Raw genomic sequence first — 229143 nt, forward strand, 5'->3', positions numbered from 1 at the left:
CGCCGTACGCCAGGGCGGCGACCAGGCCATCGACGCCGCCACCGAACTCACCCCCACCGGCTCGGTCCCGATCGAACTCGCCCTCGACATCGACGGCTTCGCCGCCCTCGTCGCCGTCCTGGTCGCCTTCGTGGCCGTCTGCGTGCAGATCTACTCGACGGGCTACCTGCACGACGACCCGCGCTACCCGTCGTACGCCGCCCTCGTCTCCCTCTTCACCTCCGCGATGCTGCTCGTCGTCTACTCCGGCGACCTGATGCTGCTGCTGGTCGGCTGGGAGATCATGGGCATCTGCTCGTACTTCCTGGTCGGCCACTACTGGGAGACCCCGGAGGCCCGCGCCGCCTCCCTCAAGGCGTTCCTCGTGACCAAGCTCGGTGACGTCCCCTTCCTCATCGGCCTGTTCGCCCTCGCCACCGACGCCGGTTCCTTCCAGATCACGAAGGTCCTCGGCACCGTCGCACACGGCGGACTCGACCACCCGACCCTCATCGCCCTGCTGCTCCTGGCCGGTGTGGCCGGCAAGTCGGCGCAGTTCCCGCTGCACACCTGGCTCCCCGACGCGATGGCGGGCCCCACACCCGTCTCCGCGCTGATCCACGCCGCGACGATGGTCGCCGCCGGTGTCTACTTCGTCGCCCGACTCCTCCCCGTCTTCGAGGCCTCCCGAGCCGCGATGGCCGTCCTCGCCGTCATGGCCGCCGTGACGATGGTCGGCTCGGCCCTCGCCGCGCTCGCCCAGGACGACATCAAGCGCGTCCTCGCCTACTCGACGATCGGCCAGCTCGGCTACATGACCGGCGCCCTCGCCGTCGGCGACCGCGGAGCCGCCGTCTTCCACCTCCTTGCGCACGGCGCCTTCAAGGCGCTGCTGTTCCTCGCGGCGGGCGTGATCATCCACGCCGCCGGCACCAACTCGCTGGCCGCCATGTCCCGCATGAGCAACCTGCGCCACCGCGTCCCCGACGCCTTCTGGACGATGACCGTGGCGCTCCTCGCACTCGCCGCGATCCCGCCCTTCAGCGGCTTCTTCTCCAAGGAGTCCGTCCTCGGCGCCGCAGAGCACGTGGCCACCGGCCACACCGAGCAGGCCCCCGGCGCCGCCGGCTGGACCGTCCTCGTCGCCGGGCTCCTCACCGCCCTGCTCACCGCCGCCTACGCGACCCGCCTGTGGCTGCTCGCCTTCCACGGCCGCGGCGCCGAGGCCCCCGACCACGGCAGGCAGCCCCTCACCATGACCGTGGTGCTGTGGGTCCTCGCCGCCCCGTCCCTCGCCGTCGGCGCGCTCGCCTACCGCACGCTGCCCGACTGGTTCGACGGCCGTGACCTCACCCCCACCCTCACCACCTCGGTCCTCGGCACGGGAGTGGCCCTGGTCGGCGGCCTGGTCACCTACTCGGCCTGGCGGCACACCACCGCACTCGCGACCCGAGTCCCGCTCGGTGCGGTCGCCGCCCACCCCGAAGGCGACGCCGGCCAGGTGGAGGCCGAGGCCATCGCCAGCCACCAGCCCGCCTACGGAGACGTGGCCCACGCCCCCGACCCGTCGGACCCGGCACGGCTCCTGCTCGGCCCGCTGCACCGCCACGCGGCCGTCGGCTTCCACGTCGACGCCGTGTACTCGGCCCTCTTCGTCCGCCCGGTCCAGGCCGGAGCCACCCTCGTCCGGTTCCTCGACCGCGAAGTCGTCGAGACCTACGTACGCGGCGCGGGCGCGCTGCCCCGACTGCTCGGGACCGCCGTACGACGGGCCCAGACCGGCAATCTGCAGACCTATGTGAGCGCGCTGCTCGCCGGCACCGTCGTCCTGGTGGTCGCCGCCGTCCTCGTCGCCACCGGAGCGTGAGCAGGCGTGATCGATATCAACGAGTCCGTGATGCAGTTCCTTCTGGCATTGATCGTGGTCGGCCCGCTCCTCGGGGCCGCCGCCGCTCTCCTGCCCGCCCCGCCCGGACTGAAGGGGAAGTCACCCGAGCAGGCCGTGCTGCGGCACGGGGTGACGGTCACCGGCGTGATCCTCGTCGCCGCGATCGTCCTCGCGCTCGGCTTCGACCACGACCACCCGTCGAAGATGCAGGCCACGACCGACATCAGCTGGATCCCCGCACTCGACGTGCGGATCCACCTCGGCATCGACGGCATCTCCCTCCCCCTTCTGGTCCTGACCGCGCTGCTGACCTTCCTCTGCGCGCTCTACTCCTACTTCAAGCTGCCCGCGGGCCCGTCCCCGAAGGCGTTCGTCGCCCTGCTGCTCGTCCTCGAGTCCGGCACACTCGCGACCTTCGCCGTCCTCGATCTGATTCTGTTCTTCCTCGCCTTCGAGATGGTCCTCATCCCGATGTACTTCCTCATCGCCCGCTGGGGCGGTGAGCAACGAACCCAGGCCGCCTGGAAGTTCATCCTCTTCACCCTGCTCGGTTCCGTGGTCATGCTGCTCGGCCTGCTCCTGATCGGAATCAATGCGGGCACATTCGACATGGTGGCACTCGCCACTGACAACGGCCGGTCGCTGACCACATCCGTGCAGGTCATCGCCGTTCTGGCGATCGGGATCGGGCTCGCGGTCAAGACCCCGATGTGGCCGCTGCACAGCTGGCTGCCCGACGCCCACACCGCCGCCCCCACCGTCGGCTCGGTCCTGCTGGCCGGCGTCCTGCTGAAGATGGGAACGTACGGGTTCGTCCGCATCCTGCTGCCGGTCGCGCCGGACGGCTTCCGCACCTTCGCGCCCTACCTCGCCGCCTTCGCCGTCGTCGGCATCATCTACGGATCCCTGGCCTGCCTCGCCCTCGCCAAGCAGGGAGCGAAAGGCGACCTCAAACGCCTCATCGCCTACTCCTCCGTCGGCCACATGGGCTTCGTCCTCCTCGGCATCTCGACCATGACCCCGACCGGCGTGAACGGCGCGCTGTTCGCCAACATCGCCCACGGCCTCATCACCGGCCTTCTCTTCTTCCTGGTCGGCGCACTGAAGGACCGCACCGGCAGCACCGACCTGGACACTCTTGCCGAGGAGACCGGCGCCGCCCTCTACGGCAAGGCCCCGCGCCTCGGCGGCCTGCTCGCGTTCGCCGCGGTCGCCTCGCTCGGCCTGCCCGGCCTCGCCGGATTCTGGGGCGAGATGCTGGCGCTGTTCGGCGCGTTCGAACCCGCCGGCGGCCTCAGCCGCCCCGCCTTCCTCACCTTCATGGCGATCGGCGCCTTCGGCACCCTGCTGACGGCCGCGTACATGCTCATCGTGGTCCGCCGCGTCTGCATGGGCGCCGTACCGCAGGAAGCCCCGAAACTCGCCGACGTGCGCACCTACGAGTTCGCGGCCTGGACCCCGCTCGTCGCCCTCACCGTCGCCGCCGGCCTCTGGCCCAAGGCCCTCCTCGGCCTGACCGACCCGGCCGTGCAGCAGCTCCTCGCAGGAGGCACCCGATGAGCTCCCTGGCCCAGCCGCTGGCCGCGCCCCTCGTCCAGTCCGTCGACTGGCTCGCCATCGCCCCGCCCACCATCACGGCCGTGGTCGGACTCGTCGTCCTCGTCGCCGACCTGTTCGTCGGCGACCACAGGAAGGCGCTGCTCGGCCGGCTCTCGGTCGCGGGCCTCGCCGCCTCGGCCCTCATGCTGCTGCCCCTCCTGGACGGCGACCGCTCCACCTTCTGCCTGACCGCGGACGCCGGCGTCTGCAGCTACACCGCCGACCGCTTCACCCTCGTCCTCCAACTCCTGGTCCTAGGCGGCGCCCTCCTCGCCGCCCTCCTGTCGGTCACCGCACTCAAGGACGCCGACAAAGGACTCCCCGAAGGGGAGTACTGGTTCCTGCTGCTGTCCTCCGCGGCCGGAGCCGCGCTCCTGCCCGCCTCCCGCGACCTCGCGACCCTGATCGTCGCCCTGGAGGTCGCCTCCCTGCCCGCCTTCGCCCTCGTCGGCCTCCGGCACGGCGACAAGAAGTCCTCCGAAGCCGCCCTGAAGTTCTTCCTGTCCTCGGTCACCGCCACCGCGGTCAGCCTCATGGGCATCAGCTTCGTGTACGCCGCCACCGGCACCCTCTACCTCACCCAGGTCGCCGAGCGCATCCAGAACGTCGACGGACAACTGCACACCCTCACCCAGACCGGCGTCGTCCTCACCCTCATCGGCTTCGCCTTCAAGACGGCCGCCGTCCCCTTCCACTTCTGGGTGCCCGACACCTACGTGGGAGCGCCCCTCCCGATCGCCGCCTACCTGTCGGTCGTCGGCAAGGCGGTCGGCTTCTCCGGCCTCATCCTCATCACGGTCGTCGCCCTCCCGTCGTACGCCGACGTGTGGGGCCCGGCCCTCGCGGCACTGGCCGCCCTCACCATGACCGTCGGCAACGTCGGTGCCCTCCGCCAGCAGGCCACGCGCGCGTACAGCGCGGTACGCCTGCTCGCCTGGTCCTCCGTGGGCCAGGCCGGGTACCTCCTCGTCCCGATCGCCGCCGCCGCGTACTCCGACGACGCCGAGCACTCGATCGGCTCCACCGTCGCGTACGCCCTCATGTACGCCGCCGTGAACCTGGGCGCCTTCGCGATCGCCGCACTCGTCGGCCGCACGAAGACCCTCAACCGGATCTCCGACTACCGCGGCCTGTACGCGTCGCACCCCCTCGCGGCCCTCCTCCTGGCCTTCTTCCTGCTCTGCCTGGCCGGACTGCCGCCCGGCATCATCGGCCTCTTCGCCAAGGTCACCGTCTTCTCCGCGGCCGTCGACGCGGGCCTCGGCTGGCTCGCCGTGGTCATGGCCGTGAACGTCGTGATCGCGCTGTTCTACTACCTCCAGTGGACGACCCTGCTGTTCCGGGCCCCCGAGGGCGAGCCCCACAAGCACCGGGTGCCCGCTCCCCTCACCGCCGCGATCGCCCTCACCGGCGTCCTCGCCGTGGCCCTCTCCGGGGCACCCCAGCTGGTCCTGCGCTTCGCCGACACCGGCCTCTTCTGAGCCGTCACCCGGACGGCCGACCAGGGCCGCGGGACGCACAAGGGAACTAGTGGCCCTCGCCTGGCGTTCACCAAAACGGGAGGGTCCACTGGACGTGACACCGCGACACCAGTGGCACAGCTGATCACCAAGGAAGATCACCAAGCAAAGGGTTCCCCTGCTGTACGACTTGGAGGGCGTACCGTGCACCGCCGGCACAACGGGCTCAGGACCGCAGTACTCCTCGGGGGACTGTCCGCACTCATCATCGTCATCGGCAGCTTCTTCGGCCGAATGGGGCTCGTCATCGCGGTCGTCATCGCCCTCGGGACCAACGCGTACGCGTACTGGAACAGCGACAAGCTGGCTCTACGCGCGATGCGGGCCCGCCCGGTCAGCGAGTTCGAGGCCCCCGCCCTGTACCGCATGGTCCGCGACCTCTCCACCCAGGCCCGCCAGCCCATGCCCCGGTTGTACATCTCCCCGACCGAGGCACCCAACGCCTTCGCGACCGGCCGCAATCCGCGCAACGCCGCCGTGTGCTGCACCGACGGCATCCTGCGCCTCCTGGACGAGCGCGAACTGCGCGGTGTCATCGGCCACGAGCTCAGTCACGTCTACAACCGCGACATCCTGATCTCCTCGGTCGCCGGGGCCCTGGCCTCCGTGATCATGTTCCTGGTCAACTTCGCCTGGCTGATCCCGATCGGCCGCTCCGACGACGACGAAGGACCCGGACTCCTCGGCATGCTGCTGATCATGATTCTGGGCCCGCTCGCCGCCACCCTCATCCAACTGGCCATCAGCCGCTCGAGGGAGTACGAGGCCGACGCCTCCGGCGCCCAGCTCACCGGAGACCCGCTCGCCCTCGCAAGCGCCCTGAACAAGCTCGAAGCGGGCACCAAGCAACTCCCGTTGCCCCCGGAGCCCCGCATCGAGACGGCGAGCCACATGATGATCGCGAACCCCTTTCGTCCAGGCCAGGGACTCTCCAAGATGTTCTCGACCCATCCGCCCATGGCGGAGCGCATCGCCCGCCTCGAGAAGATGGCAGGTCGCCCCCAATGAAAACCATCCTGAACGTCATCTGGCTCGTCCTGAGCGGCTTCTGGCTCTTCCTCGGATACCTGGCCGCGGGCGTGCTGTTGTGCATCACCGTGATCGGAATCCCATTTGGCGTGGCGTCGTTCCGTATCGGCGTCTACGCCCTGTGGCCCTTCGGCTACACCACCATCGAGCGCCGTGACGCCGGGGCACCCTCGTGTGTCGGCAACGTCCTGTGGCTGGTCCTCGCGGGCTGGTGGCTGGCCCTCGCCCACATCGTCACCGGCATCGCGCTGTGCCTCACGATCATCGGCATCCCGTTCGGCATCGCCAACTTCAAGCTGATCCCCGTGTCGCTGCTCCCGCTGGGACGCGAGATCGTGCCCACGGACCAGCCCTTCGCAGCCCGCTGACGGGCGGACCGAGGGCGAGGGAGGCGGGGCCCCACTACCCCCGCCTCGCCACCCACCGCCGTACCCCGTACGCCACCACGCCGACCGCCAGTACCCCCGCCCCCACCACCACCGAGACCGCCGGAAGCGCGAACGCCAGTACCACGCAGCCGAGCAGGCCCGCCGCCGGTACGACCCGGGCCGCCGGAGCCGAGGAGAGCGTCCAGGCCGACGCGTTGGCCACCGCGTAGTACGCCAGCACGCCGAAGGACGAGAAGCCGATCGCACCCCGTACGTCCACCGTGGCGGCCAGGACGGCGACCACCGCGCCCACGGCCAGCTCCGCCCGGTGCGGGACCTGGAAGCGCGGATGCACGGTGGCCAGCGTGGCGGGCAGATGCCGGTCCCGGGCCATGGCCAGCGTCGTCCGTGAGACGCCCAGGATCAGGGCGAGCAGGGAGCCCAGCGCGGCCACGGCGGCGCCCACCCGTACCACCGGCACCAACCCCGGCACCCCGGCCGCACGCACCGCGTCCGCCAGCGGAGCGTCCGCGTGCCCCAGGCCACCCGACCCCAGCACGGACAGGACAGCCACCGCCACACACGCGTAGACCGCCAGCGCGATCCCCAACGCCAGGGGGATCGCGCGCGGGATGGTGCGCGCCGGATCCCGCACCTCCTCGCCGAGGGTCGCGATGCGCGCGTACCCCGCGAACGCGAAGAACAGCAGACCGGCCGCCTGAAGGATCCCGCCCACACCGCCCGAGACCCCGATGTCCAGCCGCCCGGCGTCGGACGCTCCCGACCCCAGGCAGACGACCACCACGGAGGCGAGGACAGCCAGGACCACCGCCACGATCGCCCGGGTCAGCCAGGCGGACTTCTGGACGCCGCCGTAGTTCACCGCGGTCAACGCCACCACGGCCGCGACCGCGACCGCGTGCGCCTGTCCCGGCCAGACGTACGCGCCCACGGTGAGCGCCATCGCCGCGCAGGAGGCGGTCTTGCCGACCACGAACGACCAGCCCGCGAGATAACCCCAGAACGCCCCGAGCCGCTCGCGCCCGTACACATAGGTGCCGCCGGACGCCGGGTACAGGGCGGCCAGCCGTGCCGACGAGGTCGCGTTGCAGTACGCGACCACGGCAGCGACCGCCAGCCCGAGCAACAGCCCGGAGCCGGCCGCGCGTGCCGCGGGCCCGAGGGCGGCGAAGATGCCGGCGCCGATCATCGAACCCAGGCCGATGACGACCGCGTCGCCCACGCCGAGGGTGCGCCGCAGATCAGCACCGGAACGAGTCATGCGCCGCACCCTACTGACCGCTGCAACCACAGGGTGCAGCCGTCTCGTCCTGCTCACCAACACGGCGTGAAGACTCGCGCGACGAGCAGAGCGCACGAACCCAGCCCGAAGCGACCCAGATCACAGCGCCGGGACAGCACGGGCACCAAATGGAAGGGCAGGTTCAGAGCATGAGCATCATCAGCTGGATCATCCTCGGCCTGTTGGCCGGAGCCATAGCCAAGTTCCTGCTGCCGGGCCGTGACCCGGGCGGCTTCGTCGGTACGACGATCATCGGCGTCGTGGGCGCCTTCCTCGGCGGCTGGATATCCGCCCGTTGGCTCGACCACCCGATCAGCAAGGACTTCTACGACGGCGCCACGTGGGCGGCGGCGATCGGCGGCTCGCTCGTCCTCCTCGTCGTCTACCGCCTTCTGTTCGGCAACTCGCGCGACTGAGCGCGCCGCGACACATATCCCAACAGGCCTGTAGGGCAGGTGCTTTGACGAGGAGAAGAAAGAGCAAGCCGGAGGTACGGAAGGACTGGGAGGAAGGAAGAAGGGTGTGACGAGGGCGATTTGCCCAGGTCACACCCTCGTCTCGCGGCTCCGCCCAACTCCGCCCGGGTCCCCTCCTCGGCTTCTGGGCGGCAGAACCGGTCACCGTGTAGTGACGGCGACCGGTTCCTGCCTCGGCTCCTGCGCGGCAGAACCGGTCACCGTGCGGGGAAGGCGATCGCTCACCGGTGGCTACCGATGGTTTGGTTACCGATAGTTCACGAACTGCAGAGCGAACTCGAAGTCCTTGCCCTTGAGGAGGGCGATGACGGCCTGCAGATCGTCGCGGTTCTTCGAGCTGACCCGCAGCTCGTCGCCCTGCACCTGGGCCTTGACGCCCTTCGGACCCTCATCCCGGATGATCTTCGCCACCTTCTTCGCGTTGTCCTGGGAGATGCCCTCCTCGATCGACGCGAAGATCTTGTACTCCTTGCCGGAGAGCTGAGGCTCACCCGCGTCCAGCGCCTTCAGCGAGATCCCGCGCTTGATCAGCTTGGACTGGAAGACGTCGAGGACGGCACTGACCCGGTCCTCGGAGTTCGCCTCCATCAGGATCTTGTCACCGGACCACGAGATCGAGGCACCCACGCCCTTGAAGTCGTAGCGCTGCGAGATCTCCTTGGCGGCCTGGTTGAGGGCGTTGTCGACCTCCTGCCGCTCGACCTTCGAGACGATGTCGAAACTGGAGTCGGCCATGTCCTGTGGCTCCTTGTATCGGGGTGCGTATAGGGGTGCGTACAGGTACGTATCGGCGTACGTGGGGGCGGGCGCCGAGCCCGGCAGTCCCGGGCCGCATCCGGACAAGCCTAGCCACCCACCGGCGTTCGAGCGCAGATCAATCAGGTGGCGAAGCACCCCACCGCATCAGGTATTGTTTACGTCGTTGCCACGGAGCGCCGCCGAAAAGCGGCTCGAAGGGCAGCAACCCCGGCGGTGTGCCCGAGCGGCCAAAGGGAGCAGACTGTAAATCTGCCGGCTCAGCCTTCCCAGGTTCGAATCCTGGCGCCGCCACAGTGGGTAAGTTGAAACGGGACCCCCTCTGACCAGGTTATTTACCTGGTCAGAGGGGGTCTTTCGTTGCCTTCCCCTGTTCGATTCGGTGTGGACGGGGCGTGGACGTGTCTCACCTCGTACCGCCCGTATCCCACCGTTGATCAGTGTGCGTCCCCCAGGTGTCCCCCGGGGGTGAGCGTGATCACTCCGGCTCGTTCCACTCCCGCAGGGCCGCATCGATCCGGCTGTTCGCACGCTCTCGAGTCTGGTCCAGCACCTTGGCGTACACCTTGTGCAGCACCGCGATGCTGTGGCCGGCGCGGCGGGCGCACTCCATCGCGTCCACGCCGGAACTGAGCCAGAACGACACTCCGGCGTGCCGCAGGTCGTAGGGGCGGCGAGCTAGCAGCGAGACCGTCTCCGCTTCACTCAGCACGTCTTTCCGGGCCCTCGCCCACACCTCCCCGTAGCCGGTTTCCTGTAGCAGGCCGTTGCGGTTCGTCCGGAAGAGCCGGCCATCGGGCGCCGTGCCGTGCGTGGCGATGTGCTGCCGCAGCAGGCGGACGAAGTGTGGCGGGATCGGCACGGGACGGGAGTCCTTCTTGGCGCGGGCCTTCAGGTGGCGCATCTCGTGTGCCGCCCCGTCGTCCGTCCAGCTTCGTCCTGCCCGGACGACCCCCTGCCGCAGCGTGAGCATCCCCCACCCTGTTTCCGGAAGGTGGCACTGGCTCGCACGCAGTCCGGCCGCTTCGGCCGGGCGCATGGCCGCGTAGTACAGGCACCCGAAGAACGCTTCCAGGTGTCGCCCCCGGGGCCCCTGTTCACGCACCCCAGCCAAGAGAGCGCGCACCTGACGAGGGTTGGCGACACTCTCGGGGTCCACCTCCTCCACGGACTTCGGGGCGGTCCATTTCACGGCCGTGATCGGGTTGACCGGGAGGGCGAAGTACTGCTCTTCCACGGCGAGTCCGAGAACGTCGCTCAGACATGCCCGCTTCCGCTTGGCGGTGCGCGGTGCTGCCGCCTTCCCGTCCAGCCGCAGGGCGAGAGCGTCGAGGGCCAGGCGCACGGTCGCCGGGTCTTCCAATGCGGAGACCGGCATGGAGTGCTTCGAAATCCAGGCGAGGGCGCGGGCCACGTCGTCCGGCGGGGTCTCGTTCCAGCGGTTCCGGTTGTACGCCCACCCGTACAACGCGCGTCGCATGAGCGCGATGTCAGGCATTCCCGTCTTCGTCTTCACGAGCGCGGGGGTGATCGTCGCCAGCGCATCGGCGTAGTTCTTCCGCGACTTCGCCGGCGCCAACACCCATTTGCGGTCGACGTACGCACGGGTGTGCTCGTACCAGGTGACCGAACCCTGCTTCGCTCGCAGCTCGGAGACCGGCAGGCCCGTCTCTTCGTCGAACTGGTCGCCGCGTCGCACAGCGGACATGAGTTCCGAGCGGCGGCCTTCCGCCTGCACCTTGAGCGTGTAGCTCTTGGAGTGCTTGCGCTCCCCGACCAGCCAACGGAGGCGGTACGGCTTCGGCCGGTCTTTGCGGATTTCGATGGAGTAGAGGCGAACGTCGTACGTCAGTGACATGCAAACTCCAGAGGGGCCCACTGGAAGCGGGCCCCTCGTGTCTCGTGTGCGGGTGATGGTCGATCAGGCGGCGTCTTCCATCGACGACCACCAGGCGTCAAGGTCGGTGCGGCGGCAGCGGAGCTGTCCGTTGGGGAGTTTGATGAGCTTGGGAGCCTTGCCGCGGGCGCGCATGCGGTAGAAGGCGGCGCGGCTCATCTCGATCTCTTCGAGGACTTCACGGAGCTTGAGTTTCTCGGTGCTGCGCAAGGTCGTGACTCCTTCGGGGGGGGGAGGTGTCCCGGGGGCCTCTCTGAGGGGCGCTACTTCCGCTACCGCCGCTACCTCGCAGGTCAGGGGCCTGTTCGAGGTAGCGGGAAGGGGTAGCGGTAGCGGATAGGTAGCGGCGGGGTAGCGGCACTTTCCGGCGCTTGCCGCTACCCCATCACTGCTGGTCAGGCCACGTTTTCGGTGCCGGGTAGCGGAGGTAGCGGACTTTCGGGGGGTGGGGGGCAGTAGCGGGCCCATGCGTCCCAGAGATCGGCGGCGTGGTAGCCCTTGAGGACGCTGCCGGCGGTCTTGATGTTGCGGGAGGCGATGGGCTCGTTGTCGGCCGTCATGTACTCGGCGAGCATCTTGGAGAGGCGCCGGTTGTCGAGCGGCTTGCCGTGGAGGTCGGCCCATGGGGCGTCGTCCAGGGCGTTGAGCCGGTCGAGGATGGCGACGGTGGGCAGGCGGTCGATGCCGACCATGACGTGGTCGCGCAGGTCGGTCAGCAGCCGGACGCCCAGGCTGCCCTTGTCGTTGGCGCGGGAGGCTTTGACCAGGGTCAGGCAGGCTTCCCGGGCCCGCTCGGGCCAGTGGCCGCCGGCCGCGTCGGCGATGGCGAGCAGGGGTTCCCACACGTCCGCCGGGCGGTCGGCGACTCCGTCGGGCATGTCCGGCCATGCCCCCATGACGAATCCTCGGGCCTGCTCTGCCCACGTGGCGAGTCGGTCGCGGAGCTTGTGCCCCTCGGCTTCGTGGATGCGGGCCCGGAAGGGTTCCACCTTTTCGTTCCTGGCCCGGCGGCGCATGCGGATGATGACGGAGCGGGTCAGGATCGTGTCGGGCAGCGAGCCGAGACCGGCGACAGCCACCGCGCAGTACGAGGGGAAGGCTTGCACGGTCTGGTTGCCGCCGTCGCCGATGCACCGGTAGGTGACCCCGGTGCGGCGGTGTCCGGCGTTGAGGAACCCGCGCAACTCCTCGTTGTCTCCTGCCTTCGGGCCGAAGACGGTGTCGATCTCATCGAACAGGATCGTGGGCTTGCCGCCGGGGCCGGAGACGGACCGGAACAGTGCGGCGGCGGACGCGTTGACGGCCGTCATGGGCTGCGGCACGAGGGTTTCCACGATCTCCAGCGCCCGTGTCTTGCCTGACCCGGGCTCGGGGGAGAGGAAGGCGATGCGGGGGGTGGAGTCGAAGCAGTCGAGCAGGTGGGCGTGTGCGTCCCACAGGGCGACCGCGACGAACGCGGCGTCGGTGGGGAAGACGTTGAAGCGGCGGTGGAAGGCTTCTACCTCGTCCAGCAGCGCGGCGCCGTCGATGGTGGTGGTCATGCGGCGGCCCTCCCTTCGGTGGGGGCGGCGGGCGTTCCGGTACAGGCGGACTTGTGGGCGTCGTAGTCGGCGACCAGCGCGGCCACGTTCCCGGGGCCGGTGGCGGTGGAGGTTTCTCCGCAGGTGCAGGCGTAGGCGGCGGTGGGGGTGCTGCCGTATCGCTTGGACCAGCGGGCGCCGTCCCAGTGGTCGCGGTAGACCGGCGGGGCGGAGATCCGGATACCGGGCTGGTCCGGCGTCGGGTCGGTGCCCGGGTGCGGGTTCGAGCGAAGGGCTGTCACGACGCCCTTGCGGGCGGCGCTTTTCGGAGCGCCTTCGGTCGGACGGGGTGCGGCCGGTCCGGCGATGGTCGGGCCGGCCGGGGTGGGCGTGATGCTCTTCAGGGAGGGGCGGGGAGGGGTGCTCATGCCGTCCTCCGCCGCTGGTTGTGGGCGATGGACCAGTTGAGGGCGCTGCGGAGGGTGGAGCGGCACTCGGCGACGGTGAGGCCGGCCGCCTCCCCCGCCTCCTGAAGAGCCTGCTCGACCATGTGCCGGGGGAGGTCTCCCCACGCGACGAACCGTCCCAGGGCGCGTGCGGCCCGGAATAACGCGGCCTCGCGCCTGCCGTGGGCGGCGCCCGCAACGTTCCGAGCCTCACGGGTGAGTGCTACGTCCGCGTATCGACGGGATTGCCCCATCATGGCCACTGACGGCGCCTCAGAGGGTTTGGGGGCCGGACGGAGGATGCTCAGCAGCCATCCGGGCACAGCGACCGTCTCAGGGCCGCACAGAGCCTCGTACGGTCCCGCCGGGGTGGTGCTTCCGGCGGCGACGACATAGCCGCCCCATCCGCGGGTGTCGACTGAAGCGGCCACCGTGCGGGCGGTGTTGGTCAGCCGGACCCCGGGCGGTGCGGCGAAGTACAGGTGCTCACCGCCGCTCGCGGTCCGGGTGCGGTAGGTGGTGGGAACGGCGTGGCCGGCGCGCTCGCAGAGCGCTGCAAAGGTCGTCACGCCGTCAGGCGTGTCGGAACTGCTGTGATCCTTGGGCACGTCGAGGTCGATGACGAGCAGCCCGGAGGGGCCGGTGGCGATACCGACGTTGTACGGCGCCCTGGTCCAGGTGGCGCGGATGATGTCGGGGTTGGTGGTGGCGCGCTGTTCCCACTTGGCGTGGCCGCTCTCGCACGGGCCGGTGCGGGGGCAGGCGGTCTCGCCGTGCAGGGCGGGCCGCTTGGTGCCGGGCCGGAGTGGAAAGACGTGCCAGCCGCGTTCGGCGGCGTCCAGCGCTGCGGACAGCAGCGCGGCACGGGGGTCATGGGTCATGCTGGAGGCCTCCAACAGGTCTGTTGTGGACTGGTTGGCAAGGGCGGTCCCGGATCTTTGGCGAGACGAGGGGGCCGCCCTTGGCGTAGTTAGGCGATGTCCAGGGCGAGCTGGGCCGGGGCCGCAGTTTCGGGTGCGGATTCGGCGGCCAGCAGGGTGCGGTAGGCGAGGGCGGCTTGGTGGATGACGACGCCGTTGCCGAGGATCTTGAGCTGGTCGGAGCGGGAGAGTCCCAGGTCCGTGCCGGTGACCCAGCCGGGGTCGGCGCCCATCATCCATTCCACGAACGCCGGGGACAGCCGGCGGTTGCCCTTGATACCGGGTTCGGTCGGCTCGGGGGCGGGGCGTCCCAGGACTTGCTCCCAGCGGTGGATGGCGGGTCCGTAGTCGGTGCCGTTGGTGGCGACCCACTGTCCGTCCAGGCGGACGGCCTGGCCGGGGAGGTAGTAGTTGCCCGCTGTGTCGCGCTGGTTGGGCCCGCCGTGCGGCCCGTCGGATGCCTTGGGGGTGGGCAGCAGGTTGACCACTACCTCATTGAGGGGGCGGGAGTTGGTGCCGAGCAGGTTGGAGGCGCCTGACTTCCAGTCGCGTGCCGCGGGGGTGGGCAGCAGGGTGACGGCGGTGCGCAGGTTCATGCCGCCCTGGCGTTTGGGTGAGGTGCCGGGGCCGCCGGTGCCGTCGGCGGCGGCCGGGGTGGGCAGCAGCCTCAGGCCTCGGTCGGGGGCAGCAAGAAGACCACTTCGTCCTCCAGCGTGGGCCCGTGCCCGCCGGCTTTGCGTTTGTCCGGGTGCTGGGGTCCTCCGTTGCGCCCGAGCTGTGAGGTGGGGGTCTTCAGCAGCGGGATAGGCGACGGCGAACCAGCGGTCGCGCCGGTGGCAGGCTCCGACTTCGGGATCTCCAGCGCGTAGGCACATCCATCGCGCGTCGTACCCGATCGCGGCCAGGTCGGCGGCGACGACGTCAAGTCCCCGGCTGCGGAGGGCGGCGACGTTTTCCAGGAAGACGAGGCGGGGTCGAAGGTGGCGAATGGCTTGGGCGATGGTTTTCCAGAGTCCTGAGCGGTCACCGGCGATTCCTCCCCGAGGTCCGGCGTTGGAGATGTCCTGGCAGGGGAATCCGGCGGTGAGCGCCGCCGGGCGCGGCATCGTGGTGGCCAGTGCCGCGAAGTCGACTGCGGTGATGTCGCCCAGGTTGGGGGCGTGGGGCAGGCGGGCGGCCAGCAGCCGGGACGCGGCGGGGTCCTTCTCGCCGACCAGGACCGTGGGCAGGCCGGTGACGGCTTCCACGGCCTGGTCCAGCGCACCGGAGCCGGTGCAAAAACTGATGTTGCCGCCCTCCGGCGACGCGAGGGGGCCATGGGTCATGCTGGGTGCCTCCAACAGGTCTGTTGTGGACTGGTTGGCAAGGGCGGCCCCGGATCTTTGGCGAGACGAGGGGGCCGCCCTTGGCGTAGCTAGCCGTGGAAGTGGTTGCGTTTGATCAGGGCCTTGCGGATGTTCACGGTCGTGCCGCTGCGGTGGCCGTTCGCGCTGAAGACCTGCACGGCGATCCATCCGCCGAAGATGACGGCCGCGAGGGTGATGAGCTGGGTGATGAACGCGGTGAGGGCCGCGATGAACGACGTGAGCAGCAGCAGCCCGCCGCAGACCGCGAGGAACCCGACGCCTCCGAGGGCGACGTTGACGGCCGTGCGGGAGACGGGCGGCTTGACGGCGAGCGGTTCGGGTTGGGCGGGGTTGATGGCGTAGCCGGTGACGACGCGGCCGTCGGGCAGGACGATGCTCGCGACCGTCGGGACGGTGCCCGGCTGCATTGCGACCATCGGTGCCGGCGTGATGGCGCCGGGGGTGATGGGGGTGGGGTGGTGGACTTCCACGGCCCGTTCGGCGGGCGCGTGGCGGGGTGTCTCGGGGTACATGCGGAATCCCTTCCGGCAGTTGGTCAGGGAGGCAGGGACACCCCCTTCGGGGTGCCGTGTGGAGGGGTGTTCGGGGGCTGACCTGCGGGCCTCCCTGACTCCCTGAGCGATCATTTGTGCAGGTCAGGGTGAGGGAGCCGGGTCAGGGAGGGGGTCAGGGAGTTCTCCCTGTCTCCCTGACCCGCCGGGGGTCGGCTCCCTGTCATCCGTCGGCGGAAGCGGAACCCTCGGTGTCGCGGTTGGCGAGGGCGCGGGCGAGGCGGTCGCGGGCGACGACCATGACGCCGTCGGACTTGTACGGCTCGGCTCCGGTGCCGTCCAGGACGCGCTTGAGGTCGATGAACGACCACCCGCCGTAGGCGTCCGCGTTGAGCGTGCCGAGCCGGGACAGCACGTCCTTCGTGCGCACCCGCTCCGCCGTGCCGACCACGGCGGCGATGTCCGCGAGCGGGTCACGGTCCGGGTCGCGGTCGATGGCGTGCAGGGTGGTGACGCCGTCGCGCAGCGCCTTGGCCCTGTCGGTGATGGCTTCGGCCGCGTCGTCGTCGATGTAGTGCGTGCGGACCGTGATGGACGACTGTCCGGCCGGGATGGTGATGCCGTCGGAGGCGACGACCAGGGTTCCCCGGTCCAGGCCAGGACGCAGCAGATTCGGCGCCGCGCCGCCGTCGACGGCCTTGTCTCCCAGGGCCATGCGGGCTTGGGATTCGGTGCCCAGGGCGAGGGATGCGCGGGTGTGGGCGCCCTCGCGGACCAGCTTGGGAAGGTTCTCGTTGGTCGGGTCCTGGGTGCCCTGCCACATCAGGACGTTCACGGCACGGCCCTGGTTGTGGATCTTCCGGACGGCCATGAAGTAGCGGGAGTTGGCCTTGGACCCGCCGTAGGGGCGCTTGTCGGCGTCCTTGGCCGGGCACATGAACGCCACCTGCGCTTCGTCGACCAGCACGATCAGCGGCGGGAACACGGTGCCGGGCGGCGCCTGGATCCGGCGGTTCATCTCGTCGACCGCGCCTTCAACCATCTCGGTCACCTGGATCACGTGCTCATCCGTCGGCCCCTGGATCAGGGTCGTGGCCAGGCCGTCGAACATGGCCCAGTCGCCCACGCCCTTGAGGTCACCCATGAGGAACTGCACCGACTTGTCCAGCGACAGCCACAGCGCCAGGGAGCGCAGGGCCACGGTCTTGCCCTGGTTCGACAGGCCCGTGATGAGCAGGTGGCGCTGATACAGGCTCAAGCTCGCCGCGTCCCCGCGCAGGTCCTGACCCCAGGGCGCCTTGCCCTTGGCGTAGTCGGCGGTCATCGCGTCGTCGGTGACCAGCGGAGAGGGGCCGATCGGCTCGTCCAGCGCCCCCGAGTCCGCGACCCACAGCCGCACCGTCCGCGCAGCCTGCGGGATCGTGATGAACACCTCGTGCTCATGCCGGGTCAGGTTCTCGGCAAGCTTCCTGCGCTTGCTCTGGACCTCGTTGGTCGACACCCCGGAGGGAAGGGTCACGTCGACCTCGACACCGCATCCAGCAATGGTGATCGGCCCGAGCATGCTCGCGCCGGCGTCGCCCATCTCCTTGATGGCTCGCGCCAGGGCAGGGACTCCGAGGTCACGCAGGGCCTTGACCACGATGGACGGCGTAATCGGCTCACCCTCACCGTTGCGGACGTTCGCCGGCAGTGCCCAGTTCGGGGCGGCCTGCTGCTTGCGGCCAACCGACCACAGGGCCAGCAGGGCGAGGAACGGGCCGATCGTGAGCGCCGGACCCCACACGACCTGAACGATCCGGATCAGCAGGGCGATGAAGTCGATGGTGGCCGTGAGCGGGGTGACCACGTCCCCGACGTGGCCCGTGTTGAGGGCCATCACGACGCCAAGGGCAACCAGAACACCAACGCCCATGCCAGCACCGACGGCCACGCCCTTGGCGGCCTCCACGGGCGAGTGCAGGAGATCCATGCGGCGGTGATGGCGGGCGGCGCGAAAGCGCTGCAACCGCTCCTCCCACTCTTCCGCCGCTTCCAGGTTCCCCGCGGCTTCCGCCGCCCGGATCATCCGCTCATAGCGCGATCCGGTACGGCCGTCCCAGGTCCGGCGGGCCACGATCCGGCCGCCGTTGAGGGTGTAGAGACTGTGCCGGGCCGCCGCACGCACCGTTGCCCGGGTCGACTCGTGCGTGACGCCGGACTTGATGGCGCGCCCGGAGCGGACCCACAGCGGCACGGGCCGGTCCGGCGGCGCGTCCGGCACGACGGTGAGCACGGTGGGGGCGGTGTCATCGGCCGGGGGGTCGGTGGGCTTGTGGAGGTGAACGACGTTCTCAGACATGCTGAAACTTCTCCTGACTGCCCCTTCGAGGGCGGGAGTTAAGGAAGGCGCCGGGGTGGCCGGGTCCATGGAAAGAGCGGCCACCCCGGCGTGATGACTGGTCAGAACCAGCCGGACGACTTCCGCTTGGCCTTCTCGCGGGCGGCCTCGGTCGTAAGGCGCTGCCGTTCCGCGTGCAGGGCGGTCAGCTCCGCGTTCAGCCGCATCTCGGCCGCGTTGCCGGTCGTGTCCATACGCTGTTCGTCACGGCCCGCGCTGCGGCCCCGGGCCACCTTGTAGGCGCCGCCGGCCAGGGCGCGGGCCATAGCCCGGCGCTCGCTGCCGTTCAGCGGCCACCACTCGCCCCGGCGGACCGCTTCCAGTTTCTTCGTCGTCGTCTGGATCTCTCGGTCCAGGCGGCGGATATCGGCGTTGCGCATGGTCAGACGCTCCTCGGAGAGTCGGAGGATTCGGGGTAGGCGCAGGGCACGCAGGTGCCGAGCGAGGTGGGGATGACGTAGCCCGCATCGCGGCGGCACTGCGGGCAGATGCGGCGGGCCCGGTTCGCGGCGGCGAGCGCCGCCCACCGGCCCGGGGTCATCGGCCGCACGGGCTTGGCGAGGTCGACGCGGTAGAGGTAGGCGACCAGCGGCCCGCGGCGGCGGCGTGGCCGTTCGAGCTGAGCGGCCACGCCCTGACCACCGGGCCGCAAACCGCGCGCCCTGAGTTGGCGACGGGTGGCGTAGCCGTCCGGAGCCAGGCGCCACCGGAACACCGGCAGCGCGCCCATCAGGCGACGCGCTTCCACGCGGCCCGTAGGCGGACCTCGGATGCGGAGTGGCCGGCCGCGCGGAAGCGGGCCGCCATCTCCCGGTACGACAGGGCCGGGGTCTGGCTGTGACGGATGTCGTCGACCAGGACGTCAAGCGCGTCGTCGGTGAGGGCGGGTACGGCTTCGAGCGCGGGTGCTCCGGTCGGCTCACTCGGGCCCCACACCGGCAGTTCCCAGCGGGCCGTGACGCCGGGTGTGACGGGGCTCGTCACGCTGGTCAGCGCCCTGCCGGTCTCCTCGCCCTGCCGGGCCGTTTCCAGCGTCGACCACGCCTGAGAGAGCGTCTGTGCGGTCCGCGCTTGGACGTGGGCGACGCGGGCCCCGGCGTCCGTCACGGCCGTCAACCGGGTCTCCTCGGTGGCCGCTTCCGCCCTCAGCCGAGCTCGGGCCACAGCCGCCTCATCGCGGGCCTCCTGCCGGATGCCCCGGATGGCGCCCAGCGCGTTCGGGGTGAGCGCGGTGCGTTCCCACATCGAGTGGACCAGCCACAGCGCCTTGGCCGCGATCGGCAGCCACGCCACGGCCAGCCACGCACCGGCGGAGTCCTCAGCGGTGAGCGCGTGGGCGACCAGGACACCGGCGGCGATGAGGCCGAACGACCAGCCGACGGCGGTCACGGTGCGGTTGTGGTCGCCCTGGGCTGCGAGGCGGCGTTCGTAGGCGAGGGTGGCCAGCCATCCGCCGTCGATGCCCAGACCGACGACCACGGCCACCGGCCACGGCACAGCCCTGCCCAGCCACATCACGACCACGGCCAGGGTCAGCACCATGGACACGGCCGTCATCGCGACGGCCGGAAGAACGGTCTTGGCACTCATGCGGCGGCCCCTTCCGGCTCGCGCACGTCCACGGCCGCGATCAGGACGACCGGCGTGCTGTCGTCGAACGGCTTCTGGCTGTCCTCGATCCAGGACCACTTGGCACCGGGCGCGACCTCGTAACCGAGGGAGGCCAGCGCCTCCCGGCGCTGCGCCCCGGTGGGCACCGGGCCGGACTCCCACCGGACGGTGGGCCACTCGCTCTCGCCGTACAGGACGACGTACAGGCGCCACGGCCCGCCGTCGCCCGACATCTGCGCGGTCAGCGTGTTCACAGCACACCTCCCGCCGTGAGCAGGGCGGCGAGGATGAGCAGGGCGCCGCCGGTCAGGGTGAGGTCGACCGCGCGGCGCAGGCACGTGAACTTCGCGACCGCGAGCCGGGACAGCCCAGCGATGTCGGCGGCCAGATCCCGGGCGACGGCGGCGCCGATCTCGTCGGCGGTGAGCGTGGCCCACAGGGGGAAGCCGTGCCGGCCTCCAAGGTTGGGGCGCACCGACCGCAGCAGCAGACCGGCCGCCGCCACCAGCAGCGCCAGCCCGGGAACTCCCGCGACGATGGCGGGCACGGTCAGCGGCACGTCGCGGGCGACCGTCCAGGTGCCCGCGAGCACCGCGCCGACGAACGCCAGCAACAACGCCGTCTTGGTGTCGGTCCGCGTGATCTCCGCCTTCACCTCAGCGTGGGCGGCGGTCAGGTTCCGTTCGGTGGCGCTCACGCGGCACCCCCGGGAAGGCTCGCACCGGCTGCGTTGAGGTTGAGCTGTGCGACGCGAGCGGCGAGCGCCCGGCGGCGGGCCCGGCGGATGCGGCGGGTGTCCAGCTCGGTCGGGGTGCGGTCGAGGGTGATGATCTGCGCGTCGAGCAGGTCGACGTCCGCGAGGATCGCGGGCATCTCCTGCTCGATCGCGTCCAGCTCAGCGGCCGTCGGCTCCATGAAGTCGGCGAACGCGGTAACAGCGTCCTGAACAGTGACGATGTGGTTCATTGGGTCGTGTTCTCCCTCGCAGGTGGTACGGCCCGAAAGCGGCCCCGGAGTTGCACCTCCGGGGCCGCGCGCCGTTGATGGTGGAAGCCGCGTGAACCACACGCGGCGGTGAAGCATGGGGTGCGGTTCTACTCGCTGTCGGTGTCCTCGGTGCTGACGCCCTCGCCCATCACGACGTCGCCGTAGACGACGCCGCCGGACACGCCCACCTGGTCACCCAGCACCACGGACCCACCGAAGGTGACGTCACCGTCACCGAAGTTGAAGACGGCTCCGCTCTTGTTGTCGCCCATGAGGACCCCTCTCGGATGTGAGCGCGGGTCTTTCCCGGCTCCCCTCAGCGCTGCTCGTACGAGACGAGCAGCGGAGGCAGCCGGCGCGGCGCTAGCCGCCGCGATTCGGTGGAAGGCGACCGGTTGGCCGGGGCACTCTGTGGTGCCTGCGGACTGGGGATGAATCGGCGCCGTCGTGCCGGTCGATCACGGCCGCGCCCATCGTTTTCGTCGACTCACTGACGCTCCTTGATGGCGTTGAACAGGGGATATGCACTGCAAGGGGGACCAAGTCCCCACTCTCCGGCCGTTGCTCGCGGTCACCGGGCCACCTCGCCAGTACGGGCCGAAACCCTGTTCCACCTGGCCTTTAGCGGGATTGCAGCGTCCCCGCCCTCTGCGTATGCGGCATGAGCCGCTTCCACCGAGTTGTTGCGTTCCGTAGATGCAGTACCTGTTTTACAGGTACTGCATAGGGGTCCGTCAAGTACAGCGACCGAACCTCTTGGCTTTGTGCCGGAACTTCTTGGTGCACCATCAGAATCGCTGCAGGTCAGGGGAGTTGGGCACCCCATACGTGGACAGCTCGGGGAGTTCTGGCTACCGTCAAGAAGTCCCTAGACGTCCCTCGGGGGGTACAGATGTCCAACGAACGTTTGAGGTCCGCCCTGTTGGCCCGGAACATGACGGTCCAGAGCTTGGCCGAGGCGATCGACGTCAACCCGAAGACCATTGAGCGCTGGATCACGCAGGGCAAAGTGCCGTACCGACGCCACCAATACGCGACGGCCGCAGTGCTCAAGGTCGATGTCACGACGTTGTGGGAAGACGACCGGGCCGTCGACACCGCAACGGACCTCACCAAAGCGGAGATCGCCACGATCTACCCGCACCGGCACACGGTGCCGTCCGCCCTCTGGCGGGAGATGTATGGCAGGGCACAGCAGAGCCTTGACGTGCTGGTTTACTCCGGGCTGTTCCTCTCTGAGGACCCCCTGTTTCACGACCTTGTCAGGGCGAAGGTGGAGGCGGGCGCAAAGGTGCGCATCCTGCTCGGAGACCCGGACTGTGCCGCCGTCCGACAGCGTGGCGTAGACGAGGGGCACCAGATCATGGGCGGCAAGATCCGCAACGCTCTGTTGCTCTATCGCCCGCTCATGAGGAGTCACCCGGAAGTCGGCTTCCGGCTGCATGACTCGACTCTCTACAACTCGATCTACCGGTCTGATGACGAGATGCTCGTGAACCCCCACGTGTACGGCATTGGGGCCTACATGGCGCCCGTGCTGCATCTGCGTCGCCTGCCGGGCGGCGGACTGTTCGACACGTATGCGAATAGCATCGAACACACCTGGGAGAACGCACGGCCGATCACTGATAGCGACATCACGGGAGCCTGACCATGGGACGGATCGACTACCTGCACGACCCCGACGCCCCGCCGGCCAACTCGGTAGTGCCGTCCGTCGTGGCGTTCGTACAGAACGACGCGGGACAGGTGCTCATGATCCAGCGGTCCGACAACGGACGCTGGGCACTGCCCGGGGGCGGGCACGACGTGGGGGAGTCCATCAGCGACACCGTGGTGCGTGAAGTCTGGGAAGAGACCGGGATCAAGGCCGAAGTCGTCGACATGTCCGGGATCTACACCGACCCCGGACATGTGATGCAGTACGACGACGGTGAGGTGCGCCAACAGTTCAGCATCTGCTTCCGCGCACGGCCGATCGGCGGTGAGGTGCGCACCAGCAATGAGACAACACAGGTCCGCTGGGTCGCCCCAGCGGACCTGCCACAACTGGACGTCCACCCGACGATGCGGCTCCGCATCGAGCATGCGTTGGATCGGACGCAGAAGGCTCCTTACATCGGCTGACGCTTGGCGGCGGTGACCAGGTCGAGCACTCGTGAGGTGCACGCAAGGATCTCAGGCTCGGCCCGGCGGATGAACGTACCGATCAGGCTGTCCGGCCCGTACCGCCCAGTGATCTCGTTGACTCGGTCGATGGGGTTCGTGGGCGTGCCGTCCGGCGTCGTGTTCATGTCGCAGTAGCAGAGCGCGTCATTAAGGTGCGCGCCCTCGCGGAGGAACTCGCCCTCCAGCTCCTTACGCAGGCCGCGCGCTTCTGCCTCCATCCAGGCACACGAGTGATGTGCCACCAGGTTCGTGACGCGTTCGTCAGCGCGCGCCACGTCACGGAGGTAGCGGGCGCCGTCCAGCGGGTGAAGGCCCGTCTTGACCAGGTCCGGGGAGTAACCGATGTCGTGGAGGACAGCCGCGGCTTCCAACAGCTCGGCGTCCTGCCCGAGGATGAGCGCAATGGAGCGCGCCCGTTCGGCGACCCCCAGAGAATGCTTCCACCGTCGCGGCAGCGGCTCGGCGAGCAGTGACTCAGCGAGGGGATAGGCCCACTCCGTCAGGTCCGACAAGCTACGAACGCTCCTCTCGAATCGGCACAGCGCGGACGGTCCGCACCCTGCCTTGCCCTTCGCTCGCCAGCACGCCGGCGGCTTCCAATTTGTCGAGTGCCTTCGTCACGGTGGGACGTGAGACTCCGAACCTCTCGGCCAGAGTGCCCGCGCTGGGGAACTCTGCCCCTGCTTCGAGCCCGTCATCCGTGACGATGTCCGCGATGCGTTCTTCGAGTGGCCGTCGGTCGACGTGTTCACCTTCACGTACGACGCGCCACCGGCCGCCTCGTACCGGCTCGGCAACACCGTCCCTCTGCAACGCCTTGAACGCGCGAAGCACCACCCCGCGTGAGACATCGTGGTCGCGCATGAGGTCGGCGGCGGGTGGAAGGTGCGTCATCTGCGGGTTCGACTTGATCTGGGCCTTCACCACTTCCGCGACCTGCAAGTACGTATCTCGCGGACTGGCCTGCGGCACGTGGCCTCCCCTTTATCGGTCTTCGGTCTTCTGCCCCATCGTGGCATGTCGGTTGGCGGTGCCCATATGTCTCGCCTCAGGTGATCGACTCACCCGGAGATCCGGCTTGGACCCCGGGCGCCCCTGATGGCGCAAGATTCCTCTGAAAGCGCAGGCCACAGGCAATAAACAGAGCCGGGCACTCGCCGTTCTGAGGTGGTGCATACCAGCGTCAGACTGTTGCGGGTTGCTTCGAGGTGTGAGCACGGGGCTGGTCGAGAATTGAACGTGCGATCAAACCTAGACCCTTTGCCATCCGCACCGGAACCGCGTTCCCAATCTGACGTTCAATGGATCCGTACTGTCCGTGGAACTGATACGTGACTGGAAAGGACTGGAAGGTTGCAGCTTCCCTCAGCGTCAGTCCGCGGTTTTCGGTCGGATGGACAAAGCTTCCACACGCTGGCGTCGTGCATCTAGTAGTCATAGTTGGCGCAGGCTCGTCGAGTTTGATGCGTCCGTACGAACCCGATGCTGACCGATTACTGAGTCGGCGATGGCAATCGAGCTGATGTTCCTCGGGCAGATCAAAACGATTGCCGCCGACCGGAATTGCTGCGATCCTGGCGAGAACCGTCTCACTGCTCTTGCGGTAAACGCCGAGTGGATCGTCAGACTTGGAATGGCGAGCAAGGTGTGTAAGTGCCTGACTTGCCGTTTTCTGCCTAGTCAGGAAGGTGTTAGGTAGGAAGTCCAAGAGGCTGGCGGCGGGCTCCAAGTGCTGCACATTCAGTCGGACTCCCATTAAGATGAATCGCTTCCGCCGCTGAGGAACACCAAACTTGGTGGCGTCGAGAAGAGCGCTCATGAATGAGTATCCGAGCTTTTCGAGTTCGTCGATGAGTTGCGTGAGCCGGCGATCACGCTTCAACCCGGGAACGTTCTCCAGCAGAATTATTTTCGGAAAATATGCGTCAACGAATCTGGCGACATCAAGCACCAGGTCATTCCTTGCTTGGTCCACTTCACCTTTCGCTAGTGAAGAGAAGCCCTGGCAAGGTGGGCAAGCCTTGAGGAGATCCAGTTCTCCGCGCTTGAGGTTGACGGCTTCCGCAATCTGGTTGGCCGATACTCTGCGAATGTCTGCCTCGTAAAGAAGAACGCGGGAATGATTCCGGCGGTAAGATTCGGCGGCTTCCGGGTCGTTCTCTACGGCGGCGAGCACGCGGAAGCCAGCATCTCGAAGGCCCCGCGTAGCGCCCCCGGCCCCGGCGAAGAGGTCGATGGCACTCGGTCTAGACATGGGGCGATCTTAGCCATGTGGTGACGTCAAAGCACCAGTGCCATCTGGCACTTGAGCCGTCGGCCCCTCAAACTGGCCACCCGACGGTGCTCTTGGCGTCGTCGGTCCACTGAGTGCGCCGTCAGGGATTGGGGAGCCGTGATGACTGAGCGAGGCGACAACCGTAGGGCAGAAGCCGAAGAACACGCACAGGATGGCCTCTTCGGGGACGTGCCGCGGCAGGCCGCTGGAAGGCATGACGAGGCCACCTCGGCGACTCGGGATGTTACGGACAAACCCTATGTAATGAAGATCAGTCGTCTCACTGTCGACAAGCTCGGCATCAAGATGTACGACCGAGTTTCTGCGGTGCTCGCAGAGGTAATCGCAAACGCGTACGACGCCGACGCCGAGCGGGTGACTGTTTCGCTGCCGTGGGGTGTGTTCTTGGACGGCCCCGGAACGGCATACGAGATCACAGTTGCGGATGACGGTCATGGTATGACGGCGAGCGAAGTCAACTCGCATTACTTAACAGTCGGTTCGGACCGTCGGAAGCGGTTCGGGAAGGATAAATCTCGGGAAAAGGACCGGCCGGTTATGGGGCGGAAGGGGATTGGGAAGCTAGCCCCATTCGGAATCTGTGAAACGGTTGAAGTCATCACCGCTGGCGGTGAGGCAACGGGGCAAGGTTACAAAGTTGCCCACCTCATCCTGTCCTTGAATGAAATACTCGATGACACGGATGATGAGTATCGTCCCACGCCCGGCCCCTTGGATGGAAGCTGGTCCGCTGAGCGCGGAACAACTGTGAAGCTTCGCGACTTCAGGCGTAAGCGTGTGCCAAACGGGGCCGAGTTGCATCGCCAATTGTGTGCGCGATTCGGAATCCGGCGCATGGACTGGGATGTTGAGATCATCAACACAGAAGATACATTGATCCCAGAATCCTTTCATCTTGGCGAGCTGAATATCGATATCATGCCTGGCACGCGTATCGACCTCGCTGATCGTAGCGTGATGACTATGAACGGCGATACGCTCCCCCTGTCCGGCTGGCTCGCGTACAGCAAGAAGCCATACAAGGATGAAGCCATGGCCGGTGTGCGCATCTATTCGCGCGGCAAAATTGTCTCTCTGACGCGCGATTTCGGAATCAGTGCCGGATTTCACGGTGAGTACAGCATTCGCTCGTATCTTGTCGGTGAAATTCACGCAGAGTGGCTTGATGAAGGCGAAGACCTGATCCGCTCCGACCGGCAAGACATCATCTGGAGTTCCGATTACGGTGATGCACTCAAGCAGTGGGGCCAGGCCATCGTCCGCGAGCTTGGCGCTCGGGGCAGGAACTCGATTCAGAAAGAAACCTGGAAAGATTTCGAAAAAGCCTCTAATTTGCAAACTCGCCTTGAAGAAGACGCGCCCGGCGACAAGGCATTTCAGGATTCTGTCAGGCAGGCTGCCAAACTTCTCGTGAGCGACAAGGACCGGGAAGCCATCGAGGACCCCGAACACGTCGAGAAGGTCTATCAACTCGCCAAGACCATTGGTCCGCACAGGACGTTACTCGATGCCTTGCATGAGGTTGCAGAAGATTCTAGTAGCCCTCTGGACATTGTGCTTGGTCTGTTCCAGAAGGCTCGAATCGCGGAGATGTACTCGCTTGGGCAGGTGGCGTCTGAGCGGATCGAAGTCCTAAACAAGTTGTCGAACCTTATTGACGATGGCTCGACCCTGGAACAGCCGCTTCAGGAGTTGCTGGAGCAAGCTCCCTGGCTACTGGCTCCGGAGTGGACGCCCTTGGGTATGAATGAATCCCTGGAGAGGGTGCGCAAATCCTTTGAATCTTGGTACTTCAAGCAAAAGGGTGTTGCGCTGCTCACTTCAGCCATCAATCGACAGTCCAAGCGCCCCGATTTTGTCTTGTTGCATGATTCGGGGACGCTGTGGATCGTAGAGATCAAGCGGATGAACTATCACCTCACGGATGCAGAGTACGCACGTGCGGTCAATTACCTGGCTGACTTGAACGACTTTTTGGATCAAGTGGACGCGCTAGGAAAGCAATTTCCGGTCCGAAAGCTCACTTTTATCGCCGATCACACCGACAAGCTGAGCAGTGTTTCTCTCTCCTCAGTAGCCAATGACGATCGGATCGAGATCCGCGGCTGGCACGATCTCCTAGATGACACCCTGAGGGCTCATCGTGACTTCTTGGCGCGCGTTGACGACCTGAAGAACGACGGGAGTACGCCGTAGGGGTGATGCCTGCCCGTGGGCCACGGCCGACGACAGCGATAGCAAGGTGCTGCTGTGTCGGCAAAGGGCTTGGGGGGCGGTTAGGAGCTCTCTCCCGTGTTGCGCGGGCACTGCTCGTTCCCGCATGTGGTCAGTCCGGGGAGGTATGAGGGCTCTCCAGAGCTACCGGGGTTGGCCCTGACCCATTCCACGGTCTGCGGGCTCTCGCAGCGCGGACACGGTTCCGACTCGTACTCGTGCGTCTCGGCCTTGGTGTATTCGCGGTCTTCGCTCATGTCTCCACGGTAGGACTACATATGCGCCGACGAATCTTGAAGCGTGCGTCACCCGCGGTGGTGAGCTGGACTGTCCTGTTGGGTCGAGAGGTAGCCAACGCGATACAGGACAGAAGGTAGGTTCGGCGGCGCCTCCCCCAGGTGGCCCCCGCACTGGTACGCCTCTGACGTTTTCGCAGGTCACGGACGGCAGGGGCGGCCCGCTGTAAATCTGCCGGCTCAGCCTTCCCAGGTTCGAATCCTGGCGCCGCCACACGGGAACAAAGGGCCCGTGACCTGCGTACATCGCAGGTCACGGGCCCTTTGTCATGCGCGCCGGGAATCGACGCACGGTGGCGATTGATCGTGTACTGCGCCGTCTGCGAGCTCGGGCGATGCCGGGGCGAGTCTCAAGACCCTTTGCGGCTCGGCGGTGTGTCGGTGGCCGCAGTGGCGTCAGGCCTCTCGGATCGACACCGCCCGGACCCTGGCGCGGGCCACACCAAGTCCGGGGAAGACTCGGGGGCCGGGGGGCAACCCCTGAGACGCCACCCGGAGGACAACCCTGACCACGTCCCGGTGCCTTCCCTGATTCCCGTCTCGAACGGTTGTGACCCCGTAGGCCCGCTGTCAGGTTCGACCAGGGGCAACCCCGTGATCCGCTTGATGAGACCTCGGGAAGGACTTCATGAAACCGCTCTTCAGGGCGCTCACCGGAGTGCTGGCCGCTGGAGTACTCGCCGGAGTGTCGATGCCGGGCGTGGAGGCGGCGGACGCCGGCCCTCCGGGCAGAGGCCCGACGACACAGGACGCCATCGACTGGAAACCGTGCCCCAAGGACGCAACAAAGACCGCCACCAAGGACGCCACAGTGGAATGCGGGACCCTGCGCCTGCCCGTCGACTGGGCCCGCCCGGCCGGTGAGCAGTTCGATCTCGCGGTGGCCCGCCGCAAGGCGATCGATCCGGATCGCCGGGTAGGCGTGCTGCTGGTCAACCCGGGTGGACCGGGCGATTCGGGCGTGGACTTCGCCGTACGGCGTGCCACGTCCCACTTCAGTGCGGACGTTCAGGAGAGGTTCGACATCGTCGGGTTCGACCCACGGGGGGTCGGAGGCAGCCAACCGGTCAAGTGCTCAACCCAGTTGCTGGCCCAAGCGCCGTCGGCCTACCCCCGTAACCAGACGGAGTTCGATCAACTCGCCGCGTACAACCGGGCATTACGCCAGGACTGCCGACGGCACAGCGGTCCGGTCTTCGACCACGCCGACACCCTGAGCGTCGTCCGGGACATGGACGCGATCCGCAGGTCGCTGGGCGAGAAGAAGATCAACTACTTCGGCCACTCCTACGGCACGCTGATCGGCGAGCAGTACGCGGAGCAGTACGGCGACCGGATCCGGACCATGGCCCTCACCGCGAACATCGACCACAGCCTCGGCGCCCGGGAGTTCCTCGTCTCGTCGGCGGCCACAGCGGAGGACTCGTTCCGCCAGTTCGTGAAGTGGTGTGGATCCACCAACTCGTGTGCCCTGCACGGCAGGGACGTCACCGCCGTATGGGACGACCTGCTCGCCAGGGCCGACCGAGGGGAGATACACGATCCGGAGAGCCCTGACCAGGTTCTCACCGCGCACGCCATCGCCTTCAAGGTCTTCAAGGAGTACCTCTACGGCCCGGACTGGGACGAGCTGGCCACATATCTGGCCGGCCTCGCCGCACAGGAACAGCAACAAGCCGCACAGGAACAGCAACAACAGGAGCCGTCGCCTCAACCCCGGACACCGCAGGGAGCCGGGGAGCAGACGCGCCCGGAACCCTTCTACGCGGTGTTCTGCCAGGACTGGCGGTTCCGGCCGAAGAACTACCAGGAGTACGCCAGTCTGACCGAAGCCGAACTGCGGGCCGCACCGCACCTACGCGGCTCTCCACGCGTACACGTGGCGGTGGCCGGGTGCGTCGGCTGGCCGAACAAGGTGAACAACCCGCAACACCGCCTGCGCATCACCGCGGCACCCAAGATTCTCATGCTGCACTCGCTGCACGATCCGGCGAACAACTACGCGTGGGCGACCAATGTGCACCGGCAGACACGCAGGACCACCGTCCTGCTGCCGTACGAGGGTGCGGGACACAGCGTCTACGGACGCAGCGACTGCACACGCGACGCCGTGGACGACTACCTGACGCAGCGGAGACTCCCGAGCTCCGGGAGCCGCTGTGCCCCCGCCGAGAAGAACTGATCGCAAGGAACAGGACAGCGGCCGAACGGCAGCCCAAGGCACACGCCTGTGGGCCAGGCTCCGGCCGCACCATTCCGCGAAGCCTTACCGCGAGCGGGCACACTGATCCCATGTCCACGCGTCGCAGACACTGTCCCGAATGCCGTCGCGAGATCGCCGTCGTCGCCGGACGCTTCGCGCGGCACGACCCGCCCGGCGCACGCGAGACCGGCGAGCTCATCTCCTGCCCCGGGTCCAGACGGCAGGCCGAACTCGGGGCGGCGCAGCCCATGTTGGACGGCTACGCCGTCCCCGAGTTCCCCGGGCAACTTCCCTTGTTCTAGGCGGAGTTCACGGGCGGGTTCGCGGATTCCGGGGGCCCGCCCCGCACATCCATCCGCGTCACCAGCCCGTCCCCGCCGAACCGGTACACATGCTCGACCGTTCCGGCCCAGTGCTCCCCGCCCGCGTCCCGCATCCCCTGCCGAACGGTCGCCACCACCGCGTCGCCGTCCCCGTCGAGCCGCAGCGCCTCCAGCCGTACGAGGGGATGGCCGGCCGCGAACTGCCGCGACCAGTACGCCCGCACCTCGTCATGGCCGCGCAGCCGGACCCCGTCCAGTACGTTCGGCCAGTTCACGTCCGGCGCCAGGCAGCGCGCGACGAACGAGTCCCGCTCGTCGGTCGAGAAGAGCTCGTACATCCGCCGCAGCAGCGCCTCCCGCTCCGCGGGCACCCCTTCGGCGGCCAACGTCAGTTTCCCGCCACCGACTTGACCGCCACCGACACCGGCGTCGATCCGCCGACCAGCTCCAGGACCAGACCGGCCGTCGCCGACGTGTCCAGCAACTCCTTCAGCACGGCGGCCACGTCGTCGCGCGGCACCGCACCCCGTCCCGTGTGCGCCTCCAGGCGTACGAGTCCGGTACCGGCGTCGTTCGTCAGCGAACCGGGGCGCAGGATCGTCCAGTCCAGGCCGTCCAGACCGGTCACGTACGCGTCGGCCTCGCCCTTGGCCCGCTGGTACACGTCGAACACCTCGTCGCCCTCGTGCGCCGGATCCGCGCCCATGGACGACACGACGACATGGCGCCGTACGCCCGCCCGAACCGCCGCGTCCGCGAACAGCACCGCCGCACCCCGGTCCACCGTGTCCTTGCGGCCCACGCCGCTACCCGGGCCGGCACCCGCCGCGAAGACCGCCGCGTCCGCGCCCCGCAGGCGCTCCGCGACCTCCTCCACCGAGGCCGATTCCAGGTCCAGCAGCACCGGTTCGGCGCCCGCCTGCCGCAGATCGTCGCCCTGTTCGGCGTGGCGGATGATCCCCGCGACCTCGTCCCCGCGCGCGGCGAGCAACCGCTCCAGCCGCAGCGCGATCTGACCATGACCACCAGCGATGACAATGCGCATGCCTTCGACCGTACGCCCGCACGACCGCATCCGCCGAACAACTTCGGCCACGCCTCAGGGCACACACAAAAGGCGCACATACGAGCACGCACTGGGCGCGCACGGCCGCGCACACCGACCCCACAGAGCACCCAGCCTGAAGCACCCAGCCTGAAGCACCCAGCCTGAAGCACCCAGCCCAGTCCCAGCAGGTGCGCCCCACGCCCCCACGCCCTACGGCAGCCCCCCGCGCCCCTGCCTCGGCAGCCCCGACTCCGTCGCCGCGACCGAGCTGCAGTACTCCCGTACGGCGCTCGTCCGCGCCACCACCCGCCCCCGATGGATCACGATCCGGCTGTACGCCAGGGACAGCGCCCCCGCCAGCCGGTCGCCCCGCAACGCCAGCAGCTCGGCCGGGAAGCCCGCCTCCACCCGAACCTTCGGGAGCCCCAGCACCGCACGCGCGGACGCGCTCACCGCGTCGTACGCGTCCTCGGGCCGCAGAGCGTCGCGGGACGCCAACAGATACGCGGCCTCCAGGGGATCGCCGCGCCCCACCGGATTCGACACGTCGCGCAGGGCGCCGCTTCCGGCAGCCACCCGCACCCCGGCGGCACGCAACAGCCGTACCGGAGCCGTGCCCCGCCGCTCCACACCCCCGCAGCCGCCCTGCGGCAGGCACACCACCGCCACACCGGCCGCCGCCAGCTGGTCGGCGGTCCGGGAGGCCACGTCGGCGGGCAGCCGGTCCAGCCCGCCGCACGGGGTGAGGGCCACCCCGGGGCGCAACCCGCCGGCCATCGCCGAGATCCGGGCCAGCCGGGCCGGGTCGGTGGCGTCGGTGTGCAGGTCGACCGGGCAGCCGTGCTCGGAGGCCACCTCCAGGACCGCCTCCACATAGCCCGTCGGATCGGGGTCCAGATCAGGACAGCCGCCCACCACCGAGGCGCCCATCTTCAACGCGTCCCGCAGCATCGCGAGCCCGTCGGCACCGGCCACCCCGGTCAGCATCCTCGGCATCGCCACCGTCGTCAGCTCGGTCAGCCCGCGCAGCGACCGCCGTGCCTGCAGTACGGCGGCCAGCGCGCCGAGACCCTGGACGTCGCCCACCCGCACGTGCGCCCGTACGGCGGTCGCCCCGTGCCCCAGCTGTAGCAGCGCCGCCTCCGTGGCCCGGCGCTGGACGTCCTCGGTGTCGTACGAGACCGGTCCCTCGTCGTCGGCCGACAGCGCGGTGTCGCCGTGGGCGTGCGGCTCGGCCGGGGCCGGCAGGAGCAGATAACCGCCTAGGTCCACTCGCGTGCCGAAAGGGCGCGTCCCGCCCGCATCAAGGCTCCCGACCGTGCCGACCGCCTCGATGCGCCCCCCGACCAGCCGTACGTCCACGGTCCGGCCGTCGGTGAGTCGCGCTCCGCAGAGCAGGAGGGCGGCGCCCGCGGCTGAGCCGTGGTCGGACGCGGCCCTTGACGCGGAACCCGAGGAACCGGACGCGGAACCCGACGACGAGTGCGGCGGCTGCGGCTGGCTGTCGGGCATCGCGCTCCAGGGGTTCGGGGCTGCGCAAGCTCGGGGACTGCGCAAGGCACGCAAGATCACTCAGAGTGAACCGAGCCTAGGGTGGCGACAGGCTCCCGACGGGGAGGAGCGAAATAGTCGTACTGGTGTGGCCCGCCGTGCCGGTGAGGCCTCCGAAGCTCCTGGGAGGAGCGCGGAACAGGCCGTGACGGGGGCCGCGAAACGGATTTGGGCGAACGGCTGCCGAGCGTGTAATGTCTTCATCGCTCGCCCCAATAGCTCAGTCGGCAGAGCGTCTCCATGGTAAGGAGAAGGTCTACGGTTCGATTCCGTATTGGGGCTCTGGTGTGAAAGGTTCCCGTCGACAGGCGGGACCCGATCGCATCTCAGCGGTGTAGCTCAGTCGGTAGAGCAAGCGGCTCATAATCGCTGTGTCACCGGTTCAAGTCCGGTCACCGCTACTGACAGTAGCCGATTGTGGGGTCGGTCCTTCGATCGGCTACTCTTCTATGCGTTAATCGTCCTATCTGTTCGTCAAGGAGCACTCCTGTGGCTGCCACCGACGTCCGCCCGAAGATCACGCTGGCCTGCGTGGAGTGCAAGGAGCGGAACTACATCACCAAGAAGAACCGGCGTAACAACCCGGATCGAATGGAGATGAAGAAGCACTGCCCGCGTTGCAACGCGCACACCGCGCACCGCGAGACGCGATAAATCAGGCTCGTACATGAGGCCGCCCCCGCACTCGGGGGGCGGCCTCATGTCGTTCCGGTCCCGGTTACCGGCCGGTCAACCGCAGCAGAGATCGATCAGGAGGTGCCGGGCCATGGCGCTCGATCAGTCCTTCGTGGGGCGGACCTATCCGCCCACCGAGCCCTACGAGGTGGGCCGGGAGAAGATCCGTGAGTTCGCCGAGGCTGTTGGGGAGACCAACCCGGCGTACACGGATCCGGAGGCCGCCAAAGCGTTCGGGCACCCCGATGTGATCGCCCCGCCGACCTTCGTGTTCTCGATCACCTTCAGGGCCGCGGGCCAGGTCGTCCAGGACCCCCAGCTCGGCCTGGACTACAGCCGTGTGGTGCACGGCGACCAGAAGTTCGCCTACGTCCGCCCGGTGCGGGCCGGCGACCGGCTCACCGTCACCTCGACCATCGAGGCCGTCAAGTCCATGGCCGGCAACGACATCCTGGACATCCGCGGCGTGGTCCACGACGAGGCCGGCGAGCACGTGGTGACCGCCTGGACCAAGCTGGTCGCCCGCGCGGCCGAGGAGGCGTGAGCAGATGACCGCCAAGATCGCGTACGTCGATGTCGAGGTCGGCACCGAACTGCCCGCCCAGTCCTTCGCCGTGACCCGCGACACCCTCGTCCGGTACGCGGGCGCGTCCGGGGACTTCAACCCGATCCACTGGAACGAGAAGTTCGCCAAGGAGGTCGGGCTCCCGGACGTCATCGCGCACGGCATGTTCACCATGGCCGAGGCGATCCGCGTGGTCACCGACTGGACCGGCGACCCCGGCGCGGTCGTCGAGTACGGCGTCCGCTTCACCAGGCCCGTCGTCGTCCCGAACGACGACCAGGGCGCCACGATCGAGGTCAGCGGCAAGGTCGCGGTCAAGCTCGACGACAACACCGTGCGCGTGGACCTCACGGCGACCAGCGCCGGACAGAAGGTCCTCGGCATGTCCCGGGCGGTCGTGCGACTGGCCTGAGCGTGCGCGTGAAGTGAGTAAGGGGCGTCCTCCACGGGTGGGCGCCCCTTACCCGTTCGGGACTCTCCCGGCGTCTGTGCAAGGCCCCTTGACATAGTTAGTGATTGAGTACTAACTTTCTCGCATGGTCAGGATGAGCGCAGAAGAGAGGCGCGAGAGTGTCATCCGTGCGGCGATGAGCGAGTTCGGCCGCGGGGGTTACTACGGCACGTCGACCGAGGCGATCGCCAAACGGGTCGGTGTCTCGCAGCCGTATCTCTTCCGGCTCTTTCCGGGCAAGAAGGCGATCTTCCTCGCGGCGGCCGAGCGTTGCGTGGAGGACACCATCAGCACCTTCGCAGAGGCTGCCGAGGGGCTCGAGGGTGAAGAGGCCCTGCATGCCATGGCGAACGCGTACACCAAGGTCATCGCGGAGCGGCCCGAGAGGCTGATGATGCAGATGCAGATGTACGTCGCCGTGGCCGCCGCCGAGGAGGCCGGTGAGCACGAGTTCGGCGAGGCGGTACGGGCCGGCTGGATGCGGCTGTGGGACACCGTCCATCTGCCCCTCGGTGCCGACGTCGACGACACGACGACGTTCCTGGCGTACGGAATGCTCGTCAACTGCCTGGTGTCGATGGGCTTTCCGCCCGAGCACCGGGTCTGGGAAGGGCTTTATCCGTCGGCGCGGATCAAGGGCCAACTGGAGAAGTAGCAAAGACCGAGCAGGGCATCGAGGGCGCTTTTCTGGGCGCGAAAGTTAGTCATCAATAACTAACCGATCTTGAAGATCACTCTCTGGGGGAGAGATGTCACAACGGACCGCACGTCGTGGAGGGGCCGTCTGGGCCCTCGTCATCACCAGTGTCGCCGGGTTCATGGCCGCCCTGGACAATCTCGTCGTCACCACCGCCCTGCCTTCCATCCGAAAGGACCTCGGGGGAGGGCTGGACGACCTGGAATGGACCGTGAGTGCCTACACGCTCACCTTCGCCGTCTTCCTGATGTTCGGCGCGGCGCTCGGCGACCGATTCGGCCGCCGCCGGCTCTTCATCATCGGCACCGCCGTGTTCACCGCGGCGTCCGCCGCCGCGGCCATGGCGTCCGGCATCGACACCCTCATCGCCGCCCGCGCCGTCCAGGGCGTCGGTGCGGCGATCATGATGCCCCTGACGCTGACCCTCCTGACGGCCGCAGTGCCCGTCGCCAGGCGCGGGATGGCGTACGGCATCTGGGGCGCGGTCAACGGCCTCGCGGTGGCCTCCGGACCCCTCATCGGCGGCAGCCTCACCGAGCACGTCTCCTGGCACTGGATCTTCTGGCTGAATGTCCCGCTGGGCATCGCCCTGCTGCCCCTCGCCCGCCTCCGCCTCGCCGAGTCCCACGGCGCCGGCGCGCCCCTCGACATCCCCGGCACCCTGCTCGCCAGCGGAGGCCTCTTCGGCGTCGTCTACGGACTCGTCCGCAGCCCCGTCGACGGCTGGACCAGCCCCCTGGTCCTGACCGGCCTGATCGCGGGCGCCGCACTGCTTGCCGGCTTCGTCCACCACGGCATCCACAACAAGAACCCCATGCTGCCGATGCGGCTGTTCCGGAACCGCGCCTTCACCGGCATCAACATCGCCAGTCTGCTGATGTTCCTCGGGATGTTCGGGTCGATCTTCCTGCTCAGCCAGTACATGCAGGGCGTGCTCGGCTACTCGCCCACCGAGGCGGGCCTGCGGATGCTGCCCTGGACCGGCATGCCGATGCTCGTCGCCCCGATCGCAGGCGTCCTCTCCGACCGCATCGGCGGCCGCCCGGTCGTCGCCGCCGGTCTCTTCCTGCAGGCAGCAGGCCTCGGCTGGATGGCCTCCGTCGTCACCGCCGACGCCTCCTACTCGATCCAGCTGCCCGGCCTGATCATCAGCGGCATCGGCATGGCGCTGTACTTCGCCCCGGCCGCCAACCTGGTGATGTCCAGCGTCCGTCCCCAGGAACAGGGCATCGCCTCCGGCGCCAACAACGCCCTGCGCGAGGTGGGCGGCGCGCTCGGCATCGCGATCATGGCGTCGATCTTCTCGGCCCAGGGCGGCTACGAGACAGGGCAGACCTTCGTCGACGGCCTGCGACCCGCACTGGTCACAGGCGCGGCGCTGGTCGCTCTCGCGGGAGCCGCGGCACTGCTGATCCCCCGCCGGCACCGCACGGAGAGCACCGCCCAGGAGGCCGCGACCCGCACATCGGTACGGCAACTGGAGTCCATGACCGGCTGACCCCCAGCGGATGCGGCCCCGTCGGCAAGACGGGGCCGCATCCGCCGTACGGCTGGCCCTCGAAAGCCGCTGGCCGGACGGGCCGGAGAATATGGACCGGACGTAGCCCGGCCCGGTGTCACAGTGGTGGCCGGGCCCGCGTACGGCGGGAAGGGGACGGGGCGGGGGTGTCCGCCCGCAGCGGTTGTCGCGTCAACACCGCCCCCTCACTGAGAAACCGATTCCGCGACGTTCCGAGGACGGACACCCCCGTCCCGGCCCCGCCCCACCCCCGAACCGCAGGTGCTACAGCCACCCCCACCGAACCCGCACAGGCGCCGCAGGCATCCCGCCCCCACCGCCGGTGGCACCGCGCCCGCCCCCACCGCGGAAAGCGTCTCGTACTCTTGAGCCCGTGCAGGAACTCCACGACGCCCCCCTCGCCCCACTGACCACCTTCCGCCTCGGCGGCCCCGCCACCCGGCTGGTCACCGCGCAGACCGACGCCGAGGTGATCGCCACCGTCCGCGAGGCCGACGACGCCGGAACGCCGCTGCTGATCATCGGCGGCGGCTCCAACCTGGTCATCGGGGACAAGGGCTTCGAGGGCACCGCACTCGTCATCGCCACCAGAGGCTTCACACTCCAGGGCACCCACCTCGAACTGGCCGCCGGCGAGGTGTGGACCGACGCGGTCGCCCGCACCGTCGAACAAGGACTCGCCGGTGTCGAGTGCCTCGCCGGCATCCCGGGCTCCGCGGGCGCGACCCCCATCCAGAACGTCGGGGCCTACGGCCAGGAAGTCTCGTCGACGATCACAGAAGTCGTCGCCTACGACCGCACCACGCACACCACGGTCACCCTCACCAACGACGAGTGCGCCTTCTCGTACCGCCACAGCCGCTTCAAGGCCGACCCCCAGCGCTACGTCGTCCTGCGCGTCCGCTTCGCCCTGGAGAACGCGAACGGCCTCTCCGGCCCCATCAAGTACGCCGAGACCGCCCGAGCCCTCGGCGTCGAACCCGGCGACCGCGTGCCGCTGCCCGCCGCCCGCGAGACCGTGCTCAAGCTCCGCTCCGGCAAGGGCATGGTCCTCGACTCCGAGGACCACGACACCTGGTCCGCCGGCTCCTTCTTCACCAATCCGATCCTCACCGACGAGGAGTTCGCCGGGTTCCACGCGCGCGTGCGGGCCCGGCTCGGCGAGGACGTACAGCCGCCCGCGTACCCGGCCGGGAACGGCCACACCAAGACCTCCGCCGCCTGGCTGATCGACAAGGCCGGCTTCACCAAGGGCTACGGCACCGGCCCGGCGCGCATCTCCACCAAGCACACCCTCGCCCTCACCAACCGGGGCAAGGCCACCACGGAGGACCTCCTCGCACTGGCCCGGGAGGTTGTCACAGGCGTCCACGACGCTTTCGGCATCACCCTGGTCAACGAGCCGGTGACAGTCGGCGTAAGCCTCTGAGAGAGCCCCCGCCCCCGGCACCACGGACCCTCAGAACAACTCCGTGGACCCTCAGAACATCCGTACGCGGCCTCAGGCGACCGGCCCGCTGAGCCAGGCATCGACCCCCGCCAACAACCCGGCCCGCACGTCATCCGGTGCCGCCGAAGCCCGAACCGACTGCCGTGCCAGTTCCGCCAGTTCCTGGTCGGTGAAGCCGTGGTGCTCGCGCGCGATCTCGTACTGGGCCGCAACGCGGGAGCCGAACAGCAGCGGGTCGTCGGCGCCCAGGGCCATCGGAACGCCCGCCTCGAAGAGCTTCCGCAGGGGCACGTCCTCAGGCTTCTCGTAAACGCCCAGGGCCACATTCGACGCCGGGCACACCTCGCACGTGACGCCCCGGTCGGCGAGCCGCTTCAGCAGCCGCGGATCCTCCGCCGCACGCACCCCGTGGCCGATCCGGTGTGCGTGAAGGTCGTCGAGGCAGTCCCGCACCGACGCCGGCCCGGTCAACTCACCACCGTGCGGGGCCGACAGAAGGCCACCTTCCCGCGCGATCCCGAACGCCCGGTCGAAGTCCCGCGCCATGCCCCGTCGTTCGTCGTTCGACAGACCGAAGCCGACGACACCCCGGTCCGCGTACCGCACCGCCAGCCGGGCCAGCGTCCGCGCGTCCAGCGGGTGCTTCATACGGTTCGCGGCGACCAGGACACGCATCCCGAGCCCGGTCTCCCGCATCGTCGTGTCCACCGCGTCCAGGATGATCTCCAGAGCCGGGATCAGACCGCCCAGGCGTGGGGCGTACGACGTCGGATCCACCTGGATCTCAAGCCAGCCCGAGCCGTCACGCAGGTCCTCCTCGGCCGCCTCCCGCACCAGTCGCTGGATGTCCTCGGGCTCCTGCACGCACGAGCGTGCCGCGTCGTACAGCCGTTGGAAACGGAACCAGCCCCGTTCGTCCGTAGCCCGCAGTCTCGGCGGTTCCCCACTGGTCAGTGCCTCGGTCAGGGCGTCGGGCAGCCGCACACCGTGCTTGTCGGCCAGTTCCAGCACGGTGGTGGGCCGCATCGACCCGGTGAAGTGCAGGTGCAGATGGGCTTTCGGCAGCTCAGAGACATCACGTACACGCTCCATTCAAAGATCGTGCCGTACGCCCCCACCGTCCCGGTAGCACTTTCCCCTTTAGTGGCATTGCTCGCACAAACAGGCCCCACAAACAGCCCGCACCAACAGTCGGCACAAACGGCCCCGACAACGAAACAGGGCCCCGCCTACGACAACGCGTAGCCGGGGCCCTGCGGCGGACGGTACTCAGTCCCGCGCCTCCGCCAGCAGCTTCTGGATCCGGCTCACGCCCTCGACGAGGTCCTCGTCACCCAGGGCGTAGGACAGCCGCAGATAGCCCGGCGTACCGAAGGCCTCGCCCGGGACGACCGCGACCTCGGACTCCTCGAGGATCAGCGCGGCCAGCTCGACCGTGTCCTGCGGTCGCTTGCCGCGGATCTCCTTGCCGAGCAGGCCCTTCACCGACGGGTACGCGTAGAAGGCGCCCTCGGGCTCGGGGCAGAGCACGCCGTCGATCTCGTTGAGCATCCGCACGATGGTCCGGCGCCGCCGGTCGAAGGCCTCACGCATCTCCGCGACGGCGTCCAGGCCGCCCGACACCGCGGCCAGCGCCGCGACCTGGGCCACGTTCGACACGTTCGACGTGGCGTGCGACTGCAGGTTCGTCGCCGCCTTCACGACGTCCTTCGGGCCGATGATCCAGCCGACCCGCCAGCCCGTCATCGCGTAGGTCTTCGCGACACCGTTGACCACGATGCACTTGTCGCGCAGCTCCGGCAGGATCGCGGGCAGCGAGGTGAACTTGGCGTCGCCGTAGACGAGGTGCTCGTAGATCTCGTCGGTCAGCACCCACAGGCCGTGCTCGACGGCCCAGCGGCCGATCGCCTCGGCGTCCTCGGCGCTGTAGACCGCGCCGGTCGGGTTGGACGGCGACACGAAGAGGACGACCTTCGTCTTCTCCGTACGAGCCGCCTCCAACTGCTCCACGCTCACGCGGTAGCCGGTCGTCTCGTCCGCGACGACGTCCACCGGGACACCGCCGGCCAGCCGGATCGACTCCGGGTACGTCGTCCAGTACGGCGCCGGGACGATGACCTCGTCGCCCGGGTCGAGGATCGCGGCGAAGGCCTCGTAGATCGCCTGCTTGCCACCGTTGGTGACGAGGATCTGCGACGGGTCGACCTCGTAGTTCGAGTCGCGCAGCGTCTTCGCGGCGATCGCGGCCTTCAGCTCGGGCAGACCACCGGCCGGGGTGTAGCGGTGGTACTTCGGGTTCTGGCAGGCCTCGACGGCCGCCTCGACGACGTAGTCCGGGGTCGGGAAGTCGGGCTCACCTGCGCCAAAGCCGATCACCGGCCGCCCGGCGGCCTTGAGGGCCTTGGCCTTGGCGTCCACGGCGAGGGTGGCGGACTCGGAGATCGCGCCGACTCGGGCGGAGACCCGGCGCGCGGTGGGAGGGGTTGCAGCGCTCATGGGCCCCATCGTTTCAGACCGGAAACTTCCCCGGCACGCGGGTTTCACAGACTGAACAACCGCTGAACAACCGTCCGGATTCGGGGCTCACGCTGGGCGATCTTCCGCGGACAACGCCCCTACGCCCACTTTCTGTTCGACCTCCGGGCCCGGAACACGTACACTCTCACCTCGTTGGCCTTCAGCGGGCTGCGCTCAACCGGTGCACACCGAGCACTCGGTCGGATGCGGTACGTTGGGTGGCACACAAAGGGTCGTAGCTCAATTGGTAGAGCACTGGTCTCCAAAACCAGCGGTTGGGGGTTCAAGTCCCTCCGGCCCTGCTACACACACCTTCGCCAGGATGTGTGCACGCATGTACGTACAGCAATGCACCGCCGTGCGGCTCAGACCGGGCGCGGCACGGCCACGACCCGGAATCAGGTGAGGACGAGTGACGGACGCCGTGGGCTCCATCGACATGCCTGATGCCCAGGACGAGGCGCCGGAGTCCAAGAAGACTCGTAAGGGCGGCAAGCGGGCCAAGAAGGGTCCGCTGAAGCGTCTCGCGTTGTTCTACCGCCAGATCGTCGCGGAGCTCCGCAAGGTCGTCTGGCCGTCACGCAGCCAGCTGACGACGTACGCGACCGTGGTGATCGTCTTCGTGCTCGTCATGATCGGCCTTGTGACCGTGATTGACTATGGTCTCGACCACGCCGCCAAGTACGTATTCGGCTGAGCACAGAGCGAAGGGCGCCGCGGTTACCGGCGCCCGTTTTCGCATGTTCCACCCCTATGTATCCAGGAAGAAGCAGCCACCGTGTCTGACCAGAACCTGAACGACGCCATCGAGCCACACGGGCAGGACGTCGAGTCCGTGGAAGACGAGCTCGAGATCGTCGAGGGTGCGGACGAGGACCTGGACGAGGTCGAGGCTGCCGACGCCGACGCGGGCGAGCCCGCGGAGGAAGCCGCGCTCCACGCCGAGGACGAGGGCGACGAAGCCGCCGAGGACGCTGCCGCCGAGGACACCGACGGTGAGCTCGCGGACGAGGCCGGGGAAGCGGAAGAGGCCGAGGAAGAAGAGCCGGCCGAGCCCGTCGACCCCGTGGTCGCCCTGCGCGAGGAACTGCGCACCCTCCCCGGCGAGTGGTACGTCATCCACACCTACGCCGGCTACGAGAACCGCGTGAAGACCAACCTGGAGCAGCGCGCGGTCTCCCTGAACGTCGAGGACTACATCTTCCAGGCCGAGGTGCCGCAGGAAGAGGTCGTCCAGATCAAGAACGGCGACCGCAAGACCATTCGTCAGAACAAGCTCCCCGGCTACGTGCTGGTGCGCATGGACCTGACGAACGAGTCCTGGGGCGTCGTCCGCAACACCCCCGGTGTCACCGGCTTCGTGGGCAACGCCTACGACCCGTACCCGCTGACCCTGGACGAGATCGTCAAGATGCTCGCCCCGGAGGCCGAGGAGAAGGCCGCCCGTGAGGCCGCCGAGGCCGAGGGCAAGCCGGCTCCGGCCCGCAAGGTCGAGGTCCAGGTCCTGGACTTCGAGGTCGGCGACTCGGTCACCGTCACCGACGGCCCGTTCGCCACGCTGCAGGCGACCATCAACGAGATCAACGCCGACTCGAAGAAGGTCAAGGGTCTCGTGGAGATCTTCGGCCGCGAGACGCCGGTCGAGCTGTCCTTCGACCAGATCCAGAAGAACTAGCTCCTCGGGGCTTCTGGGCCTACCGCTTCCGACCAGGTCAGACGGGCTGCCAAAAGCTTGTCTGACCTGCTCGGTTTTTGGCCGCACAGTCATACCCGTTATCGTTGTGCGGTATGCCTACATCCGGGACGCGACCCGGGCGCAGGCACATCCGATTCGAAAGGACCCGGAGAGCAATGCCTCCCAAGAAGAAGAAGGTCACGGGGCTCATCAAGCTCCAGATCCAGGCCGGTGCCGCCAACCCGGCTCCGCCGGTCGGCCCCGCGCTGGGTCAGCACGGCGTCAACATCATGGAGTTCTGCAAGGCCTACAACGCCGCGACCGAGTCGCAGCGTGGCTGGGTGATCCCGGTGGAGATCACGGTCTACGAGGACCGCTCCTTCACCTTCATCACCAAGACCCCGCCGGCCGCCAAGATGATCCTCAAGGCCGCGGGCGTGGAGAAGGGCTCCGGCGAGCCGCACAAGACCAAGGTCGCCAAGATCACCGAGGCGCAGGTCCGCGAGATCGCCACCACCAAGATGCCCGACCTCAACGCCAACGACCTGGACGCCGCGTCGAAGATCATCGCCGGCACCGCGCGTTCCATGGGCATCACGGTCGAGGGCTGAACCCCAGCCCCGTAGCACCTTCGTAGAACCCCATGCGGCCTCGGCCGCACGTGGCAGGGCCTGCTCGGCCCGTACCACGACTCCTTTCAGAACACACAGGAGCAGTTGTGAGCAAGCGCAGCAAGGCTCTCCGCGCTGCGGACGCCAAGATCGACCGGGAGAAGCTGTACGCCCCGCTCGAGGCCGTCCGTCTCGCCAAGGAGACCACCACGACCAAGTTCGACGGCACCGTCGAGGTCGCCTTCCGTCTGGGTGTCGACCCGCGCAAGGCCGACCAGATGGTCCGTGGCACCGTGAACCTCCCGCACGGCACCGGTAAGACCGCCCGGGTCCTGGTCTTCGCGACCGGTGACCGTGCCGAGGCCGCGACCGCCGCGGGCGCCGACATCGTCGGCTCCGACGAGCTCATCGACGAGGTGGCGAAGGGTCGTCTGGACTTCGACGCCGTCGTCGCCACCCCGGACCTCATGGGCAAGGTCGGCCGCCTCGGCCGGGTCCTCGGCCCGCGTGGTCTGATGCCGAACCCGAAGACCGGCACCGTGACCCCGGACGTGGTCAAGGCCGTGACCGAGATCAAGGGTGGCAAGATCGAGTTCCGCGTCGACAAGCACTCGAACCTGCACTTCATCATCGGCAAGTCGTCCTTCGACGACACCAAGCTGGTGGAGAACTACGGCGCGGCCCTGGAGGAGATCCTCCGTCTGAAGCCGTCCGCCGCCAAGGGTCGCTACATCAAGAAGGCCGCGATCAGCACCACGATCGGCCCCGGCATTCCGGTCGACCCGAACCGCACCCGCAACCTCCTCGTCGAAGAGGACCCCGCGGCTGTCTGATCGGTCCGAGCCTTATGGCTCGCCCAGTCATCGACGGGCCTCGCACCTACAAGGTGCGGGGCCCGTTCCCATGTGCGGGGGCTGTGACCTGGGTTAGCGTGCGAACAGGGCAACGGCACAGGGGGACGTATGAAGTGCAGGAACGGGCGCCGTGTCGCTCTCGCGGCCGCGGCCGCGCTGGCGGGGCTGGCCGCCTGCACCTCCTCCGGCTCCTCCGACAAGCCCGAGGGAGCGCGCCGGACAAGCTCCGCGTCCCACGCGGCCCTGCTCCTTGCCGAGCGGTCCACCGACCGCGCCGAGTCGGCCCGGGTACGGTCCACGACCGTCATCGGCACCCAGCTGTCCCTCACAGCCGACGGCGCCCTCGGCTGGGGCCAGGGCCTCACCGGCACGCTGACCATCACGTACACCGGCGGCACGACGGCCGAGACGATGCGCGCGCTCGGCAGCACGTCGATGGAGGCGCGCTATCTGTCCGACGCCTACTACGCGCACATGGGCGACACGTTCGCCGAGAAGGCCGGCGGCAAGCACTGGATCAGGTACGCCTACGACGACCTCGCGGACCTCGGCGGCGGCGCGACCTTCGGCGACCAGATGCGCAACACCACGCCGAACCAGTCGGTGCGGCTGCTGCTCGACTCCGAGGACGTGCGCGAGGTCGGCGAGGAGAAGGTCGACGGACGGGCCACCACGCACTACTCCGGCACGGTGGTCGTGGGTGAGGTGGCCGACGCGCGGCTGCGCAAGCAACTCCAACAGGCGGGCGTCATCACGGAGACCGTGGACATCTGGGTCGACGACCGGGACCTGCTGGTCAAGAAGATCGACAAGGGCAGGACCGCGACCGGTGAGCTGACCCAGACCGCCTACTACAGCGACTACGGCGTGAAGGTCTCCACGCGCAGGCCCCCGCCCGACGACACCGAGGACTTCAGCAACCTGCTGCAGCAGCAAGGCGGTTCGGCCTTCTGAGGCCCCGGGAAATCAGGGGTCCCGCTGCGTCTCCTGGGATACGCTCACGGCCTTGCTGTGAATAGTCCGTGTTCCTTGGGGGGAATCAGTGGTGTCTTTCATACGTTCGTCCGTACGCCGTAAAACCGGCGTTGCCGGCCTCGCCGCCCTGCTCCTCGCCACCGGTGCGGCGGGATGCGGGACGGAGACGTCGCCGAGCATGACGCCGGCCGCGGCCGTCGCCAAGGCGGCGAAGAACACGGAGGGCATCACGTCCTTCCGGTACCGCATGACCGGCCGGGTGCCGGAGGCGGGCCGCATCAAGGCCGAGGCCTCGATGCGCACCAAGCCCACCGTGGCCATGAGCATGAAGATGACGGCGCTCGACCAGGGCGCGGACGGCAGCGCGGAGATCCGGCTCGTCGACAAGGCCATGTACATCGGCGGGGGAGCCGCGGCGGCCAAGGAGATGGACGGCAAGAGCTGGCTCAAGTTCGACATGTCCGGGCTGGGCGACAAGGGCCTCGGCGAGGGCGCGCCGGGCGCGGGCCAGGCCGACCAGAACCCGGCGACCCAGTCCACCTTCCTCACCGGCGCCAAGGACGTGAAGAAGGTCGGCACCGAGACCGTCGAGGGCACCGAGACCACGCGCTATTCCGGCGTCGTCACCCTCGAGGATCTCAAGGCCGCCCTGAAGGACAAGGACAAGGGCAAGGACAAGGCCACCCGCGAGCGGCGCGAGAAGAGCATCAAGCAGTACGACATGCTGGGCGTCGACGAACTGACGATGGACATGTGGGTGGACGGCGACGACCACACCAAGCAGTTCCGCCTGCGGGGCGACGCCGACAAGGGCAAGCTCGACATGACCATCACCTTCCTCGAATACAACAAGCCGGTGAGCGTGACGGCCCCGCCCGCCAAGGACACGATGGACCTCGCCGAGATGATGAAGGAAATGCAGAGCAGCTGATCCGGCGCCGGAAGTCGAGCGGCCGTTCGACCGGATTTGCCTGACGGTGATGCGGTCGCGTACTCTCCTACAGAAGCCAAAGACCGCTGGTCGTTGCCGTGCGCTCGTGAGAGGGCCCGGTGGCCGAAGGATCCGCTGCAAACCGCGGACGACCCGCGTAGGTGACTGTGGAAGTACTCCCGGAGTCCGCTGCTCGCGCTGCGAAAACCGGTCGAGTTACGCCCCGTGCGCCTGCGCCGGGGCGTTTCGTTTCTCCCAGCCCCTTCCGAGCGGTCGTCATCACCCGGAAGGAGGCCGACGCTCATGGCAAGGCCCGACAAGGCTGCCGCGGTAGCCGAGCTCGCGGAGCAGTTCCGTAGCTCGAACGCCGCTGTGCTGACCGAGTACCGGGGTCTCACCGTCGCGCAGCTCAAGAACCTGCGCCGCTCGCTCGGTGAGAACGCCCAGTACGCCGTGGTGAAGAACACGCTGACCAAGATTGCGGCCAACGAGGCCGGGATCTCGACGCTCGACGACCTGTTCAACGGTCCGACGGCAGTTGCCTTCGTCACCGGTGACCCGGTGGAGTCGGCGAAGGGTCTTCGTGACTTCGCCAAGGACAACCCGAACCTCGTCATCAAGGGCGGTGTCCTTGACGGCAAGGTGCTGTCCGCCGACGAGATCAAGAAGCTTGCGGACCTCGAGTCCCGCGAGGTTCTGCTCTCCAAGCTGGCGGGTGCCTTCAAGGGCAAGCAGTCTCAGGCTGCGCAGCTCTTCCAGGCGCTTCCCTCGAAGCTCGTCCGCACCGTGGACGCTCTTCGCGCCAAGCAGGACGAGCAGGGCGGTGCCGAGTAATTCGGCTCGCACAGTGACCGCCGCCTGACGCGGAGGTCGACAGCGGGCCGAACGTACGCCCGCCGACATGTACATCCGGCACCTGCCGAATTGACTGGAAGGATCGCCCATCATGGCGACGAAGCTGTCCCAGGAAGAGCTGCTCGCGCAGTTCGAGACCCTCACCCTCATCGAGCTCTCCGAGTTCGTGAAGGCCTTCGAGGAGAAGTTCGACGTCACCGCCGCCGCGGCCGTCGCCGTTGCCGCTCCGGGCGCCCCGGGCGCTCCGGTCGAGGCCGTTGAGGAGCAGGACGAGTTCGACGTCATCCTCACCGGCGCCGGCGAGAAGAAGATCCAGGTCATCAAGGTCGTGCGTGAGCTGACCTCCCTGGGTCTCAAGGAGGCCAAGGACCTCGTGGACGGCGCCCCGAAGCCCGTTCTCGAGAAGGTCGCCAAGGAGGCCGCTGAGAAGGCCGCCGAGTCCCTCAAGGGCGCCGGCGCCTCCGTCGAGGTCAAGTGACCCCACGGAGTCCGCAGGACTCTCCTGTCGGCTGACACGGTCTCTTTGAGAGGGCTGTAACGCTGACGCGTCGAAGAGCGATCATCCATCCGGGTGGTCGCTCTTCGGCGTTCCGGGGAGCCGGGCGGCGGCAACCTTGCACCGAGGTTCGTGCGGAGTATGGTGATCTTCATCGTGCCTCCTGGCGTCCCCGGTGCGGGCTGTACGTGACGAGCGCAGCACCCGGTTCGGCCAAGGGGGCCTTGACGAACCGCACGCAGCGCGCAATTCTCAGGACGCGTCGTCACAAGGATCCGAATCCGAGGCATGGATCGGCGACGAAGAGGGCAGTATCAACGTGCGTTGAGGACGTGAGCTTGCCGAAGGTGTTGAGAACAACGAGGGTCTCAAAAACCCGCACTGGACATCAGTGTGCCAAGTGGCTACACTGACCCTTTGCGCTGCCTGTTAGCTGTCCCCTGCCCGTCACCAGGGGCATGCCCTCGCTTGAGCACCGACGATCAGACCCAATCCGACCTGGCTCTTTGAGCTGGAGAAGGAAACGGCTGTCTCTGTGTCCTTGAGAGGGACCGGTACGCGCGTAGTGAGTCCGAGCCCTCGGAAGGACCCCCTCTTGGCCGCCTCGCGCACTGCCTCGACCGCGAATACGAACAACGCCGCCAGCACTGCCCCGCTGCGCATCTCCTTTGCAAAGATCAAGGAGCCCCTCGAGGTTCCGAACCTTCTCGCGCTGCAAACCGAGAGCTTTGACTGGCTGCTCGGCAACGACGCGTGGAAGGCTCGCGTCGAGGCGGCTCTCGAGTCCGGTCAGGACGTCCCCACCAAGTCCGGTCTGGAGGAGATCTTCGAGGAGATCTCCCCGATCGAGGACTTCTCCGGGTCGATGTCGCTGACGTTCCGCGACCACCGTTTCGAGCCCCCGAAGAACAGCATCGACGAGTGCAAGGACCGTGACTTCACGTACGCGGCCCCGCTCTTCGTGACGGCCGAGTTCACCAACAACGAGACCGGCGAGATCAAGTCCCAGACCGTCTTCATGGGCGACTTCCCGCTCATGACCGGCAAGGGCACCTTCGTCATCAACGGCACCGAGCGTGTCGTGGTGTCGCAGCTGGTCCGCTCGCCCGGCGTCTACTTCGACTCCTCCATCGACAAGACGTCCGACAAGGACATCTTCTCCGCCAAGGTCATCCCGTCCCGGGGTGCCTGGCTGGAGCTTGAGATCGACAAGCGCGACATGGTCGGTGTCCGCATCGACCGCAAGCGCAAGCAGTCCGTCACCGTCCTGCTCAAGGCTCTCGGTTGGACGACCGAGCAGATCCTCGAGGAGTTCGGCGAGTACGAGTCGATGCGCGCCACCCTGGAGAAGGACCACACCCAGGGCCAGGACGACGCACTGCTAGACATCTACCGCAAGCTGCGTCCGGGCGAGCCCCCCACGCGTGAGGCCGCGCAGACGCTTCTTGAGAACCTCTACTTCAACCCCAAGCGCTACGACCTCGCCAAGGTCGGCCGCTACAAGGTCAACAAGAAGCTGGGTGCGGACGCTCCGCTGGACGCGGGTGTCCTGACCGTCGAGGACGTCATCTCGACGATCAAGTACCTGGTGAAGCTGCACGCCGGTGAGACCGAGACGGCAGCTGACAACGGCACGACGATCGTCGTCGAGACCGACGACATCGACCACTTCGGCAACCGTCGTCTGCGCAGCGTCGGCGAGCTCATCCAGAACCAGGTCCGTACGGGTCTGGCGCGTATGGAGCGAGTCGTCCGTGAGCGCATGACGACCCAGGACGTCGAGGCGATCACGCCGCAGACCCTGATCAACATCCGGCCGGTCGTCGCCTCCATCAAGGAGTTCTTCGGCACCAGCCAGCTGTCGCAGTTCATGGACCAGAACAACCCGCTGTCGGGTCTCACCCACAAGCGCCGTCTGTCGGCTCTTGGCCCGGGTGGTCTCTCCCGTGAGCGGGCCGGCTTCGAGGTCCGTGACGTGCACCCGTCCCACTACGGACGCATGTGCCCGATCGAGACGCCCGAAGGCCCGAACATCGGCCTGATCGGTTCGCTCGCCTCGTACGGCCGGGTGAACGCGTTCGGCTTCGTCGAGACGCCGTACCGCCGGGTCACCGACGGTGTCGTCACCGACGAGGTCGACTACCTCACGGCCGACGAAGAGGACCGGTTCGTCATCGCGCAGGCCAACGCCACGCTCGACGACAACCTGCGCTTCACCGAGAACCGCGTCCTGGTCCGCCGTCGTGGCGGCGAGGTCGACTACGTCCCCGGTGACGACGTGGACTACATGGACGTCTCGCCGCGCCAGATGGTGTCGGTCGCGACCGCCATGATCCCGTTCCTCGAGCACGACGACGCCAACCGTGCCCTCATGGGCGCGAACATGATGCGTCAGGCCGTGCCGCTCATCAAGTCCGAGGCACCGCTCGTCGGTACTGGCATGGAGTACCGCTCCGCCGTCGACGCCGGCGACGTGGTCAAGGCCGAGAAGGACGGTGTGGTCCAGGAGGTCTCCGCGGACTACATCACCACGGCCAACGACGACGGCACGTACATCACGTACCGCCTGGCCAAGTTCTCCCGCTCCAACCAGGGCACCTCGGTCAACCAGAAGGTCATCGTCAACGAGGGTGACCGGATCATCACCGGTCAGGTCCTCGCCGACGGCCCGGCCACCGAGAACGGCGAGATGGCGCTGGGCAAGAACCTGCTCGTGGCGTTCATGCCGTGGGAGGGTCACAACTACGAGGACGCGATCATCCTGTCGCAGCGCCTCGTGCAGGACGACGTCCTCTCCTCGATCCACATCGAGGAGCACGAGGTCGACGCCCGTGACACCAAGCTCGGCCCCGAGGAGATCACCCGGGACATCCCGAACGTCTCCGAGGAGGTCCTCGCCGACCTCGACGAGCGCGGCATCATCCGTATCGGTGCCGAGGTCGTCGCCGGTGACATCCTGGTCGGCAAGGTCACGCCCAAGGGTGAGACCGAGCTGACCCCGGAGGAGCGCCTGCTCCGTGCGATCTTCGGTGAGAAGGCCCGTGAGGTCCGTGACACCTCGCTGAAGGTGCCGCACGGCGAGATCGGCAAGGTCATCGGCGTCCGCGTCTTCGACCGCGAAGAGGGCGACGAGCTTCCCCCCGGTGTGAACCAGCTGGTGCGCGTGTACGTGGCGCAGAAGCGCAAGATCACCGACGGTGACAAGCTCGCCGGCCGTCACGGCAACAAGGGCGTCATCTCGAAGATCCTGCCCATCGAGGACATGCCGTTCCTCGAGGACGGGACTCCGGTCGACATCATCCTCAACCCGCTCGGTGTCCCGTCCCGAATGAACCCGGGACAGGTCCTGGAGATCCACCTCGGCTGGCTCGCCAGCCGCGGCTGGGACGTCTCCGGCCTCGCGGACGAGTGGGCGCAGCGCCTCCAGGTCATCGGCGCCGACCAGGTCGACGCGGGCACGAACGTCGCGACCCCCGTCTTCGACGGTGCGCGTGAGGACGAGCTGGCCGGTCTGCTGCAGCACACCATCCCGAACCGCGACGGCGAGCGCATGGTGCTCCCGTCCGGCAAGGCGAGGCTGTTCGACGGCCGCTCCGGCGAGCCGTTCCCGAAGCCGATCTCGGTCGGCTACATGTACATCCTCAAGCTGCACCACCTGGTCGACGACAAGCTGCACGCCCGTTCGACCGGTCCGTACTCCATGATCACCCAGCAGCCGCTGGGTGGTAAGGCCCAGTTCGGTGGCCAGCGCTTCGGTGAGATGGAGGTGTGGGCGCTGGAGGCATACGGCGCCGCGTACGCCCTCCAGGAACTGCTGACCATCAAGTCCGACGACGTCACCGGCCGCGTGAAGGTCTACGAGGCCATCGTCAAGGGCGAGAACATTCCCGAGCCCGGCATCCCCGAGTCCTTCAAGGTGCTCATCAAGGAGATGCAGTCCCTGTGCCTCAACGTGGAGGTGCTGTCCTCGGACGGCATGTCCATCGAGATGCGCGACACCGACGAGGACGTCTTCCGCGCCGCGGAGGAGCTTGGCATCGACCTGTCCCGGCGTGAGCCGAGCAGCGTCGAAGAGGTCTGACGGGAGTCCGGCGGCCTTCGACAGAAGGCCGCCGGCCCCAGGACCCCCGTTTCAGACCCCTAAGACTTACAACCCTGAGAGGGATTGACGCATAGTGCTCGACGTCAACTTCTTCGATGAGCTCCGGATCGGTCTGGCCACCGCTGACGACATCCGTCAGTGGAGCCACGGCGAGGTCAAGAAGCCTGAGACCATCAACTACCGCACCCTCAAGCCCGAAAAGGACGGACTCTTCTGCGAGAAGATCTTCGGTCCGACCCGGGACTGGGAGTGCTACTGCGGCAAGTACAAGCGTGTCCGCTTCAAGGGCATCATCTGTGAGCGCTGCGGCGTCGAGGTGACTCGCGCCAAGGTGCGCCGTGAGCGGATGGGCCACATCGAGTTGGCCGCTCCCGTCACGCACATCTGGTACTTCAAGGGTGTTCCGTCGCGTCTGGGTTACCTGCTCGACCTGGCGCCCAAGGACCTCGAGAAGGTCATCTACTTCGCGGCGTACATGATCACGTTCGTCGACGAGGAGCGCCGCACGCGTGACCTGCCCTCGCTGGAGGCGCACGTCTCCGTCGAGCGGCAGCAGGTCGAGAACCGCCGGGACTCCGACCTGGAGGCCCGCGCCAAGAAGCTCGAGACCGACCTGGCCGAGCTCGAGGCCGAGGGCGCCAAGGCCGACGTACGCCGCAAGGTGCGCGAAGGTGCCGAGCGGGAGATGAAGCAGCTGCGTGACCGTGCGCAGCGCGAGATCGACCGTCTCGACGAGGTGTGGACCCGGTTCAAGAACCTGAAGGTCCAGGACCTGGAGGGCGACGAGCTCCTCTACCGCGAACTGCGTGACCGCTTCGGCACGTACTTCGACGGTTCGATGGGTGCCGCGGCGCTGCAGAAGCGCCTGGAGTCCTTCGACCTGGACGAGGAGGCCGAGCGCCTCCGCGAGATCATCCGTACCGGCAAGGGCCAGAAGAAGACCCGTGCGCTGAAGCGGCTGAAGGTCGTGTCTGCCTTCCTGCAGACCTCCAACAGCCCCAAGGGCATGGTCCTCGACTGCGTGCCGGTCATCCCGCCGGACCTTCGCCCGATGGTGCAGCTGGACGGTGGCCGCTTCGCGACCTCCGACCTGAACGACCTGTACCGCCGTGTGATCAACCGGAACAACCGTCTGAAGCGGCTTCTCGACCTCGGTGCGCCCGAGATCATCGTGAACAACGAGAAGCGCATGCTCCAGGAGGCCGTCGACGCGCTGTTCGACAACGGCCGTCGTGGTCGCCCGGTCACCGGTCCCGGTAACCGCCCGCTGAAGTCCCTCAGCGACATGCTGAAGGGCAAGCAGGGCCGTTTCCGTCAGAACCTGCTCGGCAAGCGAGTCGACTACTCGGCGCGTTCCGTGATCGTCGTCGGTCCGCAGCTGAAGCTGCACCAGTGCGGTCTGCCGAAGGCGATGGCGCTGGAGCTCTTCAAGCCGTTCGTGATGAAGCGCCTGGTCGACCTGAACCACGCGCAGAACATCAAGAGCGCCAAGCGGATGGTCGAGCGCGGCCGCACGGTCGTGTACGACGTCCTCGAAGAGGTCATCGCGGAGCACCCGGTTCTGCTGAACCGTGCGCCCACCCTGCACCGCCTCGGCATCCAGGCCTTCGAGCCGCAGCTGGTCGAGGGCAAGGCCATCCAGATCCACCCGCTCGTCTGCACCGCGTTCAACGCGGACTTCGACGGTGACCAGATGGCCGTCCACCTGCCGCTCTCCGCGGAGGCGCAGGCCGAGGCCCGCATCCTGATGCTGTCCTCGAACAACATCCTCAAGCCCGCCGACGGCCGTCCGGTGACGATGCCGACCCAGGACATGGTCCTCGGTCTGTTCTTCCTCACCACCGACGGCGCCCTGCGGGACGTCAAGGGCGAGGACCGGTCCTTCGGCTCCTCGGCCGAGGCGATCATGGCGTTCGACGCCGGCGAGCTCTCGCTGCAGTCGCGCGTGGACATCCGCTTCCCGGTGGGCACCATCCCGCCGCGCGGCTGGACCCCGCCGGCCCGTGAAGAGGGCGAGCCGGAGTGGCAGCAGGGTGACACCTTCCGCCTGCGGACGACCCTGGGCCGCGCGCTCTTCAACGAGCTGCTGCCCGAGGACTACCCGTTCGTCGACTACGAGGTCGGCAAGAAGCAGCTCTCCGAGATCGTCAACGACCTCGCCGAGCGCTACCCCAAGGTCATCGTGGCGGCGACGCTCGACAACCTGAAGGCGGCGGGCTTCTACTGGGCGACCCGCTCCGGCGTCACCGTGGCCATCTCCGACATCGTCGTTCCCGAGGCGAAGAAGGAGATCGTCAAGGGCTACGAGGCGCAGGACGAGAAGGTCCAGAAGCAGTACGAGCGTGGTCTGATCACCAAGGACGAGCGCACGCAGGAGCTCATCGCGATCTGGACCAAGGCGACCAACGAGGTCGCCGAGGCGATGAACGCGAACTTCCCGAAGACGAACCCCATCTTCATGATGGTTGACTCGGGCGCCCGAGGAAACATGATGCAGATGCGTCAGATCGCCGGTATGCGTGGTCTGGTGTCGAACGCGAAGAACGAGACCATCCCGCGTCCCATCAAGGCCTCGTTCCGTGAGGGCCTTTCCGTGCTGGAGTACTTCATCTCCACCCACGGTGCCCGTAAGGGTCTGGCGGACACCGCCCTGCGTACCGCCGACTCGGGTTACCTGACCCGTCGTCTGGTGGACGTCTCGCAGGACGTCATCATCCGCGAGGAGGACTGCGGCACCGAGCGCGGTCTGAAGCTGAAGATCGCCACGCGCGGCGCCGACGGCGTGCTGCGCAAGACGGACGACGTCGAGACCAGCGTCTACGCCCGCATGCTCGCCGAGGACGTCGTCATCGACGGCAAGGTGATCGCGCCGGCCAACGTCGACCTCGGCGATGTCCTGATCGACCAGCTGGTGCACCACGGCGTCGAGGAGGTCAAGACCCGTTCGATCCTGACCTGCGAGTCGCACGTCGGCACCTGCGCCATGTGCTACGGCCGTTCGCTGGCCACCGGCAAGCTGGTCGACATCGGTGAGGCGGTCGGCATCATCGCCGCCCAGTCCATCGGTGAGCCCGGTACCCAGCTGACGATGCGTACCTTCCACACCGGTGGTGTGGCCGGTGACGACATCACCCAGGGTCTGCCGCGTGTCGTCGAGCTCTTCGAGGCCCGTACCCCGAAGGGTGTCGCCCCGATCTCCGAGGCCAACGGCCGCGTCCGGATCGAGGAGACCGAGAAGACCAAGAAGATCGTCATCACGCCGGACGACGGCAGCGACGAGACGGCGTTCCCGATCTCGAAGCGCGCCCGACTCCTGGTCAGCGAGGGCGAGCACGTTGAGGTGGGCCAGAAGCTCACCGTGGGTGCCACCAACCCGCACGACGTGCTGCGCATCCTGGGCCAGCGTGCCGTCCAGGTCCACCTGGTCGGCGAGGTCCAGAAGGTCTACAACTCGCAGGGTGTGTCGATCCACGACAAGCACATCGAGATCATCATCCGGCAGATGCTGCGCCGCGTGACGATCATCGAGTCCGGCGACGCCGAGCTGCTGCCCGGCGAGCTGGTCGAGCGCTCGAAGTTCGAGCAGGAGAACCGTCGTGTGGTCCAGGAGGGCGGTCACCCGGCCTCCGGTCGTCCGCAGCTCATGGGTATCACCAAGGCCTCGCTGGCCACGGAGTCCTGGCTGTCGGCGGCGTCCTTCCAGGAGACGACCAGGGTTCTGACGGACGCGGCGATCAACGCCAAGTCCGACTCCCTGATCGGCCTCAAGGAGAACGTCATCATCGGTAAGCTCATCCCGGCCGGTACGGGTCTGTCCCGCTACCGCAACATCCGGGTCGAGCCGACCGAGGAGGCCAAGGCCGCGATGTACTCGGCCGTCGGCTACGACGACATCGACTACTCGCCGTTCGGCACGGGCTCCGGGCAGGCCGTTCCGCTGGAGGACTACGACTACGGTCCGTACAACCAGTAGGCGAGCGGCTTGAAGTCAGCAGCTTGAGTCGAAGGGCGGTCACCTCTCGGGGTGGCCGCCCTTCGGCGTTCCGTCGCCCAGAGGGTATGGCTCCGGGGGCGGCTGGAGGTGCGGCTACAGGTAGAGCTAGAGGTGCGGTTTGAGCCGGTGCAACCGGGTCGGGTAGTCGGGGTGCGTGGACAGCAGGCGGTCCAGGAAGCGCGGCTCGGCATCGTCGCGGCCGGCCGCGGCCTTGGCCGCGCGCCCCGTAGCCCGCTCGGCCCGGTGCATCGTCTCCAGGACGACGGCGAGTTCACGGGCGAAACCGAGCGCGGCGGCGTGCTGGTCCGCACGGAGTTCCGCCCTGCGCCCCACAGCGGCGATGAGATACGGCGTGGCCAGCAGGAGGAGGGGCAGACCGTAGAGCCGCTGCAACGTCGTGAGAGTCACGAAGCCGACCACCACCAGCAACAGGGCGGTGGCCGACCAGGAGGAGCGCCGGGACCAGGCCATGGCCAGGGCCAGCAGGGACCGGATCAGCCGCCATGCCAGCCGGCCCGGGAGCGCGTACCACTCTCCCAGCAGCGAGGACCAGACGTGACCTCCGGTGTGGTGGCCCAGTTCGTGCGCGAGTACGGCGGCCAGCTGCGACGTCGGCAGATGGTCCAGGGCGAACCGGGTGACGCCGACGATGTGACCGGCGGCGGCATAGGCGTTCAGGTCCTCGCTGTCCTCGATCCACAGGTCGTACGTCCGGCTGTCGATGCCCGCGCGGGCGGTCACCTCACGCCAGACCGGAGCGAGCCGCGCGTACTCGGCGGGCATGGGGCGGTGCAGCCGCAGCAGATGGCGGGCCAGGAAGTCCTCGGTGGGGCGGTGGAAGACCAGGGCGCCGGAGACGAGCCAGAGCAGTGGCGGCGCCCAGAGCGGTATGCCGAGCCAGGCGTCCAGTCCGCTGGAGGCCAACAGCACGACCAGGAGGCTCATGACGGTGCCGGGCAGCCGCAGCACCAGCTGGCCGAGAGCCGTCCCGTCCAGGCCGCGTGCGTGGGCGGAGAAGTGCAGCCGACCGGTCCGGTGACGGTAGTCGAGGTCGTCGGCGGGTGAGGGCCGGGACTCCCCGGCAGGCGAGGGTTCCTCCGGGTGCTGCGCGGGGTCGGTCGGTCGGGACATGGTCGGTCTCCAGGTGTGGGGACGTCAGCCGATGAGCAGGGACGCGGGCAGCAGGACCACGGCGACGCCGAGGGCGATCAGCCCGGCGCGTATCCACTGGTGTTTGCGAACGGCGATCCGGCTGGTCTCGGTCAGCGCTGTGATCGCGCCCGCCGCCGGGACCCGCTCGGTCTCGGCCAGGGCGTGCGCCAAGTGGCCGCAGCGAGCGGCCCGTTGAATGTCTCCGAAGTACGACAGCGGTGCGCCGGGCGCCCATCTGCTGGTGCCGTGACGCGGTACGACGGCCAGGAGCAGCGCCAGCAGCGCGACGGCCAGGGCGACGACTCCGGACCACCATGCCGCGCCACCGAGGGCGGACAGACGGGCCGGTGTCCAGTCGCGCCCGGCGAGCGAGCCGCCGAGGACGCCGGCCGCCACACCGAGGGCCGACACGAGCACCGCCGCCTTGGCGTCCGCACGGGCGATCTCGGTGCGCAGGTCCGTGAGCAGCCGCTCCGCGGCCCGCGCACCGGGTGGCGACGGGGGCGTGGAGGTGCGCGGGTCGGTGCCGCTCACGGGGCGGGGCTCTTCTGGTCGTCGGCGTCGGCGTCGGCGTCGGTGTTGGTGTCGGCGTCGGGCGGTGGTTCGGGGGCGGTGGGGGAGCTGCCGTAGCCCGGGGGCGGCTGCCAGCCGGGGAAGGTGCCGACCGGCTCAGAGGAGGACGACTTCGGCGCGGGGGCGGCGGCCGGAGGCTCATCGGGACGCGAGGGCTTGCTCGTGGAGGGCCCCTCGTCGCTGTTCTTGGTGAGCGGTACGTCCGACGGCGAGGGCATGGTGAGGGGTGGGGGAGGGGTGGGACGGTCGGTCGGGGCGCCCAGCGCCTGCTGGTTGAAGATCTCGAACACGGCGTTCAGGGCCATCCGCTTGGGCCCTTCCAGCTCGTAGTCCTCGGCGTTGCCCTCACTCAGCAGTTCCCGTGCCAGCTCCACCTTGGTCTGGATCAGGCGAAGTTGGTCCTCGCGCATGCTGCTGATGACGAGACGTGAGTCCTCCGGATGCGCCGCGAGGTGCATGGCCCACGCCACCACACCGCCCTCTTCCAGATACCTCTGGTAGAACGCGATCTTCTCCGCCGTGAGCTGCTGGAGTTCGGTCTCGTGACGCGTGCGCTGGACGGCGAGTTCGTGGCCCCGTCGCTCGTACTCCATGGCCCGCCCCAGCTGGAGCTCGTCCTGTTGTCGCACCCGGCGGTCGAGCTCGGCGTCGTACCGCATGCCGAGCTGCTCGGCGCGTATCTCCTCCGCGGAAGCGTGGTCGATGGACTGCAGGCGCCGTTCGTGGTCGATCTCCTGCTGGTCGCGGCGCAGACGCAGGGTCCAGATCACCTTCAGGCCCGCGGCCGCGCCGAGCGGAGCCCGGTGAGGGCCGGTCAGGGTCCGCAGCAGCTCGGCTTCGGCGCCGGCGCTGTCGTCGATGGTGAACCGGCGGGTGAGGAGCCGCGCGGCCTGCTGCACTTCGCCGAGAAGCAGGGTCGGTACGTCCCGGTGGCCGCTCCTGACGAAGGCGGCGGGGTCCACGACCTGCCAGGACAACTCGATCGTGGCGGTGAACTCGAACGCGTCGTTGTCGCTCGGCAGGGGGATGACTGCTCGATGGGGGTGGACGCCCATGTCCACCTCGTAGACCGCCGTGTAGCGCTTCGCGGCTGCCTCACCGCGGCTCGGTCGTACGGGGGGCAGGTAGGCGTCGTACTCGCCCTTGCTCGTCGAGAAGACCAGGGCGTGGTCGATTCGGGTCAGGGACTTGCGGGCGAATCCGAAGCGTGAGAGCTGGCGCACGGTGATGACGGGATCGATCAGCGGTGTGTGCCGGTCGGCGGGTTGCTGCCAGTCCGGCGGCCGGTGGAGATCAGCCATGACGTGTGTCTCCTCGACTGGTCCGTGCGGTGGGTATGAGGGGACCGGAAACCTCGGCAGGTTCCGGAAGGACGGTCAGCAGCCGGGCCGCCACCTCTGGCGGGAGTGCGCCGTCCTCGCCGCGCAGCGTGCGCAGCAGATGGCTGAGGCGCTGGTGTTCCGCGGAGCTGGTGGCCAGCGCCGGGAGGAGGGACGCGAGCGCCCACTCGGTGGTGGGATCCCGGTCGGCGATGCGGGCCCACCTGCTCAGTGCGTCGAGCGCGTCCCGGGTGTGCCGACGGTCGTCGAGTGCCGCCCGCCACAGCCGTGCGATCCCGACGGCCGCCTGCCCGGCGCGGCCCGCGGAGGCGGTGTACCACTCGAGAAGCAGCGGAGGCCCGTACGGCTCGTCGTCCTTGGTCCGGGCGCACGCGCTGAGGAAGCCGCGCACCGCGAGGTCGTGGGCGGGCCGGTCGTCGTCGCGCCGGGCCAGCAGCTCGGTGAGGACCTCGTCACGGACCGGCGAGAGCAGGAGCATCTCCACCGACTGGGCGAGTTGTTTGATCATGACGGGGTCGAGGTCGTCGCCGTCCTCGCCGTCGGTGTCGGCCGGCCCGTACTCGTATCGGATGGCTCCGCGCAGTGCGGCGAGTGTCTGCCGCGGTCGCTCCGCGCCGATCAGGCCGTAGGCGCGGATGGCCACCCAGCGCATCCCCTCCTCCTCGCTCCCGCACCAGGTGTCGAGGATGCGGGGGATGTTCGGCGCGTCGAGCAGATGCGCGAGCGTCAGTGCGTTGACGGCGACCAGCCGGTGGCGGAACAGACGGGACGCGGCCCAGGGCTCGATCACCAGGGCCATCGTGGAGGGCAGGTCCGCGTAGGCGAGGACGGCGACGGTCGAGGCCGCACGGGTACGGACCAACGGACGCCCGTCGTCGGCGAGTCGGCGAAGCCAGTGGACCAGCGCGGGCCGGGCCGAGGGGTGGCCGGTCCACACCTCGCGCAGCAGCACGAGGGAGACCCGCTCGTCGCGGAACTCCGCCTTGGACTGGAGGACCGGACCCCACTCGGTGTTCTCCTCCGCGTGGTACGCCCTGGCGCGGGCGAGTTGCAGTCGCTTGCCGATGTGCGTCCCGAACACGGGCACCCGGGGACTCAGCGACGAGTTCTCGGTGTCCTGGAGGAAGGCGTACAGCAGGTCGCTCAGCTCCGCCGTCAGGGCGTACGGGCCTCCGTCGAAGGCCGCCAGGGCGACGAGGAACGCCTTGTCCCGCAGGGGGACCAGCTCCTCGTCCTCCTCGAACCACTCCTGGACCTGGTTCTCCAGGCTGATCAGCGAGAAGTTCCCGACCTTCGTCTCGTCGACCTCCCCGTCCGCGTACCGTTCGAGGACCTTCGCGAAGGCCTCCACCTCACGCAACTGGTGGTCCCGGCCGAGGAATTCGGACACGGACGGGAGCGCCAGCAGCCGCTGTGCCGTGGCCTCGTCGGTCAGTTCGCGCAGATGTGCCACCAGTACGTCACTCGCGACCGGTGGCTGCCAGGGGACGGGAGCGATGTCCTCAAGAGCGGCGTTGGGGCCGACCGTGATGACCAGGAAGGCGTTGTCCTTGGCCAGTTGGGCGCGCGCGGCGAGGAGATGCGGTTCCCGCAGGGGTGTGTCCCGACGGGTGGTCAGGTCGCACAGCACGTATCCCTTGGCCGGGAGCTGGTCGTCGCCGAGTTGCTTGACGAGCTCCGCCGGAGTGGTGTCGCGGACGAGGATGCGGACCGGGGACGCCCGGACACGGTGGAGCAGCATCAGCGCGGCTGTGCGTCGGCCGGTGAAGTGCGGGCCGGAGAGTACGAGGACCCGCTCCTCGCGAAGCCGTGCCACCAGCCCTTCGAAGGCGCTCTCGTCGGTGACGAAGTACGGGGCGAGACGGTCGAGCGTGGACTGCGGGACCTCGCCCGAGCCGTGGCCCGCCGCGGAGATGCCGAAACCGAACTGGTAGACCTCCGTCTTGCTGCCCATGATCACGTCTCCGGCGACCAGGCCGCCGCTGACCCCGTGCTGGTCCCCGGCCACCAGACTGCCGCCGAACCGGGCGTTCGCACCGACGCCCATCGCCTTCGGGCTGTGGTCCACCAGGTCCCGGCGGGCGGACCACGCGTCCTGCGGTTGGTCGACCTCCTCCTGCTTGTCCTCGGGCGTCGGGTTCTCGGCCCCGGACTGCTGGGGTGCGTCGCCGTGCGCTCGCGCCTCCTTGTCACCGCCCTGCGGTGGCGGTGCCGAGCCCGCGGCGGCCGGCTGGGGACCCGGCCCGCCCGTGCTCACTCCCGCTCACCTCGCCCGGTGGAGCGGCCTCCGAGGTGGACGTCACCGAGGACGGTCCCCTGTCCGGACACGCCGTGCTGGTCGCCGGCCACGTAGCTGCCGCCGAAGGAGGCACCGCTCAGGTCGACGGGGGCGGGACCGGGGCGTGACGGGCGGGGTTTCTCCGCGGTGTCCGCGGCGGGGGAGCCCGAGGTACCGGGCTCCCCGTGCAGCCACGCCACCGTCGGCCCCTCCTTGGTCTCCACCGTGATGCGATGGAAGTCGTCCCGGCGTACGCCCAGCGGGCCGTGGCGGACCACGCCCTGGTAGATCCCGTCGGACACGCACATGACGCTGTCGCCCTCACGCCGCTTCAGGGCGTCACGCAGGGGGGCGGCGTTGAGGAGGCGTACGGCGTGGTTGAGGTCCGAGCCGACCCAGCCGTCGAGTTCGTCTACGGCCACGTAACCGGAGGAGAGCAGGATGCGCAGGCGCATCCGGGCGCTGGCCGCGATCAGGCGGTTCTTGTTGTGGAGGAGGGCGGGGGTCTCCGCCAGGAGGGTTTTCAGCAGGGCCGGCACGGAGACCTTGGCGTCGATGAGCTCCATCACGGAGTCACCGCGGTCCGCGCGCAGCCGAGCGGTCTCGTCGACATCGGCCGCGAGGAGGGTGGCGTCGACGATCTCGTACAGGAGCCTGCGCAGGAACGCCTGTTCCACGTCGTCGCGGGAGCCGTACTGCTCTATGTCGAAGAGGAGGAGGGTGCGGTACACGGGATCGGTCATGTGCAGCACGATGGCGGGACCGGCCCGCGCGTCGAAGGACCGATGACACGGACGGTCTGTGACCGTGTGCACAGAACAAGAGCCGTGTCTGTGCGGGCAGTTGGGGCGGGCGTGGCTACGCGGGCCGCTCCCCGATGATGCGGCGCAGGATGTCCGGGCGCAGGACGACGATGCCGCGGCGTCGGGTGACCACCACCTGCCTGTCGCGCAGTTCCTTCAGGAGCCGGGCCACCGCCTCCCGGGAGGAGCCGACGGAGCCGGCGAACTCCTGCTGGCTGAGCCGGAGGGTGAGTTCGACGCCCTCGTCGGTGCGGTGGCCGTGGGTGCGCACCAGCTCGAGCAGCAGGACGGCCAGCCGCTCGCGCACCGTGAGCGCCGCCCACTCCAGCCGGCGGCGATCGGTGGAGCGCTGTCGGTCCGTGGTCAGGCTCAGCAACCGGAGGGCGACCCTGGGACTGCCGGCGAGGAACGCGGTGAAGCGGGTCTCGTCGATGACCACCGCGTCGACGGGCTCCAGCGCCGTCACGGTCGCCGAGCGGTGACGGCCGCTGAGCGCGGCGCCCTCCCCGATGATGTCGCCCGGGCCGCGCAGCGCGAGAAGGGCCTCGTAGCCGTTGGTGGCGATGGCCGTGACCTTCGTCCAGCCGTGCAGGAGGAGCAGCACATGGGCGGAGGGCTCGTCCTGGTGCATGATCACGCCGCGCGCCGGATAGCGCAGGGGCCGTCCGATGGCGAGCAGGGCGGCGCGGTCCTCCTTCTCCAGGCGGGCGAGGAAGGGCACACCGTCGTCGAAACCGTCGTCGTCCCACGCGCGTGTACGTGCCCCGAGCATGCCGCCGCCCCCGTGTTCACCTGTGCCGATGACGTCGATGCCGTTCATGACGTCGGTGCCGCAACCAGTCAACGTACTTGAAGGGGACTGGCGGGAAACGGGCGACAATCGGCCGCGTGGCCGACGCTCGCCGTCCGCGCGCACGGGTGTGGGCGCATGATGGAGACATCTCGCCGTCCGGGAGGTGCTCCCCGTGTCGCATCCGTCGTATCCGTCGTGGCAGCCCTCACAGCCCTCACAGCCCTGGCAGACCGGGCCAAGGCCCTCGCCGGGCCCAGCCACCCCACACATGCTCGCCGCGCACGCCGACCGGGAGCGGGCCGTGGACGTGCTCAGGGCGGGGTACGGCGAGGGGCGGCTGGAGAAAGGGGAGTTCGACCAGCGGGTGGCGCGGGCCTACGCGGCCCGCACGGTGGGAGAACTGGCGCTGCTGGTCGCCGACCTGCCCATGGGGCCCGTACCGCAGCCGGGGCCCGCTCCGGTCGTCCCGCGGACGTTTCTGCCCGCACCACGGCCGCGGACCAACGGGAAGGCCGTGGGAGCCGCTGTGTGCGGACTGCTGTGTGTGCCGACCTTCGGGCTCACCGGACTTCCGGCGGTCATTCTCGGCCACGCGGCCCGCTCGGAGATCCAGCGCAGTGGGGAGGGCGGTGACGGGCTCGCCATGACCGGGCTGGTCCTCGGCTGGTTGTCCACCGCGGGGTGGGCGCTCGTCCTGACGCTGGTGCTGGTGGTGGGGATCACAGTCGGTTGACCTCCTCCCCCTCGTAACGAGGGGAATCCCTACGGCTCGCGCCGTGGGGATTCCTGCTTCGTCGCCGACTGCCCGCCCGGAGTTCTCCGTTGAGGTCTTACACCAGCTCCACAGGCTGTCACCGTCAGTCCGACGGCCAGCAGGTTCTTCGCTGCGTTCACGTCCCGGTCGTGGGTCGTTCCGCAGCCGCAGGTCCAGGTGCGTACGTGCAACGGCATCCTGTCCTGCAAGGTGCCGCAGGTGGAGCACAGCTTGGAAGAGGGGAAGAAGCGGTCGACCACGATCACTTCCCGCCCGTACCAGGCGGCCTTGTACTCCAGCATGCTTCGGAACTGCGACCATGCCGCGTCACTGACGGCGCGAGCCAGACTCCGGTTTTTGACCATGTTGCGCACGGTCAGATCCTCGATCACGAGCGTTTGGTTCTCACGCACGAGACGAGTGGTCAGTTTGTGCAGCCCGTCACGCCTGCGGTCGGCAATACGGGCGTGGACCTTGGCGGCCTTCCGCCGGGCCTTGGCCTGGTTGTTGCTGCCCTTGGTCTTCTTCGCCAGGCGGCGCTGGGCCAGGGCGAGCCGTGCACGGTCACGGCGCTCGTGCCGGGGATTGGCGATCTTCTCCCCGGTCGACAGGGTGAGGAGGTGGTCCAGACCGACATCAATGCCGACCGCGTTGCCGTTGGCCGGGAGGGCCTGGACGGCGGGGTCCTCGCACAGCATCGAGACGAACCAGCGCCCGGCCGCGTCCTGGGACACGGTCACCGTGGACGGCTTCGCCCCCGCGGGGAGAGGACGCGACCAGACGATGTCCAGAGGCTGCTCCATCTTGGCCAGCATCAGCTTCCCGTCGCGGAAACGGAAACCGCTGGTGGTGTACTCGGCGGACCTGCGGGACTTCTTCTTCGACTTGAAACGCGGGTACTTCGCCCGCTTGCCGAAGAAGTTGGTGAACGCCGTCTGCAAGTGCCGCAAGCACTGCTGGAGTGGGACCGAGGACACCTCGTTGAGGAACGCCAGTTCCTCGGTCTTCTTCCACACCGTCAGCATCGCCGACGTCGCGTTGTAGTTCACCCGTTCCTGACGCGCCCACGCCTCGGTACGGGCCGCGAGCGCCATGTTGTAGACCTTGCGCACGCACCCGAACGTGCGCGACAGCTCGGCTGCCTGCTCGTCCGTGGGGTGGAAGCGGTACTTAAACGCCCGCTTCACATGCGTCGTGGCCACGCTCACAAACTAGCGACGTGACAGGTAACGATCAAATCTGCGGGTCAGAGCACGGTCTTTCGCCCTGGCGGCGAAACCCCGCCCCTTGCCCTGCACCGCAGGGTTTTCGTTTCCTCCCCCGGCTTCAGCCGGGGGAGGAAACGAAAGGACTCTGATGAACGCCCGCGATGCTGCCGGCGGTCGGATGAACGCCCGCTGCTCTGTCGACGGTCGGACGAACGCCCGATGTACGGTCGACGGTCCGATGAACGCCCGGAGTGTGGTCACGAAGCGGTGGTCTTCCATGTGCGGTACGTGAAATCGAAGATCATTCACGGCGTTGAGGCTTGACATGTCCCGCTTGGCGATGCGATCCGGGCTTTCTTGTTTTGACCGCAGCCTATGAGCTGGGTACGCTCAGACCTTGTGCCTGGGGTGTGCCCTGGCTCTCGTGCGTGCCTTCAAACCGCATAGCGAGCCGTCATTGGCCACCGTGATCTGTGCCCTTCTCGCCTTGCGGCGAGGGTCTGCCGGATTCGACACACCCGACCGCGTGGGTCGGCGACGTTCCAGGTTAGCTTCACCATTCGGCACACAGAAACCGGAGAAGTAGTGCCTACGATCCAGCAGCTGGTCCGGAAGGGCCGGCAGGACAAGGTCGAGAAGAACAAGACGCCCGCACTCGAGGGTTCCCCTCAGCGTCGCGGCGTCTGCACGCGTGTGTTCACGACCACCCCGAAGAAGCCGAACTCGGCCCTGCGTAAGGTCGCGCGTGTGCGTCTGACCAGCGGGATCGAGGTCACTGCTTACATTCCGGGTGAGGGGCACAACCTGCAGGAGCACTCCATCGTGCTCGTGCGTGGCGGTCGTGTGAAGGACCTGCCCGGTGTTCGCTACAAGATCATCCGCGGTTCGCTCGACACCCAGGGTGTCAAGAACCGCAAGCAGGCCCGCAGCCGCTACGGCGCCAAGAAGGAGAAGTAGAAATGCCTCGTAAGGGCCCCGCCCCGAAGCGCCCGGTCATCATCGACCCGGTCTACGGTTCTCCTCTGGTGACCTCCCTGATCAACAAGGTGCTGCTGAACGGCAAGCGCTCCACCGCCGAGCGCATCGTGTACGGCGCCATGGAGGGCCTGCGCGAGAAGACCAGTAACGACCCGGTCATCACGCTGAAGCGCGCGCTGGAGAACATCAAGCCGACCCTCGAGGTCAAGTCCCGCCGTGTCGGTGGTGCGACGTACCAGGTTCCGATCGAGGTCAAGCCCGGTCGTGCCAACACGCTCGCGCTGCGCTGGCTGGTCGGTTACTCCCGCGCCCGTCGCGAGAAGACCATGACCGAGCGTCTGCTCAACGAGCTTCTCGACGCCTCCAACGGCCTTGGTGCCGCTGTGAAGAAGCGCGAGGACACGCACAAGATGGCCGAGTCCAACAAGGCCTTCGCGCACTACCGCTGGTAGTCGCTCCCCACATCGAGACCGAGAGAAGACGAAAGCCTTATGGCTACCACTTCACTTGACCTGGCCAAGGTCCGCAACATCGGGATCATGGCCCACATCGACGCGGGCAAGACGACCACCACCGAGCGGATCCTCTTCTACACCGGCGTCAGCTACAAGATCGGTGAAGTCCACGACGGCGCAGCCACCATGGACTGGATGGAGCAGGAGCAGGAGCGTGGCATCACGATCACCTCTGCTGCCACCACCTGTCACTGGCCGCTCGAGGACAACGACTACACCATCAACATCATCGACACCCCCGGGCACGTCGACTTCACGGTCGAGGTGGAGCGTTCGCTCCGCGTGCTCGACGGTGCCGTCACGGTGTTCGACGGTGTCGCGGGTGTCGAGCCGCAGTCCGAGACGGTGTGGCGTCAGGCCGACCGTTACGGCGTGCCGCGCATCTGCTTCGTGAACAAGCTGGACCGTACCGGCGCCGAGTTCCACCGCTGCGTGGACATGATCTCGGACCGCCTGGGCGCCCAGCCGCTCGTCATGCAGCTGCCGATCGGCGCCGAGGCCGACTTCAAGGGCGTCGTGGACCTGGTCCGCATGAAGGCGCTCGTGTGGTCCGCCGAGGCCGCCAAGGGCGAGATGTACGACACCGTCGACATCCCGGCCACGCACACCGAGGCTGCCGAGGAGTACCGCGGCAAGCTGATCGAGGGCGTCGCCGAGAACGACGAAGAGATCATGGAGCTGTACCTGGAGGGCGTGGAGCCCACCGAGGAGCAGCTGTACGCCGCGATCCGTCGCATCACCATCGCGTCCGGCAAGTCCAGCGACACCACGGTCACCCCGGTGTTCTGTGGCACCGCGTTCAAGAACAAGGGCGTTCAGCCCCTGCTCGACGCGGTCGTGCGCTACCTTCCGACTCCGCTTGACGTCGAGGCCATCGAGGGCCACGACGTGAAGGACCCGGAGCTGGTCGTCAAGCGCAAGCCGTCCGAGGACGAGCCGCTGTCCGCCCTCGCGTTCAAGATCATGAGCGACCCGCACCTGGGCAAGCTCACCTTCGTCCGGGTCTACTCGGGCCGCCTGGAGACTGGCACCGCCGTGCTGAACTCCGTCAAGGGCAAGAAGGAGCGCATCGGCAAGATCTACCGCATGCACGCGAACAAGCGTGAGGAGATCGCGTCGGTGGGCGCCGGTGACATCGTCGCCGTGATGGGTCTGAAGCAGACCACGACCGGTGAGACGCTGTCGGACGACAAGCAGCCGGTGATCCTGGAGTCCATGGACTTCCCGGCGCCGGTCATCCAGGTCGCCATCGAGCCCAAGTCGAAGGGTGACCAGGAGAAGCTGGGCGTCGCGATCCAGCGCCTGGCCGAGGAGGACCCGTCCTTCCAGGTTCACACCAACGAGGAGACCGGCCAGACCATCATCGGTGGTATGGGCGAGCTGCACCTCGAGGTGCTGGTCGACCGTATGCGTCGTGAGTTCAAGGTCGAGGCCAACGTCGGCAAGCCGCAGGTCGCCTACCGCGAGACGATCCGCAAGGCCGTCGAGCGCGTGGACTACACCCACAAGAAGCAGACCGGTGGTACCGGTCAGTTCGCCAAGGTGCAGATCGCGATCGAGCCCATCACCGAGGCCGACGGCCCGGCGTACGAGTTCGTGAACAAGGTCACCGGTGGTCGTATCCCGAGGGAGTACATCCCTTCGGTCGACGCCGGTGCGCAGGAGGCCATGCAGTTCGGCATCCTGGCCGGCTACGAGATGACCGGTGTCCGCGTGACGCTGATCGACGGTGGCTACCACGAGGTCGACTCCTCCGAACTCGCGTTCAAGATCGCCGGTTCGCAGGCCTTCAAGGAGGCCGCGCGCAAGGCGAGCCCCGTGCTCCTGGAGCCGATGATGGCCGTCGAGGTCACCACGCCCGAGGACTACATGGGTGAGGTCATCGGCGACATCAACTCCCGCCGTGGTCAGATCCAGGCCATGGAGGAGCGGGCCGGTGCCCGCGTCGTGAAGGGCCTCGTGCCCCTCTCGGAGATGTTCGGCTACGTCGGAGACCTCCGCAGCAAGACGTCGGGTCGCGCGAGCTACTCGATGCAGTTCGACTCCTACGCCGAGGTTCCGCGGAACGTCGCCGAGGAGATCATCGCGAAGGCCAAGGGCGAGTAACGCAAGCCGTTCACACGCCGTAGGCTTGACTCCGGAGCCTCGTGGGGCATTTCACCGCACGCGCGGGAAGGAATGCCCCCGGGATCCGGGCCATCCAGCAAAGATCACCTGGCGCCGATGAAGTAAGGCGTACCAGAACCACTCCCAGGAGGACCCCAGTGGCGAAGGCGAAGTTCGAGCGGACTAAGCCGCACGTCAACATCGGCACCATCGGTCACATCGACCACGGTAAGACGACCCTCACGGCCGCCATTACCAAGGTGCTGCACGACGCGTTCCCGGACCTGAACGAGGCATCGGCGTTCGACCAGATCGACAAGGCTCCCGAAGAGCGCCAGCGCGGTATCACCATCTCCATCGCGCACGTCGAGTACCAGACGGAGACCCGTCACTACGCCCACGTCGACTGCCCCGGTCACGCGGACTACATCAAGAACATGATCACGGGTGCGGCGCAGATGGACGGCGCCATCCTCGTTGTCGCCGCCACCGACGGCCCGATGCCGCAGACCAAGGAGCACGTGCTCCTGGCCCGCCAGGTCGGCGTTCCGTACATCGTCGTCGCGCTGAACAAGGCCGACATGGTGGACGACGAGGAGATCCTGGAGCTCGTCGAGCTCGAGGTCCGTGAGCTCCTCTCCGAGTACGAGTTCCCGGGCGACGACCTGCCGGTCGTCAAGGTCTCGGCGCTCAAGGCGCTCGAGGGCGACAAGGAGTGGGGCAACTCCGTCCTCGAGCTGATGAAGGCCGTCGACGAGTCGATCCCGGAGCCCGAGCGCGACGTCGACAAGCCGTTCCTCATGCCGATCGAGGACGTCTTCACGATCACCGGTCGCGGTACGGTCGTCACCGGCCGTATCGAGCGTGGTGTCCTGAAGGTCAACGAGACCGTCGACATCATCGGCATCAAGACCGAGAAGACCACCACCACGGTCACCGGCATCGAGATGTTCCGCAAGCTGCTCGACGAGGGCCAGGCCGGTGAGAACGTCGGTCTGCTCCTCCGTGGCATCAAGCGCGAGGACGTCGAGCGCGGCCAGGTCATCATCAAGCCGGGCTCGGTCACCCCGCACACCGAGTTCGAGGCGCAGGCCTACATCCTGTCCAAGGACGAGGGTGGCCGTCACACGCCGTTCTTCAACAACTACCGTCCGCAGTTCTACTTCCGTACGACGGACGTGACCGGCGTCGTGACCCTCCCCGAGGGCACCGAGATGGTCATGCCGGGTGACAACACCGAGATGAAGGTGGAGCTCATCCAGCCCGTCGCCATGGAAGAGGGCCTGAAGTTCGCCATCCGTGAGGGTGGCCGGACGGTCGGCGCCGGCCAGGTCACCAAGATCAACAAGTAGTCTTGTTGACTTGACCTGGTAGCTCCAGCGCGAGCTCCTGAGGGGCCCGTACGACTTCGGTCGTACGGGCCCTTTCGCTGTCGGCGCCGCCCTGTCAACGCGCGATCGTCAGCACTCGTCAGCGCTCGCCTGCCGCGGTGTCGGCCCGCGGTGTTGGCCCGCCGGTGTCCGCCTGTCGACGCTCATTTGCCGGCGTCCGTCTCCGTGGGCGTCGAGTGAAGTGTCGGAGAACTCTCGGCGGCGTCTCGGCGAGAGTTGCGGCAACTCCCCTGCGCCCGCGTGCGGAATGTTCTTGTCTGTTCGCTGTGGGGTGTTTGGGACGGCCGTAGCGTGAGCTGTCCGGTGACCGCCCCGGCCCGGGATTCCTCGTGAGAACGGAACAGGTGTCGATGCGCGGCGCGGAGAGCAGGACGTCGATACCGCGACGAGTGGTCGGAGATCTGCAACAGCCGCTTCCCCCGCTGTCCTGGCCCGGCGCGCAGCCCGGCGCGCAGCCCGTGCCGCCGGGTCGACGGCCGTCGGAGTCCGCCCGGGCGGGCCGGCATGCCGCCGCACGGGAGCGAGTGGGCCGCCGGCTGTACGCCATCGACGGCATCCGTCTGCTCGCCGCCCTGATGGTCGCCGTGCACCACTACGCCGGCACCAACCGCGTCAACCAGCCGGACAACGCGATCTGGGACCGGCCGGTGTCCGACATCATGCCCACGGTGTTCCGCCTCGCCTCCTACGGCTGGATCGGCGTCGAGATCTTCTTCGTGATCAGCGGCTTCGTGATCTGCATGTCGTGCTGGGGGCGTACGCCGAGGCAGTTCTTCGTGTCGCGGGTGATTCGGCTGTACCCGGCGTACTGGTTCGCGGTGCTGTTCACCACCGGCGTCCTGGTCGCGGTCCCAGGGGTGTGGGAGCGGCTGCGGATGCGCGAGGTCCTGCTCAACCTCACGATGCTGCAGTCCGGTTCGGGCGTGGCCAACGTCGACGGGGTGTACTGGACGCTCTGGTCCGAGCTGCGTTTCTACCTGCTGTTCCTGGCGGTCGTCGCCACCGGGCTGACGTACCGCAAGGTCGTCGTCTTCTGCTGCGTCTGGGGCGCGGCCGCGATGCTCGCCCCGGTGTCGGGGCTGCCGCTTCTCGAGCTGGTCGCCAACCCCGAGGGCGCCTGGTACTTCATCGCGGGGCTGGCGTTGTACCTCATGCACCGTTTCGGCCAGGACCTGTTGCTGTGGGGCATCCTCGGGATGGCCTGGCTGATGGGCCAGTTGGAGCTGGGGCAGCGGATCGACGAGGTCGAGCATGTCTCCGGCTGGCGGGGGAGCGTGCTGATCTTCACGGTTTTCCTGGTGGTGATGGTGGCCGTCGCCCTGGGCGCGACCGACCGCATCCGCTGGAAGTGGCTGGTGACGGCGGGCGCGTTGACGTACCCGCTCTACTTGATCCACTACGCGGCCGGTACGACGATGATCAACCGACTCCGGGACACCATGGACGCGCGGCTGCTGGTCGCGGTGGTGCTGGCCGGCTTCCTGGCGCTCAGCTGGCTGGTTCACCGGTTCGTGGAACGGCCGGTGGCGGGGGTGGTGAAGCGGGGGTTGGACACGTCGTTCGCTCGCATGCGGAACGCGGGGCAGGCGGTTGAACAGCGGCCCCGTTACTGAGCGTGCGGAGTGCCCGTTTCGCCAGTCCCGCAGAGTGCGAACCGCCCGGTCGAACGCGGAGTCCTCGTTTCCTGGTGACCTCCCCCGCGAGTGAAGACCTGCTCGGTCAGGTGCGCTGGGAAGCCGGTGCCGTCGAAGCTGCGCCGGGTGCGGGTGCGGGTGCGGGTGCGGGTGCGGGTGCGGGTGCGGGCGGGTGCATCACGGACGGGCGGCCGCTCAGGAGTCCGGATCATCGCCGGGCTCGCGTTGTGTCCGTAGGATGCGCTCGGCCACTCGACGCCGGTCGGTCGAACGGGCGACGAAGCTTCCGGGGGCCAGTTGTTCGCGCACTGATCGCTGCAGGCGGGCGAGTTCCGCGGGCGACAACAGTGGGGCCATGCACTCGGCGGCGACGAGCGCCTGATACTGCTCGAAGGCTGAGCGGGACCGTTCGATCCCTTCCAGCGCGGTGTCCAGGTCCGCGGTCTCGGGGGACCCCTGCATGAGCGCGAGGGCGTAGATGCGCTCGCCGTCACCTCCCCGCCGGAAGAAGTGCCCTACCTGCTCGGGGCTGAGACCGCTGTCGCGCGCCGAGTCCCGGGCGGCGGCAACCAGCGCCTGCATCTGCTCCGTTCGGCCCGAGCCGCGTGGCAGCCGGCGGCGCAGATCGTCGTAGCGTCGCGCCTCACGGTGGGGGAGGCCCAACTCCTCCATGGCCAGGGCCCGCAGAGAGTCGGCCTCGTCCTCGGCGCCGCGTCGTGAGAGGGACTCGGCCTGCACGAAGCTGTCGAGGGCGCGCCGGTCCGCCTCGGAGAGCGCTGGTGCGAGCAGCAGCCGTGTGGACAACCACCCGCTGAGAAAGCCGAGTACGAGAAACTCCGCGACGAGGGCTCCGGCGAACACCGTGCTGTCGGGCCGGTCGCCGAGCGCCGGGGCCAGGGTCGCGCAGAACCGCTTGAACCAAGCTGCCAGACTGCCGAGTTGGGTCAGACCCGCGCCGATGAGCAGTTTGGTCAACCAATCCGAGACCTGCTCCAGGTTGGTGTTGGCGATGTACGCGGGCCGTATCTCAGGCGCGTAGGGACTCGGCTCCGCGGCCAGTGCCCGGGGCACCCCGAACAGGAACCCCAGGGCGGCCCCGGCGGCGGCGACCGCGCCGGTGACGAGCACTCCCGCACCGAGGACCGAAAGCGGCTGTGCGCAGCCGGCAGCGTAGAAGACCAGGCTGAGCAGACCGGAACCCGCGAGGACGCCCGCCACCACGCCCATCCGGCGGCTGACCGGCGTGGACCTCGACCCGGTGCGGCGGCGGTCTCCTCCGGCTGTTGCGTCGTCTCGATCGTTGGTCATCCATCCCCCTGTGGACGGACTCTGACACGGTCGGAGCCCGGCGAAAACGACTCGCTGTCTGCAGACTGTGGCACTCTAGACGCTGGTGATCGGGCGGAGGCGGCGGTGGACGAAGAGGCGCAGCTCGACGAGGAGTTGGGCTTCTTCGGAGAGTCGGCCATGGAGGCGCTGCGCCGGTGGCGGCGCGAGACGGGACGCACAGTGCGCTGGGTCTCGGCGCCAGGTGTGCTGAGAGACCGTCCCCGCGCGAAACTGGCCACCGTCGCGGTACAGGAGCCGGGTGGCGGAAAGCGCAAGATGATCCTCAAGTGGTGTCCTCCGGGACGCCGGGCGCGCCGGGAGCCGGGTGCGCACCGTGCGGCGGAGACCTCGCCGCCCGAGGAGTGGGCCAAGCTGCATCTCGTCCGCCAGCCCTGGGATGCGGTGTTCCTCGACGACGGCGGGTACTTGATGTTCCTTTCCGTCGCGGGCGGCGGGATCGGGCGGACGACGCCGCTGACGGAGCTGCTCAAGGGCCCACTGGAGACGGCCGCGTGCCGGACCGTGGTCGACTCCGTGGTCCGTGAGTGGAACCCGCACGTCGACACCGAGGAGCTGTCCGTGGTGGACACGCTGCGTCCCCGGCTGGAACCGAGGCTCGCCGTAGGCAGCGAACTCCACACCACCCTCGAGCGCTGCTTCCCCGGCCTGTGGGACAGTGCCGCTGCCTGGCTGAGCCTGCCGAACGGGCCGATCGTCCCCAACCCGTTGGCTCTGGCACGAGGCCATGAAGAGTTCGCCGAGCTCAGTTTCGAGGTTCCGGTGGGCAAGGGGCAGGGGGATCTGCATGACGAGAACCTGCTCTTCTCGCAGAACCCCGCGGTGCAGGATCTGGCTTCCTTCCTCCTGCTCGACTTGGACTTCTTCGAAGCACGTGTTGCCCTGGCGTACGATCCGGCCAATCTGCTGCTCACCGTGGCCGACCACTGGTTCGACGAGCTCGATACGCCCTTCCGCGAGGCCTTGCGGCTCTACCTCGTCGACTCTGGGTCGACCGCGGGAAACGCTTTGCCGTCACCGCTGCGCGAAACGCTGGACGAGATGCGCCGCGTGGGGAACGAGTGGATGGACGAACACGGCTGGGGTGTTGAATGGCGGTGGTCACTGTGGCTGTCCGTCATGGCCTGCGCCCTCATCTTCGCCGGCCGGAACAAGAACGATCCCGAGCGACTGTGGTGGTATGTGCGGCTGTCCGCGTCCGCCGCCGGGGCGTTCCTCGACCACTGCCGCTCCTCGGACACCTCCCCCTCGGGCTCCGTGTTCGCGCTGCGGCTGCCGTCTGCCCCCGCCGGGACGCCGACGGAAGGCGCGGAGGACATCGCCGTCGAGTCGGGCGTGGGTGTCGGGGGCGAGGCCGCGACTGCGCTGGAGTCCTCGCACCGGCTTTTCGAGTCAGCCCTCAGCCGTGCCGCCACCGATGTCGTGCCCCGGACCGCAGTGGCCGACACGCACCTCCCGCGAATCGCGGCCCGGCTGGCCGACCAGTTCCCGGCGCCGATCCCGCTGCTCGGGGAGGCAGGCATCGGTAAGTCCGTGCTGAGTGCCCAGATCTACGAGCGCTTGGCGGCCGGGGAAGTGGTGACCCCGCTCCTGGTCAACTGCGAGCACGTCTCGTCGCCCGTACGGTCGCAGGAGGACCTGGACCGCGGGCTCGGAGCCCTGCTGGTTCCTACCAACGACCAGGCGCGGTTGACCGAAGTCACGGCCACCTGCGCAACTGCCATCGGGCGCCGGGTCGTAGTGATCCTCGACACCGTCGACTACCTGCTCAACCCCGAGGTGGCGCCCAACGTGGTGGGCCTGCTGCGCACGCTGCGCGCACGGGGGGTGCTGACGGTCTTCACCTGTCGGCAGCACGACTTCGGGACTTGGCTCCGGCCTCGCTACGGAGACCTGCACCGGCCTCGGGAGTCAACGGAGGTGCCCTGCCTCACCCGGGACGAGGTGGCTCTCATGGTGGCGGGCCATCTCAGCTACCGCCGACGAGAGGCGGGCGACACCCTTGATGCGTCCGACGACTTCGTACAGGCAGTTCTGAAGGCGTACGAGGGCGGTGGCCCGCTTGCCGAGCTGATTACCCGGCCGCTGTTGCTGACGATGCTCTGCGAACTTTTCGCGCCGACGGGCGCCCTCCCCGCCGACCTCAGCGCCACCCGACTGTACGCCCGCTACTTCCACGAGAAGGTGGTCGACAGCCGCCGCTTCAGTCGCACCACCGGGCAGTCGCAGGCCAAGCAGGAGCTGACCTTCACACTGTCCGCGTATCTGTGGAACGCCTCGCTGGACACCCTGACGATGTGGGCGCCCGAATCCGGCATTGCCTGGCACGCTGAGGTCGAGGCATTCCGGGACCTGTTGAGCGAGACGGTCATGGTGCAGGGCAACAGCCTCGCCGGACCGCAGTTCGGCTTCCGGCACCAGGCGTTGACCGAGTACTTCATCGCGATGTATCTGCACCTGCGCGCCCCGCAGGCGGAACGCAAACTCCTGGCGGAGCTGCGTGAGCGGCCGCACGAGCGCTGGTTCGCCTGGCCGATGGTCCGGCACATCGTGGCTATGGCGGAACCGGCGGAGACGGACGACCTGCTGGCCAGGCTGGATCTGGCCAGCCCTATCGCTTTCCGTGCCGCGGCATTCGGGGCGGTGGAACAGTACCGCGAAAATCTGTTGGCCCGCCTGGCCGAACTGGCCGGCGAGGGCGGGTCGCACCTCGTCGACCAGTTGGTCGAGGCGCTGCCCTCGGTGCCCGACGACGGACTCGCGGACGCCGTCAACGTCACCGCCGATCTGCTGGGTCGGGTGGCCGACGACCAGGTCTGCGCTGTCGCGGACGTTGCTGGACGTCTGGTCGCCCGGTGCGGATCCGGCATGGCGCCCGCACTCGCCCATCTGCTGGAGCAGGTACGCGGTCTCACGACGCGGGAGCCGGCGCCACTGGATTCGTTTCGTACGGGCCAAGTGGTGCGGAATCTATTGGATCCTTCAGCCGCTCGGGTGCCGGCCCTGCCGGCGAAGGTCCTGGCCAAGGCTCGGGACCTCATGAGGGCTCCCGGCATGCCACGACCAGCGGTACGCGAACTGGCCCGTGCGTTCCTCGCTCCCGGTGTCACGCCCAAGGACCGCGAGGCCGCGCTGCGCATCGTGCTTTCGCACGCCGACCATAGGGATCTGAGCCCAGTGGCGGAGGAACTGGTGCTGCTGGTGGTTCCCTGGGCGGACGGGCCGCCCGAGGGGACCGGCAGCCCGGAGTTCGACGACCCGATGCTGTTCCTGGGCGCGGGCCGCAAGCGCAGCGTCGTGGTGAGGCTGCGTGCTGTTGCAGGCGCGGCCCTGCGCCACCGGGCCGTCGCCGACGCCGTCTGCGCGGAGTTCCTGCACTCCACTGATCCCGGAGCAGTGCAGAACGTGCTGCTCACACTGCAGGAAATGGTGAAGAGCGGCGGGGCGGGGCTCGTCGCCGACTCGTTCCTGGCTGCGCGGCTGCCGACCCGTCGCAATGGGGCCGACCAGGTCGCCGGGGTACTCAAGGAGTTCTCGACGTGTGCTCAGGAGCTCCGAGTGCGGCTGGCCCGGTGGTTCGCGGCCGAGCTCGACACCTGGACGCGCGACACGGCCGACGCCTTCCTGCGCCTGGTTCGTGACGAGCCCGCCCTGTTGCCGCAGGCACTTCAGGCCTTGGCCGCACTGCCCGAGAAGGATCAGGACAGGGTACTGCTGAACCTGGCGCGCAGCGCCGAGACGCTGTCCGAGGACATCGTGAGCACGCTCATGAGCTACGTGGCGGGCGCGTCCGGTGCCGAACCCCCGCGCCCGCTCGATCCTTTTCTGGAGGCCCGCCTGTACGGTCTCGTGGCCAAGCGCAACCCCACCGCCGTCGCGCGGCTCGCGGAACTCGCGGACGGGCGGGGGAAAGCCGCGAGCCAGGCCATGTATCAGCTCTCACTGGCCGCGCAGGCAGCCCCTGACTGGGCGTACGCAGAGTTGCTCCAAAAGTTCGCCCGGCACCGCGACCCAGCGGTCCGCTGCAAAGCCCTTCGCATTGTCGTACCGCTGGTCGTGGCCTATCAGGACCAGGCGGACGAGAGCGTGGAGTGCTGGCTGACTGAGGCGGCAAACCGGGATGACGCCCGGGCGGAAGAGACCGCCCTGCTGCTCGAACTGTCGCACTCGTACGTGCGGGAAGGCCGCGGGCGTGGGCCCGAGGCGTTGTACGAGATCACGCGCTTCCTGGACCGTGTGGCGGACCGGGTGCGGAACGGAGCGGTGGCCAACGACGGGCTTCGGCAGGAGGTCGCGCTGTTGAAGACGCTCAGCGCGGTGGGCGACACGCATCCGCTTCACACCCGCGCCTTCGAGTGGCTCGACGACCTGTTGTCCCACGCGCAGCTGACCCGGGTGCAGGACGCGATCACGTTCGCCCGGGAGGCCCTCGGCCGCTGGATCGAGACCGGTGCCGTCGACCTCAGCCGACTGATGACCGCCTGCGAGAAATGGCTGCCCGCCAATCGCATCGTCATGGTGTACGTCGTTCGCTCGCACGACCCCCTGGGGCCGCGCTCACCACGCCTGGACACCCTGCTGAGGCAGCACGACTGCCACGCATCGGTGGATGCCGAGATCGCCGCATACCGGCATCCGAAGGATTGAGCCTCAGCGGACGACGGGGGGACACCCTGTCCCTGGTGTTTGGCGTTTGCGCCCCTGGGGGTATTGTCTCCGGCCCGATTGGCCAGCCCCCTGGCCCATATGGCAGACTGTCGGAGTTGCTCGGTCGAGCGTTGATGCTGCGCGCCTCCCGCCGGGAGGACCGAAAGCGAGTCCCACAGTACTCGTCGCCCCAACTGCCAGTTGGCAGCGCTGAGGCGGACGTACGGGAATCTTTCGGGAAGTGTCAGTGCGGCGCCGTCCAGGCACCCGGTGGGTTGTGCGTCAGTATGTCGGCGCCGTGCCCCCGGCCTGCGGTTCCGGAAGGGCCGCGTTTTCCCGGACGGGATGTTCCAGAGATGGGACATCTGTGTCAGTGAGAGCGCGACACACCCGACCGCGTGGGTCGGCGGGCAAGTGTTCGGAACACCGGGTCCAGAGCGTTAAGAGAGACAGGACTACTAGTAGCCATGGCGGGACAGAAGATCCGCATCCGGCTCAAGGCCTACGACCACGAGGTCATCGACAGCTCGGCGAAGAAGATCGTCGAGACGGTGACGCGTACTGGTGCGTCGGTCGCGGGCCCGGTGCCGCTGCCCACTGAGAAGAACGTGTACTGCGTCATCAAGTCGCCGCACAAGTACAAGGACTCGCGCGAGCACTTCGAGATGCGCACGCACAAGCGCCTGATCGACATCCTCGACCCGACGCCCAAGACCGTTGACTCTCTGATGCGACTCGACCTCCCGGCCGGTGTCGACATCGAGATCAAGCTCTGAAGGCCGGTGATCTGAGAATGGCTAAGCAGATCAAGGGCATCCTGGGCGAGAAGCTCGGCATGACGCAGGTGTGGGACGCGAACAACCGCGTCGTCCCGGTCACCGTCGTCAAGGCCGGCCCGAACGTCGTGACCCAGGTCCGTACGACTGACAGCGGCGGCTACGAGTCGGTCCAGATCGCCTTCGGCGAGATCGACCCGCGCAAGGTGAACAAGCCCCTCAAGGGTCACTTCGCCAAGGCCGACGTCACCCCCCGTCGCCACCTCGTCGAGATCCGCACCGCGGACGCCTCCGAGTACACGCTGGGCCAGGAGATCACCGCTGAGGTGTTCGAGGCCGGCGTGAAGGTCGACGTGACCGGCAAGAGCAAGGGCAAGGGCTTCGCCGGTGTCATGAAGCGTCACAACTTCAAGGGCCTCGGCGCCGGACACGGCACCCAGCGCAAGCACCGCTCGCCCGGTTCCATCGGTGGCTGCGCCACCCCGGGCCGCGTGTTCAAGGGCCTCCGCATGGCGGGTCGCATGGGCAACGAGCGGGTCACCACCCAGAACCTGACCGTCCACGCCGTTGACGCGGAGAAGGGTCTGCTGCTCATCAAGGGCGCGGTTCCCGGTCCGAACGGCGGCCTCGTCCTGGTCCGCACCGCGGCCAAGGGGGCCTGAGGTACCGATGAGCACTGTTGACATCCTTTCGCCTGCCGGCGAGAAGACCGGAAGCGTCGAGCTCCCCGCGGAGATCTTCGGCGTGGAGAAGATCAGCATCCCGCTGATCCACCAGGTCGTCGTCGCGCAGAACGCCGCTGCCCGCCAGGGCACGCACAAGACCAAGCGTCGCGGTGAAGTCCGTGGTGGCGGTAAGAAGCCTTACCGCCAGAAGGGCACCGGCCGCGCGCGCCAGGGTTCGACCCGCGCGCCGCAGTTCGCCGGCGGTGGCGTCGTCCACGGCCCGCAGCCGCGTGACTACTCGCAGCGGACCCCGAAGAAGATGAAGGCCGCGGCCCTGCGCCACGCCCTCACCGACCGGGCCCGCCATGACCGCATCCACGTCGTCACCGGCGTGATCGAGGGCGAGAACCCCTCCACGAAGGCCGCCAAGACGCTGTTCGGCAAGATCTCGGAGCGCAAGAACGTGCTCCTGGTCATCGACCGCGCCGACGAGGCCGCGTGGCTCTCCGCCCGCAACCTGCCCCAGGTCCACATCCTGGAGCCGGGCCAGCTGAACACGTACGACGTGATCGTCTCCGACGACGTGGTCTTCACCCAGGCCGCTTTCGAGTCCTTCGTGTCCGGCCCGCAGGCCACCGACACCGAAGGGAGCGAGGCCTGATGGCTACGCGTCACCCGAGCATCGCCTCGAAGGCCGCCAAGGCCAAGAAGGTCGCGCGCGTCGCCAAGGCGCGTCGCCACGAGGCCGAGGGCAAGAACACCGTCGTCACCCCGGCGAGCAAGGCCTTCACGGACCACCGTGACGTCCTGCTGAAGCCGGTCGTGTCGGAGAAGAGCTACGCGCTGCTCGACGAGGGCAAGTACACCTTCATCGTCGCGCCCGGCGCCAACAAGACCCAGATCAAGCAGGCCGTCCAGGCGGTCTTCTCGGTCAAGGTCACCGGGGTCAACACGATCAACCGCCAGGGCAAGCGCAAGCGCACCAAGACCGGGTTCGGTCAGCGCGCGGGCACGAAGCGCGCGATCGTGACCCTCGCCGAGGGCGACCGTATCGACATCTTCGGCGGTCCGACCGCGTAAGCGGGTCGGATCGTCCGATATCGGACGAGGACTGAGAAATGGGAATCCGCAAGTACAAGCCGACTACGCCGGGCCGTCGTGGCTCCAGCGTCGCCGACTTCGTCGAGGTCACGCGGTCCACGCCGGAGAAGTCGCTGGTCCGCCCGCTGCACAGCAAGGGCGGCCGTAACAACGCCGGTCGTGTGACCGTTCGCCACCAGGGTGGCGGACACAAGCGCGCCTACCGAGTGATCGACTTCCGTCGTCACGACAAGGACGGCGTGCCGGCGAAGGTCGCGCACATCGAGTACGACCCCAACCGCACCGCGCGCATCGCGCTGCTGCACTACGCCGACGGCGAGAAGCGCTACATCCTCGCCCCGCGCAACCTGCAGCAGGGTGACCGCGTCGAGAACGGTCCCGGGGCCGACATCAAGCCGGGCAACAACCTGGCCCTCCGCAACATCCCGGTCGGTACCACGATCCACGCGATCGAGCTCCGTCCCGGTGGCGGTGCCAAGTTCGCCCGCTCCGCCGGTGCCTCCGTGCAGCTGCTCGCGAAGGAGGGCCAGATGGCCCACCTCCGCATGCCTTCCGGTGAGATCCGCCTGGTCGACGTGCGCTGCCGCGCCACCGTCGGCGAGGTCGGCAACGCCGAGCAGAGCAACATCAACTGGGGCAAGGCCGGCCGTAAGCGCTGGCTTGGCGTTCGCCCGACCGTTCGCGGTGTGGCGATGAACCCGGTCGACCACCCGCACGGTGGTGGTGAGGGCAAGACCTCCGGTGGTCGCCACCCGGTCTCCCCGTGGGGTCAGAAGGAGGGTCGTACTCGTTCGCCGAAGAAGGCTTCGAACAAGTACATCGTCCGCCGCCGCAAGACGAACAAGAAGCGCTAGGAGCGGGTTTAGATGCCGCGCAGTCTCAAGAAGGGGCCCTTCGTCGACGACCACCTGCTCAAGAAGGTGGACGTCCAGAACGAAGCGGGTTCCAAGAACGTCATCAAGACCTGGTCCCGTCGCTCGATGATCGTCCCGGCCATGCTCGGCCACACGATCGCGGTGCACAACGGCAAGACCCACATTCCGGTGTTTGTCACCGAGTCGATGGTCGGCCACAAGCTCGGCGAGTTCTCGCCGACGCGCACCTTCCGGGGTCACGTCAAGGACGACCGGAAGTCGAAGCGCCGCTAGTAGCGGGGTGGAATGACCATGACAGACACTGGAAGGACAACCATGGAAGCCAGGGCCCAGGCGCGGTACATCCGCGTCACGCCCATGAAGGCCCGCCGCGTGGTGGACCTTATCCGTGGCATGGACGCCACGGAGGCTCAGGCGGTCCTGCGTTTCGCCCCGCAGGCCGCGAGCGTGCCGGTCGGCAAGGTGCTTGACAGCGCCATTGCCAACGCCGCACACAACTACGACCACACCGACGCCGACAGCCTCGTCATCTCCGAGGCGTACGTCGACGAGGGTCCGACCCTGAAGCGGTTCCGTCCGCGTGCCCAGGGCCGCGCCTACCGGATCCGCAAGCGGACCAGCCACATCACCGTGGTCGTCAGCAGCAAGGAAGGAACCCGGTAATGGGCCAGAAGGTTAACCCGCATGGGTTCCGGCTCGGTGTCACGACCGACTTCAAGTCGCGTTGGTACGCCGACAAGCTGTACAAGGACTACGTCAAGGAAGACGTCGCCATCCGTCGGATGATGACGTCCGGCATGGAGCGCGCCGGCATCTCGAAGGTGGAGATCGAGCGCACCCGTGACCGCGTCCGTGTGGACATCCACACGGCCCGTCCGGGCATCGTCATCGGCCGCCGTGGCGCCGAGGCCGACCGCATCCGCGGTGACCTCGAGAAGCTCACGGGCAAGCAGGTCCAGCTGAACATCCTCGAGGTCAAGAGCCCCGAGACCGACGCTCAGCTGGTTGCTCAGGCCGTCGCCGAGCAGCTCTCCTCCCGCGTCTCCTTCCGTCGCGCCATGCGTAAGAGCATGCAGGGCACGATGAAGGCCGGCGCCAAGGGCATCAAGATCCAGTGCGGTGGCCGCCTCGGTGGCGCCGAGATGTCCCGCTCGGAGTTCTACCGCGAGGGCCGCGTGCCCCTGCACACGCTCCGCGCGAACGTGGACTACGGCTTCTTCGAGGCCAAGACGACCTTCGGCCGCATCGGCGTGAAGGTCTGGATCTACAAGGGCGACGTGAAGAACATCGCCGAGGTCCGCGCCGAGAACGCCGCTGCCCGTGCGGGTAACCGCCCGGCTCGTGGTGGCGGCGCCGACCGCCCGGCCCGTGGTGGCCGTGGTGGCGAGCGCGGCGGTCGCGGTCGTAAGCCGCAGCAGGCTCCCGCTGCCGAGGCCCCCAAGGCCGAGGCTCCGGCTGCCGCTCCGGCTGAGAGCACCGGAACGGAGGCCTGACCGAAATGCTGATCCCCCGTAGGGTCAAGCACCGCAAGCAGCACCACCCGAAGCGCCGTGGTCAGGCCAAGGGTGGTACGACGGTCGCGTTCGGCGAGTACGGCATTCAGGCCCTCACGCCGGCGTACGTGACCAACCGCCAGATCGAGGCGGCTCGTATCGCGATGACCCGCCACATCAAGCGTGGCGGCAAGGTCTGGATCAACATCTACCCGGACCGCCCCCTGACCAAGAAGCCCGCCGAGACCCGCATGGGTTCCGGTAAGGGTTCGCCGGAATGGTGGATCGCGAACGTGCACCCGGGTCGGGTCATGTTCGAGCTGTCCTACCCCAACGAGAAGATCGCCCGTGAGGCCCTGACTCGCGCCGCTCACAAGCTGCCGATGAAGTGCCGGATCGTCAAGCGCGAGGCAGGTGAAGCGTGATGTCGGCCGGTACCAAGGCGTCCGAGCTGCGCGAACTGGGTGACGAGGAGCTTCTGGCGAAGCTCCGCGAAGCCAAGGAAGAGCTGTTCAACCTCCGCTTCCAGGCGGCGACGGGTCAGCTCGAGAACCACGGTCGGCTCAAGGCCGTCCGCAAGGACATCGCGCGGATCTACACCCTGATGCGTGAGCGCGAGCTGGGCATCGAGACGGTGGAGAGCGCCTGATGAGTGAGAACAACGTGACTGAGCAGACTGCAGGGGCCCGCGGCTTCCGCAAGACCCGTGAGGGTCTCGTCGTCGGCGACAAGATGGACAAGACCGTCGTCGTCGCCGTCGAGGACCGCGTCAAGCACGCGCTGTACGGCAAGGTCATCCGCCGTACGAACAAGCTCAAGGCGCACGACGAGCAGAACGCCGCGGGTGTCGGCGACCGTGTCCTCCTCATGGAGACCCGGCCGCTGTCCGCGACGAAGCGCTGGCGCGTCGTAGAGATCCTCGAGAAGGCCAAGTAAATCTCCTGCGGGCAAACTCGCAGGACAGTTCCGCCAGGCTTCGGGAGCCGCTCGCTGAGCGGCTCCCGGGGAACCGGCAGACAAACAGGAGATAGACGTGATCCAGCAGGAGTCGCGACTTCGTGTCGCCGACAACACTGGTGCGAAGGAGATCCTTTGCATCCGTGTGCTCGGTGGCTCCGGTCGCCGCTACGCGGGCATCGGTGACGTCATCGTCGCCACCGTCAAGGACGCGATCCCCGGTGGCAACGTGAAGAAGGGTGACGTCGTCAAGGCGGTCATCGTTCGCACCGTCAAGGAGCGCCGCCGTCCGGACGGCTCGTACATCCGCTTCGACGAGAACGCCGCCGTCATTCTGAAGAACGACGGCGACCCTCGCGGCACCCGTATCTTCGGCCCGGTGGGTCGTGAGCTGCGCGAGAAGAAGTTCATGAAGATCATCTCGCTCGCGCCGGAGGTGCTGTAAGCATGAAGATCAAGAAGGGCGACCTGGTCCAGGTCATCACCGGTAAGGACAAGGGCAAGCAGGGCAAGGTCATCGCGGCCTTCCCCCGCGAGGACCGTGTCCTGGTCGAGGGTGTCAACCGGGTCAAGAAGCACACCAAGGCCGGCCCCACAGCTCGTGGTTCGCAGGCCGGCGGCATCGTCACCACCGAAGCCCCTGTTCACGTGAGCAACGTTCAGCTCGTCGTGGAGAAGGACGGCAACAAGGTAGTGACCCGCGTCGGTTACCGCTTCGACGACGAAGGCAACAAGATCCGCGTTGCCAAGCGGACGGGTGAGGACATCTGATGACGACCACCACCACTCCGCGTCTGAAGACGAAGTACCGCGAGGAGATCGCGGGCAAGCTGCGTGACGAGTTCAAGTACGAGAACGTCATGCAGATCCCCGGCCTCGTCAAGATCGTGGTCAACATGGGTGTGGGCGACGCCGCCCGCGACTCCAAGCTGATCGACGGCGCGATTCGCGACCTCACCACGATCACCGGTCAGAAGCCGGCCGTCACCAAGGCCCGTAAGTCCATCGCGCAGTTCAAGCTGCGTGAGGGCCAGCCGATCGGTGCCCACGTCACGCTCCGTGGCGACCGCATGTGGGAGTTCCTGGACCGCACCCTGTCGCTCGCGCTCCCGCGCATCCGCGACTTCCGCGGCCTGTCCCCCAAGCAGTTCGACGGCCGTGGCAACTACACCTTCGGTCTCACGGAGCAGGTCATGTTCCACGAGATCGACCAGGACAAGATCGACCGCACCCGGGGTATGGACATCACCGTGGTGACCACGGCGACCAACGACGCTGAGGGCCGCGCGCTCCTTCGTCACCTCGGCTTCCCCTTCAAGGAGGCGTGAGCGAGATGGCGAAGAAGGCTCTGATTGCCAAGGCTGCTCGTAAGCCCAAGTTCGGAGTACGTGGCTACACGCGCTGCCAGCGCTGCGGCCGTCCGCACTCCGTGTACCGCAAGTTCGGCCTGTGCCGCGTGTGCCTTCGTGAGATGGCTCACCGTGGCGAGCTGCCGGGCGTGACCAAGAGCTCCTGGTAATCCCGTACTTCGGGATTCCAGAGGCTCTCGGTAAGTAAAGGGCAGTGTCAGGTGCCCACCCTTCCATGGCTTAGGCTAGGAGGGTTGGGCGCCTGGACGCCCATACGACTTACTACGCCGTAGGTCCACCGCGCCGCACCCGTCCCGTCTCGGATCGGGGAGAGGGATGGCGCACCAGGAAACCCCGGCGAGAGAGGCCGAAGGCCAATTCATGACCATGACTGATCCGATCGCAGACATGCTTACGCGTCTGCGGAACGCGAACTCGGCATACCACGACTCCGTGACGATGCCGGCATCGAAGATCAAGTCTCACATCGCGGAGATCCTCCAGCAGGAGGGCTTCATCACGGGCTGGAAGGTCGAGGACGCCGAGGTCGGCAAGAACCTCGTCCTGGAGCTGAAGTTCGGCCCCAACCGTGAGCGCTCCATCGCGGGGATCAAGCGGATCTCCAAGCCCGGTCTCCGGGTGTACGCGAAGTCCACCTCCCTGCCCAAGGTGCTGGGCGGCCTCGGCGTGGCGATCATCTCCACGTCGCACGGTCTCCTCACCGACAAGCAGGCCGGCAAGAAGGGCGTAGGCGGAGAAGTTCTCGCCTACGTCTGGTAGCGGAAGGGAACGGAGGAAACAGCTATGTCGCGCATTGGCAAGCTCCCCATCACGGTTCCCGCCGGCGTGGACGTCACCATCGACGGCCGTACGGTCTCGGTCAAGGGCCCCAAGGGATCCCTGAGCCACACCGTTGCCGCGCCGATCGACATCGCCAAGGGTGAGGACGGCGTGCTCAGCGTCACCCGCCCCAACGACGAGCGTCAGAACAAGGCCCTGCACGGCCTGTCCCGCACGCTGGTGGCGAACATGATCACCGGCGTGACCCAGGGTTACGTGAAGAAGCTCGAAATCAGTGGTGTCGGTTACCGCGTCGCGGCCAAGGGTTCGAACCTCGAGTTCGCTCTCGGCTACAGCCACCCGATCACCGTCGAGGCGCCCGAGGGCATCACCTTCAAGGTCGAGAACCCCACCCGGTTCTCGGTCGAGGGCATCGACAAGCAGAAGGTCGGCGAGGTTGCGGCCAACATCCGCAAGCTGCGCAAGCCCGACCCGTACAAGGCCAAGGGCGTCAAGTACGAGGGCGAAGTCATCCGCCGCAAGGTCGGAAAGGCGGGTAAGTAAGCCATGGCATACGGACAGAAGATCCTCAAGGGCGACGCCTACAAGCGCGCCGCGATCAAGCGCCGCCACATCCGGATCCGCAAGTCGATCAACGGTACGGCGGAGCGTCCTCGTCTGGTCGTGACCCGCTCGAACCGCCACATCGTGGCCCAGGTGATCGACGACCTCAAGGGTCACACCCTTGCGTCGGCGTCCACCCTGGACACCTCGATCCGCGGTGGCGAGGGCGACAAGTCCGCCCAGGCCAAGCAGGTCGGCGCCCTGGTTGCCGAGCGCGCCAAGGCCGCCGGTGTCGAGGCTGTCGTATTCGACCGTGGTGGCAACCAGTACGCCGGGCGCATCGCCGCCCTGGCGGACGCCGCCCGCGAAGCCGGGCTCAAGTTCTGAGCCGCTTCCGTAGCTAGCGGAAAGAGAGAGGTAATCCAATGGCTGGACCCCAGCGCCGTGGAAGCGGTGCCGGTGGCGGCGAGCGGCGGGACCGGAAGGGCCGTGACGGCGGCGCTGCTGCCGCCGAGAAGACCGCGTACGTTGAGCGCGTTGTCGCGATCAACCGCGTCGCCAAGGTTGTGAAGGGTGGTCGTCGCTTCAGCTTCACCGCGCTGGTCGTGGTGGGCGACGGTGACGGCACCGTGGGTGTCGGTTACGGCAAGGCCAAGGAGGTGCCGGCCGCCATCGCCAAGGGTGTTGAGGAGGCCAAGAAGCACTTCTTCAAGGTCCCCCGTATCCAGGGCACCATCCCGCACCCGATCACGGGTGAGAAGGCTGCCGGCGTCGTGCTGCTCAAGCCCGCGTCCCCCGGTACCGGTGTTATCGCCGGTGGCCCGGTGCGTGCCGTGCTCGAGTGCGCCGGTATCCACGACATCCTGTCGAAGTCGCTCGGCTCGTCGAACGCGATCAACATCGTGCACGCGACCGTGGCGGCCCTTAAGGGCCTGCAGCGTCCCGAGGAGGTCGCGGCCCGCCGTGGCCTGCCGCTCGAGGACGTCGCTCCCGCGGCTCTGCTGCGTGCGCGTGCCGGGGCTGGTGCTGCGTAATGGCTCAGCTCAAGATCACGCAGACGAAGTCGTACATCGGCAGCAAGCAGAACCACCGTGACACCCTGCGTTCCCTTGGTCTCAAGGGCATCAACACGCAGGTCGTCAAGGAGGATCGTCCCGAGTTCCGCGGCATGGTGCACACCGTCCGCCACCTCGTGACGGTCGAGGAGGTCGACTGATCATGGCGGAGAACAACCCGCTCAAGATCCACAACCTCCGTCCCGCCCCGGGCGCCAAGACCGCCAAGACCCGTGTCGGTCGTGGTGAGGCGTCGAAGGGTAAGACGGCCGGTCGTGGTACCAAGGGCACGAAGGCCCGTTACCAGGTTCCGGCGCGCTTCGAGGGTGGGCAGATCCCCCTCCACATGCGTCTGCCGAAGCTCAAGGGCTTCAAGAACCCGTTCAAGACCGAGTACCAGGTCGTGAACCTCGACAAGCTGGGCGCGCTGTACCCCGAGGGTGGCGAGGTCACCGTCGAGGGCCTCGTGGCCAAGGGTGCCGTTCGCAAGAACAGCCTCGTCAAGGTCCTCGGCCAGGGCGAGATCTCCGTGGCGCTGCAGGTGACGGTCGACGCCGTCTCCGGCTCCGCCAAGGAGAAGATCACCGCCGCCGGCGGTACGGTCACCGAGCTCATCTGAGCCCGGGCGGCACCGCCGCACACGCACAAGAGGCCGGGCAGTTCTCCCACGGGGGAGCTGCCCGGCCTTTGCCGTAGGCCGCGAGCACTGTGCGCAGACGGTCCGCGGAAACGGCTGACGGAAACGGCTCACGGAAACGGCTCTGGAACGGCTCGCGGAGACGGTTCGGCGAACGGCTCTGGAACGGTTCGGCGAACGGATTGCGGAAAACGGCCGAAAAGAGCCGGTGCCCGACGGATCATCCGTCGGAGACCGGCGACAATGCCTGGAGATCTCCCCGTTTTCCCCTTTGCTCCCCGCCGGTCGCTTCGCAGATGTCAACGTGATGTGACCGGCAGCGGGTGATGACGGAGATCTTCACCGCCCCTCCCTGACCGACCCTTGACCTGCCGCCTGTCAGCCAAGCTTCACCTGGCTGCGCAGCCGCTGTTAGAGTCCATGAGGTCCACCTGTGCCCGCGCGAGGTATGCCGTTCGGTGTCGGGGTGGTAGAAAACATCGTTCGGCCCGCTGGGCCCTGTTTACACGACTAGTCCCTGCCGCGCGCGGCGCGGGGGTCGCAGGAGGAACCGTGCTCACCGCGTTCGCCCGGGCGTTCAAGACGCCCGACCTGCGCAAGAAGCTGCTCTTCACTCTCGGCATCATCGTGGTCTACCGAGTCGGTACCCACGTTCCGATCCCGGGCGTCGATTACACGGCCGTCCAGCAGTGTGTGGACGAGGCGTCCGGCAACCAGGGCCTGTTCGGTCTGGTGAACATGTTCAGTGGTGGTGCGCTGCTCCAGATCACCATCTTCGCGCTGGGCATCATGCCGTACATCACGGCGAGCATCATCCTGCAGCTGCTGACCGTCGTGATTCCGCGTCTGGAAGCCCTCAAGAAGGAGGGACAGGCCGGCACCGCGAAGATCACGCAGTACACGCGGTACCTGACGGTGGCGCTCGCCATCCTGCAGGGCACCGGCCTCGTCGCCACCGCCCGCAGCGGCGCGCTGTTCAGCGGCTGCCAGGTCGCCAGCTCGATCGTCCCGGACCGTGCGATCTTCACCACCATCGTCATGGTCATCTGCATGACCGCCGGTACGGCCGTCGTCATGTGGCTCGGTGAGCTCATCACCGACCGCGGCATCGGCAACGGCATGTCGATCCTGATGTTCATCTCGATCGCCGCGACCTTCCCGTCCGCGCTGTGGGCCATCAAGAAGCAGGGCACCCTGGCCAACGGCTGGATCGAGTTCGGCACGGTCATCATCGTCGGCCTGGTCATGGTCGGCCTGGTGGTCTTCGTCGAGCAGGCCCAGCGCCGCATCCCGGTGCAGTACGCCAAGCGGATGATCGGCCGCCGTTCCTACGGCGGGACGTCGACGTACATCCCGCTGAAGGTGAACCAGGCGGGTGTGATCCCCGTCATCTTCGCGTCGTCGCTGCTCTACATCCCGGCGCTGGTCGCGCAGTTCTCGAGCGGTACGTCGGGTTGGAAGACCTGGATCGAGGGGCACCTCGTCAAGGGGAACCACCCCTACTACATCGCCTCGTACTTCCTGTTGATCGTTTTCTTCGCGTTCTTCTACGTGGCGATCTCGTTCAACCCCGAGGAAGTCGCCGACAACATGAAGAAGTATGGTGGCTTCATCCCGGGCATCCGGGCTGGCCGACCGACCGCTGAGTACCTGTCGTACGTGCTCAACCGGATCACCTGGCCGGGTTCGCTGTATCTGGGTCTGATCGCTCTCGTACCGACAATGGCGTTGGTCGGGTTCAACGCGAGCCAGAACTTCCCGTTCGGTGGGACGAGCATCCTGATCATCGTGGGTGTCGGTCTCGAGACGGTGAAGCAGATCGAGAGCCAGCTCCAGCAGCGCAATTACGAAGGGTTCCTCCGCTGATGCGTATCGTCCTCGTCGGGCCGCCGGGTGCCGGTAAGGGAACGCAGGCCGCGTTCCTCGCGCAGAACCTGTCGATCCCGCACATCTCCACGGGCGACCTGTTCCGGGCCAACATCAGCAAGCAGACGGAACTCGGCAAACTGGCGAAGTCCTACATGGACGCGGGCAACCTGGTCCCGGACGAGGTCACCATCGGGATGGCCAAGGACCGCATGGAGCAGCCCGACGCGGAGAACGGCTTCCTGCTGGACGGCTTCCCGCGCAACGTGTCGCAGGCCGAGGCGCTGGACGAGATGCTGAAGTCCGAGGGCATGAAGCTGGACGCGGTGCTGGACCTCGAGGTCCCCGAGGAGGAGGTCGTCAAGCGGATCGCCGGCCGGCGTATCTGCCGCAACGACTCCGCGCACGTCTTCCACGTGTCGTACAAGGCGCCGAAGCAGGAAGGCGTCTGCGACGTCTGCGGCGGGGAGCTGTACCAGCGCGACGACGACTCCGAGGAGACCGTCCGTACGCGGCTGGAGGTCTACCACACGCAGACCGAGCCGATCATCGACTACTACAAGGCGCAGGGCCTGGTGGTCACGATCTCGGCACTCGGCAAGGTGGAGGACGTCACGGGGCGCGCCATGGAGGCGCTCAAGCGCGAGGACCACGTCGCGTAGCGCTTCTTCGTACGTCGTCGCAGCCGCGGTCCCCCAGGGAGGGGGCCGCGGCTGTTGCGTGGGTGCACGTATCGTTGAAGGCGCCCGCCCCTCCCCGGTCCGAGAAAGGCTCCCGCCGCCATGGTGCAGATCAAGTCCCCCGAGCAGATCGCCAAGATGCGTGAGGCGGGGTTGGTCGTCGCAGCCATCCATGCGGCGACGCGTGAGGCCGCGGTGCCCGGGGCCACGACCAGGGATCTGGACCAGGTCGCGCGCAAGGTGCTCGCGGAGCACGACGCGAAGCCGAACTTCCTCGGCTACGGCGGGTTCCCGGCGACCATCTGCACCTCGGTGAACGAGGTCGTCGTGCACGGCATCCCGTCCGACGAGGTCGTCCTCAAGGACGGCGACGTCATCTCCATCGACTGTGGCGCGATCATCGACGGCTGGCACGGTGACGCCGCCTACACGGCCTTCGTGGGCTCCGGGCACGCTCCCGAACTGGTCGAGCTCTCCCGGGTGACCGAGGAGTCCATGTGGGCCGGCATCGCGGCCATGAAGCCGGGCAACCGCCTAGTGGACGTCTCCCGGGCCGTCGAGACGTACATCCGCCGCCAGCCGAAGCCCGGCGGCGGCCGCTACGGCATCATCGAGGACTACGGCGGCCACGGCATCGGCACCGAGATGCACATGGACCCGCACCTCCTGAACTACGTCGACCGCCGCCGCGGCAAGGGTCCCAAGCTGGTCCCCGGCTTCTGCCTCGCCATCGAGCCGATGGTCTCCCTGGGCACCCCGAAGACGGAGGTCCTCCAGGACGACTGGACGGTCATCACCACCGACGGGACCTGGTCGTCCCACTGGGAGCACTCGGTGGCGCTGACGGAGGAGGGCCCGCTGGTGCTCACCTCTCCCGACGGGGGCAAGGCGAAGCTGGCCGAGCTGGGGATCGTGGCGGCTCCGGATCCGCTGGGCTGAGCGCGGTCGCGCCTGGCGGGACTCACAGGCTCCGGCGGGCCTTTGCTTAGGGATCTTCGGTGTGGGGCAGACTCTCTCGATTCGTCTTTCCGGGTGCGCTGTCGTAGACTGACTCGTCGGCTCTCGTGCACCCGCATGTCCGCATGCGCCCGTAAGGGACGCAAAGGGAGTCGATCAAGGTAGTCGATTCGAAGGGCGAAGCGTGGCCAAGAAGCAAGGTGCCATCGAGATCGAGGGCACTGTCGTCGAGTCTCTTCCGAACGCCATGTTCAAGGTCGAGCTCCAGAACGGCCACCAGGTCCTGGCACACATCAGCGGCAAGATGCGTATGCACTACATCCGTATCCTCCCTGACGACCGGGTCGTGGTGGAGCTGTCTCCGTACGACCTGACGCGTGGCCGGATCGTCTACCGGTACAAGTAGATCTTGCCTTTGCCCCGCTTCCGGCGGGGTGGTGGCACTGACCCGGAGAACCTCACCCCATGAAGGTCAAGCCGAGCGTCAAGAAGATCTGCGACAAGTGCAGGGTGATCCGCCGTCACGGTCGGGTCATGGTCATTTGCGACAACCCGCGCCACAAGCAGCGCCAGGGCTGACGCACGACCCACCCTCTGCGATTCGCAGAACTTCGCGCGACGCGAGCTGTACATGTTCATACGCAGGACCCGGGCGGCGCTGGCGTCGCCTGACACCCCCGGTTCGGAGGCCGGGGACCCGGTTCGTACCTCATACGGCGGCTGGGAACCGGTTCTGTGGAAGACCTCCGAGGATCAACTGGAGCCATTGAATGGCACGCGTTTCCGGTGTTGACATCCCGCGCGAAAAGCGTGTGGAGGTCGCCCTCACCTATGTGTTCGGCATCGGCCGGACCCTGTCCCAGCTGACGCTGGCCGAGACCGGCATCGACCCGAACACCCGCGTTCGCGACCTCTCCGAGGAGCAGCTCGTCGCGATTCGTGAGTACGTCGACAACAACATCAAGACCGAGGGTGACCTCCGTCGCGAGATCCAGGCCGACATCCGCCGCAAGGTCGAGATCGGTTGCTACCAGGGTCTCCGTCACCGTCGTGGTCTGCCCGTCCGCGGTCAGCGCACCAGCACGAACGCCCGCACCCGCAAGGGCCCGCGTCGCGCCATCGCCGGCAAGAAGAAGCCGGGCAAGAAGTAGTCCTCAGCGGACGCTCACCAGCGGTCTTCGCTGTAGGACCGACCACCTCCCGTAGGAGTTATAGATGCCCCCCAAGGGTCGTCAGGGCGCTGCCAAGAAGGTGCGCCGCAAGGAAAAGAAGAACGTCGCTCACGGTCACGCGCACATCAAGAGCACGTTCAACAACACCATCGTCTCGATCACGGACCCCTCGGGCAACGTGATCTCCTGGGCCTCCGCCGGCCACGTCGGCTTCAAGGGCTCGCGCAAGTCCACCCCCTTCGCCGCGCAGATGGCCGCCGAGTCGGCCGCCCGCCGCGCGCAGGAGCACGGCATGCGCAAGGTCGACGTCTTCGTCAAGGGTCCCGGCTCCGGCCGTGAGACCGCGATCCGCTCCCTCCAGGCCACCGGCCTCGAGGTCGGCTCGATCCAGGACGTCACCCCCACCCCGCACAACGGCTGCCGTCCGCCCAAGCGCCGCCGCGTCTGAGGCCAGGTTGTCTTGAGGTTGCGGGCGGTACGGCTCTTCGGGGCGGTACCGCCCGTACCCTTGCAGTACCCCGCGCTTTCGCCGGTGCGGGTCCGTCGGGCGTCAAATAGCGGGCGTCCACGAAAAAAGGATCTCCACACATGCTGATCGCTCAGCGTCCCTCGTTGACCGAAGAGGTCGTCGACGAATTCCGCTCCCGGTTCGTGATCGAGCCGCTGGAGCCGGGCTTCGGTTACACCCTCGGCAACTCCCTCCGCCGTACCCTCCTGTCGTCCATCCCCGGTGCCGCTGTCACCAGCATCCGCATCGACGGCGTCCTGCACGAGTTCACCACCGTGCCGGGCGTCAAGGAGGACGTCACCGACCTGATCCTCAACATCAAGCAGCTGGTCGTCTCCTCGGAGCACGACGAGCCGGTCGTGATGTACCTGCGCAAGCAGGGCCCGGGTCTGGTCACCGCCGCCGACATCGCGCCCCCGGCCGGTGTCGAGGTCCACAACCCCGACCTCGTCCTCGCCACGCTCAACGGCAAGGGCAAGCTGGAGATGGAGCTGACGGTCGAGCGTGGCCGCGGTTACGTCTCCGCCGTGCAGAACAAGCAGGTGGGCCAGGAGATCGGCCGTATCCCGGTCGACTCCATCTACTCGCCCGTCCTGAAGGTCACGTACAAGGTCGAGGCCACGCGTGTCGAGCAGCGCACCGACTTCGACAAGCTGATCGTCGACGTCGAGACCAAGCAGGCTATGCGTCCGCGTGACGCCATGGCCTCCGCCGGTAAGACCCTGGTCGAGCTGTTCGGTCTCGCCCGTGAGCTGAACATCGACGCCGAGGGCATCGACATGGGCCCGTCCCCGACGGACGCCGCTCTGGCCGCTGATCTCGCCCTGCCGATCGAGGAGCTCGAGCTCACCGTTCGGTCGTACAACTGCCTCAAGCGTGAGGGCATCCACTCCGTGGGTGAGCTCGTGGCTCGTTCCGAGGCGGACCTGCTCGACATCCGTAACTTCGGTGCGAAGTCGATCGACGAGGTCAAGGCGAAGCTGGCGGGCATGGGCCTGGCGCTCAAGGACAGCCCGCCCGGATTCGACCCGACCGCCGCGGCGGACGCGTTCGGCGCGGACGACGAGGACGCCGGGTTCGTGGAGACCGAGCAGTACTAGGCGCTCCGCGAGGAGGCCGGATTTTCGGCTGCGGACCGGCTACGGCCGGTCCCGCAGTTCCCTGCGCCCCTTAGGGGCGCAGGGTCTCCGACGGGCGATCGCCCGCTCGGACACTGACCCCGGTACCTGATACGGCCGGGGCAGACACCTAGGAGAAACACCATGCCGAAGCCCACCAAGGGTGCCCGTCTGGGCGGCAGCGCCGCGCACGAGAAGCTGCTTCTCGCGAACCTCGCGAAGCAGCTGTTCGAGCACGGCCGTATCACCACCACCGAGGCGAAGGCGCGCAAGCTGCGTCCGTACGCCGAGCGTCTGGTCACCAAGGGGAAGAAGGGCGACCTTCACAACCGCCGTCAGGTGCTCCAGGTGATCACGGACAAGAGCATCGTGCACACGCTCTTCACCGAGATCGGCCCGCGCTACGAGAACCGTCCCGGTGGCTACACCCGCATCACCAAGATCGGTAACCGTCGTGGCGACAACGCGCCCATGGCTGTCATCGAGCTGGTCGAGGCGCTGACCGTCGCGCAGCAGGCGACCGGTGAGGCCGAGGCCGCGACGCAGCGTGCCGCCAAGGACGCCGAGGCTGCCGAGGCCCAGGTCGACACGACCAAGGCCGAGGACACCGAGGAGTCCAAGGACGCGTAAGCGTTCTGCCGGGGCTGTGCGCCTGCGGCTGCGGCTTTGTCGAGGTTGTTCGCGCCCACGCGGCGGAGCCGCCCGTCGACACAGCCCCGCGCCCCTTCAGGGCGTTGGCGGGTCCGTTCCTTTTTCAGGAGCGGGCCCGCTTTTTTGTTGCTGAGAGGATCTGTGCGTGAGTGATGAAGCAGCAGCCGGTTACGTCCGTGTCCGGCTTGATCTGTCGTACGACGGGAGTGAGTTCTCCGGGTGGGCCAAGCAGGCCGGGGGACGGCGGACCGTGCAGGGGGAGATCGAGGACGCCCTGCGGACGGTGACGCGGTCGGGGGAGACGTACGAGCTGACCGTGGCGGGGCGTACCGATGCCGGGGTACACGCTCGGGGGCAGGTCGCCCATGTCGATCTGCCGCGTGAGGTCTGGGCCGAGCACCACCAGAAGCTGCTGAAGCGGCTCGCCGGGCGGCTGCCCCGGGACGTCCGGGTCTGGGCCCTCCGGGAGGCGCCCAGTGGCTTCAACGCGCGGTTCTCGGCGGTCTGGCGGCGATACGCGTACCGGGTCACCGACAACCCCGGAGGCGTCGACCCGCTGCTGCGGAGCCACGTGCTGTGGCACGACTGGCCGCTCGACGTGGACGCCATGAACGAGGCCGCCGAGCGGCTGCTCGGGGAGCACGACTTCGCCGCCTACTGCAAGAAGCGGGAGGGCGCGACGACGATCCGTACGCTCCAGGAACTGAGTCTCGTGAAGGGCCAGGACGGGATCATCACCGCGACCGTGCGGGCCGACGCCTTCTGCCACAACATGGTGCGCTCGCTGATCGGGGCGCTGCTGTTCGTGGGGGACGGTCACCGCGGACCCGACTGGCCGGGGAAGGTGCTCGCGGCCGGCGTACGGGACTCGGCCGTGCATGTCGTACGGCCGCACGGGCTGACGCTGGAGGAGGTCGGCTACCCGGCCGACGAGCTGCTGGCCGCGCGGAACAAGGAGGCGCGGAACAAGCGGTCGTTGCCCGGGGCCGGCTGCTGCTGAACCGGCCCCGGCGTACTGGTGGCGCGGCACTAACCGTTCGCGGCGGCCGACGCCTGGGCCTGGCCGCGGCGGTGGATCTGGCGGAAGGTGAACTCCGCCAGGTCGTCGCCGGCGCTGAAGACGGTGGTGGACGATTTCGTGGCGTCCTTGCCGTCGGTGAAGCCGGCGACCGTCATGAACAGGTAGCGGCCGTAGGAGTTGGTGGTCGATCGGCAGATGGCGGCGTTGCAGAAGGCCTTGACGCCGTCCCCGGACAGCGACTTGACGATGTCCTTCTTGGTGTTGACCTGCCCCTTCACCTTGGTCGCCTGCGCCTCGGAGTCGAAGAGGGCCACGCCCACCGTCACCGCGACGTTGTCCCTGGTGTAGGAGACCCGCATGACGCGGGTGCAGTCGTTGGCGGTGAGGAGCTTGCCGAGACTGGGTTGGACGGTGTCGGCCGAGGCGCAGTTCTTGGTGTCGGCGGTCGGGCCCTTCTTGTAGACGGTCGAGCCCATGGTCAGCTTCGTGCCCGGGAAGAGGATGGTCGGGCTGACCGCGGCGACGTCCTTGCTCTTGCTGGAGACGAAGTCCTTCGGGTCCAGCGGGGGCGGGGCACTGGTCGGCGCGAACGACGGGGCCGCGGTGCCGGAGCTGCTCGGGATCTCCCCGGTCGACGGCAGCTGGGAGGTCGGCTTGTTCGCCTCGTCGTTGCCGTTCGCGGAGACCACCGCCATGGCCACGGCCGTGCCGACCGCGATCGTGGCGAGCGCGCCGCCGCCGATGAACAGCAGCCTGCGCCGCTTGTTCCGCGTCTCGGACGCCTCGGCGAGCGCCGCCCAGTCCGGCGTCTGGTCGGTGCTGTTGTCCCACGGCTGCTGCTGGGACTGTGGTTTCCAGGGATCCCACTGGGACTGGGGTCCCTGCTGCTGCCCAAAGCTCATGGGCCGCATCTTAGACGGGGTACGGGGTGTGCCGGTCCTCCTCAACAGGCTCTGGAAGCCCTAGCGTTCGCTCGATGAGCGACCGCAAAAGCGACATCTCCGGGTGGTTGGTACGAAGGGCCAGTCGGCATCTGTGGGTGGCGCTCGCGGCCGTACTGGGCGCGACGGCGGCCCGCACGGCCCGGCTGACCTCGGACGGAGGGATGGACAACGCGATCGTCGTCAGGGCCGCGCGCACCTGGTGGGCCGGTGGCTCCCCGTATGACGATCCACACTTCCTCTATCTGCCGGGCGCGGTGCTCGCGGCGGCCCCGCAGGCCCTGCTGCCGGAGGTCGCGCTGCGGGTGCTGGTGCCGCTCGCGGTGACCGGCTGTCTGGTGGGGGGCTGGGTCTGCGCGCTCAGGCTGCACCGGGTGCCGCTGCGCAGCCGCTTCGCCGTCCTCGGCCTGGGGGCGTCGGCGGTGGGCTTCGCGCCCTTCGGGCATCTGGTCCTGCTGGGCAACTGGACGGCGACGGCCGCGCTGGCCCTGCCGGCGGCCCTGTTGCTGGCGAGCCGGGGGCGATGGGTGGGCGCGGGTGCCGTCATCGGTACGGCGATCGCGCTGAAGCCGTTGCTCGCCCCCATGGCGCTGCTGTTCCTGTTCGCGCGCCAGTGGCGGGGCCTGGCCGCGCTGGTCCTGCTCCCGGCGCTCGCCTCCGTGTCCGCCGCGCTGCTGCTGCCCGACCCGGCCGGCTTCGTCACCCGCACCCTGCCGTTCCTGCTGCGCGGCGACGACGGCTTCGTACGGCTCTACGAGGCGTCCCCGGCGGCGGTGCTGCCCCGGCTCGGAATGCCGGAGTCCCTGGCCGGGCTGCTCGCCATGCTCGCGGCGGGCGCCGGGGTATTCGCCGCGTACCGGCGCTGGTGTCGCGCCGATCCCGGGCCGCTGCGGCTGCCCGAGACGGCCGCGGCCCTGATGCTCTCGGTGTTCCTGGTGTCCCGGCCGTCGTACGACCACTATCTCGTCGTCGTCCTCCCGCTGCTGCTGGCCGGTCTGCCATACGCGGACGCGGTCGCCCGCACTCCCTGGTTCTGGCTCGCCCTGATTCCGCAGATCCCTGGCCTGACCTGGCCCTATCTGGAGACGGTGCAGCGCCGCGCCTTCCGGGACGCGGTCACCCTGTGTGTCCTGGCCGCCACGGTCGCCGTCCACTGCGTCCGCGTCCCGCGGCCGCTCGGCCCGTCCGGTTTCGGCGTCGCCGCGCGAGGGGTGCGAGGGGCCGATCGGGTGGACGTAGACTGATGGGTGGGCCTGTCCGGTTGCGAAACACTCGTTTTGACCCGGCACGGGCGCCGCAGGTATCCTGCATGTTCGTTGTGTATTGGCTTGCTCATTCTCACGGGACGGGCCCTTACACCGGTCCACCGGGCCGATGACCAGCGACCCACGTACGCGGTATGCGTCGCCGCAGTGCGGTCCAGGCTGTCGTGATCGTTTCGGTGACCTGTTCAGGACCATTCACTCGAAGCGAAGGCTACGAACCGTGCGTACGTACAGCCCCAAGCCCGGCGATGTGACGCGCCAGTGGCACGTCATCGACGCTCAGGACATCGTCCTGGGCCGTCTCGCCACCACCGCCGCGTCCCTTCTCCGGGGCAAGCACAAGCCGATCTACGCTCCCCACGTCGACACCGGTGACTTCGTCATCATCATCAACGCCGACAAGGTGCACCTGTCCGGCAACAAGCGGACCCAGAAGATGGCGTACCGCCACTCCGGCTACCCGGGTGGTCTGCGCTCCGTCCGTTACGACGAGCTGCTCGACAAGAACCCCGAGAAGGCCGTCGAGAAGGCCGTCAAGGGCATGCTCCCCAAGAACACGCTGGGCCGTCAGATGCTCTCGAAGCTGAAGGTCTACAAGGGTGACGTGCACCCGCACGCTGCGCAGCAGCCGGTGCCGTTCGAGATCACCCAGGTCGCGCAGTAGTTCCGGCCACCCCCTAAGACAGAAAAGAATCTGAGGAGCATCGTGGCCGAGACCACTGTTGAGCAGCCGGTCGAAGAGACCGAGACCGAGATCGTCGACATCGAGAGCTACACCACCGAGTCCGAGGTCCCCGTCGAGGGTGAGTACACCTCGGAGTCCCTCGCCGGCCGCTTCGGCGACCCGCAGCCGGCCGCCGGCCTGGGCCGTCGCAAGAACGCCATCGCGCGCGTTCGCATCGTGCCCGGCACCGGCAAGTGGAAGGTCAACGGGCGCACGCTCGAGGACTACTTCCCGAACAAGGTCCACCAGCAGGAAGTCAACGAGCCCTTCAAGGTGCTCGAGCTCGACGGCCGCTACGACGTCATCGCCCGCATCTCGGGTGGCGGCGTCTCCGGTCAGGCCGGTGCCCTGCGCCTCGGCGTGGCCCGCGCGCTGAACGAGGCCGACGTGGACAACAACCGCGGCGCCCTCAAGAAGGCCGGCTACCTCAAGCGTGACGACCGTGCGGTCGAGCGCAAGAAGGCCGGTCTCAAGAAGGCCCGCAAGGCCCCGCAGTACAGCAAGCGTTAAGCTTCGCTGCCTGCTCGTACGTCTTACGAGCCTGCTCGTACGTACCCTTGTCACGAGCCTGCTCAGTACGTACTCCGAACGCCCCGGCGGCACGCCATTGTGCCGTCGGGGCGTTCGTTTTATCGCAGACTTGGGCGTATAAGGGCACAAGCCGCTCAAAGGCTTGTGTGATCGGATGTTCAGGCATGGAATGCCTGGGATGCGGGAGCCGTGAACAGCCGCATCGGACGGAACCTCTTCCGTCACTGACGCTTCCTCAGGAGGACAAGTGGGACGACTCTTCGGCACGGACGGCGTGCGCGGTGTCGCCAACGCGGATCTGACGGCCGAGATGGCCCTCGGCCTCTCCGTCGCCGCGGCGCACGTACTGGCCGAGGCGGGCACGTTCGAGGGTCACCGGCCGACCGCCGTGGTCGGACGGGACCCGCGTGCGTCCGGGGAGTTCCTGGAGGCCGCGGTGGTCGCGGGTCTCGCCAGTGCCGGCGTCGATGTCCTGCGGGTGGGTGTACTGCCGACCCCGGCGGTCGCGTTCCTCACGGCCGAGCTCGGCGCCGACCTCGGTGTCATGCTCTCCGCCAGTCACAACGCCATGCCCGACAACGGCATCAAGTTCCTCTCCCGCGGTGGGCACAAGCTCGACGACGAGCTGGAGGAGCGCATCGAGGCCGTCTACGAGGAGCACCGCACCGGGGCGCCGTGGGACCGGCCGACGGGCGCGGGCGTGGGGCGTGTGCGGTCGTACGAGGAAGGGTTCGAGCGGTACGTCACGCATCTCGTGAGTGTGCTGCCGAATCGGCTGGACGGGCTGAAGATCGTCCTCGACGAGGCGCACGGCGCCGCCGCCCGGGTGTCGCCCGAGGCGTTCACGCGGGCCGGCGCCGAGGTCGTCACGATCGGTGCCGAGCCGAACGGCCTCAACATCAACGAGGGCTGCGGGTCCACCCACCTCGACCTGCTGAAGGCCGCGGTCGTCGAGCACGGCGCGCACTTCGGCATCGCGCACGACGGGGACGCGGACCGGTGCCTGGCCGTCGACCACACCGGCGCGGAGGTGGACGGCGACCAGATCATGGCCGTCCTCGCGCTGGCGATGAGGGAGCGGGGTGTGCTGCGGGCCGACACCGTGGTGGCCACCGTCATGTCCAACCTCGGCTTCAAGCTCGCCCTGGAGCGGGAGGGGCTGAAGATCATCCAGGCCGCGGTCGGTGACCGGTACGTGCTGGAGGAGATGAAGGAGCACGGTTACGCCCTCGGTGGGGAGCAGTCAGGGCACGTGATCATTCTTGATCACGCGACCACGGGGGACGGGACGCTCACCGGGCTGCTGCTGGCGGCTCGGGTCGCGCAGAGCGGCCGGTCCCTGCGGGAGCTGGCGGCCGTGATGGAGCGGCTGCCGCAGGTTCTCATCAACGTGCCGGACGTGGATCGCACCCGGGTCGGTACGTCCCCGGAGCTGGCGGCGGCCGTGGAGGACGCCGAGCGGGAGCTCGGTGAGACCGGGCGGGTGCTGTTGCGGCCCTCCGGGACCGAGCCGCTGGTTCGGGTGATGGTGGAGGCCGCGGACATCGATCAGGCGCGGTCTGTCGCGGAGCGGCTGGCCGACGTGGTGAAGTCGGCGCTCAGTTAGTCGCCGGGATCGGGTTGGGGGCTTCTGTCGGGAGCTTCTGTCGTGAGCGGGCTGCGGGGCTGTGGTGGCCGCTCGCGCCCACGCGGCGGAGCCGCACATCGACGGAGCCCCGTGTCCCTCAGGGAGCGTTGCCCTGTCCGGCGTTCTGCGGAGCCGTTCGTTTCCGCTGGGTGGACCAGAGCCATTTCTGGAGCAGCAGCGTGAGGGTGCCGGCCAGGAGGATGCCGAGCAGGTTCAGCAACAACTGCTCCGTCGAGCGCCAGGCCTGGTTGGTGTCGCTGTAGACCAGGGCCACGGCCGCGTTGGCGGCGGCCGGGACCGTCGTCACGGAGATGGCCACCCCGACCAGGGCGCCGGACTTCGCGGACGTCAGGGAGAGGGTGCCGGCGGCTCCGGCGAGGACCGCCACGACGAACGAGAACCAGTCCGGGGCGTAGATGAAGCCGGTGTTGGGGCGGTCGGCCTCCAGCCGGGCCTGGGTGAACAGGCCGACGGCGTCCATGAAGAGGCTGAAGCCCACGGTCACCGCCATCGCCACCGCGAAGCCCACCAGCAGTGCGATCAGTGAGCGGAGCGCCAGCCGTGGTGCTCGCTGGACCGCCGCCGTGCAGATGCCCGCCAGTGGTCCGAACTCCGGGCCCACCGCCATCGCGCCCACGATCAGGATCGCGTTGTCCAGCACCACACCGCAGGCCGCGATCATCGTGGCCAGCGTGATGAACGACAGGTAGGTGACGGAGAGGGTGGACTCCTCGTGGGTCGCGTCGGTGAGGTGCTCCCACAGGACCGCGTCCGCGCCCTCGCCGGGTGCGTCCTCCTCGGCCTGGTCAGCCCGCTTCGACAGTGACAGGTCGATGTTCTCGACGGCGATGGAGCCGCTGCGGTCGAGGCCCAACTCCTGGAGCCCGGTGAGGAGTTCGTCGCCTGCCTCGCGGGCGACGTCGCACATCACCACGTCCCCGGCGGGGTTGCGGGCGCTGCCCGGCAGCACGACGAGGTGGGTGGTGCCGACCGTCTCCTCGATCAGGCGGACCACTTCGTCGGTCTTGTCGGATGGGGTGATCAGACGCAGGTGCAGCATGGCGGCAGAGTAACGGTCACCTGCTTCTTGCGAGGAGGCCCCGGTGTTCACGCCGGGGAGGGACCGCATCCGGGTGTCGCAATGCGGAGCGTCGCCGTATCCGGATCAGGGCGCGGAGCAGCCCGTACGGCTGTCGGCATCGCCGGGGTGATGCCAACGCGTGTGCCCGTGGGCCCAAGTCAAGCTGACCCGGTACGACCGGATGATGGCCCGCCGCAAGCCGAAAAAGGGCCAACGCGGATCGAAGGGCTACCGCGAGGCGAAGAAGCTGCGGGCGAAGGCGTACAAGAAGGTCGTCAGGCGGCGTGCGGACACCGGCCGTAAGTGGGCCAAGAGGGTCGTCCGCGACCACGACGCCGTCGCCGTGGAGGATTTCCGTCCGAAGTTCCTGGCCAAGTCCACCATGGCCCGCAAGGCCGCTGACGCCGCCATCGGCGCCACCAAGGCCGCTCTCATCGAGATGGGCCGCAAGTACGGGCGGGACATCCGCCTGGTCCACCCCGCGTACACCACGATGGACTGCGCGCACTGCGATGCGAGAGCCAAGCACGCTTTGCCGCTGGGTGAGCGCACCTACATCTGCGCCGCGTGCGGAAGCGCGTCCCCACGGGACAAGAACTCCGCACGCGTGATGCTCGTCCGGGCTGGTCTCAACCCGGCTGGTATTGATGGCGGAAGACCTCCTGGAGCGCAGCTCCAAGAGGCTGCCTGAGCCAGGAATCACCTCCCTTCAGGGAGGTGAGGATTCAAAGTTTTCGCAGACTCAACCGCTGCACCTTGTGGTCCGGGCCCTTGCGGATGATGAGCGCGGCGCGCCCGCGGGTGGGGGCCACGTTCTCGACGAGGTTGGGGCGGTTGATGGTCCGCCAGGTCGTGCGGGCGTAGTCGAGGGCCTCCTCCTCGGAGACCTGGGTGTACTTGCGGAAGTACGAGTCCGGGTTCTGGAAGGCCGTGGCGCGCAGCTTCCTGAAGCGGTTGAGGTACCAGCGCTCGATGTCCTCGGTGCGGGCGTCGACGTACACGCTGAAGTCGAAGTAGTCGGCGAGACCGACGCGGGTGCGGCCGTCCTTGCCGGGCAGCGCGGGCTGGAGGACGTTCAGGCCCTCGACGATCAGGATGTCGGGACGGCGGACCGTGAGGCGCTGGTCCGGGACGATGTCGTAGATCAGGTGGGAGTAGACGGGCGCCGTGACCTCGTCCTTCCCCGCCTTGATGTCGGCGACGAAACGCGTGAGCGCGCGGCGGTCGTACGACTCGGGGAACCCCTTCCGCGACATCATGCCGCGGGCCTCCAGTTCCCGGGTGGGGAGCAGGAAGCCGTCCGTGGTGACCAGCTCGACGCGCGGGTGCTCGGGCCAGCGGGAGAGCAGGGCCTGGAGGAGACGGGCGACCGTGGACTTCCCCACGGCGACCGATCCGGCCACCCCTATGACGAAGGGGGTGCCGGACTGGGAGCCCTGTTCGCCGAGGAAGGTGTTCAGCGCCCCTCTGAGGCCGTTCGTGGCGCCGACGTAGAGGTTGAGGAGCCGGGAGAGCGGGAGGTAGATGTCCCGCACCTCGTCGAGGTCGATGACGTCGCCGAGGCCACGCAGCTTCTCGACTTCCGCGGCGGTGAGCGGCAGCGGCGTCTTCTCGCGCAGCGCGCTCCACTCGGCTCGGGTGAGGTCGACGTAGGGAGTCGCCTCCGGCCTGTGCCGGTGGGCGCTCCGGGGCATCGGGGAGACCGGAGAGATCACAGTCCATTGTTAACGGAGTTTGAACGGGGTGGAGGGTGGGGTGTCTCACGCAGTGCGGTGCGTCACGCTGTGCGGTGAGGTGTGTCCTGGTGTGCGGTGGGGTGTGACATGGCGCGGTGTCGCTCTCGCGGAGTGGATCAGCTCAGCTGACGACCATGAAGTGCTGAGGAAGCCCGAGTTCGGCGCGGTCTTCACGGGTGAAGGCAGGAGTGCCCAACAGTTCCTCGCCCATGGCCGGTGTCTGGTAGATGGCGAGGAACTCCGTGGGCGGGACGTCCCAGGTGCCGAACTCTTCGATCAGGCGCCGGTAGGAAGGCGGAAAAACGAGCCCCATCTCGGCCTCGGCTCTGGCGATCACCTCCGGAGAGCAGCCGTCGCCATGCTGGGCGATGCCCTCATTGGCTCGGATCAGGTCGGCCACCTGTGCACTCGCGTCGACAGCGTCAGACATACGCGAAGGTCCTTCGGTCGGGGTACAGAAATCATAGGAACGTGGATCACCGGTCACGGCGAAGACCAACGGGAACGGGGGTTCGTCATGATCTCGGGGGCGCCGTTCCTTCCGGGGCAGGCCGAATTTCCGGTGGAACGAACGTGGGCCTCAGCGCGGTTGGCAGGTCGGACATCATCCCGAACACCAGGACGCGCTCCGGGTTCATGTGGTCGTTCTCCGGCGTTGCGATGACGCCCGACGACAGCAAGATCTTGATCAGCGCGATCTGCATGTGCTGACCGATCACCCCGGGATAGTCAACGACCGGCGCGCCTGGCTTGCCGGAGGTGAGACTGTCGACAGCCGCCTGGGCCATGCGAGGGTCACATCCCCAACTCACGGAAACAGACGCCGAAGCCGTCTCGGCGTCGGGCTCCACGTGGACAACGGCACCCGACGGGGCCGCTGTTGCGGCCTCTTCGCCTCGGAAGGCGGGCAGACCGGCACGCTGGAGGGCCTGGACCACGTGGTCGGCCAACTCGTTCCGGACGGCGAGCACTTCCTCGGACGCGCGGGCGAAAGCGTACTCGGACATGTCTTTCTTCTTCTCGGATCAGCCTCGGAAGCCGGCGGAGTCGCTGACGGGGGAGTGGGGCGGCTTGAGGGCCTCGACGAACGTGGTGAAGGCGGCGGTGGGGACGGTGAGGGGTGTCCTGGCTGGGGCCCTTGAGTCGCGGATGGCGATGTGGGCGTCCAACTTCGCGATCTCCACGCAGGCGTTGCCGTCGCCGCCGCCGGAGTAGGACGACTTCTGGCGCGACCTCCGACCTTGACACGCTGCGCCGTGGGCTCACGCAACCTCGGATCTCTGAGGTGCCGTGCGGGGAGGGATTGGGGGAGCGTGGTGGGACGGTCGCCGTTGGCCCGGGGGAACGGGACGGGCGACCGTCAACGGGAGGAGAACACCATGCTCGCCAAGACCAAGGCGGGGCTTGTCGCCCTGTTGGCCGTGCCCGCGCTGACCGTCGGGTTCGCCGGCCAGGCCCAGGCGGACGGCTACTGCGGGGCCGGACGGGTCTGCATGTGGGAGGACGGCAACTACGAGGGCAGCCGGTACGTGGATGTCACCGCCGGTGGGCCGTACGACATCGACGGGTGGAACGGCGACAACGAGATCAGCAGCGTCGACAACGCCTCCGGCCTCTACATCGTGATGTACGACAACGACAACCTCACCGGCTTCATGGGCTGCGTCCAGCCGCACCAGCGGATCCCCGAGCTGTGGAGGAACGACGAGATGGAGAGCTTCATCGCCCGCGACTTCTGCTGACGCGCGAATCGCCGTACAACCGTGGAGCCGTGTCACGGGTCTTTACGACCGTACGATCCGAACCGACCTTTCGGTACAACTCGTTCCAACGGGGGAACACATGAGTCTGGTCCGTAACCGTAACCGCAACACCGCTCGTCGCGCCGCGACCGCAGCCGTCACCCTCCTGATGGCGGCCGGCCTCGGGTCCGCCGCCACTGGGGCCTCCAGCGCCGCCGCCGCGGCACCGCAGACGCGGCAGATCGCGTCGTCCACCCTGGGCAGCGACTACAAGATCACGCTGACCGCGCTGCGGTCGACGGAGGACGAGTACGCCGCCTCCGTGCGGCTGCAGGTCTACAAGCAGTCCGGTGGTGCCTGGAAGGAGTCCGACCGGGTCACCGTGGGCGATGTGGACGGGTGGTTCTGGTACCCGCTCACGGGCAGCGGTGCCGTCTGTGAGTTCTCGACCGCGAGCACGGAGCCCGCGCCGCTCACCGTGAGCCTGCTGGTCACGCCGTCCATCGGCTGCTCCCTGCCGACGCACTACGTGGTGAAGCAGGGCAAGGTGTTCGAGGGCTGACCCGCGAGACGCCTGACCGACGCGATGCGGAGTCCGACGACAAGGCACGGCACGGCAAGACGTGACGTGACGTGAAGTGACCTGGCGTGGCGTCAGGGACTCCAGGACCCGGTGGGCCGGCCTCGTCCGGCCCACCGGGTCCTGTCAGCTGATCCGGCCTCACGTTCCCGTCATAGGGTGCTGGGCATGGGCATCATCGGCGTCGGGATCGACGTGGCGGAGATCGACCGGTTCCGGGCGTCGCTGGAGCGTACGCCCCACATGGTGGAGCGGCTGTTCCTCGACAGCGAGGTGCTGTTGCCGAGCGGGGAGCGGCGTGGCGCCGCCTCGCTCGCTGCACGGTTCGCGGCGAAGGAGGCGCTCGCCAAGGCGCTGGGCGCTCCGGCGGGCCTGCTCTGGACGGACGCCGAGGTGTACGTCGAGGACAGCGGGCGACCGAGGTTGCGGGTGACCGGGACGGTCGCGGCCCGGGCGGCTGAACTCGGGGTGCAGTCCTGGCATGTGTCGCTCAGTCATGACGCGGGGGTGGCCTCCGCGGTGGTGATCGCGGAGGGGTGACTGTCAGGGCGGGGCCGTAGGTCCGCAGTTCACCTCGGCCCACTCCACCACCCGCACCACACTGTGCAGAGCCGGGTCTTGCACCGCTGCCTACCCGACCCGCTGCATCGCCTTGCGGTGCCGTTCCGCCATCGCGGCCCCGGACTCGCGGCGGGCCATCCTGCGCAGGACGGATGGTGCGAGGAGCAGACCGGCGACTGCCCAGGCGCCCAGCGCGCCCGCTGTCTCCAGGTGGTGCCAGGATTCGCCGATCTCGGCGGCGACCGCATCGGCCGGCAGCAGCGCCGAGCGGAGACCGAGGCCGAGCCAGTACACGGGGAAGATCTGTCCGACGGTCTGCAGCCACTCGGGCAGCTTCGACAGAGGGAAGTAGATCCCGGAGATCACGACGAGTCCCATCACCGGAAGCATCAGCAACCCGACGGTGCGCGGGCTGCTGACGACTGAGCCGATGACAGCGCCCATCGGCAGGGTTGCCAGGAGCCCCAGCGGCACCACCCACACCAGCGTCAGCAACGCTCCGCCACCCTGCCGGGCAACCCCGTCCACCAGGAACACGCCCACCGCAAAGGGGAGTGCCATGGAGACGAGAGCCGTACCCGACACCATGATTATCTTGCCGATCAGGTGGCCGACCATGCCGTGAGGCACGGCCTTGGCCCGCAGAAGTGTGCCGTCCTCGCGCTCGGTCGCGAGCAACTGCGCCGTGGTCATCATCCCGGTGAACGCGAGCGTCATCCCCAGCATGCTCGGCAGCATGAACGCGCCGGCCGAGATACCGGCGCCCTTCAGCGGATCGTCCCTGCCCAAGAACAGCGGCACGATGAGCAGAACCGTCCAGAGCACGTACCCGAACACGTCCTGGCCGGTGGTGAAAGACTGCCGAAGTTCCGTCCTGCCGCGCCGCACCCCTACTACCGCCGCATGCCACACCGGACTCATCGCGATCCCTCCCCGAACGTGTGGACCGCCCGCTCATCGGGAACGCTCCCCGCCTCCAGCTCCCGCACCATCGTCAGGTAGGTGTCCTCCAGGCTTGCCCGGCGTACCTCCAGCCCGCCGATCGCCTCGCCGTGCTCCTCGAACAGCCGACGGACGAACCGGGTGGGCTCGGCCGTCGCCTCCTCGAAGGGGCGCCCGTCCCGTGTCCAGCGCACAGTGGCCTCGGCCGATGCCTGCCGCGACAACTCCTCGGCCGAGCCATCGGCCACGATCCGGCCACCGGCCAGAATGAGGATCCGGTCGGCGAGCCTCTCCGCCTCGGCGAGGTCGTGCGTGGTCAGCAGAACAGTGGTGTTCTCGTCCGCCAGCCCGCGTACCAGGCCGTGGAACTCGTTCCTCGCCTCCGGGTCCAAACCCGCCGTCGGCTCGTCCAAAAACAGCACCTCGGGTCTGCCTACGATGCCGACGGCCACGTCGAAACGCCTGCGCTGCCCGCCGGACAGAGTTCCGACCCGCTTGTCCGCCTGCTCGGTCAGACCCACCGCGGCGAGGAGCTCGTCAACGTCCCACGGCCGCCGCACGAGGGCGGTGGAGTACGGCGCGTAGTACGAGCCAAGATGGGCCAGCAGTTCCCGCACCCGCCACTTGCCGTGGTCGCGCCAGGACTGCAACACGATGCCCAGGCGCGCACGCCAGCGCTCGTCCCCACCGGCGGGATCGGTGCCGAGGACGGTCACGTCACCGGCCGAGCGCATCCGGAAGCCTTCCAGGACCTCGATCGTGGTCGTCTTGCCCGCGCCGTTCGGGCCGAGCAGCAGGACGACTTCGCCTCGCCGGGCCGTGAAGCCGACACCCTTCAATACGTCCTGGCTGCGGTAGCGCATCCGCAGATCCCGTACGTCGATGACCGTGTCGCTTCCTGGCGGTGGGCTGCTCCCAACCCCCGATAGGGCGTGAGCGGTCGTCATCGGTGTTCCCCCGTCCGTCTCGTGGTCCGTCCTCCGGGATCAGGGTCCGGGGCCGTGCCGACGTCCGTGGTCATGGGACGTGTCTACGGCCGTGGCTGCCGTTGAGACCTGGCAGCAGCCGTTCGGACCCTCCCGGACGAACACATTACCGAACGGTTCAGGTATCTCACGCTGTTCCACCGCCCGGCCCCTGGTCGGCCTCGACGGCGTGAACCGTTTTTCCCACCGCTCGAAAGGGTGAACGCCTCCCGATCGCCCGGACAGCCGTCCCGCCACTCCATCTAGGTTGCGCACATGGTCACATCCGCCCACGAGACCTCGCACCGGATCTTTCAGGACCATCCGGAGGTCCTCGCCCCTGTCTTCGAGGTACTGGGGCTGACGCCGCCCGCGAAGGCGGTCATCGAGGCGATCACCCCCGACGCCACAGAGATCAGACCGATGGAGCGCCGTGTGGACACGGTGCTGAAGGTCGAACCGTCTGAAGGGGACGGCTTTCTGCTGGCGATCGAGGCCCAGACCAGGCGGGCTGCGGACAAGGGAGTCAGCTGGGCCTACTACGTGGCGTATCTGCACGCGAAGTTCAACCTGCCGGTGCTGCTCCTCACGGTCTGCCGGAACCGGCCGACCGCGGCCTGGGCGGCAGGTCCCTTCGAGTGTCGTGTCGGCCCTTGGGCGACTCAGGTCACGCGTCCCTTCGTGCTGGGGCCGGACACGGTTCCTAGGATCACCGACGAATCGGCTGTGGCGCGGCAGCCGGCATTGGCGACGTTCGCGGCCATCGTGCACAGCGAAGACGAGGGCATCGTCGCCATACTGGAGTTGCTGGCCCGCGGCATGCGGTCGTTCGACAAACCCACAGCGAAGTACTGGTCGGAGTTGCTGGAAATCGGGCTTGAGGACACTCCGGCCCGAGAGACGTGGAGAGAGCTGGAGAAGATGGTCATCAGTTACTTCCCGGGCCGGGGCACTGTGTTCGAAGAGGCGTACCTGGACGGCGAGGCAAAGGGTAAGGCGGAGGGCGAGGCGAAGGGGAAAGCGGAGGGCGAGGCGAAGGGGGTCCTGCGCATCCTGGAGTTGCGTGGCCTACCCGTCTCGGACGAGGTGCGCGAACGCATCACCACCTGTACTGATCTGGCCCGCCTCGACGACTGGCTCGACAGGGCCGGCACGGTCGGGCGTGCGGAGGACCTGTTCGGCGAGTAGTGGTTCTGGGCGGGGGCCGATAGGGCCAGGGCTCACGCCGCCTGATCCCACTCCACGTGGACGTCCTCGTCGGTCCGCGGGTCGTCGTCGCCGACCGGTCTGCCGACGGACTTCTCGCGGGCGCGCAGCAGGGCCCAGGCGAGGGCGGACGCGCACGTGAGGTACCAGGGCAGCGGCCAGAGAGTCTGCCACCAAGGGGCGTGCGGGGAAACGGTGGTGTCGACGGCGGCTGTGGCCATGCCGACGCCCAGGCTCCAGCACAGCAGGCGTCCGGCGTAGCGGACGGCTCGGGTCAGGGGGCCGGTGGGTCTGTCCGGTCTGTCCTGATCGGTCATCGCGGGAAAGTCCTTCACGGAATGGGCGGCAGCTGCGGCTGCGCTCGCCGAACGCCCTAAGTGTGCGTTTCGTGAAGCCCCCTGCCCAGGGGTGTTTTGTGGCGCACGGGGCATCTGAGACAACTCCAGGTGCGGGCATATGCCGACACGTGCGCCATTACCACTGGTAAGCGCTTCACCTTTGAGTGCGGAACGATGACCAATATGGCTGGAAATTATCGGGTGAGGTCCGTGGCCGGCACCCTGACCTGGAAGGTATTGAACTTTCGGACACCTTAACTGCCCGCTGCCTGGCCTGAATTGATCATTCCGCACCTCGGAGGAGGGTGTATGTAGGTTCTTATCCCGTTATCCGCCAGCAAAGAGGTGGGGCTCATTCCGGCTCGCATGCAGAGCGACTTCAAGGGCACGTCGGGTCGATTTGTGTGCGTCGCGTGTCAGCTCGTGCGGCATCTGTGACCGCTGGGGTCACTGGTTCTGACTTCCTGTGGAGGGAAGCTGATGCACTCGTGATCTTGATCGTAGGAGGGTCGTCGGAAGACCCGTTCCTGACACGATGCTTCGCATTCGATGGCGAGGTCGGCGAGCGCCTGCACTGGCGCCCGGGACCGACCAAGGAGGTTCAGTTCGATGGGCACTCCCGTTCTCGCGCGCGGGGCTGTGACGGACGGCTTTCCCGCATGGCTCGTCATCGTGATCATCGCGGTCCTCATAGGTGTCGTGCTGGTGGTCAGGCGAAGGGGTTGACCGACCGCCACGGGAGTTCTGCGGCAGACTCGATCGCATGCGTACTGCGTACAGCGTGGAGACGGTAAGGGCGGCCGAACGGGAGCTGATGGCGCGGCTTCCGGACGGGGCGTTGATGCAGCGGGCGGCGGCCGGGCTCGCCGCGGCCTGCGCGGATCTGCTGGGGCGGGTGTACGGCAGCCGGGTCGTGCTGCTGGTCGGCAGTGGCGACAACGGGGGTGACGCGTTGTACGCCGGGGCCCGGCTGGCCCGGCGCGGGGCCGGTGTCACGGCGGTGCTGCTCGCTCCCGAGCGGGCCCACGCCGAGGGCCTCGCGGCCCTGCGGCGAGCGGGTGGGAGCGTCAAGGGGACCGATGCGGCCGAGGAGTTGGTCGAGCGGGCCGATCTCGTCGTCGACGGCATCGTCGGGATCGGCGGCAAGGGCGGACTGCGGCCCGACGCCGCGCCGTTGGCCGCCGCCGCCGAGCGGTCCCGGGCCGCCGTGGTCGCCGTCGACCTGCCGAGCGGGGTCGACGGCGACACCGGCCAGGTGACCGGGGCTGCTGTACGGGCCGACCTGACCGTCACCTTCGGGACGCACAAGCCTGGGCTGCTGGTCGATCCGGCCCGCGAGTACGCCGGGTCGGTGCGGCTGGTCGACATCGGGCTGGAGCTGCCGGACGAGCCCGAGCTGGAGGCCTTGCAGCACGCGGACGTGGCGCGGCTGTTGCCGGTGCCGGGCGTCGAGAGCGACAAGTACCGGCGGGGCGTCGTCGGGATCGCCGCCGGGTCCGCGCGCTACCCGGGGGCAGCGGTCCTCGCCGTCTCGGGGGCGCTGCGCGCCGGGGCCGGGGCCGTGCGGTACGTGGGGCCCGCCGGGGACGCGGTGATCGCCCGCTTCCCCGAGACGCTGGTGTCGGACCGGGGGCCGCGGAAGGCAGGGCGGGTGCAGGCCTGGGTCGTCGGACCGGGGGCGGGCGACGACGCCGCGACGGTGGCGGAGGTGCTGGCGGCGGACGTACCGGTGCTGATCGACGCGGACGGGCTGCGGCTCGCGGACGCCGGTGCGGTACGGGCCCGCACCGCACCGACGCTGATGACCCCGCACGCCGGCGAGGCGGCCGCGCTGCTCGGGGTGGCACGGGAGGAGGTCGAGTCGGCTCGGCTCGCCTCGGTGCGGGAGCTGGCGGGCCGGTACGGGGCGACGGTGCTGCTCAAGGGCTCGACCACGCTGATCGCGGGTCCGTCGGGCGGGGCGGTGCGGGTGAACGCCACGGGGACGTCCTGGCTCGCCACGGCGGGCAGCGGGGACGTGTTGTCGGGGCTGACGGGGTCGCTGCTGGCGGCGGGGCTCTCGGCGGTGGACGCGGGGAGCGCGGGGGCGTATCTGCATGGGCTGGCCGGTCGGTTCGCGGCGGACGGCGCGCCGATGGGGGCGCATGATGTGGCGGTGGCGATTCCCAGGGCGTGGCGGGACGTGCGGGACGTGGACGGGTAGCTGCGGTCCGGTGGGGGCGGCGGCGTATCGGGTTTTCCGCCCCCGCCGCACCCCCGCCCCCGCCGCGCCCGCTTCGGCCCTGAACGGGCCTCGCCCGCACATGCCGGACGGGCTGAACAGGTGACCCCGCCGCGCGGCGCCCCCCATGCACACCACTCTCACGTTTCTCTGATCGCATGATCAGCAGACCTGCCGTCCGCCGGAGTGTCGCCGTACCGCTCGCCGCGGCGGCCCCGGCCCCCGCCGGACCCGCCCACGCGTAGGCGTCCCGAAGGTCTGTCCGACCCCTCTGAGACACTGGGGGCGCGATGAGTGAGACAGCAGCCCCGCGGAGCGCGCCCCTGCGTGCCCGCGCCGAGATCGACCTGGCCGCCCTGCGGAGCAATGTGCGGGCCCTGCGCGCCCATGCGCCGGGCGCGGCCGTGATGGCCGTGGTGAAGTCCGACGCGTACGGCCACGGGGCGGTCCCGTGTGCCCGCGCGGCGGTCGAGGCGGGAGCGGGCTGGCTCGGTACCGCGACGCCCGAGGAGGCCCTCGCGCTGCGGGCCGCCGGACTGCCGGGCCGCGTCATGTGCTGGCTGTGGACGCCCGGCGGACCCTGGCGGGAGGCGATCGAGGCCGACCTCGACGTGTCCGTCAGCGCGATGTGGGCCCTGGCGGAGGTCACGGCGGCGGCCCGGCTGGCCGGCACGCCCGCGCGCGTACAGCTCAAGGCCGACACCGGGCTGGGGCGCAACGGGTGCCAGCCCGGCGAGGACTGGAACGACCTGGTCGCGGGCGCCCTGCGGGCCGAGCGGGACGGGCTCCTGCGGATCACCGGACTCTGGTCGCACTTCGCCTGCGCCGACGAGCCCGGGCATCCCTCCATCGCGGCCCAGCTCACCCGTTTCCGGGAGATGGTGGCGTACGCCGAGGGGCAGGGCGTGCGGCCCGAGGTGCGGCACATCGCCAACTCGCCCGCCACACTCACGCTTCCCGAGTCCCACTTCGACCTCGTCCGGACCGGGATCGCGGTCTACGGGCTCTCGCCCAGCCCCGAAGTGGGCGGCCCCGCCGACTTCGGGCTGCGCCCGGTGATGACGCTGTCGGCTTCCGTCGCGCTGGTGAAGCGCGTTCCGGGAGGCCACGGCGTCAGCTACGGCCATCACTACGTCACCCCGGGCGAGACCACCCTCGGTCTGGTGCCCGTCGGTTACGCGGACGGCATCCCGCGGCACGCCTCCGGGACCGGCCCGGTGCTGGTCGACGGCAAGTGGCGGACGGTGGCCGGGCGGGTCGCCATGGACCAGTTCGTCGTGGACCTGGGCGGCGACGAGCCCGAGGCCGGCACCGAGGCCGTGCTGTTCGGGCCCGGCGACCGCGGTGAGCCCACCGCCGAGGACTGGGCACAGGCCGCGGGCACCATCGGATACGAGATCGTCACCCGGATCGGAACGCGCGTTCCCCGCGTCTATGTGGATACGTCCATGTGAATGAGCAACAAGCGGGGTAAGCGCACAGAGCGCGCGACGGCAGCGGGTCCGGCGAAGAGGAGCGGTACGTGAGCGAGAGCAGCGCGGAGTCCATCGTGGACGCCGCCGTGGCCGTCGCCGCCGCCACGGAGGCGGCCGGAGCCGGAAGCTGGCGCAGGGCGACCGGCTTCGCCGGCGCGGCGATAGGAGTGGTCGCCGCGGGCGCGGCCGCCGGCGTCGCCATCGAGCGGCTCACCGTGGGCCGCGGGATGCGCAGGAAGGCACGGCTCGCGCTGGACTCGACCGGCCCGTACGGCGCACTGCGCGGCACTCCCGGCAAGGCGTACGCCGACGACGGCACCGAGCTGTACTACGAGGTCGACGAGGTGGAGCCGGAAGGCGGCACGGCGCCCCGGCGGCGTCGGCTCTTCGGCCGCAAGGCCCCCGCACCCGTCACCGTGGTCTTCAGCCACGGCTACTGCCTCAACCAGGACTCCTGGCACTTCCAGCGGGCGGCGCTCAGGGGCGTCGTCCGGACCGTGCACTGGGACCAGCGCAGCCACGGGCGGTCCGGGCGGGGCGTGGCCCAGGTGGAGGGCGGGGAGCCGGTCAGCATCGAGCAGCTCGGCGGCGATCTGAAGACCGTCATCGACGCCGCCGTGCCGGAGGGGCCGATCGTGCTGGTCGGGCACTCCATGGGCGGGATGACGGTCATGGCACTGGCCGACGCCTACCCCGAGCTGGTCCGCGAGCGGGTGGTGGCGGTCGCGTTGGTCGGCACGTCGTCCGGGCGGCTCGGCGAGGTGAACTTCGGGCTGCCGGTGGCCGGCGTCAACGTCGTACGGCGGGTGCTGCCCGGCGTACTGAAGGCGCTCGGGCAGCAGGCGGCCCTGGTGGAGAAGGGGCGGCGGGCCACCGCCGACCTGTTCGCCGGGATCATCAAGCGGTACTCCTTCGCCTCCCGGGACGTCGACCCCGCCATCGTGCGGTTCGCCGAGCGGATGATCGAGGGCACGCCCATCGATGTGGTCGCCGAGTACTACCCGGCGTTCAACGACCACGACAAGACCGAGGCGCTCGCCCACTTCACGAACGTCCCGGTGCTGGTGCTGGCCGGGGTCCAGGATCTCGTCACGCCCAGTGAGCACAGCGAGGCCATCGCCGACCTGCTGCCGGACGCCGAACTGGTGCTCGTCCCGGACGCCGGGCACCTGGTGATCCTGGAGCACCCGGAAGTCGTCACCGACCGCCTCGCCGACCTGCTCACCCGCGCGGGCGCCGTCCCGACAGGGGCTACCGTAAGTGGCTATGGAAGCACCAGCAGCGCCGCACGACCCGGTTGAGACCGAGCTGACCGTCACCTCTCCCGAGCAGATGCGGGAGCTGGGCCGAAGGCTCGCCAAACTACTGCGCGCGGGCGACCTCGTGATGCTCACCGGGGAGCTCGGCGCCGGCAAGACGACGCTGACCCGGGGACTGGGTGAGGGGCTCGGGATCCGGGGTGCCGTGACCTCCCCGACGTTCGTGATCGCCCGTGTGCATCCCTCCCTGGGCGACGGTCCGCCCCTCGTGCACGTCGACGCGTACCGGCTCGGTGGTGGACTGGACGAGATGGAGGACCTCGACCTGGACGTCTCGCTGCCCGAGTCGGTGATCGTCGTGGAGTGGGGCGAGGGCAAGGTCGAGGAGCTGACCGACGACCGGCTGGAGGTCCGCATCCACCGGACTGTCGGGATCGCGCCTGTCCCGGGGGCGGCCTCCGAACCCCCGGAGACGGACGAGGTGCGGCACGTGACGCTGACCGGGCTCGGGGGGAAGCGCTGGGCGACCGTGGACCTGAGCGTGCTGTCCGCCTGACGTCTGCCCGGCGTCCGCCCGATGTGACGTCTGCCTGGCGTCCGCCCGATGTCACGGACCCCCGAACTTCATGAATGTTCCGACAAGACGTCGGCAAGATGTTGCGTCGGGTGTCTCGCACGTGGTCACATGGTATCCAGTTCGTAGTTAGGTCTACCTAACTACACCCGCCCCCGAACTTCAGGAGGCGTCCATGTCGGCCACAGAGAGCAAGGCGCAGCCGCAGTCCCAGTACGCGGTCGCCGGAGTGTCCATGCGTGACCTGCTGGCGTCGTGCGCCGCCGCGAACGCCGTCTCCACTCCGCCACGCATGCCCGACCCGCAGACGGTGGAGCGGCCCGCCGAGCACCGCAAGGCGGCCTGAACGCCTGCCCGAAGTCAGGGGTAGGTTCTAGCGGACGACGACGACCCTCTCGCCGAGTGTCGCGAACCGCCACAGCGCGTCGCCGTCCGGGCGCGATTCGCGGATGCCACCCGTCTTGAGGTTCGTGGCGGGGACCGAAGTCGCCTTGCCCACCGCCGCGCTGAAGCCGATGGTCACACCGTCCACGCTGGTGAAGCGGACAACGTGCTCGATGGGGGTGCCGTCGGTGCCGGTGACCGAGCTGGAGCGGGACGTGACCGCGTAGGTCTCCGGCGCCGGGTCGAGGTCGCCCGGGGTGACCTTGAACGTACGCGTGACCTTGTTGTCCTCGCCCACCAGCCACACCCGGTCCTTGCCCAGCGAGTACACGACCCGCTTGCCCTTGCCGGAGTCGGCGGGCAGCTCGGCGGGGTTCCTCGTGGGGGTCTTCCCGGCAGCCGTCGAGGGCTTGCCGCTCGGGTACGTTCTGCCGAGGTCGGCGGGGACGTTCGCGGAGGCCTGGTAGGCGAGGAAGCCGACGCCCCCGAGGGCCGCCACGGTGAGCCCGGCCACGAAACCGGCGCTGCTGCTTGTCACGCTCGTCCACCTCTGTGTCGTACGCCTTTCTTCGTGGCGAAGGTAGCAGCAGGTGGCCGCCCGCCCGGGACGTCCGACACGGCCCCCGCGGAGCCGTAGGCTGTTTGCGTGCTCTTGCTCGCTCTGGATACCGCCACCCCCGCCGTCACCGTCGCGTTGCACGACGGCACGGACGTCATCGCCTCGTCGAGTCAGGTGGACGCGCGCCGGCACGGGGAACTGCTGCTGCCCGCCGTGGACCGGCTGTTCGCCGAGGCCGGTCTGAGGCTCGACGCGGTCACCGGGATCGTCGTCGGCGTCGGTCCCGGCCCCTACACCGGACTGCGCGTCGGTCTGATGACCGCCGACACCTTCGGGCTCGCGCTCGGCGTCCCCGTGCACGGTGTGTGCACGCTGGACGGCCTCGCCTACGCGGCCGACATCGAGAAGGGGCCGTTCGTCGTGGCGACCGACGCCCGGCGCAAGGAGGTCTACTGGGCGACGTACGCCGACTCCCGTACGCGCCTCACCGACCCCGCCGTGGACCGGCCCGCCGACATCGCCGACCGGGTCGCCGGGCTGCCGGCCGTCGGCGCGGGCGCGCTGCTGTACCCGGACACCTTCCCCAGAGCCCACGAACCCGAGCACGTCTCCGCCGCCGCCCTCGCCGCACTCGCGGCCGAGAAGCTCGGCGCGGGCGAGGAACTCCCCGCGCCCCGGCCGCTGTACCTGCGCCGGCCCGACGCCCAGGTCCCCAAGAACTACAAGGTGGTCACCCCCAAGTGACCGAATCGACCCTGACCTCCGCACTGCGCGAGATGCGCTGGTGGGACATCGACCCCGTGCTGGAACTGGAGCGGGACCTCTTCCCCGAGGACGCCTGGTCGCGCGGGATGTTCTGGTCCGAACTGGCCCACTCCCGGGGCGCCGAGGCGAACCGGCGGTACGTCGTCGCCGAGACCGCCGACGGCCGGATCGTCGGTTACGCGGGGCTTGCCTCCACCGGGGAGCTGGCCGACGTACAGACGATCGCCGTCGCCCGCGACTGCCAGGGCACCGGTCTCGGCGGCCGGCTGCTGGCCGAACTGCTGCGGGCCGCCACCGCCTTCGAGTGCGCCGAAGTGATGCTGGAGTGCCGGGTCGACAACCTCCGCGCCCAGAAGCTGTACGAGCGCTTCGGCTTCGAGGCCATCGGCTTCCGGCGCGGCTACTACCAGCCGGGCAACGTGGACGCCCTGGTGATGCGTCTGACCACAGCATCCGACAGCGGCTCCGCCGCCGGACCGACCTCCGTACAAGGAACCGAGACCCATGGCTGACGAACCGCTCGTTCTCGGCATCGAGACCTCCTGTGACGAGACCGGCGTCGGCATCGTCCGTGGCACCACCCTGCTCGCCGACGCCATCGCGTCCAGCGTCGACGAGCACGCCCGCTTCGGCGGGGTCGTGCCGGAGGTCGCCAGCCGGGCGCACCTGGAGGCGATGGTGCCGACCATCGACCGCGCGCTGAAGGAAGCGGGGGTGAGCGCGAAGGACCTCGACGGCATCGCCGTGACCGCCGGTCCCGGTCTCGCCGGGGCGCTGCTGGTCGGTGTCTCCGCGGCGAAGGCGTACGCCTACGCGCTCGGCAAGCCCCTCTACGGCGTGAACCACCTCGCCTCCCACATCTGCGTGGACCAGCTGGAGCACGGGGCGCTGCCCGAGCCCACGATGGCGCTGCTGGTGTCCGGCGGCCACTCCTCGCTCCTGCTGTCGTCCGACATCACCTCCGACGTACGGCCGATGGGCGCGACCATCGACGACGCGGCCGGCGAGGCCTTCGACAAGATCGCCCGGGTGCTGAATCTGGGCTTCCCCGGCGGTCCGGTCATCGACCGGTACGCGAAGGAGGGCGACCCGTCGGCCATCGCGTTCCCGCGCGGTCTGACCGGGCCGCGCGACCCGGCGTACGACTTCTCCTTCTCGGGACTGAAGACGGCCGTGGCCCGTTGGATCGAGGCCAAGCGGGCGGCGGGTGAGGAGGTGCCGGTGCGGGACGTGGCGGCCTCCTTCCAGGAGGCGGTCGTGGACGTGCTGACCCGCAAGGCCGTGCGGGCCTGCAAGGACGAGGGCGTCGACCACCTGATGATCGGCGGCGGGGTCGCGGCCAACTCCCGGCTGCGGGTGCTGGCCCAGGAACGCTGCGAGGCCGCCGGGATCCGGCTGCGGGTGCCCCGGCCCAAGCTGTGCACGGACAACGGGGCGATGGTGGCGGCGCTGGGCGCGGAGATGGTGGCGCGCAACCGGTCGGCGTCCAGCTGGGACCTCTCGGCGGACTCCTCGCTGCCGGTGACGGACCCGCATGTCCCCGGGCACGACCATGTGCACGAGGTCAGCAAGGAGAACCTGTACCCGTGACGGTCGCGTTGATGTGGGAGGCACGGGCGGTCGACGGGCGGGGCGAGCGGCTGCTGGCCTGGGCGCGGGCGCAGGACCTGGCTCAGGAGCCGCTGCGCCGGGAGACCTTCCGGGCGCCGGGGGACCGGGTGCTGGTCATCACGTGGTGGGATGCGGCCTACGACGCCGAGTTGCCCGAACTTCCGGAACCGGACGGGGAGTTGGTCGGGCGAGCGGTGCACCGGTGGCGGTTCGAGTCGGTGGCGGCGAGCTGACCGAGGGCTGCTCGAGCTTCCACGGTTCGTCCTCGGAACGGGCCCGCCGGAGCAGTACCCGTCTCGAGGTGGACGTACCGGACCATCGCATCCCCCGTCCCACGGTGGCCCGGGGCCGGATCACCCCACGTCCGACACCTCCGACTCGCAGCGCAGCCGACGGTCCGGGCCCAACTCCCGTACCGGACCTGTGAGGTTGAGCCGGGCCGTGTGCCGTACGTCCGCGCTGGACACTCCCAACCGCAGTTCGAGCGCGCCCGGTTCGACCACCCTTCGGCCGGAGCGGTCGGTGAAGGCCGCATGGTCGCCGTGGAAGCGGAAGGTGACGCGGGCCCCCTCGCCGGGTTCGAGGGACAGCCGCTGATAGCCGATCAGCCGTACGTCCGGGCGGGTCACGCTCGCCACCGGGTCGTGCAGATACAGCTGGACGACCTCGGCGCCCGTGCGGTCGCCCGTGTTGCGGACCGTCAGCGAGATGTCGTACGACCCGTCCGTGTCGACCCGCGCGGGATCGGCGGCGCCCGTGAAGTCCTCCCACACGAACTCCGTGTAGGAACGGCCGTGTCCGAAGGGGTACAGCGGGGTCGGGTCCAGGTTGCTGACCTCCTGGCGCAGGCCCAGCGGGGGCTGGAGGTAGGTCCAGGGCTGGCCGCCCGGGACGTGCGGGACGCTCACCGGGAGGCGGCCGGAGGGGTTCACGTGGCCCGACAGCACGCCCGCGACCGCCGGGCCGCCCTCCTCTCCCGGGAAGAACGCCTGGACGACCGCGGCGAGCCCGCTGTGCCAGCGGCCGAGCGCGTAGGGGCGGCCGGTCAGCAGCACCAGCACCACCGGGACGCCGGTCGCCACCAGTGTGTCCAGCAACTCGGCCTGGACGCCCGGCAGTCGAAGGTCCGTCGCGTCGCAGCCCTCGCCGGAGGTGCCCCGGCCGAACAGGCCCGCCCGGTCGCCGAGCACCGCCACGCACACGTCCGCCTCGGCGGTCCTGGCCACCGCCTCGTCGAAACCCGTGGTGTCCGGGTCGGACACCCCGCAGCCCTCCGCGAACGTGACCTTCGCGTCCGGGAGTTCGGCGCGCAGCGACTCCAGCAGGGTCGGGATCTCGATGCCCGTCGGCACCTCGGGGTGGTGCGTGAGGACATGGGACGGGAAGGAGTAGCAGCCGAGCATGGCGAGGGCGTCCGCGGCGCGCGGTCCGACCACCGCGATCCGGGTGTCCGGGGCCAGGGGGAGCAGACCGTCCGGGTTGTCCAACAGGACCACGGACTCCTCGGCCAGTCGGCGGGCCAGGGCGCGGTTCGCCGCAGAGTCCAGGTTGATCCGGCCGGCCGGCTCGGGCCGCCAGTCCTCGTCCAGGAGGCCCAGTTCGCACTTCTGGAGCAGGACGCGGCGGGCCGCCCGGTCGATGAGCTCCTCCGGGACCTCGCCCGCCCGGGCCGCGTCCAGGAGGGGATCGCCGTAGCACCTCAGGGAGGGGAGCTCGACGTCGATGCCCGCGGTGAGCGCCGCGTGTGCCGCCTCCGCCTCGCTGCCCGCCACCCGGTGCAGGGTCTGCAGGAACCCGATGCCGAAGTAGTCGGAGACCACCGTGCCGGTGAATCCCCAGCGTTCTCGCAGGAGTTCGGTCAGCAGACCGGGGTCCGCCGACGCCGGGACGCCGTCCGTGTCGGTGTACGCGGCCATCACCGAGCGGGCGCCGCCCTCGCGCAGGGCCATCTCGAACGGCGGGAGCGTGATGTCCGCGACCTCCCGGACGCCGGCCCGTACCGGGGCCTGGTTGCGGGCGCCGGCCGAGGAGGCGTACCCGGCGAAATGCTTGAGGGTGGCGACGATCCCGGCCGACTCGAGGCCACGGACGTAGGCGGAGCCGACGGTGCCGACCAGGTACGGGTCCTCGCCGATGGTCTCCTCGACCCGGCCCCAGCGCAGATCCCGTACGACGTCCAGGACCGGCGCCAGGCCCTGGTGGACGCCGACGGAGCGCAGGTCGTCGCCGATGCGGCGGCCCAGCTCCTCGACCAGTTCGGGGTCGAAGGTCGCGCCCCAGGCCAGCGGCACCGGGTAGGCGGTGGCCTGCCAGGCGGTGAAGCCCGCCAGACACTCCTCGTGGGCGATCGCGGGGATGCCGAAACGGCCGGCCTCGATGATACGGCGCTGGGCGCGGGCCAGTGCCTGCGCGCCCAGCGCCGGGTCCACGGGCGCCGTGCCGAAGGGGCGGGTGAGCTGACCCAGACCGTGGGCCATCAGCTCGTCCCAGTCGTAGGCGGAGGAGCCGGCGGTCATTTCGCGTTGGAGGGGGGCGACCCCGTCGCCGTCCGTGCTGGCGCCCACCCAGACGCCGTACAGCTGGGCGGTCTTCTCCTCCAGGGTCATCCGGGAGAGGAGGTCGTCGACGCGGGCGGCGGCGGGCAGTGCGGGGTCACGCCAGGGGGCGGTGGTCATGAAACTCCTGTCGGGGTGGAGGGCCCTCTCAGCGAATGTTTCGAGATAACAATCGAATGTTTTGGGAACCTAGGGCGGTGGGAGGGGTTCGTCAAGAGGTCGCGCAGGGATACGATCGCCGCCATGACACCCCCGGAGCCCGCTGAATCCCGGGCGACAGCCCCGACAACCGCACGGTCCGCGCAGACCGCGACGCTCGCCGAGATCGCCCGAGAGGCCGGCGTTTCGGCGCCGACAGTTTCGAAGGTCCTCAACGGCCGCGCCGATGTGGCCCCGGCGACCCGCAGCCGTGTGGAGGGTCTGCTGCGCGCCCACGGCTATCGGCGCCGCCGCGCCGAGGCGAGCCGTTCGCCCCTGATCGACCTGGTCTTCCACGAGTTGGAGAGCGCCTGGGCGATGGAGGTCATCCGGGGCGTGGAGAACGTGGCCCGGGAGGCCGGGCTGAGCGTGGTGCTGAGCGAGAGCGCCGGCCGGCTCACCCCCGGACGGACCTGGGCCGACCAGGTCGCCGCCCGCCGCCCGCACGGCGTGATCCTGGTGCTGTCCGGCCTCGACGGGTCACAGCGCGCCCTGCTCAACAGCCGGTCCATCCCGTTCGTCGTGATGGACCCGGCCGGCGACCCTGGCACCGACGTGCCCTCGATCGGCGCCACCAACTGGCAGGGCGGGCTCGCCGCCACCCGGCATCTGGTCGAACTCGGGCACACCCGCGTCGGCGCGATCAGCGGGCCGTCCCAGATGATGTGCAGCCGCGCCCGGATCGACGGCTACCGGGCGGCCCTGGAGACCGCCGGGCTGCCGGTGGACCCGGAGCTGATCGCGGCCGGCGACTTCCATCACGAGGCCGGCTACCGGCGGGGACTGGAACTGCTGCGCCGCCCGGACCGGCCGACCGCCGTCTTCGCCGGCAACGACCTCCAGGCGCTCGGGCTGTACGAGGCCGCGCGCGAGCTGGGGCTCAGGATCCCGGAGGACCTGAGCGTGGTCGGCTTCGACGACCTGCCGGTGGCGCCCTGGGTGGGTCCGCCGCTGACGACCGTACGGCAGCCGCTGACCGAGATGGCGGAGGCGGCCGCGAAGCTGGTCCTCGACCTCGGGCGGGCGGAGGCGACTCCCGCGGCGACCCGAGTGGAGCTGGCGACGAGCCTGGTGGTGCGGGCCAGTACGGGGGCGCCCTCGGGGGCGTAGCGGTTCCCTCCGCACTGCTCCGAAGGAAGTCGGTTGCGCGACCGAAACTTTCGGAACCGGTTTTGGGGGAACGAGTTGAGAAGTGTGAGATTTTCCGAAGAAAACCGTCTCGCGCCACCGTTCCTAACAATCCCCTAATAATTCGGACGTACGTTCTTTCCCGTGACGGGAGACGACGCGAACGACGGGGCCGGGGACGCGGGCAGACGAAGAGGCCGACGGTCGACAGCGCTCAGGGCCGCCGGTCTCACCCTGGCGGGAGCCCTGGTTCTGGGGGTCGCGGCGGCCGGCTGGGCGTACTGGCACCTCAACAGCAACATCAAGAGCGTCGACATCAACAGCGCGCTCGGCGACGACCGTCCGGCCAGGGCGATGACGACCCCGTCCGCGTCCGGTTCCGTCGCCGCCTCCCCGCTGCCCACCGGATCCCTGAACATCCTGGTCCTGGGATCGGACTCGCGCAGCGGCAAGGAGAACCAGGCGCTCGGCGGCGGGGACAGCGAGGGTGCCCGCTCCGACACGGCGATGGTCGTGCACCTGGACGCGGGCCGGACGCAGGCCACCGTGGTCAGCATCCCGCGCGACACGCTCGTCACCCGGCCCTCCTGTCCGTCGCTGTCGGGCGGGTCGACGGCGGTGGCGTACAACGCGATGTTCAACAGCGCGTACTCGGTGGGCGGCCCGGTGTGCGCGGTGAAGACGGTCGAGTCCCTCACGAACGTCCGCATGGACCACTACATCGAGATCGACTTCTCGGGCTTCACGAAGCTGGTGAACGCCCTCGGTGGCGTCACGGTCACGACGGACGAGGACATCGACGACATCGACAGCCATCTGAAGCTGAAGGCGGGCACCCACCACCTCGACGGCAAACAGGCCCTCGCCCTCGCCCGCACCCGGCACGGCATCGGGGACGGCAGCGACCTCGGCCGCATAGGTCTGCAACAGAAGCTGGTGAAGTCCCTGCTGGAGCAGATCGCCTCGACGAACCTGCTCACCGACCCCGCCAAGCTGTACGAGGTCGCCGACTCGATCACCGCCAGCCTCACCACCGACACCGGTCTGGACTCGCTGACCGAGCTGATGCGCCTCGGCCAGAGCCTGAAAGGCCTGTCGTCGAGCGAGGTGAGGACGGTGACCATGCCGGTCGTGACCGCGCCCTCGGATCCCAACCGGGTGGTCGCCGAGGAGCCGGAGGCGAGCGACCTGTGGAAGTCGCTGCGCTGAGGAGCGCCCGGCCCCGGAGCCGCCCCCTCGCTCTCACCTGCGGAAAAAGTCCGCGGAAAAAAACTTCGGGGAATTTCCGCGACGGTGTCGATCCCGGCGTCTCCCGATCGACGCAGGGGTGAGAGGCCGGGAACGACCCGGCCCGTACGGCACCAGGAGTCACCATGCCCCGCTACCTGTCGCTCGTGCAGATCGACGAGAAGACCGCGCCCGCCGAGGGACCGAGCCCCGAGCTGATGCAGCGGATGGGCGAGCTGATCGAGGAGGTCACCAAGGCCGGGGTGATGCTCGACACCCAGGGGCTGACGCCCTCCTCGCAGGGCACCAGGGTGCGCTGGGAGGGCGGGCAGCTCTCCGTCACGGACGGACCGTTCACCGAGTCCAAGGAAGTCGTCGGCGGCTACGCGATCATGCAGTGCAAGGACAAGGCCGAGGCCATCGAGTGGACCAAGCGGTTCCTGAAGGTGCACGAGGAGCACTGGACGGTCACCTGCGAGGTGCGGGAGATCGCGGAGGGCTGACGGCCCGTCCGGGCCCGGCGGCTTGGTCGGGCGCCGGTACGGGTGTCGAATGGAGGGTTGTGAGCTCACAGCCCTCCGCCGACCCGCGCGGCACCATCGAGACCGTCTTCCGCATGGAGTCCCCGCGCATCATCGCCGGCGTCACCCGCATCGTCCGGGACGTCGGCATCGCCGAGGAGCTGGCGCAGGACGCGCTGGTCGCGGCCCTGGAGCAGTGGCCGCGGGACGGTGTGCCGGACAACCCGGGCGCCTGGCTCATGGCCGCCGCCCGGCACCGCGCGGTCGACCTGATCCGCCGCCGGGAGAACTACGCCCGCAAGCTGGCCGAGATCGGCCGGGACCTGTCGGATGCGGAACCGCCCCAGGAGCCCGCCGACCCCGAGGACATCGACGACGACCTGCTCCGGCTGGTCTTCACCGCCTGTCATCCGGTCCTGTCCGCCGAGGCCCGCACCGCCCTCACCCTGCGGCTGCTCGGAGGCCTGACCACGCCCGAGATCGCCCGCGCGTTCCTGGTCCCGGAGGCGACGGTCGCGCAGCGCATCGTCCGGGCCAAGCGCACGCTGGCCACGAAGAACGTCGCCTTCGAGGTGCCGTTCGGCCCCGACCGCGAGGCCCGCCTCGGCTCCGTCCTCGACGTCATCTACCTGATCTACAACGAGGGGTACGCGGCCACCGCCGGTGACGACTGGCTGCGCCCGGGGCTGTGCGAGGACGCCCTGCGGCTGGCCCGCGTGCTGTCCGGCCTGATGCCGAAGGAGCCCGAGGTCCACGCGCTGACCGCGCTGCTGGAGTTCCAGACGTCCCGCGCGGCCGCCCGCACCGGTCCGTCCGGAGCGCCCGTCCTCCTCAGGGACCAGAACCGCAGCCGCTGGAACCGGATGTTCATCGCCCGCGGCATCACCGCCCTCGGCCGCGCCGACGCCACCGCCACCGGTGCCCCCGGCCCCTACGCCCTCCAGGCCGCCATCGCCGCCTGCCACGCGATGGCGTACTCCTACGAGGAGACCGACTGGCGGACGATCTCCACCCTGTACACCCTGCTCGCCGCCCGCGCCCCCTCCCCGGTCGTCGAACTCAACCGCGCGGTCGCCGTGTCGATGGCGGACGGTCCCGGCCCGGCCCTGGAGATCCTCGACGCCCTCGCCGCCGAACCCGCCCTGCACGACTACCACTTGTTGCCCAGCGTGCGCGGCGATCTGCTGCTGCGACTGGGCCGCCCGAAGGAGGCGCGGGCGGAGTTCGTACGGGCGGCGGAGCTGACGCGGAACGAACGGGAACGGGAGCTGCTGCTGCGGCGGGCGGCCGAGGCTTCCTGAGTCAGGCGGGGTGCCCGAGGAGCATCGTCGGCGCCCCGGCGACCCGCGTCATGAACACCGTCGCCGAGTTCGGTCCGTGCTGCTTGGGGAGGGCCTTGCGGCGCAGCTCCTCCGGCTCGACCGCGGAACCCCGCTTCTTCACGGTCAGGACGCCGACCTCGCGCTCCCGCAGCAGGGACTTCAACTTCTTGACGTTGAAGGGGAGTTGAGCGGTGATCTCGTACGCGGAGGCGTACGGGGTCACGTGCCTCTCGTCGGCCGTGATGTAGGCGATCGTGGGGTCGATCAGCCCGCCTTCCAGGTCCTCGGCGACCTCGGCGACCAGATGGGCACGGATGACGGCGCCGTCGGGCTCGTACAAGTACCGGCCGACGGGGCGGACCTGGGGGTCGGGGAGGCCTCGGGAGAGCAGCGTGCGCGGTCCCGGCAGCAGCGTGGCCCGGACGGCGCCGGGCTCGGTGCCGAACCACAGCACCGCCTCCTTCACGTCCCCGCCGTCCGAGATCCACTCGGCCTCCGCCTCGGCGGGGACGGCCTCGTGGGGGATGCCGGGGGCGACCTTCAGGGCCGCGTACGACGCCTTGTGTGCGACCAGGACGGCCCACGACAGGGGCGGCGAATACGCCTCCGGATCGAAGATCCGGCCTCGGCCGCCCCGCCGCGCCGGGTCGACGAACACGGCGTCGTACGAAGCCGTGTCCACCTCCGTGACATCCGCCTCCCGCACCTCGACGAGGCCGGCGAGACCCAGCGCGTCGGCGTTCGCGCGGGCCGCCTGGGCCGTCAGCGGATCCCGGTCCACGGCGAGCACCCTGATCCCCGCCCGGGCGATCGCGATCGCGTCCCCACCGATCCCGCAGCACAGGTCGGCCACGGAGCGCACGCCGAGAGCCTTGAGCCGCTGCGCGCGGTACGCCGCCACGCTCGCCCGGGTCGACTGCTCGACCCCGTTCGGAGTGAAGAACATCCGCCCGGCGTCCTCGGCCCCGAACTTCGCGGCCGCCCGCTGCCGCAGCCGGGCCTGCCCGAGCGCCGCCGACACCAGGGCGGCGGGGTGGTCGCGGCGCAGCCGGGTGGCGACGGCGAGTTCGTCGGCGGGGGCGGTGTCGCGCACTTCGTCGAGGAGGGCGCGGCCCTCGGGCGTGTGGAGGGGAGCGAGGTCGTTCACCGGTTCATTGTGGGCCAGTCGGTGGACGGTCCGCCTCCGGTGGCGGTGTCACCCCGGGTTCGCGGTGGTGGCCTGCGAGGATCCGGCACCATGCAATCCGTAGGACAAGATGACAACGCTCGTTCTTTTTGGCGCGATTGGTCTTCTCGGCGGCTCCGGCGGATCCAGTCTTCCCGGCAGCTCCGGCCTACTGAGCAGGTCTGGCAGCAGCTTCGGACTCCTCCACGTCGGTCTTCTCTGTGGGTGAAGGGCGGTGTCGCCGCGCTGGCCACCGCCGCCATCGTCTCGGGCTGCGCGCAGGACGGGGACTACGAGGTGGGGCCCGCTCCCGGCCCTGCCCGGGCTCTGGACCGGTACGCCGCCAACTTGCGCGCCGCGCACCGGACCCGGACGGCGGTGGCCGAGGCCTGGGGCCTCAAGAGGGTCCCGCTGACGGTGCCTGCGCCCCCGGCGGTGAAGCCGAGGATCACCACCCGCGAGGGCTTCGAGGTCGAGGGCCACCGGGAAGAGGACCTCCCCCCGGTCTTCACCAAGGTCCCCACCGGGGAGAAGGTCGTCTTCCTCACCATCGACGACGGGGCCGAGAAGGACCCGGAGTTCCTGCGGATGATGAGCGAGCTGAAGATCCCGTACACCGCCTTCCTCAGCGACCACGTCGTCAAGGACGACTACGGATACTTCAGGAAGATGCGGGACCGGGGGGTCGTGCTCAACAACCACACCCTCCACCACCACTACCTGCCGGGGCTGTCGTACGACCGCCAGAGGCATGAGATCTGCGGCATGCAGGACGTGATCGAGGAGCAGTACGGCACGCGGCCCACGCTCTTCCGCCCGCCCTTCGGCACCTACGACAAGGGCACCCTGCGCGCGGCGAAGAGCTGCGGTGTCCGGTATGTCCCGCTGTGGAGCGAGGAGGTCTTCGTCGACCACTGGGACTTCCGCGAGTGGGACCGCGACCTCCACCCGGGCGACATCGTGCTCACCCACTTCCGGGGCCGGAAGGACTGGAACGGCACGATGGTGGCCCTGGTCCGCCGGTTCCTGAACAAGGTCACGCGCGAGGGGTACGCCGTCGGCCGGCTGGAGGACTACCTGTGAGGCGGTGGGCGCCGGCGGCCGGAGTCCTGGCGCTGGTCCTCCTCGCCGGCTGCGCGCAGTCCGTCGACCCCATCGAACGGCTGGGAGAGAAGGCGGCCGGGCGGGCGGGCTCGCACGGCTCGTCCGGGGTGGGGGAGCCCGCGTACCGCCGCTGGGGCCTGGCGGGCCCACTGCCGCCCGCCCCGCGGCCACCCGCCCGGCCCGCCACCCCGCTCGCCGCGGGCCCGGGCCTGACGCCGGTGGTGGACCGGGTCCGTACGACCGACAGGGTGGTCTTCCTGACCTACGACGACGGCGCCGAGAGAGACCCTCGGTTCGTCGACCTGGTCCGTGAACTGCGGCTCCCGGTCAGCATGTTCCTCACGGACAGCGTCGTCGGCCCGGGCTACGGCCACTTCGCGCGCCTCCAGGCGGTCGGCGCGAGCATCCAGAACCACACCCTCGACCATTCCGCCCTGCGCGGTCTGCCCTACGCCGGCCAGCGCGCCGAGATCTGTGGCCAGCAGGACAAGCTCAGGTCCCGCTTCGGCATCCGCCCCCACCTCTTCCGCCCGCCCTACGGCACGTACGACACGACGACCCTGCGCGCGGCCGGCGACTGCCATCTCGCGGCGGTCGTCCTGTGGCGAGCGTCCATGGAGGGCGAGCGGCTGACCTTCGCGAAGGGGGAGCGCCGGTTGCGGGCGGGGGACATCGTGTCGGTGGCGTCGGGCGAGTCCCCGGCTCCGTCGTTGCGGGAACGGACGGTACGGCTGCTGCGGGAGATCCGGCGGGCGGGTCTGACGGTGGGGCGGCTGGAGGATTACCTGTAGCGGGAGCCCGGGGAGCCCGGGGAGCCCGGGGCGTCCGGGCGGCATCCGCTCCGGCGGCGGGCCCCCGGAGGGTGAACGCCAGCCGAAAACCGCGCCGCGCACCGCTCGGATTGGCACTCCGCTTGACCGAGTGCTAATCGCGGTCATAGTCTCGGACCTGGCACTCCCCCCTGGAGAGTGCCAACTAGCGACGGGCAGGTCCGGCACCCGCGACGACGGATCCACCTGGTCGCCACCTCAGACAGTTAACCCCGTGAGATCTCCGAAGGGGGAGGTCGGATCGTGACGACCACCAGCTCCAAGGTTGCCATCAAGCCGCTCGAGGACCGCATTGTGGTCCAGCCGCTCGACGCTGAGCAGACCACCGCCTCTGGCCTGGTCATTCCGGACACCGCCAAGGAGAAGCCCCAGGAGGGCGTCGTCCTGGCCGTCGGTCCGGGCCGCTTCGAGAACGGCGAGCGTCTTCCGCTCGACGTCAAGACCGGCGACATCGTGCTGTACAGCAAGTACGGCGGCACCGAGGTGAAGTACAACGGCGAGGAGTACCTCGTCCTCTCGGCTCGCGACGTGCTCGCGATCATCGAGAAGTAGTTCACCTCGCTTCGCCTCACCGCGAAGCACATTGCATTGAGCTGCGCCCCTGGCCCCCCGCGATCACTAGTGAGCCGGGCGCCAGGGGCGCGGCTAATTTCACCTAGATTTCCGAGAGGGCTCACGCTCCCATGGCGAAGATCCTGAAGTTCGACGAGGACGCCCGTCGCGCCCTCGAGCGCGGCGTCAACAAGCTTGCCGACACGGTCAAGGTGACGATCGGCCCCAAGGGCCGCAACGTCGTCATCGACAAGAAGTTCGGCGCTCCCACCATCACCAACGACGGCGTCACCATCGCCCGCGAGGTCGAGGTCGAGGACCCGTACGAGAACCTCGGCGCCCAGCTGGTGAAGGAGGTGGCGACCAAGACCAACGACATCGCGGGTGACGGCACCACCACCGCCACCGTGCTCGCCCAGGCGCTGGTACGCGAGGGCCTGAAGAACGTCGCCGCGGGTGCCTCCCCGGCCGCCCTGAAGAAGGGCATCGACGCCGCGGTCAAGGCTGTGTCCGAGGAGCTCCTCGCGACCGCCCGGCCGATCGACGAGAAGTCCGACATCGCCGCCGTCGCCGGTCTGTCCGCCCAGGACAACCAGGTCGGCGAGCTCATCGCCGAGGCGATGGACAAGGTCGGCAAGGACGGTGTCATCACCGTCGAGGAGTCCAACACCTTCGGTCTGGAGCTGGACTTCACCGAGGGCATGGCCTTCGACAAGGGCTACCTGTCGCCGTACTTCGTGACGGACCAGGAGCGCATGGAGGCCGTCCTCGACGACCCGTACATCCTGATCACCCAGGGCAAGATCTCCTCGATCCAGGACCTGCTGCCGCTGCTGGAGAAGGTCATCCAGACCAACTCCTCCAAGCCGCTCCTGATCATCGCCGAGGACGTCGAGGGCGAGGCCCTGTCGACCCTGGTCGTGAACAAGATCCGCGGCACCTTCAACGCGGTCGCGGTCAAGGCCCCCGGCTTCGGTGACCGCCGCAAGGCCATGCTCCAGGACATCTCGATCCTGACCGGCGCCACGGTCGTCGCCGAGGAGGTCGGCCTCAAGCTCGACCAGGTCGGCCTCGAGGTGCTGGGCTCCGCCCGCCGCGTCACGATCACCAAGGACGACACGACGATCGTCGACGGCGCCGGCAAGACCGACGACGTCCACGGCCGTGTCGCCCAGATCAAGTCCGAGATCGAGAACACCGACTCCGACTGGGACCGCGAGAAGCTCCAGGAGCGCCTCGCGAAGCTGGCCGGCGGCGTGTGCGTGATCAAGGTCGGCGCCGCCACCGAGGTGGAGCTGAAGGAGAAGAAGCACCGTCTGGAGGACGCCATCTCCGCGACCCGCGCCGCGGTCGAGGAGGGCATCGTCTCCGGTGGTGGCTCCGCGCTCGTCCACGCCGTGAAGGTCCTGGAGGGCAACCTCGGCAAGACCGGCGACGAGGCCACCGGTGTCGCGGTCGTCCGCAAGGCCGCCGTCGAGCCGCTGCGCTGGATCGCCGAGAACGCGGGCCTGGAAGGCTACGTCATCACCGCCAAGGTCGCGGAGCTCGACAAGGGCCAGGGCTTCAACGCCGCCACCGGCGAGTACGGCGACCTGGTCAAGGCCGGCGTCATCGACCCGGTGAAGGTCACCCGCTCCGCCCTGGAGAACGCCGCCTCCATCGCCTCCCTGCTCCTGACGACCGAGACCCTGGTCGTCGAGAAGAAGGAAGAGGAAGAGCCGGCGGCCGCGGGCCACGGCCACGGTCACTCCCACTGAGGACCCCGCTCGCAGAGGGCCCCGTTCCGCACTCAGGTGCCGGAACGGGGCCCTTCCCCTTCGCGGGTCTTGTGCCCTGCCGAGACCGCCGTCCCTCGTCACCGGCGTGATCCGGACGACAGGCCCCAGGCTCCGGGCCGAGCTACCTCTCCAATGAGTCCAGCGCACCCAGCTGCTGCATCAGGCCCAGCTGGTCGTGTTGCCACCAGGTCTCTGCGATCTTCCCGTCGGGCGCGAACCGGAACGTGGTCGTCCCGGTCATCGTGACCCGCTTGCCGGTGGCGGGAATCCCCATGAAGTCCGCCTTGTGGGTGGCGTTCCAGGTCCACCGTGCGCAGGCCCGGTCGCCCTGGGTGATCAGGTCGTCGACCGTGAACACGAAGTCGAAGGCGGCCCGCCACATCCGGAACTCGGCGCGGGCGGAGTCCAGCCCGATCATGTCCTGCGGGTTGATCGGATTGTGGCTGTGGATGTCCTCATCGAGCAGGTCGTTCATCGGGGGCAGATCTCCGGCGGTCGCCAACGCCTCGAAGAACCGCCGTGCGTTCGCCGCGTACAACTGCTCGTCCCGCACCACGTCCAGGTCGGTGAACGTCGGCATCTCGTCGCACAGGGCGACCATGTCCTGGAAGATCCGGTCGGTCTCCGGCAGCCCGGAGTTGCGCATCGCCTCCTCGTACGAGGGGAACTCCACGATCTCGATGAAGTGCGACGCGTCCGAGCGGTCCTTGCCGACCACCGCGTGTGTCGCGGTCCGCTTCCCCTTGGTCTGCTCTGCCCATGTGTCCATGAGCCGGTTCATCTCGTCGAACCGGTCGGTCCTGCAGTCGATGAGCTGTACGAACGTCATGACGCCGCCTCCGGCCCCCCTGGGCACGGTTTCCGGTCCCGTCCATTCTCCCACCGGAGGGACGACGCCACCTGCTCACTACTGGGGCCCGTACTTGCGCCCCGTCTTCGAGCTGATCCCGCCCAGCAGCGACCGTGGGGTGACCTTCACGAGCCCCATCAGCGCCTTGTACCGCGGGTCCGGGATCGACAACGACTTGCCGCGTGCCAGATCCGCCAGCGCCGCCGCCACCAGCTTGTCCGCGTCCAGCCACATCCAGCCCGGGATGTTGTCCGTTCCCATCCCGGCCCGCTGATGGAACTCGGTGCGCACGAACCCGGGGCACAGCGCCATCAACCGCACGCCGCTGCCCGCCAGGTCCTTGGCCGCGCCCTGCGTGAACTGCACGACCCACGCCTTGGACGCGCCGTAGGTCCCGCGCGGCACGAACGCCGCCACCGAGGCGACGTTGACGACACCCCCGCGGCCCCGCTCCCGCATCGCCTCGGCCGCCGCCGACGTCAGCCGCAGCACCGCCTCGCAGTGCACCTTGAGCATGGTCAGCTCGTCCGCCATGGATACGTCGAGATAGCGGCCCTTGTTGCCGAAGCCCGCGTTGTTGATCAGCAGGTCGACGGGGTTCTTGCGGTCGCCGAGCCGGGCGGCCACCGCCTCGATGCCGTCGTCCGTCGCCAGGTCGGCGGTGAGGACTCCCGCCTCGATGCCGTGGCGGTCGTGCAGTTCGGTCGCCTGTTCCCGCAGTCGCTTGGTGTCGCGGGCGACCAGGACGAGGTTGTGCCCGTCCGAAGCCAGCCGTCGTGCGAACGCGGCACCGATGCCCGCGGTCGATCCCGTGATGAGAGCCGTTGTCATGGCGCAAGGTTAGTGACCATGACTGTGCCCGTCCGCTCCTGCACAAGCCCTCCCGGTGCCTGACGCCCAGGTCCGAGGGCCCTTTTCGTGAACGCCCGTCACGATCGCCGCGTTCCGGAATCGGCACCGCCTTCGGACGGCCCACATTCACAGACAGAAGCTTCATGACGGCACGGTAAGGGGCGGTCGGCAAAAGCAACGACGCATTATTCGGCATCTTCCCCAAGGCCCGCTTATGCTCGATCCCGTGATCGAGGCCCGTCATCTCCGTGTGCTGCGCGCCGTCGCCGCCACCGGTTCGTTCTCCGCGGCGGGGCGCGAGCTGGGCTGCACCCAGCCCGCCGTCAGCCAGCAGATGAAGGCCCTGGAGGCATCCGTGGGCACACCCCTGCTGATCCGCAGCGGACGCGAGATGCGGCTGACCCAGGCCGGTGAGGCGCTGGTCCGGCACGCCGCCGGGATCCTCTCCGGGCTCACCGCGGCCGAGGAGGAGGTCGCCGCGATCGCGGGGCTGCGGGCCGGGCGGGTCCGGCTGGTCTCCTTCCCCAGCGGCAGCTCCACCCTCGTCCCGACGGCGCTGGCCGCCCTCCGCGCCGAACACCCCGGCACCCGCGTCTCCCTGGAGGAGGCCGAGCCGCCCCGGTCTGTCGAGCTGCTGCGCGAGGGCGACTGCGACGTGGCCCTCGCCTTCCGCTACGAGGGGGCCACGGGCGCGGAGGAGTGGCACGACCTCGTCGTACGGCCCCTGCTCACCGACCGTCTCGTAGCCCTCGTCCCGGAACGGCACCGGCTCGCAGGGGCCGGATCCTCAGGGTCCCTCGCCATCGGCGAGCTGGCCGGGGAGCCCTGGATCGCGGGCTGCCCGCGCTGCCGCGGTCAACTGGTCGAGGTGTGCGAGGGCGCCGGCTTCACGCCCCGCATCGACTTCGCGACCGACGACTATCCGGCAGTGGTGGGATTGGTGGGCGCCGGCCTCGGCGTCGCCGTCCTGCCCCAGCTGGCCGTCGAGTCCGTACGGCCCCGAGGTGCACGCACCGTGACGCTGGAACCGGCGGTGCGGCGGGAGATCGTCGCGCTCACGCTGCCCGACCTGGCGCACGTGCCGGCGGTGGCGGCGACGCTGGACCACCTGACGCGGGCGGCGGCCCGCCAGCGAGGAGCCCGCCCGGGGAACGTGCGGGAGCCCGGGGAAAAGTAAGGGCACGCTGCGTGAGCGTGCCCGGAGAGCAGAAACGTTCCTTCAAGTGTTCGAGGCGCTGTCTCCGGTGGCCGCCGACGCCGACGCCGACACCAACCGGTGGCGCGCCCGTCCCATCAACTCCTCGCGCTCGTCCTCGGTCAGTCCGCCCCAGACGCCGTACGGCTCTCGCACCGCCAGCGCGTGCGCCGCGCACTGCGCGCGCACCGGGCACCTCATGCAGACCTCCTTGGCCGAGTTCTCGCGAGCACTCCGGGCCGCCCCGCGCTCACCCTCCGGATGGAAGAAGAGCGAGCTGTCCACCCCGCGACAGGCAGCCAGGAGCTGCCAGTCCCACAGGTCCGCGTTCGGTCCGGGAAGGCGGGAGAAATCTGCCATTGCGTGACCCCTTGCAGCCGTTCTGGGTGGATACGGGTGTCCACTACCGTACGTCTACGATCTAAGGAGATGAAAATATGACACATTGCGAATCTAGCCCCAGACACCAGAAAACGGGAAGAAAAGGGTCTGAATGGGGCACGGGATGTGATGAAACGTCGCGGGTCCGCCGCGCGTGTCTGCACCGTGTCCGAGCACTCACGTAGAGTGCCGAAGATGGCACACGGCCCCGTAACTCTTTCGAGTGACCGTCGTTGAGAGTGCGGAGGCGGTTGAAAACACAAACGCTCGGGCAGGTGTCCGAGTCGGTCGACCGCACAGGTGACGATTTCGTACCAGCCTGGAGGCTCAAGGTGACGTGCATCAGCTGCGGAGGACGGCCATGACATCCGTCCTCGTCTGCGACGACTCCCCGCTTGCCCGAGAAGCGCTCCGCCGCGCGGTCGCGACCGTGCCCGGCGTCGAGCGCGTGACGACCGCGGCCAACGGTGAGGAAGTCCTCCGCCGGTGGGGCGCCGACCGTTCGGACCTGATTCTGATGGACGTACGCATGCCCGGTCTGGGCGGCGTCGAGACCGTCCGGCGGCTGCTGTCCGCCGACCCGGGTGCGCGCATCATCATGCTCACGGTCGCCGAGGACCTCGACGGTGTGGCCCTCGCCGTCGCCGCCGGTGCCCGCGGCTATCTGCACAAGGACGCGTCCCGTGCCGAGTTGCGGGCGACCGTCACGCAGGCCCTCGCCGACCCGACCTGGCGGCTGGCCCCTCGGCGGCTTCGCTCCGCCGAGATGGGCGCGGCGCCCACGCTCACAGCGCGTGAGATCCAGGTCCTCGAAGGCATGAGTCATGGCCGCTCCAACGCCGAGATCGGCCGGGAGCTGTTCCTCTCCGAGGACACCGTGAAGACGCACGCCCGACGCCTGTTCAAAAAGCTCGGTGCCTCGGACCGGGCGCACGCCGTGGCGCTCGGATTCCGCTGGGGCCTGGTCCGCTAGGCGTCACCCGGTGTGTCGTCGCGGGGGTCGGAAAACCCCCGCCTGCCGCGAGGTGGGCGGGGGCGGCACAGGGGTCGGACGGATGCCCGCTGCTCGTTTCGCCGCGGATGCCGCATCCTTGAGGTGTGGAGTTCCTCGGGGACAAGTCGGTCGAGCGGAACGGGAGGGCGCAGGGGATGAGTTCCGGCGCACCTGCTCATAACGCTTCGGTGCACAACGACCAGCGCGATGCCACGGATCGGACGCCGCCAAGGCACCATGGACCGATGCGCGACGACGAGGCGGGCACGGCCCCAGGGGCGATCGGCGGGCTCGTCCACCGTGCCGTCGACGGGGACGAGCAGGCCACGCACGACCTGCTCGCCCATGTCCACCCCCTGGCGTTGCGCTACTGCCGCACCCGTCTGTCCCGCCTTCCGGGCGACGCCCGGCACTTCGTCGAGGACCTCGCGCAGGAGGTCTGTGTCGCGGTCCTGCTGGCCCTGCCGCGCTACCGGGACACCGGCAGACCCTTCGAGGCGTTCGTCTTCGCCATCGCCGCACACAAGGTCGCCGACCTCCAGCGGGCGGCGATGCGCCACCCCGGCTCGACGGCGGTCCCCTCGGACGAGATGCCCGAGCGGCCGGACGACTCGCTGGGCCCCGAGGAGCGGGCGCTGCTGAGCAGCGACGCCGAGTGGGCCAAGAAACTGCTGGCCAACCTCCCCGACAACCAGCGTGAGCTCTTGCTGCTGAGGATCGCGGTGGGGTTGACGGCGGAGGAGACGGGTCAGATGTTGGGAATGTCACCCGGTGCGGTTCGAGTGGCCCAGCACAGGGCGCTCAGCAGGTTGCGGGCGCTGGCGGAGCAGTAGCGCTTGTTCGCAGGCTGTGGCTGGTTTCGGTTCCTGAACGCTCCCACCGTGCTGGAACGCTCGACGACGGCTGAGCGCTCCGCCCATGCCTGAACGCACGGTGTGGCGCTTCCGTACGAACATACGAAGCCCGGAGTCACTGGGAACCGTGGAATCCGGGGCCCCTGCTTCCCGTTAGCATGGACATCCGCACCGATCAAGGCCATTTGGGGAAGGTGTCATGACTGCCAACGTCGACGGAGTGCCCGCCAAATTCGCGACCCTCGGGCTCACCTACGACGACGTGCTGCTGCTGCCGGGCGCATCCGAAGTGCTCCCCGGCGCGGTCGACACCTCGTCCCGCATCTCGCGCAACGTCCGGGTGAACATCCCCCTGCTCTCGGCGGCGATGGACAAGGTCACCGAGTCCCGTATGGCGATCGCCATGGCGCGTCAGGGCGGTGTCGGTGTCCTGCACCGCAACCTCTCCATCGAGGACCAGGTCAACCAGGTCGACCTCGTGAAGCGTTCCGAGTCCGGCATGGTCACCGACCCGATCACGGTGAACCCCGACGCGACGCTGGGCGAGGCCGACGCCCTGTGCGCGAAGTTCCGCATCAGCGGCGTGCCGGTCACCGACGGCGAGGGCAAGCTGCTCGGCATCGTCACCAACCGTGACATGGCCTTCGAGAGCGACCGCTCCCGGCAGGTGCGCGAGGTCATGACGCCGATGCCGCTGGTCACCGGCACGGTCGGCATCTCCGGCTCCGACGCCATGGAACTGCTGCGCCGTCACAAGATCGAGAAGCTTCCCCTGGTCGACGAGGCGGGTGTCCTCAAGGGCCTCATCACGGTCAAGGACTTCGTCAAGGCCGAGCAGTACCCCAACGCCGCGAAGGACGCGGAGGGCCGTCTGATCGTCGGAGCCGCCGTGGGCGCCAGCCCCGAGGCCCTGGAGCGCGCTCAGGCGCTCGCCGAGGCCGGGGTGGACTTCCTGGTCGTCGACACCTCGCACGGTCACAACAGCAACGCCCTCAGCTGGATGGCGAAGATCAAGTCGGGTGTCGGCGTCGATGTGATCGGCGGCAACGTCGCCACGCGTGACGGCGCCCAGGCGCTGATCGACGCGGGTGTCGACGGCATCAAGGTGGGCGTCGGCCCCGGCTCGATCTGTACCACCCGGGTGGTCGCCGGCATCGGCGTCCCGCAGGTCACCGCCATCTACGAGGCCTCCCTCGCCGCCCGCCCGGCTGGTGTCCCGCTGATCGGTGACGGCGGCCTGCAGTACTCCGGCGACATCGGCAAGGCGCTGGCCGCCGGTGCCGACACGGTGATGCTGGGCAGCCTTCTCGCGGGCTGCGAGGAGTCGCCCGGCGAGCTGCAGTTCATCAACGGCAAGCAGTTCAAGTCGTACCGCGGCATGGGCTCGCTCGGCGCCATGCAGTCCCGGGGCCAGGCCAGGTCGTACTCCAAGGACCGCTACTTCCAGGCCGAGGTGGCGTCCGACGACAAGCTGGTGCCCGAGGGCATCGAGGGCCAGGTGCCCTACCGCGGCCCGTTGGGCAACGTGCTGCACCAGCTCGTCGGCGGTCTGCGCCAGACCATGGGCTATGTGGGCGCCGCCTCCATCGAGGAGATGGAGTCCAAGGGCCGCTTCGTCCGGATCACGTCCGCGGGCCTCAAGGAGAGCCACCCGCACGACATCCAGATGACCGTCGAGGCCCCGAACTACAGCCGCAGCAAGTAGTCACCAGGCTTCCGAGGGCGGCCCCGGGTACTCCGGGGCCGCCCTCGTCGTACCCGTCGGCGATACTGGAAGACGCTGAACGCAGAGGGAAAGGCCACAGACGTGACTGAGATCGAGATCGGGCGCGGCAAGCGCGGCCGCCGGGCGTACGCCTTCGACGACATCGCCGTCGTCCCCAGCCGCCGTACGCGGGACCCGAAGGAGGTCTCGATCGCCTGGCAGATCGACGCCTACCGTTTCGAGCTGCCCTTCCTGGCCGCCCCCATGGACTCGGTCGTCTCCCCGGCCACCGCGATCCGCATCGGTGAGCTCGGCGGCCTCGGCGTGCTGAACCTCGAGGGCCTGTGGACGCGGTACGAGGACCCGCAGCCGCTGCTCGACGAGATCGCCGAGCTGGACGTGGACGCCGCGACCCGCCGTCTCCAGGAGATCTACGCGGCTCCGATCAAGGAGGAGCTGATCGGGCAGCGCCTCAAGGAGGTGCGTGACTCGGGCGTGGTCACCGCGGCCGCGCTCTCCCCGCAGCGCACCGCCGAGTTCTCCAAGGTGGTCGTGGACGCGGGCGTGGACATCTTCGTCATCCGCGGTACGACGGTCTCCGCGGAGCACGTGTCGGGTTCGCACGAGCCGCTGAACCTGAAGCAGTTCATCTACGAGCTCGACGTCCCGGTGATCGTCGGCGGCTGTGCCACGTACACCGCGGCCCTGCACCTGATGCGCACCGGCGCGGCGGGTGTCCTGGTCGGCTTCGGCGGCGGCGCCGCGCACACCACGCGCAACGTGCTGGGCATCCAGGTCCCGATGGCGACCGCGGTCGCGGACGTGGCGGCGGCCCGCCGTGACTACATGGACGAGTCCGGCGGACGGTACGTGCACGTGATCGCGGACGGCGGCGTCGGCTGGTCCGGCGACCTGCCCAAGGCGATCGCCTGCGGTGCCGACGCCGTGATGATGGGCTCCCCGCTCGCGCGCGCGACCGACGCGCCCGGCAAGGGGCACCACTGGGGCATGGAGGCGGTCAACGAGGAGCTGCCGCGTGGCAAGAAGGTCGACCTGGGCACGGTCGGCACCATCGAGGAGGTCCTCGCCGGCCCGTCCCACACACCGGACGGCTCGATGAACTTCTTCGGAGCCCTGCGCCGCGCGATGGCCACCACCGGCTACAGCGAGCTGAAGGAGTTCCAGCGCGTCGAGGTGACGGTGGCGGACTCGGTGCACCGGCGGTAGGGCGTACGACATCGTCCGTGCGACGCCGAAGGGGCCCGTCCACCGTGGGGTGGACGGGCCCCTTCGCGTTCGTCTGCGTTCGTCTGCGTATGTCGTTACGCGGCGGCCTTCTTCGCGCCGGAGAACGCGGCGAACGCGCCGATGGCGAAGAACAGGAAGGTCATCGGGTCGGCGCTCTCCTTCCAGCCGGAGGTCACCACATCGAAGTGCTCGGTGATCATGGTGCTGAAGGACAGGTTGGCCACGTCGGCCATGATCATCGCGACGCCGATGAGCTGGCCCACGTAGACCGCGCCCAGCGAGAGCAGGGCGCTCACCACGGGCAGCGCCGGGTTGGAGCCGCCGAGCTTGCCGGCGGCGAGACCGATGAGGAAGCCGACGCCGACGGCCGCGTAGCCGATCTCGCGCTCGGTGGCGCCGATGATCGCGCCGTAGATGCCGGCGGTGACCAGAGCCGCGACGACGGCGGCGACCAGGCCGAGGGGGACGTTGCCGCTCCGGGCCGGGGCGAGCGGCGCCAGGGGAGGCGGCATGGCGCCCGGCTGCTGCGCGAACGGGTTGCCGTCGGTCGGCTGCGGCTGCGGCGCGGTGCCGGGCTGCTGGGCGTACGGGTTGCCGTCGGTGGGCTGCTGGGCGTACGGGTTGCCGTCGGCAGGCGGTGGCGGAGCTGACTGAGCCATGACAGAGATCCCCCCATGTCCCTCGCGGGACCGGTGAACGAGCGGTGTGATGTGTGCACGAATGTGCGACAAAATCCGTGCACATGTGCGACGGATCGCCGAAGAGTAGCAGGCAACCCCGCCCGATTCACTGGTAAATCCGCCCTCAGATCCGGTGGGCCGCCCCCGTCGGCGTCGCCCCGCGCGTGTCCAGCAGCAACTGGGCCTTCACCGACAGGCCCTGGAGGTCGTACGTCCGGTGCTGTTGGAGCAGGATCGTCAGATCGGCCTCGGCGGCCGCCTCGTAGAGGGAGTCCGCGCGCGGGACCGGGCGGCCCAGGACGCTCCAGGACGGAACGTGCGGGTCGTGGTAGCTCACGGCCGCGCCCAACTCCATCAGCCGGACCGCTACTTCCTGCGCGGGCGCGCCCTGCTGGTCGGCGAGGTCGGGCTTGTAGGTGACGCCGAGCAGCAGTACCCGGGCGCCGCGCGCGGACTTGCCGTGCTCGTTGAGGAGGGTCGCGGCGCGCTGGATGACGTAACGGGGCATCTGGCCGTTGACCTGCTGGGCGAGTTCGACCATGCGCAGGGTGCGGCCCGAGTGGCTGCCGCTCAGGTCCTGCGCGAGGGCGTGGCCGCCGACGCCGGGGCCGGGGCGGAAGGCCTGGAAGCCGAACGGCTTGGTCTCCGCGCAGCGGATGACGTCCCACAGGTCGACGCCGAGGTCGTTGCAGAGCACGGCCATCTCGTTGACGAGGGCGATGTTGACGTGCCGGTAGTTGGTTTCCAGGACCTGTACCGTCTCCGCCTCGCGCGGGCCGCGTGCGCGTACCACCTTGTCGGTGAGGCGGCCGTAGAAGGCGGCGGCCGACTCGGTGCAGGCGGGGGTGAGGCCGCCGATCACCTTGGGGGTGTTGGCGGGGGTGAAGTCGCGGTTGCCGGGGTCGACGCGGCTGGGGGAGTAGGCGAGGTGGAAGTCGCGGCCCGCGCGCAGCCCGGAACCCGCTTCGAGGAGCGGGCGCAGGACGTCCTCGGTGGTGCCGGGGCGCACGGGGGACTCCAGGATCACCGTGGTGTGCGGGCGCAGCTGTGCGGCCAGGGTGCGAGCGGCCGCCTCCACCTGGCTCAGGTCGAGCCCGCCGTCCGCGCCCCGCGGGGTGGGGGCGCAGATGACCGCGGTGCGCACCCGCCCGAGCTCGGCCGGGCTGGTCGCGTACCGGAAGCCCCCCGAGAGCATCCGGCGCAGTTCCGCCGGGCTGAGGGAGCCGGGCTCGGGGCCGGTCCGGTAGCCAAGGGTGGAGATGCCGGCGGCGACGGCGGCCTGGGCCAGGGGCAGTCCGTAGGGGCCGAGTCCGATGACGGCGAGATCTGCGGGCATGGCGTGGGCCGTCCTTCCCAATAACCGAAGCGGGACAGGTGCGCAAGCCCGGTGGACAGGATGGGCGAGAGCAATGTCAGACTAGGAGTAAATATGACCGATTTGCGGGATTGATTACGTGTGTCTTCCCGCAGGTCTGTGCGTGTTGTTCCGGGTGTCCGTGAAAGTTATCCACAGGCTGGGGGTGAGTGGTGGCTGCACGTGGGCAAGCCGGTCAGAATTTGGGCATGGGGGATACGAACCGGGCCACTCCTTCGGGGTGAGATCGGCACGACCAGAGCGGGAGGCAGCTGTGCGGACAGCGACACTGGGGCCGGCGCAACGGGCCGAGTCACTGGCATCAATGGCCGAGCGTGAACTGGACGTGCTGGTGGTGGGGGCGGGCGTGGTCGGTGCGGGCACCGCTCTCGACGCCGCGACCCGCGGACTGTCCACGGGGCTGGTCGAGGCGCGCGACTGGGCGTCGGGCACGTCCAGCAGGTCCAGCAAGCTGATCCACGGCGGGCTGCGCTATCTGGAGATGCTCGACTTCGCACTGGTCCGGGAGGCGCTGAAGGAACGCGGTCTGCTGCTGGAGCGGCTCGCCCCGCACCTGGCGAAGCCGGTGCCGTTCCTCTACCCCCTGAAGCACAAGGGCTGGGAGCGGCTGTACGCCGGTTCGGGCGTCGCGCTCTACGACGCCATGTCGATGGCCCGCGGACACGGCCGGGGCCTGCCCACGCACCGTCATCTCAGCCGCCGTCACGCCCTGCGGGTCGCACCCGCCCTGAAGAAGGACGCGCTGGTGGGCGCGTTGCAGTACTACGACGCGCAGATGGACGACGCCCGCTTCGTGGCCACCCTGGTGCGCACGGCGGCGGCGTACGGCGCGAAGACCGCCAACCGCGCGCGCGTCAGCGGCTTCCTGCGCGAGGGCGAGCGCGTGGTCGGCGCCCGGGTGCAGGACGTCGAGGCGGGCGGGGAGTACGAGATCCGCGCCAAGCAGATCGTCAACGCCACGGGTGTGTGGACCGACGACACCCAGGCGATGGTGGGCGAGCGCGGCCAGTTCCACGTCCGGGCGTCCAAGGGCATCCACCTGGTGGTCCCCAAGGACCGCATCCACTCCTCGACCGGGCTGATCCTGCGCACCGAGAAGTCCGTCCTGTTCGTCATCCCCTGGGGCCGGCACTGGATCATCGGTACGACGGACACCGACTGGGACCTCGACAAGGCGCACCCGGCCGCGTCCAGCGCCGACATCGACTATCTGCTGGAGCATGTGAACTCCGTCCTCGCCCTCCCGCTGACCAGGGACGACGTCCAGGGTGTGTACGCCGGGCTCAGGCCCCTGCTGGCAGGCGAGTCGGACGCCACCAGCAAGCTGTCGCGCGAGCACACCGTGGCGCACCCGGTGCCGGGGCTCGTCGTCGTGGCGGGCGGCAAGTACACGACCTACCGGGTGATGGCCAAGGACGCGGTGGACGAGGCGGTGCACGGTCTCGACATGCGGGTCGCCGAGTGCGTGACGGAGGACGTCCCGCTGCTCGGGGCGGAGGGGTATCGCGCCCTGTGGAACGCGCGGGCGCGGATCGCGGCCCGAACCGGTCTGCACGTGGTGCGCGTGGAGCACCTGCTGAACCGTTACGGCGCGATGGCGGAGGAGGTCCTCGACCTGGTCGCCGCGGACACCTCGCTGGGCGAACCATTGCAGGGCGCCGACGACTATCTGCGCGCCGAGGTCGTGTACGCCGCCTCGCACGAGGGCGCGCGGCACCTGGACGACGTGCTGACCCGGCGCACCCGCATCTCCATCGAGACCTTCGACCGGGGCACCCGCTGCGCCCGCGAGACCGCCGAACTGATGGCGCCGGTGCTCGGTTGGGACAGTGACCACATCGAGCGGGAGGTCGAGCACTACGAGAAGCGGGTGGAGGCGGAGCGGGAGTCACAGCGGCAGCCGGACGATCTGACGGCGGACGCGGCGCGGATAGGGGCGCCGGACATCGTGCCGTTGTAGGGGTTCCCGGCGGGGTTCGGTGGGGGCACGGCGGAGGGGCGGGCTCGGGAGCGGGCTCCGAGTGGAGGTGCTCGGAGGGAGCTCAACTCGACGTCACTCGAACGAGTGGCGGGATACGGGATCTTCGTTCGGAACCCGGCCGTTCTACGAGGTGCGGGGGCAGAACTCGGCGGCGAGCAGGGCCGGTTCGAGGGCGGGATCTGCGACCGCGTCCGTGTCCACCCGGAAGGTGAGGACACGACGACCGTCGATGGTGGCAGCGGTGCGCACGTAGCTGCCGGAGATCCGGCCGTTGTGCCCCCACACCTTGGTGCCGCACGGCAGCGTCACCGGGTACAGCCCCATGCCGTACGAGCCGTGTGCGGTGCGGGTGTCCAGCATCTCGCGCAGCCAGTGCGGGGGCAGGAGCCGGCCGTCGAGCAGGGCCGCGTAGAAGCGGTCCAGATCGGCGAGTGTGGTCACCAGCTCGCCCGCGGCCCCGGCCACCCGTGGGTCGAGCTCGGTGACGTCGGTTCCGTCGGTCGCGTAGGCGCGGCCGTGCGGAGAGGGCAGAGCGGTGCGGGAACCGGGGAAGGAGGTGCCCTTCAGGCCCAGGGGAGCGATGACACGGCGCTCGGCCTCGGCTGCGTACGACCGGCGGGTGACCTGCTCGACGACCAGGCCGAGCAGCACGTAGTTGGTGTTCGAGTACGAGAAACGGCCGCGGTGGGCCGGGGGGTGGGCGAGCGAGATGCGCAGGGCCTGACGTGGGGTGAGGGGGACGACGCCACCGGTGGCCGCGGTGAAGTCGTACAGGCCGCTGGTGTGGGTGAGCAGGGAACGCAGGGTCAGCGCGCGGCCGTCGTTGCCGGCTCCGCGCACGAGACCCGGCAGGTGCTGCTCCACGGTGTCCGACAGCTTCAGTCGGTGTTCGGCGGCCAGTTGCAGGACCACCGTCGCGATGAAGGTCTTGGTGACGCTGCCGGCCCGGAAGTGGTCGGCGCGGGTGATGCCATGGCCGGCCCGGAAGTAGCTGGTGCCGGTCTTGTCGCGGGTCAGGAGAGCCGCGGCGGGGGCCCCGCCCTGGGTGACCAGCAGCGGGAGGAGCGCGTCGGCGGGCGGAGCGGAGGGTGCCGAGGAAGCGGCCGGAGCCAGCAGAACGGGCAGGGCCAGCAGCGTCCGAAGCCGTGGCATCGGTGTCCCACGCCGTGACATCGCTGAGGACCTCCCTCGTCCAGGCCCATCATCCAGGGTCGCGGCCGGGGGAGCCGCAGCGGCCCCGGGGTGACGGCCGTGGGGCGCGAAGTGACGTCGCAGGCGGCGGGCGGCACGGGTGGGCGGCGGGCCCGTTGGCCGGGATGTCCCGGGCCGCAGGGTGGGCCCGTTGTCCCCAGAGGCACCCTGGGCGTCGGGCACTTGTCGGGTGAGGGACAATGGAGGCTCTGTCAGGGCGGGTTGCATGAGGGGACGCATGTCGGAGGCGGAGCGGGCGGGGACATCCCGTCAGGACACTCGTCAGGACAACAGCGAGCGTCTTCTCGCCGGGCGGTACCGGTTGGGAGGCGTGCTCGGTCGCGGCGGTATGGGCACGGTGTGGCGTGCCGAGGACGAGACCCTGGGGCGCACGGTCGCCGTCAAGGAGCTGCGGTTCCCGACCAACATCGACGAGGAAGAGAAGCGGCGCCTGATCACGCGGACGCTGCGCGAGGCCAAGGCGATCGCGCGGATCCGCAACAACAGCGCGGTGACCGTCTACGACGTGGTCGAGGAAGACGACCGGCCGTGGATCGTGATGGAGCTCGTCGAGGGCAAGTCGCTCGCCGAGGTCATCCGGGAGGACGGCCTCCTCGAACCCAGGCGCGCCGCCGAAGTGGGCCTGGCGATCCTCGACGTGCTGCGGTCCGCGCACCGCGAGGGCATCCTGCACCGTGACGTGAAGCCGTCCAACGTGCTCATCTCCGAGGACGGCCGGGTCGTGCTCACCGACTTCGGCATCGCCCAGGTCGAGGGCGACCCGTCCATCACCTCGACCGGCATGCTCGTCGGCGCGCCCTCCTACATCTCTCCGGAGCGGGCCCGCGGGCACAAGCCCGGTCCGGCGGCCGACCTCTGGTCGCTGGGCGGGCTGCTGTACGCGTCGGTGGAGGGGGCCCCGCCGTACGACAAGGGCTCGGCCATAGCGACGTTGACCGCGGTGATGACCGAGCAGTTGGACGAGCCGAAGAACGCGGGTCCGCTCAAGGACGTCATCTACGGCCTGCTCACCAAGGACCCCGCCAAGCGACTCGACGACGCGGGCGCGCGGAAGATGCTCAACGCCGTGCTCCACGCGCCGGAGCCGAAGAACGAGCCGGAGCCGGAGGCCCTGGACGCGACGAAGGTCGTGCCGCTGCCGCCGCAGCCCGACGAGGGTGCCGGCAAGAGGAGTTCGGGCGGCACCGGGAGCAAGCGGGGCGAGGAGGCCGGCGATCGGTTCCGCGGGGCGCTGCGTTCCGTGCGCAAGGCCGCCGGGGCCGCGGGAGCGGCGGCGACGTCCGCGGCTGCGGCGCGCACGAAGTCCGTGGGCGACAAGGACGGTTCCGGGACGGGGCCTGGGTCCGCGGACGGTGGCAGTTCGGCCGGTTCGGGTACTGGTGGGGGCACCGCCGGTTCGGGTTCGGGTTCCGGTGCGGCCGGGGCGAGGCCTGGTGGCGCGGCCGGTTCAGGGGCGGGCAGCGGTGCGGGGGCCTCGGGTTCCCGTGGTGGCACGGCTGTGTCAGGCGCGGCCGGCGTCTCCTCCTCGGGGAAGAGAACATCGAGTGGGCCCGCTTCGGCTTCGGCCGCTGCCCCGGTTTCGGGGGCGGCGTCGGGCTCGACTTCTGGCACGACGTCGAAGTCCGCGTCGGGGTCGGGTGGGGTGCCCGGGCCTCGGGACGGAAGCGCGCAGGGTGCGAACGGCGGTACCGGGGGCCGGAGTTCCGGGTGGCCCGTGATGACTCCGCCGGACCTGCCGCCGCGGCCCGTGCCGAGGGCGCCGCTCACCGATGTGGTGCCGCGCAGGACCCTGGTGATCATCGCCGTGGTCGTGGCACTCGCCGTGATCGGAACCGTACTGGCGCTCACGCTCGGTGACGACGGTTCGGACGGGGCCGCGGGCGGCGGTGCCAAGGTGACGGCGAGCGCGAGCGGGAGCGCCGACACCAAGGAGGACAAGGGCGGCGGCACCCGTACGGACGGCTCGCCGACCGCGTCCGCGGTGACGGAGTCGGGCGCGCGGAGCACGCCCAGCGGCGAGGCGAACACGGCCGAGGGCGGTGGGTCGGGGACCGAGGGTTCCTCCGGCTCCGGCGGAGACAACGCGGTGGCCTCGACACACCAGGGGGCTCAGGGGTACTCGATCGGACTGCCCAAGGGCTGGAAGTACAAGTCGGCGAGCGCCGCGGGGGACCGGTTCACCGGGCCCGACGGGCAGAAGCTGCTCATCGCCTGGACGTCCACCCCGAAGGGCGACCCGGTGGCGGACTGGGAGAACCAGGAACGCTCCATGACGCGTTCCCAGTACCAGAAGGTCCGCATAGCGAAGGTGGACTACCGCGGCTGGAACACGGCTGACTGGGAGTTCACCTATGTCGACGGCGGGACGAAGTACCGCACGATCGACCGGGGGTTCGTGGTGAACGGCCACCTCGGGTACGCGTTGATGTACACGGCGAAGGCCGCGAACTGGGGCAGCGAACTGCGCCAGACCACCTGGAAGACGCTGGCGAAGACGTTCAAGCCGAAGTCGTGAGCAGCCGTGCGGTGATCGATCTCCTGTTCGATCTCCGGTTTGATGCGTGAGATCTGGCATCCACTCTTTGCGGGTTGCCTCCGGCACGTATCGTGAATGCTCGCGGACCGTACGCAGCCAGGACCGAGTGCGGAACGGGGCGCGAGGCGAACGGAATTGACCGACCGGGCGGCCGGGGGGAGGCAACGTGGACGACTACGCGGGTCGGGTACTCGCTGACCGCTACCGCCTGCCGCTGCCGCCCACCGATGAGTACGAACTCACCGAGACCCGCGCCTTCGACACCTACAGCGGGCAGGAAGTCCTGGTCAGGCAGGTGCCGTTGCCTGAGGTCGTCGAGGCGGAGGTGCTCGACGCCGAGGGGCTGCCGGACGGTTTCACGGCCAGGGACCCGCGAGGAGCGCGGGAGCGCGGTGGACGGCGCACGTCCGCGGGCGGGAGTGTGCGACACCCGACGGATCCCGCCGTACGGCGGGCTGTCGAGGCCGCGCAGGCCGCGGCGCGGATACCCGACCATCCGCGGCTCGACCAGGTCTTCGACGTGTTCGCCGAGGGCGGTTCGCTGTGGATCGTCAGCGAGTTGGTGGCCGCGCGGTCCCTGGCGACGCTGCTGGTGGAGAAGCCGCTGACGCCGTACCGGGCCGCCGAGGTGGCCGCCGACGTCCTCATGGCTCTGCGGGTCCTGCACGCCCACGGCTGGGTCCACCGCAACGTCACCGCGCGCACGGTGCTCGTCTGCGACGACGGCCGCGTGATGCTGACCGGCCTGGCGGTGGGGGCGGCGGAGGAAGCGCTGTGCGGGTACGACCCGGTGCCGCCCGAGGACGCCGACTGGGATACCGGCGGCGGGGAGAGCGGTGCCGGACGAGGGCCTGCCGGGGGAGTCGGTCCCGGCGGAGGGGCCGCGGGTCCGGGTGGTGCGGCGTACGGCTCGCGCGGCCCCCTTGGGCCGGGTGGGCCGGGTGGTCCGGGTGGCTCAGGTGGTCGCGGCGGTGCCCAGGGCCCGGTGAGCACTGTCGGGTTGGAGGGGGCGGAGGCCGAGGCTGCTCGGCGGGCCGCGATCGAGGCGCGGGCTGCCGGGGCGCTGCCGGCGGCCGGGGCGGAGACGGCGCACGCTTCACCGGCGGTACCGGCCCGCAGGGCTGTCGACACCGGTGCGGACATCAGGGCGGCGCGGGCCGGGGCGATCGCCGCGTATCGCGCGGGGGCACGGGCCGCAGCCCGGGTCCAGGAGGCGCAGAACGGCCGGGCGGCCCTGCCGGGAGCACGTCCCTCTCCCGAGGACGACCCCGCAGCACGGGCCGACGGCTCCGCCCAGCACCCCCCGTACCCCACGGCCAACGGCGCCCAGCAGCCCTCCGGTTCCGGGCCGCAGGGGCAGGTCGCCGATCCCTACGGCGTGCAAGGCGCCTCCTGGCACGGTGCCGCGCCCCGTGGCGGGGCCGCCGGGGCGCAGGAGGCCGGAGGCAGCGGACAAGGGGAGCGGGGACGAACAGCTCTGCCTTCCGGAGGACTTGGAGGAACCGGCGGCCTCGGTGGGACCGGCGGGACCGTTGGGGACGGCGGTGCCGCGTACCCCGGCGGGTCCGGCGGTCAGCATGCGATGCCCATGCCAGGCGGGTCCGGCGGTCAGCATGCGGCGCCCATGCCGGGCGGCCCCGGCTTTGGCCCCGGACTCGGCTCCGGACCCGCACCCGGCCCTGTTCCTGCCGGAGGCGTCGGCGGTGTTCATGACGGCGGAGCGTCGGCGCTGCCTCCTGGTGCTGCCGCCCTGCCTCCCAGCACCTGGGACGAGCCGGCCGCCGGTGCGCCCGCGCCGCGGGGCCCGACAACCGCGTTGGCGGCCGAGCGGGCCCGGCAGGCGCGGATGGCTGTCGTGGGGGCCGTGACCGAGCGGTGGGCGCCGGAGCAGGCCGGGCCCGTGCACGAGAACTGGCAGCTCGCGGCGCCGATCGGGCCCGCCACCGACCTGTGGGCGCTCGGCGCGCTGCTGTTCAGGGCCGTGCAGGGGCACGCGCCCTACCCGGAGGAATCGACCGCCGAGCTGGTGCAGTTGGTGTGCGCGGAGCCGCCCGCCTTCGCCGAGGAGTGCGGACCGCTCAGGCCGGTCGTCGAGTCCCTGCTGCGGCAGGATCCGACCGAGCGGCTCGACTTCGAGGAGCTGAACGGCTGGCTGCGTTCGCTGGTCCGTTCGGCGCCCGAGCCGGAGGCCGGCGCGCATGTCGTCGCCGCGCCGCCCGCCGACACCAGCCGACTGCCCGTCGTACGGCGGCGGGGCGAGCTGGTACGCAGGCGGCGTGCCGGGCTGCCCGCGCACCACGGGCGGCACAAGCGGGCGCGGGAGGAGGCCCGTTCACCGCGCAGGCTCGGCCGGGCGCTGCTTCTGCTGATCCTGCTGCTGCTGGCCGGCGCGATCGCGTACGCCATGCTCTTCATGCCGAAGTCCGGCTCCGGCACGGAGGGCGCCGGGGACCGTACCGGAGCTGTCGACGACGTGAGTCCGGCACCCGAGCCGTCCTCGGAGGCGAGCAGCGAGCCCCGGCCCGAACAGACCTCCCCGGGGCCCCAGGACAGCCCCTCGTCGTCCGGGGGTTCCACCGAGAAGCAGACCACCGGGCCCGACGTCCCCGACGGCTTCGCCCTGCGCAAGGACGCCGAGGGCTTCCAGGTGGCCGTCGCCAACGGCTGGGACCGCACACCGGTCAACGGGCGCGGTCAGGTCGTGTACGGGCACGGGAACTTCGAGCTGATCGTCGTACCGGGACGGGACACCGCGGCCGAGGACGGCAGCGACCCGATGGTGTACCAGCGGGAGAAGGAACCGGAGCTGCAGCCCTACCGCGACTCCAGTTGGGCCACCGCGACCGGACTGAAGACGATCCAGGTGGGCGGGCGGACCATGGCGGAGGGCCAGTTCACCTGGACCGGAGACGACGGGCGCGAACTGTACGTGCGCAACATCGCGATGCTGATCGGCGGGAAATACCACGTGGTGCAGGTACGTGGTCCGGAGGCCGAGCGGGACGAGGTCACCCGCTTGTACGAGCAGGCGTCGGCCACGTATCGGATCACCGGCTGAGGAGAGGGCCGACGGGGCGGGACGCCGGTGCGGGCGGGAAGGTTGACCGCAGCCTCCGGAAGCGACAACCGTCACAGTGCGGTCTCCTTGACGCCCCCCTGGTTCCGTTCGGCGAGGGCGGGTCCCTACTCTGACTCTGTCAAGAGCATTGCGGGGCAACGTGAATCAGATGCAGGGCCAGCTCCTCGCGGGGCGCTACCGGCTCGCCGACCCGATAGGCACGGGCGGCATGGGCCGCGTGTGGCGTGCCCATGATGAGGTGCTGCACCGAGCCGTCGCGATCAAAGAGTTGACGGCAGCGCTGTACGTGTCCGAGAGCGATCAGGCCGTCCTGCTCGCCCGCACCCGGGCGGAGGCGCGCGCGGCCGCCAGGATCAACCACTCCGCCGTCGTCACCGTGCACGACGTGCTGGACCACGACGGCCGGCCGTGGATCGTGATGGAGCTGGTCGAGGGCCACTCACTGGCCGACGCGGTCAGGGAACAGGGGCGGGTCGAGCCCACCGAGGCGGCCCGCATCGGGCTGTGGGTGCTGCGGGCGCTGCGCGCCGCGCACTCCGCCGGGGTACTGCACCGCGATGTGAAGCCCGGCAACGTGCTCCTCGGCCGGGACGGCCGCGTCCTCCTCACCGACTTCGGTATCGCCCAGATCGAGGGCGACACGACCATCACACGTACCGGAGAGGTCGTCGGCTCGGTCGACTACCTCGCCCCGGAGCGGATCCGTGGCCACGACCCGGGAGCGTCCTCCGACCTCTGGGCTCTCGGCGCCACGCTGTACACGGCGGTCGAGGGCAAGTCGCCGTTCCGTCGGACGACACCGCTGACCACCATGCAGGCGGTCGTGGACGAGGAACCGGCGGAGCCGCGGTACGCCGGTGCGCTCGCGCCCGTCATCACGGCGCTGCTGTACAAGGAACCGTCCGTGCGGCCCGACCTGGTCGCCGCGGAGCAGATGCTCGCGGAAGCGGCGGAGGGGCGACGGCCGAGCGCGGCACAGGCGTATGTGTCCACGCAACATGTGAGTTCCCGGACCACGGATTCCCGCCGCATGGGTACGGACGCCGGCTCTTTGGGTGCCCACCCCATGGGTACGGGCCCTATGGCTGGTGCCCACCCGATGGGTACTGGCGCAGGCCCTATGGGTGCCCACCACACAGGCCCCCAGCCCACAGGCCCCGGCCACACAGGTCCCGGCCACGCAGGTCCCGGCCATCCCGGCCCCCACTACACCCAGTCCCACCAGGCGGCTCAGGCCCGCGCCGGGGCGAACGCCCCGGTCTCCACACCGGTCACCGGTACGCCGTACCCTCCTGCGACCGGCCCCACCGTGCTCGGTCCGACGCATCTCGCCGACAACGCCGACAACGCCGACAACGGCGCCAACGGTGTCACCGGCGTCACGCGTCCGCCGAAGCGCCGCCGGCTGCGGACGGCGGCTCTCGTCGTCGCCCTCGCCGCGATCATCGGTGGGGGCACGGCCGTGGGGCTGCAGGCGTGGGACGAGTCGCGGCAGCAGGACGCCGACCTGTCCGCCTCGCCGAATCCCACGGCCACCGGCGGAAGCAAGCCGCGCTCCGGTGGCGGCGGTGTTCCGGCCTCCTGGGTCCGCCACGACGACGCCGTGGGCTTCAGCGTCTATCTGCCCAAGGGCTGGAACCGGAAGCTCTTCGGCGTCGACGGCGACCTCACCCAGGTCGACTACTCACCGGACGGCGGCAAGCACTTCGTCCGCATAGCCATCGACACCTCGCCGGACTTCAGGGACCCGCTCGCCCACCAGCGCGACCTGCATCAGCAGTTGTCGGAGCGCCTGCGCGACTACAAGCTCATGACTCTGCACGACAACATCTACCGGGACCGCGACGGCGCCCGGTGGGAGTACACGTGGACCGCGCTGGCCCGGGACACGCCCTACCCGGGGCCGCGCCGGGCCGTCGAGGAGACGTACATGTCCCGGGACGGTGTCGAGTACGCCATCTACATGTCGGCGCCCGTCAAGGACTGGGTCACCACGAGCAAGCAGTTCACGGCGGTTCTGCAGGGCTGGGAGGAGAAGACCTCCTGAGGCCGGCCCGGCGGATTTGGCCGGTCGCCGCCCCGGAGGGAGCCCGTCCGGTGCGGGATGATGAGGCGCATGAGGACCGAGGGGGACAACGCCCGCGTGATCGCGGGCCGTTACCGGCTCGAGGAGCGGCTCGGTCGTGGCGGTATGGGGGTCGTCTGGCGGGCGACCGACCAACTGCTCGGCCGGAGCGTGGCGGTCAAGGAGCTCCCTCTCGACGACACCCTCTCCGCCGAGGGGGCCCGGCGGCGGCGGGACCGCACCCTGCGCGAGGCGCGTGCGGTCGCCCAGTTGAGCCATCCGCACATCATCGTGGTTCACGACGTCGTCGAGCACGACGAACGCCCTTACATCGTCATGGAGTTGATCGAGGGGGCCTCCCTCGCCGAGCGCATCGCGGAGCACGGCCCGGTGGACGCCGACGAGGCCGCCCGGATCGGCGTCGCCCTGCTGGGTGCGCTGCGCGCGGCGCACGAGGCCGGGGTCCTGCACCGCGACATCAAACCCGCGAACGTGCTCGTGGAGGACGGCACCGGTCGGGTCGTCCTCACCGACTTCGGCATCGCCCAGGTCGCGGGCGCCACCACGCTCACCGAGACCGGGTCCTTCGTCGGCTCGCCCGAGTACACCGCGCCGGAGCGGATGTCCGGGGCGAGAACCGGGCCCGCGTCCGACCTGTGGTCGCTGGGCGCGCTGCTGTGCACGGTCCTGAGCGGCGAGTCGCCGTTCCGTCGCGACTCGTTGGGCGGCATCCTGCACGCCGTCGTCACCGCCGAGATCCGGCCGCCCGCACAGGCAACGCCGATCCTGCCCGTCGTACGGGGCCTCCTCGAACGCGATCCGGAGCGACGGCTCGACGCGGAGCGGGCCGAGCGGATGCTGCGGACCTTCCGGGACACCGGCCGCACACCGACCCTGTCGTCCCGGCGCACCCGCACGATGTCACTCGGCCGTACTCGCACCATGTCACTCGGCCGCACCCGCACCGGGCCGCCCGCCCGTTCGTCCACCGAGCCGCACGGCCGTTCGTCCACCGAGCCGCCCGGTCGGGCCCGCGCGGAACATCCCGGCCACACACCCCCCGAGCCGCCCACCCCGCCGACCCCTCTCACCCCGCCGACCCCTCCCGCCCCCTCACAGGAGCCGCCGTCCGACCGCCCGCCGGACCGGCCCTCGGCGTACACCCCCGCACCCGAGCCGCCGGACCGGCCGTCGGCGTACACCCCCGCACCCGCCCCCGCACCCGAGCGGGACGTGCCCGCCCGGGACCCGTCGGCTCCTCCCGGCCGCTCCCCGCGAGGCGTGCTGGTCACCGCGCTGCTGGTCGCCGCGATGGCCGGCGCGGGGGTGTCCGCGGCGGCGCTGCTCATGAACGGGGGCGTCGACGGTACGGGCCCGCCGACACTGTCGACGCCCACGTACACCTCGGCACCCCCGCACACCTCCGCGAGCCCCGGTTCGCGCCCCGGTTCGCGCCCGAGCTCCGCCCCGAGTCCGCTTCCCCCCGCCCCCGCCGGCTACCGCTTCGTCGACGACCCCGCCGGTTTCGCCCTGGCCGTGCCGGACGGCTTCACTCGCGTTCCCCAGGGTGAGCGGATCTTCTACATGTCACCGGGGCAGACCTTCCGCCTCGGCATCAGGGTCGCCGACCCGGAGGCGGGCGGTCCACTGATCGTGCTGCGGCGGGCGGCCGACAAGGGCCCGGAGACCAACCCGGGTTACCGGGACGGCCGGGTCACCAGGACCGCGCACCGCGGGCGCCCCGCCGCGCTGTGGGAGTTCACCTGGGACGGCTTCAGCGCGGCGGAGGGCCCCCGGCACACGTACGACCTGTGTTGGGAGGAGGACGGGCGGCTGTACGACGTGTGGGTGTCGGCGCCGGTCGGGAAGGTGCGGGAGGCGAGGAAGTACGTCGACGTCGCGGTCGACACCTTGGTCACGGGTCGGTGACCGGAAAGCGTTCGAGGTGGATTCCGGACCGCTTGGCGCGATATTGATGGACCCATGAGCAGCAACGGGGGAGCCCCTTACGGGTCAGACGAGCCAACGAGTTTCGCTCTGCAACCACCGAACCCACCGAACCCGCAAGGCCCTCCCACTCCGCAAGGCCCACCGACTCCGCAAGCCCCGCCGGCAGCGCTGCCGCACCCGGACAACCCGTACGCCCTGCCCACTCAGGGCGTGCCACCCCAGCCCCACCCCATACCGGACTCCGGCCCCACACCAGCCCCGCATCCCACGCCGGACTCCCCTGACGCGCCCGCCCCCGGCATCGGACGCCTCATCGCGGACCGCTACCGGCTGCTCGCCAAGCTCGGGCACGGCGGCATGGGCACGGTGTGGCGGGCCAAGGACGAGACGGTGGACCGTGAGGTCGCCGTCAAGGAACCCCGCGTCCCGGACCACCTTCCCGAGCGCGAACGGGCCAACGCCTTCGAGCGCATGCGCCGCGAGGCCCGTGCCGCGGCCCGGCTCGACCACCCCGCCGTGGTGAACGTCCATGACGTCGCGGTCGTGGACGGCCGCCCGTGGATCGTGATGGAGCTGGTGCAGGGCCGTTCGCTGGGCAACGCGTTGCAGGAGGGCACCCTCGGGGCCCGCGAGGCGGCGAGAATCGGCCTCGAGGTCCTGGGCGCCCTGGAGGCCGCGCATGCGGCGGGCATCCTGCACCGGGACGTCAAACCGGACAACGTGCTCCTCGGCCGCCACGACCGGGTCGTCCTCACCGACTTCGGTATCGCGCAGATCGAGGGCGAGACCAACCTGACCGACACCGGCGGCTTCGTCGGCTCGCCCGAGTACATCGCGCCGGAACGGGTGCTGGGCCAGCGCCCCGGCCCGGCGAGCGACCTGTGGTCCCTCGGCGTGGTCCTGTACGCGGCGACGGAGGGCGTCTCCCCGTTCCGCCGCAGCAACACCCCCGCCACCCTCCAGTCCGTCCTCAACGCCACTCCCGCGCCGCCCGCCTCCGCGCACGGCCCGCTCGCCGACGCCATCAACGGCCTGCTCCAGAAGGACCCGGCGCGCCGCCCTAACGCCGCCCAGGTCCGGGCCCTGCTGGAGACGGCCGCGAACCCGCCGGCGCCGCTCCCGACCACCCAGTTCGTGCGGCACCCGGACGCCCCGTCGCGCGGCCCGCGGCTCGGCCGCAAGGCCTGGGCCGGAATCGGTGCCGCGGTCGTCGCGGCGGCGGTGACGGCGTACCTGGTGATCGCGGACCCCTTCGCGGGCCCGCTGCCCGACGGCTGGACGACCAAGCACGAGAAGGACGTCGCCGCTGCCCTGGCCGTGCCCGTCGACTACCAGCGGTCGGTGCCCGACCGGGAGACCGACAAGACGCACTGGGTCACGTACACCGACTGGAGCGGCAGCATCTGGATCGGCCTGACCCTGGACCGGAAGGCCGAGGACACCGGCAACGCCATCGCGGGTTCCGCGGCCGCCGAGATGTACGACGACGACACCGAGTTCAAGCAGAGCGGCAGCTACGCCCTCGACATGCCCGCGAAGGGGACGACGACCAAGCCCGACAACGCGACGTACCAGGGCAACAAGGCCGCCCAGAACACGGTCGTCTACCGCACGGACGACAGCGAGAACCCCCGCCCCCGTGAGCTGAGGATCCTCTACTACAAGACCAAGAGCGGCGACATGTACAAACTCACCGTCAGTTATCCGGGCAAGGGCGACTTCACCGAGCGGGGACGCGCGGTGGCGAAGACGGCGCTGGCGAACCTGGACGTCGACAGGCTGTGACCGGGAGTTCGCGTCGACAAGGAGACGTCGCGCACGGTACTCATGGGGCATGAGCAACGGCGGGGACGACGCGGACCCCAGGGACGCGCTGCTCGGCGGGCGGTACCGTCTGGTCGAGCGCATAGGCAGCGGCGGGATGGGCACCGTCTGGCGGGCACGCGACGAGCTCGTGGAGCGTGAAGTCGCGGTCAAGCAGCCGCGGCTGCCGGGCGATCTGGAGGATGAGGAACACCGCCGAGCCGCCCACCGGCTCTACCGCGAGGCCCGTGCCGCCGCCCGGGTCGACCATCCTGCCGCCGTCTCCATCTACGACGTGGTCGTCGAGGAGGAGGACGGACTCCCCTGGATCGTGATGGAGTTGGTCCGCGGCGAGTCCCTGCACCAGGCTCTGCGCCGAGGCCCCCTGCCACCCCCCGAAGCAGCCCGCGTCGGCCTCGCCGTCCTCGGCGCCCTGCGCGCCGCGCACGCCGTCGGCATCGTGCACCGGGACGTGAAGCCCGCCAACGTCCTGCTCGGCCCCCATCACCGCGTCGTCCTCACCGACTTCGGCATCGCCCACGTCCAGGGCGAGGAATCCCTCACGGCCACCGGTGACTTCGTCGGCTCGCTGGAGTACGTCGCCCCCGAGCGGATGTCCGGCACCGGCGCCGGCCCTCCCTCCGACCTGTGGTCCCTGGGCGTCCTGCTGTACACCACCGTCGAGGGCGCCTCCCCGTTCCGCCGTACGGCTCCGGAGACCACCCTCGCCGCGATCGTCGCCGCCGACCCGCCCGAGCCGAAGCGTGCCGGACCCCTCCGGCCGCTCATAGCAGGGCTGTTGGCTAAGGACCCCGAGCAGCGTCCGGACGCGGAGGAGACCGCACGGGTACTGGAGTCCGTGGCGGGTGAGCGGCGGCCGGATCCGGGGACGGGGGACGCGAAGAAGGACGTAGAGGACACCGAGCCGGACCCAGAGCCGCCGGTGCCCTTGAGCCCAGCCGGACAGCAGCCCTCAGCCTCCGACGAGCCCCCAATCCCCGAAGAGCCCCCAACCCCCGACCAGCAGCCCCCCGGACACCGCCCCCTGGCCCGTGCCGCCATCGCCCTCCTCGGTGTCCTGCTCGCGGGTGCCGTATGGCTCGGTACCTCGTTCGCCGACGGGACAGCCGACGGGACAGCCGATGGGGCAGCCGACGGGACAACTGGTGGGACAACTGGCGGGAAAGCAGACGCAACAGCCGATGTGACAACCGACGCGACACCCCCGCAGGACGGCTGGGTCGCCCACCGGGACCAGGAAATGAACGCCGTCCTCTTCCTCCCCGCCCCGTACAAGCGGACGCACGACGCGGCCGGGGCGGACGACGACCTCCGTATGACCGCCTACGGCGACGAAGCCATCCAGGTCAGGCTCATCGAGTGGGACAAGTCGCCCGGCTCCCCCCTGACGCAGGCGAGGGAGACGGCGCTCGCCTGGGAGGGGCACGAGCGGTCCGCCGGCCAGTACACCGCCACCAGCTTCCACGGCGACGAGGCCGCCCTGTCCGACGTCACCTACGACCCGCACGGCGGGCCGACCCGCGTCATGCAACTGATCGTCCGCACGGACGACGACCGCATGTACCAGCTCCGGGTGGACATGCCCAAGGGCACACCGGACGAGAAGAAGGGCATGGCTCTCTTCAAGAAGGCCCGCGCCCAGCTGGAGATCGGAAACAATCCGTCACCGGGCACCCAGCGGTGATCGTCCCTGTACAACGCCCTGATCAGCACATTCTCTGCCAGTGATCACTGGCGTCGTGTGGCTACTCGGTGAATCCTGATTACTGGCGGGTACCCAAAGCCTCCGCCGCGGAATACCCTGCGGCTCATGACGGACGCGCAGGCCCCGGCCCAGACCGGCACGAACCCCATCGCCCCCGCCCCGGCGGGCGCCCGTACCGCCGCCGACGTGGTCACTCCCGAGCTGATAGCCCAGCTCACCAAGGGTGTGGTCGGCTCCGGCCGGACGGCCAACCACACGCCGTTCACCGGCGAGAAGCTGGCCGACCTGCCCGAGTCCACCCCCGAGGACGTGGAGAACGCCTTCGAGGCGGCCCGCAGGGCGCAGGCCGTGTGGGAGAGGACTCCCGTACGGCAGCGGGCGGCCGTGCTGCTCCGCTTCCACGACCTGGTGCTGGAGCGCCAGGCGGAGGTACTCGACCTGATCCAGCTGGAGACCGGCAAGGCCCGTCTGCACGCCCACGAGGAGGTCCAGGCCGTCGCCGTCGCGGCCCGCCACTACGGGCGCAGGGCGCCCGCCTATCTCCGGCCGAAGCGGCACGCCGGCGCCGTCCCCACCCTCACCAAGGTCACCGAGCTGCGCCACCCGCGCGGTGTCGTCGGCCAGATCGCCCCCTGGAACTACCCGCTCGAGCTGTCCGTGGGCGACGCGATCCCGGCCTTCGTCGCGGGCAACGCCGTCGTGATGAAGCCCGACACGGAAACCTGCCTCACCGCGCTCTGGGCCCGTGACCTGCTCATAGAGGCCGGTCTGCCGGCCGACGTCTTCCAGGTCGTCCTCGGCGAGGGCCCGGTGGTCGGCCCCGAACTGGTCAGGCACGCCGACTACGTCTCCTTCACCGGCTCCACCCGCACCGGCCGCGAGGTCGCGCAGGGCGCCGCCGCCCGGCTGATCGGCGTCTCCCTCGAACTCGGCGGCAAGAACGCGATGCTCGTCCTGGAGGACGGCGACATCGACAAGGCGGCCGCCGGCGCCGTCCGCGCCTGCTTCTCCTCCGCGGGCCAACTCTGCATCTCCATCGAGCGGTTGTACGTCCACGAGTCGATCGCCGACGCGTTCGTCGAGCGCTTCGCCGCCCGCACCAAGGCGATGCGGCTCGGTACGTCCCTCGCGTACGGCGCCGACATGGGGTCCCTGGTCGGCGAACGCCAGCTGGAGACCGTCACCCGCCACGTGGACGAAGCGGTCGCCAAGGGCGCGAAGCTCGTCGCCGGCGGGGTGGCCCGCCCGGACATCGGCCCGTACTTCTTCGAGCCGACGATCCTCGACGGGGTGACCGAGCCGATGTCGGTGTGCACGGAGGAGACCTTCGGCCCCGTCGTCTCGATCTACCGCTTCAGCACCGACGACGAGGCGGTCGAGCAGGCCAACTCCACGCCGTACGGCCTGAACTCCTCGGTCTGGACGAAGGACGGCCGCCGTGGCCGCGAGGTCGCCGCCCGCCTGCGCACGGGCACCGTGAACGTCAACGAGGGGTACGCCCCCGCCTATGGCAGCGTCCAGTCCCCGATGGGCGGCATGAAGGAATCCGGCCTCGGCCGCCGCCACGGCTCCGAGGGCATCCTCAAGTACACGGAGGCCCAGACGGTGGCCCAGCAGCGCCTGCTGCCGATGGCCCCGTCCCTGGGCATGGACGACGAGAAGTACGCGCAGTTCATGAGCCGCAGCCTGAGGCTCATGAAGGCATTCCGGTTCCGCTAGGCCCGCGGCACCGGACCGCACCCGTTCTCAACGAGGAGAGCACGTGTCCCAGGACGCTTACGACTACGACGTCATCGTCGTCGGATCGGGCTTCGGCGGTTCGGTGACCGCCCTGCGCCTGACGGAGAAGGGCTACACCGTGGGCGTCCTGGAGGCCGGCCGCCGTTTCACCCGCGAGTCCCTCCCCAAGAACTCCTGGGACCTCAAGAACTACCTGTGGGCACCGAAACTCGGCATGTACGGCATCCAGCGCATCCACCTGCTGGGCAACGTCATGGTCCTGGCCGGCGCGGGCGTCGGCGGCGGCTCCCTCAACTACGCCAACACCCTCTACGTCCCGCCGAAGCCCTTCTTCGACGACCCCCAGTGGCGTGACATCACGGACTGGCAGGAGGAGTTGGCGCCGTACTACGACCAGGCGCGCCGCATGCTCGGTGTCCGGCTGAACCCGACGATGACCCCGTCCGACGTGCATCTCAAGGCCGCCGCCGAGCGGATGGGCGTCGGCGACAGCTTCCACATGGCCCCGGTCGGCGTGTTCTTCGGGGACGGCGAGGACGCCGACGGCGCCTCGAAGGCCAAGCCGGGCGAGCAGGTGTCCGACCCCTACTTCGGTGGCGCCGGCCCGGACCGCAAGGCCTGCAACGAGTGCGGCGAGTGCATGACCGGCTGCCGGCACGGCGCGAAGAACACCCTCAACGAGAACTACCTGTACCTCGCCGAGAAGGCGGGCGCGGTCGTACACCCGCTGACGACGGTCGTCTCGGTCACGGACGACTCGCAGGGCGGCTTCGCGATCGCCACCCTCCCCACCGACGACCGCCGCAGGACGAAGGGCCGGACCTTCAAGGCCCGTCGAGTCGTCCTCGCGGCCGGCACCTATGGCACCCAGACCCTGCTGCACCGGATGAAGTCGGGCGGCCAACTTCCGTACCTGTCCGAGAGGTTGGGCGAGCTGACCCGCACCAACTCGGAGGCCCTGGTCGGCGCGCAGACCGACGACCGCCGCTACCGCAAGGTGACCGGCGAGGCGAAGGTCGACTTCACCCGAGGAGTGGCCATCACCTCGTCCATCCACCCGGACGACAACACCCACATCGAGCCGGTCCGTTACGGCAGGGGCTCCAACTCGATGGGCAGCCTGTCCATCCTCCAGGTCCCGTACGCCGAGGGTTCGTCCCGGGCCCTGGCCTGGCTGCGGAACGCGGGCCGCCACCCGCTGCTGGTCCTGCGCTCCCTCTCCAACCGCCGCTGGTCGGAGAAGACCATCATCGGCCTCGTGATGCAGTCGCTGGACAACTCCCTGACGACGTTCCTGAAACCGGACGGCGTCGGCAAGGGCCTGCTGACCGCCCGCCAGGGACACGGCTCCCCGAACCCCAAGCAGATCAAGGCGGCCTCGGAGGGTGCGTCCGCCATCGCCGCCGAGATCAACGGCTTCGCCGGCTCCAACGTCGGTGAACTGATGGGCACCCCGCTCACCGCCCACTTCCTCGGCGGCTGCCCGATCGGCTCCTCCCGCGAGAGCGGCGTCATCGACCCGTACCACCGCCTCTACGGCCACCCGGGCATCTCGGTCGTCGACGGTGCCGCGGTCTCCGCGAACCTGGGCGTCAACCCGTCCCTGACCATCACGGCCCAGGCGGAGCGGGCGATGTCGTACTGGCCCAACAAGGGCGAGGCGGACCCCCGTCCGGAGCAGGGCCGGTCCTACGAACGCCTCGAGCCGGTCGAGCCACTGGCACCGGCCGTCCCGGCGGACGCGTTCGGCGCGCTGAAGCTGCCGTTCCTGGGGATGCCGACCGTACCGCCGAAGAAGTAGCCACGGCCGACCCACCGTGAACGTCGGACCGTGGACATGGAGAAGGACCTGCACCCCCCTCCGAGCGCAGGTCCTTCTCTGTTCTTGCGGTAAGCCTTGCTGAGCCCGAAGCCCGAAGCCCGAAGCCCGAAGCCCGAAGCCCGAAGCCCGAAGCCCGAAGCCCGAAGCCCGAAGCCCGAAGCCCGAAGCCCGAGCCCCGAGGGCTTACGCCTCGGCCCCGGCCTTCCGGCGACGGACCACGAACACCGCACCCGCACCGGCGACGATCGCGACCCCACCCACGAGGCCGATCACCGGCAGTGCCGAGCTCGAACCGGTCTCGGCGAGCGAGCCGGTGGCGGAGACCTGGCTGACGTCGGTCAGGTCCGTCTTGCCGCCCTGCGGCTTGGCGTCGTTGGGGTCACCGGCGTCGGAGCCGGCGGCGAGGATGTTGAAGAAGTAGAACCAGCCGTTCGGGTCGTCGGCGATCCAGCAGCCCTCGTCGTCCGCGTACTCGGCGAAGCCGACAGTCAGACCGAGCGAGTCCGGCACCTTGCCGCTGACGCTCAGCCGCAGCTGGTACGAGACCGATCCGCCGGCGTCGAGAGAGAACGCGGGGAACGTGCCGCCCTCGCCGGCCGCGTTCGCGACGGTCTGCCAGGTGTGGGAGGACTTGTCGAAGACCTGGACCGTGATCTTGCCCGAGTAGTCCTTCTCGTCGTCCCAGCCGATCGCGGCGACGCCGATCAGCGGCTTGATGTCCTTGATCTCGTCGTCACCGCGGTTGGACACGTTGAACGAGAACCCGGTCCAGCCGCTGCCGGCGACGATCGTCTCGGGCAGCCCCGACAGGCCGCTGTGCAGGTCGGCGCTGAGTTCGGCGGTGCTGCCGCCGTCCTCGTCGGTGCAGAGCTCGGGGTCGTCGGCGGGCGTGCTCACGCTGACGCTCGGCGACGGGGAGGAGACCGGGGAGCTCTGGTCGCCGGCCGGGGTGCTCGCGTCGCCGGCGGGCGTGCTCGCGTCGTCGGCGGGAGTGTTGTCGTCGGCCGCGGGCGTGCTGTCCTCGGCCACCGGGGTGGTCTGGTCGTCGGCGGGTGTGCTGTCGTCCGCGGCCGGGGTGCTGTCCTCGGCGGCGGGGGTGCTCTGGTCGGCGGCGGGCGTGGTGTCGTCCGCGGCCGGGCTGCTCGTCGAGGTGGTCGGCGTCCCGTCCGTCGCGAACGCGGCCGGAGCGGAGAGCAGGGTGAGCGGGGCTAGGACGGCGGTTGCCGCCGCTGCCACCATGGCACGACGAAGCTTCATGAAGACCTCGGGAATCCGATGTGCTGCGGTCTCGCAGCAACGTGGGAGAGGCCTCCGCGTGTGGGGCGCGGGAGTGGCCCTTGGTTCGCCGTGTTTGATCAGTGAAGGGTGTGAATGGTTGCCTCCACTTTCACGGATTTCTTATGTGGGCTGAGTCACACACCGGATCTCCTTGTGAATGCGCTTTCACACCGTCTAGAACTGAGCGTCGTGTCTGACAAGCCGTCCGAGGACCCGTCCTCGACACCGGAGATCCCCGACGACGTCTGGGAACAGTTCGCCCGCGACACCGAACGGGACATTCGCGGCTCGGCCCCGAAGGAGCCCTCCGCCCGCGCCCGCCTCGTGACCGAGCGGCTGCGTCAGCAGGAGGCGCGCGGTGAACTGCCCGAGGGGTGGCGCACGGGCCCGGCCCACCAGGGGACGAAGGGACGGGCCGGCCGAAGTCGCAGGCTGTGGACCGTCATTGGCGTCGCCGTCGCTGTCGCCGTGGCCGTCGTCGCGATGAAACCGTCGCTGCTGCCGGGCGACCCCTTCGGCTCGGGGTCGCCGGAGTCCGCCGCGGCTTCGCCCCTGCCCGCGGAAACCGCGGCTCCGACCGCGCCCCCCGCCGCCACGGACCCCGAAACCCCCACGCTGGACGAGCCGTTCGCCGGTTCTCCGGCTCTCACGTGGGCCGACGGAGCGTCCGGCATCGTCCTGCCGGAGGCGACCGCCCTCGGCCGGATACCCGAGGACCGGGTCGCAACGGCGCTCCAGTTGACCAAGAAGCTGCTGGTCGGATCCAACCTGGACCCGAAGACGGTACGCGGCGAACGCCCCGTGGCCGCCCTCGCGATACTCGACCCGAAGCAGCCGGAGTTGTTCGACGACCTGAACCGGTCCCTGCGCACGCCGGACAAGGATGACGACCCGCTGAGCATGTTCAGCCGCTTCGACCCCGCCGAGGTGCGACTCGTCTCAGACGTGATCAAGACCCGCGGCCGGATGACGTTCAAGAAGGGCGATCAAGGCGGTGTGGCCGTGCGCGCCGACTACACCTTCGTCTACCCGGTCGTCCGCACCGACGGTTCGGTCGAGGTCACCCGCACCATCGTGCGCCGCGTCCTGGAGGTCGAACTCCTCGACCCCGCCCGCTACGTGGCCACTCCCGACCGCCTGAACGTCCTGCACCGCGACCGCGACGTCGGCAACACGGCCTGCGGGATCCACGACGGCTATATGCACCCGCAGTTCCCGTCGGCCGCCCCCACGGGTGACCCGGCGACCGGCCCGACCGCGGATCCGTACGACCGCAGCCGCGAGCTGGGAGCCGACGGGGCGGGGCAGTGCGGAACGGCGTCGCGGACCTGACGCGCGGCCCGTGCACGGGCGGGGACTCCGGGCATGCGAAGGGCCCCGCGGGACGGAGCCGCGGGGCCCTTCTTCGGTCAGCACCGACGTCAGGGCAGCGCCGGTGCCTGGTAGCGGCGCCGGGGGGTAGCGCCGCTGGTCCGAGTGCCCTGGTTGTCCGAGTGCACCGGGTCGGCGACCCGGCGCGTGCGGGGCGCGTGAATGGTCTCGACCTTTGGCACTGGGGCACTGGTCTCATGCGGTTGTGGGTGGCGGGACTTGGGGGCTTTCTACGCATCGTGCTGGATGGCAGCGGCCTCCGCAACCGTTTGACCCGGTCTCGCTGCTTCTCCGGTATTTCTCTTGTACTTCTCTTGTTTTTCCGTCGGTCGGCCCCGGGCGTCCCCGGAGCCGGCCGTTCTCTTGGGTGACCGAGCTGCTGTCCCCTGCCGTCCGGTCACTTACCTGGAGCGAGGTCCCACGACGCACAGCACGATCCGTACGTCTCATCGCTCCAGTGAGCCACGCGTGGTTCTTTCGGGCCCGCCCCTGGCTGGCACGGACACCACACCAACGAAGCTCCGCTCGTCCCGGTCACGCGCCGTACGGGTGAGAGCCGGACCGAACTCAGATGCGACCCCGGCACAGTTCGAGGAGGGTCATGGCGAGAGAGGTGCCCGGCCTGCCCAGCGCCTCGCTGTAGTGGTTGAGGATGTCCATCTCGCGGGAGAGGTTCACCCGTCGGCCGCCGGAGGTGATCCGGGCCTTCTGGACGACCGCGGACACGGCCATCCGTTCCTGGATCAGACCGATGATCCGGTCGTCCAGGGCGTCGATGCGTTCGCGGGCACCGGTGATCACCTCGGCGGCCTCGGTGGTGTGGGCGCCGGTCTTCTCGGCAGCGGTGGCGGTCATGTCGGGGGCTCCTCGTCGGACGGGGCGGATGCGGCGCCCCGGAGCGGCAGGACCCGGGAAACGACAGGCGCCCCGGGCCTTGTCGGCCCGGGGCGCCTGGGAAGTCGCTTGTCAGTTGCTCAAGCAGCACGACCATGGCAGCCGGTGGGCCGGTTGCCATAGGTAAAGAGGAAGGTCGGGTGCGTGAGCATGGGCGTCAGTATGCCATGGGTATCCGGGCGGCGGCCCCCTCCCACCCCGTTAGAATCGGAACCACAGACCCCCGCCCGACCGCCGGAAGGCACCCCGTGTCATCAGCGACCCCCGCCCCCGACACCGTCCTGGTCGTCGACTTCGGCGCGCAGTACGCCCAGCTCATCGCCCGTCGTGTCCGCGAGGCCCGGGTCTACAGCGAGATCGTGCCGAGCACCATGCCGGTCGCTCAGATGCTCGCCAAGAATCCGGCGGCGATCATCCTCTCCGGCGGCCCCTCGTCGGTGTACGCGGAGAACGCCCCCCGCCTCGACCGCGAGCTCTTCGAGGCCGGCGTCCCCGTCTTCGGCATGTGCTACGGCTTCCAGCTGATGGCGACGGCCCTCGGCGGCACCGTCGACAACACCGGCGCCCGCGAGTACGGCCGTACGCCGCTGCATGTCAGCAAGTCCGGCTCGACCCTCTTCGAGGGCACCCCGGACGAGCAGTCGGTGTGGATGTCCCACGGCGACGCGTGCAGCGCGGCCCCCGAGGGCTTCACGGTCACCGCGTCCACGGACGTCGTCCCGGTCGCCGCCTTCGAGAACGACGAGAAGAAGCTGTACGGCGTCCAGTACCACCCGGAGGTCATGCACTCGACGCACGGCCAGCAGGTGCTGGAGCACTTCCTGTACCGGGGCGCGGGCCTGACCCCGAACTGGACCACGGGCAATGTGATCGAGGAGCAGGTCGCCGCGATCCGTGAGCAGGTCGGCGACAGGCGCGCGATCTGCGGTCTGTCCGGCGGTGTGGACTCCGCGGTCGCCGCCGCCCTCGTCCAGAAGGCCATCGGTGCCCAGCTGACCTGCGTGTACGTCGACCACGGCCTGATGCGCAAGGGCGAGACCGAGCAGGTCGAGAAGGACTTCGTGGCCGCGACCGGCGTCCAGCTGAAGGTCGTCGACGCGGAGGAGCGGTTCCTCACCGCGCTCAAGGGGGTCAGTGACCCCGAGGAGAAGCGGAAGATCATCGGCCGGGAGTTCATCCGGGTCTTCGAGCAGGCGCAGGTGGAGATCATCGCGGACGAGGGTCCCGAGGTCGCCTTCCTGGTGCAGGGCACGCTCTACCCGGACGTGGTCGAGTCCGGCGGCGGCACCGGCACCGCGAACATCAAGTCCCACCACAACGTGGGCGGACTGCCCGAGGACCTCGAGTTCCAGCTGGTGGAGCCGCTGCGCCAGCTGTTCAAGGACGAGGTCCGGATGGTCGGCCAGGAGCTCGGCCTGCCGGAGGAGATCGTCCAGCGTCAGCCGTTCCCCGGCCCCGGCCTGGGCATCCGTATCGTCGGCGAGGTCACCAAGGAACGCCTCGACCTGCTCCGGGACGCCGACGCCATCGCCCGCGAGGAGCTCACCGCGGCCGGCCTGGACCGGGACATCTGGCAGTGCCCGGTGGTCCTGCTCGCGGAGGTCCGCAGCGTCGGCGTCCAGGGCGACGGCCGCACCTACGGCCACCCGATCGTCCTGCGCCCGGTGTCCTCCGAGGACGCGATGACCGCCGACTGGTCGCGGCTGCCGTACGACGTGCTCGCGAGGATCTCGACCCGGATCACCAACGAGGTCGCGGACGTCAACCGGGTGGTCCTCGACGTGACGTCGAAGCCGCCGGGCACCATCGAGTGGGAGTGAGCCCCCTTCTGGGGATCAGGTCCGCCTGAGGGTCCGCACCGGCTCTCCGGGGTGCCAGACCTCGACGACCAGATACGTGTCGTCCTCGACACAGGTCCGTGCGACCTCCGTCAGCTCGGTGCGGAAGAGGTGGAACGGCTGCGGCGGTTCCACCTCTTCGATGTACCCCGCCCTCTCCTCCGGGTCCCGCACCTCGATGGCCCGACCGCTGATCCGGACATCGCCGCCGCCCATGCCGGTGCCTTCCCCGGGGTTCGTCTGGAGCGCGAAACGCGGGTCGCGGCGCAGGTCGAGGGCCTTGAGCGAGTTCGGCATCATGCCCAGCCACAGCTCACCGCGCAGAAAGCGCACCTCCAGACCGGTGGTGCGTGGTGAGCCGTCCCGGCGCAGGGTCGCGAGGGTGTGGTGCGTGAAGGCGGCGAAGCGATCCTCGACCGTCCTGGCGAGATCGGGTTCCGCGGAAGAGAAACCCGCCCAGTTCGTAAGAGCGTCCATATCGGCCAGTCTCGCGTCGATACCCGACATCTTCTGTCGTGTATTGCTTGCGCGCGTCATCTTTACAAGTTGGCGCTGTTCACTTGCACTGACCGAGGGTAACTTCCGCCTTTAACCCCACCCAGTGCTGGAGGACGACACATGCACGGGACGCCCGAAGCCGGGCCCACACCGCCGACGCCGCTGCCGACCGACCGGCTGCGGTTCGCGATGCCGCCGATGCACGAATCGCTGGACGACGAGCGGAGGCATCGAAAGGAGCGGCTCGCGGGCGCGCTGCGGATCTTCGGACGACTCGGCTTCGAGGACGGGGTCTCCGGACACATCACCGCCCGTGACCCGGAGTACAGCGACTGCTTCTGGGTCAACCCGTTCGGGATGCCGTTCAAGCACGTCACCGTGAGTGACCTGGTGCTCGCCAACTCCGACGGGCAGGTGATCCAGGGCAGCTACCACGTCAACCAGGCCGCGTTCACCGTGCACGCCCAGGTGCACGCCGCCCGCCCCGACGTCGTCGCCGTCGCCCACTGCCACTCGGTGCACGGCCGGGCGCTGTCCGCGCTGGGCGACCTCCTGGACCCCATCACCCAGGAGAGCTGCGCCTTCTACGAGGACCACGCCCTGTACGACGCCTACACGGGGGTCGCCGTCGACGCCGACGAGGGCCGCCGTATCGCGGGCGCCCTCGGCTCCCGCAAGGCGCTCGTGCTGCGCAACCACGGCCTGCTGACGGTCGGCGACTCGGTGGACGCGGCGGCCTGGTGGTTCCTGTCCCTGGAGCGGTCCTGTCAGGTCCAGCTGACGGCGAAGGCGGCCGGACGGCCCATCCTGATCGACCACAAGATGGCCGTCGCCACCCGGGAGCAGCTGGGCGGGGACCTGGTGGCGTGGATCAACTACCAGCCGATGTGGCAGGACATCAGCAGGAGCGAACCCGACCTGCTGTCGTGACGGGGGTTCCAGAACCCGGTGACGGGGTGGTTCCAGAACCCTGTGACGGGGTTCCGAAGCCCTTCTGACGGGTGGTTCAGAACCCGCGCAGCACCGCCGCCTTCGTCATCGCGAACTCCTCGTCCGTGAGCACCCCGTCCCGGTGCAACTCGCCCAACTCCCGCAGCCGTCGCAGGAGTACGTCGTGATGGTCGGCGGGGGGCCGCTCGCCCGCCGCGGGCCGGGGCAGGGCGGGGCGGCGCCCGTCGTCCTCGACGGCGGCGCGGGTGGAGGGGTGCGGCAGCCTGGCCGTGACGGCGGCGGCGACGATCGCCGTGAGCAGGTCACGTCGGGCGCTGCCCCACAGGTCCAGGGCGTACGGGTCCTTCTCGGGCGGCAGCTTGGAGAACGCGGTCTCGCGGGTCGCGAAGCGCAGAAAGCCGTCCTCGTAACCGGAGTTGGGCAACCACTCGACCTCGACGACGTCCTCGATGCCGATGATCCGCGGACCGGTGGCCCGCTTGACCCGGTCGGAGGTGTCGGACCAGTCGATCCGCACCTGGGTGCCGTCGAAGGAGACCGTGCCGTCCGAGGAGCGCACCGAGACCGGGACCGGCGGCCCGGGCAGGAGATAGGTCTTGGCCGGCTCGTGCGGGATCTGGTCCAGCAGGAGGGAGTGGCGGATCTCCTGCGCCACGTACTCGGCGACGCCGGCCCGGTCGACGTCCACCAGCAGCCGGTACGGGTCGGCCGGATCGGGCAGCCGTCCGCCGGTCGCCTGGAGCAGCGGGTCGGCTCCCTCACGCAGCCGCATACGCAGCCGTCCACGCTTGCGTTCGGGTTCGAAGACGACCCCCGCGATGGCCTCCACAGGTACGGCGATCTCCCCGTACGTCTGCCGGAACAGCGGCACGGAGCGGTGCAGACCCGGCGTGATCCGGACCGTGCTGCCGTCGAAGGCCCAGGTCCCGTCGCGCTGGATGATCTCGGCCATGGGGAAATTCTCGCAGCCGGGTCAACACGCCGGTGGGCACGTCACCCCGCGCTGACCAGACCTCGCGGATTCGGACGGTGCCGGGTAGGGCACAATTCGCTGTCATCGTAGGGGAGTTGCGGGGCTGGGAAGGCGGACGTCGGACGTGGCGGTGCAGGAGGCCAGACAGGGCGCGGCAGGGGGCGCGCGGGCAAGCGCCCAGGGCGGTCACGGAGGCGGTTGTACCTGCGGGGACTGTCCGCACGGGGCGCGTGCGGGGCACCGGCAGGCGGTCGCCGCGTTCGTGCTGAAGCGGGACGGGTTCGCGGTGGGGGAGGGGCTGCCCGCCGGCGTCGCCCACTCGGCCTCGGCCTCCCGGCAGTGGGTCTCGGAGGAGCTGACCCAGTCCGCGGAACTCGTCGCCGAACGCGGCCGGGCCGAGGGCGAGGCCTGGCTGGCCCTGCTCTGGCGCCGAACGGCCGTCGTGGTGTGGACGCCGGTCGTCCTGCTGCTTCTTGTACAGGCGCTCACCGCGATCGGCGCGGGCTGGACGGCCGCGCGCACGGCCGGACTGCTCTCCGCCTTCCTGGTTGCCGGGGCGCTGACCGCAGCCTCCTGGTTCCACCGGAGACGCGGCGGTGCGCTGGCCCCGGTGATCGGGGAGGACAACCGTCTGTCCACCTCCCGTGCGGTGGCGGTGGGTTGGGTGCTCTTCGTCGCCTACGCCGTGCTCGTCCTGGTGGGCCGCCTGGCCGCCGCCTCCGACCACACGGAACGCGAGACGCTGATCTCCGGGCTCGAACTCTCCCGTGGCGCGGGCGTGGTGACCGTACTCGCCGTGGTGTGCGCCATCGCCGTGCTGGTGCGCCGCGTCGTCGGGCTGCGGGTGCTCGGACAACGGCTCCAGAAGGTACGTGCCGACCGGCCGAGGGCGGCCGACCTGCTGACGGACGACGCGGGCCGGGGCGCCTTCGCGGACATCCAGTACGTCGTCATCAGCACGGTGGCCCTGCTGTTCGCGGCGGTACGGCTCGCCCGCCGCCCGGACCAGCTGCCGGACCTGCCCTGGGGGCTGGCGGTGGTGGTGCTGGTGTCGGCCGGGACCTACCTCGCCGGGAAGTACGCGGAAGGCGGCCGCCCGGTGATCCTGTCCGTCGTACGGGCCCGCGAGGCCGGCGACCTGGACGGGCCGATCCGCACCGGCGACGACGTCGAGATCCGCGGCGCCGGATTCGTCCCCGCGGGCGGCCGGCACGCCGACCGGCTGTCCCGCATGGTCGTCCGGATCGGCGCGGTCAACGTGCGCGTCCCCCTCGTGCCGGTCACCGGAGGCTTCAGCAACCCGACGGACGCGGTGCTCACCGTGCCGGTGCCGGCGGATGTGGAGCCGGGCCGGGTGGCGGTCCAGGTCGTCACCGCGGCGGGGGCGGAGACCAACCGGTACGAGATCGACGTGACCGAGTAGGCGTCGCCTCCGCCCATTTCGGAGAAACTGGTCAGGACAGGATTGAGCGCGACTCCCCTGTCGTACGTATCGTCTTTCAAGGGGTCACTGCACGGCAGGCGAGAGGCGGCTTGGAGCGATGACTCACAGCATGCGCACGGACACGCACTCCCCTTATCTCGACGGCGGCGACTGGCATGACACCGCCACCCGTTACGCCCTGCTCCCGCTCCGGATCTTCCTCGGCGTCACCTTCGTCTACGCCGGACTGGACAAACTCACCGACAGCGCCTTCCTGAAGGACTCCGGCTCCGGCTCCATCGGCGATCTGATGCGTACCGTCCGCGACTCCTCCGCCATCCCGGCCCTGGTCGACCTGGCTCTGAAGAACCCCGTCGACTTCGGCTACGCCATCGCGTTCGGCGAGATCGCCGTCGGCCTCGGCGTCCTGGTCGGACTGCTCACCCGGCTGGCCGCGTTCGGGGGCGCGCTGATCTCGCTCAGCCTGTGGCTGACCGTGAGCTGGGGCTCCGACCCGTACTACTACGGCAACGATCTCGCCTACCTGATGGCCTGGATCCCCCTGGTGCTGGCCGGCGCCTCCGTCCTGTCCCTGGACTCGGCCCTGCGCTCCCGACGACGACAGCGGTCCGGGGCCTACCGGTAGCCGCTACGGCTACCGGCAGCCGGTAGCCGTAGCCCTGCGGCGGCGCAGGGACGCGGCGGGGCGGGACGGGTCAGTGCGGGGCGGCGTCCGTCGGTGTTCCGCTGGGTTCCGTACGGCCCGCTCCCCGGCGTCTGCGTATGGCCCGGCTCAGGAATCCGACCGCGCCCGCCAGGAACAGGCCACCCACGACCAGCGGGATCACGGCGAACCACGGCGTCTCCCAGAGGCCGCCGGCGTCACCCGCGTAGATGACGCCCGCGAGGGCCAGGAAGAAGCCGGCGACGAACCTTCCGGGCTGGAACTCATGACGCTGCACGGCTCACCTCCGCCTGTCCCACGCCCACCTGGAGGTCGAGGTCGATCGTGCCGGTGTTCCTGACACCGGGGTCCGGTGTCAGGGTCAGCTGCTTGTACCTGCCCGGTGCCACGTCCACGTCCTTCTCCTTGTCACCCGGCAACTGGATGTCGCCCACCCCCACGTCGATCTGCATCTTCACCGTGACGTTCGGGGGCACGATCACCCGCACTCGGCCCACGCCCACCTCGACCTCCGACTCCAGCATCTGTCCCCCGGCGAGCCGCAGCCCGGTCAGATCCAGGGTCCCGACGCCGGTGCCCAGGCTGTACTTCCGCTGCAGGTCCGCCTCCGCGGCGGGCCGCCACGTCGTGCGCATCCAGTGCGTGTCGATGTTCTCGGGCAGCGCGGTCGAGCCGGCCAGCAGGCCCGCCGTGATGATCGCCACGAAGATCGACCCCGCGCCGGTGCGCCCCCGGAACGCGCTGATCGCGATGCCGACGCCGAGCACGGCGAGCGCGTAGGCCAGACCGTTCTGCAGGCTGGTGCCAAGTGCCTGGTCCTCCCACGTCGTCCCGGTGCCGAGTACGCCGGCCAGGAGGGCGAGGACGAAGACCCGGCCGCCGATCCCTCGGGGGCCGCGCGGTTGCGGCGACCGCGTGGGCGGGGTGCGTATGGCCTGGCGTTCGGCCCATGTGGTGCCGAGGCCGATGTTGACGGCCGCGGCGATGTCCCGGTCGTGGGAGTCTTTCGGGCCCCACAGATAGCCGGTGCCGCCCACGTGGGTGCCGTCCTTGACGATGGGGTCCCGCCACCAGGACGGGTAGGCGGCGGGCACCGGCGGCGCCTGGGCCTCCGGCGGGGCGTCCGCGACGGCCTGTGCGGCCAGTGGGTCCGTGTCGGGCGTGCCGCGATGCCGTGACCAGTAGCCGGCACCTGCGAGGAGCAGCGAGACGACGACGGCGAAGGCCAGCACGCTGCCGTTGTTCAGCAGCGTCAGGAAGACCCCGCACCCGACCAGCGCGAACAGTACGGCCGTCAGTGCCTGGCCGTCGACGCGGCCGGTGAGGAGTTTGCGGACCTCGTTCTCCTCCTCGTCCTCGAACGGGACGAAGAGCCACACGAAGCCGTAGAAGAGGAGGCCGATGCCGCCGGTCGCGGAGAGCACCGCGAGGGTGATCCGGAAGATCACCGGGTCCATGTCGCACTGCCGCCCGAGCCCCGCGCACACCCCGGCGAGCATCTTGTGCCGCCGGTCGCGCCGGAACTTGCGGGGGAGCTCGGGGGGGCCGGAGTTGCCGGAGGAGCTGAGGCCCGCGTCGGGCCCCGCGCCCGCGTCGGACCCGGTGCCCGCGTCGGACCCCTCGCCCGCGTCGTGCACGGAGTCCGCGGCGTGCTGGTGCTCTGTCATGTGTCCATGGTGACGGGCGAGCCCCCGCAGCGGCAGTCGGTACGACCCTGGCCGGACCCTGATATCGCCCCTGAGCCGGTGCCCGGGAGGTGTTCGACGGGCGCGCCCGTGCCGGGCCGTCGAAGATCAGGGGTGTCTCCGGGGACAACCCTGATGCCCCGGCCCGCCCGTCGTGTGACCATCGGTGCCATGCCGGAAGCCGCAACTGCGCCCCTCGTCGAACCGCGGCCGCCGCGCAAGCTCTACCGCAGCAGCGACGGACGCTGGCTCGGTGGCGTGGCGCGGGGGCTCGCCGGTCACCTCGGGCTGCCCGTGATCTGGGTGCGGCTGGTCTTCGTCGGCCTGTTCATGGCGGACGGCCTCGGCGCCCTGCTGTACGCCGCGTTCTGGTTCTTCGTACCCCTCGGCGTCGGCGGCGTCGGCGGTCAGAAGCCGCCGTCCCTCGTCACCACCGAGACCTTCTCGGACGGCCGCCGCAGACTCGTCGCCCGCAGGCCGGACAAGGGCCAGATCGTGGCCCTGCTCCTCATGGTCGTCGTGGCCATGGTCTTCGTGGGCAACGTGAATCTCGGCAACGGCGCGAAGGCCTACCTCTGGCCGATCGTCCTGGTCGGCGCGGGCGTCGCCCTGGTCTGGCGCCAGGCGGACAACGCCCGCCGGGCCCGCTGGGTCGAGGCCGGCCGCCGTCGGCGCACGCTCACCCTGCTGCGCGCGGGCGCAGGCGTGCTGCTCGTCACCGCCGGCGCCTCCGGCATCTTCGTCCTGCAGGGCTCCGCCGCCCACCTCGGCTCGGTCCTCCAGGCGGCCCTCGCGGTCCTCGTCGGGATAACGCTCCTCGCCGGCCCGTATCTCGTGCGCATGACCCAGGACCTCTCCGAGGAGCGCCTGATGCGCATCCGTGCCCAGGAGCGCGCCGAGGTGGCCGCGCACGTCCACGACTCGGTGCTGCACACCCTGACGCTGATCCAGCGCAACGCGGAGAACGCGGGCGAGGTGCGCCGCCTGGCCCGCGCCCAGGAGCGCGACCTGCGCACCTGGCTCTACAAACCCGAGGGCACCGGCAAGGACGAGGCCGACGAGCCCACCACCGTCGCCGACGCGGTGCGGCGCAACGCGGCGGAGGTCGAGGACAAGCACGGCGTCCCCATCGAGGTCGTGGTCGTCGGCGACTGCCCCCTCGACGACAGAATCGGCGCACAGATGCAGGCCGCACGCGAAGCTATGGTGAACGCGGCGAAGTACGGTGGCGAGGGCGGCGCCGTCCAGGTCTTCGCCGAGGTCGAGGGAAAGACGGTCTTCGTGTCCGTCCGCGACCGCGGCCCCGGCTTCGACCTCGACTCGATACCCGCCGACCGTATGGGCGTCAGAGAATCGATCATCGGCCGCATGGAGCGCAACGGGGGTACGGCGCGACTGCGCGCGGTGCCGGACGGCGGCACGGAGGTCGAGCTGGAGATGGAGAGGGCGGAGACGTCATGAGCGACTCGACCGAGGAGAACGGCACGGCGGGAACGGCGGAGGCCTCCGGCGCGGGTGCGGACACGCGGCACGTGCGCGTGGTCCTCGTCGACGACCACCGCATGTTCCGTACGGGCGTCCAGGCCGAGATCGGCCGGACCGAGCAGACCGGCGTCGAGGTCGTCGGCGAGGCCGCGGACGTCGACCAGGCGGTCACGGTCATCACCGCGACCCGCCCCGAGGTGGTTCTCCTCGACGTCCACCTCCCGGGCGGCGGCGGCGTCGAAGTCCTGCGCCGCTGCGCCCCGTTGATGGCCGACGCCGAACAGCCCGTCCGTTTCCTCGCCCTGTCCGTGTCGGACGCGGCGGAGGACGTGATCGGAGTGATCCGGGGCGGCGCGCGGGGCTACGTCACGAAGACGATCACCGGAACGGATCTCGTCAACTCCGTCTTCCGCGTCCAGGAGGGCGACGCAGTCTTCTCCCCACGACTGGCCGGCTTCGTCCTGGACGCCTTCGCCTCCACCGACGCCCCACCGATCGACGAGGACCTCGACCGCCTCACCCAGCGCGAACGCGAGGTCCTGCGTCTGATCGCCCGCGGCTACGCCTACAAGGAAATCGCCAAGCAGCTCTTCATCTCCGTCAAGACGGTCGAGTCCCACGTGTCGGCGGTGCTGAGGAAGCTCCAGCTGTCGAACCGGCATGAGTTGACGAGGTGGGCCACGGCGCGACGGCTGGTGTGACGGTGAACTGACTTCTCGCGGGCGTCACGCTGGTGATGCGGCGGCGGTCAGGAACCCGCGAACATACCCGGCCACGGTGTCCAGGTGGCTTTCGAGCAGGAAGTGTCCGCCTCCGGGGACCAGGTGAATCTCCGCGTCCGGCAGGTCCCTTGCGAAGGCGCGTGCGCCGTCCGGGCCGAAGATCTCGTCGCCCGCGCCCCAGACCGCGAGGAGAGGAACCTGGCGTTCCCGAAAGTAGGCGTGCACCTGAGGGTAGAGGGGTGGATTGCTGGCGTAGTCGCGGAACAGGGCGAGCTGCACGAGGTCGTTGCCTGGCCGGCTGACCTCGTGGTGGTCAGCGGCCCAGGTGTCGGGATCGACCAGCTCGGGTCGGTCCACGCCGTGCAGGTACTGCCAGCGGATGGCGTCGAGGGAGAGGGCGGCACGGACGGCGGGTTCCGTCTGAGGGCCCGGGTTCTCGCAGTACGCCCACACCGGCTTCCAGAACTCCGGTACGAAGCCGTCCTCGTAGGCGTTGCCGTTCTGTGTGATCACCGCGGTGATCGCGTCCGGGGTGCGCAGGGCCAGCCGCCAGCCGATGGGTGCGCCGTAGTCCTGGACGTACACGGCGTAGCGCGTGACGTCGAGCTGGGCCAGAAGGGCTTCGGTGATGTCGGTCAGGGAGTCGAAGGTGTAGGGGAACGCGTCCACGGACGGGACATCGGAGTTGCCGAAGCCGAGGTGGTCGGGGGCGATGACGTGGAATCGATCGGCCAGAGCCGGAATGAGATGGCGGAACATGCGCGAACTGGAGGGGTATCCGTGCAGGAGTACGAGCGTGGGCGCCTCGCGGGCTCCTGCCTCGCGGTAGAAGACGCGATGTCCCCGCACTGTCGCGTAGTGGTGGCGGACCTCAACCATGCCTAACCCCTTTGGTGTCTTTTGATGGTTACCTCGTGGCGTCCAGTAGACCGCCCTTGAAGTAACCTGTCAAACGTCTTGATGGAGTTAGCTGGGGAGGTGGGGGACCGTGCTGGACGACCAGGCCCTGATGCAGGCGCTGAACAGCACCCCCGTCACAGATGGCCGACGCCAGGACCTGTGGCGTGACGACCATGAGGTGGACACGTGGGCGCGGGAGCGCGGGGGGCTGGGCGGCGACGAGGAGCGCCGATGGCTGCGCACCGCCCGGGACGCGCTCCAGGCGGTGGAGTCGGGGGCGTCGGCGGAGCCCCGTCTGCGTCGAGTCCTCGCAGGCGTTCGCAAGGTCCCGCAGCCCAGCGCGTCGGGCATCGAGTGGCAACTGGAGGTGCCGCCGGAGCGCAGGCTCGCCGTGGAACTCGTGCTCGCGTGGGCGGACGTCAAGGAGCGCATGCCCGGCCGTCTGCGGCCGTGCGGGAACCCTGAATGCCGCCTCTTCCTTTTGGACCGCAGCCGTGCCAACACCGCACGGTGGTGCTCGATGAAGACCTGCGGAAACCGGCTCAAGGCCCGCCGGCACCAGGCTCGGGCACATGAGACCCCACGCCCCGAGTAGAGCGCCGGCGAGTCGGCGCTCGCACGGGCGGACTCGCGTTTGTGCGTCACGGTTAGTCGCCGTGTGGGTCGCCGCGCCGGCAAGCGAGTTCGAACCAGACCGTTTTGCCGATGCCGTGCTCGCGAGGAGCCGCGCCCCAGTTGTCTGCCAGCGTGGCCACCAGTGCCAAACCTCGGCCCGACTCGTCGTCAGGTGACGCGTTCCGGGGTGCGGGAAGCGTGTCGTTCGCGTCCGTCACCCATACGCGGACGCGCTCGTCGTCCAGGGCGCAGCGGGCCCAGATCTCCCGGCCAGGAGCCACCTTCGCGTGGCGGTACGCGTTCGTCATCAGCTCGCTGAGCAGCAGGACTGCCGTCTCCGTCACGTCGTCGGGAAGCTTCCACGAAGTGGCCTGTTCCTGGAGGAGGGTTCGGGCTCTCCTCACGCTGCGGGGGTGACGCGGGAGGCGCCACTCGATGTCCTTGGGGGCGCCAGCTGCCGGAGCGGGCTGGGTGTGGTCTCCGGGCATTGGCATGCGCTTCGGTCCTCGCGTGTGATTCTCCGTCATTTGCCGTGATCAGGCTGGTGGTTGGCGGTTAGCCTCGGGAGTAGCGGTACGGGTACACAGCGTGGTTGTACACGGTGTGGCGGCGGGAAGCGGGTTCGCGCGGTGACTTCCGGGGCGTCTCAGCAGGCTCAGCAGAACTGGCGGTACTGCGGCGGGCAGATCAAGTTGTGGCGGGAGGAAGCGGGGGTCGCCCGGCAGGCCCTGGCCGACGAGGCCGGGTACGACTACGAGTACGTCAAGTCCATGGAGTGCGGGAGGCGACGGCCGACGCTGAGGCTGTTGCAGGTCGCGGATCAAATGTGCGGGGCGCGGGGGAAGTTGGCGGCCGGGCATGAGTTCCTGAAGCCGGAGCCGTTTCCGGCACGATCACAGGAATACATGGGGATCGAGGCGGAGGCGATCGCCGTGCATGACTACTCGCTGGGTCTGGTTCCGGGGCTCTTGCAGACCAAGGAATACGCCCATGGGCTGATCAGCGAGAGTTGCCCGCCGCTGGACGACGAGACGGTCGAGGAGCGGGTTGGGGCCCGGTTGGCGAGGCAGGAGGCGCTGACCCGCCGTACCAAGACGGTGTACGGGTTCGTCATCTACGAGGCTGCGTTGCGTACGGAGGTCGGGGGACGAGACGTCATGCGGCGGCAGTTACTTCATCTGCTGGCGGTCGGTGCGCTTCGGAACGTGTCCGTCCAAGTGCTGCCTTTCGGGAAGTGCGGCGGCCTTGCGCTCAACGGCTCGTTCATTCTGCTTGAGACAGTTGAGCACGACCGCTTTGCTTACGTTGAGGGCCCAGAAACAAGCGTTCTGCATGCCGACGCCGACAAGGTCAGTGTCCTGGCTCAGGTCCATGGCATGATCCGCATGGATGCCCTCGGAGTTGAGGAGTCGGCAGCGTTCATCAGGAAGGTGGCCGAGTAGCTATGAAGGAACCGCTGACATGGTTCAAGTCCAGCTACAGCGACTCACAGGGCGGCGCCTGCCTCGAAGTCGCCGCCTGCCCCCACACGATCCACGTCCGCGACTCGAAGCTCGGAGCTCGAAGCCCCCGCTTCGAAGTCCCCCCGAACGCCTGGGCCGTCTTCGTCGCGTACGCCTCCCGCGAGGCCTGAGCCCCGGGCTTCGAGAGTCGAGATCCGAGCCCTTTTTGCAAGGAATGGGCGGAAAGACTCAACCCACCCTCCCGCCCTCCCCGAGCCTCAACTGCCGCGCGTACCAGCGCGCATGACTTTTCGTGATCGGCTTGCGACACACCGTCGCGACCCTCTAGCGTTCGCGACAACAAACAACCCCGGTCGGGTGCTACCAACACCCGCCGGGGTCTCACCCCAAGATCCGCGATTTAGGACGATCTCGTGGCTTACGAAAACTCTAGCGCGGCCATGCCCGCACCCGCAGCGCATCCCATGGCCAAGCCCGGTTACGGCAAACGCTCCGCCCCGGACCAGAAGCCCCCGCGCCGAGGCGACTTCGACCATCTCCCCGCCCGAGAGGCGTACCTCGCGAGCTTCCTCGACCAGCTCTGCGAGAACGCGGCCATGGATGCCAAGACCATCGCCAAGGCGCAGCCGCTCTACGGTCAGCAGGCCGTCCGCTCAGGGTTCAAAGAACTCGGCAGGGCCGGCCACCTGCGGCGCGTACGCCGTCGTATTCCGCCGGAACAGGGCGCGACAGGCACCCGCTGGGTCTTCCACACCTACTGGTCGCGCACCGCACGTGGCGACGCATGGTGGGCCCGCTTCCTCGAAGGTGACGTGACGTCCGATGCGCTCGCCGAAGCGGCGCCTGCGCCCGCGCCCCAGGCTGCCACCGGCGACGCACCACCGCACTCCGTGTCACATCGGTCCGACAGCGACCACGCCCCCGCCGCCAACTCCGCCGCGTACGACGCCCTTGCTCGACTCGGCCTTCAGGACCCGCGTCTGGCTCTGTCCTCCGCCGACTGCACCTCCCTCGAACAACTGGCTGCCGAATGGCTCACCCGTGGTGTGGTGCCGGACCACTTGGTGCAGGTTCTCGCTGCGGGACTTCCGGACCGCGTGCACTCGCCGCGTGCTTTCGTCGGGCGGCGGCTCGTCGACAAGATGCCGCCTGAGCCGCCCGCCCGGGAGGAACGCCCTTGTCCCCGCGCACGCCTCATCATGGAGTGCACCGAGTGCCGCGTTCCCGGCCGCCCGGAGGCCCTGCCCGGAGGCCTCTGCCGAGCCTGCCGCGGCGCCACCACGGCCGAAGCACCGCGGGCACTACGCCCGACGGCGGTACATGTCCGAGCCGCACAGGTGCGCGGGGCGATGCGCATGCCGCTGCGCGCGTGAGCCGTTTCCGCGCGCGGCCCACAACCTGTCCATCGCCCTCAATAGGACAACAGGAGTCTCTCGCATGGCCATGCGATGCCCTCGCGCCTTGACAGCCAAGAAGCCCATCTCCGTCACTCTCGACCCGGACGTGCTCGAAGAGCTGCAGCGGCTCGTCGACGCGGGCGAGGCGGCTTCGATCTCAGCCGTGATCAACGAGACCCTGAGAAGCCGTGTCGAACGCCGACGGCGAGCCGAACAGGCACGGGAGCATGTCGAGGAAACGCTGCTCGGCGGCAAGGCGTTGACGGACGAGGAACTCGTCGAGGCGCGCGGCATGCTGGCCGCGAGCAAGGCCCGCACCGACGCCCGCCGCAAGGGTGCGGCGGCGTGAGTGACGGCGTCTCCTGGACCATCTCGGTCTGCTAGCCCTCGGGCGCGGGCATCGCGTGCTGTCCGGATTCATCGTGGCAGCGCACGAGGACCCGCTGTACATGGTGGCGGTTCCAGCTCTCAGCATGGCCAAGGCAACGAGGAGTCGCCCCGGTATTGCGGTTCACCTGGCTCAACTCCCCGCCGTGGAGGTGGCCTCGGTCGACCGGATCGTCGCCGACACCACGGGGCGTATCGCGACCACGCTCTTCGTGCTGGGCTGCCGTACATGGCCGCTGTTCAGCATTGCAGATGGCACGCAGTGGTGTGGAACTGACGCGCAACTCGGTTACTTACAGGACGTCCTGACGTTCCCAGTACTCGGCTCCAAGGACGGGAGAGTTGTGGTAGCGCTGAACCAACCGTTCGAAATGGACCCCTTCAAGGGGAGAAGCGTGAGTGCGCCGGTCCACGATGTAAGGCTCGATGGCTGCCCAGACCTGCGGCGGGGAGCGGTGGAAGCAAGCGACTACGAGGTCGAAAGCCAACAGCCTTTGCTCGACTAGGACTCCCAGCATTTCGAGCTGATCGTGAAGCTGCCAGAAGGAGTGGAAATCTTCGGCACTCATACCGGCCGGATCAAATTGCTCAGGCGATCCGAACTCGCCGCTTATGAGGCGACGCCGAAAGTGGCGCGCTGCTTGCGAGTGATACTTCTCCTGGAAGGAGATGAGAAGTTGCACATGCCTTGAAAGGCGTGCTTCCTTGATCTGCGAGTACGCGAAAAACGAGGCAGTTACGATGAAAACGGTTCCGATTGCGGAACTAACGGCACTGACGGCTTCCCATAAATCCCCCATGTCTGCAGTACAGCACTTTGTCGAGCCCTTGGGTAGGTGGCGGCGACGCCCGCCAGCCGATGAGGCCTCTGGGTGCTCCGACAGCCTTGCTCGTCCCAGCTCCCAGCGGGATATGCGGACGCCTCCATTCCCGCGAGCGCGTTGGACATCCACTTCAGGAGAGGAACAGGGTGATCTCGCTCCTGAACTGCGGCTTTACCAGGTGAGGCAGCGGGCGGGTACTCGTTGGAACACCGGTGTTGGCCGTGGCTGGCCCTTGCATCTGGCACGGTTGTGGCACGAACCTCAACCGCCGACAGCCAGCCACGATGGCGGGTGCGCCAACCGACCAGGCTCGCGTATGCCTCGCTGCGCCCCCCCACCGGCCTCAACCACGTTGCCAGTGCCGTCGCCCAAGCACCGCTTTAAGAGAGAGGCTGGGCTGTCATGCCGGTGACCCGCAGATTCGATGTCTGGTGGAGCCGTCGGTAACTCGATCGCAAGTTACTGCCGTTGACCGTGGCTGACCTCAGCATCTGGCACGGTTGTGGCACGACCCTCAGCCGATGAAAGTCAGTCACGATGTTGGGTGCATCGACAGATGAGGCGCGCGAATGTCTCGCCCCACCCGACCGGCCTCAACCACACTACCTTGTGTCATTGGCCAGAGCCGGACGTGACGGCTGGCCCATGACGAGGTGAGGTGTTGCACATCTGGAGCTCTCAGCTTGAGAAACCGCGCCGCTCTGAGTCTCTGCATTTTAATTCCCGGGAAGTGATTGATACTTCGACGATCACACCTCTCAATACTTGAATCATCGACCGCACTGTATCGCTTTGAAGATGCACCTGTATTGCAGCGCGCTTAGCATGAAACATGCCGAGCGGCGCGCCCAAGAGCGGCAGCCGCGGCAACACTGATTGATCTCCAGAAATGACGGGAGGTGGCAGTCATGCCATCCGCCAGTAATACGGTTCTGGATGCGGATAACGATGTGGCTGGTTACGGCAGATCCTCGTGGTGGCAGCGTGCCGTTGCACACATAGCAGAACTTCAGTGTCAACTCAACCGAATTAAGTCGCTAAATCCTAAGGGGCTTGCGCCGCATGAGGAAGAGATTGCGGCTAAGATTGAAACACATCTCAATGCTGCACGGCAGGCGGCGGATCGCAAAAAGAATCCGTGGTCCATGATTTCTGGAGCAGATATAGACCGAGCATTCGCCAATATACACAGAGCGGAAACGAAGATTCTTCGCCTCACGCCTAAGGCGGAGCTGGGCGAATTGGGGCCGCTAGTCCTGGCAAACGCCCGACAACATCTGGGTGAAGAAGATCCTCGCCGCATCAAACTAGAGAAGGAGCTCCGGAGCAACGGCCACAGGCTCACCGAAGAGATGCGCGAACTTGCCGTCACGACGTTGCTAGCAGCTCAGACGGCAGAAGAAAAGGAACGGGCGAGGGCTCGGAGTTTTCGAAATATACTACTGGTGTCCGTGATGGCGACGACGGTCATTGCTGGAGTGTTCATTCTTTGGGCGTTTTTGTCTCCATCGTCGATCGTGTCAAATATTTGCTTCACTCCGGACCCAACCAAACCTCAAGTTTGCCCGATTGGCAGCACGGAAACCGGTCAGGATATGCTGATCGTAATGGCCTTTGGTTCAGCCGCAGCGGCCTTCGCGGCGGCAGTCTCCCTGAAAGGGATTCAGGGGACGTCGACTCCATATTCGGTCCCCTTGATGCTAGTGCTGCTCCGGATCCCGGTAGGGGCCTTGGCTGCCCTGATGGGCCTTGTTCTGATACATGGAGGGTTTATTCCAGGCCTTTCTAATCTGGATAGCGCGCCGCAGATTGTGGCTTGGGCGATCCTATTTGGCATACTGCAAGAGAGCGTCACGCGGCTGGTAGACCGACAAGGTAAGGATGTTCTAAATAACGTACGTGGAGCCGAACGCGAGTTTCAGAAGGTCTCAAGGAAAAAATCTGACGCGCCTTGAGAAATGCACTGACCGGCCACAAACCAGAGCTGCACGATGCCCGGCACGGGGGCGCCACGCATCCCACTGCTGCCGGGGTGCTCCCCGCGTCGTGATGGAGATCCTTGGCCACAGCCAGATCAGCATCAGCATGTACACGCACGTCGTCCAGGACACCCAGCGGGAGGCCATCAGTCACATGGATCGGCTGCTCAAGAGGAGGCCCGGTCGTGAGTGACCGCCCTCGTTGGTGTCAAAAGTGGATGACAAAGCCCCCGGACCATGATCGGTCCGGGGCCTTTTGCCTGGTGCCCCCGGCAGGATTCGAACCTGCGACACCTGCTTTAGGAGAGCGCTTGTGGCTCGAGCAGAGAGTCGAGCGGGACTGAGGACGCAGGGGACGTAGAAACGTAGAGGACGAGCGACGAGCGCATCACGTCACACTTCGCGTCCCCCCTTCCCGCCCCTCACCCCACCCGCGTACCCCCCGCGAACGGCATCTGGTCGATCGGGGCCAGGCGTACCGGTGCTGAGGGGTTCGGGGCGTGGATCATCTGGCCGTTGCCCACGTACAGGCCTACGTGGCTGATGCCGGAGTAGAAGAACACCAGGTCGCCCGGGAGCAGTTCGGAGCGGGAGACGCGTTGGCCTGCGCCGATCTGGGCGTAGGTCGTGCGCGGGAGGGACACGCCCGCGGAGCGGTACGCGGCGAGGGTGAGGCCCGAGCAGTCGAATGCGGCCGGGCCGGTCGCGCCCCACACGTAGGGGCTGCCCAGTTTGGAGTAGGCGAAGGAGACGGCTGCCGCCGCACGGGAGTTGGGTGCGTCGGAGGTGGCCGTCCCGGTCGCCGCCAGGCGGTCCCGCGCGGTGCCGGTGGAGCGTGCGGCGCGGGCCGTGCCGCCGCCGCCCGCCCCGTACCGGGCCCGTTCCTCGGCGGGTAGTCCTGACAGCAGCCGTCGGGCCGTGGTCAGCTTCCCGTTGACCGTCTCCTTGTGCCGCTTCAGCTCCGCCTGCCGGGACTTCAGCGAGGTCAGCTCGATGCGCGCGGCCCCGCGTAACCGTTCGATCTCCCGCAGCTGTCCGCGCACGTTCGCGACGGACGTGGCCTGCCTGCTGCCGGCCCGCTCGACGAACTCGGCCCCGTCCAGGTACTGGTCGGGATCGTCGGACAGCGCGAGTTGCAGCGCGGGATCAAGGCCGCCGTCGCGGTACTGCGCCCTGGCCATCGAACCCAGCGAGTCCCGGGCCGAGTTGAGCTTCTCCGTCCGGCGTGCCGCTTCGTCCCGCAGCGTGGAGAGGCGCTGCTGCGCGGTGTCCGCCTTCTCCTTCACGCCGTTGTACTTCTCGGTGGCGATCTCCGCCTCCTGGTACAGCCTGTCCACCTTCGCCTTGACCTGCGCCGGCGTCAGCTGGGGCTCGGCGTGTCCGGTCCCGTCGAAACCCGTCGCCGTCGCCGCGCCCGCGAGGGCGATCGTCGCCGCCGCGCGGGCCGTGTTGCCGCTGACCGAACGTTGCCGGGGCTTGCGGTGCGCTGCCAACTGGACTGCACGTCCTTTCGTACGACCGCCTGATCCGTACGAACGCCAAGCGGAGCGGACGTACGGCCGCCCCGGGGGGCGGATGACGCGTCCGGCGGCGCCCCGCACAGGGGGAGCGGACCGCCGCCGGACCTTCTCGGCGGTGGTGGCCGACTGCCGCCCCTGGCCCGGGCGGCGGTGGGGAGTCGGTCACCTGGTGAAGGACGCTAAACCCGACTGTGACGGCTCGGTAACGGGATGTACGGAAGTGCCGCGAGAGGACCGGCTGGTGACCGTATGTGACCGTGATTCGACTTCGGTGCCGTCGTCTTCACGCAGAGCGATGACCGAGGTGGGGAATGCGCGCCCCGGGATGTCCGCCAGGTGCTATGGCCGCATATATGCAAGATCCGATCCGGTGCGGAGGGCCGGAATGCGGGGAGGGCCGGTGTCAGGTGCCTCCCGCACCCTGATTAGGCTCCGGCCTCATGGACGTACTCATCCATCTCTTCGTCGGCCTGCACATCATCGGCATCGCCTCGCTGCTCGGCGGCTTCCTCACCCAGATGAAGGCGATGGGCCGGGGCACCGCCCGCTTCGTCCCGGCGATGCTGCACGGCGCCCTGACGATGCTCGTCACCGGCGCGATCCTGGTCGGCCTCAACCAGGCCGACGACCAGCCCGTCAACAACATCAAGATCGGTGTGAAGCTGGCCCTGCTGATCGTGATCCTCGGCCTCGTCTATGTGAAGCGGGACGACGAGCGGGTGGACAAGAGCATGTTCGGCGTGGTGGGTGCGCTGACCACGGCGAACATCTTCATCGCGGTGCTGTGGACGTGATCTCCGGACGGTCGGCGGCGTAGGCCGACAGGACCGCGCCCGCGGCACAACGCGCGGGCGCGGCACAAGGAGGGCAGCCCCCGCGCCGGAGGCGGCGGCGGACCGACACCGCCCGCCTCCGGACGGGAACGGTCAGGCCGGTCGCACCACGCGGTAGATCGACGACTCGCCGTCGTAGTAGATCGACTCCTCGCGGACGTACGCGCCCGGCTTCGGAGCGTGGATCATCATGCCGTTGCCGATGTACATGCCGACGTGGCTGATGTCGTCGTAGAAGAACACCAGGTCACCGGGCTGGGCGGCGGAGAGGGAGACCGTGGTGCCGGCGTTGACCTGGTCGTAGGTGACGCGCGGGATGTCGACGCCGGCGGCCTTCCAGGCGGCCTGGGTGAGGCCGGAGCAGTCGTAGGAGTCGGGGCCGGTGGCGCCCCAGACGTACGGCTTGCCGATCTGGGCGCGGGCGAAGGCGAGCGCCTTCTCGGCCTTGGTGGCGTACGAGGCGTCGGGCGCGTCGGACGAGGTACCGGTCGAAGTGCCGGTCGAGGACGAGGAGCCCGTCGAGGAGCCGCTGTCCTGCTGCTGAGCCGCCGCCTCCCGGGCCTGCTGCTCCGCCGCCTGTTGCTGCTGCGCCAGCTCGGCGGCTCTGCGCTTCGCCTCCTCCTGCTTCTTCTCCTCGATCGCGGCGAGCCGCGCCTTCTCCTCGGCGGTCAGCTGCGACAGCATGCTGCGGGCGTCGGCGAGTTTCTTCTGGACGGTCGCCTTGGCCGTCTTCAGGTCGCCCTGCGACTCGGTGAGCGTCTGGAGGCTCTCGGTGGCCTCCTTGCGCTTCTCCATCGTCGCGGACTGCTCGGTGACGTACTCGTCGACCGCGCCCTTCTGCCTGTTGGTCAGCCGGCCCATCAGCTGGGTCTGGTCGAAGTAGTCCTGCGGGGAGTCCGCGAGCAGGAAGGTCGCGGTGTCGGGTGCGGAGGCACCGGTGCGGTACTGGGCGGCGGCGAAGGAACCAAGCTCCTCCCGCGCCTCGTTGAGCTTCTGGGTGCGCTGGGCGACGTCTTCGAGGAGAGTGTCGACTTGTTTGCGCTGCTTCCCGGTCTTCTCCTTGGCCGCGTTGTACTTGTCGGTCGCCGACTCCGCCTGGCGGTACAGGTCGTCGACCTTCTGTTCGACCTCTTCGAGGCTGGGTTTGTCGTCGGCGGGGACGGCTTGCGCCGATTGGGACAGCAGGGCGACGGAGGTGAGGGCCGCCGTGGCGAGGGCCGGGGTCCGTATGCCTGCTACGCGCGTACCAGCGGGACGCGACTTGCGGTGCGACGCCAAGGGAGGCGACTCCTTCCACGTTCCGCCTACCGAGTTAGCTGTCGGGTTCGGGCGGGAGATGCGGAAGGGTTGCCCTACGGCCTTGTCCCAGGGGGAGTTGGGCCGATTCACCCCAAGTTCGGTGGGTCCCCGGTTCCATTCGCGCGGCGGCGCTGCGGATTCGGCGGAGGCCGCGCGGCCCGGCGAGGTTCGCCGGTGGAGGTCGTACGGCCTGTCCGGCACGGTAGCCAACTCGTGTGGCCGCTGTGAAGGTTGATGTTCGATATGCCCGATACATTTTTGTGACCTTCAGTCAGAGCGTGGCTGATCGTAGTAGGTTCATGGTGATTTTCCTTGATCTGTAATGACTCGTTCTGTTTCGTGAGCTCGGCGATGTCCGCCCGTTTCGGTCGGCCCGGACGGCAAGGTCCACGTCCCCGCCTGGTCCGTCGCGGACCGTGATGGCGTCATCTCGAAGGGTGAGTGAGGCCGGGTGGACGGTTCCGGAAGACCCTCGGGGTCTGGGCCCGCCGCCGGATTCCGGCGATGTTCTCGGGGTGGCGGCGGGCTGTCAGTGGGGGGTCCTAGACTCGGAGTGCGATGAGCAGCCTCTTTGATGACAGCTTCCTGGCGAACCTCCAGGCCCCTCGCGGGCACGAGGAGGGACCCCCGCCGCCACCCGAGGACGATCACGTACCGGAGCCCGTTCCGGACGATCTGTTCGGCGGGAAGTTCGACGTGCCGCCGGACCGGGACACCCACTACCGCGACGGTGCCCCGCGCCCGGCGGTGGACCCGGCCGCGCTCCTGGAGGGGCTGAACGAGAACCAGCGCGAGGCCGTCGTGCACGCCGGTGCCCCGCTGCTCATCGTGGCAGGCGCCGGTTCGGGCAAGACCCGTGTGCTCACGCACCGCATCGCCTACCTGCTCGGCGAGCGGAACGTGCATCCGGGCCAGATCCTCGCGATCACCTTCACCAACAAGGCCGCCGGCGAGATGAAGGAGCGCGTCGAGCAACTCGTCGGCCCGCGCGCGAACGCGATGTGGGTGATGACCTTCCACAGCGCGTGCGTCCGCATCCTGCGCCGGGAGTCGAAGAAGCTGGGCTTCACCTCCTCCTTCTCGATCTACGACGCCGCCGACTCCAAGCGTCTGATGGCCCTGGTCTGCCGCGACCTGGACCTCGACCCCAAGCGCTTCCCGCCGAAGTCCTTCAGCGCCAAGATCTCGAACCTGAAGAACGAGCTGATCGACGAGGAGGACTTCGCCGCCCAGGCCACCGACGGCTTCGAGAAGACCCTCGCCCAGGCCTACGCCATGTACCAGTCGCGGCTGCGCGAGGCGAACGCCCTCGACTTCGACGACCTGATCATGACGACGGTCAACCTGCTCCGCGCCTTCCCGGACGTCGCCGACCACTACCGCCGCCGCTTCCGGCACGTCCTCGTCGACGAGTACCAGGACACCAACCACGCCCAGTACTCCCTGGTCCGGGAGCTCGTCGGCACCTCCGAGCACCCGGTGGACGTACCGCCCAGCGAGTACGACCTCCAGCCCGCCGAACTGTGCGTGGTGGGTGACGCCGACCAGTCGATCTACGCGTTCCGCGGCGCGACCATCCGCAACATCCTCCAGTTCGAGGAGGACTACCCGGACGCGACGACGATCCTGCTCGAGCAGAACTACCGCTCGACGCAGACGATCCTCACCGCCGCCAACGCGGTCATCGAGCGCAACGAGTCCCGCCGTCCCAAGAACCTGTGGACCAACGCGGGCGCGGGCGCGCGCATCACCGGCTATGTCGCCGACACCGAGCACGACGAGGCGCAGTTCGTCGCCGACGAGATAGACCGCCTCACGGACGCGGGCGACGCGAAGGCCGGCGATGTCGCCGTCTTCTACCGGACGAACGCCCAGTCCCGTGTCTTCGAAGAGATCTTCATCCGTGTCGGCCTGCCCTACAAGGTCGTCGGCGGTGTCCGCTTCTACGAGCGCAAGGAGGTCCGGGACGTCCTGGCCTACCTGCGGGTCCTCGCCAACCCGGAGGACTCGGTGCCGCTGCGGCGGGTCCTGAACGTGCCCAAGCGCGGCATCGGCGAGCGCGCCGAGGCGATGATCGACGCACTGTCCCAGCGGGAGAAGATCAGCTTCCCGCAGGCGCTGAAGCGGGTCGACGAGGCGTACGGCATGGCCGCGCGCTCCACGAACGCCGTGAAGCGGTTCAACACGCTGATGGAGGACCTCCGTACCGTCGTCGACTCCGGCGCGGGCCCGGCGACCGTCCTGGAGGCGGTGCTCGAACGCACCGGCTACCTCGCGGAGTTGCAGGCCTCCACCGACCCCCAGGACGAGACCCGGATCGAGAACCTTCAGGAACTCGCCGCCGTCGCCCTGGAGTTCGAACAGGAGACCGCGGAGGGGGAGGCGTCCGGTTCGCTCTCCGACTTCCTGGAGCGGGTGGCCCTGGTCGCCGACTCCGACCAGATCCCCGACGAGGAAGAGGACGGCTCCGGAGTCATCACCCTGATGACCCTGCACACCGCCAAGGGCCTGGAGTTCCCGGTCGTGTTCCTGACCGGCATGGAGGACGGCGTCTTCCCCCACATGCGCGCCCTCGGTCAGACCAAGGAGCTGGAGGAGGAGCGCCGCCTGGCGTACGTCGGCATCACGCGCGCGCGGGAACGGCTGTATCTGACACGGTCGTCGCTGCGGAGCGCGTGGGGGCAGCCGTCGTACAACCCGCCCTCCCGTTTCCTCGAGGAGATCCCGCCACAGCACGTCGACTGGAAGCGGACCGGTGCTACTTCACCGGTGTCCTCCGGCCCGGTGTCCGGGGTGGCGGCCTCGCTGTCGTCGTCCCGCTCCCGCTCGTCGGCGTCCGGGGCGTCCGGCTTCGCCACCCGCCGGAGCTCGGAGAAGCCGGTGGTGGCGCTGGCGGTCGGGGACCGGGTCACCCACGACCAGTTCGGGCTCGGAACGGTCGTGGCCGTGAAGGGCACGGGCGGCAACGCCGAGGCGACGGTCGACTTCGGGGAAGAGAAGCCGAAGCGACTGCTGCTGCGGTACGCGCCGGTGGAGAAGCTGTAGCTCTCAGGCCCTGTGCGGCTCTCATGCCCTGAGCCCCGGTCCAACGGCCGGGGCTCACAGGGGCACAGGGGAGTCGAGGTGCCTACGTCGGGTTGATCCCGTGGCTGCGCAGCCACGGCAGGGGGTCGACCGCCGCGCCGCCGGCCGGCCGTACCTCGAAGTGCAGGTGGGGGCCGGTCGAGTTGCCGGAGTTGCCGGAGTACGCGATCGGGTCGCCGGCCTTCACGGTCGTACCGGATGAGACCCGGTAGCTGGAGAGGTGGCAGTACCACGTCTCCGTGCCGTCCTTCGCGGTCAGGATCAGCATGTTGCCGTACGCGCTGTTCCACTGCGTCCGCACGGTGCCGTCGGTCGCGGCCATCACGGTCGTGCCGTAGGAGACGGGGAAGTCGATGCCGGTGTGCACGGACATCCAGTTGATGCCGGACTGGCCGAAGTAGGCGCTGAGCCCGTGCTGCGCGACCGGCAGCGCGTACTTGGGGCGCAGCCGCTCCTTGCGGGCGGCCTCCGCGGCCGCCTGCTTCTTCTCGGCCGCCTGCTGGGCCTTGAGGTCGATACGTTCCTGCGTACGGCTGACCCGGTCGCTGAAGTCGTCCGCCTCGGCGGAGAGGGTCTTCAGCTGGGCGTCCAGTTTGTTGTTCGCGACGGCCGGCTTCACGGCGGCGGCGTCCGACGCGGTGGTCGACGTCTCCTGGTCGCCGCCGGTCAGGGTGCCGACGGAGGCGGCCGCGATCCCCGCGACACCCATCACACACGCCGAGGGGACGGCCACCGTCAGCAGCGCGGACCGCTTGGCGGGCATACGGCGGCGGGACCGGGACCCGCCACGAGACGCGGCGCGGGACGACGGGGCCGGGGCCGGGGTCGGTGCGACCTCTTCCTGGTCGTCGAGGAGAGTCCCGTGAGCGGAGTGAGCGGCATGAGGGGAGTCGGACGCGGGCGGCATCCCCGACCCGTCCGCCATCTCGCCGGTGTCGGTGAACTCGCCGTCGCCCGGCACCTGTTCGCCGTACGTGACCTGGTCGAAGGTCGCCGTCGCCTGCTGGTCGAAGGACTCGACCTGGGGGGCGTACTCCTCGGAGCCGGTGGCGGCGTGGGGGCCGTCGGAGTTCCACTGCGTGGCGTCGTACGCCCCGGTGTCGAAGGCCTGCGTGCCCCATTCCCACTGCTGGGTCTGGTCCGCCTGGCCGCCGGACTGGTCGGGCTGGAGCCAGGCGTTCGCGTCCCACTGGCCGCTGGTGTCGGGGCCGGTGGCCTGGGACGGGATCGCGGAGAGCTGCTGGTGCTCGCCGGTCCAGCCGGTGGTGTCGTACGCGCCGGTGTCGTAGGCGGCGTGGTGCTGCGCCGCGTATATGTCGTAGTTCAGGGTCTGGTGACCGGCCGTGGGCCAGGCCGACGTGTCGTACGAGCCGGTGCCGTCGCCGGGAAGACAGCCGAAGAGGGGGTCGGACTCGAAGGTCGTCGTGGCATGGGCGCCGGCGTCGATACCGGTGGTGCCGAAACCTGTGGCCTCGATACCGGTGGTGTCGAAATGGGTGGCGTCATGGCCGCCGTACGTGGTGAAGTCGCCGTACTGGGCTTCCTGGGCGCCGTAGGACGGGTAGTGCGTGGAGGCGGCGTCGGAAGCCGGAGCCGGGGTGGTTGTGCTCCCCGACGGGGGACGGTCGTTCACCAACTTCTCTTTCGCCTCGACAACAGGGGCTGCCAGAGCAGTGCGGCGACTGTACCCGGCGGTACGCGGGCACGACAATCTTCGGCAGGTTTCCCGCGCGCAGGAAACGGGCAATCGGCCGTGTTTCGGGGGACTGCGGACGAGGGTTTGGCCCTGTGTTCGAAGAGCGTTCGACGTTGAAGTGCTGTCGGATGGCTGTTCTTCTGCTGTGTGGGGCGGTTGGGGCAGTCGTGGTCGTCGCTCCGCGCCGGGTTACGCGACCGTCAGTCCGCCGGCGCGCGCGGCGGTCTTCTCGCCCGGGCGCGCCGCGTCGAGAACCTGCCGTATCCCGGCCGCGACGGCGGGGTGCACGGGCAGTGCCAGATGCCCGATGCCGGTCACCCGCACGTTGTCCGCGGTCAGGTCGGGGTGGTCGACACAGGCTGTCTCCAGCGGGTCCATCACATGGTCCAGGTCGCTCCAGAAGCTGACGAAGTGCGTCCGGCAGCCGGGGCAGGGTTGGGTCAGCTCTTCGAGCAGTTCGGAGCCGGGGCGCATCTGGCGCACGATCGGGTGGGCGTTCGCCAGCGGTACCACCCGGGTGCCGGAGTGCGGGGTGCCGAGCGTCACGAGGGTGCGCACCCGGGCGTCACCGCCCAGGCGTTGCACGTAGTAGCGCGCGATCAGACCGCCCAGGCTGTGCCCGACGACATCGACCTGCTGACTGCCCGTGCGCTCACAGATCTCCTCTATGTGCCGCCCGAGCAGCGCCGCCGCGGTACGTATGTCGCAGGTCAGCGGCGAGTAGTTGAGCGACTCGATCTGCTGCCTGCCGTGCTGGGCGAGGCTGCGGCGCAGCAGGACGAACACCGAGCGGTTGTCGATGAAGCCGTGCAGCAGCACGACCGGCGGCTTGGCTTCCCTGGGCAGCTGGGCCGTGCCGTCCGACGGGGCGGGGATGCGGGGCACGGTGGCGCGGCGCTCCTGTGTGATGCCGGAGGGGTAGAGGAGGAGGTGGCCCGCGAGGATCGCGATCTCCAGGGCGGTCGCCTTCAGGAAGGTCAGGGAGAGGGTCGCCAGTCTGCTCGGAAGCAGGCGCTGGAGCGGAAGAAGGGTCAGTGCTTCCCTGGTGACCTTCATGGCCGACCTCCTGTCGGCGCGCGGAAGGACTGCTCCGTCCCCCGTGTGCCCTTGTGGGGAGACGTGGCGGAGGTCGTCGACGGGGCGCGAGCGGGGCGGGTCCGGCCGATGACTCGGTGAGGCTCCTTGCCGGTGTGGCGACGAGGCTCCCCGCTGTCGTGCCGTTCCTGCCCTGCGTGCCCTTCGCGCCCTCGTCGATACGCCTCACCGCCGCGGCGCGCGGTCTGCGGCGCGGCGGTGAGGCGACCTCGTTGCGGCTCCCGAACGTGTCCCATTGTGTGATTTCCCCTTCGGTGACCTTCGCGAAACTGCCGGGTACGGGATGCCGGCGATAACGCGCGTTCACTTTTCGGGCTGGTGCGGTACTTGTCGGTATGGATGGATGATTCGGTACGGATTGATGGAGTCGCTTCATGGAGGCAGTGATGGGTGTGGCAGCCGGTCCGATCCGCGTGGTGGTGGCCAAGCCGGGGCTCGACGGCCATGATCGCGGGGCCAAGGTGATCGCGCGGGCTCTGCGCGACGCCGGTATGGAGGTCATCTACACCGGGCTCCACCAGACGCCCGAGCAGATCGTCGACACCGCGATCCAGGAGGACGCCGACGCCATCGGACTGTCCATCCTGTCCGGGGCGCACAACACGCTCTTCGCCGCGGTGATCGACCTGCTCAAGGAGCGGGACGCGGAGGACATCCTGGTCTTCGGCGGCGGGATCATCCCCGAGGCGGACATCGCTCCCCTGAAGGAGAAGGGCGTCGCGGAGATCTTCACCCCGGGCGCGACGACGGCGTCGATCGTGGACTGGGTGCGCGCGAACGCTCAGCAGTCCGCGCAGGCCTAGGGGGTCGTCGGTCCGCGCGGGTGAGCGGAGGCAGCGGTCCCCAGGGGGCCTGCCTCCAGAGGTCCGGCCTCCAGGTTGCCCGACCGCTCCGGTCCGCCCGGCTGTCGATCGCCGGACGCGTCGGGTGGCCGTACCACCCCTAGTTCCTCTTGCATCGCCGCCCGCAGCCGCAACGTCGTGACCAGGCGCTGGAACGCCTCCGCCCAGTACCCTCCGGCCCCCGGACTCGCGTTCTCCGTCTCGTCCGGCACCGCCAGCAACCCGTCGAGGCGGCTCGCCTCGGAGGGATCGAGGCAGCGCTCCGCCAGCCCCATCACTCCGCTGAAGCTCCATGGGTAACTCCCCGCATCCCGTGCGATGTTGAGCGCGTCGACCACCGCCCGGCCGAGCGGCGCGGTCCACGGCACCGCGCACACACCGAGCAACTGGAACGCCTCGGACAGACCATGGGCCGCGATGAACCCGGCCACCCAGTCGGCCCGTTCGGCGGCGCCCAGCGTGCCGAGCAGCTTGGCCCGCTCGGCCAGGGACACCGCCCCGGGGCCGCCGGCCTCGGGGGCCGCGGGCGCCCCGAGCAGGGCCCGCGCCCACTCGGCGTCCCGCTGCCGCACCGCCGCCCGGTACCAGGCCGCGTGCAGTTCGCCCTGCCAGTCGTCCGCCACCGGAAGCGCCACGATCTCCTGGGGCGTACGGCCGCCGAGCCGCCCCGGCCAGGTTCCGAGCGGTGCCGCCTCCACCAACTGGGCCAACCACCACGACCGTTCTCCACGCCCCGCGGGAGGCTTGGGAACGACTCCGTCGGACTCCATGCCCGGGTCGCACTCGTGCGGCGCCTCGACCGAAAGGGTCGGTGTGTCCCCGGTGTGGTCGACGGCCACGCAGGCCCCGGCCCGTACCGCCATCCGCGCGGCGAGCGCCGAGCCGGGCAGCGCCGACAACAACTCCGCCGCCGTCGCCCGTACGTTGCGGCTGCGGTCGGTCAGGGCCTGCTCCAGGAACGACTCGTCGTCCGCCGCGAGACGGGTGCGCAGGGAGTCGAGGAACATCAGCCGGTCCTCGGCCCGTTCCGTCGCCCAGGTCGTCGTGAGCAGTTCGCGCGCGGCGGCCGGCTCTCGGGTACGGATCGCGGAGAGCAGGGCGACCCGCTCGGCGAACAGCCCCTCCTGCCACAGCTGTCGGATCTTCTCGGTGTCCTCCGGGCGCGGCAGTGTGGTGCCCCCGCCCGGGGCCGCCCGCAGGGCGAACCGCCAGTCGGGGTTCAGCCTGGCGAGCCACAGAGCACGCGGTCCCGCGAGCGTCAGCGCTGAAGGCCGCAGGTCGGTGCGCCCCCGCGCCGCGTCCAGCAGGGCCGGCAACTGCTCGGGGGGAGCGGAGAAACCGCGGGCGTTGGCCGTCGCGAGCCACTGCGGCAGCAGCTCCATCAGGTCCGGTGCGGTGCCCCGGCGGCCCCCTCCGCCCGTGCCGGGGCGGTCGGCCAGCAGCATCGCCAGTCTGCGCGTCGCCGCGGCCGGCAGCGGCGGACGCGGATCATCGCCCACCGGTTCCGGCAGCGGAGCCGCCCGCCCCGGCCGCAGGCCGGCACGTCGCCGTACGGTTTCCGCGGCCGCCGCGTCCAGCAGGGCGCGCGGTGCCTCCCGGCCGGGCGGGCAGCCCGGTGGCGTGCGCCGCTCCGTCCCGAGCAGGGCAGCCGTGACGAGCTCTTCCCATCCGCCCGGGGCGGGCGCGTCCGCAGGAGCGGAGGTCCTGGTCATGTGTTCCTTTCCGTTCCACTCCGTGGATCGCCGTGGAGCCCCGGGAGTGGTTGAAGGGTCACCTGGTGCGGGTGTCCGGTAAGCCCCGAGCCATGCGTGGCAGATCGGGGCACCGGGCGGGCCAGTGAGCGGAACAGCGGTCGGGGCAGGTACCGGGTCAGCACAGGGACACCGCCTCCCCGGCGCCCTCCGGCCAGGCCGTGAGCGGAGTGAAGCCGCGGTGGCCGCACTCGCCGAAGACCTTGAGGGGAGCGCCACCGGACAGGGAGACCAGCCGCCAAAGGCCCGGCCGGGAGCGCGCGGTGGACGTCAGCGGCAGCGCCGTGTCCCCGTCGGCGTCCGCCAACTGCCAGGAGTCGCCGTCCGGGGTCGGCACGACCCGGTCCAGGGTCACCGGCACGGAGTCCAGCCAGGGGTCGTCCCGCAGGGCCTCGCCGTAGCGCGCGGCAGCCTCCGCCGGTGTCACCCCCGGCGGGCGTATCGCCGCGGGAGCCGACGGGGCGAACTGCTCGCCCAGGGCCACCCGTGGTTGTCCGGCACCCGGATACGCCGACACCTCCGCGTCCAACGCCAGCCCCACCGGCAGCGCGAGCTCCGGCGCGCGCCCGGCGGCACCGTAGGAGAGGAGCAGCGCCGTACGGCCGGACGCGGCGCCGTACAGCCAGATCCGACGGGTCGTCAGCCGGGCGTCCGCCAGGTCGTGCTGGGCGAGAACCAGCCAGCTGTCCCGCAGCGGCGGGCCGTCCGCCGAAGCGGGCAGGCCGACCCGGGCCCGGACCGTCGCCGCCAGGCCGTCGGGGAGCCGCTCCCGGCGCAGCCAGCCCCGGTCGAGGAGATGGAGGAGGGCACACTCCTCAAGCAGGCGCACCGGCCATCCCGGCCCGGACGACGGGATCGCCCCCAACTCCCGCACCCGCGCCGCGAGACCGGAGGCCTGGGCGTCGACCATCCGGGCCGCCGTCTCCTCCCACAGCCCGTACCCCACCTGTTCCGCGCCCGCCAGGCCGCCGCGCAACAGGTCCACCAGCCGCTGCTCCAACTCCGTAGCGCCCGCGGTGATCCGCTCGGCCCGGCGCTCCGCCCGGCGTCGCGCCGCTTCCGGATCACCGGAGCCGGGCGCGGAAGGGGCAGTCGCCGCCTCTTTCTCCGCCGCGCGTTTCCTTCTCCCCTCCAACCACTCCCCGGCCCACTGCGGCGGCTGTCCCGCCGGCACCGCGCCGTCCTCGCCCGCCCAGAGCAGCAGCAGCCCCAGCGCGTGCTTGCACGGGAACTTGCGGCTCGGGCAACTGCACCTGTACGCCGGTCCGGACGCGTCCGCGATGTCCACGACCGTCTGATACGGCTTGCTGCCACTGCCCTTGCACAGCCCCCACACCGTCCCCTCCCCGGAACTGCCCGCCTCGGACCACGGTCCGGCCGCGCCGAGTTTGCTGCCCGCTTTGCGTGATGAGGCGTCAGGCGCCAGTGACAGCACCTGGTCCGCGCTCCAGCGCACCCCCTGCTGAGTCATGTCCTCGAAGGTAGATCCCACCACTGACAATCGGCCCCGCGAGCACGTTTGTGCAGGTCAGATCGCATTGTCAGTGGTGTGGTGCACGGTGGACACCAGATCCGAACCGGCCGAGCTGGAGGGGGACTCAGCCATGACTGTGTCTGCAGAACCGACGCCCGCGGACGTGCGTGAGCAGGAGCCGACCGAGGCGTTGCGACCGCATGCCGAGGACGCCTTCGCCGATGAACTCGCCGCGCTCGCCGCGCAGGACGATCGCCCGCGCCCGGCTCGCTGGAAGCTGTCGCCGTGGGCCGTCGCCACCTATCTCCTCGGCGGCGCTCTGCCCGACGGCACCGTGATCACACCGAAGTACGTCGGTCCGCGCCGCCTCGTCGAGGTCGCCGTCACCACCCTCGCCACCGACCGCGCCCTGCTCCTGCTCGGCGTGCCCGGCACCGCCAAGACCTGGGTGTCCGAGCATCTCGCCGCGGCGGTCAGCGGCGACTCCACCCTGCTCGTGCAGGGCACGGCCGGAACCCCGGAGGAGGCCATCCGGTACGGCTGGAACTACGCGCAACTGCTCGCGCACGGCCCCAGCCGTGACGCCCTGGTCCCCAGCCCCGTCATGCGGGCGATGGCCGAGGGGATGACGGCCCGCGTCGAGGAACTGACCCGTATCCCGGCCGACGTACAGGACACGCTCATCACGATCCTGTCGGAGAAGACGCTGCCGATACCGGAGTTGGGCCAGGAGGTGCAGGCGGTCGGCGGCTTCAACCTGATCGCGACGGCCAATGATCGTGACCGTGGGGTCAACGAGCTGTCCAGCGCCCTGCGCCGCCGCTTCAACACGGTCGTGCTGCCGCTGCCGGAGAGCGTCGAGGCCGAGGTCGACATCGTCTCGCGGCGCGTCGACCAGATCGGCCGCTCCCTCGACCTGCCGGCCGCCCCCGACGGCATCGACGAGATCCGCCGCGTCGTGACGGTGTTCCGTGAACTGCGTGACGGCCTCACGTCCGACGGCCGCACGAAGCTGAAGTCGCCCAGCGGCACCTTGTCGACGGCGGAGGCGATCTCCGTCGTCACCAACGGCCTCGCGCTGGCGGCGCACTTCGGCGACGGCGTGCTGCGGGCGGGCGATGTCGCCGCGGGCATCCTCGGCGCGGTCGTCCGCGACCCGGCCTCCGACCGGGTCGTCTGGCAGGAGTACCTGGAGGCGGTCGTCCGTGAACGCGACGGCTGGACGGACTTCTACCGCGCCTGCCGTGAGGTGAGCAGGTGAACGGAGGCGGGCGGGTGCCGATGAGCCGGGCTCCGGCGGCGGGCGGGGAGGTCGGTGCCGATGTTCGTGGGCGTGGGCGTGGGCTCGGACGCGGGCGTGGACACGGGCTCGGACGGGGACGTGGGCACAGGCATGGGTGCGGGTGTGCGTACGGGTGCGGCCTCGCTGTGGTGCGGGCAGGGAGGGGGACGAAGTGACAGGCGCTGACGAGAGCGGGGGCCGAGGGGCCGGGGTGGCGGGGCCGTTGCTGCTCGGGGTGCGGCACCACGGGCCGGGTTCGGCGCGGGCCGTGCGGGCCGCGCTGGCCGCGGCCCGGCCGCGGGTCGTGCTGATCGAGGGGCCGCCCGAGGCCGACGCGTTGATCCCGCTGGCCGCCGACGAGGACATGCGGCCACCGGTCGCCCTGCTCGCCCACGCGGTGGACGAACCCGGCTGCTCGGCGTTCTGGCCGCTGGCCGAGTTCTCCCCGGAGTGGGTCGCCATCCGCTGGGCGCTGGAGCACGACGTCCCGGCCCACTTCATCGACCTGCCGGCCACACACACGCTGGCGTGGGGGCGGGACGGGGAGGAGCCGGAAAAGGACCAGCCCGAAGGGGAGGTGAGCGAGGCGGCGGAGGCCCAGGGGGAGGGCGCCGAGCCGGACGTCCGCGCCGACGTCCGGGTGGACCCGCTCTCCGTGCTCGCGGAGACCGCCGGTTATGACGACGCCGAGCGCTGGTGGGAGGACGTCGTCGAACACCGGGGGCCGGGGGTGGGGGACCCGTTCGCTCCGTTCGCCGCGCTGGAGGACGCCATGGGGGCGTTGCGGGAGACGTACGGGAGCGGGGGCCACGACCGGGACCTCGTACGGGAGGCCTACATGCGGCTCCAAGTGCGGGACGCACAACGCCGGTTCGGGGACGACGTGGCCGTGGTGTGCGGCGCCTGGCACGTGCCCGCACTGCGCCGACGGACCACCGTCACCGCCGACAGGGCGCTGCTGAAGGGACTGCCCAAGGTCAGGACGGACATGACCTGGGTGCCGTGGACGCACCGCAGGCTGTCGCGCCGCAGCGGGTACGGCGCGGGGATCGACTCCCCGGGCTGGTACGGGCATCTGTTCGGGGCGCCGGACCGGCCGGTCGAGCGATGGATGACCAAGGTCGCTGGGCTCCTGCGCGAGGAGGACCGCATGGTCTCCTCGGCGCACGTCATCGAGGCGGTACGGCTGGCCCGGACGCTCGCCGCCATGCGGGGCCGCCCCCTGGCCGGCCTGAGCGAGACGACCGACGCCGTGCGGGCGGTGATGTGCGACGGCTCGGACGTACCGCTGGCTCTGGTGCACGACCGGCTCGTCGTGGGGGACGTGCTCGGGGAGGTGCCGCCGACGGCGCCCGCGGTGCCGTTGCAGCGGGACCTCGACGGGATCCAGCGCCGGTTGCGGCTCAAACCGGTGGCGATGGAACGGGAGTTGGAGCTCGACCTGCGCAAGGACACCGACGCCGAGCGCAGCAGGCTCCTGCACCGGCTGCGGCTGCTGGGTGTGGCTTGGGGCGAACCGGTCGCCTCGCGCGGCAGCACGGGCACGTTCCGGGAGACCTGGCGGCTGAGGTGGGAGCCGGAGCTGGTCGTGCGGGTCGCGGAGGCGGGGGTGTGGGGGACGACCGTGCTCGGCGCCGCGACCGCCAAGGCGGAGTCCGACGCGGTCGCCGCGCGCGGCCTCGCCGACGTCACCGCACTCGCCGAGCGCTGCCTGCTCGCCGAACTGCCGGACGCGCTCCCCACGGTGGTGCGGATCCTCGCCGACCGTGCGGCCCTCGACGCCGACGTCGGCCACCTCGCCCAGGCACTGCCCGCCCTGGTCCGCTCCCTGCGCTACGGCGACGTACGCGGCACGGACACCGCGGCCCTGACGGAGGTCGCCGCCGGCCTCGCCGAGCGGATCTTCGTCGGCCTGCCGCCCGCCTGCGCCGCGCTCGACACGGACGCGGCCGACGAGATGCGGCGCCATGTCGACGCGGTGCACGGGGCGGTGGGGTTGCTGGACGACGCCGCCGCACCGGCCCACGGCGACCTGCGGGGGCGTTGGCACGCGGTGCTCGGGGTGCTGTCCGGGCGGGACACCGTGCCCGGTGTCATCCGGGGCCGGGCGGTGCGTCTGCTGCTGGACGGCGGGGAGCTGGCACAGGACGAGGCGGCGCGGCTCATGGGGCTCGTGCTGTCGCCGGGGACGCCGCCGGGAGACGCGGCCGCGTGGATCGAGGGCTTCGTCGGCGGCGGGGCGGGTGGCGGGATGCTGCTCCTGCACGACGAGCGGCTGCTCGGCCTGGTCGACACCTGGCTGACCGGCGTGCCGGCGGAGGCGTTCATCGACGTACTGCCCCTGCTGCGGCGGACGTTCTCGGCGTACGAGCCGGGAGTGCGACGCACCCTCGGAGAACTCGTCCGGCGGGGACCGGGCCGGCGGGCGAATGCGGCGGCGGCCGGGTCCGGCATTCCCGGGTTCGCACCCGAGCTCGACGATGAGCGCGCGGACTCGGTCCGGCCGGTCGTGCGGCTGCTGCTGGGCTTGGACGACCTGGACGACCTGGACGGCCTGGACGGACCGGACAGACGGGATGAGGACGCGGGCAACGACCTGGTGGGGGTGGCGCGATGACGACCGATTGCCTGAGCGGGCCGGGGGAGAGGGAGCGGGCCGAGGAGGTGAGCGTGGTCGGCAACGGGAGCGGCTCACGGGTGCAGAACCGCCCGGCGACGACGGTGCCGGTGATCCCGCTCTGGGAACGGCTTCGCACGGAGGTACGCGGATGACGACCGAGCAGCACACGACGACCGGGCAGCGCACGACCACGCAGCGCACGACGACCCAGCAGCCCACGTCGACCCAGCCGGTCGATCCGGCGCAGGAGCGGCTGCGGCGCTGGCGGCTCGTGCTCGGAGGGGACACGGCCGACGGCACGGGCTGCGAGCTCTCCGGGCGGGACGCCGCGATGGACGGGGCACTGGCAGGGCTCTACGGGAAGGGGGACAAGGGGCAGCAGGCGCGGGACCGTTCGGCGGGGCTCGGAGCGTCGGCGCCGTCCGTGGCGCGCTGGCTCGGGGACATCCGGACGTACTTCCCGTCCACCGTCGTCCAGGTCATGCAGCGCGACGCCATCGACCGGCTCGGGCTGTCCACGCTGCTCCTGGAGCCGGAGATGCTGGAGGCGGTGGAGGCGGACGTGCACCTCGTCGGCACGCTGCTCTCCCTCAACAAGGCGATGCCCGAGACCACGAAGGAGACGGCACGGGCAGTCGTCCGCAAGGTCGTCGAGGACCTGGAGAAGCGGCTCGCGACCCGCACCCGGGCCACCCTCACCGGCGCACTGGACCGCAGCGCCCGTATCAACCGGCCCCGCCACCACGACATCGACTGGAACCGCACCATCGCGGCCAACCTCAAGCACTACCTGCCGGAGTACCGGACGATCGTGCCGGAGCGGCTCATCGGGTACGGGCGCGCGTCCCAGTCGGTGAAGAAGGAGGTCGTCCTCTGCATCGACCAGTCGGGGTCGATGGCGGCGTCCGTCGTCTACGCGTCCGTGTTCGGGGCGGTGCTGGCGTCGATGCGGTCGATCAACACGCGGCTCGTCGTCTTCGACACGGCCGTGGTCGACCTCACCGACCAGCTCGACGACCCGGTCGACGTCCTGTTCGGCACACAGCTCGGCGGCGGTACGGACATCAACCGGGCACTGGCGTACTGCCAGTCGCAGATCACCCGGCCCGCGGAGACCGTGGTCGTGCTGATCAGTGACCTCTACGAGGGAGGCATACGGCAGGAGATGCTCAAGCGGGTCGCGGCGATGAAGGCGTCAGGGGTGCAGTTCGTGACGCTGCTCGCGCTGTCCGACGAGGGGGCACCCGCCTACGACCGGGAGCACGCGGCCGCGCTCGCCGCGCTCGGCGCACCGGCCTTCGCGTGTACGCCCGACCTGTTCCCGGAGGTGATGGCGGCGGCGATCGAGAAGCGGCCCCTGCCGATCCCGGAGACCGCGTGACGGCCCTCGGAGGAGGGCGATTTGTCGACCCATTGACGTGAATTCCGCGCGGACTTCGGCCCTCAAAACGGACATGACTAACCATCGGTAACGGGGGGCTTGCGCAACCTCGGGAGTCCCATGCAAGGATCGACGACCATCAGCGGTGCGAGGCGCTCCGCTTGCTTCGTACCGAGTCGTACGGCGTGCCATGTTCCGTCGCACGAAGGGACCCACACCCACTTGATCCAGCTTGTCGCTCTCACCGGTGCCGCTCTGCGCGTGATGCGTACGGCGGCCGGGCGGCGTGTGCTGCAAGTGGTGCTGCTGGTGGGTGGGTTGTTCGCGCTCGGGTTCCTCTGCGGGGAGCAGGCGCAGGCGGCGGACGGGGCGGCACCGGCGCCGGTCGCTGAGGTTTCGTCGGCTTCGGCGGGAGGCGTCCGGTCGTTGACGAGCGGTGCGGTCGCCGGGTTGACGCACACCCCGGCGGAGGCCATGCCGGCCAAGCGCATCGCTCCCAGGCGCCCCGCTGCCGAGGCGGAGGCCACGCTTCCTCCGCTGTCCGGCGTGGGTCCCGACTCGCCTGGTCAGCGGGACGTGGCGGACGTGCCTGCTCTACGAGACGTGCAGGACGGGCCTGCTCTGCGGGACGTGGCGAAGGGGCCCGCTCGGCCGGATGGGCCGAGCGTGCTGGACGTGTCGAGCGTGCCGGACGTGCCGGCCGTCCCGGACGTGCCGAGCCTGCCGGACGTGGCGGACCTGTCCAAGACCCCGCCCCTGCCGCCGCTCCCGCCCCTCGCATCCCTTCCGGCTCTGGCATCCCTGCCGTCCCTGCCTTCCCTACCTTCCCTGCCGTCTCAGCCGGCTGTGCCGTCCGGGCCGTTCCTGCCGTCCGCGCCGACCATGCCGGATCTTCCGCAGCTTCCGGGGGCGCCGTCGCTCCCCGTGCAGACGCTGCCGATCTCGGTCACTCCGGCTCCGCAGCCGGGCTCGCCGACGTCACCGACGGACCCGACGACGACGGACGGGCAGGCCCCTGTCGGACGTTCCGACGCGGCGACGCCGCTCGCCTACGGGCCTCGCTTCACCTCGGGCTCCAACGGCACCGGCGTCCTGACGCGGACCCCCGTGCACCCGGCCGCCGGCCCCACGCCCGCCCCCGTGCACCAAGAGCCCACGCATGACGCGGGTGGTGCGCCGAGCGGCAAGGCGGCCGGCGACACCGGTACCGGCACCCCACGACACGGCGGCGACGCGCACGCCGTCACCTTCGACCACCGGGCGCCGCTGAGGCTCGTGCCCGGCGCCTCCGCGGACGGGGACGCCTACGGCACCCGGGACAGGCACCGGGACATTCCCGTCTCTCCGGCCTAGGCCAGCCCCCTTCCCCCGCCGCAGACCTGCCGCGCGGGGGTGGAAACAGGTCTGCCCGCCCGTCCGGATCCCCCTCAGATCTCCGGACGCAAGCCCCCGGAATTGTCCCCAAACCTCCCCAGGCCCCGCGGCTCCCGTCGAGGAACGCCGGACTCCTGTGGATCTAAGGATCTGACGCACGCCATGAGCAAGCACATCCGCATGAACAACACCATCCGCAAGAACAACAACATCCGCCGTTCCATCGTGATAGCCGCCGGTGTCACCGGCGCGTGGGCGCTCGGTTCCGCCGTCGCCAGCGCGGACGAACTGCCCGCGACCCCCGTCTCCACACCGGACGCGACGACCGACAGCACCACGGACGCGGCAGCGAACACCTCGGACACCGTCACCGACACCCTCGACAAGGCGATCGCCGCGAAGGCCACCGCAGCGAAGGCCACCGTCGAGCAGGCCGCCGCCCCCAAGGCGTCCAAGGTGAAGGGTGCCGCCGCGATCCAGGGCGCCAGGGCCGCCCGCGCGGCGAAGGCCTCCACCGCCCACGTCTCCGACGCGGTCGTCAGCCCCCAGGCTCGCACTCACGCGGACGGCATCGACTACCTGTTCGGCCCCCTCTCCGACTTCGCGCCCGCCTTCGCACCCGAGGTCGAGCAGGCGCGGTCCACCGCCCACGAAACGGCGACCTCCGCCACTACGGCCGCCCAGGCCACTGTCTCCTCCGTCCCGAGCCACGTCACCGGCACGGTCGGCCTGGTCGTCGGGGAGACGGCGGACGCGGCCGTCCCGCCCGTGGCGACGTCCGCCGTGGACGGAGCGCTGCCGATCGCCACCGGCGCCGTGCACGCGGTGGCGCCGCTCGTCGGGGGCGTGGTCGCGGATCTCCCCCCGTACGCCACCGGTCTGGTCGGTCAGGTCGCCGGCGGCACCACGGCCGCCGTCCTGCCGCCGGTCGTCAACACCGCCGTGCGCGGTGTGGTGCCGGTCGCCGGGCAGGCCGTGGCGGACGCGCGGGGACTGCCGGACGGCGTGGTCCACGAGGTCCAGCCCGTCGCAACCGGGGTCGTCGGCTCCGTGCCGCCGCTCGCGCACGGCGTGGCCGGTCACGCGACCGACCTGACGTACGGCGTCGTGGGCCAGGTGCCGCCGTTCGCCCAGGGCGTCACGGGCACCGTCCAGCCGGTCGTCGACACCGTCACCCGGACCGTGAACGACACGGTGAACGACGCCCTGCACGACACCGTCCAGCCGGTCGTGCACGGCGTCGGTGGCAGCGCCACGACGCTGGCGTACGGCGTCACGGGCGACGTAGCTCCCTTCACGGACGGACTGGCCGGAGAGGCCGGCCCGTTCGCGTACGGGACCGTCGGCCGGGTCGCGCCCCTTACGCAGGACCTGACCGGCACGGTCCGGGCGACGACCGGCCCGCTCGCCGGTCACGCCCTCACCGGGGTCGAGGGTGTCGCCGAGTCGATCACTCCGGGCTACGTGCACCACGGCAGCCCGTACAGCGTCTGAGTCCACCGTCCCCGAGGTCCGGGGACCGGGGGTCTGCTGAGGACCCCTGAGGACTGATGAAGGACTCCGTGAGGCGGCAGACCCCGGACCGCCGAAAGCCGTCGGCCTGTCCGGACGAAACCTCACGGACAGGGCGAGTTGGTCCCCATTGGGGTGGGGATCAACCGCCCCGCGCCCCGTAGGGGCTGCTCAAGGGGCCTCACCGGGTCAACCCCAGCCCGGTGAGGCCCTTGGGCCGTCGCCCCGATGCCGCCGCGGAGTTCCCCTCAGTGCCGCCCGGACCCCTCACACGCGGCACCCCGTGCCAGTGAGTGCGGCATCATGTGACAGGTATCACCGCTCAGGTGTGACCCGCGATTTAGAGGCCCCCCGCAAGCAGAGATAACCTGCGAGACGGACATGCCGCGCGCTCGGACACCGTGTGCGCCTCCCTTGTGACTGACAGACGGCGGACGTCACGTTGCCCTCGCGGCACGCCCACGCAGACAACGAACCGCGAGATCACTGATAGGGACGGAAGCGCGTGGACCTGTTCGAGTACCAGGCGAGGGACCTCTTCGCCAAGCACGATGTACCGGTGCTGGCCGGTGAAGTCATCGACACGCCTGAGGCGGCCCGCGCAGCCACTGAGCGTCTTGGTGGCAAGTCCGTCGTCAAGGCCCAGGTGAAGGTCGGCGGCCGCGGCAAGGCCGGTGGCGTGAAGCTCGCCGCCACCCCGGACGAGGCCGTCGCCCGCGCGACGGACATCCTCGGCATGGACATCAAGGGCCACACGGTCCACAAGGTGATGATCGCCGAGACGGCCCCGGAGATCCTGGAGGAGTACTACGTCTCCTTCCTCCTGGACCGCACCAACCGCACCTTCCTCTCCATCGCGTCCGTCGAGGGCGGCATGGAGATCGAGGAGGTGGCGGCCACCCGTCCGGAGGCCGTCGCCAAGACCCCGATCGACGCCAACGAGGGTGTGACCCCCGAGAAGGCCCGCGAGATCGTCGAGGCCGCGAAGTTCCCGGCCGAGGTCGCCGACAAGATCGTGAACGTCCTGGTCACCCTGTGGAAGACCTTCCTCGCCGAGGACGCGCTCCTCGTCGAGGTCAACCCGCTGGCCAAGGTCGCCTCCGGTGACGTCATCGCCCTGGACGGCAAGGTCTCCCTCGACGAGAACGCCGAGTTCCGTCAGCCCGAGCACGAGGCGCTCCAGGACAAGGACGCGGCCAACCCCCTCGAGGCCGCGGCCAAGGAGAAGAACCTCAACTACGTCAAGCTCGACGGTGAGGTCGGCATCATCGGCAACGGCGCGGGGCTCGTCATGAGCACCCTGGACGTCGTCGCGTACGCCGGTGAGGCGCACGGTGGCGTCAAGCCCGCCAACTTCCTCGACATCGGCGGCGGCGCCTCCGCCGCGGTCATGGCGAACGGCCTGGAGATCATCCTCGGCGACCCGGACGTCAAGTCCGTCTTCGTCAACGTCTTCGGCGGCATCACCGCCTGCGACGAGGTCGCCAACGGCATCGTGCAGGCGCTGCAGCTGCTCGCGGACAAGGGCGAGGAAGTCTCCAAGCCCCTCGTCGTCCGCCTCGACGGCAACAACGCCGAGCTGGGTCGCAAGATCCTCTCCGACGCCAACCACCCGCTGGTGCAGCGCGTGGACACCATGGACGGCGCGGCCGACAAGGCCGCCGAGCTCGCGGCTGCGAAGTAAGGAAGAGGGACAGATACAGCCATGGCTATCTTCCTCAACAAGGACAGCAAGGTCATCGTCCAGGGCATGACCGGTGCCACGGGCATGAAGCACACCAAGCTCATGCTGGCCGACGGCACGAACATCGTCGGTGGCGTGAACCCCCGCAAGGCGGGCACGTCCGTCGACATCGACGGCAACGAGATCCCGGTCTTCGGCACGGTCGCCGAGGCGATCGAGAAGACGGGCGCGAACGTGTCCGTCCTCTTCGTGCCGCCGGCCTTCTCCAAGGCCGCCGTCGTCGAGGCGATCGACGCGGAGATCCCCCTCGCGGTCGTCATCACCGAGGGCATCGCGGTCCACGACTCGGCCGCGTTCTACGCGTACGCCGTGTCAAAGGGCAACAAGACCCGGATCATCGGCCCGAACTGCCCCGGTCTCATCACCCCGGGCCAGTCGAACGCCGGCATCATCCCGGGCGACATCACCAAGCCGGGCCGTATCGGCCTGGTCTCGAAGTCCGGCACCCTCACGTACCAGATGATGTACGAGCTGCGTGACATCGGCTTCTCGTCCGCCGTCGGTATCGGTGGCGACCCGGTCATCGGCACCACGCACATCGACGCGCTCGCCGCGTTCGAGGCCGACCCCGACACCGACCTGATCGTCATGATCGGTGAGATCGGCGGCGACGCCGAGGAGCGTGCGGCGGACTTCATCGCGAAGAACGTGACGAAGCCGGTCGTTGGCTACGTCGCCGGCTTCACCGCGCCCGAGGGCAAGACCATGGGCCACGCCGGCGCCATCGTCTCCGGCTCCTCCGGCACGGCCGCCGCGAAGAAGGAGGCCCTCGAGGCCGCCGGCGTCAAGGTCGGCAAGACGCCGACCGAGACGGCCAAGCTGGCGCGCGCCATCCTCGCCGGCTGACGCATCTCGCAGCGGAAGGGCCCGCATCCCCACTGGGGTGCGGGCCCTTCCGCATGCTCAACGCGGCTGCGGCACCAGCCTCTCGGGCCCGCTCGCCATTCCCTGCCGCAGCTTCGCCCGCAGCGCCAGCTCCCCCTGCGACAGCGAACCCGGCGCCACCTTCGGCGGTACGCCCTGCACCGTCCCGCCCGGCGACACCGGCGGCTCGTAGTGCGTCGGTGCCGTCCGCAGGGTGAGCGCCGTCGTGCCGATCAGGGCGACGGTGAAGGCGATGGCGGCCCGGGTCCAGAGGCGGGCCCGGCGCTCACTGTCCGTCCGCACCGCCGGAGGTTTCGCGGCGCGCAGCCGCTCCAAGGAGGCCAGCTCGGCCATCCGCCGGTGCAACTCCTCGGGGTTCGCCAGTTCCGGCAGACGCGTGGCGACCGCGGCGCGCGCGTGCAGCAGCCGGTTCGCCGTCGCCGGTGTGCTCGCCTCCGTCTCCGCCGCCGTCTCCGGCAGGCCGAGGCCGACACCGTCGTAGAGGAGGAGGGCGCGACGGTACGGCGGCGGGAGTTTGAGGAGTGCGTCGAGCAGTGTGCGGGAGAAGGCGTCGGCGGGGGACGGCTCGGAGTGCCGTAAGCGGGGGCGGAGCCGGTGCCAGGGGGAGAGCGCGTAGTCGTACGTCGCCGCCCGCACCCAGCCCGCCGGGTCGGGGTCGCGGGCCACCTCGGGCCAGCGCTGCCAGGCGAGTTGGAAGGCCCGCTCGACCGACTCGCGCGCGAGCTCGCGCCGCCCGGTGAGCAGAAAGGCCTGCCGGACGAGGGCGGGCGCGCAGAACGCGTACAGCGCGTCGAAGGCCTGAGCGGGCGTCAGCGTGGCGGCGTCGCCACCCGGTTCGGCCGCGGTTTCAGGAGCTGGTGCGGGTGCCGGTGTGAGGGGCGCCGGCCCTGTTTCTGACGCTGTGTCCGCCACCGCACCTGTTGCCGCTGCTGTTGCCGGTACCGGTGAGGGCGGTGTCGGCTCCGGGGCGGGGCTCTGCGTCACCGTGAGCCCCTTCGGGTGAGAAAGTACATAAACGTATATTGGGCGACACATCCAAGCTTCGCCTGTTACGACGATAAAGCGCGTGTCGTTGGGAGCATGACGGTCGTGATCAAGATGACCGCTTGCCGACCGCTGTTGTCGTCCCTGCTCACCTGGCTGCGCGACAGACCGCCCGGAGAGGCCGGCGGCATCCTGAGTGGTGTCGTCGCCGCCGGGCTCGGCCTCTGCCTGTTCTCCCTGCCCGTGATGATGCTGTGGATCAGCTCGCCGTATCCCGACAGCGGGCCCGGCGGCGCCCTGCATGTCGCCGCCGCGCTGTGGCTGTTGGCGCACGGCGCCGAACTGGTCCGCCCCGACACGCACTCCGGTGTCGCCGCGCCCGTGGGTGTCACCCCGCTGCTGCTGCTCGCGCTGCCGGTCTGGCTGGTGCACCGGGCGGTGCGGGACGCGGCGGACGGCAGCGAGGACTCCGGAGGGGGAGCCCGCGGAATCGGAGGGCCCGGGGGAATCGGGGGAGCTGGGGGAGGCGAGGGACCGCCGCCGGTCGCCGCGCGGACGGCGTGGACGGGGGTTGTCCTCGGCTACCTCGCCGTCGGCGTGGCCGCCGCGGTGTACACCGCGGGCGGCGAACTGCGGCCCGCGTGGGTGTGGACGGCGGTGTGCCTGCCGCTGACGGTGGCGGGCGCGGCCGGGTGGGGGGTGTGGACGGCGTACGGCTGTCCGCGCGCGGTGGTGGACAGGGTGCTGCTCCTGTTGCCGGCGGGGATGCGGGGGCAGGCCCTCGGGCCGGCGGCTCGGGAGCGTCGCGCTGTCGCCGGGCGTGCGGCGGGGGCCGGGGTGGCGGTGCTGGTCGGCGGCGGGGCGTTGGCGCTGGCGGTGTCGCTGGTGTGGCACGGCGGGGCGGCGTGGGGGGCCTTCCTGCAGCTGACGGAGGGGTGGTCGGGCCGGTTCGCCGTTCTGCTGCTGTGCCTGGCCCTTGTGCCGAACGCGGCGGTGTGGGCGGCGGCGTACGGGCTGGGGCCCGGGTTCACGCTCGGCGTCGGCCATGTCGTGAGCCCGTTCTCCTCCGCGCCTGCGCCACTGCTGCCGCCGTTCCCCTTGCTGGCGGCGGTGCCGGACGCGGGGGCCGGTACGCCCTTGAACTGGGCGGCGGTCCTGGTGCCGGTGGCGGCGGGGCTGACGGTGGGGTGGTTCACGGGGCGGGGGGCGACGGCGGGCGGTGCCGGGGAAGCGGGCGCTGCGGCGACCAGGGACGGTGACGGTGGTGGACGGGCGGTGGGGGTCTGGTCGGTCGGCCGTACCGCCATGACCGCGGGGATGGCGGCCGCGTGGTGTGCGGGGCTGGTCGCGGGGCTTGCCGCGTGGGCGGGCGGCCCGCTCGGTGTCTCCGCGTTGGCCAGCTTCGGGCCGGTGTGGTGGCAGGCGGGAGGGGCGGCGCTGCTGTGGATGACGGGGTTGGCGGTGCCGGTGGCGTTGGGAGTGCGGGTGTGGCGGTGGCGGGGACGGGGCGGGGGAGGCAAGCGCGAGGCGACGGCGACGATCGGGAAGCCCTGGATGAAGTCGCGCGTCGAGGCGAAGAGGGACTCGAAGGGGGAGTCGGGGGGCGGAAAGGAGGTCGTCACGGCCGGTGCACCGAAGGTCACGTACGTGCGCTACATCGACGACACCGACGACGAGCCCTACGACTTCCTCCCGGTGGAGCCGTCAGAGCCTGGACCCGCATCCTGAGCGGACCCCTACGTCGGCGCGAGCCCCCGGGGCCCCGGGGGCTCGCGCCTCAGGCGTCAGTTGTCCGTGCCCAGCACTCCGCGCAGTTCCTTCGGGAGGAGGTCGGTGCAGGACTGCTCCGCCGCGTTGGTCAGGGCGTCCTTCGTGCAGGTGTAGTAGTCGTCGTAGACCAGCTTCGCGGTGAAGCCCGCGGCGACCAGGACGATGGCCAGGGACGCCGTGACCAGGCCGCTCACCGCGGACGTGGTCTGCGGGCGGCCGCTCTGGACGGGGGCCGGATTGTTCGGGTCGGGGGTGCGGGGCTTGGCGCGCAGCGCGCTGATGCTCCAGTACATGGCCAGCGCGCCGAGCAGCAGGGCCACGGACGGCCAGCTGAAGAGGGCGAAGAAGAAGGCCCACATGCCGCTCAGCAGGGCGTACCGCGCATGCCGCTGGACGGGGTCCGTCGGGTCCCACCGCGTGCCCTTGCCCGTGCCCTGGCCGGGTCCGCCCGGGCCCTCGGGGCCGCCGCCCCCCTGGCCGCCGCCACCCAGACGCTCGCCGAAGCCGCCGGGGGCACGGCCGGGCTGCCGGTCGCTCCACTGGTTGCCCCAGGGGGAGCCGTCACCGGACTCCGGGCCCTGCCCGCCCTGCGTACCGTCGGATCCCTCGCCGCCCACCGGGCGACGCGGCTGCCAGGGGCGGTCCGGCGTGCCCTCCGGCGGGGCAGCGAAGGGGTTGTCCTCCCGGGTGTCCTGGGAGGTGCCCTGGTCCTCCCCGCCGCCTTGGGGAGACCCACCGCCGCCTTGGGACGACCCACCGCCGCCTTGGGACGACCCACCGCCCCCTTGGGACGACCCACCGCCCCCTTGGGACGACCCACCGCCGCCCTGGGACGACCCACCACCCTGTCCACCGCTCGCATCCTGAGACGCGCCGCCGCCCTGTCCGGCGCCGGCGCCCGGGGACGAGCCACCGTCGCGGCCATGATCGTCTCCGCCCACGCCCCCGCCCGACGGAGTGCCCGCGGCGTCGGGGGGAGAGGCGGGGCGCTCCCGCAGCAGCACGCCGATGCGCTCCCCTCCCTGCGGAGACTGCGGGGGGAACGTGAGGCGTCGCAGACGGCGGTCCGGCATCAAGTGAGCGTCTTCCCCTAGGTGATACGGCTGTCTGGCGTGAGCTGTCGCTTGGAGAACGCACCACACCACGACCGCGTTCCCGAGCCCGCCCGACCCAGACGCTACCTTCCGCCCTCGCCCCCGTCCCGTGGGGGCCGCCCGGTGTGCCGGTATCGTTGCTGACGGTCGGCTTCTTCGTAGACTTCCCCGTATCCCGGGGCGCGAAGCATTCGTACGACCGTACAAACGCACCCCCGAGAAAGGGCCTCACCGTGGCCGCCAAGCCCGTGGCCAAGCGCCTTGTCGTGCTGGTCTCCGGATCCGGTACGAACCTCCAGGCGCTGCTCGACGCCATCGAGACCGTCGGCACCGAGGCCTATGGCGCCGAGATCGTGGCCGTGGGCGCCGACCGTGAGGGCATCGAGGGGCTCGCGCGGGCCGAGCGCGCCGGGATTCCCACCTTCGTGCGGAAGGTCAGGGAGTTCGGGACGCGTGACGAGTGGGACGCCGCCCTCGCCGAGGCCGTCGCCGCGTACGAGCCCGACCTCGTGGTGTCCGCGGGGTTCATGAAGATCGTGGGCAAGGAGTTCCTGGCCCGCTTCGGCGGGCGGTGCGTGAACACGCACCCCGCCCTCCTTCCCAGTTTTCCCGGCGCCCACGGCGTCCGTGACGCGCTCGCGTACGGAGCCAGGGTCACCGGCTGCACCGTCCACTTCGTCGACGACGGCGTCGACACCGGACCGATCATCGCCCAGGGCGTGGTCGAGATCCGGGACGAGGACGACGAGAGCGCTCTGCACGAGCGCATCAAGGAAGTCGAGCGAAGGCTGCTCGTCGAGGTCGTGGGGCGGCTCGCCCGCAACGGCTATCGCATTGAGGGACGAAAGGTAGTTATCCAGTGACCGCCACCGCCGAGAGCAACAAGCGGGCCATCCGTCGCGCGCTCGTCAGCGTCTACGACAAGACCGGGCTCGAGGACCTCGCGCGCGGGCTGCACGAGGCGGGCGTGGAGCTCGTCTCCACCGGGTCCACCGCCTCCGCTATCGCCGGCGCCGGCGTCCCCGTCACCAGGGTCGAGGAGCTCACCGGCTTCCCCGAGTGCCTGGACGGCCGCGTCAAGACCCTGCACCCCAAGGTCCACGCGGGCATCCTGGCCGACCTGCGGCTGGAGGACCACCGCGACCAGCTCGCCGAGCTGGGCGTGGAGCCCTTCGACCTGGTCGTCGTCAACCTCTACCCCTTCCGCGAGACCGTCGCCTCCGGTGCCACGCCCGACGAGTGCGTCGAGCAGATCGACATCGGCGGGCCGTCCATGGTGCGCGCCGCCGCCAAGAACCACCCCTCGGTCTCCGTGGTCACCAGCCCCGCGCGGTACGCGGACGTCCTCGCCGCCGTGCAGGACGGCGGCTTCGACCTCGCCACCCGCAAGCGGCTGGCCGCCGAGGCCTTCCGGCACACCGCCGAGTACGACATCGCGGTCTCCTCCTGGTTCGCCTCCGCCTACGCGCCGGCCGACGACTCCCCCTTCCCCTCCTTCCTCGCCACCAGCCTGGAGCGCTCCCACACCCTGCGCTACGGCGAGAACCCGCACCAGCCCGCCGCCCTCTACACCGCCGGCACGGGCGGCCTGGCGGAGGCCGAGCAGCTGCACGGCAAGGAGATGTCCTTCAACAACTTCACGGACACGGACGCCGCTCGCCGTGCCGCGTACGACCACGCCGAGCCGGCCGTCGCGATCATCAAGCACGCCAACCCGTGCGGTATCGCGGTCGGCGCGGACGTCGCCGAGGCGCACCGCAAGGCCCACGCCTGCGACCCGCTGTCGGCGTTCGGCGGCGTGATCGCGGTCAACCGGCCGGTGACGAAGGAGATGGCCGAGCAGGTCGCCGAGATCTTCACCGAGGTCATCGTCGCGCCCGACTACGAGGACGGCGCGCTGGAGGCCCTCGCCAGGAAGAAGAACATCCGCGTACTGCGCGTCCCGGACGGCCCCGCCCACCCGGTCGACGTCAAGCCGATCGACGGCGGCGCCCTGCTCCAGGTCGCCGACCGGCTCCAGGCCGAGGGCGACGACCCCGCGAACTGGACCCTGGCGACGGGCGAGGCGCTCGGCGCGGACGAGCTGGAGCAGCTGTCCTTCGCCTGGAAGGCCTGCCGCGCCGTGAAGTCCAACGCGATCCTCCTCGCCAAGGACGGCGCCTCGGTCGGCGTCGGCATGGGGCAGGTCAACCGCGTCGACTCCGCGAAGCTGGCCGTCGAGCGGGCGGGCGCCGAGCGGGCGCAGGGGTCGTTCGCCGCGTCGGACGCGTTCTTCCCCTTCCCGGACGGCCTGGAGATCCTCGTCGACGCCGGTGTGAAGGCCGTGGTCCAGCCCGGCGGTTCGGTCCGCGACGAACTGGTCGTCGAGGCCGCGAAGAAGGCGGGCGTCACGATGTACTTCACGGGGACGCGGCACTTCTTCCACTGACGGACACCTCACCCGGGCGGCGCCGCGCCGGCTCGACACCTACGTCGAACTGCGCAGCGCCGCCCGGGTGTTGGGTCCCACCTTGCCGTCCACGGCGAGGTCCTTGGCCTTCTGGAACTTCTTCACGGCGCTCCTGCGCCCGCGCCGACGCGGGACGGCGAAAAGCGCGTCGCAGCGGAGGGGGTGGTTCCGAGGCCAGCGCCTCGAAACCACCCCCGAGAGAGGATGCCCAGCTCTGGCAGCCTCTCAGCAGACCTGGACCCCGTCGATCATGTTGTCCCAGGGGGTGTTCGCGAGGGAGTCCTCCGTGTGGTATGCGTGGCTGTCGAACTTGTATTTCCAGGGACTTGAGCCCCCCTCCCAGTTGTAGAACTTGGCCCTCGTGCCGGAGCTCTGGTTGTTCTTGTACGAGGTGAGGCGGTTGTCGAAGCCGAAGTCACCCAGGTCGCGGAACTCACACTTGTAGAACGACAGCTTGTCGCCGCTCCAGTTGGCGCCCGCCCACAGACACAAATAACCGGAGGAACAGCTGCTGCTGGCCGCCGCGCCGGGCGAGGGCAGCGTGATGCTCGCGCTGCCGTCCTTGGTCCGGATCTCGTTGTAGCTCACCTGCTGGGCAGGGACCTTGAGGGTCGCCAGGCGGGCCTCCACCCGGTCCTGCAGCTGGGCCGCCTGCCGGGCCGAGAGCCCCGCAGCGCCTGCCTCGGCCGCGTACACCGACTCGGCCGACGGTGCGGCCTGGTCCGCGGCGACCGCGGCGCCGCTGCCGACGCCGATCGCCAGCGCCATCCCTGAAAACAGGGCCATCGTGCGCTTCGTGGTCTTGGTCATGGGCTTCATGCGCTTCCCCCTTCAACTCGTGGTCCTGACACAGATGAGTTTCGAGGGGCACTCACGGGAGCGGTACCTGAATAGTTTCAGGTACCTGTGCAGCGCCTGGTACTCCAGCTGTAGATCCTGGTCTCCATGCTCGTTGAGTTGCCTGGCACCGATAGTGGCTGGTGCGTGCGTGGGCTGTTCGCGGGCGCAGCGCTGGCACGGGGTGACGTGGCCTGACCAACGCGCAGGCCAAGAACGTCCAGCGCTGGCTGGCGAAGTACTGGAACTGCAACGGCTCGATCGACGGGCAGCTCGGCACCGACAGTTGGAAGGCATTCCGCACTGCAGCGTCTGCCGGCCCGCCCCGGGAGGGTGTCAGCCGAACAGCGAAAGGATCGTCCACAGCACCGACTTGGTCGAGCAGCTGTCCACCAGCCGGTGCGACCGCGGTGCGGCCCTGCCCGCCACGTTGCCCATGGAGTTCACGGTCGAGCAGCCGCTGCGCTGGGCCATACGGCGGCGGTCGGCACCGGCGGGCTCGAAGTCCGCCCCGCGGAAGTAGGTCACGTCGTGGTTCTTCCGCTCGTCCGCGACGTTGTTGAAGATCGAGCGGACCGGAGCGGTGGCCGCCCAAGTGCAGGTCTCGTCGCCCGAGTGCCAGTCGGCGTCGTCGCCGCGCCAACTGCACAGGTCGCCGTTGCCGTTGTACTCACTGAAGAAGCAGACGCTGTCCTCGGGGCACCGGTGGTAGCCGTAGACCAGCTGGCCGTCAGTACCTCTTGAGGCCGACTCTGTGGGCAGGGCCGCGTACACCGGCACTCCGTCGTCCTGGTTCACGTACAGGTACGCCGCCCCCAGCGTCCCGCTCGTTGCCAGCAGCACGGTGGCCAGGGCCGACGTCAGTACGGGGTGCCGCCGCCAGAAGCGGGGGCGCAGGCGCGGCAGGCGGGCCGAGCGGGCGACGCCCGCCGCCTCCTCCACGCGGCGCAGGAGCGTGGCCGTGTCGTGCGTGACGCGTTCCCGGTGGTTCGGGGCCAGACAGTCCCGCACTATCTCCCGCCACGCGTCGGGCAGATCGGGAGACAGCCGCAGTTCCTCCGCGCCCCGCGCGTACCGCATCGCCGCGTCGGTGCGAGCCTCCGTGCTGCTGCCCGGCAACGGGTAGGAGCCCGTGAGGACCACGTGGGCGAGGACGCCGAAGGACCAGACGTCGGCGGAAGGACGGATCCGCGTGCCCCGCTCGTCGATCTCGGCCCAGAACAGTTCCGGCGGGGTGTAGTCGGGGGTGGCGAAGACGGGTGCGTACGCGTGTGTGCCTTCCAGCTCGGCAGCCAGGTTGAAGTCGGCCAGTCGTACCGAACCGTCCTTCATCAGCAGGACGTTGGCGGGCTTCAGATCGCCGTGCACCCAGCCCGCGTGGTGCAGTTGGTGGAGGCCCTCGCAGATCTGGGCCAGCAGCGCGGGGCCCGACTCGGGCGTCGGGTCGTCTTCCAGCAAGGCGTCCAGGGAGCCTTCGGCGCGTTCCAGGACGAGGACGGTGGCGCCGTCGAGTTCGGGATGGTCCGGGTCGTCCACGGTGAGTGTCTCGTACATCCGGATCAGGCGCGGTGCGCGGAGCCGCTCCAGCAACTCCACTTCCCGCTTGGCCAGTTCGCGCAGATGGCGCAGTTGGCGCGGGGTGCGGGTGCCCGTCGGCAGGACCTTCAGGGCGGCCCGGCGGGGCAGGGCCGGATCCGCCTCGCCGGTCGCCCGGCCCGCGTACACGGTCGCGAAGGCACCCGAGGCCAGAGGCTCCCGTACCTCCCAGTGCCCCACGCGGTAGCCCTGCGGTACGGGGACCGTGTGCGACTGCTGTCCGGTCATCCGGCCACCTCGGTCGGTGCCGTGGTCGGCACGACCAGGTAGTCCTGGCGGACCACGTCCTGTCCGACGCGAGCCGGTGGCACGACGATGACGCTGTGCACGGCCCCGTCCCCCTCCCCCGATCACTGAGGGCAACCCTCACCCGCCAACGCACGGCAGGGTAAGGGTTGTTCCAGACAGACGACGAAGCCGCGCCCGCGGCACGGCGCGTCCGCGGCACGGCGCGTCCGCGAGACGGGGCCTAGCCGTCCACCTCGTACTGCCCCACCTCGATGAAGTACCGCAGCTCCTCCGGCGTCCCGTCGATGGCGTCCTCCGCCGCATCCCGCAGCGCGTCGCTGATGGTCGGGTCGGCGAGGATGCGGGCGACACGGACGCGGTCGTCCTCGGCCTGGGCGAGGCGGTGGCCGGTCTCCAGGAAGGCGCGAAGGGCTTCCGGGGTGTTGGCGTCGAGGGCCTCGTTGGCCTCCCTGATGACCGCCCTGTCGGTCTTCGGGTCGGCGGAGGCGAGGATGCGGGCGATGGCGACGCGATCGTCCTCGGCCTGGGCCGTCCAACGGCCCGTCTCCAGGAAGTACCGCTGGTCCTCGATGGTGCCGTCCATGGCCCGCTGCGCGGCGGCGTACACGGCCTTGCCGGTGGCCGGGTCGGCGATGATGCGCATGATCGCGACTCGGACGTCGTCGTCGGACATCTCGTCGACACCGGAACCGGCCGCGTCGGTGGCGGTCGCCACGGCGACGGCGGACGGCGGAACGGAGTCGGAGGCGAAGGCCGGGCCGGTCAGCAGGAGCGCCGGGGCCAGGGCGGCCGTTGCCACGAGGGTCAGGGCGGTACGTATCGGTCTCACGTGTGAACCTTCCTTGAACTTGAATACGTCATGTGCCGGTGTGTATCTTCCCTGCGCCCGCGCCGGCGATCACCTCAATATCCAAGTCCCGCAGGTAGCGCGGCGGGACGGGGACGGCTCAGGACGACCGCCTGGTCACCGGACCGTCTCGCCCGCCGTCGCGGCCAGCACCGTCAGGTCGTCCTCGCGGACCAGGTCGAAGCGGAGGGCGAGCGAGACCAGCGAGTCCTTCTTGCCGTTTGCGCGCAGGCCGGGCTCGGCGGTGTCGGGGCCGGGGCGCAGCCGTAGTTTGAGGGCCAGGTAGTCGATGTTCCAGTAGACGGACGAGCGGCTGACCGCCGGCCAGACCGGACGTAGTCGCTCCACCAACTGCTCCACCGCCGGAAGCGACGCGTGCGGTTCCCCGCGCAGCCGGGGCTCGCACAGGGCGGCCAGCACCGCGAAATACCTGCTGGTGCGGTCCAGAGCGAACGCCGGTGCCGTGGCGGTGCCGGCAAGTCCCCGGCGGTCGGCGCTGCGGAAGGCGTGGCGTGGCGCCCAGACGTCGAAGGTGAGCAGGTCTCCCGCGGCGGGCAGGACCACCCGCGAGAACTCGAACGGTACCGGGGCTTCCATACGGCCCGGTGCGATCTTGAGGTACTCACCGGCACCCTCCGGGTTCTCCACCACGTAGGTCTGGTCCTCGCTGAGGTTGCTCAGCAGCCAGAAGGAGCGGTGTGCGGTGATCTCTCCGGCGACCCGGGGCACCCCCGCGTGGCCGATGGTGAGTCCGCCGTCCGTCCCGGCCCTCCCGAACGTCAGCCGTTCGCCCGCGGCGATCCTGACCTGCCCGTCCGCGCTGCCGCACATCGGTGGTACGACGATGACGCTGTACATGGAGTCGTCCCCCTCCTCCTACGACACCAAGGGGCGCAGCCCTCGGTCCGATGTGGGGCAGGGTAGGGGACGGTTTTGAACGAGTACGAAGCTTTGCGCCTGAGACGGCGTGTCCGTGAAGGATGCGTGAGGGAAAGCGGCACCGGCGCAGCGGCCTCCGGCCTTCCCCCGAGTGGGCCGGAGGCCGCTGGTGGTGCCACCCCGTAGGTGGACGACTTCCACCGTGCCGGGACCGGGACGACGGGAGTACCTCAGACCTCTCAGGGTCACTTCTCGGTGGAAGGCGTGTACTCCTTGAGGTAGTGAGCGACGCGATCGGCGTAGGCACGAGCCTTCGGGGGAACGCCTTTCGCGGCGTTCACCTTCTTGTAGGACGTTCGGTAGGAGGCGGCGAGCAGCACCTGCCGGTCGCCCGGCAGGGAGGGGTTCAGCAGCGGTTTGATGCCGCAGAGGTAGCGGCCCACGGCGGGAATGGACTGTTCGGGGGTGAGGGGAGGCCTGGGTGTCTCCTCCGCGGGGACGCCGTCGTTGCGGACCCACCAGCGCAGGATGGTCGGGGTCCAGCGGGCGATGCCGTACTCGCCGGCCACCGGATCGGAGAGGTTCGGGTCGAAGTTGCTCTCCGACTTGAGCATCGCCGCGATGAGAGCCGGGGTGACCTCCGGCTGGGCGCAGTTGTGGGCCGAGTCGACGATCAGCTTGCGGTACTTCACCGGGATGCCCTTGTCCGTACGGAGTTCGGCGGCGCCGTACCGGTCGGACGTGACGCTCTGGGCCCCCGTGTCGGCGGAGATCTTCCCGCCGTCGCCGGCACCGGTGCCGGCACTGGCACCGGCACTGGCGCCGGCCGCGCCACCGGGGTCCGGCCAGGTGGAGATGGCGTAGCCGAGCGCCGCGACCACGACCGTGGCGGTCGCGGCGGCCAGGACGGCCGTACGGCGGCGCAGCGGCATCCGGGGCAGACGGGGCGAGCGGCCCGAGCCCGCCGCCGTCTCGACCCGGCGGAGCAGGGTCTCGGTGGTGATGCGGTCGGCGTGCGTGCGCGCCAGACAGTCCCGCACGATCTCCCGCCACACCTGCGGCAGTTCCGGCGACAGACGCAGCTCGTCGGTGCCCCGGGCGTACGCGGCGGCAGCGTCCCGGCGGGCCGTCGAGGTGCCGCCGGGCAGCGGGAAGGAGTCGGTGAGGACGAGGTGGGCGAGGACCCCGAAGGCCCAGACATCGGCGGACGGGCGGATCCGGCGGCCCCGTTCGCCGATCTCCGACCAGAGCAGCTCGGGCGGGGTGTAGTCGGGGGTGGAGAAGGCGGGCGTGTACGCGTGGGTGCCCTCCAGCTCCGCGGCCATGTTGAAATCGGCCAGCCGCGCCGAACCGTCCTTCATCAACAGCACGTTGGCCGGTTTCAGATCCCCGTGCACCCAGCCCGCGCGATGCAGCTGGGTCAGCCCCTCGCAGATCTGCGCGAGGAGGAGGGGGCCCGCGCCGGGCCGGGGCGAGGCGGTGAGCAGGGCGGACAGTGATCGCTCCGCCTTCTCCAGTACGAGGACCGTGGCACCGTCGAGGGCCGGGTGCTCCGGGTCGTCGACGGTGAGGGTGTCGTACATCCGGATCAGTCGCGGACGTCTGAGCCGACGGTACAACTCGACCTCCCGCTCGATCAGTTCGCGCAGGTGGGTCAGCTGTCTGGGGGTGCCCGTGCCGGTGGGCAGGAACTTCAGGGCGACCGTGCGGGGCAGTTCCTCGCCGTCGACGACGTCCTCGGTGCGCCGGGCCTCGTACACGCTCCCGAACGCGCCCGTAGCGATCGGCTCGCGCACCTCCCAGGCGCCGACCCGGTACCCGCGCGGCACCGGCACGGCGTACGGCTCGGTCACCGTGCCCCCCGGGCTGCCGGGGCTGCCTGGGCTGTCAGGACGGTGAGGTCGTCCTCCCGGACCAGGTCGAACCGGAGCGCCAGGGACACCAGGGACTCCTTCTTGCCGTTGAGCCGGCCGCCGGTCTCCGCGGTGTCCGGGCCGGGCTTGAGGCGCAGCTTGACGGCCAGGTAGTCGATGTTCCACTGCACGGTGGTGCGGGACGCCGCGGGCCAGTTCGGGCGCAGACGGTCGACGACCTGCTCGACCGTGGGCAGCGGGGCGTGCGGTTCACCGCGCAGCCGTGGCTCGCACAGGGCGGCGAGGACCGCGAAGTAGCGCTTGGTGCGGTCGACGGAGAAGGCGGGCGCGGTGGTGTCGCCGTCGAGGCCGCCCTCGGTGCGCAGATAGTCGTGGCGCGGAGCCCACACGTCGATCGCCAGCAGATCGCCCGCCGCAGGCAGCACGATCCGCGAGAACTCGAACGGCACCGGCGCGTCCAGCCGCCCCGGCCCTACCTTTATGTGCTCGCCCGCGCCCTCCGGGTTCTCCACGACGTACGTCTGGTGGGCGCAGAGGTTGCTCAGGGTCCAGAAGGCGCCCTGCGCGCTGATCACGCCCGCTCGGCGGGACACCCCGTCGTGCGGAACGACCAGGTCGTTCTCGCGCGCGGAGCGGCCGAAGGTCAGCCGCTCGCCGGGCGCGAGTCGCTGTTGGGTGTGCTGGGGCTCGTCCTCCGTGGTCGGCGGAGGTACCACGATGATGCTGTACAAGGTGCTTCTCCCCGTGCCTGACGGCTACAGAGGTCAGAGTAGGGCGACGCACCAGGGCCGTGTCCCCCTCGTGCGGGTGAGACACGGCCCTTGGACAGGAATGGCGCGAACTGTTCAGTCGCGCCGGCGCCTTCAGTAGCGCGGGCGGTTGAACCAGGCCTTGCCCTTGGAGTTGCCGGTGAAGACGGCGATCAGGATGCCGAGCACCAGGTGGACGACGCCCACGATGGTGAAGACGAGGGCGAGTACCGCCGTGAGGATGCCGAAGACCATGATCGTGACGCGGGCGCCGTTGCCACCGGACGTGAACTTCGTCGCCAGGAAGGCCCCCCATACGAGCCATGCCAGCGCGAGCACCGAGATGCCCCACAGCATGCCGGTCGAGTAGTCGGCGATCTGTGCGAAAGCGTCGTCCTCGGCCTTGTTGGCGACGACGGCGGCGATGGCGTAAAGGGCCGCGCCGATGACCTGGAGGCCGACGATCACCCACAACAGGATGCGGGCCGTGTTCACGGTGCCGGGCATCGTCGTCATCGGGGCGCCGGCGCCGTAGGGCTGCTGCACCGGCGGGGCCTGGGGGTAGCCGTACCCGGGCGCCTGGCCCTGCTGCTGGGGGTAGCCGTAGCCCTGCTGCGGAGGCTGCTGCGGCTGCTGCTGGCCCTGGGGCGCGCCGTAGGGGTTGTTCGGGTCGCCGTAACTCATGGCGGTCTTTCCTCCGTTGATTTCCAAGTGCGGGGACGACGCGCAGCCGCATCGTACGGAGGAAAGATCTTCAGATAAGGCCGTCCCCCCGATGAGCTGCCCGCGGCACTGTGCATGTCATGGTTCTGCACCGTCGTCTCGCTTGTCCAGCCGCATTCCGCAGGTGTTGTGCAAGTGCAACATGACTGATCTTGAGGGGATACGGGCGGACGGATGCCGCGCCACCCAATGGGCCCCTGATTGGAACCCGGGCCCGGTCATCCGCGAGGATGGGGCCATGACCGCCCAGATTCTCGATGGCAAGGCCACCGCAGCCGCGATCAAGTCCGATCTGACCGCCCGCGTGGCGGCGCTGAAGGAGAAGGGCGTCACGCCCGGCCTCGGCACGATCCTCGTCGGGGAGGACCCCGGCAGCCAGAAGTACGTCGCCGGCAAGCACCGCGACTGCGCCCAGGTCGGTATCGCCTCGATCCAGCGCCAACTGCCCGCCACGGCGACGCAGGAGGAGATCGAGTCGGTCGTCCGCGAACTGAACGAGGACCCGGCCTGCACCGGCTACATCGTCCAGCTGCCGCTCCCCAAGGGCATCGACGAGAACCGGATCCTGGAGCTGATGGACCCGGACAAGGATGCCGACGGCCTGCACCCGATGAACCTCGGCCGCCTCGTCCTCAACGAGCCCGCCCCGCTGCCCTGCACCCCGAACGGCGTGCTGACCCTGCTGCGCCGGTACGGCGTGGAGATCAAGGGCGCCGAGGTCGTCGTCGTCGGCCGTGGCGTCACCATCGGCCGGCCGATGCCGCTGCTGCTGACCCGCCGCAGTGAGAACGCCACGGTGACCCAGTGCCACACCGGCACCCGCGACCTGTCCGCGCACCTGAAGCGCGCGGACATCATCGTCGCCGCGGCCGGTTCCGCCCACCTGATCCGTGCGGAGGACGTGAAGCCGGGCGCGGCCGTCCTCGACGTCGGTGTCTCCCGCAGCGCCGAGGGCAAGATCGTCGGCGATGTCCACCCGGACGTCGCCGAGGTGGCCGGCTTCATCTCCCCGAACCCCGGCGGCGTCGGCCCGATGACCCGGGCGCAGCTGCTCGTCAACGTGGTCGAGGCGGCGGAGCGCAGTGTCGGCTGAGGGCACGTCCGGCAACCCGGCGACCGGCGACCGGGCGTCGGGGAACCCCGCGCCGGAGACCACCGCGTCGGCAACCACCGCGTCGAGGAACACCGCACCGAGGAACCCGGAGGTCGGGCTTACGGAGCCCGGTCACACCCCGGCCGACACCGCCGACACCGCCGAGAAAGCCGAGAAAGCCGAGAAGGCCGAGGAAGTCCGGGCAGCGGACGGTGTCGAGCCCGTCGACGACATCGAGGTGCGGGACCCGATCAGCGCGCCCGACGCCGAGGGGGAACCGCGCCGGGTGACCCGCCGGTTCCCGCTGTTCACCCGGGACACCGCGCGCCCCGAGGGCGGTGGCCGGGCCGCACCCCGCGACGCCCCGGCGCCCGCCCGGCAGTGGCCGATCCTCGCCGTCCTGTCGACGATCGGACTCGGACTGCTGCTGACCGCCCTCGACCTGTTCCGCATCGGCATCCTGCTGATCGGCGTCGCCCTGCTGGTCGGCGGGGTCCTGCGCTGGATGCTGCCGGATGTCGGCATGCTCGCCGTCCGCTCCCGCTTCACCGACATCGTCACCTACGGCGTGCTGGGCGGCGTGATCGCCCTGCTGGCGCTGATGGTGCAGCCGGAACCGTGGCTGGTGATCCCGTTCCTGAAGGACACCCTGCACTTCACGGTCAGCGGCTGAGACCTGTCCCAGCCGCTGACCTGTGACGGCGGCCCGTCCCCTCCCCCGAGCGAGGACGGGCCGCCGTCGTCGTCCACGCTCGGGCACGGCAACCTCCTGTTCAACGCCCGGCCGTCGGCTGTGCCACGGAAGTGACCGTTCCGCTACGGTCTCGGGGCACTGTCACGGCCCTGCCCGGCACGGGAACCGACCAGCTGTCCGACGTCGTCATTCGCTCAGGACCAGGCGGGACGGGCGACGCCGTGGAGGTGGGGGATGGGCCGCTGGCAGCCGTTGCCGGACGATCTGCCGCCGGAGGTGCGGCACTTCGTGGAGCAGTTGCGGCTTCTCAAGGACCGCACGGGGCTCAGCCTCGTCGCCCTCGGCGCCCGCACCGCGTACAGCAAGTCCTCCTGGCACCGTTACCTCAACGCGGGGCAGCCGCCGCCACGGCAGGCGGTCGTCGCCCTGTGCCGGATCGCCGGCCTCGCCGGCCCGGACGCCGAACGGTTCGGCGTGCGCTGGGAACTCGCCGTCCAGGCCTGGCCCCGCCCGCCGGCGGTCCCGGCGCCGTCCGCCGGGGCCGGCCCGGGTGGTGACCCGGGTGTGGGCACGGGCGGGGATCCGAGTGGTGGGTACGAGGACGATCCCACGCTGCCCTGGTGGGACACGCCGCCTGAGGAGAGCGGACGGGGGCGGGGTGGACGGCTGCTGCTGTCCGCCGTGCTGCTTCTCCTTCTCACGCTGCTCGTCGGGGTGGTCGGCACGGTGGCGTTTGGGTGAGCCGACGACTGCCGTGACAGGCGTTATTTCCGATGCGTACCGCTTGTGTCGATGTATTGACAAGTTCGCGGATGTGACACGAACTCAATCGACATGAGGGCTAGCGTGACCCCTCTGTCGGTGGAGTCCTGGGACCTCGACCCGGAGGGCGCGCGACGGTGCGTGCCCGCGGCCACGATGCACCCGTGCGCCCCCACGCCGGGAACTGAGATCCTGAGTACGCGCATCCCTGTGGGTAGCCACAACGGGGACTCGGCAGTCGGCACCACGTACGGGGAACGCGCGGGACAACCAGCACCAACCGGGGGGAAGAGGGGAAGCAATGCCTCGTTGGAAGGCTTTGCCGGACGAACTCGATCCGCAGGTCCGAGAGTTCGCGAGCCAGCTGCGTCGGCTCGTCGACCGCAGTGGCCTCAGTATCGCGGCGGTGGCGGACCGCACGGGCTACAGCAAGACGTCCTGGGAGCGTTATCTGAACGGCCGGCTGCTCGCGCCGAAGGGCGCGATCGTCGCCCTGGCCGAGGTCACCGGCACCAATCCCGTTCACCTGACCACGATGTGGGAGCTCGCCGAGCGTGCCTGGAGCCGCTCGGAGATGCGCCACGACATGACCATGGAGGCCATCCGGATCTCCCAGGCGCGGGCCGCGCTGGGTGAGTTCGGCGGAGACGTCGCCGCGCCCCCGGCCGGCGCCAAGGAGAGCGGGACGGCCCGCAGAAGCGGCAGTGCCACGGCCAGACCCGGCATCGCCGGACCGGCCGGCGTGGTCCCGACCGTGCCGCCGCAGCCGACGGCACCGGAGGTCCAGGACTCGGCGGGCGGCGTGCGGGAGGTGCTGCCCCCGGGTGGCACCAGCGCTCCTTCGAGCGGGTCGGGCGGGTCGGGAGGATCGAGCGGCTCGTCCTCGGGCGGGTCGACGGGCTCGTCGGGGTCCCCCTCGGGAAGCTCTTCCCGAGGTTCCTCGCAAGGCTCCTCGGGAACTTCCTCGGGAGCCTCGTCGGGCCAGAACTCCTGGGGGCTGGCGGGCTACCAGGGTCCGTCGGCGAGTGGCGGCGGGCGCAAGGCCGTGGCCTCGTCGCCCGTGGCGACCCCCTCGCCGTCGGTGCCTGCGTCGCCCGAGCCCGCCTCCTCGTCGTCGACCTCGGCCGACGGTCCGGGGTGGAACCCGGCGCCGGCGGGTCCGTACGGCGATCCCCCGCAGGGGCCCCGGCCCCCCGCCGGCCCGTCCGGCGGGGCGGGGGGCAAGCGGCGGCTGACCATGTTCCTGGCGGGCGTGGTCGGTGTGCTGGTCGTGGTCGCCGCCGCGTTCCTCCTCACGAGGGGCGGCGACAAGAAGCAGGAAGCCGGGCCCTCGCCCTCGCCGTCCGTGAGCACCAACGCCGACCTGCCGCCCGGGGTGAAGTGCAGCGGTGAATCCTGCACCGGCAAGGACGCCGAGAGCATGGGCTGCAGCGGCGATCTGGTGACCACCGCGAAGACCGCGACCGTCGGCGCGAGTGTCGTCGAGGTCCGCTACAGCGAGACCTGCGGCGCGGCCTGGGGACGTATCACGCAGGCAGCGCAGGGCGACGAGGTGCGGTTGACCGTGGGCAAGACCGCGCAGAGCGGGAACATCACGGTCGCCGGGGACACGATCGCGTACACGCCGATGGTGTCCGTGAAGGACGCCGGCGAGGCCAAGGCGTGCGCGGTGCTGGCCGCGGGGCAGGAGGGGTGCACGACCTGAGCGGGGGGCGCCGCAAAGGTCGGCGAAAGTTTTCCGGGGACCGTACGCATGGTTCCCAAAAACCCGGGCACGCGACCCTTACCCCCACGGGAGTCCGGAAACGGTCCCCCCCACGGCGGCCGCCTTCGTCCCCCTCTCCCGGACAGGCGGCCGCCGCTTTTCGTGGCCCTGCCGCGGCAGGATCCGACCGAGCGGCCCTGCCCGCACCAGCCTCTGTGGGCTGGGCCACATGGCCCCGGACGTCCGAGATCCCGGATGCGCGATAGCCTGACCGCTGGATCTCTCTTGACGCCAAGAGATCGATCAAACGTCCGGGGCAGGGACGCCCCACCGCCAGCTGTCATACGGAGAACGCCATGACCCGCACTCCCGTGAACGTCACCGTCACCGGCGCGGCCGGCCAGATCGGTTACGCCCTGCTCTTCCGCATCGCCTCCGGCCAGCTGCTCGGCGCGGACGTGCCGGTCAGGCTCCGCCTCCTGGAGATCACGCCCGCGCTGAAGGCCGCCGAGGGCACCGCCATGGAGCTGGACGACAGCGCGTTCCCGCTGCTCCAGGGCATCGACATCACGGACGACCCGAACGTGGCCTTCGACGGCACGAACGTCGCCCTCCTGGTGGGCGCCCGCCCGCGGACCAAGGGCATGGAGCGCGGTGACCTGCTCTCCGCCAACGGCGGCATCTTCAAGCCGCAGGGCAAGGCCATCAACGACAACGCCGCGGACGACATCAAGGTCCTGGTCGTCGGCAACCCGGCCAACACCAACGCCCTGATCGCCCAGGCCGCCGCCCCGGACGTACCGGCCGAGCGGTTCACCGCGATGACCCGTCTGGACCACAACCGCGCGCTGACCCAGCTCGCGAAGAAGACGGGCTCCACCGTCGCCGACATCAAGCGCCTGACCATCTGGGGCAACCACTCCGCGACCCAGTACCCGGACATCTTCCACGCCACGGTCGCCGGCAAGAACGCCGCCGAGGTCGTCAGCGACGAGAAGTGGCTGGCCGAGGACTTCATCCCGACCGTCGCCAAGCGCGGCGCCGCGATCATCGAGGCCCGTGGCGCGTCCTCGGCCGCCTCGGCGGCCAACGCCGCCATCGACCACGTGTACACCTGGGTCAACGGCACCGCCGAGGGCGACTGGACCTCGATGGGCATCCCGTCGGACGGTTCCTACGGCGTCCCGGAGGGCCTGATCTCCTCCTTCCCGGTCACCACCAAGGACGGCCAGTACGAGATCGTCCAGGGCCTGGACGTCAACGAGTTCTCCCGCACCCGCATCGACGCCTCCGTCCAGGAGCTCACGGAGGAGCGCGAGGCGGTCCGCGGCCTCGGCCTCATCTGAGCCGCACTCCACGGTTCTCGCACGACCCCGCACGGGCCCCGCTCCGGTTTCCGCCGGAACGGGGCCCGTGCTCCGTCACGGGAGGCCCCTTCTCACGGCCCCCGTCCGGACGCTCCTTGACAATTCCGGTTCCCCCGGTCCCGCCCGTCCCCCTATGCTGATTGTTTGTCAACAACACGGTGAACAAGGGTTTTCCACGCATCGGGGGAGCGGCGTGAGCACCGCATACGTGCCTCAACAACCACAGTCGACGGACAACGGCGCCCCACCGGCGCCCCCGGCACCACCGCACCCGCCCACTCCGCCGCACGCCAGCGAGGCGAGCCGGCTGCTGTGCGCGGGTGCCTATGTGGACTCCGGCTACCGGGACCGGGTCATCGAGCAGCTCCACCTCAACGAGCAGCGGATCGCCGCCCCCTCGCTCGGCTTCGACGCGGCCCGCGTCCTCGCGCACGCCCTGCGGGCCCGGCGCCAGGAGCTGCTGTGGGCCGGACTGGTGCTCTTCCTGTGGGTGGTGGGGCTGCCACTGACCGGCGGTCTGCTGGCCGGTTTCGTCGCGCCGAGCCTGCTGCTCGCCGTCGCCGGCTGGGTCCGCGGCCGTGCCGCCGACCCGCCCGTGTACCGGCGGCTGCCGGCCTTCCTGCTCCGCTGGTGGGGCCGCTTCGGCTTCGCGATGTTCCTGGTGATCACGCTGGTCGCCGCGTTCGGCGGCAACGACGACGACCCGTACGCCTCGTCCGGCTACGACTCGTACTCCGGCGACAGCTCCAGCCTCTCCGACTTCGCCTTCCCGAATCCCTCGCAGGTCGACGCGATGATCGAGCCGTGGCGGGCCTGGCTCGCGCTCGGCGTGTTCGCACTGATCACGCTGTGTCTGGTGGCGCAGCGGGCCCAGTTCGCGAAGACGATGGACGTCGAACTGTCCCCGGCGGGATTCGCGGACGCCGCGAGTGACCCGGCGGAGCGGGGCGAGGGGCAGCGCTTCCAGCGGCTGAAGGAACGCATCCGGGTCGAGCAGCACGCGCCGCTGGTCATGTACCACGAGGCGCGCCCGTTCTGCGGGACGGGCGAGGCGTACGAGACCTGGGTGCTGGCGGTCGAACTCCGTCCCGACGGCATGAAGAAGCAGCAGCCGATCAGCAACCGCGCGGTCCTGGAGAAGATCCGCCCGCTGCTCGAACAGCTGCGGCTGCCCGCCGAGTTCGCCGGACACACCGTGCGTGACCGGCTGCGCTGGCTGGAGATCGACGAGTGCGTGTTCCTGCCCGCCGAGGGACTCAGGCGGCGCGAGGAGGCGCCGTACAACGAGCGCGCCTTCGAGGATCACCGGGTGCGGGCGGTCGAGGAGGGCGCCGAGAAGCGGCGGCACTTCCTGCGCATCCGGGTCGGCGGCTGGGAGGAGGAGCTGGTCGTCACGGTGTTCGTGCGCATCCACACCCAGGGCCGCATGCTGATGCTGGAGATCGCCCCGCACGTCCTGCTGCCGGTGCGCGAGGACTTCAAGAACGCCGACCGTGTCGCCCATGCCTTCCGCCACAACAACGTGGTCGGCAAGGCCGCCTGGGGGGTCGCCCGGGTGCCCGGATCCGCGGCCCGCTCCCTGGTCACGCTGGGCAAGGGGCTCGTCTACGCCTGGCGGCTGCTGACCGGCGGATACACGGGCGCGCTGCCCGACGGGCCGGCCCTGTCGGTGCGGGAACTGGGTTCGGCGCGCGTCGCGTCCACGTTCCAGGACATGGACGTGTCCCGCTATCTCAAGAGCGTGCAGGACCGGGTCGCCCACGGGGTGCGGGCCGCGCTCGACGAGTCCGGTTACCGGACCGGCGAGTTCGTCCAGAAGATCGTGAACATCAGCGGCGGCGGAGTGAACATCGAGGGCGGGGTCGAGGGCAGCACGTTCGCCGTGGGCAGCCACGCGAAGGCCTCCTCGTCCACGGCTGCGACTCCCTCCGCTCCTGCCGGCCCCTCTGCTTCCGCCACTCCTTCCGCTACGACTTCCGGCGGCGCCGCGCCGCAGAAGGGATCCGACCCAGATGGCAACGGATGAGCCCAACGTCAGCATCAGCGGCGGTGTCTCGAAGAGCACCTTCGCCATCGGCAGCCACGCGCACGCCGAGAGCCACCACGGCACGACGGCACCGCGCGACCAGGCGGCCGAAGAACTGCTGGCGGCCGTACGGGAGTTGCGCGCCGACCTGACCAGGGTGCGGGCCAGCGACGAGACGGCGGCGCTCGACGGGGCGCTCGCCGACACCGAGGAGGAGATCACCCGCACCGGGGCGCCGTCGCCGTCGCGCCTCGACCGCCTGCGGCAACTCCTCCAGGACTCCCAGGCCCTGGTCGGCCTGATCGCCTCGGCCGGAGCCGTGGCGGGCCTTCTGAACATGTGAGCGCGGTTGCGGCCGCAGAACGGAGAGGGACGCGATGAGCGGGGGAGCACGGCATTGGAACGAGGAGACCCAGCGCTGGGAGGACGTTGACGGCCCGGACACCGCGTCCGCCCCGGTCACCTCACCGCCCCCGGCCCGTCCGGGGTTCGCGCCCGGGTCGGGGCCGGTGCCTGGTTCGGGAGCGGGGTCAGGGACGGGTGACGGGCACGCGGATGGGCCGCCGTCCGCTGGGACCGGGGTCGCGCCCGGTGCTCCCGTGTCCGGCGCTGCCGCCTCCGCTGACGAGGCCGCCGTATCAACGTCTCCCTCCGCGGGCTCCGCGGAGCCCGCCCCCGACGAGCCCCTCTCGGCCCCCGTGACACCCCCCGCCTCCTCCGGCCCCGTCGGCTGGCCCGGACCCGGCGGCCAGAGCGGCTGGCACAGTCCGGTGGGTGCCGGTGCCGGTGATGCGGCGTGGTCCCCGACCGAGGTGTCCGGCGGGGGCCCGGCCCTGTCGGAGTCGGGAGGTGGCGGTGACGGGGCCTGGCCCGCCGCCCCGTGGCCCGCCACCACCTGGCCGCCCGCCGGTCAGCCCGCCGCCCCCGCCCCGGCCGGGGGGATGAGCCGTCGGCTCGTGTGGTCCGTGTTGATCGGGGCCGCCGCTGTCGGTGTCGCCGTGAGCCTGGTGCTGACCCAGGTGGTCTCCGGGGACGACAAGGACGAGCCGTCGGTCGCGGCGAGCGGGTCCGAGTCGTCACCGCCGGCCGAGGTCTCGCAGCAGAGCGACCCCTCTCCGGCGGCCACCGAGGAGACGGCGTCCCCGTCCCTCTCGGCCCCGGCGCTCCCCGCGGGGTACGAGGTGTACGAGGACAAGGAGGGATTCCGGATAGCGCGGCCCAAGGGGTGGACCCGCGCCACGAAGGCCTCGCAGTACGGCATCCCCGTCGTCAACTACCGCAGCGCGGACGGCGAACGCCGGTTGCAGGTCTACCAGGTGGCCGAGGAGTCCCCGGCCGCCTCGTTCGACCTGTACCTGTCCGACCAGACCCTCAAGGCGGCAGGTTTCGAGGAGATCTCCCTGGACACCCTCGACGACGGGG

The 229143-nt window shown here is 69.6% G+C and carries 214 protein-coding genes, 4 tRNA genes, 4 pseudogenes and 1 riboswitch (2 of these 223 only partly in view); of the genes and pseudogenes, 147 read left to right on the forward strand and 75 right to left on the reverse strand.

Annotated features, from left to right (window positions below; genetic code table 11):
• The 5 genes from OHA64_RS28630 to OHA64_RS28650 all read left to right on the forward strand — a co-directional run.
• Positions 1 to 1846, forward strand: the 3' portion of a protein-coding gene (locus tag OHA64_RS28630; RefSeq protein WP_405617799.1) for an NADH-quinone oxidoreductase subunit L. 149 nt of this gene lie to the left of the window's left edge; 1846 of the gene's 1995 nt are visible here — the last part of the coding sequence; its start codon lies off the left edge, out of view; it ends in the stop codon at positions 1844 to 1846.
• A 6-nt stretch (positions 1847 to 1852) separates the two neighbouring features.
• A complete protein-coding gene (locus tag OHA64_RS28635; protein WP_405617801.1) occupies positions 1853 to 3427 on the forward strand; it encodes a NuoM family protein in 1575 nt (524 codons plus the stop codon).
• Positions 3424 to 4947, forward strand: coding sequence for an NADH-quinone oxidoreductase subunit N (locus OHA64_RS28640; protein ID WP_405617803.1), 1524 nt, complete (start codon positions 3424 to 3426; stop codon positions 4945 to 4947). Before OHA64_RS28635 ends, OHA64_RS28640 begins: the two co-directional genes overlap by 4 nt.
• 183 nt (positions 4948 to 5130) lie before the next feature.
• Positions 5131 to 5994, forward strand: coding sequence for a zinc metalloprotease HtpX (htpX, locus tag OHA64_RS28645; protein WP_405617806.1), 864 nt, complete (start codon positions 5131 to 5133; stop codon positions 5992 to 5994).
• Positions 5991 to 6383 carry a YccF domain-containing protein gene (locus OHA64_RS28650; protein WP_405617808.1) on the forward strand — a complete coding sequence of 131 codons (393 nt, stop codon included), beginning with the start codon at positions 5991 to 5993 and terminating at the stop codon, positions 6381 to 6383. The genes htpX and OHA64_RS28650 overlap by 4 nt, the downstream gene beginning before the upstream one ends.
• 34 nt (positions 6384 to 6417) lie before the next feature.
• Here the strand turns inward: OHA64_RS28650 and OHA64_RS28655 are convergent, their stop codons facing one another.
• Positions 6418 to 7665 (reverse strand): APC family permease, encoded by a 1248-nt coding sequence (locus OHA64_RS28655; protein ID WP_405617810.1) that lies wholly within the window; start codon positions 7663 to 7665, stop codon positions 6418 to 6420.
• 170 nt (positions 7666 to 7835) lie between these two features.
• Between OHA64_RS28655 and OHA64_RS28660 the strand changes: the two genes are divergently transcribed.
• Entirely contained in the window at positions 7836 to 8102 is a 267-nt protein-coding gene (locus OHA64_RS28660) for a GlsB/YeaQ/YmgE family stress response membrane protein (protein ID WP_405617812.1), read from the forward strand.
• A 306-nt stretch (positions 8103 to 8408) separates the two neighbouring features.
• Here the strand turns inward: OHA64_RS28660 and OHA64_RS28665 are convergent, their stop codons facing one another.
• Complete coding sequence (locus OHA64_RS28665; RefSeq protein ID WP_405617814.1) at positions 8409 to 8897, reverse strand: YajQ family cyclic di-GMP-binding protein; 489 nt, start codon at positions 8895 to 8897, stop codon at positions 8409 to 8411.
• 233 nt (positions 8898 to 9130) lie between these two features.
• On the opposite strand from OHA64_RS28665, the gene OHA64_RS28670 reads away from it, so the two are divergent.
• Positions 9131 to 9212 (forward strand) — tRNA-Tyr (locus tag OHA64_RS28670).
• A gap of 184 nt (positions 9213 to 9396) precedes the next feature.
• Here the strand turns inward: OHA64_RS28670 and OHA64_RS28675 are convergent.
• The 15 genes from OHA64_RS28675 to OHA64_RS28745 all read right to left on the reverse strand — a co-directional run bounded on the left by OHA64_RS28675 (position 9397) and on the right by OHA64_RS28745 (position 20809).
• The gene (locus tag OHA64_RS28675) at positions 9397 to 10776 is read right to left on the reverse strand and encodes a tyrosine-type recombinase/integrase (RefSeq protein ID WP_405617816.1); all 1380 of its coding nucleotides are present in this window, start codon (positions 10774 to 10776) and stop codon (positions 9397 to 9399) included.
• A 63-nt stretch (positions 10777 to 10839) separates the two neighbouring features.
• Positions 10840 to 11025 carry a helix-turn-helix transcriptional regulator gene (locus OHA64_RS28680; RefSeq protein WP_405617818.1) on the reverse strand — a complete coding sequence of 62 codons (186 nt, stop codon included), beginning with the start codon at positions 11023 to 11025 and terminating at the stop codon, positions 10840 to 10842.
• Positions 11026 to 11210: 185 nt separating this feature from the next.
• Complete coding sequence (locus OHA64_RS28685; protein WP_405617820.1) at positions 11211 to 12356, reverse strand: DUF3631 domain-containing protein; 1146 nt, start codon at positions 12354 to 12356, stop codon at positions 11211 to 11213.
• Complete coding sequence (locus tag OHA64_RS28690; protein ID WP_405617822.1) at positions 12353 to 12763, reverse strand: hypothetical protein; 411 nt, start codon at positions 12761 to 12763, stop codon at positions 12353 to 12355. The genes OHA64_RS28685 and OHA64_RS28690 overlap by 4 nt, the downstream gene beginning before the upstream one ends.
• Complete coding sequence (locus tag OHA64_RS28695; RefSeq protein WP_405617824.1) at positions 12760 to 13662, reverse strand: bifunctional DNA primase/polymerase; 903 nt, start codon at positions 13660 to 13662, stop codon at positions 12760 to 12762. The genes OHA64_RS28690 and OHA64_RS28695 overlap by 4 nt, the downstream gene beginning before the upstream one ends.
• Positions 13663 to 13751: 89 nt before the next feature.
• The gene (locus tag OHA64_RS28700; protein WP_405617826.1) at positions 13752 to 15026 is read right to left on the reverse strand and encodes a DNA cytosine methyltransferase; all 1275 of its coding nucleotides are present in this window, start codon (positions 15024 to 15026) and stop codon (positions 13752 to 13754) included.
• Positions 15027 to 15115: 89 nt separating this feature from the next.
• Positions 15116 to 15580, reverse strand: coding sequence for a hypothetical protein (locus tag OHA64_RS28705; RefSeq protein ID WP_405617828.1), 465 nt, complete (start codon positions 15578 to 15580; stop codon positions 15116 to 15118).
• A 202-nt stretch (positions 15581 to 15782) separates the two neighbouring features.
• Positions 15783 to 17900, reverse strand: coding sequence for an FtsK/SpoIIIE domain-containing protein (locus tag OHA64_RS28710; protein ID WP_405617830.1), 2118 nt, complete (start codon positions 17898 to 17900; stop codon positions 15783 to 15785).
• 101 nt (positions 17901 to 18001) lie between these two features.
• Complete coding sequence (locus tag OHA64_RS28715) at positions 18002 to 18319, reverse strand: hypothetical protein (protein ID WP_405617832.1); 318 nt, start codon at positions 18317 to 18319, stop codon at positions 18002 to 18004.
• Positions 18320 to 18321: 2 nt separating this feature from the next.
• Positions 18322 to 18669, reverse strand: a complete 348-nt coding sequence (locus OHA64_RS28720; RefSeq protein ID WP_405624151.1) for an RRQRL motif-containing zinc-binding protein — start codon at positions 18667 to 18669, stop codon at positions 18322 to 18324.
• A complete protein-coding gene (locus tag OHA64_RS28725) occupies positions 18669 to 19529 on the reverse strand; it encodes a protein spdB (RefSeq protein WP_405617834.1) in 861 nt (286 codons plus the stop codon). The genes OHA64_RS28720 and OHA64_RS28725 overlap by 1 nt, the downstream gene beginning before the upstream one ends.
• Positions 19526 to 19804: a DUF6303 family protein gene (locus tag OHA64_RS28730; RefSeq protein ID WP_405617836.1), complete on the reverse strand. Its 279-nt coding sequence runs from the start codon at positions 19802 to 19804 to the stop codon at positions 19526 to 19528. Before OHA64_RS28730 ends, OHA64_RS28725 begins: the two co-directional genes overlap by 4 nt.
• Positions 19801 to 20247, reverse strand: coding sequence for a Pycsar system effector family protein (locus OHA64_RS28735; RefSeq protein ID WP_405617838.1), 447 nt, complete (start codon positions 20245 to 20247; stop codon positions 19801 to 19803). Before OHA64_RS28735 ends, OHA64_RS28730 begins: the two co-directional genes overlap by 4 nt.
• Complete coding sequence (locus OHA64_RS28740; protein ID WP_405617840.1) at positions 20244 to 20516, reverse strand: DUF6284 family protein; 273 nt, start codon at positions 20514 to 20516, stop codon at positions 20244 to 20246. Before OHA64_RS28740 ends, OHA64_RS28735 begins: the two co-directional genes overlap by 4 nt.
• Before the next feature lie 128 nt (positions 20517 to 20644).
• A complete protein-coding gene (locus OHA64_RS28745) occupies positions 20645 to 20809 on the reverse strand; it encodes a hypothetical protein (RefSeq protein WP_405617843.1) in 165 nt (54 codons plus the stop codon).
• Between the two features lie 620 nt (positions 20810 to 21429).
• Here OHA64_RS28745 and OHA64_RS28750 point away from each other — a divergent pair.
• The gene (locus tag OHA64_RS28750; protein WP_405617845.1) at positions 21430 to 22188 is read left to right on the forward strand and encodes an XRE family transcriptional regulator; all 759 of its coding nucleotides are present in this window, start codon (positions 21430 to 21432) and stop codon (positions 22186 to 22188) included.
• A gap of 2 nt (positions 22189 to 22190) precedes the next feature.
• Positions 22191 to 22664 (forward strand): NUDIX domain-containing protein, encoded by a 474-nt coding sequence (locus OHA64_RS28755; RefSeq protein ID WP_405617847.1) that lies wholly within the window; start codon positions 22191 to 22193, stop codon positions 22662 to 22664.
• On the opposite strand, the gene OHA64_RS28760 is transcribed toward OHA64_RS28755, so the two are convergent.
• The 3 genes from OHA64_RS28760 to OHA64_RS28770 all read right to left on the reverse strand — a co-directional run bounded on the left by OHA64_RS28760 (position 22652) and on the right by OHA64_RS28770 (position 24960).
• Positions 22652 to 23218: an HD domain-containing protein gene (locus tag OHA64_RS28760; RefSeq protein ID WP_405617849.1), complete on the reverse strand. Its 567-nt coding sequence runs from the start codon at positions 23216 to 23218 to the stop codon at positions 22652 to 22654. The two genes, OHA64_RS28755 and OHA64_RS28760, sit on opposite strands and share 13 nt — an antisense overlap.
• 1 nt (position 23219) lies before the next feature.
• Positions 23220 to 23678: a GntR family transcriptional regulator gene (locus tag OHA64_RS28765; RefSeq protein ID WP_405617852.1), complete on the reverse strand. Its 459-nt coding sequence runs from the start codon at positions 23676 to 23678 to the stop codon at positions 23220 to 23222.
• A 211-nt stretch (positions 23679 to 23889) separates the two neighbouring features.
• A complete protein-coding gene (locus tag OHA64_RS28770; protein ID WP_405617854.1) occupies positions 23890 to 24960 on the reverse strand; it encodes a DNA cytosine methyltransferase in 1071 nt (356 codons plus the stop codon).
• Positions 24961 to 25101: 141 nt separating this feature from the next.
• On the opposite strand from OHA64_RS28770, the gene OHA64_RS28775 reads away from it, so the two are divergent.
• The 3 genes from OHA64_RS28775 (at position 25102) to OHA64_RS28785 (ending at position 30017) form a co-directional block, all read left to right on the forward strand.
• Entirely contained in the window at positions 25102 to 27198 is a 2097-nt protein-coding gene (locus OHA64_RS28775; protein WP_405617856.1) for an ATP-binding protein, read from the forward strand.
• Between the two features lie 942 nt (positions 27199 to 28140).
• Positions 28141 to 29694, forward strand: a complete 1554-nt coding sequence (locus OHA64_RS28780; RefSeq protein WP_405617858.1) for an alpha/beta fold hydrolase — start codon at positions 28141 to 28143, stop codon at positions 29692 to 29694.
• Positions 29695 to 29804: 110 nt separating this feature from the next.
• Complete coding sequence (locus tag OHA64_RS28785) at positions 29805 to 30017, forward strand: hypothetical protein (RefSeq protein WP_405617861.1); 213 nt, start codon at positions 29805 to 29807, stop codon at positions 30015 to 30017.
• Here OHA64_RS28785 and OHA64_RS28790 read toward each other — a convergent pair.
• The 3 genes from OHA64_RS28790 to OHA64_RS28800 form a co-directional block, all read right to left on the reverse strand.
• On the reverse strand, positions 30014 to 30424 hold the full coding sequence (locus OHA64_RS28790) for a nuclear transport factor 2 family protein (protein ID WP_405617864.1): 411 nt from the start codon (positions 30422 to 30424) through the stop codon (positions 30014 to 30016). The two genes, OHA64_RS28785 and OHA64_RS28790, sit on opposite strands and share 4 nt — an antisense overlap.
• A gap of 2 nt (positions 30425 to 30426) precedes the next feature.
• Positions 30427 to 31083 (reverse strand): SDR family oxidoreductase, encoded by a 657-nt coding sequence (locus OHA64_RS28795; protein ID WP_405617866.1) that lies wholly within the window; start codon positions 31081 to 31083, stop codon positions 30427 to 30429.
• 213 nt (positions 31084 to 31296) lie between these two features.
• Positions 31297 to 32598: an amidohydrolase family protein gene (locus OHA64_RS28800; protein WP_405617868.1), complete on the reverse strand. Its 1302-nt coding sequence runs from the start codon at positions 32596 to 32598 to the stop codon at positions 31297 to 31299.
• Positions 32599 to 32846: 248 nt separating this feature from the next.
• Here OHA64_RS28800 and OHA64_RS28805 point away from each other — a divergent pair.
• The 8 genes from OHA64_RS28805 to OHA64_RS28840 all read left to right on the forward strand — a co-directional run bounded on the left by OHA64_RS28805 (position 32847) and on the right by OHA64_RS28840 (position 37973).
• Positions 32847 to 32919 (forward strand) — tRNA-Thr (locus OHA64_RS28805).
• A gap of 46 nt (positions 32920 to 32965) precedes the next feature.
• A tRNA-Met gene (locus tag OHA64_RS28810) sits at positions 32966 to 33038 on the forward strand.
• 88 nt (positions 33039 to 33126) lie between these two features.
• Entirely contained in the window at positions 33127 to 33291 is a 165-nt protein-coding gene (gene rpmG / locus OHA64_RS28815; protein WP_018834916.1) for a 50S ribosomal protein L33, read from the forward strand.
• Positions 33292 to 33403: 112 nt separating this feature from the next.
• A complete protein-coding gene (locus OHA64_RS28820) occupies positions 33404 to 33856 on the forward strand; it encodes a MaoC family dehydratase N-terminal domain-containing protein (protein WP_405617870.1) in 453 nt (150 codons plus the stop codon).
• 4 nt (positions 33857 to 33860) lie between these two features.
• The gene (locus OHA64_RS28825; RefSeq protein WP_405617872.1) at positions 33861 to 34289 is read left to right on the forward strand and encodes a MaoC family dehydratase; all 429 of its coding nucleotides are present in this window, start codon (positions 33861 to 33863) and stop codon (positions 34287 to 34289) included.
• Positions 34290 to 34413: 124 nt separating this feature from the next.
• Positions 34414 to 34983, forward strand: a complete 570-nt coding sequence (locus OHA64_RS28830; RefSeq protein WP_405617874.1) for a TetR/AcrR family transcriptional regulator — start codon at positions 34414 to 34416, stop codon at positions 34981 to 34983.
• 94 nt (positions 34984 to 35077) lie between these two features.
• The gene (locus OHA64_RS28835) at positions 35078 to 36523 is read left to right on the forward strand and encodes an MFS transporter (protein WP_405617877.1); all 1446 of its coding nucleotides are present in this window, start codon (positions 35078 to 35080) and stop codon (positions 36521 to 36523) included.
• Between the two features lie 394 nt (positions 36524 to 36917).
• Positions 36918 to 37973, forward strand: a complete 1056-nt coding sequence (locus OHA64_RS28840; protein WP_405617879.1) for a UDP-N-acetylmuramate dehydrogenase — start codon at positions 36918 to 36920, stop codon at positions 37971 to 37973.
• A 72-nt stretch (positions 37974 to 38045) separates the two neighbouring features.
• Here OHA64_RS28840 and OHA64_RS28845 read toward each other — a convergent pair whose 3' ends face one another.
• Together OHA64_RS28845 and OHA64_RS28850 are read right to left on the reverse strand one after the other, a co-directional pair.
• Positions 38046 to 39086 carry an adenosine deaminase gene (locus OHA64_RS28845; RefSeq protein ID WP_405617881.1) on the reverse strand — a complete coding sequence of 347 codons (1041 nt, stop codon included), beginning with the start codon at positions 39084 to 39086 and terminating at the stop codon, positions 38046 to 38048.
• Positions 39087 to 39263: 177 nt separating this feature from the next.
• Positions 39264 to 40490 carry a pyridoxal phosphate-dependent aminotransferase gene (locus tag OHA64_RS28850; RefSeq protein WP_405617883.1) on the reverse strand — a complete coding sequence of 409 codons (1227 nt, stop codon included), beginning with the start codon at positions 40488 to 40490 and terminating at the stop codon, positions 39264 to 39266.
• 250 nt (positions 40491 to 40740) lie between these two features.
• Here OHA64_RS28850 and OHA64_RS28855 point away from each other — a divergent pair.
• From OHA64_RS28855 to OHA64_RS28905, 11 genes are all read left to right on the forward strand, one after another.
• Positions 40741 to 40813 (forward strand) — tRNA-Trp (locus OHA64_RS28855).
• A 110-nt stretch (positions 40814 to 40923) separates the two neighbouring features.
• A complete protein-coding gene (gene secE / locus OHA64_RS28860) occupies positions 40924 to 41208 on the forward strand; it encodes a preprotein translocase subunit SecE (RefSeq protein WP_362451301.1) in 285 nt (94 codons plus the stop codon).
• Between the two features lie 81 nt (positions 41209 to 41289).
• Positions 41290 to 42186, forward strand: coding sequence for a transcription termination/antitermination protein NusG (gene nusG, locus OHA64_RS28865; protein WP_405617885.1), 897 nt, complete (start codon positions 41290 to 41292; stop codon positions 42184 to 42186).
• A gap of 176 nt (positions 42187 to 42362) precedes the next feature.
• On the forward strand, positions 42363 to 42797 hold the full coding sequence (rplK, locus tag OHA64_RS28870) for a 50S ribosomal protein L11 (RefSeq protein WP_016645192.1): 435 nt from the start codon (positions 42363 to 42365) through the stop codon (positions 42795 to 42797).
• 107 nt (positions 42798 to 42904) lie between these two features.
• Positions 42905 to 43630, forward strand: a complete 726-nt coding sequence (rplA, locus tag OHA64_RS28875) for a 50S ribosomal protein L1 (RefSeq protein WP_405617887.1) — start codon at positions 42905 to 42907, stop codon at positions 43628 to 43630.
• Positions 43631 to 43759: 129 nt separating this feature from the next.
• Positions 43760 to 44605: a hypothetical protein gene (locus OHA64_RS28880; protein WP_405617889.1), complete on the forward strand. Its 846-nt coding sequence runs from the start codon at positions 43760 to 43762 to the stop codon at positions 44603 to 44605.
• 100 nt (positions 44606 to 44705) lie between these two features.
• A complete protein-coding gene (locus tag OHA64_RS28885) occupies positions 44706 to 45557 on the forward strand; it encodes a DUF1396 domain-containing protein (protein ID WP_405624152.1) in 852 nt (283 codons plus the stop codon).
• A gap of 303 nt (positions 45558 to 45860) precedes the next feature.
• Positions 45861 to 46391, forward strand: coding sequence for a 50S ribosomal protein L10 (rplJ, locus tag OHA64_RS28890; RefSeq protein ID WP_405617892.1), 531 nt, complete (start codon positions 45861 to 45863; stop codon positions 46389 to 46391).
• Between the two features lie 112 nt (positions 46392 to 46503).
• A complete protein-coding gene (gene rplL, locus OHA64_RS28895) occupies positions 46504 to 46890 on the forward strand; it encodes a 50S ribosomal protein L7/L12 (protein ID WP_405617894.1) in 387 nt (128 codons plus the stop codon).
• Positions 46891 to 47503: 613 nt separating this feature from the next.
• Positions 47504 to 50989, forward strand: a complete 3486-nt coding sequence (gene rpoB / locus OHA64_RS28900; protein ID WP_405617895.1) for a DNA-directed RNA polymerase subunit beta — start codon at positions 47504 to 47506, stop codon at positions 50987 to 50989.
• Between the two features lie 94 nt (positions 50990 to 51083).
• The gene (locus OHA64_RS28905) at positions 51084 to 54983 is read left to right on the forward strand and encodes a DNA-directed RNA polymerase subunit beta' (RefSeq protein ID WP_405617897.1); all 3900 of its coding nucleotides are present in this window, start codon (positions 51084 to 51086) and stop codon (positions 54981 to 54983) included.
• Between the two features lie 126 nt (positions 54984 to 55109).
• On the opposite strand, the gene OHA64_RS28910 is transcribed toward OHA64_RS28905, so the two are convergent.
• From OHA64_RS28910 to OHA64_RS28935, 6 genes are all read right to left on the reverse strand, one after another.
• Positions 55110 to 56135: a M48 family metalloprotease gene (locus tag OHA64_RS28910; RefSeq protein WP_405617899.1), complete on the reverse strand. Its 1026-nt coding sequence runs from the start codon at positions 56133 to 56135 to the stop codon at positions 55110 to 55112.
• A 24-nt stretch (positions 56136 to 56159) separates the two neighbouring features.
• Positions 56160 to 56690: a Pycsar system effector family protein gene (locus tag OHA64_RS28915; protein ID WP_405617901.1), complete on the reverse strand. Its 531-nt coding sequence runs from the start codon at positions 56688 to 56690 to the stop codon at positions 56160 to 56162.
• On the reverse strand, positions 56687 to 58030 hold the full coding sequence (locus OHA64_RS28920) for a hypothetical protein (protein WP_405617904.1): 1344 nt from the start codon (positions 58028 to 58030) through the stop codon (positions 56687 to 56689). The genes OHA64_RS28915 and OHA64_RS28920 overlap by 4 nt, the downstream gene beginning before the upstream one ends.
• Positions 58023 to 60326, reverse strand: coding sequence for a hypothetical protein (locus tag OHA64_RS28925; protein ID WP_405617906.1), 2304 nt, complete (start codon positions 60324 to 60326; stop codon positions 58023 to 58025). Before OHA64_RS28925 ends, OHA64_RS28920 begins: the two co-directional genes overlap by 8 nt.
• Positions 60323 to 61090 carry a hypothetical protein gene (locus OHA64_RS28930; RefSeq protein ID WP_405617908.1) on the reverse strand — a complete coding sequence of 256 codons (768 nt, stop codon included), beginning with the start codon at positions 61088 to 61090 and terminating at the stop codon, positions 60323 to 60325. The genes OHA64_RS28925 and OHA64_RS28930 overlap by 4 nt, the downstream gene beginning before the upstream one ends.
• 115 nt (positions 61091 to 61205) lie before the next feature.
• Positions 61206 to 61922: a Crp/Fnr family transcriptional regulator gene (locus tag OHA64_RS28935; protein WP_405624153.1), complete on the reverse strand. Its 717-nt coding sequence runs from the start codon at positions 61920 to 61922 to the stop codon at positions 61206 to 61208.
• Positions 61923 to 62211: 289 nt separating this feature from the next.
• Between OHA64_RS28935 and OHA64_RS28940 the strand changes: the two genes are divergently transcribed.
• Positions 62212 to 62676 carry a DUF1707 and DUF4190 domain-containing protein gene (locus tag OHA64_RS28940; protein WP_405617910.1) on the forward strand — a complete coding sequence of 155 codons (465 nt, stop codon included), beginning with the start codon at positions 62212 to 62214 and terminating at the stop codon, positions 62674 to 62676.
• A gap of 29 nt (positions 62677 to 62705) precedes the next feature.
• Here OHA64_RS28940 and OHA64_RS28945 read toward each other — a convergent pair whose 3' ends face one another.
• Positions 62706 to 63899, reverse strand: coding sequence for an RNA-guided endonuclease InsQ/TnpB family protein (locus OHA64_RS28945; RefSeq protein WP_405617912.1), 1194 nt, complete (start codon positions 63897 to 63899; stop codon positions 62706 to 62708).
• Positions 63900 to 64490: 591 nt separating this feature from the next.
• On the opposite strand from OHA64_RS28945, the gene rpsL reads away from it, so the two are divergent.
• The 5 genes from rpsL to OHA64_RS28970 all read left to right on the forward strand — a co-directional run bounded on the left by rpsL (position 64491) and on the right by OHA64_RS28970 (position 70508).
• Positions 64491 to 64862: a 30S ribosomal protein S12 gene (gene rpsL, locus OHA64_RS28950; protein ID WP_003948652.1), complete on the forward strand. Its 372-nt coding sequence runs from the start codon at positions 64491 to 64493 to the stop codon at positions 64860 to 64862.
• Between the two features lie 2 nt (positions 64863 to 64864).
• Positions 64865 to 65335: a 30S ribosomal protein S7 gene (gene rpsG / locus OHA64_RS28955; protein WP_005481264.1), complete on the forward strand. Its 471-nt coding sequence runs from the start codon at positions 64865 to 64867 to the stop codon at positions 65333 to 65335.
• A 39-nt stretch (positions 65336 to 65374) separates the two neighbouring features.
• Complete coding sequence (fusA, locus tag OHA64_RS28960) at positions 65375 to 67504, forward strand: elongation factor G (protein ID WP_405617914.1); 2130 nt, start codon at positions 65375 to 65377, stop codon at positions 67502 to 67504.
• A 158-nt stretch (positions 67505 to 67662) separates the two neighbouring features.
• Positions 67663 to 68856, forward strand: a complete 1194-nt coding sequence (gene tuf, locus OHA64_RS28965; protein ID WP_015658472.1) for an elongation factor Tu — start codon at positions 67663 to 67665, stop codon at positions 68854 to 68856.
• Positions 68857 to 69239: 383 nt separating this feature from the next.
• Positions 69240 to 70508, forward strand: coding sequence for an acyltransferase family protein (locus tag OHA64_RS28970; protein WP_405624154.1), 1269 nt, complete (start codon positions 69240 to 69242; stop codon positions 70506 to 70508).
• Positions 70509 to 70724: 216 nt separating this feature from the next.
• Here OHA64_RS28970 and OHA64_RS28975 read toward each other — a convergent pair whose 3' ends face one another.
• Positions 70725 to 71837, reverse strand: coding sequence for a hypothetical protein (locus OHA64_RS28975; protein ID WP_405617916.1), 1113 nt, complete (start codon positions 71835 to 71837; stop codon positions 70725 to 70727).
• 105 nt (positions 71838 to 71942) lie between these two features.
• Here OHA64_RS28975 and OHA64_RS28980 point away from each other — a divergent pair, with 105 nt between their 5' ends.
• The 32 genes from OHA64_RS28980 to truA all read left to right on the forward strand — a co-directional run bounded on the left by OHA64_RS28980 (position 71943) and on the right by truA (position 94727).
• The gene (locus OHA64_RS28980; RefSeq protein WP_405617918.1) at positions 71943 to 76523 is read left to right on the forward strand and encodes an NACHT domain-containing protein; all 4581 of its coding nucleotides are present in this window, start codon (positions 71943 to 71945) and stop codon (positions 76521 to 76523) included.
• A gap of 467 nt (positions 76524 to 76990) precedes the next feature.
• The gene (rpsJ, locus tag OHA64_RS28985; RefSeq protein ID WP_003948644.1) at positions 76991 to 77299 is read left to right on the forward strand and encodes a 30S ribosomal protein S10; all 309 of its coding nucleotides are present in this window, start codon (positions 76991 to 76993) and stop codon (positions 77297 to 77299) included.
• Between the two features lie 17 nt (positions 77300 to 77316).
• The gene (rplC, locus tag OHA64_RS28990; RefSeq protein WP_405617920.1) at positions 77317 to 77961 is read left to right on the forward strand and encodes a 50S ribosomal protein L3; all 645 of its coding nucleotides are present in this window, start codon (positions 77317 to 77319) and stop codon (positions 77959 to 77961) included.
• A gap of 7 nt (positions 77962 to 77968) precedes the next feature.
• Positions 77969 to 78625, forward strand: a complete 657-nt coding sequence (gene rplD, locus OHA64_RS28995; protein WP_362451340.1) for a 50S ribosomal protein L4 — start codon at positions 77969 to 77971, stop codon at positions 78623 to 78625.
• Positions 78625 to 79044, forward strand: a complete 420-nt coding sequence (gene rplW, locus OHA64_RS29000; protein ID WP_405617922.1) for a 50S ribosomal protein L23 — start codon at positions 78625 to 78627, stop codon at positions 79042 to 79044. The genes rplD and rplW overlap by 1 nt, the downstream gene beginning before the upstream one ends.
• 38 nt (positions 79045 to 79082) lie before the next feature.
• A complete protein-coding gene (gene rplB, locus OHA64_RS29005; RefSeq protein ID WP_059192905.1) occupies positions 79083 to 79919 on the forward strand; it encodes a 50S ribosomal protein L2 in 837 nt (278 codons plus the stop codon).
• 12 nt (positions 79920 to 79931) lie between these two features.
• Entirely contained in the window at positions 79932 to 80213 is a 282-nt protein-coding gene (gene rpsS / locus OHA64_RS29010) for a 30S ribosomal protein S19 (RefSeq protein ID WP_030811672.1), read from the forward strand.
• A gap of 42 nt (positions 80214 to 80255) precedes the next feature.
• Positions 80256 to 80603, forward strand: a complete 348-nt coding sequence (rplV, locus tag OHA64_RS29015; protein ID WP_030619142.1) for a 50S ribosomal protein L22 — start codon at positions 80256 to 80258, stop codon at positions 80601 to 80603.
• Positions 80603 to 81433: a 30S ribosomal protein S3 gene (gene rpsC / locus OHA64_RS29020; protein ID WP_356765800.1), complete on the forward strand. Its 831-nt coding sequence runs from the start codon at positions 80603 to 80605 to the stop codon at positions 81431 to 81433. The genes rplV and rpsC overlap by 1 nt, the downstream gene beginning before the upstream one ends.
• 5 nt (positions 81434 to 81438) lie before the next feature.
• Complete coding sequence (gene rplP, locus OHA64_RS29025) at positions 81439 to 81858, forward strand: 50S ribosomal protein L16 (RefSeq protein ID WP_004927269.1); 420 nt, start codon at positions 81439 to 81441, stop codon at positions 81856 to 81858.
• The gene (gene rpmC / locus OHA64_RS29030; protein WP_003998824.1) at positions 81858 to 82082 is read left to right on the forward strand and encodes a 50S ribosomal protein L29; all 225 of its coding nucleotides are present in this window, start codon (positions 81858 to 81860) and stop codon (positions 82080 to 82082) included. Before rplP ends, rpmC begins: the two co-directional genes overlap by 1 nt.
• Complete coding sequence (rpsQ, locus tag OHA64_RS29035; RefSeq protein WP_280886340.1) at positions 82082 to 82369, forward strand: 30S ribosomal protein S17; 288 nt, start codon at positions 82082 to 82084, stop codon at positions 82367 to 82369. The genes rpmC and rpsQ overlap by 1 nt, the downstream gene beginning before the upstream one ends.
• A gap of 97 nt (positions 82370 to 82466) precedes the next feature.
• Positions 82467 to 82835: a 50S ribosomal protein L14 gene (gene rplN, locus OHA64_RS29040; RefSeq protein WP_003998823.1), complete on the forward strand. Its 369-nt coding sequence runs from the start codon at positions 82467 to 82469 to the stop codon at positions 82833 to 82835.
• Positions 82836 to 82837: 2 nt separating this feature from the next.
• Positions 82838 to 83161, forward strand: coding sequence for a 50S ribosomal protein L24 (rplX, locus tag OHA64_RS29045; protein WP_052839850.1), 324 nt, complete (start codon positions 82838 to 82840; stop codon positions 83159 to 83161).
• Positions 83161 to 83718, forward strand: coding sequence for a 50S ribosomal protein L5 (gene rplE, locus OHA64_RS29050; protein ID WP_280886337.1), 558 nt, complete (start codon positions 83161 to 83163; stop codon positions 83716 to 83718). Before rplX ends, rplE begins: the two co-directional genes overlap by 1 nt.
• Before the next feature lie 5 nt (positions 83719 to 83723).
• On the forward strand, positions 83724 to 83909 hold the full coding sequence (locus OHA64_RS29055; RefSeq protein WP_003948630.1) for a type Z 30S ribosomal protein S14: 186 nt from the start codon (positions 83724 to 83726) through the stop codon (positions 83907 to 83909).
• Between the two features lie 211 nt (positions 83910 to 84120).
• Entirely contained in the window at positions 84121 to 84519 is a 399-nt protein-coding gene (gene rpsH / locus OHA64_RS29060; RefSeq protein WP_013001411.1) for a 30S ribosomal protein S8, read from the forward strand.
• 24 nt (positions 84520 to 84543) lie between these two features.
• The gene (gene rplF / locus OHA64_RS29065; protein ID WP_405617927.1) at positions 84544 to 85083 is read left to right on the forward strand and encodes a 50S ribosomal protein L6; all 540 of its coding nucleotides are present in this window, start codon (positions 84544 to 84546) and stop codon (positions 85081 to 85083) included.
• A 3-nt stretch (positions 85084 to 85086) separates the two neighbouring features.
• On the forward strand, positions 85087 to 85470 hold the full coding sequence (gene rplR / locus OHA64_RS29070; protein ID WP_030039763.1) for a 50S ribosomal protein L18: 384 nt from the start codon (positions 85087 to 85089) through the stop codon (positions 85468 to 85470).
• A gap of 38 nt (positions 85471 to 85508) precedes the next feature.
• A complete protein-coding gene (gene rpsE, locus OHA64_RS29075; protein ID WP_405617930.1) occupies positions 85509 to 86117 on the forward strand; it encodes a 30S ribosomal protein S5 in 609 nt (202 codons plus the stop codon).
• A complete protein-coding gene (gene rpmD, locus OHA64_RS29080) occupies positions 86117 to 86299 on the forward strand; it encodes a 50S ribosomal protein L30 (RefSeq protein WP_005481207.1) in 183 nt (60 codons plus the stop codon). The genes rpsE and rpmD overlap by 1 nt, the downstream gene beginning before the upstream one ends.
• Positions 86300 to 86301: 2 nt before the next feature.
• Complete coding sequence (rplO, locus tag OHA64_RS29085) at positions 86302 to 86757, forward strand: 50S ribosomal protein L15 (RefSeq protein WP_405617932.1); 456 nt, start codon at positions 86302 to 86304, stop codon at positions 86755 to 86757.
• 570 nt (positions 86758 to 87327) lie between these two features.
• Entirely contained in the window at positions 87328 to 88641 is a 1314-nt protein-coding gene (gene secY / locus OHA64_RS29090) for a preprotein translocase subunit SecY (protein WP_405617934.1), read from the forward strand.
• Positions 88641 to 89303 (forward strand): adenylate kinase, encoded by a 663-nt coding sequence (locus OHA64_RS29095; RefSeq protein WP_405617936.1) that lies wholly within the window; start codon positions 88641 to 88643, stop codon positions 89301 to 89303. Before secY ends, OHA64_RS29095 begins: the two co-directional genes overlap by 1 nt.
• 120 nt (positions 89304 to 89423) lie before the next feature.
• Positions 89424 to 90260, forward strand: coding sequence for a type I methionyl aminopeptidase (gene map, locus OHA64_RS29100; protein ID WP_405617938.1), 837 nt, complete (start codon positions 89424 to 89426; stop codon positions 90258 to 90260).
• A 202-nt stretch (positions 90261 to 90462) separates the two neighbouring features.
• A complete protein-coding gene (gene infA, locus OHA64_RS29105; RefSeq protein WP_003948620.1) occupies positions 90463 to 90684 on the forward strand; it encodes a translation initiation factor IF-1 in 222 nt (73 codons plus the stop codon).
• Between the two features lie 59 nt (positions 90685 to 90743).
• Positions 90744 to 90857, forward strand: coding sequence for a 50S ribosomal protein L36 (rpmJ, locus tag OHA64_RS29110; RefSeq protein ID WP_003974245.1), 114 nt, complete (start codon positions 90744 to 90746; stop codon positions 90855 to 90857).
• Between the two features lie 191 nt (positions 90858 to 91048).
• Positions 91049 to 91429, forward strand: coding sequence for a 30S ribosomal protein S13 (rpsM, locus tag OHA64_RS29115; RefSeq protein ID WP_037680379.1), 381 nt, complete (start codon positions 91049 to 91051; stop codon positions 91427 to 91429).
• A 64-nt stretch (positions 91430 to 91493) separates the two neighbouring features.
• Positions 91494 to 91898, forward strand: coding sequence for a 30S ribosomal protein S11 (gene rpsK, locus OHA64_RS29120; RefSeq protein WP_003956432.1), 405 nt, complete (start codon positions 91494 to 91496; stop codon positions 91896 to 91898).
• A gap of 140 nt (positions 91899 to 92038) precedes the next feature.
• Positions 92039 to 93058, forward strand: coding sequence for a DNA-directed RNA polymerase subunit alpha (locus OHA64_RS29125; RefSeq protein ID WP_356768454.1), 1020 nt, complete (start codon positions 92039 to 92041; stop codon positions 93056 to 93058).
• 162 nt (positions 93059 to 93220) lie between these two features.
• The gene (gene rplQ / locus OHA64_RS29130; protein WP_405617941.1) at positions 93221 to 93706 is read left to right on the forward strand and encodes a 50S ribosomal protein L17; all 486 of its coding nucleotides are present in this window, start codon (positions 93221 to 93223) and stop codon (positions 93704 to 93706) included.
• 166 nt (positions 93707 to 93872) lie between these two features.
• The gene (gene truA / locus OHA64_RS29135) at positions 93873 to 94727 is read left to right on the forward strand and encodes a tRNA pseudouridine(38-40) synthase TruA (RefSeq protein ID WP_405617943.1); all 855 of its coding nucleotides are present in this window, start codon (positions 93873 to 93875) and stop codon (positions 94725 to 94727) included.
• 29 nt (positions 94728 to 94756) lie between these two features.
• Here the strand turns inward: truA and OHA64_RS29140 are convergent, their stop codons facing one another.
• The gene (locus OHA64_RS29140; protein WP_405617945.1) at positions 94757 to 95650 is read right to left on the reverse strand and encodes a hypothetical protein; all 894 of its coding nucleotides are present in this window, start codon (positions 95648 to 95650) and stop codon (positions 94757 to 94759) included.
• A 74-nt stretch (positions 95651 to 95724) separates the two neighbouring features.
• Between OHA64_RS29140 and OHA64_RS29145 the strand changes: the two genes are divergently transcribed.
• The 4 genes from OHA64_RS29145 to glmM all read left to right on the forward strand — a co-directional run bounded on the left by OHA64_RS29145 (position 95725) and on the right by glmM (position 99815).
• Positions 95725 to 96933 carry a glycosyltransferase family 87 protein gene (locus tag OHA64_RS29145; protein ID WP_405617947.1) on the forward strand — a complete coding sequence of 403 codons (1209 nt, stop codon included), beginning with the start codon at positions 95725 to 95727 and terminating at the stop codon, positions 96931 to 96933.
• Positions 96934 to 97174: 241 nt separating this feature from the next.
• Positions 97175 to 97618 (forward strand): 50S ribosomal protein L13, encoded by a 444-nt coding sequence (gene rplM / locus OHA64_RS29150; protein WP_351693668.1) that lies wholly within the window; start codon positions 97175 to 97177, stop codon positions 97616 to 97618.
• A gap of 42 nt (positions 97619 to 97660) precedes the next feature.
• Positions 97661 to 98188 (forward strand): 30S ribosomal protein S9, encoded by a 528-nt coding sequence (rpsI, locus tag OHA64_RS29155; protein ID WP_405617949.1) that lies wholly within the window; start codon positions 97661 to 97663, stop codon positions 98186 to 98188.
• 268 nt (positions 98189 to 98456) lie between these two features.
• Positions 98457 to 99815, forward strand: coding sequence for a phosphoglucosamine mutase (gene glmM / locus OHA64_RS29160; protein WP_405617951.1), 1359 nt, complete (start codon positions 98457 to 98459; stop codon positions 99813 to 99815).
• Between the two features lie 118 nt (positions 99816 to 99933).
• Here glmM and OHA64_RS29165 read toward each other — a convergent pair whose 3' ends face one another.
• A complete protein-coding gene (locus OHA64_RS29165; RefSeq protein WP_405617953.1) occupies positions 99934 to 100896 on the reverse strand; it encodes a DUF389 domain-containing protein in 963 nt (320 codons plus the stop codon).
• A gap of 172 nt (positions 100897 to 101068) precedes the next feature.
• Between OHA64_RS29165 and OHA64_RS29170 the strand changes: the two are divergent.
• Positions 101069 to 101608: pseudogene (locus tag OHA64_RS29170) on the forward strand (zinc ribbon domain-containing protein); the annotation flags it as partial.
• Positions 101609 to 101642: 34 nt separating this feature from the next.
• On the opposite strand, the gene coaA reads toward OHA64_RS29170, so the two are convergent.
• The 4 genes and pseudogenes from coaA to OHA64_RS29190 form a co-directional block, all read right to left on the reverse strand.
• A complete protein-coding gene (coaA, locus tag OHA64_RS29175) occupies positions 101643 to 102611 on the reverse strand; it encodes a type I pantothenate kinase (RefSeq protein WP_405617955.1) in 969 nt (322 codons plus the stop codon).
• A 163-nt stretch (positions 102612 to 102774) separates the two neighbouring features.
• Positions 102775 to 103083, reverse strand: a complete 309-nt coding sequence (locus tag OHA64_RS29180; protein ID WP_405617957.1) for an SMI1/KNR4 family protein — start codon at positions 103081 to 103083, stop codon at positions 102775 to 102777.
• 85 nt (positions 103084 to 103168) lie between these two features.
• Positions 103169 to 103660: a hypothetical protein gene (locus tag OHA64_RS29185; protein ID WP_405617959.1), complete on the reverse strand. Its 492-nt coding sequence runs from the start codon at positions 103658 to 103660 to the stop codon at positions 103169 to 103171.
• An 18-nt stretch (positions 103661 to 103678) separates the two neighbouring features.
• Positions 103679 to 103867 (reverse strand): annotated as a pseudogene (locus OHA64_RS29190) (DUF397 domain-containing protein); the annotation flags it as partial.
• 165 nt (positions 103868 to 104032) lie between these two features.
• Between OHA64_RS29190 and OHA64_RS29195 the strand changes: the two are divergent.
• From OHA64_RS29195 to OHA64_RS29205, 3 genes are all read left to right on the forward strand, one after another.
• On the forward strand, positions 104033 to 104395 hold the full coding sequence (locus tag OHA64_RS29195; protein ID WP_405617962.1) for a peptidase inhibitor family I36 protein: 363 nt from the start codon (positions 104033 to 104035) through the stop codon (positions 104393 to 104395).
• Between the two features lie 100 nt (positions 104396 to 104495).
• Positions 104496 to 104957, forward strand: coding sequence for a hypothetical protein (locus tag OHA64_RS29200; RefSeq protein WP_405617964.1), 462 nt, complete (start codon positions 104496 to 104498; stop codon positions 104955 to 104957).
• Between the two features lie 186 nt (positions 104958 to 105143).
• Positions 105144 to 105515 (forward strand): holo-ACP synthase, encoded by a 372-nt coding sequence (locus OHA64_RS29205; RefSeq protein WP_405617966.1) that lies wholly within the window; start codon positions 105144 to 105146, stop codon positions 105513 to 105515.
• Between the two features lie 90 nt (positions 105516 to 105605).
• Here OHA64_RS29205 and OHA64_RS29210 read toward each other — a convergent pair whose 3' ends face one another.
• On the reverse strand, positions 105606 to 106457 hold the full coding sequence (locus tag OHA64_RS29210) for an ABC transporter permease (protein ID WP_405617968.1): 852 nt from the start codon (positions 106455 to 106457) through the stop codon (positions 105606 to 105608).
• Positions 106454 to 107425: an ABC transporter ATP-binding protein gene (locus OHA64_RS29215; RefSeq protein ID WP_405617970.1), complete on the reverse strand. Its 972-nt coding sequence runs from the start codon at positions 107423 to 107425 to the stop codon at positions 106454 to 106456. The genes OHA64_RS29210 and OHA64_RS29215 overlap by 4 nt, the downstream gene beginning before the upstream one ends.
• A 294-nt stretch (positions 107426 to 107719) precedes the next feature.
• Between OHA64_RS29215 and OHA64_RS29220 the strand changes: the two genes are divergently transcribed.
• Positions 107720 to 108631 carry a hypothetical protein gene (locus tag OHA64_RS29220; protein ID WP_405617972.1) on the forward strand — a complete coding sequence of 304 codons (912 nt, stop codon included), beginning with the start codon at positions 107720 to 107722 and terminating at the stop codon, positions 108629 to 108631.
• A gap of 32 nt (positions 108632 to 108663) precedes the next feature.
• Here the strand turns inward: OHA64_RS29220 and OHA64_RS29225 are convergent, their stop codons facing one another.
• Positions 108664 to 108966: a hypothetical protein gene (locus OHA64_RS29225; RefSeq protein WP_405617974.1), complete on the reverse strand. Its 303-nt coding sequence runs from the start codon at positions 108964 to 108966 to the stop codon at positions 108664 to 108666.
• A 784-nt stretch (positions 108967 to 109750) separates the two neighbouring features.
• Here OHA64_RS29225 and OHA64_RS29230 point away from each other — a divergent pair.
• The 5 genes from OHA64_RS29230 to OHA64_RS29250 all read left to right on the forward strand — a co-directional run bounded on the left by OHA64_RS29230 (position 109751) and on the right by OHA64_RS29250 (position 114862).
• The gene (locus OHA64_RS29230; protein ID WP_405617976.1) at positions 109751 to 111190 is read left to right on the forward strand and encodes an NAD(P)H-hydrate dehydratase; all 1440 of its coding nucleotides are present in this window, start codon (positions 109751 to 109753) and stop codon (positions 111188 to 111190) included.
• A gap of 308 nt (positions 111191 to 111498) precedes the next feature.
• Positions 111499 to 112662 carry an alanine racemase gene (alr, locus tag OHA64_RS29235; RefSeq protein ID WP_405617979.1) on the forward strand — a complete coding sequence of 388 codons (1164 nt, stop codon included), beginning with the start codon at positions 111499 to 111501 and terminating at the stop codon, positions 112660 to 112662.
• Between the two features lie 68 nt (positions 112663 to 112730).
• Positions 112731 to 113984, forward strand: a complete 1254-nt coding sequence (locus OHA64_RS29240; RefSeq protein ID WP_405617981.1) for an alpha/beta fold hydrolase — start codon at positions 112731 to 112733, stop codon at positions 113982 to 113984.
• Complete coding sequence (gene tsaE, locus OHA64_RS29245) at positions 113950 to 114498, forward strand: tRNA (adenosine(37)-N6)-threonylcarbamoyltransferase complex ATPase subunit type 1 TsaE (RefSeq protein WP_405617983.1); 549 nt, start codon at positions 113950 to 113952, stop codon at positions 114496 to 114498. Before OHA64_RS29240 ends, tsaE begins: the two co-directional genes overlap by 35 nt.
• A 193-nt stretch (positions 114499 to 114691) precedes the next feature.
• Entirely contained in the window at positions 114692 to 114862 is a 171-nt protein-coding gene (locus OHA64_RS29250; RefSeq protein ID WP_405617985.1) for a hypothetical protein, read from the forward strand.
• 27 nt (positions 114863 to 114889) lie between these two features.
• Here the strand turns inward: OHA64_RS29250 and OHA64_RS29255 are convergent, their stop codons facing one another.
• Entirely contained in the window at positions 114890 to 115438 is a 549-nt protein-coding gene (locus tag OHA64_RS29255; protein WP_405617987.1) for a hypothetical protein, read from the reverse strand.
• 108 nt (positions 115439 to 115546) lie between these two features.
• Between OHA64_RS29255 and tsaB the strand changes: the two genes are divergently transcribed.
• The 4 genes from tsaB to OHA64_RS29275 are packed head-to-tail and all read left to right on the forward strand — an operon-like array spanning position 115547 to position 118068.
• Complete coding sequence (tsaB, locus tag OHA64_RS29260; protein WP_405617989.1) at positions 115547 to 116203, forward strand: tRNA (adenosine(37)-N6)-threonylcarbamoyltransferase complex dimerization subunit type 1 TsaB; 657 nt, start codon at positions 115547 to 115549, stop codon at positions 116201 to 116203.
• A gap of 32 nt (positions 116204 to 116235) precedes the next feature.
• Complete coding sequence (rimI, locus tag OHA64_RS29265; protein ID WP_405624156.1) at positions 116236 to 116736, forward strand: ribosomal protein S18-alanine N-acetyltransferase; 501 nt, start codon at positions 116236 to 116238, stop codon at positions 116734 to 116736.
• Positions 116729 to 117814 (forward strand): tRNA (adenosine(37)-N6)-threonylcarbamoyltransferase complex transferase subunit TsaD, encoded by a 1086-nt coding sequence (gene tsaD, locus OHA64_RS29270; protein ID WP_405617991.1) that lies wholly within the window; start codon positions 116729 to 116731, stop codon positions 117812 to 117814. Before rimI ends, tsaD begins: the two co-directional genes overlap by 8 nt.
• Positions 117811 to 118068, forward strand: a complete 258-nt coding sequence (locus OHA64_RS29275; protein ID WP_405617993.1) for a hypothetical protein — start codon at positions 117811 to 117813, stop codon at positions 118066 to 118068. Before tsaD ends, OHA64_RS29275 begins: the two co-directional genes overlap by 4 nt.
• Before the next feature lie 120 nt (positions 118069 to 118188).
• Here the strand turns inward: OHA64_RS29275 and OHA64_RS29280 are convergent, their stop codons facing one another.
• Positions 118189 to 120510 (reverse strand): glycoside hydrolase family 3 N-terminal domain-containing protein, encoded by a 2322-nt coding sequence (locus OHA64_RS29280; protein ID WP_405617995.1) that lies wholly within the window; start codon positions 120508 to 120510, stop codon positions 118189 to 118191.
• Between the two features lie 123 nt (positions 120511 to 120633).
• Between OHA64_RS29280 and OHA64_RS29285 the strand changes: the two genes are divergently transcribed.
• The 4 genes from OHA64_RS29285 (at position 120634) to OHA64_RS29300 (ending at position 124765) form a co-directional block, all read left to right on the forward strand.
• On the forward strand, positions 120634 to 121698 hold the full coding sequence (locus tag OHA64_RS29285; RefSeq protein ID WP_405617997.1) for a LacI family DNA-binding transcriptional regulator: 1065 nt from the start codon (positions 120634 to 120636) through the stop codon (positions 121696 to 121698).
• Positions 121699 to 121860: 162 nt separating this feature from the next.
• The gene (locus OHA64_RS29290) at positions 121861 to 122925 is read left to right on the forward strand and encodes an LCP family protein (protein WP_405617999.1); all 1065 of its coding nucleotides are present in this window, start codon (positions 121861 to 121863) and stop codon (positions 122923 to 122925) included.
• A 164-nt stretch (positions 122926 to 123089) separates the two neighbouring features.
• Positions 123090 to 123446: a YciI family protein gene (locus OHA64_RS29295; RefSeq protein ID WP_405618001.1), complete on the forward strand. Its 357-nt coding sequence runs from the start codon at positions 123090 to 123092 to the stop codon at positions 123444 to 123446.
• 113 nt (positions 123447 to 123559) lie between these two features.
• Entirely contained in the window at positions 123560 to 124765 is a 1206-nt protein-coding gene (locus OHA64_RS29300; protein WP_405624158.1) for an RNA polymerase sigma factor, read from the forward strand.
• Position 124766: 1 nt separating this feature from the next.
• Here the strand turns inward: OHA64_RS29300 and OHA64_RS29305 are convergent, their stop codons facing one another.
• Positions 124767 to 125933 carry a THUMP-like domain-containing protein gene (locus OHA64_RS29305; protein ID WP_405618003.1) on the reverse strand — a complete coding sequence of 389 codons (1167 nt, stop codon included), beginning with the start codon at positions 125931 to 125933 and terminating at the stop codon, positions 124767 to 124769.
• A 243-nt stretch (positions 125934 to 126176) separates the two neighbouring features.
• On the opposite strand from OHA64_RS29305, the gene OHA64_RS29310 reads away from it, so the two are divergent.
• The 4 genes from OHA64_RS29310 (at position 126177) to groL (ending at position 130194) form a co-directional block, all read left to right on the forward strand.
• Positions 126177 to 127034: a polysaccharide deacetylase family protein gene (locus OHA64_RS29310; protein WP_405618005.1), complete on the forward strand. Its 858-nt coding sequence runs from the start codon at positions 126177 to 126179 to the stop codon at positions 127032 to 127034.
• Positions 127031 to 127846 (forward strand): polysaccharide deacetylase family protein, encoded by an 816-nt coding sequence (locus OHA64_RS29315; protein ID WP_405618007.1) that lies wholly within the window; start codon positions 127031 to 127033, stop codon positions 127844 to 127846. Before OHA64_RS29310 ends, OHA64_RS29315 begins: the two co-directional genes overlap by 4 nt.
• A 282-nt stretch (positions 127847 to 128128) precedes the next feature.
• Positions 128129 to 128437: a co-chaperone GroES gene (gene groES, locus OHA64_RS29320; RefSeq protein WP_003998759.1), complete on the forward strand. Its 309-nt coding sequence runs from the start codon at positions 128129 to 128131 to the stop codon at positions 128435 to 128437.
• Between the two features lie 131 nt (positions 128438 to 128568).
• Positions 128569 to 130194: a chaperonin GroEL gene (gene groL, locus OHA64_RS29325; protein WP_405618009.1), complete on the forward strand. Its 1626-nt coding sequence runs from the start codon at positions 128569 to 128571 to the stop codon at positions 130192 to 130194.
• 142 nt (positions 130195 to 130336) lie between these two features.
• On the opposite strand, the gene OHA64_RS29330 is transcribed toward groL, so the two are convergent.
• The gene (locus OHA64_RS29330; RefSeq protein ID WP_405618011.1) at positions 130337 to 131044 is read right to left on the reverse strand and encodes an ester cyclase; all 708 of its coding nucleotides are present in this window, start codon (positions 131042 to 131044) and stop codon (positions 130337 to 130339) included.
• 78 nt (positions 131045 to 131122) lie between these two features.
• The gene (locus OHA64_RS29335) at positions 131123 to 131896 is read right to left on the reverse strand and encodes an SDR family NAD(P)-dependent oxidoreductase (RefSeq protein WP_405618014.1); all 774 of its coding nucleotides are present in this window, start codon (positions 131894 to 131896) and stop codon (positions 131123 to 131125) included.
• Between the two features lie 247 nt (positions 131897 to 132143).
• Here OHA64_RS29335 and OHA64_RS29340 point away from each other — a divergent pair, with 247 nt between their 5' ends.
• Positions 132144 to 133094: a LysR family transcriptional regulator gene (locus OHA64_RS29340; protein ID WP_405618016.1), complete on the forward strand. Its 951-nt coding sequence runs from the start codon at positions 132144 to 132146 to the stop codon at positions 133092 to 133094.
• Positions 133095 to 133136: 42 nt separating this feature from the next.
• Here the strand turns inward: OHA64_RS29340 and OHA64_RS29345 are convergent, their stop codons facing one another.
• On the reverse strand, positions 133137 to 133472 hold the full coding sequence (locus OHA64_RS29345) for a WhiB family transcriptional regulator (RefSeq protein ID WP_405618018.1): 336 nt from the start codon (positions 133470 to 133472) through the stop codon (positions 133137 to 133139).
• A gap of 382 nt (positions 133473 to 133854) precedes the next feature.
• Between OHA64_RS29345 and OHA64_RS29350 the strand changes: the two genes are divergently transcribed.
• From OHA64_RS29350 to OHA64_RS29365, 4 genes are all read left to right on the forward strand, one after another.
• The gene (locus OHA64_RS29350; protein ID WP_003948568.1) at positions 133855 to 134466 is read left to right on the forward strand and encodes a response regulator transcription factor; all 612 of its coding nucleotides are present in this window, start codon (positions 133855 to 133857) and stop codon (positions 134464 to 134466) included.
• 266 nt (positions 134467 to 134732) lie between these two features.
• On the forward strand, positions 134733 to 135320 hold the full coding sequence (locus OHA64_RS29355; RefSeq protein ID WP_405618020.1) for a sigma-70 family RNA polymerase sigma factor: 588 nt from the start codon (positions 134733 to 134735) through the stop codon (positions 135318 to 135320).
• 220 nt (positions 135321 to 135540) lie between these two features.
• Positions 135541 to 137046: an IMP dehydrogenase gene (gene guaB / locus OHA64_RS29360; RefSeq protein WP_405618022.1), complete on the forward strand. Its 1506-nt coding sequence runs from the start codon at positions 135541 to 135543 to the stop codon at positions 137044 to 137046.
• Between the two features lie 102 nt (positions 137047 to 137148).
• Positions 137149 to 138273: a GuaB3 family IMP dehydrogenase-related protein gene (locus tag OHA64_RS29365; RefSeq protein ID WP_405618025.1), complete on the forward strand. Its 1125-nt coding sequence runs from the start codon at positions 137149 to 137151 to the stop codon at positions 138271 to 138273.
• Between the two features lie 95 nt (positions 138274 to 138368).
• Here the strand turns inward: OHA64_RS29365 and OHA64_RS29370 are convergent, their stop codons facing one another.
• A complete protein-coding gene (locus OHA64_RS29370) occupies positions 138369 to 138953 on the reverse strand; it encodes a hypothetical protein (protein ID WP_405618027.1) in 585 nt (194 codons plus the stop codon).
• A gap of 145 nt (positions 138954 to 139098) precedes the next feature.
• Entirely contained in the window at positions 139099 to 140310 is a 1212-nt protein-coding gene (locus tag OHA64_RS29375; RefSeq protein WP_405618029.1) for a nucleotide sugar dehydrogenase, read from the reverse strand.
• A gap of 292 nt (positions 140311 to 140602) precedes the next feature.
• Here OHA64_RS29375 and OHA64_RS29380 point away from each other — a divergent pair, with 292 nt between their 5' ends.
• Positions 140603 to 142309 (forward strand): glycerol-3-phosphate dehydrogenase/oxidase, encoded by a 1707-nt coding sequence (locus OHA64_RS29380; RefSeq protein WP_405618031.1) that lies wholly within the window; start codon positions 140603 to 140605, stop codon positions 142307 to 142309.
• A gap of 144 nt (positions 142310 to 142453) precedes the next feature.
• Here OHA64_RS29380 and OHA64_RS29385 read toward each other — a convergent pair whose 3' ends face one another.
• Positions 142454 to 143482 carry a serine hydrolase domain-containing protein gene (locus tag OHA64_RS29385; protein ID WP_405618033.1) on the reverse strand — a complete coding sequence of 343 codons (1029 nt, stop codon included), beginning with the start codon at positions 143480 to 143482 and terminating at the stop codon, positions 142454 to 142456.
• A 277-nt stretch (positions 143483 to 143759) separates the two neighbouring features.
• Here OHA64_RS29385 and OHA64_RS29390 point away from each other — a divergent pair, with 277 nt between their 5' ends.
• From OHA64_RS29390 to OHA64_RS29425, 8 genes are all read left to right on the forward strand, one after another.
• Positions 143760 to 146057 carry a serine/threonine-protein kinase gene (locus OHA64_RS29390; RefSeq protein WP_405624159.1) on the forward strand — a complete coding sequence of 766 codons (2298 nt, stop codon included), beginning with the start codon at positions 143760 to 143762 and terminating at the stop codon, positions 146055 to 146057.
• A 187-nt stretch (positions 146058 to 146244) separates the two neighbouring features.
• Complete coding sequence (locus OHA64_RS29395; protein WP_405618036.1) at positions 146245 to 149136, forward strand: protein kinase; 2892 nt, start codon at positions 146245 to 146247, stop codon at positions 149134 to 149136.
• Positions 149137 to 149305: 169 nt separating this feature from the next.
• Positions 149306 to 151204: a protein kinase domain-containing protein gene (locus OHA64_RS29400; RefSeq protein ID WP_405618038.1), complete on the forward strand. Its 1899-nt coding sequence runs from the start codon at positions 149306 to 149308 to the stop codon at positions 151202 to 151204.
• Positions 151205 to 151273: 69 nt separating this feature from the next.
• The gene (locus tag OHA64_RS29405; RefSeq protein ID WP_405618040.1) at positions 151274 to 153151 is read left to right on the forward strand and encodes a serine/threonine-protein kinase; all 1878 of its coding nucleotides are present in this window, start codon (positions 151274 to 151276) and stop codon (positions 153149 to 153151) included.
• 54 nt (positions 153152 to 153205) lie between these two features.
• Positions 153206 to 154957 carry a protein kinase domain-containing protein gene (locus OHA64_RS29410; protein ID WP_405618042.1) on the forward strand — a complete coding sequence of 584 codons (1752 nt, stop codon included), beginning with the start codon at positions 153206 to 153208 and terminating at the stop codon, positions 154955 to 154957.
• 49 nt (positions 154958 to 155006) lie between these two features.
• A complete protein-coding gene (locus OHA64_RS29415; protein WP_405618045.1) occupies positions 155007 to 156680 on the forward strand; it encodes a serine/threonine-protein kinase in 1674 nt (557 codons plus the stop codon).
• Positions 156681 to 156806: 126 nt separating this feature from the next.
• Positions 156807 to 158420: a succinic semialdehyde dehydrogenase gene (locus tag OHA64_RS29420; RefSeq protein WP_405618047.1), complete on the forward strand. Its 1614-nt coding sequence runs from the start codon at positions 156807 to 156809 to the stop codon at positions 158418 to 158420.
• A 43-nt stretch (positions 158421 to 158463) separates the two neighbouring features.
• A complete protein-coding gene (locus tag OHA64_RS29425; protein WP_405618049.1) occupies positions 158464 to 160242 on the forward strand; it encodes a GMC family oxidoreductase N-terminal domain-containing protein in 1779 nt (592 codons plus the stop codon).
• A gap of 204 nt (positions 160243 to 160446) precedes the next feature.
• Here the strand turns inward: OHA64_RS29425 and OHA64_RS29430 are convergent, their stop codons facing one another.
• Positions 160447 to 161520, reverse strand: a complete 1074-nt coding sequence (locus OHA64_RS29430) for an LAETG motif-containing sortase-dependent surface protein (protein ID WP_405618052.1) — start codon at positions 161518 to 161520, stop codon at positions 160447 to 160449.
• A 210-nt stretch (positions 161521 to 161730) separates the two neighbouring features.
• On the opposite strand from OHA64_RS29430, the gene OHA64_RS29435 reads away from it, so the two are divergent.
• A complete protein-coding gene (locus OHA64_RS29435) occupies positions 161731 to 162873 on the forward strand; it encodes a hypothetical protein (RefSeq protein ID WP_405618054.1) in 1143 nt (380 codons plus the stop codon).
• Positions 162874 to 163479: 606 nt separating this feature from the next.
• Here OHA64_RS29435 and OHA64_RS29440 read toward each other — a convergent pair.
• Positions 163480 to 163767, reverse strand: coding sequence for a chorismate mutase (locus OHA64_RS29440; protein ID WP_405618056.1), 288 nt, complete (start codon positions 163765 to 163767; stop codon positions 163480 to 163482).
• A 287-nt stretch (positions 163768 to 164054) separates the two neighbouring features.
• Between OHA64_RS29440 and guaA the strand changes: the two genes are divergently transcribed.
• Complete coding sequence (gene guaA / locus OHA64_RS29445) at positions 164055 to 165626, forward strand: glutamine-hydrolyzing GMP synthase (protein ID WP_405618059.1); 1572 nt, start codon at positions 164055 to 164057, stop codon at positions 165624 to 165626.
• Between the two features lie 15 nt (positions 165627 to 165641).
• Here the strand turns inward: guaA and OHA64_RS29450 are convergent, their stop codons facing one another.
• On the reverse strand, positions 165642 to 166121 hold the full coding sequence (locus OHA64_RS29450) for a pyridoxamine 5'-phosphate oxidase family protein (protein WP_405618061.1): 480 nt from the start codon (positions 166119 to 166121) through the stop codon (positions 165642 to 165644).
• A gap of 141 nt (positions 166122 to 166262) precedes the next feature.
• Here OHA64_RS29450 and OHA64_RS29455 point away from each other — a divergent pair, with 141 nt between their 5' ends.
• Entirely contained in the window at positions 166263 to 167072 is an 810-nt protein-coding gene (locus OHA64_RS29455; RefSeq protein WP_405618063.1) for a class II aldolase/adducin family protein, read from the forward strand.
• 76 nt (positions 167073 to 167148) lie between these two features.
• On the opposite strand, the gene OHA64_RS29460 is transcribed toward OHA64_RS29455, so the two are convergent.
• Complete coding sequence (locus OHA64_RS29460; protein WP_405618064.1) at positions 167149 to 168045, reverse strand: DUF4429 domain-containing protein; 897 nt, start codon at positions 168043 to 168045, stop codon at positions 167149 to 167151.
• A gap of 145 nt (positions 168046 to 168190) precedes the next feature.
• On the opposite strand from OHA64_RS29460, the gene OHA64_RS29465 reads away from it, so the two are divergent.
• A complete protein-coding gene (locus tag OHA64_RS29465) occupies positions 168191 to 169489 on the forward strand; it encodes a hypothetical protein (protein WP_405618066.1) in 1299 nt (432 codons plus the stop codon).
• 118 nt (positions 169490 to 169607) lie between these two features.
• Positions 169608 to 170135, forward strand: a complete 528-nt coding sequence (locus tag OHA64_RS29470; protein WP_405618068.1) for a DoxX family protein — start codon at positions 169608 to 169610, stop codon at positions 170133 to 170135.
• A 70-nt stretch (positions 170136 to 170205) separates the two neighbouring features.
• Here the strand turns inward: OHA64_RS29470 and OHA64_RS29475 are convergent, their stop codons facing one another.
• Together OHA64_RS29475 and OHA64_RS29480 are read right to left on the reverse strand one after the other, a co-directional pair.
• On the reverse strand, positions 170206 to 170451 hold the full coding sequence (locus OHA64_RS29475) for a hypothetical protein (RefSeq protein WP_405618070.1): 246 nt from the start codon (positions 170449 to 170451) through the stop codon (positions 170206 to 170208).
• Positions 170438 to 171841 (reverse strand): PspC domain-containing protein, encoded by a 1404-nt coding sequence (locus OHA64_RS29480; protein WP_405618072.1) that lies wholly within the window; start codon positions 171839 to 171841, stop codon positions 170438 to 170440. Before OHA64_RS29480 ends, OHA64_RS29475 begins: the two co-directional genes overlap by 14 nt.
• 189 nt (positions 171842 to 172030) lie before the next feature.
• On the opposite strand from OHA64_RS29480, the gene OHA64_RS29485 reads away from it, so the two are divergent.
• The gene (locus tag OHA64_RS29485) at positions 172031 to 173320 is read left to right on the forward strand and encodes a PspC domain-containing protein (RefSeq protein WP_405618074.1); all 1290 of its coding nucleotides are present in this window, start codon (positions 172031 to 172033) and stop codon (positions 173318 to 173320) included.
• On the forward strand, positions 173317 to 174045 hold the full coding sequence (locus OHA64_RS29490; RefSeq protein WP_405618077.1) for a LuxR C-terminal-related transcriptional regulator: 729 nt from the start codon (positions 173317 to 173319) through the stop codon (positions 174043 to 174045). The genes OHA64_RS29485 and OHA64_RS29490 overlap by 4 nt, the downstream gene beginning before the upstream one ends.
• A 24-nt stretch (positions 174046 to 174069) precedes the next feature.
• Here the strand turns inward: OHA64_RS29490 and OHA64_RS29495 are convergent, their stop codons facing one another.
• Positions 174070 to 174945 carry an alpha/beta fold hydrolase gene (locus OHA64_RS29495; RefSeq protein WP_405618079.1) on the reverse strand — a complete coding sequence of 292 codons (876 nt, stop codon included), beginning with the start codon at positions 174943 to 174945 and terminating at the stop codon, positions 174070 to 174072.
• Positions 174946 to 175054: 109 nt separating this feature from the next.
• Between OHA64_RS29495 and OHA64_RS29500 the strand changes: the two genes are divergently transcribed.
• Positions 175055 to 175561 (forward strand): CGNR zinc finger domain-containing protein, encoded by a 507-nt coding sequence (locus tag OHA64_RS29500; protein ID WP_405618081.1) that lies wholly within the window; start codon positions 175055 to 175057, stop codon positions 175559 to 175561.
• Positions 175562 to 175613: 52 nt separating this feature from the next.
• Here the strand turns inward: OHA64_RS29500 and OHA64_RS29505 are convergent, their stop codons facing one another.
• Positions 175614 to 176075 (reverse strand): ATP-binding protein, encoded by a 462-nt coding sequence (locus OHA64_RS29505; protein ID WP_405618083.1) that lies wholly within the window; start codon positions 176073 to 176075, stop codon positions 175614 to 175616.
• A gap of 135 nt (positions 176076 to 176210) precedes the next feature.
• Between OHA64_RS29505 and OHA64_RS29510 the strand changes: the two genes are divergently transcribed.
• The 7 genes and pseudogenes from OHA64_RS29510 to OHA64_RS29540 form a co-directional block, all read left to right on the forward strand.
• Positions 176211 to 177023: a helix-turn-helix domain-containing protein gene (locus OHA64_RS29510; RefSeq protein ID WP_405618085.1), complete on the forward strand. Its 813-nt coding sequence runs from the start codon at positions 176211 to 176213 to the stop codon at positions 177021 to 177023.
• Positions 177024 to 177025: 2 nt separating this feature from the next.
• Positions 177026 to 177214 (forward strand): DUF397 domain-containing protein, encoded by a 189-nt coding sequence (locus OHA64_RS29515; protein WP_405618087.1) that lies wholly within the window; start codon positions 177026 to 177028, stop codon positions 177212 to 177214.
• Positions 177215 to 177484: 270 nt separating this feature from the next.
• Positions 177485 to 178417, forward strand: coding sequence for a hypothetical protein (locus OHA64_RS29520; RefSeq protein ID WP_405618089.1), 933 nt, complete (start codon positions 177485 to 177487; stop codon positions 178415 to 178417).
• An 88-nt stretch (positions 178418 to 178505) separates the two neighbouring features.
• Complete coding sequence (locus tag OHA64_RS29525; RefSeq protein WP_405618091.1) at positions 178506 to 178790, forward strand: ribbon-helix-helix protein, CopG family; 285 nt, start codon at positions 178506 to 178508, stop codon at positions 178788 to 178790.
• A 73-nt stretch (positions 178791 to 178863) separates the two neighbouring features.
• A complete protein-coding gene (locus OHA64_RS29530; protein WP_405618093.1) occupies positions 178864 to 179334 on the forward strand; it encodes a hypothetical protein in 471 nt (156 codons plus the stop codon).
• Between the two features lie 1226 nt (positions 179335 to 180560).
• A complete protein-coding gene (locus tag OHA64_RS29535) occupies positions 180561 to 181607 on the forward strand; it encodes a hypothetical protein (protein WP_405618094.1) in 1047 nt (348 codons plus the stop codon).
• Between the two features lie 29 nt (positions 181608 to 181636).
• Positions 181637 to 181824: pseudogene (locus OHA64_RS29540) on the forward strand (site-specific integrase); the annotation flags it as partial.
• A gap of 229 nt (positions 181825 to 182053) precedes the next feature.
• Here the strand turns inward: OHA64_RS29540 and OHA64_RS29545 are convergent.
• Positions 182054 to 183124 carry an NlpC/P60 family protein gene (locus OHA64_RS29545; RefSeq protein WP_405618096.1) on the reverse strand — a complete coding sequence of 357 codons (1071 nt, stop codon included), beginning with the start codon at positions 183122 to 183124 and terminating at the stop codon, positions 182054 to 182056.
• Positions 183125 to 183591: 467 nt separating this feature from the next.
• On the opposite strand from OHA64_RS29545, the gene OHA64_RS29550 reads away from it, so the two are divergent.
• Complete coding sequence (locus OHA64_RS29550; RefSeq protein WP_405618098.1) at positions 183592 to 183945, forward strand: hypothetical protein; 354 nt, start codon at positions 183592 to 183594, stop codon at positions 183943 to 183945.
• Positions 183946 to 184077: 132 nt separating this feature from the next.
• Here OHA64_RS29550 and OHA64_RS29555 read toward each other — a convergent pair whose 3' ends face one another.
• Positions 184078 to 185262, reverse strand: coding sequence for an NlpC/P60 family protein (locus OHA64_RS29555; RefSeq protein ID WP_405618100.1), 1185 nt, complete (start codon positions 185260 to 185262; stop codon positions 184078 to 184080).
• A gap of 7 nt (positions 185263 to 185269) precedes the next feature.
• Positions 185270 to 185438: riboswitch (cyclic di-AMP (ydaO/yuaA leader) on the reverse strand.
• A 403-nt stretch (positions 185439 to 185841) separates the two neighbouring features.
• Between OHA64_RS29555 and pcrA the strand changes: the two genes are divergently transcribed.
• Positions 185842 to 188328: a DNA helicase PcrA gene (gene pcrA / locus OHA64_RS29560; protein WP_405618102.1), complete on the forward strand. Its 2487-nt coding sequence runs from the start codon at positions 185842 to 185844 to the stop codon at positions 188326 to 188328.
• Between the two features lie 82 nt (positions 188329 to 188410).
• Here the strand turns inward: pcrA and OHA64_RS29565 are convergent, their stop codons facing one another.
• Complete coding sequence (locus OHA64_RS29565; protein ID WP_405618104.1) at positions 188411 to 190000, reverse strand: M23 family metallopeptidase; 1590 nt, start codon at positions 189998 to 190000, stop codon at positions 188411 to 188413.
• Between the two features lie 252 nt (positions 190001 to 190252).
• The gene (locus tag OHA64_RS29570) at positions 190253 to 191119 is read right to left on the reverse strand and encodes a lipase family alpha/beta hydrolase (RefSeq protein WP_405618106.1); all 867 of its coding nucleotides are present in this window, start codon (positions 191117 to 191119) and stop codon (positions 190253 to 190255) included.
• A 425-nt stretch (positions 191120 to 191544) separates the two neighbouring features.
• Between OHA64_RS29570 and OHA64_RS29575 the strand changes: the two genes are divergently transcribed.
• Positions 191545 to 191961, forward strand: coding sequence for a cobalamin B12-binding domain-containing protein (locus tag OHA64_RS29575; protein WP_405624160.1), 417 nt, complete (start codon positions 191545 to 191547; stop codon positions 191959 to 191961).
• Here the strand turns inward: OHA64_RS29575 and OHA64_RS29580 are convergent.
• Positions 191958 to 193712 (reverse strand): DUF5691 domain-containing protein, encoded by a 1755-nt coding sequence (locus OHA64_RS29580; protein WP_405618108.1) that lies wholly within the window; start codon positions 193710 to 193712, stop codon positions 191958 to 191960. The genes OHA64_RS29575 and OHA64_RS29580 overlap by 4 nt on opposite strands.
• A gap of 157 nt (positions 193713 to 193869) precedes the next feature.
• Positions 193870 to 195222, reverse strand: coding sequence for an SWIM zinc finger family protein (locus tag OHA64_RS29585; protein ID WP_405618110.1), 1353 nt, complete (start codon positions 195220 to 195222; stop codon positions 193870 to 193872).
• A 133-nt stretch (positions 195223 to 195355) separates the two neighbouring features.
• Here OHA64_RS29585 and OHA64_RS29590 point away from each other — a divergent pair, with 133 nt between their 5' ends.
• The 8 genes from OHA64_RS29590 (at position 195356) to sucD (ending at position 205984) form a co-directional block, all read left to right on the forward strand.
• Positions 195356 to 196486: an AAA family ATPase gene (locus tag OHA64_RS29590; RefSeq protein ID WP_405618112.1), complete on the forward strand. Its 1131-nt coding sequence runs from the start codon at positions 195356 to 195358 to the stop codon at positions 196484 to 196486.
• A gap of 193 nt (positions 196487 to 196679) precedes the next feature.
• Entirely contained in the window at positions 196680 to 199124 is a 2445-nt protein-coding gene (locus tag OHA64_RS29595; protein ID WP_405618114.1) for a DUF5682 family protein, read from the forward strand.
• Positions 199121 to 199279 (forward strand): hypothetical protein, encoded by a 159-nt coding sequence (locus OHA64_RS29600; protein ID WP_405618116.1) that lies wholly within the window; start codon positions 199121 to 199123, stop codon positions 199277 to 199279. Before OHA64_RS29595 ends, OHA64_RS29600 begins: the two co-directional genes overlap by 4 nt.
• Positions 199276 to 200508, forward strand: coding sequence for a VWA domain-containing protein (locus OHA64_RS29605; RefSeq protein WP_405618118.1), 1233 nt, complete (start codon positions 199276 to 199278; stop codon positions 200506 to 200508). Before OHA64_RS29600 ends, OHA64_RS29605 begins: the two co-directional genes overlap by 4 nt.
• 222 nt (positions 200509 to 200730) lie before the next feature.
• On the forward strand, positions 200731 to 201861 hold the full coding sequence (locus tag OHA64_RS29610; RefSeq protein WP_405618120.1) for a hypothetical protein: 1131 nt from the start codon (positions 200731 to 200733) through the stop codon (positions 201859 to 201861).
• A 183-nt stretch (positions 201862 to 202044) separates the two neighbouring features.
• A complete protein-coding gene (locus OHA64_RS29615) occupies positions 202045 to 203376 on the forward strand; it encodes a hypothetical protein (RefSeq protein WP_405618122.1) in 1332 nt (443 codons plus the stop codon).
• A 523-nt stretch (positions 203377 to 203899) separates the two neighbouring features.
• Complete coding sequence (gene sucC, locus OHA64_RS29620) at positions 203900 to 205078, forward strand: ADP-forming succinate--CoA ligase subunit beta (RefSeq protein ID WP_405618124.1); 1179 nt, start codon at positions 203900 to 203902, stop codon at positions 205076 to 205078.
• 21 nt (positions 205079 to 205099) lie between these two features.
• A complete protein-coding gene (gene sucD / locus OHA64_RS29625; protein ID WP_405618126.1) occupies positions 205100 to 205984 on the forward strand; it encodes a succinate--CoA ligase subunit alpha in 885 nt (294 codons plus the stop codon).
• 57 nt (positions 205985 to 206041) lie between these two features.
• Here sucD and OHA64_RS29630 read toward each other — a convergent pair whose 3' ends face one another.
• Complete coding sequence (locus tag OHA64_RS29630; RefSeq protein WP_405618128.1) at positions 206042 to 207058, reverse strand: sigma factor-like helix-turn-helix DNA-binding protein; 1017 nt, start codon at positions 207056 to 207058, stop codon at positions 206042 to 206044.
• A 45-nt stretch (positions 207059 to 207103) separates the two neighbouring features.
• Between OHA64_RS29630 and OHA64_RS29635 the strand changes: the two genes are divergently transcribed.
• On the forward strand, positions 207104 to 208735 hold the full coding sequence (locus tag OHA64_RS29635) for a DUF6350 family protein (protein WP_405618130.1): 1632 nt from the start codon (positions 207104 to 207106) through the stop codon (positions 208733 to 208735).
• Positions 208736 to 208791: 56 nt separating this feature from the next.
• Here OHA64_RS29635 and OHA64_RS29640 read toward each other — a convergent pair whose 3' ends face one another.
• Complete coding sequence (locus OHA64_RS29640) at positions 208792 to 209718, reverse strand: hypothetical protein (protein ID WP_405624161.1); 927 nt, start codon at positions 209716 to 209718, stop codon at positions 208792 to 208794.
• 386 nt (positions 209719 to 210104) lie between these two features.
• Here OHA64_RS29640 and purN point away from each other — a divergent pair, with 386 nt between their 5' ends.
• On the forward strand, positions 210105 to 210734 hold the full coding sequence (gene purN, locus OHA64_RS29645) for a phosphoribosylglycinamide formyltransferase (protein WP_405618133.1): 630 nt from the start codon (positions 210105 to 210107) through the stop codon (positions 210732 to 210734).
• The gene (gene purH, locus OHA64_RS29650; RefSeq protein ID WP_405618136.1) at positions 210731 to 212299 is read left to right on the forward strand and encodes a bifunctional phosphoribosylaminoimidazolecarboxamide formyltransferase/IMP cyclohydrolase; all 1569 of its coding nucleotides are present in this window, start codon (positions 210731 to 210733) and stop codon (positions 212297 to 212299) included. The genes purN and purH overlap by 4 nt, the downstream gene beginning before the upstream one ends.
• 39 nt (positions 212300 to 212338) lie before the next feature.
• On the opposite strand, the gene OHA64_RS29655 is transcribed toward purH, so the two are convergent.
• The gene (locus tag OHA64_RS29655) at positions 212339 to 212512 is read right to left on the reverse strand and encodes a peptidoglycan-binding protein (protein ID WP_405618138.1); all 174 of its coding nucleotides are present in this window, start codon (positions 212510 to 212512) and stop codon (positions 212339 to 212341) included.
• Between the two features lie 33 nt (positions 212513 to 212545).
• Positions 212546 to 213139: a peptidase inhibitor family I36 protein gene (locus OHA64_RS29660; RefSeq protein WP_405618140.1), complete on the reverse strand. Its 594-nt coding sequence runs from the start codon at positions 213137 to 213139 to the stop codon at positions 212546 to 212548.
• 209 nt (positions 213140 to 213348) lie between these two features.
• Here OHA64_RS29660 and OHA64_RS29665 point away from each other — a divergent pair.
• A pseudogene (locus tag OHA64_RS29665) lies at positions 213349 to 213459 on the forward strand (peptidoglycan-binding protein); the annotation flags it as partial.
• Positions 213460 to 213493: 34 nt separating this feature from the next.
• Here OHA64_RS29665 and OHA64_RS29670 read toward each other — a convergent pair.
• The 6 genes from OHA64_RS29670 to OHA64_RS29695 form a co-directional block, all read right to left on the reverse strand.
• Complete coding sequence (locus tag OHA64_RS29670) at positions 213494 to 214981, reverse strand: protein kinase domain-containing protein (protein ID WP_405618142.1); 1488 nt, start codon at positions 214979 to 214981, stop codon at positions 213494 to 213496.
• 241 nt (positions 214982 to 215222) lie between these two features.
• A complete protein-coding gene (locus OHA64_RS29675; protein WP_405618144.1) occupies positions 215223 to 215831 on the reverse strand; it encodes an ALF repeat-containing protein in 609 nt (202 codons plus the stop codon).
• 135 nt (positions 215832 to 215966) lie between these two features.
• Complete coding sequence (locus tag OHA64_RS29680) at positions 215967 to 216707, reverse strand: FHA domain-containing protein (protein WP_405618146.1); 741 nt, start codon at positions 216705 to 216707, stop codon at positions 215967 to 215969.
• Between the two features lie 266 nt (positions 216708 to 216973).
• On the reverse strand, positions 216974 to 218581 hold the full coding sequence (locus tag OHA64_RS29685; protein WP_405618148.1) for a serine/threonine protein kinase: 1608 nt from the start codon (positions 218579 to 218581) through the stop codon (positions 216974 to 216976).
• Complete coding sequence (locus OHA64_RS29690; RefSeq protein ID WP_405618150.1) at positions 218578 to 219333, reverse strand: FHA domain-containing protein; 756 nt, start codon at positions 219331 to 219333, stop codon at positions 218578 to 218580. Before OHA64_RS29690 ends, OHA64_RS29685 begins: the two co-directional genes overlap by 4 nt.
• Positions 219334 to 219465: 132 nt before the next feature.
• Positions 219466 to 220035, reverse strand: coding sequence for a hypothetical protein (locus tag OHA64_RS29695; protein ID WP_405618152.1), 570 nt, complete (start codon positions 220033 to 220035; stop codon positions 219466 to 219468).
• A gap of 277 nt (positions 220036 to 220312) precedes the next feature.
• Here OHA64_RS29695 and OHA64_RS29700 point away from each other — a divergent pair, with 277 nt between their 5' ends.
• The 8 genes from OHA64_RS29700 to OHA64_RS29735 form a co-directional block, all read left to right on the forward strand.
• Complete coding sequence (locus OHA64_RS29700) at positions 220313 to 221167, forward strand: bifunctional methylenetetrahydrofolate dehydrogenase/methenyltetrahydrofolate cyclohydrolase (protein WP_405618154.1); 855 nt, start codon at positions 220313 to 220315, stop codon at positions 221165 to 221167.
• Between the two features lie 232 nt (positions 221168 to 221399).
• Complete coding sequence (locus OHA64_RS29705; RefSeq protein WP_405624162.1) at positions 221400 to 221840, forward strand: DUF3017 domain-containing protein; 441 nt, start codon at positions 221400 to 221402, stop codon at positions 221838 to 221840.
• A 255-nt stretch (positions 221841 to 222095) separates the two neighbouring features.
• Entirely contained in the window at positions 222096 to 222602 is a 507-nt protein-coding gene (locus OHA64_RS29710) for a helix-turn-helix domain-containing protein (protein ID WP_405618156.1), read from the forward strand.
• Positions 222603 to 222924: 322 nt separating this feature from the next.
• Complete coding sequence (locus OHA64_RS29715) at positions 222925 to 224328, forward strand: DUF2690 domain-containing protein (protein ID WP_405618158.1); 1404 nt, start codon at positions 222925 to 222927, stop codon at positions 224326 to 224328.
• Between the two features lie 356 nt (positions 224329 to 224684).
• Positions 224685 to 225674: a malate dehydrogenase gene (locus OHA64_RS29720; protein WP_405618160.1), complete on the forward strand. Its 990-nt coding sequence runs from the start codon at positions 224685 to 224687 to the stop codon at positions 225672 to 225674.
• Between the two features lie 214 nt (positions 225675 to 225888).
• Positions 225889 to 227721 carry a hypothetical protein gene (locus tag OHA64_RS29725; protein ID WP_405618162.1) on the forward strand — a complete coding sequence of 611 codons (1833 nt, stop codon included), beginning with the start codon at positions 225889 to 225891 and terminating at the stop codon, positions 227719 to 227721.
• Entirely contained in the window at positions 227708 to 228064 is a 357-nt protein-coding gene (locus OHA64_RS29730) for a hypothetical protein (protein ID WP_405618164.1), read from the forward strand. Before OHA64_RS29725 ends, OHA64_RS29730 begins: the two co-directional genes overlap by 14 nt.
• A 355-nt stretch (positions 228065 to 228419) precedes the next feature.
• Positions 228420 to 229143: the 5' portion of a hypothetical protein gene (locus OHA64_RS29735; protein WP_405618166.1), read on the forward strand. 230 nt of this gene lie beyond the right edge of the window; 724 of the gene's 954 nt are visible here — the first part of the coding sequence; it begins with the start codon at positions 228420 to 228422; the stop codon falls past the right edge of the window.

Source organism: Streptomyces sp. NBC_00076 (assembly GCF_045041235.1).
Lineage (GTDB): Bacteria > Actinomycetota > Actinomycetes > Streptomycetales > Streptomycetaceae > Streptomyces.

Coding starts and splice junctions, on each gene's coding strand:
- rplW (WP_405617922.1), top strand. CDS start 78,625: ATGGCTACGCGTCACCCGAGCATCGCCTCGAAGGCCGCCAAGGCCAAG.
- rplO (WP_405617932.1), top strand. CDS start 86,302: ATGGCGGAGAACAACCCGCTCAAGATCCACAACCTCCGTCCCGCCCCG.
- groL (WP_405618009.1), top strand. CDS start 128,569: ATGGCGAAGATCCTGAAGTTCGACGAGGACGCCCGTCGCGCCCTCGAG.
- OHA64_RS29730 (WP_405618164.1), top strand. CDS start 227,708: ATGGCAACGGATGAGCCCAACGTCAGCATCAGCGGCGGTGTCTCGAAG.
- OHA64_RS29720 (WP_405618160.1), top strand. CDS start 224,685: ATGACCCGCACTCCCGTGAACGTCACCGTCACCGGCGCGGCCGGCCAG.
- OHA64_RS28665 (WP_405617814.1), bottom strand. CDS start 8,897: ATGGCCGACTCCAGTTTCGACATCGTCTCGAAGGTCGAGCGGCAGGAG.
- OHA64_RS29670 (WP_405618142.1), bottom strand. CDS start 214,981: ATGACCGGACAGCAGTCGCACACGGTCCCCGTACCGCAGGGCTACCGC.
- rplF (WP_405617927.1), top strand. CDS start 84,544: ATGTCGCGCATTGGCAAGCTCCCCATCACGGTTCCCGCCGGCGTGGAC.
- OHA64_RS28725 (WP_405617834.1), bottom strand. CDS start 19,529: ATGAGTGCCAAGACCGTTCTTCCGGCCGTCGCGATGACGGCCGTGTCC.
- OHA64_RS28750 (WP_405617845.1), top strand. CDS start 21,430: ATGTCCAACGAACGTTTGAGGTCCGCCCTGTTGGCCCGGAACATGACG.
- OHA64_RS29215 (WP_405617970.1), bottom strand. CDS start 107,425: ATGACGACCGCTCACGCCCTATCGGGGGTTGGGAGCAGCCCACCGCCA.
- rimI (WP_405624156.1), top strand. CDS start 116,236: ATGCGCTGGTGGGACATCGACCCCGTGCTGGAACTGGAGCGGGACCTC.
- OHA64_RS28755 (WP_405617847.1), top strand. CDS start 22,191: ATGGGACGGATCGACTACCTGCACGACCCCGACGCCCCGCCGGCCAAC.
- OHA64_RS29575 (WP_405624160.1), top strand. CDS start 191,545: ATGGGTGTGGCAGCCGGTCCGATCCGCGTGGTGGTGGCCAAGCCGGGG.
- OHA64_RS28780 (WP_405617858.1), top strand. CDS start 28,141: ATGAAACCGCTCTTCAGGGCGCTCACCGGAGTGCTGGCCGCTGGAGTA.
- OHA64_RS29185 (WP_405617959.1), bottom strand. CDS start 103,660: ATGTCCGAGTACGCTTTCGCCCGCGCGTCCGAGGAAGTGCTCGCCGTC.
- OHA64_RS29125 (WP_356768454.1), top strand. CDS start 92,039: ATGCTGATCGCTCAGCGTCCCTCGTTGACCGAAGAGGTCGTCGACGAA.
- rpsE (WP_405617930.1), top strand. CDS start 85,509: ATGGCTGGACCCCAGCGCCGTGGAAGCGGTGCCGGTGGCGGCGAGCGG.
- rpmJ (WP_003974245.1), top strand. CDS start 90,744: ATGAAGGTCAAGCCGAGCGTCAAGAAGATCTGCGACAAGTGCAGGGTG.
- rpsK (WP_003956432.1), top strand. CDS start 91,494: ATGCCCCCCAAGGGTCGTCAGGGCGCTGCCAAGAAGGTGCGCCGCAAG.
- OHA64_RS28775 (WP_405617856.1), top strand. CDS start 25,102: ATGACTGAGCGAGGCGACAACCGTAGGGCAGAAGCCGAAGAACACGCA.
- OHA64_RS29460 (WP_405618064.1), bottom strand. CDS start 168,045: ATGGCCGAGATCATCCAGCGCGACGGGACCTGGGCCTTCGACGGCAGC.
- OHA64_RS29660 (WP_405618140.1), bottom strand. CDS start 213,139: ATGAAGCCCATGACCAAGACCACGAAGCGCACGATGGCCCTGTTTTCA.
- OHA64_RS28715 (WP_405617832.1), bottom strand. CDS start 18,319: ATGCGCAACGCCGATATCCGCCGCCTGGACCGAGAGATCCAGACGACG.
- OHA64_RS28820 (WP_405617870.1), top strand. CDS start 33,404: ATGGCGCTCGATCAGTCCTTCGTGGGGCGGACCTATCCGCCCACCGAG.
- OHA64_RS28845 (WP_405617881.1), bottom strand. CDS start 39,086: ATGGAGCGTGTACGTGATGTCTCTGAGCTGCCGAAAGCCCATCTGCAC.
- OHA64_RS29700 (WP_405618154.1), top strand. CDS start 220,313: ATGACCGCCCAGATTCTCGATGGCAAGGCCACCGCAGCCGCGATCAAG.
- OHA64_RS29405 (WP_405618040.1), top strand. CDS start 151,274: ATGAGGACCGAGGGGGACAACGCCCGCGTGATCGCGGGCCGTTACCGG.
- OHA64_RS29415 (WP_405618045.1), top strand. CDS start 155,007: ATGAGCAACGGCGGGGACGACGCGGACCCCAGGGACGCGCTGCTCGGC.
- OHA64_RS29605 (WP_405618118.1), top strand. CDS start 199,276: ATGACGACCGAGCAGCACACGACGACCGGGCAGCGCACGACCACGCAG.
- OHA64_RS29710 (WP_405618156.1), top strand. CDS start 222,096: ATGGGCCGCTGGCAGCCGTTGCCGGACGATCTGCCGCCGGAGGTGCGG.
- OHA64_RS29410 (WP_405618042.1), top strand. CDS start 153,206: ATGAGCAGCAACGGGGGAGCCCCTTACGGGTCAGACGAGCCAACGAGT.
- OHA64_RS28685 (WP_405617820.1), bottom strand. CDS start 12,356: ATGACCACCACCATCGACGGCGCCGCGCTGCTGGACGAGGTAGAAGCC.
- OHA64_RS29095 (WP_405617936.1), top strand. CDS start 88,641: ATGCGTATCGTCCTCGTCGGGCCGCCGGGTGCCGGTAAGGGAACGCAG.
- rplP (WP_004927269.1), top strand. CDS start 81,439: ATGCTGATCCCCCGTAGGGTCAAGCACCGCAAGCAGCACCACCCGAAG.
- OHA64_RS29295 (WP_405618001.1), top strand. CDS start 123,090: ATGCCCCGCTACCTGTCGCTCGTGCAGATCGACGAGAAGACCGCGCCC.
- OHA64_RS29370 (WP_405618027.1), bottom strand. CDS start 138,953: ATGGCTCAGTCAGCTCCGCCACCGCCTGCCGACGGCAACCCGTACGCC.
- rpmD (WP_005481207.1), top strand. CDS start 86,117: ATGGCTCAGCTCAAGATCACGCAGACGAAGTCGTACATCGGCAGCAAG.
- OHA64_RS28710 (WP_405617830.1), bottom strand. CDS start 17,900: ATGTCTGAGAACGTCGTTCACCTCCACAAGCCCACCGACCCCCCGGCC.
- OHA64_RS28835 (WP_405617877.1), top strand. CDS start 35,078: ATGTCACAACGGACCGCACGTCGTGGAGGGGCCGTCTGGGCCCTCGTC.
- OHA64_RS29715 (WP_405618158.1), top strand. CDS start 222,925: ATGCCTCGTTGGAAGGCTTTGCCGGACGAACTCGATCCGCAGGTCCGA.
- rpsS (WP_030811672.1), top strand. CDS start 79,932: ATGCCGCGCAGTCTCAAGAAGGGGCCCTTCGTCGACGACCACCTGCTC.
- OHA64_RS29195 (WP_405617962.1), top strand. CDS start 104,033: ATGCTCGCCAAGACCAAGGCGGGGCTTGTCGCCCTGTTGGCCGTGCCC.
- rpsC (WP_356765800.1), top strand. CDS start 80,603: ATGGGCCAGAAGGTTAACCCGCATGGGTTCCGGCTCGGTGTCACGACC.
- OHA64_RS29550 (WP_405618098.1), top strand. CDS start 183,592: ATGGACGTACTCATCCATCTCTTCGTCGGCCTGCACATCATCGGCATC.
- OHA64_RS29520 (WP_405618089.1), top strand. CDS start 177,485: ATGCCCGCACCCGCAGCGCATCCCATGGCCAAGCCCGGTTACGGCAAA.
- OHA64_RS29200 (WP_405617964.1), top strand. CDS start 104,496: ATGAGTCTGGTCCGTAACCGTAACCGCAACACCGCTCGTCGCGCCGCG.
- OHA64_RS29535 (WP_405618094.1), top strand. CDS start 180,561: ATGCCATCCGCCAGTAATACGGTTCTGGATGCGGATAACGATGTGGCT.
- rpsG (WP_005481264.1), top strand. CDS start 64,865: ATGCCTCGTAAGGGCCCCGCCCCGAAGCGCCCGGTCATCATCGACCCG.
- OHA64_RS28675 (WP_405617816.1), bottom strand. CDS start 10,776: ATGTCACTGACGTACGACGTTCGCCTCTACTCCATCGAAATCCGCAAA.
- OHA64_RS29430 (WP_405618052.1), bottom strand. CDS start 161,520: ATGAAGCTTCGTCGTGCCATGGTGGCAGCGGCGGCAACCGCCGTCCTA.
- OHA64_RS29210 (WP_405617968.1), bottom strand. CDS start 106,457: ATGAGTCCGGTGTGGCATGCGGCGGTAGTAGGGGTGCGGCGCGGCAGG.
- OHA64_RS29345 (WP_405618018.1), bottom strand. CDS start 133,472: ATGGCAGATTTCTCCCGCCTTCCCGGACCGAACGCGGACCTGTGGGAC.
- OHA64_RS28655 (WP_405617810.1), bottom strand. CDS start 7,665: ATGACTCGTTCCGGTGCTGATCTGCGGCGCACCCTCGGCGTGGGCGAC.
- tsaD (WP_405617991.1), top strand. CDS start 116,729: ATGGCTGACGAACCGCTCGTTCTCGGCATCGAGACCTCCTGTGACGAG.
- OHA64_RS29450 (WP_405618061.1), bottom strand. CDS start 166,121: ATGGACGCTCTTACGAACTGGGCGGGTTTCTCTTCCGCGGAACCCGAT.
- rplB (WP_059192905.1), top strand. CDS start 79,083: ATGGGAATCCGCAAGTACAAGCCGACTACGCCGGGCCGTCGTGGCTCC.
- OHA64_RS28930 (WP_405617908.1), bottom strand. CDS start 61,090: ATGACCGATCCCGTGTACCGCACCCTCCTCCTCTTCGACATAGAGCAG.
- OHA64_RS29695 (WP_405618152.1), bottom strand. CDS start 220,035: ATGAGTTACGGCGACCCGAACAACCCCTACGGCGCGCCCCAGGGCCAG.
- OHA64_RS29285 (WP_405617997.1), top strand. CDS start 120,634: ATGACACCCCCGGAGCCCGCTGAATCCCGGGCGACAGCCCCGACAACC.
- OHA64_RS29590 (WP_405618112.1), top strand. CDS start 195,356: ATGACTGTGTCTGCAGAACCGACGCCCGCGGACGTGCGTGAGCAGGAG.
- rpmC (WP_003998824.1), top strand. CDS start 81,858: ATGTCGGCCGGTACCAAGGCGTCCGAGCTGCGCGAACTGGGTGACGAG.
- rplE (WP_280886337.1), top strand. CDS start 83,161: ATGACGACCACCACCACTCCGCGTCTGAAGACGAAGTACCGCGAGGAG.
- OHA64_RS29250 (WP_405617985.1), top strand. CDS start 114,692: ATGTCGGCCACAGAGAGCAAGGCGCAGCCGCAGTCCCAGTACGCGGTC.
- OHA64_RS29355 (WP_405618020.1), top strand. CDS start 134,733: ATGCGCGACGACGAGGCGGGCACGGCCCCAGGGGCGATCGGCGGGCTC.
- OHA64_RS28740 (WP_405617840.1), bottom strand. CDS start 20,516: ATGAACCACATCGTCACTGTTCAGGACGCTGTTACCGCGTTCGCCGAC.
- OHA64_RS29205 (WP_405617966.1), top strand. CDS start 105,144: ATGGGCATCATCGGCGTCGGGATCGACGTGGCGGAGATCGACCGGTTC.
- OHA64_RS29335 (WP_405618014.1), bottom strand. CDS start 131,896: ATGACAACGGCTCTCATCACGGGATCGACCGCGGGCATCGGTGCCGCG.
- OHA64_RS29455 (WP_405618063.1), top strand. CDS start 166,263: ATGCACGGGACGCCCGAAGCCGGGCCCACACCGCCGACGCCGCTGCCG.
- rplX (WP_052839850.1), top strand. CDS start 82,838: ATGAAGATCAAGAAGGGCGACCTGGTCCAGGTCATCACCGGTAAGGAC.
- fusA (WP_405617914.1), top strand. CDS start 65,375: ATGGCTACCACTTCACTTGACCTGGCCAAGGTCCGCAACATCGGGATC.
- OHA64_RS29580 (WP_405618108.1), bottom strand. CDS start 193,712: ATGACCAGGACCTCCGCTCCTGCGGACGCGCCCGCCCCGGGCGGATGG.
- rpsM (WP_037680379.1), top strand. CDS start 91,049: ATGGCACGCGTTTCCGGTGTTGACATCCCGCGCGAAAAGCGTGTGGAG.
- OHA64_RS28745 (WP_405617843.1), bottom strand. CDS start 20,809: ATGGGCGACAACAAGAGCGGAGCCGTCTTCAACTTCGGTGACGGTGAC.
- map (WP_405617938.1), top strand. CDS start 89,424: ATGGTGCAGATCAAGTCCCCCGAGCAGATCGCCAAGATGCGTGAGGCG.
- OHA64_RS29635 (WP_405618130.1), top strand. CDS start 207,104: ATGACGGTCGTGATCAAGATGACCGCTTGCCGACCGCTGTTGTCGTCC.
- OHA64_RS28690 (WP_405617822.1), bottom strand. CDS start 12,763: ATGAGCACCCCTCCCCGCCCCTCCCTGAAGAGCATCACGCCCACCCCG.
- OHA64_RS28800 (WP_405617868.1), bottom strand. CDS start 32,598: ATGCCCGACAGCCAGCCGCAGCCGCCGCACTCGTCGTCGGGTTCCGCG.
- OHA64_RS29390 (WP_405624159.1), top strand. CDS start 143,760: ATGTCGGAGGCGGAGCGGGCGGGGACATCCCGTCAGGACACTCGTCAG.
- OHA64_RS29570 (WP_405618106.1), bottom strand. CDS start 191,119: ATGAAGGTCACCAGGGAAGCACTGACCCTTCTTCCGCTCCAGCGCCTG.
- rpsQ (WP_280886340.1), top strand. CDS start 82,082: ATGAGTGAGAACAACGTGACTGAGCAGACTGCAGGGGCCCGCGGCTTC.
- OHA64_RS28695 (WP_405617824.1), bottom strand. CDS start 13,662: ATGACCCATGACCCCCGTGCCGCGCTGCTGTCCGCAGCGCTGGACGCC.
- OHA64_RS29180 (WP_405617957.1), bottom strand. CDS start 103,083: ATGTCTGACGCTGTCGACGCGAGTGCACAGGTGGCCGACCTGATCCGA.
- OHA64_RS28650 (WP_405617808.1), top strand. CDS start 5,991: ATGAAAACCATCCTGAACGTCATCTGGCTCGTCCTGAGCGGCTTCTGG.
- OHA64_RS29280 (WP_405617995.1), bottom strand. CDS start 120,510: ATGACCACCGCCCCCTGGCGTGACCCCGCACTGCCCGCCGCCGCCCGC.
- OHA64_RS28880 (WP_405617889.1), top strand. CDS start 43,760: ATGAAGTGCAGGAACGGGCGCCGTGTCGCTCTCGCGGCCGCGGCCGCG.
- OHA64_RS29055 (WP_003948630.1), top strand. CDS start 83,724: ATGGCGAAGAAGGCTCTGATTGCCAAGGCTGCTCGTAAGCCCAAGTTC.
- coaA (WP_405617955.1), bottom strand. CDS start 102,611: ATGCCCCGGAGCGCCCACCGGCACAGGCCGGAGGCGACTCCCTACGTC.
- rplD (WP_362451340.1), top strand. CDS start 77,969: ATGAGCACTGTTGACATCCTTTCGCCTGCCGGCGAGAAGACCGGAAGC.
- OHA64_RS29420 (WP_405618047.1), top strand. CDS start 156,807: ATGACGGACGCGCAGGCCCCGGCCCAGACCGGCACGAACCCCATCGCC.
- guaB (WP_405618022.1), top strand. CDS start 135,541: ATGACTGCCAACGTCGACGGAGTGCCCGCCAAATTCGCGACCCTCGGG.
- OHA64_RS28975 (WP_405617916.1), bottom strand. CDS start 71,837: ATGACCAACGATCGAGACGACGCAACAGCCGGAGGAGACCGCCGCCGC.
- OHA64_RS28935 (WP_405624153.1), bottom strand. CDS start 61,922: ATGCTCGGGGCACGTACACGCGCGTGGGACGACGACGGTTTCGACGAC.
- OHA64_RS28785 (WP_405617861.1), top strand. CDS start 29,805: ATGTCCACGCGTCGCAGACACTGTCCCGAATGCCGTCGCGAGATCGCC.
- rplC (WP_405617920.1), top strand. CDS start 77,317: ATGGCTAAGCAGATCAAGGGCATCCTGGGCGAGAAGCTCGGCATGACG.
- rplV (WP_030619142.1), top strand. CDS start 80,256: ATGGAAGCCAGGGCCCAGGCGCGGTACATCCGCGTCACGCCCATGAAG.
- OHA64_RS29615 (WP_405618122.1), top strand. CDS start 202,045: ATGAGCAAGCACATCCGCATGAACAACACCATCCGCAAGAACAACAAC.
- OHA64_RS29230 (WP_405617976.1), top strand. CDS start 109,751: ATGCGTACTGCGTACAGCGTGGAGACGGTAAGGGCGGCCGAACGGGAG.
- OHA64_RS28640 (WP_405617803.1), top strand. CDS start 3,424: ATGAGCTCCCTGGCCCAGCCGCTGGCCGCGCCCCTCGTCCAGTCCGTC.
- OHA64_RS28850 (WP_405617883.1), bottom strand. CDS start 40,490: ATGAGCGCTGCAACCCCTCCCACCGCGCGCCGGGTCTCCGCCCGAGTC.
- OHA64_RS29480 (WP_405618072.1), bottom strand. CDS start 171,841: ATGACAGAGCACCAGCACGCCGCGGACTCCGTGCACGACGCGGGCGAG.
- OHA64_RS28720 (WP_405624151.1), bottom strand. CDS start 18,669: ATGGGCGCGCTGCCGGTGTTCCGGTGGCGCCTGGCTCCGGACGGCTAC.
- OHA64_RS29350 (WP_003948568.1), top strand. CDS start 133,855: ATGACATCCGTCCTCGTCTGCGACGACTCCCCGCTTGCCCGAGAAGCG.
- OHA64_RS29600 (WP_405618116.1), top strand. CDS start 199,121: ATGACGACCGATTGCCTGAGCGGGCCGGGGGAGAGGGAGCGGGCCGAG.
- OHA64_RS29375 (WP_405618029.1), bottom strand. CDS start 140,310: ATGCCCGCAGATCTCGCCGTCATCGGACTCGGCCCCTACGGACTGCCC.
- OHA64_RS29220 (WP_405617972.1), top strand. CDS start 107,720: ATGGTCACATCCGCCCACGAGACCTCGCACCGGATCTTTCAGGACCAT.
- OHA64_RS29515 (WP_405618087.1), top strand. CDS start 177,026: ATGAAGGAACCGCTGACATGGTTCAAGTCCAGCTACAGCGACTCACAG.
- OHA64_RS29680 (WP_405618146.1), bottom strand. CDS start 216,707: ATGTACAGCGTCATCGTCGTACCACCGATGTGCGGCAGCGCGGACGGG.
- rpsH (WP_013001411.1), top strand. CDS start 84,121: ATGACCATGACTGATCCGATCGCAGACATGCTTACGCGTCTGCGGAAC.
- OHA64_RS28700 (WP_405617826.1), bottom strand. CDS start 15,026: ATGACCCATGGCCCCCTCGCGTCGCCGGAGGGCGGCAACATCAGTTTT.
- OHA64_RS29485 (WP_405618074.1), top strand. CDS start 172,031: ATGCCGGAAGCCGCAACTGCGCCCCTCGTCGAACCGCGGCCGCCGCGC.
- OHA64_RS29225 (WP_405617974.1), bottom strand. CDS start 108,966: ATGACCGATCAGGACAGACCGGACAGACCCACCGGCCCCCTGACCCGA.
- OHA64_RS28825 (WP_405617872.1), top strand. CDS start 33,861: ATGACCGCCAAGATCGCGTACGTCGATGTCGAGGTCGGCACCGAACTG.
- OHA64_RS29505 (WP_405618083.1), bottom strand. CDS start 176,075: ATGCCAATGCCCGGAGACCACACCCAGCCCGCTCCGGCAGCTGGCGCC.
- OHA64_RS28705 (WP_405617828.1), bottom strand. CDS start 15,580: ATGTACCCCGAGACACCCCGCCACGCGCCCGCCGAACGGGCCGTGGAA.
- OHA64_RS29385 (WP_405618033.1), bottom strand. CDS start 143,482: ATGCCACGGCTTCGGACGCTGCTGGCCCTGCCCGTTCTGCTGGCTCCG.
- OHA64_RS29400 (WP_405618038.1), top strand. CDS start 149,306: ATGCAGGGCCAGCTCCTCGCGGGGCGCTACCGGCTCGCCGACCCGATA.
- OHA64_RS28830 (WP_405617874.1), top strand. CDS start 34,414: ATGGTCAGGATGAGCGCAGAAGAGAGGCGCGAGAGTGTCATCCGTGCG.
- tsaE (WP_405617983.1), top strand. CDS start 113,950: ATGGAAGCACCAGCAGCGCCGCACGACCCGGTTGAGACCGAGCTGACC.
- OHA64_RS29330 (WP_405618011.1), bottom strand. CDS start 131,044: ATGACGTTCGTACAGCTCATCGACTGCAGGACCGACCGGTTCGACGAG.
- pcrA (WP_405618102.1), top strand. CDS start 185,842: ATGAGCAGCCTCTTTGATGACAGCTTCCTGGCGAACCTCCAGGCCCCT.
- rplJ (WP_405617892.1), top strand. CDS start 45,861: ATGGCAAGGCCCGACAAGGCTGCCGCGGTAGCCGAGCTCGCGGAGCAG.
- OHA64_RS29440 (WP_405618056.1), bottom strand. CDS start 163,767: ATGACCGCCACCGCTGCCGAGAAGACCGGCGCCCACACCACCGAGGCC.
- sucD (WP_405618126.1), top strand. CDS start 205,100: ATGGCTATCTTCCTCAACAAGGACAGCAAGGTCATCGTCCAGGGCATG.
- OHA64_RS29140 (WP_405617945.1), bottom strand. CDS start 95,650: ATGAGCTTTGGGCAGCAGCAGGGACCCCAGTCCCAGTGGGATCCCTGG.
- OHA64_RS29490 (WP_405618077.1), top strand. CDS start 173,317: ATGAGCGACTCGACCGAGGAGAACGGCACGGCGGGAACGGCGGAGGCC.
- OHA64_RS29165 (WP_405617953.1), bottom strand. CDS start 100,896: ATGCTGCACCTGCGTCTGATCACCCCATCCGACAAGACCGACGAAGTG.
- OHA64_RS28920 (WP_405617904.1), bottom strand. CDS start 58,030: ATGGCTGATCTCCACCGGCCGCCGGACTGGCAGCAACCCGCCGACCGG.
- rplR (WP_030039763.1), top strand. CDS start 85,087: ATGGCATACGGACAGAAGATCCTCAAGGGCGACGCCTACAAGCGCGCC.
- OHA64_RS29145 (WP_405617947.1), top strand. CDS start 95,725: ATGAGCGACCGCAAAAGCGACATCTCCGGGTGGTTGGTACGAAGGGCC.
- rplK (WP_016645192.1), top strand. CDS start 42,363: ATGCCTCCCAAGAAGAAGAAGGTCACGGGGCTCATCAAGCTCCAGATC.
- OHA64_RS29585 (WP_405618110.1), bottom strand. CDS start 195,222: ATGACTCAGCAGGGGGTGCGCTGGAGCGCGGACCAGGTGCTGTCACTG.
- OHA64_RS28795 (WP_405617866.1), bottom strand. CDS start 31,083: ATGCGCATTGTCATCGCTGGTGGTCATGGTCAGATCGCGCTGCGGCTG.
- rpsJ (WP_003948644.1), top strand. CDS start 76,991: ATGGCGGGACAGAAGATCCGCATCCGGCTCAAGGCCTACGACCACGAG.
- rplQ (WP_405617941.1), top strand. CDS start 93,221: ATGCCGAAGCCCACCAAGGGTGCCCGTCTGGGCGGCAGCGCCGCGCAC.
- OHA64_RS29630 (WP_405618128.1), bottom strand. CDS start 207,058: ATGTGTCGCCCAATATACGTTTATGTACTTTCTCACCCGAAGGGGCTC.
- OHA64_RS29300 (WP_405624158.1), top strand. CDS start 123,560: ATGGAGTCCCCGCGCATCATCGCCGGCGTCACCCGCATCGTCCGGGAC.
- OHA64_RS28910 (WP_405617899.1), bottom strand. CDS start 56,135: ATGTCCCGACCGACCGACCCCGCGCAGCACCCGGAGGAACCCTCGCCT.
- OHA64_RS28660 (WP_405617812.1), top strand. CDS start 7,836: ATGAGCATCATCAGCTGGATCATCCTCGGCCTGTTGGCCGGAGCCATA.
- OHA64_RS28940 (WP_405617910.1), top strand. CDS start 62,212: ATGCTCGCCGCGCACGCCGACCGGGAGCGGGCCGTGGACGTGCTCAGG.
- OHA64_RS29470 (WP_405618068.1), top strand. CDS start 169,608: ATGACTCACAGCATGCGCACGGACACGCACTCCCCTTATCTCGACGGC.
- OHA64_RS28770 (WP_405617854.1), bottom strand. CDS start 24,960: ATGTCTAGACCGAGTGCCATCGACCTCTTCGCCGGGGCCGGGGGCGCT.
- OHA64_RS29495 (WP_405618079.1), bottom strand. CDS start 174,945: ATGGTTGAGGTCCGCCACCACTACGCGACAGTGCGGGGACATCGCGTC.
- rplL (WP_405617894.1), top strand. CDS start 46,504: ATGGCGACGAAGCTGTCCCAGGAAGAGCTGCTCGCGCAGTTCGAGACC.
- alr (WP_405617979.1), top strand. CDS start 111,499: ATGAGTGAGACAGCAGCCCCGCGGAGCGCGCCCCTGCGTGCCCGCGCC.